The organism is Brevundimonas huaxiensis, assembly GCF_014218725.1.
Taxonomy (GTDB): Bacteria; Pseudomonadota; Alphaproteobacteria; order Caulobacterales; family Caulobacteraceae; genus Brevundimonas; species Brevundimonas huaxiensis.
This window is the reverse complement of record NZ_JABBJE010000002.1, coordinates 223,154-414,036: the sequence shown is the minus strand read 5'-3', so window position 1 is coordinate 414,036 and position 190,883 is coordinate 223,154. Positions and strand designations below refer to the sequence as shown.

General features: G+C 67.3%; 206 protein-coding genes, 4 tRNA genes, 6 pseudogenes, 2 riboswitches and 1 other annotated feature (1 of these 219 cut by a window edge). Of the genes and pseudogenes, 94 read left to right on the top strand and 122 right to left on the bottom strand.

Going from position 1 to position 190,883, the window contains the following annotated elements; all coding sequences use genetic code 11:
• Positions 1–22 precede the first annotated feature (22 nt).
• On the bottom strand, positions 23–475 hold the full coding sequence (locus HF680_RS07315) for a DNA methyltransferase (protein WP_185224574.1): 453 nt from the start codon (positions 473–475) through the stop codon (positions 23–25).
• Positions 476–667: 192 nt separating this feature from the next.
• On the opposite strand from HF680_RS07315, the gene HF680_RS07310 reads away from it, so the two are divergent.
• The 6 genes and pseudogenes from HF680_RS07310 (at position 668) to HF680_RS07285 (ending at position 5,687) form a co-directional block, all read left to right on the top strand.
• Entirely contained in the window at positions 668–1,477 is an 810-nt protein-coding gene (locus HF680_RS07310; RefSeq protein WP_146756763.1) for a hypothetical protein, read from the top strand.
• Between the two features lie 91 nt (positions 1,478–1,568).
• Positions 1,569–1,991: pseudogene (locus tag HF680_RS07305) on the top strand (DUF72 domain-containing protein); the annotation flags it as partial.
• 5 nt (positions 1,992–1,996) lie between these two features.
• The gene (locus HF680_RS07300) at positions 1,997–2,767 is read left to right on the top strand and encodes a hypothetical protein (protein WP_185224573.1); all 771 of its coding nucleotides are present in this window, start codon (positions 1,997–1,999) and stop codon (positions 2,765–2,767) included.
• 171 nt (positions 2,768–2,938) lie between these two features.
• Entirely contained in the window at positions 2,939–4,000 is a 1,062-nt protein-coding gene (locus HF680_RS07295) for an NAD(P)-dependent alcohol dehydrogenase (RefSeq protein ID WP_185224572.1), read from the top strand.
• 144 nt (positions 4,001–4,144) lie between these two features.
• Complete coding sequence (gene phbB / locus HF680_RS07290; protein WP_039244832.1) at positions 4,145–4,870, top strand: acetoacetyl-CoA reductase; 726 nt, start codon at positions 4,145–4,147, stop codon at positions 4,868–4,870.
• A 100-nt stretch (positions 4,871–4,970) separates the two neighbouring features.
• Positions 4,971–5,687: a DUF4908 domain-containing protein gene (locus HF680_RS07285; protein WP_235968889.1), complete on the top strand. Its 717-nt coding sequence runs from the start codon at positions 4,971–4,973 to the stop codon at positions 5,685–5,687.
• On the opposite strand, the gene gloB is transcribed toward HF680_RS07285, so the two are convergent.
• Complete coding sequence (gene gloB / locus HF680_RS07280; RefSeq protein WP_185224570.1) at positions 5,684–6,412, bottom strand: hydroxyacylglutathione hydrolase; 729 nt, start codon at positions 6,410–6,412, stop codon at positions 5,684–5,686. The two genes, HF680_RS07285 and gloB, sit on opposite strands and share 4 nt — an antisense overlap.
• 46 nt (positions 6,413–6,458) lie before the next feature.
• On the opposite strand from gloB, the gene HF680_RS07275 reads away from it, so the two are divergent.
• The 5 genes from HF680_RS07275 to HF680_RS07255 all read left to right on the top strand — a co-directional run bounded on the left by HF680_RS07275 (position 6,459) and on the right by HF680_RS07255 (position 11,095).
• Positions 6,459–7,202, top strand: coding sequence for a methyltransferase domain-containing protein (locus HF680_RS07275; RefSeq protein ID WP_045809777.1), 744 nt, complete (start codon positions 6,459–6,461; stop codon positions 7,200–7,202).
• A gap of 60 nt (positions 7,203–7,262) precedes the next feature.
• Positions 7,263–7,772 (top strand): SixA phosphatase family protein, encoded by a 510-nt coding sequence (locus tag HF680_RS07270; protein WP_185224569.1) that lies wholly within the window; start codon positions 7,263–7,265, stop codon positions 7,770–7,772.
• Entirely contained in the window at positions 7,769–8,113 is a 345-nt protein-coding gene (locus HF680_RS07265; RefSeq protein WP_185224568.1) for a DUF952 domain-containing protein, read from the top strand. The genes HF680_RS07270 and HF680_RS07265 overlap by 4 nt, the downstream gene beginning before the upstream one ends.
• Positions 8,110–9,156, top strand: coding sequence for a quinone-dependent dihydroorotate dehydrogenase (locus HF680_RS07260; RefSeq protein ID WP_185224567.1), 1,047 nt, complete (start codon positions 8,110–8,112; stop codon positions 9,154–9,156). The genes HF680_RS07265 and HF680_RS07260 overlap by 4 nt, the downstream gene beginning before the upstream one ends.
• Positions 9,157–9,226: 70 nt before the next feature.
• Positions 9,227–11,095 carry an ATP-binding protein gene (locus tag HF680_RS07255; RefSeq protein WP_185224566.1) on the top strand — a complete coding sequence of 623 codons (1,869 nt, stop codon included), beginning with the start codon at positions 9,227–9,229 and terminating at the stop codon, positions 11,093–11,095.
• Here HF680_RS07255 and HF680_RS07250 read toward each other — a convergent pair.
• Positions 11,071–11,502, bottom strand: a complete 432-nt coding sequence (locus tag HF680_RS07250) for a very short patch repair endonuclease (protein WP_185224565.1) — start codon at positions 11,500–11,502, stop codon at positions 11,071–11,073. The two genes, HF680_RS07255 and HF680_RS07250, sit on opposite strands and share 25 nt — an antisense overlap.
• A gap of 62 nt (positions 11,503–11,564) precedes the next feature.
• The gene (locus tag HF680_RS07245) at positions 11,565–12,050 is read right to left on the bottom strand and encodes a peroxiredoxin (protein ID WP_185224564.1); all 486 of its coding nucleotides are present in this window, start codon (positions 12,048–12,050) and stop codon (positions 11,565–11,567) included.
• A 129-nt stretch (positions 12,051–12,179) separates the two neighbouring features.
• Here HF680_RS07245 and HF680_RS07240 point away from each other — a divergent pair, with 129 nt between their 5' ends.
• The gene (locus HF680_RS07240; RefSeq protein WP_039244846.1) at positions 12,180–12,749 is read left to right on the top strand and encodes a YqgE/AlgH family protein; all 570 of its coding nucleotides are present in this window, start codon (positions 12,180–12,182) and stop codon (positions 12,747–12,749) included.
• Between the two features lie 23 nt (positions 12,750–12,772).
• Here HF680_RS07240 and HF680_RS07235 read toward each other — a convergent pair whose 3' ends face one another.
• Complete coding sequence (locus HF680_RS07235; protein WP_185224563.1) at positions 12,773–13,609, bottom strand: outer membrane protein; 837 nt, start codon at positions 13,607–13,609, stop codon at positions 12,773–12,775.
• A 142-nt stretch (positions 13,610–13,751) separates the two neighbouring features.
• Positions 13,752–15,452 carry a bifunctional protein-serine/threonine kinase/phosphatase gene (locus tag HF680_RS07230; RefSeq protein WP_185224562.1) on the bottom strand — a complete coding sequence of 567 codons (1,701 nt, stop codon included), beginning with the start codon at positions 15,450–15,452 and terminating at the stop codon, positions 13,752–13,754.
• Between the two features lie 101 nt (positions 15,453–15,553).
• Here HF680_RS07230 and HF680_RS07225 point away from each other — a divergent pair, with 101 nt between their 5' ends.
• Positions 15,554–16,120, top strand: a complete 567-nt coding sequence (locus HF680_RS07225) for a hypothetical protein (protein WP_205196090.1) — start codon at positions 15,554–15,556, stop codon at positions 16,118–16,120.
• Positions 16,121–16,161: 41 nt separating this feature from the next.
• Here HF680_RS07225 and HF680_RS07220 read toward each other — a convergent pair whose 3' ends face one another.
• From HF680_RS07220 to HF680_RS07210, 3 genes are read right to left on the bottom strand one after another with little or no spacing between them, the layout of a single operon-like run.
• The gene (locus HF680_RS07220) at positions 16,162–16,944 is read right to left on the bottom strand and encodes a sulfite exporter TauE/SafE family protein (protein WP_185224560.1); all 783 of its coding nucleotides are present in this window, start codon (positions 16,942–16,944) and stop codon (positions 16,162–16,164) included.
• A gap of 4 nt (positions 16,945–16,948) precedes the next feature.
• A complete protein-coding gene (locus tag HF680_RS07215) occupies positions 16,949–17,497 on the bottom strand; it encodes a rhodanese family protein (RefSeq protein WP_205196088.1) in 549 nt (182 codons plus the stop codon).
• A gap of 5 nt (positions 17,498–17,502) precedes the next feature.
• Entirely contained in the window at positions 17,503–17,835 is a 333-nt protein-coding gene (locus HF680_RS07210; protein WP_185224558.1) for an ArsR/SmtB family transcription factor, read from the bottom strand.
• Positions 17,836–17,906: 71 nt separating this feature from the next.
• On the opposite strand from HF680_RS07210, the gene HF680_RS07205 reads away from it, so the two are divergent.
• Positions 17,907–18,773, top strand: a complete 867-nt coding sequence (locus HF680_RS07205) for an MBL fold metallo-hydrolase (RefSeq protein WP_185224557.1) — start codon at positions 17,907–17,909, stop codon at positions 18,771–18,773.
• Between the two features lie 3 nt (positions 18,774–18,776).
• Here HF680_RS07205 and HF680_RS07200 read toward each other — a convergent pair whose 3' ends face one another.
• From HF680_RS07200 to HF680_RS07190, 3 genes are read right to left on the bottom strand one after another with little or no spacing between them, the layout of a single operon-like run.
• Complete coding sequence (locus HF680_RS07200; RefSeq protein WP_045809768.1) at positions 18,777–20,444, bottom strand: putative bifunctional diguanylate cyclase/phosphodiesterase; 1,668 nt, start codon at positions 20,442–20,444, stop codon at positions 18,777–18,779.
• A 31-nt stretch (positions 20,445–20,475) separates the two neighbouring features.
• Entirely contained in the window at positions 20,476–21,054 is a 579-nt protein-coding gene (locus HF680_RS07195; protein WP_039244861.1) for a GNAT family N-acetyltransferase, read from the bottom strand.
• A 37-nt stretch (positions 21,055–21,091) separates the two neighbouring features.
• Positions 21,092–21,667 (bottom strand): TetR/AcrR family transcriptional regulator, encoded by a 576-nt coding sequence (locus HF680_RS07190; RefSeq protein ID WP_317134013.1) that lies wholly within the window; start codon positions 21,665–21,667, stop codon positions 21,092–21,094.
• Positions 21,668–21,732: 65 nt separating this feature from the next.
• Here HF680_RS07190 and HF680_RS07185 point away from each other — a divergent pair, with 65 nt between their 5' ends.
• The 5 genes and pseudogenes from HF680_RS07185 (at position 21,733) to HF680_RS07170 (ending at position 26,976) form a co-directional block, all read left to right on the top strand.
• Positions 21,733–22,569: a metal-dependent hydrolase gene (locus HF680_RS07185; RefSeq protein ID WP_045809766.1), complete on the top strand. Its 837-nt coding sequence runs from the start codon at positions 21,733–21,735 to the stop codon at positions 22,567–22,569.
• Positions 22,570–22,656: 87 nt separating this feature from the next.
• Positions 22,657–23,535: pseudogene (locus tag HF680_RS16000) on the top strand (DUF1800 family protein); the annotation flags it as partial.
• Positions 23,536–23,554: 19 nt separating this feature from the next.
• On the top strand, positions 23,555–24,148 hold the full coding sequence (locus HF680_RS15995; RefSeq protein ID WP_317134015.1) for a DUF1800 family protein: 594 nt from the start codon (positions 23,555–23,557) through the stop codon (positions 24,146–24,148).
• A gap of 509 nt (positions 24,149–24,657) precedes the next feature.
• Positions 24,658–25,326 (top strand): DUF1501 domain-containing protein, encoded by a 669-nt coding sequence (locus HF680_RS15990; RefSeq protein ID WP_317134012.1) that lies wholly within the window; start codon positions 24,658–24,660, stop codon positions 25,324–25,326.
• Positions 25,327–25,375: 49 nt separating this feature from the next.
• Positions 25,376–25,439, top strand: a sequence feature (sul1 is cis-regulatory element that is thought to sense ions involved in sulfur or methionine metabolism; They are found in Alphaproteobacteria).
• A 52-nt stretch (positions 25,440–25,491) separates the two neighbouring features.
• A complete protein-coding gene (locus HF680_RS07170) occupies positions 25,492–26,976 on the top strand; it encodes a SulP family inorganic anion transporter (protein ID WP_185224556.1) in 1,485 nt (494 codons plus the stop codon).
• A 3-nt stretch (positions 26,977–26,979) separates the two neighbouring features.
• Here HF680_RS07170 and HF680_RS07165 read toward each other — a convergent pair whose 3' ends face one another.
• Positions 26,980–27,171, bottom strand: coding sequence for a hypothetical protein (locus HF680_RS07165; RefSeq protein WP_017505732.1), 192 nt, complete (start codon positions 27,169–27,171; stop codon positions 26,980–26,982).
• 239 nt (positions 27,172–27,410) lie between these two features.
• On the opposite strand from HF680_RS07165, the gene HF680_RS07160 reads away from it, so the two are divergent.
• Together HF680_RS07160 and HF680_RS07155 are read left to right on the top strand one after the other, a co-directional pair.
• Complete coding sequence (locus HF680_RS07160; protein WP_185224555.1) at positions 27,411–27,623, top strand: cold-shock protein; 213 nt, start codon at positions 27,411–27,413, stop codon at positions 27,621–27,623.
• A gap of 114 nt (positions 27,624–27,737) precedes the next feature.
• The gene (locus HF680_RS07155; protein ID WP_039244875.1) at positions 27,738–28,178 is read left to right on the top strand and encodes a hypothetical protein; all 441 of its coding nucleotides are present in this window, start codon (positions 27,738–27,740) and stop codon (positions 28,176–28,178) included.
• Here the strand turns inward: HF680_RS07155 and HF680_RS07150 are convergent.
• Positions 28,175–28,729 (bottom strand): NADPH-dependent FMN reductase, encoded by a 555-nt coding sequence (locus HF680_RS07150; protein WP_185224554.1) that lies wholly within the window; start codon positions 28,727–28,729, stop codon positions 28,175–28,177. The genes HF680_RS07155 and HF680_RS07150 overlap by 4 nt on opposite strands.
• Positions 28,730–28,887: 158 nt before the next feature.
• Here HF680_RS07150 and HF680_RS07145 point away from each other — a divergent pair, with 158 nt between their 5' ends.
• Positions 28,888–29,235, top strand: a complete 348-nt coding sequence (locus HF680_RS07145; RefSeq protein WP_185224553.1) for a hypothetical protein — start codon at positions 28,888–28,890, stop codon at positions 29,233–29,235.
• Between the two features lie 124 nt (positions 29,236–29,359).
• Here HF680_RS07145 and HF680_RS07140 read toward each other — a convergent pair whose 3' ends face one another.
• The 10 genes from HF680_RS07140 to coxB form a co-directional block, all read right to left on the bottom strand.
• Positions 29,360–30,574: a M16 family metallopeptidase gene (locus tag HF680_RS07140; RefSeq protein WP_185224585.1), complete on the bottom strand. Its 1,215-nt coding sequence runs from the start codon at positions 30,572–30,574 to the stop codon at positions 29,360–29,362.
• 50 nt (positions 30,575–30,624) lie between these two features.
• Positions 30,625–31,326 (bottom strand): SURF1 family protein, encoded by a 702-nt coding sequence (locus HF680_RS07135; protein WP_185224552.1) that lies wholly within the window; start codon positions 31,324–31,326, stop codon positions 30,625–30,627.
• A complete protein-coding gene (locus HF680_RS16220; protein ID WP_185224551.1) occupies positions 31,323–31,871 on the bottom strand; it encodes a DUF983 domain-containing protein in 549 nt (182 codons plus the stop codon). Before HF680_RS16220 ends, HF680_RS07135 begins: the two co-directional genes overlap by 4 nt.
• Positions 31,868–32,776 carry a cytochrome c oxidase subunit 3 gene (locus tag HF680_RS07125; RefSeq protein WP_185224550.1) on the bottom strand — a complete coding sequence of 303 codons (909 nt, stop codon included), beginning with the start codon at positions 32,774–32,776 and terminating at the stop codon, positions 31,868–31,870. Before HF680_RS07125 ends, HF680_RS16220 begins: the two co-directional genes overlap by 4 nt.
• Positions 32,777–32,857: 81 nt before the next feature.
• Positions 32,858–33,274, bottom strand: a complete 417-nt coding sequence (locus HF680_RS07120) for an NUDIX domain-containing protein (RefSeq protein ID WP_185224549.1) — start codon at positions 33,272–33,274, stop codon at positions 32,858–32,860.
• 2 nt (positions 33,275–33,276) lie between these two features.
• Positions 33,277–33,813, bottom strand: a complete 537-nt coding sequence (locus HF680_RS07115; RefSeq protein WP_017505722.1) for a cytochrome c oxidase assembly protein — start codon at positions 33,811–33,813, stop codon at positions 33,277–33,279.
• Entirely contained in the window at positions 33,810–33,980 is a 171-nt protein-coding gene (locus tag HF680_RS07110) for a hypothetical protein (RefSeq protein WP_017505721.1), read from the bottom strand. Before HF680_RS07110 ends, HF680_RS07115 begins: the two co-directional genes overlap by 4 nt.
• Before the next feature lie 4 nt (positions 33,981–33,984).
• The gene (gene cyoE / locus HF680_RS07105) at positions 33,985–34,950 is read right to left on the bottom strand and encodes a heme o synthase (RefSeq protein WP_185224548.1); all 966 of its coding nucleotides are present in this window, start codon (positions 34,948–34,950) and stop codon (positions 33,985–33,987) included.
• Between the two features lie 88 nt (positions 34,951–35,038).
• Positions 35,039–36,721: a cytochrome c oxidase subunit I gene (ctaD, locus tag HF680_RS07100; protein ID WP_017505719.1), complete on the bottom strand. Its 1,683-nt coding sequence runs from the start codon at positions 36,719–36,721 to the stop codon at positions 35,039–35,041.
• Positions 36,722–36,738: 17 nt separating this feature from the next.
• Positions 36,739–37,725 carry a cytochrome c oxidase subunit II gene (gene coxB / locus HF680_RS07095; protein ID WP_185224584.1) on the bottom strand — a complete coding sequence of 329 codons (987 nt, stop codon included), beginning with the start codon at positions 37,723–37,725 and terminating at the stop codon, positions 36,739–36,741.
• A 260-nt stretch (positions 37,726–37,985) separates the two neighbouring features.
• On the opposite strand from coxB, the gene HF680_RS07090 reads away from it, so the two are divergent.
• From HF680_RS07090 to HF680_RS07070, 5 genes are all read left to right on the top strand, one after another.
• Positions 37,986–38,330 (top strand): PadR family transcriptional regulator, encoded by a 345-nt coding sequence (locus tag HF680_RS07090; protein ID WP_039244893.1) that lies wholly within the window; start codon positions 37,986–37,988, stop codon positions 38,328–38,330.
• Positions 38,327–38,926 (top strand): DUF1700 domain-containing protein, encoded by a 600-nt coding sequence (locus tag HF680_RS07085; protein WP_045809754.1) that lies wholly within the window; start codon positions 38,327–38,329, stop codon positions 38,924–38,926. Before HF680_RS07090 ends, HF680_RS07085 begins: the two co-directional genes overlap by 4 nt.
• Entirely contained in the window at positions 38,923–39,705 is a 783-nt protein-coding gene (locus HF680_RS07080) for a GIN domain-containing protein (RefSeq protein ID WP_185224547.1), read from the top strand. Before HF680_RS07085 ends, HF680_RS07080 begins: the two co-directional genes overlap by 4 nt.
• Before the next feature lie 268 nt (positions 39,706–39,973).
• Positions 39,974–41,005 carry a UbiA family prenyltransferase gene (locus tag HF680_RS07075; protein WP_185224546.1) on the top strand — a complete coding sequence of 344 codons (1,032 nt, stop codon included), beginning with the start codon at positions 39,974–39,976 and terminating at the stop codon, positions 41,003–41,005.
• Positions 41,006–41,027: 22 nt separating this feature from the next.
• Positions 41,028–41,864: a DUF3298 and DUF4163 domain-containing protein gene (locus HF680_RS07070; RefSeq protein ID WP_205196084.1), complete on the top strand. Its 837-nt coding sequence runs from the start codon at positions 41,028–41,030 to the stop codon at positions 41,862–41,864.
• Between the two features lie 174 nt (positions 41,865–42,038).
• On the opposite strand, the gene HF680_RS07065 is transcribed toward HF680_RS07070, so the two are convergent.
• The 3 genes from HF680_RS07065 to HF680_RS07055 are packed head-to-tail and all read right to left on the bottom strand — an operon-like array spanning position 42,039 to position 43,640.
• Positions 42,039–42,998 carry an alpha/beta fold hydrolase gene (locus HF680_RS07065; protein WP_185224544.1) on the bottom strand — a complete coding sequence of 320 codons (960 nt, stop codon included), beginning with the start codon at positions 42,996–42,998 and terminating at the stop codon, positions 42,039–42,041.
• A 37-nt stretch (positions 42,999–43,035) separates the two neighbouring features.
• Entirely contained in the window at positions 43,036–43,236 is a 201-nt protein-coding gene (locus HF680_RS07060) for a helix-turn-helix transcriptional regulator (protein WP_039244155.1), read from the bottom strand.
• On the bottom strand, positions 43,233–43,640 hold the full coding sequence (locus HF680_RS07055; RefSeq protein ID WP_045809750.1) for a hypothetical protein: 408 nt from the start codon (positions 43,638–43,640) through the stop codon (positions 43,233–43,235). Before HF680_RS07055 ends, HF680_RS07060 begins: the two co-directional genes overlap by 4 nt.
• Positions 43,641–43,826: 186 nt before the next feature.
• Between HF680_RS07055 and HF680_RS07050 the strand changes: the two genes are divergently transcribed.
• The gene (locus HF680_RS07050; protein ID WP_045809749.1) at positions 43,827–44,477 is read left to right on the top strand and encodes a class I SAM-dependent methyltransferase; all 651 of its coding nucleotides are present in this window, start codon (positions 43,827–43,829) and stop codon (positions 44,475–44,477) included.
• Positions 44,478–44,491: 14 nt separating this feature from the next.
• Here HF680_RS07050 and HF680_RS07045 read toward each other — a convergent pair whose 3' ends face one another.
• On the bottom strand, positions 44,492–45,058 hold the full coding sequence (locus tag HF680_RS07045) for a type 1 glutamine amidotransferase domain-containing protein (RefSeq protein WP_185224543.1): 567 nt from the start codon (positions 45,056–45,058) through the stop codon (positions 44,492–44,494).
• 106 nt (positions 45,059–45,164) lie between these two features.
• Here HF680_RS07045 and HF680_RS07040 point away from each other — a divergent pair, with 106 nt between their 5' ends.
• The 3 genes from HF680_RS07040 (at position 45,165) to pgm (ending at position 48,159) form a co-directional block, all read left to right on the top strand.
• On the top strand, positions 45,165–45,554 hold the full coding sequence (locus tag HF680_RS07040; RefSeq protein ID WP_185224542.1) for a hypothetical protein: 390 nt from the start codon (positions 45,165–45,167) through the stop codon (positions 45,552–45,554).
• Between the two features lie 79 nt (positions 45,555–45,633).
• The gene (gene ypfJ, locus HF680_RS07035) at positions 45,634–46,485 is read left to right on the top strand and encodes a KPN_02809 family neutral zinc metallopeptidase (RefSeq protein ID WP_039244150.1); all 852 of its coding nucleotides are present in this window, start codon (positions 45,634–45,636) and stop codon (positions 46,483–46,485) included.
• 36 nt (positions 46,486–46,521) lie between these two features.
• Positions 46,522–48,159 (top strand): phosphoglucomutase (alpha-D-glucose-1,6-bisphosphate-dependent), encoded by a 1,638-nt coding sequence (gene pgm / locus HF680_RS07030; RefSeq protein WP_185224541.1) that lies wholly within the window; start codon positions 46,522–46,524, stop codon positions 48,157–48,159.
• 4 nt (positions 48,160–48,163) lie between these two features.
• Here the strand turns inward: pgm and HF680_RS07025 are convergent, their stop codons facing one another.
• On the bottom strand, positions 48,164–49,108 hold the full coding sequence (locus tag HF680_RS07025; RefSeq protein ID WP_185224540.1) for a retropepsin-like aspartic protease: 945 nt from the start codon (positions 49,106–49,108) through the stop codon (positions 48,164–48,166).
• Positions 49,109–49,292: 184 nt separating this feature from the next.
• Between HF680_RS07025 and thrC the strand changes: the two genes are divergently transcribed.
• Positions 49,293–50,726, top strand: a complete 1,434-nt coding sequence (gene thrC / locus HF680_RS07020; protein WP_317134010.1) for a threonine synthase — start codon at positions 49,293–49,295, stop codon at positions 50,724–50,726.
• A gap of 7 nt (positions 50,727–50,733) precedes the next feature.
• Here thrC and HF680_RS07015 read toward each other — a convergent pair whose 3' ends face one another.
• The 4 genes from HF680_RS07015 to HF680_RS07000 all read right to left on the bottom strand — a co-directional run bounded on the left by HF680_RS07015 (position 50,734) and on the right by HF680_RS07000 (position 54,094).
• Positions 50,734–51,048, bottom strand: a complete 315-nt coding sequence (locus HF680_RS07015; RefSeq protein ID WP_185224538.1) for a CsbD family protein — start codon at positions 51,046–51,048, stop codon at positions 50,734–50,736.
• 93 nt (positions 51,049–51,141) lie between these two features.
• On the bottom strand, positions 51,142–52,095 hold the full coding sequence (gene thrB / locus HF680_RS07010) for a homoserine kinase (RefSeq protein ID WP_185224537.1): 954 nt from the start codon (positions 52,093–52,095) through the stop codon (positions 51,142–51,144).
• 4 nt (positions 52,096–52,099) lie between these two features.
• On the bottom strand, positions 52,100–53,851 hold the full coding sequence (locus HF680_RS07005) for an amino acid kinase family protein (RefSeq protein WP_185224536.1): 1,752 nt from the start codon (positions 53,849–53,851) through the stop codon (positions 52,100–52,102).
• Between the two features lie 102 nt (positions 53,852–53,953).
• Entirely contained in the window at positions 53,954–54,094 is a 141-nt protein-coding gene (locus HF680_RS07000; protein ID WP_168189957.1) for a hypothetical protein, read from the bottom strand.
• A gap of 187 nt (positions 54,095–54,281) precedes the next feature.
• Positions 54,282–54,398: riboswitch (SAM riboswitch) on the top strand.
• Positions 54,399–54,473: 75 nt separating this feature from the next.
• On the opposite strand from HF680_RS07000, the gene metX reads away from it, so the two are divergent.
• From metX to galE, 5 genes and pseudogenes are all read left to right on the top strand, one after another.
• Positions 54,474–55,526 carry a homoserine O-succinyltransferase MetX gene (metX, locus tag HF680_RS06995; protein WP_185224535.1) on the top strand — a complete coding sequence of 351 codons (1,053 nt, stop codon included), beginning with the start codon at positions 54,474–54,476 and terminating at the stop codon, positions 55,524–55,526.
• A complete protein-coding gene (gene metB, locus HF680_RS06990) occupies positions 55,523–56,701 on the top strand; it encodes a cystathionine gamma-synthase (protein ID WP_185224534.1) in 1,179 nt (392 codons plus the stop codon). Before metX ends, metB begins: the two co-directional genes overlap by 4 nt.
• Positions 56,702–56,753: 52 nt before the next feature.
• Positions 56,754–56,828, top strand: a tRNA-Glu gene (locus tag HF680_RS06985).
• 216 nt (positions 56,829–57,044) lie between these two features.
• Entirely contained in the window at positions 57,045–57,311 is a 267-nt protein-coding gene (locus HF680_RS06980; protein ID WP_039244738.1) for a hypothetical protein, read from the top strand.
• Between the two features lie 78 nt (positions 57,312–57,389).
• A pseudogene (gene galE, locus HF680_RS06975) lies at positions 57,390–58,379 on the top strand (UDP-glucose 4-epimerase GalE); the annotation flags it as partial.
• Positions 58,380–58,389: 10 nt separating this feature from the next.
• On the opposite strand, the gene HF680_RS15980 reads toward galE, so the two are convergent.
• The 4 genes from HF680_RS15980 to HF680_RS06960 all read right to left on the bottom strand — a co-directional run bounded on the left by HF680_RS15980 (position 58,390) and on the right by HF680_RS06960 (position 63,658).
• Positions 58,390–59,334 (bottom strand): hypothetical protein, encoded by a 945-nt coding sequence (locus HF680_RS15980; protein ID WP_231576550.1) that lies wholly within the window; start codon positions 59,332–59,334, stop codon positions 58,390–58,392.
• Positions 59,335–59,338: 4 nt separating this feature from the next.
• Complete coding sequence (gene carA / locus HF680_RS06970) at positions 59,339–60,499, bottom strand: glutamine-hydrolyzing carbamoyl-phosphate synthase small subunit (protein WP_045809737.1); 1,161 nt, start codon at positions 60,497–60,499, stop codon at positions 59,339–59,341.
• A gap of 97 nt (positions 60,500–60,596) precedes the next feature.
• The gene (locus HF680_RS06965) at positions 60,597–62,834 is read right to left on the bottom strand and encodes a glycoside hydrolase family 3 N-terminal domain-containing protein (RefSeq protein ID WP_185224532.1); all 2,238 of its coding nucleotides are present in this window, start codon (positions 62,832–62,834) and stop codon (positions 60,597–60,599) included.
• Between the two features lie 230 nt (positions 62,835–63,064).
• Complete coding sequence (locus HF680_RS06960) at positions 63,065–63,658, bottom strand: ZIP family metal transporter (RefSeq protein ID WP_317134009.1); 594 nt, start codon at positions 63,656–63,658, stop codon at positions 63,065–63,067.
• 251 nt (positions 63,659–63,909) lie between these two features.
• Between HF680_RS06960 and proB the strand changes: the two genes are divergently transcribed.
• Together proB and HF680_RS06950 are read left to right on the top strand one after the other, a co-directional pair.
• Positions 63,910–65,079 carry a glutamate 5-kinase gene (gene proB / locus HF680_RS06955; RefSeq protein WP_185224531.1) on the top strand — a complete coding sequence of 390 codons (1,170 nt, stop codon included), beginning with the start codon at positions 63,910–63,912 and terminating at the stop codon, positions 65,077–65,079.
• A complete protein-coding gene (locus HF680_RS06950; protein WP_185224530.1) occupies positions 65,076–66,338 on the top strand; it encodes a glutamate-5-semialdehyde dehydrogenase in 1,263 nt (420 codons plus the stop codon). The genes proB and HF680_RS06950 overlap by 4 nt, the downstream gene beginning before the upstream one ends.
• A 180-nt stretch (positions 66,339–66,518) precedes the next feature.
• Here the strand turns inward: HF680_RS06950 and HF680_RS06945 are convergent, their stop codons facing one another.
• Positions 66,519–68,930, bottom strand: a complete 2,412-nt coding sequence (locus HF680_RS06945) for a membrane-bound PQQ-dependent dehydrogenase, glucose/quinate/shikimate family (protein WP_185224529.1) — start codon at positions 68,928–68,930, stop codon at positions 66,519–66,521.
• Between the two features lie 223 nt (positions 68,931–69,153).
• Here HF680_RS06945 and HF680_RS06940 point away from each other — a divergent pair, with 223 nt between their 5' ends.
• From HF680_RS06940 to HF680_RS06920, 5 genes are all read left to right on the top strand, one after another.
• Positions 69,154–70,581 (top strand): NAD(P)-dependent oxidoreductase, encoded by a 1,428-nt coding sequence (locus tag HF680_RS06940; protein ID WP_185224528.1) that lies wholly within the window; start codon positions 69,154–69,156, stop codon positions 70,579–70,581.
• A complete protein-coding gene (gltB, locus tag HF680_RS06935) occupies positions 70,578–75,089 on the top strand; it encodes a glutamate synthase large subunit (protein WP_185224527.1) in 4,512 nt (1,503 codons plus the stop codon). Before HF680_RS06940 ends, gltB begins: the two co-directional genes overlap by 4 nt.
• Positions 75,090–75,118: 29 nt before the next feature.
• On the top strand, positions 75,119–76,432 hold the full coding sequence (locus HF680_RS06930) for an ammonium transporter (RefSeq protein ID WP_185224526.1): 1,314 nt from the start codon (positions 75,119–75,121) through the stop codon (positions 76,430–76,432).
• A gap of 115 nt (positions 76,433–76,547) precedes the next feature.
• Positions 76,548–76,970 carry an Hsp20 family protein gene (locus HF680_RS06925; RefSeq protein WP_185224525.1) on the top strand — a complete coding sequence of 141 codons (423 nt, stop codon included), beginning with the start codon at positions 76,548–76,550 and terminating at the stop codon, positions 76,968–76,970.
• 64 nt (positions 76,971–77,034) lie between these two features.
• The gene (locus tag HF680_RS06920) at positions 77,035–77,286 is read left to right on the top strand and encodes a DUF1150 family protein (RefSeq protein WP_017506777.1); all 252 of its coding nucleotides are present in this window, start codon (positions 77,035–77,037) and stop codon (positions 77,284–77,286) included.
• Between the two features lie 42 nt (positions 77,287–77,328).
• On the opposite strand, the gene ptsN is transcribed toward HF680_RS06920, so the two are convergent.
• The 8 genes from ptsN to HF680_RS06880 all read right to left on the bottom strand — a co-directional run bounded on the left by ptsN (position 77,329) and on the right by HF680_RS06880 (position 83,197).
• A complete protein-coding gene (gene ptsN / locus HF680_RS06915) occupies positions 77,329–77,796 on the bottom strand; it encodes a PTS IIA-like nitrogen regulatory protein PtsN (protein ID WP_161639572.1) in 468 nt (155 codons plus the stop codon).
• Between the two features lie 77 nt (positions 77,797–77,873).
• Positions 77,874–78,518 (bottom strand): ribosome hibernation-promoting factor, HPF/YfiA family, encoded by a 645-nt coding sequence (hpf, locus tag HF680_RS06910; RefSeq protein WP_161639571.1) that lies wholly within the window; start codon positions 78,516–78,518, stop codon positions 77,874–77,876.
• A 74-nt stretch (positions 78,519–78,592) separates the two neighbouring features.
• Positions 78,593–80,092, bottom strand: coding sequence for an RNA polymerase factor sigma-54 (gene rpoN, locus HF680_RS06905; protein ID WP_185224524.1), 1,500 nt, complete (start codon positions 80,090–80,092; stop codon positions 78,593–78,595).
• A gap of 279 nt (positions 80,093–80,371) precedes the next feature.
• A complete protein-coding gene (gene lptB, locus HF680_RS06900) occupies positions 80,372–81,163 on the bottom strand; it encodes an LPS export ABC transporter ATP-binding protein (RefSeq protein WP_174087076.1) in 792 nt (263 codons plus the stop codon).
• 29 nt (positions 81,164–81,192) lie between these two features.
• Complete coding sequence (locus HF680_RS06895; protein WP_185224523.1) at positions 81,193–81,687, bottom strand: LptA/OstA family protein; 495 nt, start codon at positions 81,685–81,687, stop codon at positions 81,193–81,195.
• The gene (lptC, locus tag HF680_RS06890) at positions 81,684–82,343 is read right to left on the bottom strand and encodes an LPS export ABC transporter periplasmic protein LptC (RefSeq protein ID WP_045809723.1); all 660 of its coding nucleotides are present in this window, start codon (positions 82,341–82,343) and stop codon (positions 81,684–81,686) included. Before lptC ends, HF680_RS06895 begins: the two co-directional genes overlap by 4 nt.
• Before the next feature lie 7 nt (positions 82,344–82,350).
• Positions 82,351–82,965: a ribonuclease D gene (locus HF680_RS06885; protein ID WP_185224522.1), complete on the bottom strand. Its 615-nt coding sequence runs from the start codon at positions 82,963–82,965 to the stop codon at positions 82,351–82,353.
• A gap of 145 nt (positions 82,966–83,110) precedes the next feature.
• Positions 83,111–83,197 (bottom strand) — tRNA-Leu (locus tag HF680_RS06880).
• 224 nt (positions 83,198–83,421) lie between these two features.
• Here HF680_RS06880 and HF680_RS06875 point away from each other — a divergent pair.
• From HF680_RS06875 to HF680_RS06865, 3 genes are all read left to right on the top strand, one after another.
• On the top strand, positions 83,422–84,282 hold the full coding sequence (locus HF680_RS06875; protein ID WP_185224521.1) for a WecB/TagA/CpsF family glycosyltransferase: 861 nt from the start codon (positions 83,422–83,424) through the stop codon (positions 84,280–84,282).
• Positions 84,283–84,375: 93 nt separating this feature from the next.
• On the top strand, positions 84,376–85,713 hold the full coding sequence (locus tag HF680_RS06870) for an FAD/NAD(P)-binding protein (protein ID WP_205196082.1): 1,338 nt from the start codon (positions 84,376–84,378) through the stop codon (positions 85,711–85,713).
• Between the two features lie 50 nt (positions 85,714–85,763).
• Positions 85,764–86,306 (top strand): polysaccharide biosynthesis/export family protein, encoded by a 543-nt coding sequence (locus HF680_RS06865; RefSeq protein WP_185224519.1) that lies wholly within the window; start codon positions 85,764–85,766, stop codon positions 86,304–86,306.
• 7 nt (positions 86,307–86,313) lie between these two features.
• On the opposite strand, the gene HF680_RS06860 is transcribed toward HF680_RS06865, so the two are convergent.
• The 3 genes from HF680_RS06860 to flgB are packed head-to-tail and all read right to left on the bottom strand — an operon-like array spanning position 86,314 to position 87,476.
• On the bottom strand, positions 86,314–86,616 hold the full coding sequence (locus tag HF680_RS06860) for a flagellar hook-basal body complex protein FliE (RefSeq protein ID WP_045809720.1): 303 nt from the start codon (positions 86,614–86,616) through the stop codon (positions 86,314–86,316).
• Positions 86,617–86,626: 10 nt separating this feature from the next.
• Positions 86,627–87,046, bottom strand: coding sequence for a flagellar basal body rod protein FlgC (gene flgC / locus HF680_RS06855; protein ID WP_369796239.1), 420 nt, complete (start codon positions 87,044–87,046; stop codon positions 86,627–86,629).
• 25 nt (positions 87,047–87,071) lie between these two features.
• Positions 87,072–87,476, bottom strand: coding sequence for a flagellar basal body rod protein FlgB (gene flgB / locus HF680_RS06850; protein WP_165118293.1), 405 nt, complete (start codon positions 87,474–87,476; stop codon positions 87,072–87,074).
• Between the two features lie 145 nt (positions 87,477–87,621).
• Here flgB and HF680_RS06845 point away from each other — a divergent pair, with 145 nt between their 5' ends.
• From HF680_RS06845 to HF680_RS06835, 3 genes are all read left to right on the top strand, one after another.
• Positions 87,622–87,912: a FliO/MopB family protein gene (locus HF680_RS06845; RefSeq protein ID WP_185224518.1), complete on the top strand. Its 291-nt coding sequence runs from the start codon at positions 87,622–87,624 to the stop codon at positions 87,910–87,912.
• The gene (gene fliP, locus HF680_RS06840; protein ID WP_185224517.1) at positions 87,909–88,721 is read left to right on the top strand and encodes a flagellar type III secretion system pore protein FliP; all 813 of its coding nucleotides are present in this window, start codon (positions 87,909–87,911) and stop codon (positions 88,719–88,721) included. Before HF680_RS06845 ends, fliP begins: the two co-directional genes overlap by 4 nt.
• A 114-nt stretch (positions 88,722–88,835) precedes the next feature.
• The gene (locus tag HF680_RS06835; RefSeq protein WP_017506838.1) at positions 88,836–89,114 is read left to right on the top strand and encodes an HU family DNA-binding protein; all 279 of its coding nucleotides are present in this window, start codon (positions 88,836–88,838) and stop codon (positions 89,112–89,114) included.
• A 191-nt stretch (positions 89,115–89,305) separates the two neighbouring features.
• Here HF680_RS06835 and HF680_RS06830 read toward each other — a convergent pair whose 3' ends face one another.
• Positions 89,306–92,155 (bottom strand): tetratricopeptide repeat protein, encoded by a 2,850-nt coding sequence (locus HF680_RS06830; protein WP_185224516.1) that lies wholly within the window; start codon positions 92,153–92,155, stop codon positions 89,306–89,308.
• 123 nt (positions 92,156–92,278) lie between these two features.
• Here HF680_RS06830 and HF680_RS06825 point away from each other — a divergent pair, with 123 nt between their 5' ends.
• Positions 92,279–92,668 (top strand): DUF983 domain-containing protein, encoded by a 390-nt coding sequence (locus HF680_RS06825; RefSeq protein ID WP_039246144.1) that lies wholly within the window; start codon positions 92,279–92,281, stop codon positions 92,666–92,668.
• Here HF680_RS06825 and HF680_RS06820 read toward each other — a convergent pair.
• The 15 genes from HF680_RS06820 to tolB form a co-directional block, all read right to left on the bottom strand.
• On the bottom strand, positions 92,665–93,240 hold the full coding sequence (locus HF680_RS06820; protein WP_045809716.1) for a nucleotidyltransferase family protein: 576 nt from the start codon (positions 93,238–93,240) through the stop codon (positions 92,665–92,667). The two genes, HF680_RS06825 and HF680_RS06820, sit on opposite strands and share 4 nt — an antisense overlap.
• Positions 93,237–94,037: a bifunctional hydroxymethylpyrimidine kinase/phosphomethylpyrimidine kinase gene (gene thiD, locus HF680_RS06815; RefSeq protein ID WP_185224515.1), complete on the bottom strand. Its 801-nt coding sequence runs from the start codon at positions 94,035–94,037 to the stop codon at positions 93,237–93,239. Before thiD ends, HF680_RS06820 begins: the two co-directional genes overlap by 4 nt.
• On the bottom strand, positions 94,034–94,378 hold the full coding sequence (locus tag HF680_RS06810) for a DMT family transporter (protein WP_185224514.1): 345 nt from the start codon (positions 94,376–94,378) through the stop codon (positions 94,034–94,036). Before HF680_RS06810 ends, thiD begins: the two co-directional genes overlap by 4 nt.
• 42 nt (positions 94,379–94,420) lie before the next feature.
• Positions 94,421–94,777: a DMT family protein gene (locus HF680_RS06805; protein WP_185224513.1), complete on the bottom strand. Its 357-nt coding sequence runs from the start codon at positions 94,775–94,777 to the stop codon at positions 94,421–94,423.
• Between the two features lie 63 nt (positions 94,778–94,840).
• Entirely contained in the window at positions 94,841–95,644 is an 804-nt protein-coding gene (gene folP / locus HF680_RS06800; RefSeq protein ID WP_185224512.1) for a dihydropteroate synthase, read from the bottom strand.
• Positions 95,641–95,943 carry a winged helix-turn-helix domain-containing protein gene (locus HF680_RS06795; RefSeq protein WP_185224511.1) on the bottom strand — a complete coding sequence of 101 codons (303 nt, stop codon included), beginning with the start codon at positions 95,941–95,943 and terminating at the stop codon, positions 95,641–95,643. The genes folP and HF680_RS06795 overlap by 4 nt, the downstream gene beginning before the upstream one ends.
• Before the next feature lie 3 nt (positions 95,944–95,946).
• A complete protein-coding gene (locus HF680_RS06790; RefSeq protein ID WP_185224510.1) occupies positions 95,947–96,600 on the bottom strand; it encodes a hypothetical protein in 654 nt (217 codons plus the stop codon).
• Between the two features lie 64 nt (positions 96,601–96,664).
• The gene (locus HF680_RS06785; protein WP_185224509.1) at positions 96,665–97,882 is read right to left on the bottom strand and encodes an acyltransferase family protein; all 1,218 of its coding nucleotides are present in this window, start codon (positions 97,880–97,882) and stop codon (positions 96,665–96,667) included.
• Between the two features lie 173 nt (positions 97,883–98,055).
• Positions 98,056–100,011: an ATP-dependent zinc metalloprotease FtsH gene (gene ftsH, locus HF680_RS06780; protein WP_185224508.1), complete on the bottom strand. Its 1,956-nt coding sequence runs from the start codon at positions 100,009–100,011 to the stop codon at positions 98,056–98,058.
• A gap of 86 nt (positions 100,012–100,097) precedes the next feature.
• Positions 100,098–101,282 (bottom strand): tRNA lysidine(34) synthetase TilS, encoded by a 1,185-nt coding sequence (gene tilS / locus HF680_RS06775; RefSeq protein ID WP_394353524.1) that lies wholly within the window; start codon positions 101,280–101,282, stop codon positions 100,098–100,100.
• A gap of 50 nt (positions 101,283–101,332) precedes the next feature.
• Positions 101,333–102,178, bottom strand: a complete 846-nt coding sequence (locus tag HF680_RS06770; RefSeq protein ID WP_185224507.1) for a tetratricopeptide repeat protein — start codon at positions 102,176–102,178, stop codon at positions 101,333–101,335.
• A gap of 41 nt (positions 102,179–102,219) precedes the next feature.
• The gene (locus tag HF680_RS15975; protein ID WP_235968875.1) at positions 102,220–102,717 is read right to left on the bottom strand and encodes a hypothetical protein; all 498 of its coding nucleotides are present in this window, start codon (positions 102,715–102,717) and stop codon (positions 102,220–102,222) included.
• A gap of 32 nt (positions 102,718–102,749) precedes the next feature.
• Positions 102,750–103,358: a DUF3667 domain-containing protein gene (locus HF680_RS15970; protein WP_235968874.1), complete on the bottom strand. Its 609-nt coding sequence runs from the start codon at positions 103,356–103,358 to the stop codon at positions 102,750–102,752.
• A gap of 127 nt (positions 103,359–103,485) precedes the next feature.
• Positions 103,486–104,049 carry a peptidoglycan-associated lipoprotein Pal gene (gene pal / locus HF680_RS06760; protein WP_039246161.1) on the bottom strand — a complete coding sequence of 188 codons (564 nt, stop codon included), beginning with the start codon at positions 104,047–104,049 and terminating at the stop codon, positions 103,486–103,488.
• A 139-nt stretch (positions 104,050–104,188) separates the two neighbouring features.
• The gene (gene tolB / locus HF680_RS06755) at positions 104,189–105,565 is read right to left on the bottom strand and encodes a Tol-Pal system beta propeller repeat protein TolB (protein WP_045809705.1); all 1,377 of its coding nucleotides are present in this window, start codon (positions 105,563–105,565) and stop codon (positions 104,189–104,191) included.
• A 522-nt stretch (positions 105,566–106,087) separates the two neighbouring features.
• Here tolB and HF680_RS06750 point away from each other — a divergent pair.
• A complete protein-coding gene (locus HF680_RS06750; RefSeq protein ID WP_185224506.1) occupies positions 106,088–106,594 on the top strand; it encodes a hypothetical protein in 507 nt (168 codons plus the stop codon).
• Here the strand turns inward: HF680_RS06750 and HF680_RS06745 are convergent.
• The 14 genes from HF680_RS06745 to HF680_RS06680 form a co-directional block, all read right to left on the bottom strand.
• Positions 106,569–107,021, bottom strand: a complete 453-nt coding sequence (locus HF680_RS06745; protein ID WP_066554427.1) for an ExbD/TolR family protein — start codon at positions 107,019–107,021, stop codon at positions 106,569–106,571. The two genes, HF680_RS06750 and HF680_RS06745, sit on opposite strands and share 26 nt — an antisense overlap.
• 3 nt (positions 107,022–107,024) lie before the next feature.
• Positions 107,025–107,777 carry a protein TolQ gene (tolQ, locus tag HF680_RS06740; protein ID WP_185224505.1) on the bottom strand — a complete coding sequence of 251 codons (753 nt, stop codon included), beginning with the start codon at positions 107,775–107,777 and terminating at the stop codon, positions 107,025–107,027.
• A gap of 602 nt (positions 107,778–108,379) precedes the next feature.
• Positions 108,380–108,838, bottom strand: a complete 459-nt coding sequence (gene ybgC, locus HF680_RS06735; protein WP_045809878.1) for a tol-pal system-associated acyl-CoA thioesterase — start codon at positions 108,836–108,838, stop codon at positions 108,380–108,382.
• Between the two features lie 5 nt (positions 108,839–108,843).
• Entirely contained in the window at positions 108,844–109,707 is an 864-nt protein-coding gene (locus tag HF680_RS06730) for a hypothetical protein (protein WP_045809701.1), read from the bottom strand.
• Complete coding sequence (locus HF680_RS06725; protein ID WP_137722400.1) at positions 109,704–110,072, bottom strand: hypothetical protein; 369 nt, start codon at positions 110,070–110,072, stop codon at positions 109,704–109,706. Before HF680_RS06725 ends, HF680_RS06730 begins: the two co-directional genes overlap by 4 nt.
• A gap of 5 nt (positions 110,073–110,077) precedes the next feature.
• Complete coding sequence (locus HF680_RS06720) at positions 110,078–111,544, bottom strand: alpha/beta hydrolase (protein ID WP_185224504.1); 1,467 nt, start codon at positions 111,542–111,544, stop codon at positions 110,078–110,080.
• Positions 111,545–111,612: 68 nt separating this feature from the next.
• Positions 111,613–111,888, bottom strand: coding sequence for a BrnA antitoxin family protein (locus HF680_RS06715; RefSeq protein ID WP_052689450.1), 276 nt, complete (start codon positions 111,886–111,888; stop codon positions 111,613–111,615).
• Positions 111,881–112,150, bottom strand: coding sequence for a BrnT family toxin (locus HF680_RS06710; RefSeq protein WP_045809698.1), 270 nt, complete (start codon positions 112,148–112,150; stop codon positions 111,881–111,883). The genes HF680_RS06715 and HF680_RS06710 overlap by 8 nt, the downstream gene beginning before the upstream one ends.
• Positions 112,147–113,178, bottom strand: a complete 1,032-nt coding sequence (ruvB, locus tag HF680_RS06705) for a Holliday junction branch migration DNA helicase RuvB (RefSeq protein ID WP_045809697.1) — start codon at positions 113,176–113,178, stop codon at positions 112,147–112,149. The genes HF680_RS06710 and ruvB overlap by 4 nt, the downstream gene beginning before the upstream one ends.
• 193 nt (positions 113,179–113,371) lie before the next feature.
• Positions 113,372–113,989 carry a Holliday junction branch migration protein RuvA gene (ruvA, locus tag HF680_RS06700; protein ID WP_185224503.1) on the bottom strand — a complete coding sequence of 206 codons (618 nt, stop codon included), beginning with the start codon at positions 113,987–113,989 and terminating at the stop codon, positions 113,372–113,374.
• Positions 113,986–114,504 (bottom strand): crossover junction endodeoxyribonuclease RuvC, encoded by a 519-nt coding sequence (gene ruvC, locus HF680_RS06695; protein ID WP_185224502.1) that lies wholly within the window; start codon positions 114,502–114,504, stop codon positions 113,986–113,988. Before ruvC ends, ruvA begins: the two co-directional genes overlap by 4 nt.
• Positions 114,505–114,550: 46 nt before the next feature.
• Positions 114,551–115,246, bottom strand: coding sequence for an MgtC/SapB family protein (locus HF680_RS06690; protein ID WP_185224501.1), 696 nt, complete (start codon positions 115,244–115,246; stop codon positions 114,551–114,553).
• A gap of 76 nt (positions 115,247–115,322) precedes the next feature.
• Complete coding sequence (locus HF680_RS06685) at positions 115,323–115,841, bottom strand: hemerythrin domain-containing protein (RefSeq protein WP_039246180.1); 519 nt, start codon at positions 115,839–115,841, stop codon at positions 115,323–115,325.
• Between the two features lie 84 nt (positions 115,842–115,925).
• The gene (locus HF680_RS06680; RefSeq protein WP_185224500.1) at positions 115,926–116,699 is read right to left on the bottom strand and encodes a YebC/PmpR family DNA-binding transcriptional regulator; all 774 of its coding nucleotides are present in this window, start codon (positions 116,697–116,699) and stop codon (positions 115,926–115,928) included.
• Between the two features lie 137 nt (positions 116,700–116,836).
• Between HF680_RS06680 and HF680_RS06675 the strand changes: the two genes are divergently transcribed.
• A complete protein-coding gene (locus HF680_RS06675) occupies positions 116,837–117,037 on the top strand; it encodes a hypothetical protein (protein WP_055753936.1) in 201 nt (66 codons plus the stop codon).
• 9 nt (positions 117,038–117,046) lie between these two features.
• On the opposite strand, the gene HF680_RS06670 is transcribed toward HF680_RS06675, so the two are convergent.
• Together HF680_RS06670 and HF680_RS06665 are read right to left on the bottom strand one after the other, a co-directional pair.
• A complete protein-coding gene (locus HF680_RS06670; protein WP_235968881.1) occupies positions 117,047–117,469 on the bottom strand; it encodes a MarR family winged helix-turn-helix transcriptional regulator in 423 nt (140 codons plus the stop codon).
• 156 nt (positions 117,470–117,625) lie between these two features.
• On the bottom strand, positions 117,626–118,060 hold the full coding sequence (locus tag HF680_RS06665) for an acyl-CoA thioesterase (protein WP_039246187.1): 435 nt from the start codon (positions 118,058–118,060) through the stop codon (positions 117,626–117,628).
• 111 nt (positions 118,061–118,171) lie between these two features.
• Here HF680_RS06665 and HF680_RS06660 point away from each other — a divergent pair, with 111 nt between their 5' ends.
• Positions 118,172–119,302, top strand: a complete 1,131-nt coding sequence (locus tag HF680_RS06660; protein WP_185224498.1) for a zinc-dependent alcohol dehydrogenase family protein — start codon at positions 118,172–118,174, stop codon at positions 119,300–119,302.
• A 79-nt stretch (positions 119,303–119,381) separates the two neighbouring features.
• A complete protein-coding gene (locus HF680_RS06655; RefSeq protein ID WP_185224497.1) occupies positions 119,382–119,987 on the top strand; it encodes a hypothetical protein in 606 nt (201 codons plus the stop codon).
• Positions 119,988–119,991: 4 nt separating this feature from the next.
• Here the strand turns inward: HF680_RS06655 and HF680_RS06650 are convergent, their stop codons facing one another.
• The 10 genes from HF680_RS06650 to HF680_RS06605 all read right to left on the bottom strand — a co-directional run bounded on the left by HF680_RS06650 (position 119,992) and on the right by HF680_RS06605 (position 130,248).
• Entirely contained in the window at positions 119,992–122,460 is a 2,469-nt protein-coding gene (locus HF680_RS06650) for a S9 family peptidase (RefSeq protein WP_185224496.1), read from the bottom strand.
• Between the two features lie 101 nt (positions 122,461–122,561).
• Positions 122,562–123,821: a hypothetical protein gene (locus HF680_RS06645; RefSeq protein ID WP_185224495.1), complete on the bottom strand. Its 1,260-nt coding sequence runs from the start codon at positions 123,819–123,821 to the stop codon at positions 122,562–122,564.
• 56 nt (positions 123,822–123,877) lie between these two features.
• A complete protein-coding gene (locus HF680_RS06640) occupies positions 123,878–124,723 on the bottom strand; it encodes a ribokinase (protein WP_185224494.1) in 846 nt (281 codons plus the stop codon).
• On the bottom strand, positions 124,720–125,688 hold the full coding sequence (locus HF680_RS06635; RefSeq protein ID WP_185224493.1) for a nucleoside hydrolase: 969 nt from the start codon (positions 125,686–125,688) through the stop codon (positions 124,720–124,722). The genes HF680_RS06640 and HF680_RS06635 overlap by 4 nt, the downstream gene beginning before the upstream one ends.
• 49 nt (positions 125,689–125,737) lie before the next feature.
• Positions 125,738–126,415 (bottom strand): cysteate racemase, encoded by a 678-nt coding sequence (locus HF680_RS06630; RefSeq protein WP_185224492.1) that lies wholly within the window; start codon positions 126,413–126,415, stop codon positions 125,738–125,740.
• A complete protein-coding gene (gene chrA / locus HF680_RS06625; protein ID WP_185224491.1) occupies positions 126,412–127,617 on the bottom strand; it encodes a chromate efflux transporter in 1,206 nt (401 codons plus the stop codon). The genes HF680_RS06630 and chrA overlap by 4 nt, the downstream gene beginning before the upstream one ends.
• Positions 127,618–127,664: 47 nt before the next feature.
• A complete protein-coding gene (locus HF680_RS06620) occupies positions 127,665–128,246 on the bottom strand; it encodes a hypothetical protein (protein WP_185224490.1) in 582 nt (193 codons plus the stop codon).
• A gap of 96 nt (positions 128,247–128,342) precedes the next feature.
• Positions 128,343–128,609, bottom strand: coding sequence for a DUF3253 domain-containing protein (locus HF680_RS06615; RefSeq protein ID WP_185224489.1), 267 nt, complete (start codon positions 128,607–128,609; stop codon positions 128,343–128,345).
• A gap of 15 nt (positions 128,610–128,624) precedes the next feature.
• Positions 128,625–129,623 (bottom strand): D-cysteate sulfo-lyase, encoded by a 999-nt coding sequence (locus HF680_RS06610; RefSeq protein ID WP_185224488.1) that lies wholly within the window; start codon positions 129,621–129,623, stop codon positions 128,625–128,627.
• Between the two features lie 94 nt (positions 129,624–129,717).
• Positions 129,718–130,248, bottom strand: coding sequence for a hypothetical protein (locus HF680_RS06605; RefSeq protein ID WP_185224487.1), 531 nt, complete (start codon positions 130,246–130,248; stop codon positions 129,718–129,720).
• Positions 130,249–130,359: 111 nt separating this feature from the next.
• Between HF680_RS06605 and HF680_RS06600 the strand changes: the two genes are divergently transcribed.
• The gene (locus HF680_RS06600; protein WP_185224486.1) at positions 130,360–131,190 is read left to right on the top strand and encodes a TIGR02587 family membrane protein; all 831 of its coding nucleotides are present in this window, start codon (positions 130,360–130,362) and stop codon (positions 131,188–131,190) included.
• 4 nt (positions 131,191–131,194) lie between these two features.
• Positions 131,195–131,572 (top strand): hypothetical protein, encoded by a 378-nt coding sequence (locus tag HF680_RS06595; protein ID WP_153923359.1) that lies wholly within the window; start codon positions 131,195–131,197, stop codon positions 131,570–131,572.
• 7 nt (positions 131,573–131,579) lie between these two features.
• Here HF680_RS06595 and HF680_RS06590 read toward each other — a convergent pair whose 3' ends face one another.
• Positions 131,580–131,987 (bottom strand): BLUF domain-containing protein, encoded by a 408-nt coding sequence (locus tag HF680_RS06590; protein ID WP_185224485.1) that lies wholly within the window; start codon positions 131,985–131,987, stop codon positions 131,580–131,582.
• A 133-nt stretch (positions 131,988–132,120) separates the two neighbouring features.
• A riboswitch (TPP riboswitch) is annotated at positions 132,121–132,230 on the top strand.
• 140 nt (positions 132,231–132,370) lie between these two features.
• Between HF680_RS06590 and thiC the strand changes: the two genes are divergently transcribed.
• The 6 genes from thiC to HF680_RS06560 all read left to right on the top strand — a co-directional run bounded on the left by thiC (position 132,371) and on the right by HF680_RS06560 (position 137,650).
• Positions 132,371–134,200 carry a phosphomethylpyrimidine synthase ThiC gene (thiC, locus tag HF680_RS06585; protein WP_185224582.1) on the top strand — a complete coding sequence of 610 codons (1,830 nt, stop codon included), beginning with the start codon at positions 132,371–132,373 and terminating at the stop codon, positions 134,198–134,200.
• A 72-nt stretch (positions 134,201–134,272) separates the two neighbouring features.
• Complete coding sequence (locus HF680_RS16240) at positions 134,273–134,725, top strand: DUF6932 family protein (RefSeq protein WP_394353523.1); 453 nt, start codon at positions 134,273–134,275, stop codon at positions 134,723–134,725.
• Positions 134,726–134,760: 35 nt separating this feature from the next.
• The gene (locus HF680_RS06575; protein WP_185224483.1) at positions 134,761–135,690 is read left to right on the top strand and encodes a hypothetical protein; all 930 of its coding nucleotides are present in this window, start codon (positions 134,761–134,763) and stop codon (positions 135,688–135,690) included.
• Positions 135,691–135,694: 4 nt separating this feature from the next.
• Entirely contained in the window at positions 135,695–136,207 is a 513-nt protein-coding gene (locus HF680_RS06570) for an AAA family ATPase (protein ID WP_185224482.1), read from the top strand.
• Positions 136,204–136,380 (top strand): hypothetical protein, encoded by a 177-nt coding sequence (locus HF680_RS06565; protein WP_157076466.1) that lies wholly within the window; start codon positions 136,204–136,206, stop codon positions 136,378–136,380. The genes HF680_RS06570 and HF680_RS06565 overlap by 4 nt, the downstream gene beginning before the upstream one ends.
• 385 nt (positions 136,381–136,765) lie before the next feature.
• Positions 136,766–137,650 (top strand): hypothetical protein, encoded by an 885-nt coding sequence (locus tag HF680_RS06560; protein ID WP_185224481.1) that lies wholly within the window; start codon positions 136,766–136,768, stop codon positions 137,648–137,650.
• Between the two features lie 86 nt (positions 137,651–137,736).
• Here the strand turns inward: HF680_RS06560 and HF680_RS06555 are convergent, their stop codons facing one another.
• Positions 137,737–138,402 carry a DsbA family oxidoreductase gene (locus HF680_RS06555; protein WP_185224480.1) on the bottom strand — a complete coding sequence of 222 codons (666 nt, stop codon included), beginning with the start codon at positions 138,400–138,402 and terminating at the stop codon, positions 137,737–137,739.
• A gap of 67 nt (positions 138,403–138,469) precedes the next feature.
• Positions 138,470–139,327 carry a DUF1206 domain-containing protein gene (locus HF680_RS06550; RefSeq protein ID WP_185224479.1) on the bottom strand — a complete coding sequence of 286 codons (858 nt, stop codon included), beginning with the start codon at positions 139,325–139,327 and terminating at the stop codon, positions 138,470–138,472.
• Positions 139,328–139,457: 130 nt separating this feature from the next.
• On the opposite strand from HF680_RS06550, the gene HF680_RS06545 reads away from it, so the two are divergent.
• Together HF680_RS06545 and HF680_RS06540 are read left to right on the top strand one after the other, a co-directional pair.
• Entirely contained in the window at positions 139,458–139,640 is a 183-nt protein-coding gene (locus HF680_RS06545) for a hypothetical protein (protein WP_185224478.1), read from the top strand.
• Between the two features lie 137 nt (positions 139,641–139,777).
• A complete protein-coding gene (locus tag HF680_RS06540) occupies positions 139,778–140,464 on the top strand; it encodes a Crp/Fnr family transcriptional regulator (RefSeq protein ID WP_205196078.1) in 687 nt (228 codons plus the stop codon).
• Here HF680_RS06540 and HF680_RS06535 read toward each other — a convergent pair.
• The 3 genes from HF680_RS06535 to HF680_RS06525 are packed head-to-tail and all read right to left on the bottom strand — an operon-like array spanning position 140,461 to position 142,930.
• A complete protein-coding gene (locus HF680_RS06535) occupies positions 140,461–141,918 on the bottom strand; it encodes a sensor histidine kinase (protein ID WP_185224476.1) in 1,458 nt (485 codons plus the stop codon). The genes HF680_RS06540 and HF680_RS06535 overlap by 4 nt on opposite strands.
• A complete protein-coding gene (locus tag HF680_RS06530; RefSeq protein WP_185224475.1) occupies positions 141,915–142,595 on the bottom strand; it encodes a response regulator transcription factor in 681 nt (226 codons plus the stop codon). The genes HF680_RS06535 and HF680_RS06530 overlap by 4 nt, the downstream gene beginning before the upstream one ends.
• Positions 142,595–142,930 carry a hypothetical protein gene (locus HF680_RS06525; protein WP_165118385.1) on the bottom strand — a complete coding sequence of 112 codons (336 nt, stop codon included), beginning with the start codon at positions 142,928–142,930 and terminating at the stop codon, positions 142,595–142,597. The genes HF680_RS06530 and HF680_RS06525 overlap by 1 nt, the downstream gene beginning before the upstream one ends.
• A gap of 228 nt (positions 142,931–143,158) precedes the next feature.
• On the opposite strand from HF680_RS06525, the gene HF680_RS06520 reads away from it, so the two are divergent.
• The 11 genes and pseudogenes from HF680_RS06520 to HF680_RS06470 form a co-directional block, all read left to right on the top strand.
• Positions 143,159–143,521, top strand: coding sequence for a hypothetical protein (locus tag HF680_RS06520; protein WP_185224474.1), 363 nt, complete (start codon positions 143,159–143,161; stop codon positions 143,519–143,521).
• Between the two features lie 351 nt (positions 143,522–143,872).
• Positions 143,873–143,962 carry a potassium-transporting ATPase subunit F gene (locus tag HF680_RS06515; RefSeq protein ID WP_105625212.1) on the top strand — a complete coding sequence of 30 codons (90 nt, stop codon included), beginning with the start codon at positions 143,873–143,875 and terminating at the stop codon, positions 143,960–143,962.
• A gap of 18 nt (positions 143,963–143,980) precedes the next feature.
• Positions 143,981–145,690, top strand: a complete 1,710-nt coding sequence (kdpA, locus tag HF680_RS06510) for a potassium-transporting ATPase subunit KdpA (RefSeq protein ID WP_185224473.1) — start codon at positions 143,981–143,983, stop codon at positions 145,688–145,690.
• 18 nt (positions 145,691–145,708) lie between these two features.
• On the top strand, positions 145,709–147,775 hold the full coding sequence (gene kdpB, locus HF680_RS06505; protein ID WP_185224472.1) for a potassium-transporting ATPase subunit KdpB: 2,067 nt from the start codon (positions 145,709–145,711) through the stop codon (positions 147,773–147,775).
• Complete coding sequence (locus HF680_RS06500; protein ID WP_185224471.1) at positions 147,775–147,930, top strand: hypothetical protein; 156 nt, start codon at positions 147,775–147,777, stop codon at positions 147,928–147,930. Before kdpB ends, HF680_RS06500 begins: the two co-directional genes overlap by 1 nt.
• The gene (locus HF680_RS06495) at positions 147,923–148,639 is read left to right on the top strand and encodes a TorF family putative porin (RefSeq protein ID WP_185224470.1); all 717 of its coding nucleotides are present in this window, start codon (positions 147,923–147,925) and stop codon (positions 148,637–148,639) included. The genes HF680_RS06500 and HF680_RS06495 overlap by 8 nt, the downstream gene beginning before the upstream one ends.
• A gap of 10 nt (positions 148,640–148,649) precedes the next feature.
• A complete protein-coding gene (kdpC, locus tag HF680_RS06490) occupies positions 148,650–149,228 on the top strand; it encodes a K(+)-transporting ATPase subunit C (RefSeq protein ID WP_185224469.1) in 579 nt (192 codons plus the stop codon).
• A pseudogene (locus tag HF680_RS06485) lies at positions 149,229–151,758 on the top strand (DUF4118 domain-containing protein). It abuts the gene before it with no gap.
• Positions 151,758–152,447, top strand: coding sequence for a response regulator (locus tag HF680_RS06480; protein ID WP_185224468.1), 690 nt, complete (start codon positions 151,758–151,760; stop codon positions 152,445–152,447). The pseudogene HF680_RS06485 and the gene HF680_RS06480 overlap by 1 nt, the downstream one beginning before the upstream one ends.
• 73 nt (positions 152,448–152,520) lie before the next feature.
• Complete coding sequence (locus tag HF680_RS06475; protein ID WP_185224467.1) at positions 152,521–153,462, top strand: histone deacetylase family protein; 942 nt, start codon at positions 152,521–152,523, stop codon at positions 153,460–153,462.
• Positions 153,463–153,464: 2 nt separating this feature from the next.
• Positions 153,465–153,926: pseudogene (locus HF680_RS06470) on the top strand (2'-5' RNA ligase family protein); the annotation flags it as partial.
• Positions 153,927–154,014: 88 nt separating this feature from the next.
• On the opposite strand, the gene HF680_RS06465 reads toward HF680_RS06470, so the two are convergent.
• The 14 genes from HF680_RS06465 to HF680_RS06400 all read right to left on the bottom strand — a co-directional run bounded on the left by HF680_RS06465 (position 154,015) and on the right by HF680_RS06400 (position 164,598).
• Positions 154,015–154,091 (bottom strand) — tRNA-Arg (locus HF680_RS06465).
• Between the two features lie 208 nt (positions 154,092–154,299).
• Positions 154,300–154,779 carry a hypothetical protein gene (locus HF680_RS06460; protein WP_185224466.1) on the bottom strand — a complete coding sequence of 160 codons (480 nt, stop codon included), beginning with the start codon at positions 154,777–154,779 and terminating at the stop codon, positions 154,300–154,302.
• Positions 154,776–155,366, bottom strand: coding sequence for a response regulator (locus HF680_RS06455; protein ID WP_045811566.1), 591 nt, complete (start codon positions 155,364–155,366; stop codon positions 154,776–154,778). The genes HF680_RS06460 and HF680_RS06455 overlap by 4 nt, the downstream gene beginning before the upstream one ends.
• Positions 155,367–155,370: 4 nt before the next feature.
• Positions 155,371–155,715, bottom strand: coding sequence for a hypothetical protein (locus tag HF680_RS06450; protein ID WP_045811565.1), 345 nt, complete (start codon positions 155,713–155,715; stop codon positions 155,371–155,373).
• 2 nt (positions 155,716–155,717) lie between these two features.
• Positions 155,718–156,260, bottom strand: coding sequence for a chemotaxis protein CheD (locus HF680_RS06445; protein ID WP_185224465.1), 543 nt, complete (start codon positions 156,258–156,260; stop codon positions 155,718–155,720).
• Positions 156,257–156,646, bottom strand: a complete 390-nt coding sequence (locus HF680_RS06440) for a response regulator (RefSeq protein ID WP_039246211.1) — start codon at positions 156,644–156,646, stop codon at positions 156,257–156,259. The genes HF680_RS06445 and HF680_RS06440 overlap by 4 nt, the downstream gene beginning before the upstream one ends.
• Before the next feature lie 15 nt (positions 156,647–156,661).
• Positions 156,662–157,699, bottom strand: coding sequence for a protein-glutamate methylesterase/protein-glutamine glutaminase (locus tag HF680_RS06435; protein ID WP_185224464.1), 1,038 nt, complete (start codon positions 157,697–157,699; stop codon positions 156,662–156,664).
• On the bottom strand, positions 157,696–158,556 hold the full coding sequence (locus tag HF680_RS06430) for a CheR family methyltransferase (protein WP_185224463.1): 861 nt from the start codon (positions 158,554–158,556) through the stop codon (positions 157,696–157,698). The genes HF680_RS06435 and HF680_RS06430 overlap by 4 nt, the downstream gene beginning before the upstream one ends.
• On the bottom strand, positions 158,553–159,008 hold the full coding sequence (locus HF680_RS06425; RefSeq protein WP_039246217.1) for a chemotaxis protein CheW: 456 nt from the start codon (positions 159,006–159,008) through the stop codon (positions 158,553–158,555). Before HF680_RS06425 ends, HF680_RS06430 begins: the two co-directional genes overlap by 4 nt.
• 3 nt (positions 159,009–159,011) lie before the next feature.
• Entirely contained in the window at positions 159,012–161,264 is a 2,253-nt protein-coding gene (locus HF680_RS06420) for a chemotaxis protein CheA (protein WP_185224462.1), read from the bottom strand.
• A gap of 42 nt (positions 161,265–161,306) precedes the next feature.
• Positions 161,307–161,672: a response regulator gene (locus HF680_RS06415; RefSeq protein ID WP_039246220.1), complete on the bottom strand. Its 366-nt coding sequence runs from the start codon at positions 161,670–161,672 to the stop codon at positions 161,307–161,309.
• The gene (locus HF680_RS06410) at positions 161,669–161,944 is read right to left on the bottom strand and encodes an STAS domain-containing protein (RefSeq protein ID WP_039246221.1); all 276 of its coding nucleotides are present in this window, start codon (positions 161,942–161,944) and stop codon (positions 161,669–161,671) included. Before HF680_RS06410 ends, HF680_RS06415 begins: the two co-directional genes overlap by 4 nt.
• Entirely contained in the window at positions 161,944–163,875 is a 1,932-nt protein-coding gene (locus HF680_RS06405) for a methyl-accepting chemotaxis protein (protein ID WP_185224461.1), read from the bottom strand. The genes HF680_RS06410 and HF680_RS06405 overlap by 1 nt, the downstream gene beginning before the upstream one ends.
• Positions 163,876–163,920: 45 nt before the next feature.
• Positions 163,921–164,598, bottom strand: a complete 678-nt coding sequence (locus tag HF680_RS06400) for a TorF family putative porin (protein WP_185224460.1) — start codon at positions 164,596–164,598, stop codon at positions 163,921–163,923.
• A gap of 484 nt (positions 164,599–165,082) precedes the next feature.
• On the opposite strand from HF680_RS06400, the gene HF680_RS06395 reads away from it, so the two are divergent.
• Genes HF680_RS06395 through HF680_RS06380 form a run of 4 tightly spaced genes read left to right on the top strand, consistent with a single transcriptional unit; the run spans position 165,083 to position 169,752 of the window.
• A complete protein-coding gene (locus HF680_RS06395) occupies positions 165,083–166,345 on the top strand; it encodes a sensor histidine kinase (RefSeq protein ID WP_205196076.1) in 1,263 nt (420 codons plus the stop codon).
• On the top strand, positions 166,345–166,956 hold the full coding sequence (fixJ, locus tag HF680_RS06390) for a response regulator FixJ (protein ID WP_039246224.1): 612 nt from the start codon (positions 166,345–166,347) through the stop codon (positions 166,954–166,956). The genes HF680_RS06395 and fixJ overlap by 1 nt, the downstream gene beginning before the upstream one ends.
• Before the next feature lie 34 nt (positions 166,957–166,990).
• A complete protein-coding gene (locus HF680_RS06385; protein WP_185224459.1) occupies positions 166,991–169,480 on the top strand; it encodes a helicase-related protein in 2,490 nt (829 codons plus the stop codon).
• Positions 169,477–169,752, top strand: coding sequence for an RNA-binding S4 domain-containing protein (locus HF680_RS06380; RefSeq protein ID WP_039246231.1), 276 nt, complete (start codon positions 169,477–169,479; stop codon positions 169,750–169,752). The genes HF680_RS06385 and HF680_RS06380 overlap by 4 nt, the downstream gene beginning before the upstream one ends.
• A 71-nt stretch (positions 169,753–169,823) precedes the next feature.
• Here the strand turns inward: HF680_RS06380 and HF680_RS06375 are convergent, their stop codons facing one another.
• Entirely contained in the window at positions 169,824–170,450 is a 627-nt protein-coding gene (locus HF680_RS06375; protein WP_052689600.1) for a YceI family protein, read from the bottom strand.
• 171 nt (positions 170,451–170,621) lie between these two features.
• Here HF680_RS06375 and fdxA point away from each other — a divergent pair, with 171 nt between their 5' ends.
• Positions 170,622–170,963, top strand: coding sequence for a ferredoxin FdxA (gene fdxA, locus HF680_RS06370; RefSeq protein ID WP_017505910.1), 342 nt, complete (start codon positions 170,622–170,624; stop codon positions 170,961–170,963).
• A 300-nt stretch (positions 170,964–171,263) separates the two neighbouring features.
• Positions 171,264–171,794, top strand: coding sequence for a CarD family transcriptional regulator (locus HF680_RS06365; RefSeq protein ID WP_017505911.1), 531 nt, complete (start codon positions 171,264–171,266; stop codon positions 171,792–171,794).
• 72 nt (positions 171,795–171,866) lie between these two features.
• Here HF680_RS06365 and HF680_RS06360 read toward each other — a convergent pair whose 3' ends face one another.
• Positions 171,867–172,346, bottom strand: coding sequence for a DUF3617 domain-containing protein (locus HF680_RS06360; protein WP_156146824.1), 480 nt, complete (start codon positions 172,344–172,346; stop codon positions 171,867–171,869).
• 236 nt (positions 172,347–172,582) lie between these two features.
• Here HF680_RS06360 and rpmB point away from each other — a divergent pair, with 236 nt between their 5' ends.
• Both rpmB and HF680_RS06350 read left to right on the top strand, forming a co-directional pair.
• Positions 172,583–172,879 carry a 50S ribosomal protein L28 gene (gene rpmB / locus HF680_RS06355; protein WP_026108540.1) on the top strand — a complete coding sequence of 99 codons (297 nt, stop codon included), beginning with the start codon at positions 172,583–172,585 and terminating at the stop codon, positions 172,877–172,879.
• A gap of 110 nt (positions 172,880–172,989) precedes the next feature.
• The gene (locus HF680_RS06350) at positions 172,990–174,714 is read left to right on the top strand and encodes a M1 family metallopeptidase (protein WP_185224458.1); all 1,725 of its coding nucleotides are present in this window, start codon (positions 172,990–172,992) and stop codon (positions 174,712–174,714) included.
• A gap of 7 nt (positions 174,715–174,721) precedes the next feature.
• Here the strand turns inward: HF680_RS06350 and HF680_RS06345 are convergent, their stop codons facing one another.
• Positions 174,722–175,498, bottom strand: a complete 777-nt coding sequence (locus HF680_RS06345) for a transglutaminase-like domain-containing protein (RefSeq protein ID WP_039246235.1) — start codon at positions 175,496–175,498, stop codon at positions 174,722–174,724.
• A gap of 132 nt (positions 175,499–175,630) precedes the next feature.
• Between HF680_RS06345 and HF680_RS06340 the strand changes: the two genes are divergently transcribed.
• From HF680_RS06340 to HF680_RS06330, 3 genes are read left to right on the top strand one after another with little or no spacing between them, the layout of a single operon-like run.
• Positions 175,631–176,218, top strand: coding sequence for a biliverdin-producing heme oxygenase (locus tag HF680_RS06340; protein WP_052689599.1), 588 nt, complete (start codon positions 175,631–175,633; stop codon positions 176,216–176,218).
• Positions 176,215–178,389 carry a histidine kinase dimerization/phosphoacceptor domain -containing protein gene (locus HF680_RS06335; RefSeq protein ID WP_045811555.1) on the top strand — a complete coding sequence of 725 codons (2,175 nt, stop codon included), beginning with the start codon at positions 176,215–176,217 and terminating at the stop codon, positions 178,387–178,389. Before HF680_RS06340 ends, HF680_RS06335 begins: the two co-directional genes overlap by 4 nt.
• 57 nt (positions 178,390–178,446) lie before the next feature.
• On the top strand, positions 178,447–179,355 hold the full coding sequence (locus tag HF680_RS06330) for a DMT family transporter (RefSeq protein ID WP_185224457.1): 909 nt from the start codon (positions 178,447–178,449) through the stop codon (positions 179,353–179,355).
• A gap of 68 nt (positions 179,356–179,423) precedes the next feature.
• Here the strand turns inward: HF680_RS06330 and HF680_RS06325 are convergent, their stop codons facing one another.
• Both HF680_RS06325 and HF680_RS06320 read right to left on the bottom strand, forming a co-directional pair.
• Complete coding sequence (locus HF680_RS06325) at positions 179,424–179,627, bottom strand: cold-shock protein (protein WP_017505920.1); 204 nt, start codon at positions 179,625–179,627, stop codon at positions 179,424–179,426.
• 196 nt (positions 179,628–179,823) lie between these two features.
• A complete protein-coding gene (locus tag HF680_RS06320) occupies positions 179,824–180,585 on the bottom strand; it encodes an extensin-like domain-containing protein (RefSeq protein ID WP_045811553.1) in 762 nt (253 codons plus the stop codon).
• Between the two features lie 102 nt (positions 180,586–180,687).
• Between HF680_RS06320 and ppk2 the strand changes: the two genes are divergently transcribed.
• Positions 180,688–181,437 (top strand): polyphosphate kinase 2, encoded by a 750-nt coding sequence (ppk2, locus tag HF680_RS06315; RefSeq protein ID WP_185224456.1) that lies wholly within the window; start codon positions 180,688–180,690, stop codon positions 181,435–181,437.
• A gap of 6 nt (positions 181,438–181,443) precedes the next feature.
• Here ppk2 and HF680_RS06310 read toward each other — a convergent pair whose 3' ends face one another.
• The 3 genes from HF680_RS06310 to tsaD are packed head-to-tail and all read right to left on the bottom strand — an operon-like array spanning position 181,444 to position 183,972.
• On the bottom strand, positions 181,444–181,827 hold the full coding sequence (locus HF680_RS06310; RefSeq protein ID WP_185224455.1) for a Rieske (2Fe-2S) protein: 384 nt from the start codon (positions 181,825–181,827) through the stop codon (positions 181,444–181,446).
• Positions 181,820–182,818 (bottom strand): NAD(P)H-dependent glycerol-3-phosphate dehydrogenase, encoded by a 999-nt coding sequence (locus tag HF680_RS06305; RefSeq protein ID WP_185224454.1) that lies wholly within the window; start codon positions 182,816–182,818, stop codon positions 181,820–181,822. The genes HF680_RS06310 and HF680_RS06305 overlap by 8 nt, the downstream gene beginning before the upstream one ends.
• A 26-nt stretch (positions 182,819–182,844) precedes the next feature.
• Positions 182,845–183,972, bottom strand: coding sequence for a tRNA (adenosine(37)-N6)-threonylcarbamoyltransferase complex transferase subunit TsaD (tsaD, locus tag HF680_RS06300; RefSeq protein WP_045811595.1), 1,128 nt, complete (start codon positions 183,970–183,972; stop codon positions 182,845–182,847).
• Positions 183,973–184,018: 46 nt separating this feature from the next.
• Here tsaD and hemC point away from each other — a divergent pair, with 46 nt between their 5' ends.
• The 4 genes from hemC (at position 184,019) to HF680_RS06280 (ending at position 186,570) form a co-directional block, all read left to right on the top strand.
• Complete coding sequence (gene hemC / locus HF680_RS06295; protein WP_185224453.1) at positions 184,019–184,984, top strand: hydroxymethylbilane synthase; 966 nt, start codon at positions 184,019–184,021, stop codon at positions 184,982–184,984.
• Positions 184,981–185,688, top strand: coding sequence for a uroporphyrinogen-III synthase (locus HF680_RS06290; protein WP_045811548.1), 708 nt, complete (start codon positions 184,981–184,983; stop codon positions 185,686–185,688). The genes hemC and HF680_RS06290 overlap by 4 nt, the downstream gene beginning before the upstream one ends.
• Positions 185,689–185,729: 41 nt before the next feature.
• Positions 185,730–185,805 (top strand) — tRNA-Thr (locus tag HF680_RS06285).
• A 321-nt stretch (positions 185,806–186,126) separates the two neighbouring features.
• The gene (locus tag HF680_RS06280) at positions 186,127–186,570 is read left to right on the top strand and encodes a hypothetical protein (protein WP_185224452.1); all 444 of its coding nucleotides are present in this window, start codon (positions 186,127–186,129) and stop codon (positions 186,568–186,570) included.
• 52 nt (positions 186,571–186,622) lie between these two features.
• Here the strand turns inward: HF680_RS06280 and HF680_RS06275 are convergent, their stop codons facing one another.
• From HF680_RS06275 to HF680_RS06265, 3 genes are all read right to left on the bottom strand, one after another.
• Positions 186,623–187,561 carry a DUF2806 domain-containing protein gene (locus HF680_RS06275; RefSeq protein WP_185224451.1) on the bottom strand — a complete coding sequence of 313 codons (939 nt, stop codon included), beginning with the start codon at positions 187,559–187,561 and terminating at the stop codon, positions 186,623–186,625.
• Complete coding sequence (locus tag HF680_RS06270; protein WP_185224450.1) at positions 187,558–188,151, bottom strand: hypothetical protein; 594 nt, start codon at positions 188,149–188,151, stop codon at positions 187,558–187,560. Before HF680_RS06270 ends, HF680_RS06275 begins: the two co-directional genes overlap by 4 nt.
• A 123-nt stretch (positions 188,152–188,274) precedes the next feature.
• Positions 188,275–188,532, bottom strand: a complete 258-nt coding sequence (locus tag HF680_RS06265) for a helix-turn-helix domain-containing protein (RefSeq protein WP_185224449.1) — start codon at positions 188,530–188,532, stop codon at positions 188,275–188,277.
• Between the two features lie 332 nt (positions 188,533–188,864).
• Between HF680_RS06265 and HF680_RS06260 the strand changes: the two are divergent.
• Positions 188,865–189,044: pseudogene (locus HF680_RS06260) on the top strand (tyrosine-type recombinase/integrase); the annotation flags it as partial.
• A 174-nt stretch (positions 189,045–189,218) separates the two neighbouring features.
• On the top strand, positions 189,219–190,883 hold the 5' portion of the coding sequence (locus HF680_RS06255) for a cold-shock protein (protein WP_185224447.1). The gene runs 303 nt beyond the window's last position; the window shows 1,665 of its 1,968 coding nt (coding positions 1–1,665); its start codon is at positions 189,219–189,221; its stop codon lies beyond the right edge, outside the window.

The following is a 190,883-nucleotide window of genomic DNA, read 5'->3' as shown; positions in this document are numbered from 1 at the left end:
GCTGCGCGGCCCGGCCTGTTGCTCACCCCACGCTGCGAGGCGTAACTAACCCAAGGACTCTGGTCGCCGCTGGATGAAAACTCAGGGGCACGTCACCCGCAATCAGCGGGAACAGATAATACGTCAGGGGCACGCGGCTGTTCGGCCCAGCCTTATGCATGCCGACGTTGATCCACATCGCACCGCCCGGCTTGAGAACACGAGCCGCCGCCGTGATCCATTGGCGAGAGAACTCAATGTAGTCCTCGATGCTCGCGAAGCTGTCACCGTAAGGCATGCCGATGTTCAGGTAGGGCGGCGACGTCACGATCAGATCAACCAATCCAGCGACCATGGCGTCCATGGAAACGATGCACTCACCCTTCACCAGTCGCGCGGTCGGCGCGGCGGGCGGCGGCGGCGTGGTGGTCGGCAGGTTGTCGTTAGCGGCGTGGGCCTTCTGAGCTTGAGCAGCCTTCTGGCGGCGGATGACCATATGTTTTCGACGTCCTCATCGGTTGGTGATGAGGCCATAGGTCACGGATTTGGGCCGAATCCGAGCGATGATAGATGAGGTTAATCAGACCCCTTTTCATATCGGCTTCCAAGTTTTCACATTGGCCTCCGATCCTTCACATTGATTAATTTCGAAACCGGATAGAAAGCTTCAGAGTGCGAGCGTTGACGCATGTCCGACGCCTCTTCTCCCCATCGTTCGATATCGAAATCCGCTCTCGCTGCGCTGCTGGGCATTCCTGACGAGCATCTTCTCACCAGAGATGAAGCAGCCGAGGAGATCGGCGTCAGTTCGGGCTATCTCGCTAACTTGGCCAAGGCCGATGAGAAGGGCGTGGGTGGAGGTCCAGCCTACTACCGCTCAACAACCAGTCCTACAGGCGGAACAGCTTGGTATCCATTATCGGAAGTCAGTGCTTTTAGGGACCATCGCCGTTCAAAGATCAAAAAGAGTTATGATCGCGAACGGAAAACCGGTCAGCAGGATTGGACCAAGCTCCAAGACGATTCGGAACGGCTCCCTGTTCACACCGTGGTCTCGATGATCGAAGATTGGCGGGCAAGTGAACTTTATCGACGTGCCCAAGCCATCCTCCACGACCCTAATCCGATGGCGGGAAGACTGACCTATGAGGAAGAGTGCCGATTGTTCGGGGCGGCGCAGAAAGGCGGCCGCGTCGAGGCGTTTGCCGCCATCGCTGTTTCAGAAGATGCCGCCGCCCAGCGAAAGGCAATCTTCGAGAGTCTCGACGATCAGACCAATGCCGTAGAGACCCACCTTCTCGCGCTGACGGCTTCGCGAGGTCTATCCGTCTCATCAACCCATCCATCCTTCTTTGTCCTGACAACGATGTTCGAACGGGCATGGGGCGAGGTTCTGGAGGCCGAAACGCGCTGGCGAAACTTCGACTACACGGGGATGCCCAAGTACAAGCCGAGCACCACTAATGAGATCACGATATCCGTAAGTGTGAAGACGTGATCGACCTGCTGATCCTCGTTGGAACATGACCTCCAACGGTGTCCGCCACCAAACTCGCCCTCGCCCCCGTGAATGTTGTGTTTGGGTGAATCAGTTTATGGGCACGAAGAAGTTCGACGCCGAGGACTTCGAGGGCTTCCTGAAGCTGTTGCCCAAGGAGAAGGACGGGGTGCGGCTGCGGCACGCGCTTGAGGTTCGCAACCCGACCTTCGCCACCGAACAATTCTATGACCTGGCCCGCAAATACGGCGCGGCCATCGTCTATGCGGTCGATGACGAGGAGCCGACCTGGCCCCAGATCGACGAGGCGACCGCCGATTTCAGCTACGCCCGGCTGATGTCCAGCCGCGAGGACGAGCCGACCGGCATGACGGCGACCGAGCTGGATGCGGTGGCGGATCAGGCGAAAGCCTGGGCTAAACGCGGGCCGGTCTTCGCCTATTTCATCTCGGGCGCGAAGGTGCGGAACCCGGCGGCGGCTCAGGCGCTGATCGACAAGCTTAGGCATCCCTAGGCCAGATGATTACTCGCGCACTGTTCCGAGAAGCGATCGACGCCATGGAAGCTGGGTTTCGGAACCTGGAACTTCAGGTTCCGAAACCTCGCATAATCAAGAAAGGCGAGGGTGTAACACTCCGCTACGTCGAGCAGACCATTCATCAAGCCATCTTGCTTAAGTTGGCTCGACAAGTCAGCGGGCTTAATGCCTGCGACGTACTGCTAGCTTCGGGCTACGTTCAGGAGCAGGGGGTCATTCAACGCACGCTGGATGAGCTGGATGAGGACATCCTATTCCTCTGCTTCGGAGCACAAGACGGTACGGTCAAACTCCACCGAAAATACCTCAAGGCGTTTTGGCAGGAGGAGTTTGAAGATGGTGTCGCACCCATAGAAAACACTAAGGGTCGCTATCACATCAAGCGAAATGAGATACGCGAGTGGCTGGGACGGCGGCTGGGTACTCCCGACGACGCCCCCGAAATGAAGGCACTTCGTGTCGTTCAGCAAGCCTACTCTGGATATGTCCATGCCGCCTCTCCACAGATCATGGATATGTGCGGCGGCCCGCAGTTACGATTTCACCTGCGTGGCCTAAATGGAACTCCCAGAATACCCGAACACATCAAAGACCTCTGGAACTACGTCTACCGGGGCTTGCTATCGGCCAATACTGTCGCGCTCGTATTCGGCAACGCTGACACCGCACAAAAACTAAGGGCCATGCTTACGAGGTTCGAGGAATTATCCGGATCGTCATACATGGCTAATGCAACCCAAGCAGATAAGTAACGGAAGATGTTCATCTAACGATTTGGCTGCCGAAGATGGCGTCGAAGGTGCGGAACCCGGCGGCGGCTCACGCGCTGATCGCCAAGCTGAAATAGCGGTCCGCGCGCTTGCGGACCCGCGGCCGCTCTCTCATCTGAGGTCGGCTCACCGCAAAGCCTGAAGGACCTCCCCATGCCGATCGCCACACGCGCCTTCGCCGCGACCGCCGCCGACAAGCCGTTGACGCCCTACAGCTTCGACCGTCGCGATCCCGGCCCCGACGACGTGCTGATCGACATCAAATACTGCGGCGTCTGCCACTCCGACCTGCACGCCGCGCGCAGCGAAAGCGGCAGTTCGACCTATCCGCTGGTGCCGGGTCACGAGATCGCGGGCGTGGTCAAGGCGGTCGGATCGAACGTCACCCGCTTCAAGGAAGGCGACCGCGTCGGCGTCGGCTGCATGGTCGACAGCTGCCGCGAATGCGCCTCCTGCCAGGAAGGCGTCGAACAATATTGCATCCCCGGCTTCACCGGCACCTACGGCGGCAAGGACAAGAAGGGCGGCACGTCGGAAGCCATCACCCAGGGCGGCTATTCCGACCACATCACCGTCGATCAGCATTTCGTTCTGTCCATCCCCGACAGCCTGGCCCTGGACGTCGCCGCCCCCCTTCTGTGCGCCGGCATCACCACCTATTCCCCGCTGAAGGAATGGGGCGTGGGCCCCGGTTCCAAGGTCGCGGTCATCGGCCTGGGCGGCCTGGGCCATATGGCGGTCAAGCTGGCGGCCGCGATGGGCGCGGAAGTCACCGTCCTGTCCACCTCGGATCGCAAGAAGGCCGACGCCGAGCGGATGGGCGCCAAACATTTCCTGATCAACTCCGACAAGGACGCGATGAAGGCTGCGGCCGAGAAGTTCGACCTGATCATCAACACCGTCTCGGCCACGCACGAGATCGCCAGCCACATTCAGTTGCTGGCCCGCGACGGCACCATGATCATGCTGGGCCTGACCACCGAGGGGCTGCCGGTCTTCGCCCTGCCCCTGCTGTGGCGTCGTCGCCGCATCGCCGGCTCACTGATCGGCGGCATTCGCGAAACGCAAGAGATGCTGGACTTCTGCGCCGAGCACGGCATCGCCTGCGACATCGAGACCATCGCTCCGGATCAGATCAACGACGCCTACGAGCGGATGCTGAAATCCGATGTCCGCTATCGCTTCGTCATCGATATGGAAAAACTGGCCGCCTGATCGCGGCGACGAAGATCAACGAAACGCGACGGAGGCATGAAACTTCCGTCGCGTCAGATTCTCGCCTTGCGCGCTTTCGCTCCCTCGTTAATCCTGAACCCTGACAAGGCCTTCTGAAGGGTCTGCACAGGGACAGGAGACGATATGGCGCGCGTAGCTTTCGTGACGGGCGGGACCCGGGGCATCGGCAAGGCGATCGTTCAGCGCCTGCATGAGGACGGTTTCAAGGTCGCCGCCGGCTATTCCGGCAACGACGAGGCGGCCAAGGCCATCGCCGATGCGCTGGACGTCATGGTGGTGAAGGGCAACGTCGGCAGCTTCGACGACTGCGCCCGCGCGGTGAAGGAGGTCGAGGAACAGCTCGGCCCCATCGACATCCTGGTCAACAACGCCGGCATCACCCGCGACGGCTTCTTCCACAAGATGAGCCACGACCAGTGGTCCGACGTCATCCGCGTCAACATGGACAGCGTCTTCAATATGACGCGCCAGGTCATCAACGGCATGCGCGACCGGGGCCACGGGCGCATCGTCAACATCTCCTCGATCAACGGTCAGAAGGGTCAGATCGGCCAGACCAACTATTCCGCCGCCAAGGCCGGGATGATCGGCTTCACCAAGGCGCTGGCGCTGGAGAATGCGCGCAAGGGCGTGACCGTGAACTGCATCGCGCCCGGCTATATCGACACCGAAATGGTCGGCGCCATGGACCCCAAGGTGCTGGAAGGCATCATCAGCCACATCCCCGTCGGTCGCCTGGGCAAGGGCGAGGAGATCGCCGACATGGTGTCCTGGCTGGTGGGCGAGCGTGCCGGATATGTCACAGGCTGCACACTCTCGCTGAACGGCGGTCAGTACCTGGTGGGTTGAGGCGGGCTTCGCCCAAAATCCGCCGCGCGCGGGTTTCATCAAGTCTGTCATGAAGTTGTTGGGATCGGTCAGGGCGAAAAAATCGCCACGCGTGACCGCGATGGCGGTCGCCGCCATCGCGGTCATCGGCGTGGGCGTTGTCGCGCCTGTGGTCGTCCCGTCCGAAAGCCAGGCCCAGTCGCGTCGGACCGTGCCGCCGACCGCTCGCTACGTCAGCAGCAGCGGCCAGGGCTTCATCCTGGACACCTCCGGATCGCGGCCGCTGATGCGGCTGGAACGGTCGACCGAGGTCTGGGTCTTGCGGCCGACGCCCGCGCCGCGCGGCGACATCATCTATCGCAACGACAATGGCGATCAGGTGCTGCGCGTCACGCCCGACGGCGCCGTGACCCTCTATACCACCGCGACCCCCCAAGGCTCGCCGGCTTCGCGCGTCGGCGAGGCGCAGGGCCTGGCCAGCGCAGCGATGACCGGCGCCCAGTTGGTCGACTATTTCATGCGCCAGAGCTACCGCGCCAGCACGGCGATGGGGCGGCTGATCATCATCGACGTGGACATCCAGCCCGGCTCTGAACAGGTCGCCGCCGACACCGTCTCGGCCGCCAGCGACGCCATCGTGCGCATGGCGCGGTCCTCCAACCTGCGCGCCCAGGTCGAGCGGGTGCGCCGCGTCGTCGTGTCCGATCAGGGGCGTCCCGGCGTCAGCCTGGTCCAGGGCACGCTGCGGATCGTCATCGACGCCGACGCCGGCATCGCCGGCCGCCCGTCTTCGGCCCGGATCGTGCGGGTCGTGGGCGGGGACGCCCTGAACCGCTAACCCTGGAAGCTGTCCTTGGCCGCCCGTCTCGCGGCGAACTGATCCGCATCCGTCGCGGTCAGGAACGGATTGAACCGCTTCTCCAGCCCCAGCGTCGTCGGCACGGTCGGCTCGCCCCGCGCGCGCGCCGCGAAGATCGCCTCGGCATGGGCGGCGGTCTCTGGCCGGTCATCCAGGCTCAGGGTGAAGCGGGCGTTCGACGCCGTATATTCGTGCGCACACCAGATCACGGTCTGGTCGGGCCAGGCCTTAAGCCGCTGCAGGCTCTCGAACATCTGCTCCGGCGTGCCCTCGAACAAGCGGCCGCAGCCCAGGGCGAACAGGGTGTCGCCGGTAAAGGCCAGACCGTCCGCCGGCGCATGAAACACGACATGGCCGAGGGTGTGGCCGGGCGTTTCAGTGACCTCAAACCGCGTCTCGCCCACCATCACCACATCGCCGTCCGCGACCACGCGGTCCAGCGGCGCGACCTTGCGCACTTCTTCCGGCCCGACGATTTCGCACGCCCAGTCGGCCTTGAGCCGCGCGTTGCCCTCGGTGTGATCGGGGTGCCAATGGGTGTTCAGGATCAGGTCCAGACGCCCCCAGCCCAGGCCTTCCAGCTCCTCCAGAATGCGCACTGCATCGGGCGTATCGACCGCCGCGACCACGCCGGTCGCCGCATCGCGGATCAGGAAGCCGTAGTTGTCGCTGCGGCAGGGAAACAGATGCACATCCAGGGTCATGCGCCCATCCTAGCAGCAGGGCCGCCGACGGGCCTATAGTGGGTTCATGCGGCGCAGCATCGACGAGCTTCGAACCTTCTACGGCGAGCCGACCGGGGCGCTGGCGCGACGGCTGGTGGCGCGACGGCTGGACGACGCCTGGGGCGAGGCGGCCGATTGCGACGTGCTGGGCGTCGGCTACGCCACCCCCTGGCTGGACGCCTTCGTCGGCGCGCGGCGCGTCGTCGCGGCCATGCCGGGCGGGCAAGGCGTCGAGCATTGGCCGACGGTGGGCCGTAACCGCACCCTGCTGGTGGACGACCGCCGCCTGCCCTTCCCCGCCGGATCGTTCGACCGCATCCTGCTGGTCCACGCCCTGGAAGAGGCCGACGACCCCGCCGCCCTGCTGCTGGAAGCGGTGCGCGCGCTGTCGCCGACCGGCCGCATCATCCTGGCGGCGGCGGCGCGCGGCGGCCTGTGGGCGCGGGCGGACAACACCCCCTTTGGTCACGGCCGACCCTTCACTCGGCGCCAGTTGGAACGGTTGGTGCGCGATGTCGGGCTGGAGCCGATGGCCTGGTCCCAGACGCTTTATGTCCCGCCTTGGGGGCCGATGCTGCCGCTGGCGGAAGGATTCGAACAAGTCGGTCGCCGGGTCTTTCCCGGAACCGCCGGGCTGATCCTGCTGGAGGCCTCGCGCCACAGCTACGCCCGCATCCGCCCCAGCGGCCATACCCAGCGCGTCGCGGCCCCCGTCCTGGCGCCCCAGCCGGCCGCCTCCGTCTCTTCGCGGGGCGAACACCGCGACTGACGGCGAGTTGACCGTCGCCCCATCTGGCGGGCAGCACGAAACCGCCTTATGGCGAAGGCCATGCACCGACTGATCCTGATGCGGCACGCCCAGGCCGAAGCCTCCGCCCCCTCCGGCGGCGACGAGGCCCGTCCCCTGTCCGCCGCTGGCCGCGCGGAGGCGCTGCTGATGGGGCGCGCGCTGGCCGAGCGGGGCCTGAAGCCGGACCTGGCCCTGGTGTCCACCGCCGTGCGCACCCGCCAGACCTGGGAGCAGATGCACGACGCCTTCGGCGATGTCGAAGTCCGCGACGAGGACGCCCTCTACAACGCCCCCTCCGATGTGATCCGCCGCTTCGTCGAGGCCAGCGAGGACGAGGCCGGCTGCCTGCTGATCCTGGCCCATAATCCGGGGGTTCACGTGCTGGCCGCCGAATATCTGATCGAAAGCGCCGCCTCGCCGGCGGTGGTGGACAAGCTGTCGGCCGGCTTTCCGACTGGCGCCGCCGCCCTGTTCACCGTCGATGTCGCGGGGCGCTGCACCTACGAAGGCTTCCTGACGCCGCGGTCGCTGGGCGCGCCATCCGCATGAGCGACGTCGCCTACAAGATCGTCGACGCCGCCGAATGGCGCGCCGCCGTCGCCGAGGGCCGATACGACGGCGCGCCGGTCGATCTGGCCGACGGCTACATCCATATGTCGACCGAGGCGCAACTGGCCGAGACCGCGCGACGGCACTTCGCCGGGCGCGGCGACCTGCTGCTGCTGACCGTCGATCTCAGCCGGTTCGGCGACGACCTGATCTGGGAGCCGTCGCGCGGCGGCGATCTGTTCCCGCATCTCTACGCCCCCCTGCCCGTCGCCGCCGTCACGGCCTCGCGCGCCTTCTCGGTCACGGCCGACGGCGAGATGGCGTTCGAGGACGACGCATGAGCCTGGCGAATGTGAGCGCCGCCCTGCTGCGTCGGCTGGATCCGGAGCAGGCGCACCAGCTGGCGATCAAGGGTCTGGCCCTCGCCCCCCTGCCCGCGCCGCCCGCCGATGATCCGATCCTGAGAACACAGCTGGCGGGACTTGACCTGCCCAACCCGGTCGGTCTGGCGGCGGGTCTGGACAAGAACGGCGAGGCCTTGCGCGGCCTGTCGCGCCTCGGCTTCGGCTTCGTCGAATGCGGCTCGGTCACGCCTCGCCCCCAGCCCGGCAATCCCAAACCGCGCCTGTTCCGCCTCAGCGAGGACCGGGCCATCATCAACCGGATGGGGTTCAACAACGCCGGGCTCGACGCCTTCGCCGAGCGGCTGAACCACCGTCCGGCAGGCGTGGTCGTCGGCGCCAATCTGGGGGCGAACAAGGACACCGAGGACAAGGCGGCTGACTATGTCGTCGGTCTGCAACGCCTCGCCGGCCGCGCTTCCTATTTCACCGTCAATATCTCCTCGCCCAATACGCCCGGCCTGCGCGCCCTTCAGGGCCGCGAGCAATTGGATGATCTGTTGGGCCGCATCGACGCCGCCCGTCCCGTCGCCGCGCCTGACCGCGTACCCGTCTTCCTGAAGATCGCGCCTGACCTGATCGCCGACGAGATCGGCATGATCGTCGAGGCGTCTCTGGCCCACCGGATCGACGGCCTGATCGTGTCCAACACCACGCTGGAGCGCCCCGAGAGCCTGCGCTCGCCCGACGCCCGCGAAACCGGCGGCCTGTCTGGCGCGCCTATCCGTCCGTTCGCGGAAAAGGCCCTGCGCGCGGCGGCCGAGGCCGCAGCCGGCCGTCTGCCTCTGATCGCCGTCGGCGGCATCGATAGCGGGGCCGAGGCCTATGCCCGCATCCGCCTTGGCGCGTCGGCGGTCCAGATCTATTCCGCCCTGATCTATGAAGGCCCCGGCCTGGTCGCCCGCATCAAGCGTGACCTGGCCGCCCGCCTGCGCGCTGACGGCTTTTCCACAGCCGCCGAGGCGGTCGGCGCGTCCCGTTGACGGAGCGTTAGTGTCGATAGGCATAGGGTGACCGATGCGAGCGATCTGCGTTCGTCATTCGAGGGCCTGAATGAAATCGACCGCCGTCGATATCGCTGAAAGCAGCTGGACCGCCGCCGTTCGTCAGCGCACGGGCGCGGCGGTGCAACGGGTCGTGGCGGCGGCGGCTGTCGCCCTGGTCGTGACCCCAATGGTCGGGGTGCGGTTCACCCTCGGCTGGGTCGTGCTGTATATGGCGGTCCAGGCCATGGAAGTGGTCGTCTATCGACCGATCCTGAAAGGTCCCGACGAGCTGTCCACGGGCCGCAAGCTGGCGATCCTGGCCGTCGTCTTCGCCAATTCGACGGTCTTCTCCTCGCTTTCCCTGGTCCTGTGGTGGATCGGTGGCGCGATTGGCGGTGTCTGCGCCGTCCTGATGCTGACTGCGGTCATGCTGACGGCGATCGTGAACGCCACCCGATGCCAGGCCGTGATGATCGCCGGCCTCGCGCCCCAGGTCGGCTTCCTGCTGGCGACCCCCTTCTTCGTCTATGCGCTGCACGCGCCCGGCCCGCTGGTCATGTCGGCCGCAGCGGCCGTGGTGCTGTTCACCTTCTATGTCGCCATCACCGGCCAGCGCATGGTCGAGGCCAGCGTCACCGTTGTTCGCGCCCACGCTCTCGCCGAAGAATCCCGTCTCAGGGCCGAGCGCAGCCTGGCCGACCATACGACCTTCCTGGCCGCGATCGGCCATGACCTGCGCACGCCAATCGGCGCGATCCTGGCCGGCGCCGCCGAGTTGCGCGCGCCCGACGCCCAGTCGCGCAACAGCGCCAATCTGATCACCGACGCCGGCCTGATGATGAAGGCCCTGCTGGACGACCTGCTGGACCACACCCGGATCGGCGCCGGGCGAATGACGGTTGAGGCCAAGGATTTCGACCTGCGGCAAATGCTGGCCCAGACCCTGATGCTGTGGCGCGGCGTCGCCGACGCCAAGGGGCTGAAGCTGCGCATCGAGGGCGCCTCGGCCATGCCGCGCCACGTCAAGGGCGACGTCATGCGCATCCGTCAGGTGCTGAACAACCTGATGTCCAACGCCATGAAGTTCACCGAGCAGGGCCAGATCACCCTGCGGGTCCAGGCCTGGCCCGAGGAACCGTCGGGATACGCCCTGCTGTTCGAGATCGTGGACACGGGTCCGGGCATGACGAGCGATCAACTGGCCCGCCTGTTCACCCCGTTCGACCAGACCGCGGACGGCGTCTCCGCCCGCTATGGCGGTTCGGGCCTGGGGCTGGCGATCAGCCGCAATCTGATCGACCTGATGGGCGGTCGGCTGACCGTGCGCAGCGCGCCGGGTCAGGGCTCGCGCTTCACCGTCTCCCTGATCCTGCCGCGCGGCGACGAGGCGGCGCAGATCGTCGAGGTCGTCGATGAAAGCCGCCTGGACATCGCCCGATCGCTGACGCCCTCGGTCGCGCCCACGCCCGTCGCGCCGGAGCCTGAGCCCGAACCGGTCGTCGCGACGCCTGCGGTCGCCGACGAGGCCGAAGACCAGCCGCTGCGCCTGCTGGTCGTGGACGATCACGACATCAACCGCCGCGCCGTGCAGCTGATCCTTCAGCCGCTGGGCTGCGAGATCACCACCGCCGCCGACGGCATGATCGCGCTGGAACGCTGTCAGGAGGCGGTGTTCGACGTCATCTTCATGGATGTCCGGATGCCCGAGCTGGACGGGCGCGAGACGACGCGTCGTCTGCGCGCCGGCGGCGGGCCCAACGCCGCCACCCCGGTCGTCGCCGTCACCGCCGACACCGCGCCCGAGGACGTCGCGGCCTGTCAGGCGGCCGGCATGGCCTATTTCGTCTCCAAGCCCCTGACGCCGCCCGCCCTGATCGGCGCCTTACAGCACGTCCTGAACGACACCGCCGCTCAGGCCGCGACCGAGGCCGCCTGACCCCGGACGGCCGCGATCAGGCGCGCGGCGAAATCAGGCTGTTTCATCTCGCATTCCCAGACGACGACCACGCGCCAGCCCGACGCCTCCAACGCCGTCACGGCTGCAGAGTCGCGCACGCGGTTCCGGTCGATCTTGGCGATCCAGTAATCGGCGTTGGTCTTGGGCTGGCGTGACCCACGGGCGCAATCATGGCCGTGCCAGAAGCAGCCATGGACGAGCAGGGCGACCTTGCGGCCCTTCATCACCACATCCGGGCGACCCGGCAGACCCATGCCGCCCAGCCGATACCCGATACCGGCCGCACGCAAAATCCCGCGCACGGCCAGTTCCGGCGAGGTGTCCCGCCCCTTCACGCGACGCATCACCGCGCTGCGCTTCTCGGGGCTGAAAACATCCGTCGTCATTGTTTGTCGATCCAGGCTATCGCTTCGCTACTTGAGCCTGGATCGACGGATTTCAAATCAGCCTAAAGCTGCGCCAGCAGATGCTCGGCGGAGGACACCTTGAACTCGCCGCCCTGTTCGATGTTCAGCTGCTCGACCACGCCGTCCTTGACCAGCATGGAATAGCGCTGCGAGCGCTCGCCCAGGCCAAAGCCCGTACCGTCCAGCACCAGACCCAGGGCGCGGGTCAGTTCGCCGTTGCCGTCGGCCAGCATGACGATGCTGTCGTCGGTGATGCCCTGGCTCTCGCCCCAGGCCTTCATGACGAAGGCGTCGTTGACCGAGATGCAGGCGACCGTATCGACGCCCTTGCCCTGGATGTCGGCCAGGTGATCCTTGAAGCCCGGCAGGTGACGCGCCGAGCAGGTGGGGGTGAAGGCACCGGGCACGGCGAACAGGGCCACGGTCTTGCCGGCGAAGATGTCGTCGGTGTTGACGGGCTTGGGGCCCTCGGCGGTCGCTTGGGCGAGGGTTGCGTTCGGGATGCGATCGCCGATCTGAATGGTCATGTCTGTCTCGCTGAGGTTTGAGGCCGGCGCGTTTGAACGGCCGTGTGCGACACATAGACACCACGGGCGACACCGCAAGCGCCGGTTCGGCTTGCTTGCGCCGCTTTCCGGACGGATGATGCCAGGATCATGAGCCAAGCCTCCACCCTGACCGGCCGACTGCTGGTCGCCATGCCCGGGATCGACGACGCCCGGTTCGAACACGCCGTCATCCTGATCTGCGCCCACGGGCCGGATCACGCCATGGGCCTGCGGCTGGATCGACCAGCGCCGGGCGTGGATCTGAAGACGGTTCTGGACAAGCTGGATGCGCCGGCGCCCGATCAATCCATCGGTCGCGCGGTGCTGATGGGCGGGCCGGTCGAGCGCGAGCGCGGCTTCGTGCTGCATACCGACGACTGGACGGTGGGCGACGACACCCTGGCCTTCGGCGACGGTCTGGCGATGACCGGCACGCGCGAGGCGCTGGCCGCCATGACCGACGAGGTCGCCGGTCCGCGCCGCTCGGCCCTGTTGCTGGGCTATGCCGGCTGGGGCGAGGGGCAGTTGGAGGAAGAGCTGGCCGACAACGTCTGGCTGACCGCCGACGCCGATCTGGACCTGATTTTCGACGGCGAACACACGTCGAAATGGACGCGCGCCCTCGCCCAGTTGGGCGTGGACGCGGCCATGTTGTCGAGTCAGGGCGGCCGGGCCTGACGCCAGACCGCCCCGCTTGACGATTAGAAGCGGTAGTTCATGCCGATGCGGAACATGTGCGTTCCGAAGCGACCGTTGCCGCGCACCATGTCCGTGCCCGTGGTGTTCGGCGCCAGGATGAACGGGTTGGTCGCCGGGGTCGTGCCGGTATTGCCGACGCGGATCACCGGGCTGTCGACGTCCAGTGAGGTGTAGAGGTATTCGCCGCTGACCGTCAGACCGCGACCCAGAGCGTATTCCACGCCGCCGCCGGCCTGCCAGCCGTCGCCGTCATCGCCTTCGCTGGTTTCGGTGAAGCTGTTGGCCTGGTTCGAGGTGCGGAACTTGTTCTCGAACTTGCCGTAGGCGTAACCGCCGGTGCCGTAAATGAGCGCAGGGCCATAGGCGTAGCCCAGCTTCAACCGGGCGGCCGCCGTGCTCTCCAGCTCGCGCGTGAAGGTGTAGAAGGCCGGGGTAGTCGAGAAGCCGGTCACCGAGTCCTGGACGTTGTTGACGCTGTATTCCGCCAGGGCGCCGACGACGAAGTTGCCGAACTGCATGTCGTAACCGGCGCGGACGCCCGCTTCGACGCCGTCGTTGTCGTCACGGCAACCGGTTCCCGGCGCGGTGCTGGTCGCCATGCCGCCGCAGAAGCCGGGACTGAAGGCGTTGGCGGCGGCGGCCGTAGTGACCGGGTCACCGTAGTTGCCGTCCAGATTACGGTCGAAGCGCAGGATTTCGTTCTCGTCGTCGTTCGACTGGTTGTAGCCGCCGAAGATGCCGATGTAGGGGCCGGACCAGTCGGGGGCGACGGACTGGGCCAGGGCGGGGGTGGAAACCATGGCCAGGGCCAGGGCGCTGGAGGCGAGGGTCTTGATCATCTGGGGGAGGCTTTCGTGCCGAGAAAGTGCGGGCGCGACATCCCCGCTCGCCGTCACAAAAGCCAAACGCGGCCACAGGTTCCCAAGCTTTTACACCGCCAAATGTCGCACATCCGATCGTTGAGGTTGAGCGTATGGGCGGCTAGCGCGTCGCCATCGACACCAGAAAGGCGATCAGCAGGACCAGGCTGACGCCCTGCCAGAATCGCACCGGATCGCGCTCGATCAGGGACAGCTGGCGCGGCGGTGGAGCGGCGACAGCGCTGCCGGTCTCCAGCACATGGATCAGTTCCTCGACATCCTCGAACCGCTCGTTCGGGTCGATGGCGACGGCGCGCATGATGGCCGCCTCCAGCCAGGCGGGCATGTCCGGCCGGTGTCGCGTCGGCGGCGCAGGCGCCCGGTCAAAGCGCGGCGCATCGGCCGGATCCACCTCGCCCCACGGATAGGTGCGCGTGAACAGGCGATACAGCGTCACCCCCAGGGCGAACTGATCCGTGGCGGCGTCGCCGCTCTCGCCCGCATACATTTCCGGCGCCTTGTAGCCGGCGGTGCCGGGCGCCTCGGCCTCGGCGAACTCCTCGGCCAGCCTCAGACGCGCCACGCCCAGATCGACCAGTTTCAGCCCGCCCTGTGCCTCCAGGATCACATTGTCCGGCTTGATGTCGCGGTGCGTCACCCCCGCCCGGTGCAGGGCCGAAACCGCCCGCGACAGCCGCAGCGCCACGCCGATTCCTTCGGCGATCTCGAACGGCCCCTCCTGCGCCAACCGTGCATGCAGGGTCTGACCGGCATGGAAGGGCTGGGCGATATAAAGGCGGCTCTGGCGACCGGCGTCCAGGCTCAGCACCTTTCCGACGAAGGGGCTGTCGATGCGCCGACCGATGAAGGCCTCGCGCAGAAAGGCGGTGCGAGCGCCGCGCTCGGACACCACGGCGGGCTTGGGAAACTTCAGCACCACCATGCCCGCGTCGCCCAGCGTATCCTTGGCCAGGAACAGGGTCGTATAGCGCCCGTCCGCGACCAGTCGCTGAAGAGCGAAGCCGTCGACGTTGTCGCCGACGGCCGGAGGCGGCAGGATGGCCAGCCCTTCCGCTTCGGCGGTGATCGCCTCCCAGTCGGGCGCGCCGGTGCGGACCACGTCGATGACGATGGCGGTGGCGTTGTCGCGCGCGCCCGCCGCCTCGACCTCGGCCAGGATCGCCTTGGCGTCCGCATCGGGCGAACTGCGCCGTCCCAACAGGCCCGCGATCATCGCATCGGCCAGCACCCCATGCACCCCGTCGGTGGTCAGCAGCAGCCGGTCGTGCGGTTCCAGCCGCACTTGCCGGACGTCCAGCTTCACATCCGCCTCAATGCCGACGGCGCGGTACAGCACATGGCTGAGCCCCTGCTGGGCACGCGTATGATCTTCCGTCAGGCGCGTCAGCACCCCGTCGCGGAAATGCCAGGCCCGGCTGTCGCCCACATGCAGCGCCGTCGCTTCGCGCCCACGCAGGATGAGGGCCGTGAAGGTGGTCGCCGCCCCCTCCATGGCCGGATCGATCCGCCCGCGCGAATGGAGCCAGCGGTTGAAGCCCCGCAGCGCCTTGATGCCATTCGCCGCGATGCCGTTCAGGGGGTTCTGATCCAGATAGCCGTCGATGAAGCTTCGCGTGGTCAGCTCCGCCGCCATCCGCCCGGCCTTCGATCCCGACACCCCGTCGGCGATCACCGCCACCACCCCATGCTCACGCTGCTCGGCCGCCGTGCCGATATGGACGCCGCCGAAGTCCTGATTGTCCGCCTTGGGTCCCTGCAAGGTGGCAAAGCCTGCGGCGATCTCCAGTCTGGCGTCGGTCATGGGCGCACTGTGCGAAATCGCATCGCTCATAGCTAGGCCGAAGCGCAGCCATATGCGCCGATCGTATAGCGCCGCTTTCTGAAGTTGATTACGACGGGTCCATGAGCTCGCCCCGCACGACTGATCGCTTCAAACCCTATCTTTCCTCTGACGAGGACATCCTTTGGACAGGACAGCCCAAACAAGGCGTGATGTTCACAGGAAAGGACATCTTCCTTGTTCCATTCACCCTTCTGTGGGGCGGTTTCGCGCTGTTCTGGAATGTGACGGTCTGGATGATCCCCGACGCCGGCGAAGGCGCCGCATGGTTCATGCGCCTTTGGGGCCTGCCTTTCCTGTGTGTCGGCCTCTACATGATTGCGGGGCGGTTCATCCATGACGCGATGATCAGAAAGACCCTGTTCTACGCCGTCTCCAACCAGCGCATTCTAATCCTGCGTGGACGCAAATTGACCTCGATGGAAATCCGTCGTTTGCCGAAGCTGGAACTCTCGGAACGCGGCGATGGAACCGGCAGCATCACCTTCGAAGGCAACTGGTTCACCGCCGCCTTCGCCATGAACGGCTTCGGGGCATGGCTTCCGGCGCTAAACGGCGCGCAGTTTCTGCAAATCGAAAAACCGCGACACGTGTACGACCTCATCCGAACGCAGGATCGATCCTTTTAAATACGGTTGGCGACACACAGTCAGTTCGCTGAACAGAGGTCTCAGAGCGCCAGGATTGCCCGCACCGCGACATAGGCGGCGACCACCAAGATCAGGCCCGCGAACAGGATGCGCCCAAGCCGGGCGTTCGATCCCAGCCGGCGCGCCAGCGGCAGGCCTGCCGCCGTCCCGGCGACCCCGCCGACCGCCATGGCGGCGACCAGGCCCGGATCGACCCAGCCCGACAGCGCATAGTTGCCCGCCGTCGTCGCCCGGAACGCGGCGACGCTGAGCAAAGACGTCGCTTGGGCGGTCGCCAGGCTCATGCCCGTCGACGCCATCAGGCCGGGCACGATCAGAAAGCCGCCGCCGATGCCGAAGAAGCCTGCGGCCGAGCCGACGCCGGCGCCCGCCATGCCGACGCGCGGCGAGATGGCCCAGTTCAGCCGCGGCTCGACGCGAGCGACCGGCGCCTTGGGACGCAGCATCGACACGCCCACGGCCGCCATGGCCACGGCGAAGATCAGCAGCAGCTGATGGCCGTCGATCATCTTGGCCAGGGACGAACCGAACCAGGCCCCGGCCGCGCCGGTGATCGCGAACAGGGTCGCGCAGGGCCAGCGCACCCGCCCTGCCCTGGCGTGACCGGCCAGAGCCGTCAGGGCGTTCAGCGCCACCCCCGCCGCCGACACGCCGATGGCGACATGGGGATCGGCGACGCCGACGACATAGAGCAGCAGCGGTACGGCCAGAACCGACCCGCCGCCGCCGAACAGGGTCAGCAACAGGGCGACGACGCCGCCGCTGAAGGCGGTCAGGATCAGCGGGGTCAGTTCGGTCGTCATCGGATCAGACCGCTCTTGTCAATGGCCGGGTCGCGGTTCTGTTCCACGGCATGACGGCCAGCAGCCGCGCCATGCCGCAAAAGCCCGTCGCGCCCGCGACGAACAGGCCCGCGCCGACGAAGGCCGACAGGCCCCAGAAGGCCGGATGCACCAGCAGCCCCAGCGCCGCGCCGACCAGGATCAGCCCACCCGCGACCATCTGCACCTGACGCATCAGTTCAATCGGTTTGGAGCGGTCGGCATGGGTGGCCAGGCCCTGAGCCTTCCAAGCGTCCAGCCCACCTTCCAGAACAAAGGCTTGGCCCGTCGTCTTGGCCGCCAGACGGTCGCAGTTGACGCCCGTCCGATTGCCGGTCCGGCAGGTGAAGATGACGTCGCGCCCGTCGGCGCCCGCCGGCGTGTAGGCGTCGAAGGTCGACAACGGCGCATGGACAGCGCCGACGACATGTTCTCTGGCGAACTCGTCGGGCTCGCGGATGTCGATCAGCACGGCCGTGTTCTGCTTCAGCCGACGCGAAACCTCGGCGGGGGATAGGGGGGTCAGGACGCTCATCGGGATCATGCCTCTTCGGAAGAAACAGGGGGACAGTAGATTTCGGCCAGCACGGCGATGACCTTCAGGACGGCCGGATCGGCGATGCGGTAGAAGATGGTCGTGCCGTCGCGCCGCGTGCTCACCAGCGCCTCGTCGCGCAGCTTGGCGAGGTGCTGGGACAGGGCCGGTTGCGACAGGCCGACCTGGGGCAGCAGTTGCCCGACGGACATCTCGCCCTCGCCCAGCCGGCACAGGATCATCAGCCGCTTCTCGTTGGACAGGGCGCGCAGCAACGCCGCTGCCTCGCCCGCGCTGGCCTGGAATCGTTCAAGTCCGATGGTCTGAAGGTCGATCATGGGACGCAATATATGCGTGGTTGCTAAATAAGCAATACCTAATATATTGAACTGCGAAAGGAGCTTCCTCCATGGCCCAATCCCCCGATGTTCGCGGCTTTTTCGATCCCGCGACCCACACCGTCACCTATCTGGTCAGCGACCCCGCGACGGGTCAGGCAGCGATCATCGACCCCGTCCTGGACTTCGATGCGCCCTCGGCCCGCACCTCGACGCGATCGATCGACGCCGTCATGGCGGCGCTGCGGTCGGAAACGCTGACCTTGGCCCTCGTGCTCGAAACCCACGCCCACGCCGACCACCTGACGGCGGCGGCGCACCTGCGTGCGACGACGGGCGTGTCGATCGGCATCGGCGGGCGGATCACCCAGGTTCAGTCCGCCTTCGGCCGCCTTTTCGGCGCCGACGACGTGCGCCCGGACGGCGCGATTTTCGATCATCTCTATGCGGACGGCGACGCCTTCGCCCTGGGCGATCTGAGGGTGGAAGTGATCCACACGCCCGGCCACACCCCCGCCTGCGTCAGCTACCGGATCGGCGATGCGGTCTTCACCGGCGACACCCTGTTCATGCCCGACTATGGCACGGCGCGAACGGACTTTCCTGGCGGCGACGCCCGGACGCTGTATCGCTCGATCCAGCGCCTGCTGACCCTGCCCGACGACACCCGAATCTTCGTCGGCCATGACTACCTGCCCCAGGGCCGCACCGACTACCGGTTCGAGACCACCGTTGCCGAACAACGCGCGCACAATATCCACATCGGCGGCGGCGTATCGGAAGACGCCTTCGTCGCCATGCGCGAGGCCCGCGACGCCACCCTGGGCGCGCCACAACTGATCTTGCCCTCGCTTCAGGTCAACATCCGCGCCGGCGACCTGCCGCCCCCCGACACCAACGGCCAGCGCTACCTGCGCCTGCCGCTAAACGCGATCTAAGCCCTAGGCCGACCGCTGCTTCAACGGCGCGGTGCCGTCGGCCAGGCTTTCGGCCAGATAGACCTCGGCCTCCTGCGCCGGCAGGGCGGGGGCATAGCCGAAGCCCTGGCCGTAGTGGCATTGGGCGTCCAGCAGCAGGCGGGCCAGTTCGGCGTTCTCCACGCCCTCGGCGACGACTTCCAGCGACAGGTCGCGGCCCAGGTTGACCACCGACTTGACGATCTTGGCCGAGCCTTCGTCCTTGTTCATTGTCAGAACGAAATAGCGGTCGATCTTCAGCGTATCGAACGGCAGGCGCGCCAGATAGGAAAGCGACGAGAAGCCGGTGCCGAAGTCGTCCAGCGCCAGCGACGCCCCGACGTCTTTCAGCGATTGCAGGACCTCGGCGGCGCGGGCGGTGTCGCGCATGATGTCGCCCTCGGTGACCTCCAGCTTCAGCGCGCCCTTGGGCAGGCCCGTCTCCTTGATGATGCGCGCCACGTCCTCGCACAGGTGCGGGCGCTCGATCTCGCCGACCGACAGGTTGACGCTGCAGAACAGCTTGCCGGCCAGCGGATGGCGTTCGATCCATTCGGCCAGCTGCCGCGCCGACTGGGTCATCATCAGCAGGCCCAGGTCGTTCATCATCCCCAGGTCGGCGGTCAGACCCAGGAACTCGTCCGGCGGCACCAGACCCCGGCGCGGGTGACGCCAGCGCGCCAAGGCCTCGAAACCGGCGACGGCCCCGGTGTTCAGGTTCACGATCGGCTGGAAGAAGGGCACGATCTCGCCCCGCACGAAGGCGTTCCTCAGATCCGCCTCCAGCGCCAGACGGCTCAGGCTGTCGCTTTCCAGCGCCCGGCCATAGGCGGCCGATCCGCCGCGCCCGGCGCCCTTGGCCGATTCCACCGCCAACTCGACCCGGCGCAACAGTTCGGCGGCGTCGGGCGCATCCGGCCCGCCCTCCACCATCACCGCCCCGATGGAGACGGTCGGATAGATGTCGAAGCCCGCGACCCGCAGCGGCTGCTCCAGCGCGTCACGCACGCGATAGCTGGTGTGGGACGCGGTCTTGGGGACGATGATGGCGAACTCGTCCTCGCCGATCCGCGCGGCCGAGGCGTCCTTGTTGAAGGCGGCGGCCAGACGCGAGCCCAGGGCCGACAACACCAGGTCGGTCCGCTCGTGCCCCAGCGCCTCGTTCAGGCGCCGCAGCCGGTCCACGTCGCCGACAACGATTTCGTATTCGCCGGGCTGGGTCAGCACCTCGCTGACGCGGGCCAGAAAGGCGCGACGATCCAGAAGGCCCGTCAGCGTATCGCGGTCCGATCCGGCGAACTTGGTCTCCAGCGCCACGACGCCGGCGGCGCGCAGGCCGTCCTCCAGCCAGACGCCACGCCACAGACAGGTCTCGGACCCGCGCATGCGCAGACGCACGGCGATCTCGGCGCCCTCGTCCTGGGGTTTGAGCATCCGTTCGGCCAGGCTGCGATCCTGCGGCATGGCCAGGGCGACGAAACCGGCGGCCGTGCATTCCGGCGCAAGCGGCCCCAGGCCCAGCGATCGCGTCGCGCCGGTGAACCGCAGTTCGTCCGCCGCGGGCGTCCAGACCCACAGGGCCGTTTCGGCGGCGGCCAGCGCCTCGATGGCGGTCGTGGCGTCCCAGGCCAGCGATCGGGATCGTGGTGTCACGCGTCTCGCCCTTCCAGACGGCCCCCGGCCGTCAACGCTCGTCCTCGACCAGGCCGAACAACAAATGGTCTGCCCACTCGCCGTTAATTTTCAAATAAGCGCGAGCCCGACCTTCGTTGCGAAAGCCGGATTTCTCCAGCACCCGTCGCGACCCGTGGTTGGTGGGCAGACAGGCCGCCTCCAGCCGGTGCAGCTTCAGCTTGTCGAACGCGTATCCGACCACGGCCCGAACCCCCGCCGTCGCCACGCCCTGACCGGAAAACGGCTGGCCGATCCAGTAGCCCAGCGTCCCCGTCTCGGCGACGCCGCGCCGCACGTTCGACAGGGTCACCGCTCCGGCCAGGGTCTTGCCGTCCTGCACGAAGACGAAGAAGGGCCAGGCGTTGCCCAACTCCATCTCGCGCGCATAGATCGACAGCCGGCGCCGGAAGGCCGCCTTGGTCAGGTCGTCCTCGGGCCAGGCCGGCTCCCACGGCTGCAGATAGTCGCGCGAGCCGTCGCGCAGGGTGGACCAGGCGGCGTAATCGGCGGCGCGTGGCGGGCGCAGCAGCACGCCGTCCCCCCGGATCACGGGTCCGGCCACATCGCTCATCCAGTCCAGAAGCGCCATCGGTGGGGACTATAGCATCAAGATTCGGCTCTGAACCTTACGGTTCGGCCAAAAGTGTCGCGGTCAGCTTCAGCGCCAAGTCGCGACCGAGCCCCTCGGGCGCGCCAAGCATCGGCGTCAGGATGTCTCCGATCAGCCCCTCGGCGAAGGCCATATAGGCCGCCGTCACCACCAGGGCCTTGGCCCGCTCAGCCGCCCTGGGATCATCGGGCGCCATGGCCGCCAGCCGTTCGGCCAGATCGCGCACCACCTCGGCGAAGCTCTCCGCCCGGCCCTGCTCGCGCGCCAGCGCCAACCAGGCCGCCATCTGCGAAGCCCCGCCCGGCCCGAAGGCGTCGAACACCACGCTCATCAGCCGCCCCGGCTCGACGCCGTCGCGCCCTTCTCCCAGGCCAGCCTCGATCCGCTGCGCCAGGTCGCGCACCATCGCATCCATCAGCGCGCCTTGAAGCCCGGCCGCCGAGCCGAAATGGTGGATCAGATTGGCGTGCCCCACGCCCATCCGCTCGCCCACCGCCTTCAGGGTCACCGCCGCCGGCCCGCCGGTCAGCAGCAGGTCGCGCGCCGCCTCCAGCGCCTCTTCGCGCGCCAACGCCCCGCGCCGTCGCTTCACCGGACCATTAGTTGACATTGATGTCAGTTAACTCCATCATCCGCCTGAAATCGAGGAGCAGAACCATGGCGAAATCCGCCACCCCCGCCGACCTCCAGATCAAGCCGCGCGACCTGCATATCGACCGCAAGGCTCCGACGCCACGCTGGTGGCTGAACGGCGACCCGTTCGGCACCGCCGTGATGAACGCCCTCAGCCTGACCTTCCCCGACGGCGAGCGGTTCTTCATCCAGTCGGTCAAGCGGTTCGCCAAGGACGCGCCCCCGGCCCTGGCCGCCGACATCCGCGCCTTCACGGTCCAGGAGGGCGCCCACACTCGCGAACACATGGCTTTCAACGCCATCACCGAACGCGCCGGCTACGACACCGCCGAGATCGAGGCCTATGTCACCGCCCGTCTCGACATCGCCCGCGCCCGTCCGGCCCTGGCCCAGCTGGCGGCGACCATGGCGCTGGAGCATTTCACCGCCGCCTTCGCCCATCGGCTGCTGGCCGATCCCGAACTGCTGAAGGGCTCGCCCCACGACCTGGCCCGCCTGTGGCGCTGGCACTCCATCGAGGAGATCGAACACAAGGGCGTGGCCTATGACGTCTTCCTGCACGCGACCCGGGACCTCAGTCTGCTGAAGCGCTGGCGCATCCGCCGCTGGGCCATGTTCCTGACGACGCTGCTGTTCACCCGCACGGTGCGCGAGACGACCTTCATGCTGCTGAAGCAGGACGGCATCGTCGGCTGGCGCGCGCGTCTGGGCCTGTTCCGCTGGCTGTGGCTGAAGCCGGGCCTGTATCGCAGGATGATCGGCGACTACCTGGCCTTCTACAAACCCGATTTCCACCCGTGGCAGGTCGACGACCGCGAGCTGATCGCGGACGCGGAGGCCGGTTTGGCCCAACCCGCCTGATTGGTCGCCTAACCTCAAATCCGACCCCGCGACGGAGTTTTCGCCCAAAGGCGTTACAATGTGCGGGGGACGGACGAGGAGAAGGCCATGGCTTCATCACCGACCGACGCCGCCGTCGCCCTGACGCGCCTAGGTCTGGGCGCCCGGCCGGGCGAGATCGACCGCGTCGCCGCCGATCCGCGCGGCTGGGCCATGGGCCAGATTCGGCCCCAGGGCGCGCCCCAGCCGTCCGGCCAGTTCGCCGACACCACCGAACGCGTCGCCCAATATATCGACTATCAGAGCGACGCCGGCCTCGTTCGCCGCGACCGACGCGCCGCCGCTCCGGCGACGGCCGACGCCGCGCCCGCTCCCTCGCCAGCCATGCCGGACGCCGCCGATCCGCAGGCCGTCGCCCGGCGCGAAGCCCGTCAGGCCGCCCGCCGCGACATCACCCAGGACACGGCGCAGGAGTTCCTGGCTCGCGCCCAGCTCGGCGCGACCACCGACGACGGCTTCGCCGAGCGCTGGGCCCTGTTCTGGTCGAACGCCCTGACGGTCTCGGCCGCCAAGTTCGCCAGCGGCGCCTTCGTCGGTCAGTACGAGCGCGAGGCCATCCGCCCCCACGTCTTCGGCCGGTTCGAGGATCTGGTCCTGGCAGCCGAACAGCATCCTGCCATGCTTCTGTATCTGGATCAGGCCCGCTCGGTCGGTCCCGACAGCATGGCCGGCGCGCGCCGCAACGCCGGTCTGAATGAAAACCTGGCCCGCGAGATGATGGAGTTGCACACGGTCGGCGCTGACGGGGGCTACACCCAGGCCGATGTCACTGAACTGGCGCGCGCCCTGACCGGCTGGTCGATCCCCGCCGCCCGCGACCAGCGTCAGCCCAACCGTCCGCGCCGCGCGCGCAACATGGCCGCCCAGGCCGAACCCGGTCCCGACGGCTTCGTCTTCCGCGCCAACGTCCACGAACCCGGCGCCCGCACCGTGATGGGCAAGACCTATCCGGCGGCGGGCCTGGCCCAGGGTCAGGCCATCCTGCGATGGCCTGGCCCGGCATCCGGCGACGGCCAAACGCCTGTCGCGCCGTCTCGCCGCCCATTTCGTCGCCGACGATCCGCCTCCCGCCCTGGTCGACCGGCTGGAAGCGGCCTGGACCGGCTCCGGCGGCGATCTGGCCCAGGTCGCCCGCGCCTTGATCGACGCGCCCGAGACCTGGACGCCCCAACCCGCCAAGGTCAAGACGCCCTACGACTTCATCGTCTCGGCGCATCGCGCGCTGGGAACCCGGCCTCAGCGAATCCAGCCGTTGCGCCAGGCCCTGCTGGACATGGGCCAGCCGCCGTTCGCGCCCCCGTCGCCCGAGGGCTGGCCGGACACGGCCGCCGACTGGGCCGGCCCCGACGCCATGGTCAAACGGCTGAACTGGTCGCGCACCGCCGCCGATCTGGCGCAGGCAAGCGACCCCAATGCGGTCGCCGCATCCGCCCTCGGCCCGCGCCTCGGCGAACGCACCCGCCTCGCCGTCGCCCGCGCCGAAAGCCGGCCCGAGGCCCTCACCCTTCTGTTCATGTCGCCGGAGTTCCAACGCCGATGACCGCCCTCAATGTGAATCGCCGCCATCTGCTGGCCGCCGCCTCCGCCGGGATCGGTCTGGCCTTCGCCGGCCGCGTCGCCGCCCAGACCGCCGGCCCCGCCAACAAGCGGGTCGTCGTCATTGCGCGCGGCGCCATGGACGGCCTGTCCGTCACCGTCCCCTACGCCGATCCAAACTACGTCCCCTTGCGCGGCGGTCTGGCCATCGCCGCGCCCGGCGAGGCGAACGGCGCCCTGGCCCTGAGCGAAGGCTTCGGCCTGCATCCGGCGCTGGCGGGCCTGCACGCCCTTTATGGTCAGGGTCAGATGCGGTTCGCCCCTGCCGTCGCCCTGCCCGTGCGCATCCGCTCGCACTTCGACGCCCAGGACGTGCTGTAGAACGGCGGCGAAGGTCTGCGCCAACAGTCCGACGGCTGGCTGAACCGCGCCATCGTCGCGGCCGGCGGAACGTCGCTGAAGGGCCTGTCGATCGGCGCCCAGACCCCGCTGATCCTGCGCGGCGACGCGCCGGTGTCCAGCTGGGCGCCCGGCGGTCTGGTGCGCGACGGCGACCGCATCGCCTCCTTGCTTCAGGACCTCTATGTCGAGGATCCGATGCTGGGCCAGAACTTGGCGCGGGGTCTGGCGACCGAGCAGCTGGTCGGCATGGACGGCGGCGACCAACGCCTGCGTCGCAACGACGTCCAGGGCCTGGGTCAGGCCGTCGCCAGGCTGATGACCGGACCGGAAGGCGCCGACATCGTCGCCGTCTCGCTGGACGGCTGGGACACCCATGCGGGTCAGCGGGCGCAACTTCAGACCCGGCTGACGGGCCTGGATCAACTGGTCACGGGCCTGAAGGACAGCCTAGGCGACGCTTGGTCGCGCACGGCGGTCATCGTCGCCACCGAGTTCGGCCGCACCGCCCGCGCCAACGGCACCCAAGGCACCGACCACGGCACCGGCTCGTCGCTTCTTTTGGCAGGCCGTGCGGTCAAGCGCGGCGGCCCCATCGGCGACTGGCCGACCCTGGCCGACAACCGCCTGTTCGAGAACCGCGACCTGGCGCCGACCCTGGACATCCGTTCGGTGTTCAAGGGCGTGCTGCGCGATCACATGGGCCTCGACCGCGCCGCGCTGGACGCCCGCGTCTTTCCCGGCAGCGCCGCCGAGGCGCCGACGATGGACGGTCTGATCTAGCCGCCACGCTTGCTTTTTGCGGCGCAACATCGCATCAGGACGCCATCACCTTGGACCCGGCCCTGTTCGCAGGCGACGGGTGGCTATCCCCGCCGCCGATCCGCTGGGAAACCGAGCCGCCGGAAACCGAAACGTCGGTCAGGCTCATCCAGATGAAATCCTGAAATGTCCATCATCGCCTCCGCGCGCCAGCAATGGCTCGCCAATCCTCGCCGCGATCTTCTGGCGGGGACCGTCGTGGCCCTGGCCCTGATCCCCGAAGCCATCGCCTTTTCCATCATCGCCGGCGTCGATCCCGCCGTCGGCCTCTACGCCAGCGTGGTCATCGCCGTGACCATCGCCTTCGTCGGCGGGCGGCCGGCCATGATCTCGGCCGCGACCGGCGCCATGGCCCTGCTGATGGTCACGCTCGTGCGCGACCACGGGGTGGAATATCTGTTCGCCGCCTCGATCCTGTGCGGCGTGTTCCAGATCGGCATCGGCCTGCTGAAGTTGGGCCGCTACATCAAGTTCGTCAGCCGCAGCGTCATGACCGGCTTCGTCAACTCGCTGGCGATCCTGATCTTCCTGGCCCAGATGCCCGAGCTGATCGGCCGGGGCTGGATCACCTACGCCCTGATCGCGGCGGCCCTGGTCGTCATCTACGGCTTTCCGCGTCTCACCAAGGCCGTGCCCTCACCCCTGGTCGCCATCGTCGCCATCAGCGCCCTGGTGATCGTGCTGAAGCTGGATGTGCGCACTGTCGGCGACATGGGCCAGATGCCGACCAGCCTGCCGATGTTCCACCTGCCCGCCGTCCCCCTGACATGGGAGACGCTGGTCATCATCGCGCCCATCTCGGCGACCCTGGCCTTCGTCGGCCTGCTGGAAAGCCTGCTGACCGCCAACCTGATCGACGACATCACCGACACCCCGTCGGACAAGGATCGCGAGACGCGTGGCCAGGGGATCGCCAACATCCTGTCGCCCCTCTTCGGCGGCATGGCGGGCTGCGCCATGATTGGCCAGTCGATGATCAACGTCACCTCGGGCGCGCGCGGGCGTCTGTCCACCCTGTGGGCCGGGCTGTTCCTGCTGTTCCTGATGCTGGCGCTTCAGACCTGGGTCGCCCAAATCCCGATGGCCGCCCTGGTCGCCATCATGATCATGGTCTCGATCGGCACCTTCGACTGGTCCTCGGTGATGAAGCTGCGCTCCACCCCGCTTCAGTCGTCCATCGTCATGATCGCCACCACCGTGACGGTCGTCGCCACCCACGACCTGTCCAAGGGCGTCATCCTGGGCGTGCTGCTGTCGGCGATCTTCTTCATGCGCAAGGTGGGCAAGACCATCGCCGTGACCGAGGTTCCGACGCCGGAACCGGGCGTTCTGCGCTACCACGTGTCAGGCCAGCTGTTCTTCGCCTCGGCCGATCTGTTCGCCGCCAGCTTTGAGCATCACGGCCAACCCACGCGCGTCGAGATCGATCTCAGCGACGCCCATCTGTGGGACCTGACCGGCGTCGCCGCCGTGGACAAGGTCGTCTTCCGCTATCGCCGTCAGGGCGCGGACGTGCAGGTCACGGGCATGAACGACGCCGCCCGCACCTTGGTTACGCGGGTGGGGCGGTTCGAGAAGATGCATCTGCCGGACGGCGCCGGCGCGCATTAGGGCTCAGGCGGCTTCGGGCTTCGGCATCTTGCAGATGCGGTTCAGGTCGGCGCGGATCGAGCTGCCCTGGAAATGCGAGATTTCGGCGCCCGAATACCCTTCTCCGGACAGCGCCTTGACGACGTCGCCGGTGTTCAGACAATCGTTGGTGCGGGCGAGCTGATAGGCGCGCTCGACGACGTGGGTGCGGTTCATGGGGATGGCCTTTCGTGCTGTTCGTTAACGCACCCCAAGCTAAACCGTTCCGATCATTGGATTTTCGGACCCGTCGCCCCAAGCTTGCATCCACAGCCAATATCTGCGCACATACGGCTCGTCGATCTCTCTGCGTAACGCCCACTCTCTCTGCGAACGCACGAGTCAAGGCCGCTCCCATTCAGACCCGACAGGCCGCAGGGACGTTCCCTCGGTCAATTTCTAACGGAGGTCTCAAAATGGCTACCGGCACTGTCAAATGGTTCAACGCCAACAAGGGCTACGGCTTCATCCAGCCTGAAGACGGCGGCAAGGACGTCTTCGTCCACATCTCGGCTGTCGAAGCCGCCGGCCTGCGCGGCCTGGACGAAAACCAGAAGGTTTCCTACGAGCTGGAACGCGACAAGCGTTCGGGCAAGGAATCGGCTGGCCAGCTGCAAACCATCGGCTGATTTCAGCCTCACAGCTGATCTGCGACGGCGGCTCCTCACGGAGCCGCCGTTTTCATTTTGGGCTCTGCGTCTGGAACGGATGACTTCGGTCAAACTCGGTCCTAACTTGGCCATATGAAACCAGAGATCATCTTCCTGACCATCTGGGCAATCGGCGTGATCGTCACTTGGCCAGTCATGATCTGGTATGCGGTGAATAGCCGACGAGCACGGGGCGAACCCGTCATGCCCAGGCCCCCCGCTTCGGCCCGTTACGCTGACACGCGCGCCTCCGGTAAACAGAAGGGCAAGTGGGGCGGCGCGAGCAATTGCCTGATGGTGGTCGTCGATGACCGAGAGCTTTGGCTTTCGCCCGTTTTCCCAATCACCTTGTTCATGCCCTACGGGGCGTTCGGTCTTGAGTTCCGCAAACCTGTCGCCCTCGTCAGGGCCGAAGCACGTAAGGACTGGACGGGCATGAATGTCCGGCTGACACTCACCGCCAAGGGCGATCCGGTCGTAATCGACATGCGGGTACGCGACCCCGCGAAACTCCTCTCGGCTTTGAAGATCTAGACCTTCGTCTTGTCGATCCAGGCGGCGAAGGCGTCGGTGAAGCTTTTCAGGAAGGTCTTGGTGTCGTCCTTCTTCAGCTTGCCGTTCTCGTCCAGCAGGTCGGCGACGTTGCCGATATAGGCCTCGGGCTGCTGCATCGTGGGCATGTTCAGGAAGACCAGCGGCTGGCGCAGGTGGTGGTTGGCGCCGAAGGCCGCGACGGCGCCGGGCGAGACGCTGACGATGGCGGCGGGCTTGCCCTGCCAGATGCTGTGGCCATAGGGGCGCGAGCCGACGTCCAGGGCGTTCTTCAGCGCGCCGGGGATGGAGCGATTGTATTCGGGCGTGACGAACAGCACCGCCTCGGTCGTCGCCACCTCCTCGCGGAACCGCTCCCAGGCCGGCGGCGGGTTGTCGGTCTCCAGATCGGGATCGTAGAGCGGCAGGTCGCCGATCTCGACCGGCTCAATCTCCAGCCCCGGCTCGGCCAGCGCCTTCAACGCCATGCCGATGGCGCGCGAATAGGAGCCTTTGCGCAGGCTGCCGACGATCAGGGCGACGCGGACGGTCATGAAAGGTCTCCGGGCTGGGCGTGTTCAAGCGCCAGCATAACCGATCCCGGCGGCCGGATGTTCCGTTAGGCCGGCCGCGGATCACCTGCGCACAAAGCGGACATTGCGAAGGGCTGTTATGGGTGGCGATCAGGCATCGTCCCGGCTAATCGTGGGTCATGAGCGATGCACGCCAATCCAGCCAAGAGCGGCTCCGCGAGCTAGCGAAAGCGATAGATGGATTGGAGCGGGAATCAGCGCTGACCCCGGTCTCTGATAAACCAAAAAAGCTGCCAGAGCCTGAACTCGGTCCAAAGACAAAGTTCACAGTCAAAATACTGACTTGGTTTTTCCGGGTTTATTGGGTGGTCTGGATAACTGTCACCTTGACGGTAGATCCACCCCTGCAGTTGGAAAAGTGGCTCTACGTCCCGTTCTCAGCGCTTGTTTGCTGGCTTATTTTCCAGTTCCACAAAGCCGTAATCGTCGCCGCCGCTAAAAAGATTTCTAGCTCTCGCCGAAGCTAACAATGTCCGAATAGGTCGTGAAGGAAAGTTTGAGCCGGACCCTCAGATGGCGACCGCCAGAGGTCGTCTGTCGCGGTGAACGCCCTTCCAAGAGAGTCGGCGCGATGAAAGAACAGCCTAAGGCCTACCCCCCGAACAGGGCCGCCGCGAAGGCTTCGCCTGCCGGTGCGGCCGACTTAGGCCCCAGGACGGCGCTGGCCGCCTGGCCTGACGCCAGCACCCGGCCGCCGACCGCGCGCACGTCCTCAATCGTCTGGGCTTGCAGTTGTTCAGTCATCGACACGCTGGAGCGCGGGGCGCCGAAGATCAGGGTCTGGGCGGCGTTGCGGCCGGCCCGGCTCATCGGGTTTTCGTCCGACATCCACAGGCCCGCCTTCATCACCGCCTTGGCCCGCGACAACTCCTTGTCGGTCGGCCCGACCTCGGCCAGGGCGCGCACCTCGGCCGCAGAGACCTCGGCCAGTTCCTTCGCCCGATCCGCCGCCGCCCCGGCGTAGATGCCCAGCACGCCCGTATCCTCGTATGGCTCCTGATAGGCGTCGATGGCGTAGGCCAGGCCCCGCTCCTCGCGCGCGCTCTGGAACAGGCGCGAGGCCATGCCGCCGCCCAGGATCTCGCCGAACAGCCGCATGGCCGACAGCGCCGGATCGGTCGCGGACAGGGCCGGCAGCTGGAACACCAGATTGGCCTGTTCGATCTTGCGCGTCAGCTTCGCATGGCCGCCGACGAAGGCGGCCGGCGCGGGGGCGTCAGCCGGCGTCGCCACCGCATCGCCGAACCAGCGCTCGGCCAGGGCCAGCAGTTCGGTCTCGTCCACCGCGCCTGAGACCGACACCACCATCCGGTCGGGCGAATATAGCCGCGCGCGCCACGCCTCGACCGACGCCTTGTCGGCCGGTTTCAGGCTGGCGACCGAGCCCAGGATGGGACGGCCCAGCGGTTGTTTGGCGAAGGCGCGCGTCTGCACCATCTCGAACACATGGTCGTCGGGCGTGTCGAAGGCCTCGGCGATCTCCTGGGCCACCACGTCCTTCTCGCGCTCGATCTCGGCCGGGTCCAGCGTGGGGCGGAACACCAGGTCCGACAGCACCTGCATCGCCAGCGGCAGCGAGCCGTCCAGCCCCCGCACCTCGAAACTGGTCCGCTCGTATCCGGTGGAGGCGTTGATCGTGCCGCCCTCGGCCTCGATCCGCTCGACGATCTCGCGCGCGGCCATGTCGCCGGCGCCTTTGAACACCAGATGCTCCAGCAGGTGCGACCAGCCGGACCGATCGAGCGGCTCCCACCGCGCCCCGCCCTTGACGGTGACGACGACGGCCAGGGTCTTCAGCCCCGGCATCGGATCGCAGATGACGCGAACGCCGTTGGACAGGGTGTGCAAGGAGGCGGTCAGGAGATGTCTTTCTTGATGCGTCGACGAAGCAGCGCCACATAGAAACCCGCAAGCGCGATCGCCAGTCCGAACCACGTCAGGGCGTATCCGAAATGGTTGTTGGAAAAGGCCGCAGGCGGCGCGGACGGCCTCAGCGACGGGAACTCGGGATTGACGGCGGTGATGGCGAAAACGGCCTCGGGCCGGACCGGGCCGGCGACGTTCAGCGCCTTGGCCATCGCCGTCGTGTCGCGGGCGTAGAAGCGGCCGTCGCGGGGCGCCGGGCTCATGGCGCCGGGCTTGTCGAAGGTGCGGAACTCGCCGACCATGACCAGCGGCAGGGTGGTTTCGACCACGGGCGGCCGCTCCGTCACGCCGTCGCCGACGAAGCCGCGATCGATCAGCAGGGTGAAATCCGCCCCCGCCGGCTTGCAGGCCGAGATCAGCCGCACCCCGGCCTCGCCGTCATGGATGCTCTGGAGCTCGACGAAGGGCGCGCTGGCCAGGCCCGGACAGACGATCAGCGCCTTCCTGAACTCCAGATCCCCTTCCGCCAGCACCTGCTCCAGCGGCGCACGCGGTTTCGCCGCCGCCTCATCGGCCGCCGCGATCAGCCCTTCCTTCCACTTCAGCCGCTCGACCTGCCACACGCCAAGCCCGATCAGCAGGATCAGGCCCAGCACCGTCAGCACGGTCAGGATCCAGGGGAAACGCTTCATAGATCCTCCTCCGTGTAGCGCAGCGGAACGGGGGAGGGGGACCGCGAAGCGGTGGAGGGGGCGGACCCTCGCACCGAGTCTGGGGTCGCCCCCTCCACCACGCGAGGCGTGGTCCCCCTCCCCCGCTCCGCAGGGGAGGATCCATCCACCTGGTTCCGATATTGCAGCCCGACCATCAGCCCCCGCCCCGGCCGCATCAGGGCAAGCGACAGGGCGACCACCAGCGGCAGCCAGACGATCAGATGCACCCACATGGGCGGATGGTATTTGATTTCGACGAACAGGGCCGAGAAGCCGACGATGACGCCGGCGATCTGCATGATGAAGCTGGCGGGGCCGTCGCCCGTCTGGATGGTGGAATAGTCCAGACCGCAGGCCGTGCAACCGGGCGCCACCTTCAGAAAGCCCGCAAACAGCGCGCCCTGGGCACACCGGGGACAACGCCCCCGCAGCGCCCATCGCACCGGCGTATCGGAAACGACGACGGCGCGGGACGATCCCTCGTCCCGCGCCGCTGCGATGTCTTCAGGGCCGTCTTGGATCAACCGAAGACGACATAGACGAAGGCGAACAGGAACAGCCACACCACGTCCACGAAGTGCCAGTACCAGGCCGCGGCCTCGAAGCCGAAATGCTTTTGCGGGGTGAAGTCGCCCTTCAGCAGGCGGATCAGGCAGACCGCTAGGAAGATGGTGCCGATCAGAACGTGGAAGCCGTGGAAGCCCGTCGCCATGAAGAAGATCGAGCCGTACAGGCCCGAGTTCACGGCCTCTTCGTTGAAGAATAGCTTCTCGTGCAGGATGTGGTTGTACTCATAGGCCTGGACGCAGGTAAACAGCACGCCCAGGGCCACAGTGATAATCAGGGCGATCTTGGCGCCCTTGCGATCGCCGACCTGGATCGCGTAGTGAGCCCAGGTGACGGTGCAGCCCGAAAGCAGCAGCGTCACGGTGTTCAACAGCGGCAGTTGCCACGGCGACAGGACCTCGACGCCCTTCGGCGGCCAGGTCGACCAGGCCTTGGCGGTGTCGGCCCAGGTGCCGACTTCCGGCGTCAGCGCCCGCGATTCATGGAACAGCGCCATGTCGAAGAACATCCAAAAGAAGGCGACGAAGAACATCACCTCCGATGCGATGAACAGGATCATGCCGTAGCGCAGGCCCAGCGACACGACCGGCGTATGGTCGCCCGCCTTGGATTCCTTGATGACGTCCGCCCACCAGCAGAAGGCCGAGATCAGAACGCCGGCCAGACCAGCGAAGAAGACGCCCGGCTTGCCTTCGGCCAGGAAGTTGGCGGCGATCGGGCCGCCGTCCGCCGGGGCCAGGCCCTTCATCCAGATCACCGCGCCGATGAACATGATGGTCGCAGCGACCGAGGACACCAGCGGCCAGGGGCTGGGCGCCACCAGGTGGTAGTCGTGCTGCGGAGTGGCGTGGGCGTCAGCCATGAATCGCGTCTCTTCGTCGGCCAGAGTCGGTTGTTATAGCGGCTATAGCGTTCGATTTTCCCCGACGCCAGAGCCGTGCCGCTATTCCGCCTTGTTCAAGGCTCTGAACGCCTTGGCCGAAAAGGCCGACAGCGGCTGGGGCAGGTCGTCCAGCGCGAACCAGCCGATCTCCGACAGCTTGTCCGGCTCGGTTAGCGTCGGCTCGCCGGTGAAGTCGCGGGTAACATAGATCAGCGACACCCAGTGCTGGCCGTCGGCCGGAATGATCTCTTCGGCCAGGCACAGGAAATCGACGGCGCCGATCTTGAGCCCGCTCTCCTCCTCGGCCTCGCGTCGCGCGGCGTCGATGGAGCGCTCCATCAAATCGACCTTGCCGCCGACGATGTTCCAGAAGCCGGCCTCGGGCGCCTTCAGCCGTTTGCACAGCAAGACCCGCCCGTCGCCGCGCTGGATCACCAGGCCGCAGCCGACGCCGGGAAAGTCCACGCCCGGCTTCATGCTCACGCCTTGGGCGCGTCCACGGACGGATAGAAGGTGTAGCTCAGGGTGATGTCGCGCGCGCCCTTGGCCTCACGGTCCGTGGCCAGTTCGGGGGCGATGAAATACTGGACCGGGAACTGGCGCGTCTCGCCCGCCGCCAGCGTCTGGTCGGTGAAGCAGAAGCATTGCAGCTTCTGGAAATACGGCCCCGTCTGCTCGGGCGAGACATTGTAGCTGGCGCGCACCTGGATCGGCTTGTCCGAGGTGTTGGTCACGTCGAAATAGGCCAGGCCCGTCTCGCCGATCCGCACCCGCTGAGTCGATTGCTCGGCGCGGAAGGTCATCGGCACGCCGCGCACATTGGTGTCGAACCGCACCATCACCGTCTCGTCCAGCACGGTGTCGGAGGCCTTGTCAGCCTTCATCGTCGTGCCGCCGAAGCCCGTGACCTGGCAGAACATCCGATAGAGCGGCACGGCCGCGAACGCCGCCCCGGTCATCCCCATCACGCCGAAGACGCAGATGATGGCGATCAGATTCTTGCGGCCCGCCTTCATGGTTGGGAGGTCTCCACCGCCGTCGCCAGCGCGCGCTCGGCCGCCTGGTTCTGTTGCAGGCGCAGAACCGTGGTGGCGAAGACCAACACGATGAAGGCCACCAGCGCCGAGGCGATCCAGACGTTGCGACGCTTGCGCGCGCGAAGTTCCTCAGGCGTCAGACGCATGGTTTTACGCTCCCAGACCGGACAGGGCCTCGACCAGCAGCGCCGAGAACAGCGCCATCAGATAGAGGATGGAAAAGGCGAACAGGTCCCGCGCCGGTTTGGCTTGGACCTTGACGTCATACAATGCGGCCTCGCGTCCCACGGCCTCGGCCTTGTCCGGCTCGTCGCCCGCGCGCGAACGATAGAGACGCACCGCCAGTCCCAGGAAACCCAGGCCGCCCGCGACCGACACGACCAGATAGATGATCCCCCCCAGCCCCGCGAAGGCCGGGGCGATCGCGACCGGCACGAAGACCAGTGTGTAGAGCAGGATCTGCAACCGCGTGGACTTGGCGCCCTTTGCAACCGGCATCATCGGAATGCCGGCCTTGGCGTAGTCGCCGGCCGAATACAGCGCCAGCGCCCAGCTGTGCGGCGGCGTCCACAGGAAGATGATCAGAAACAGCAGCCACGCCTGCCACGGCGCATGGCCCGTCGCCGCCGCCCAGCCGATCACGGGCGGAAAGGCGCCCGCCGCCCCGCCGATGACGATGTTCTGGGGCGTCCGGCGCTTCAGCAGCAGGGTGTAAAAGCCGGCATAGTAGACGATGGTCATGGCCAGCAGACCCGCCGCCAGCCAGTTGGCGTTCATCCCCAGCAGCATGACCGAAAACAGGCTCAGGATGACGCCGAAGGCCATGGCGTCGTTCTTGCGCACACGCCCCGCCGCCACCGGCCGGCCGCGCGTGCGCCGCATCAGGGCGTCGGTCTCGCCTTCCAGCGCCATGTTCAGCGCCCCGGCCGCCCCGGCCCCCACGGCGATGCACAGGATGGCGATGGCCGCGACCAGCGGATTGACCGATCCGGGCGCCACGATCAGCCCGGTCGCGGCGGTGAACACCACCAGCGACATCACGCGCGGCTTCAGCAGCTGGAAGAAATCCTCCGGCTGGGCGGTCGAGATGGCGGGGCGAGTCTGAACTTCGGTCATCGGTGAGGGCCGCATAGCATACCCAAATGAAGAAGGCCGCCCCTTCCGACGGAAAGAGCGGCCTTCGATTTCATATCGCTGGAAAGGCTTAGTGCTCTTCCGCCTTGATGACCGGCAGTTCGTTGAACTGGTGGGCTGGGGGCGGCGAGGACAGGGTCCACTCCAGGGTCGTGGCGCCTTCGCCCCACGGATTGGCGACGCCCGGGCGACGACGGATCGCCGCCTCAACCAGCATGATCAGGAAGACGATCACGCCGACGACGGTGACGGCATAGCCGATCGACGAGACGTGGTTCCACAGGGTGAAGGCTTCCGGATAGTCGATGTAGCGACGCGGCATGCCCTGCAGACCCAGGAAGTGCTGCGGGAAGAACACCAGGTTCACGCCCACGAACATGATCCAGAAGTGGGTCGCGCCCAGGAACTCGTTGTACTTCACCCCGAACATCTTCTCGAACCAGTAGTAGAAGCCCGCGAAGATCGCGAAGACGGCGCCCAGCGACAGCACATAGTGGAAGTGCGCCACGACATAGTAGGTGTCGTGCAGGCTGTAATCGATGCCGGCGTTCGACAGGACCACGCCGGTCACGCCGCCGACGGTGAACAGGAAGATGAAGCCGATCGCCCACAGCATGGGCGTCTTGAAGCTGATGGAGCCGCCCCACATGGTGGCGATCCAGCTGAAGATCTTCACGCCCGTCGGCACCGCGATGATCATGGTGGCGGCGATGAAATAGGCGCGCAGATTGATGCTCATGCCGACCGTGTACATGTGGTGCGCCCACACGATGAAGCCGACGAAGCCGATGGCCACCATGGCGTAGGCCATGGCCAGATATCCGAACACCGGCTTGCGGCTGAAGGTCGAGACGATGTGGCTGATGATGCCGAAGCCCGGCAGGATCAGGATGTACACTTCCGGGTGACCGAAGAACCAGAACAGGTGCTGGTACATGATCGGGTCGCCGCCGCCGGCGGGATCGAAGAAGTGGGTGTGGAAGTTGCGGTCCGTCAGCAGCATGGTGATGGCGCCGGCCAGCACGGGCAGCGACAGCAGCAGCAGGAAGGCGGTGATCAGCACCGACCAGGCGAACAGCGGCATCCGGTGAAGCGTCATGCCCGGCGCGCGCATGTTCAGGATGGTGGTGATGAAGTTGATCGCGCCCAGGATCGAGCTGGCGCCCGCGACGTGCAGGGCGAAGATGGCCAGATCGAAGGCGGGGCCGACGTGGCCCGTGGTCGACAGCGGCGGATAGGCCGTCCAGCCCCCGCCGAAGCCCTTGCCCGGTCCGCCGTCGGTGAACATCGACAGGATCAGCAGGCACCAGGCGGCGACCAGCAGCCAGAACGAGATGTTGTTCATGCGCGGGAAGGCCATGTCCGGCGCGCCGATCATGATCGGCACGAACCAGTTGCCGAAACCGCCGATCATGGCGGGCATGACCATGAAGAAGATCATGATCAGGGCATGGGCCGTGACGACGGCGTTATAGCCGTGCTTGGACTGCTCCACGAGACCCAGCAGCTGGATCGACGAGCCTTCCTTGAAGATCTGGATGCCCGGCTCGGCCAGTTCCCAGCGGATCAGGCCCGACAGGGCGCCGCCCACGATGCCCGCCATGATGGCGAACATCAGATACAGGGTGCCGATGTCCTTGTGATTGGTGGACAGGAACCAGCGGGTGAAGAAGCCCAGCTTGTGGTCGTGGTGATGATCGTCGTGAGCGTGACCGATGTGGGTCGCGTCGCGGGTTACGGTAGCGTCAGCCATGTGTCTCTGTTCGCCTCTTACTGGGCGGCCGGCGCGGCGGACGCCGCGGCGGGAACGGGTTGGTCGGCGGTGGCGCCGACGGGGGCGGCGACCGGAGTCGCGGCGTCGGCGGCGGGCGCAGGCGCGGCTGCGGCCGGAGCGGCGGCTGCGGCGGGCGCGGCGACCTTGGGCGTCATCGAGCCGCCCTTGGAGGCGATCCACTGTTCGAACTGGGCCTGGGTCACGACCCGGATCTCCAGCGGCATGAAGGCGTGGTCGACGCCGCACAGTTCCGAGCACTGGCCATAGAAGACGCCGGTGCGCTCGGCCTTGAACCAGGTGGTGTTGATGCGGCCGGGAACGGCGTCGGTCTTCAGGCCGAACGCCGGCAGGGCGACGGCGTGGATGACGTCCGAGGCGGTGATGACCAACTGCACCGTTTTGCCGACCGGCACGACCATCGGCTCGGTCGCGGCCAGACGATAGGGCACGCCCTTGGCCTTGGCTTCCTCTTCCGGGAGCATGTTGGAGATGTATTCCGCGACGCCCTGGTCCGGATACTCATAGGCCCAGTTCCACTGGTTGCCGGTCACCTTCACCGTCAGGTCCGGCGACGGCATGTCGTGATAGGCGAACAGCAGGCGGAACGAGAACAGGGAGATGAAGACCAGGATCAGCACCGGCAACACGGTCCAGATGATCTCGATCGTGGTGTTGTGGCTCCAGCGCGCGGGCGTCGGATTGGCCTTCTTGTTGTAGCGGAACACGATCCGCGCCAGCAGGCCCAGCACCAGCAGGGTGATGGCCGTGATGATCGGCATCAGGATCACGTCGTGGAAGAAGTGCGCATCATGCTTCAGCGGCGACGCCGCCGGCTGCAGCGTAATGCCCCCCGGGGTCGGCTGACCCATCAGGTCCTGCGCCCACGTCGGCGCCGCAGCGAACATCGCCAGTCCGGCGCCCAGAACGATGGAGGACGCGCAAGTCGCGGCCTTCTTCAACGTCCCTTGGGCTCGCTTGCCCATCCCCATATGAGACTTCCCCATAAAACCGTTATGCAGCAGATACTTGCGAATGGCTCGCAAGAGATCACGCTGGCGCGATTCCCACGCCCGGCGTTCTCGGTCACCTATCGGATCGCTTTCGGCTTGCCAAGCGATCAACGGCGCCCACGCCGCAAAGCCGCCTTCAGCCGGCCTCGATTAAATCGCTGTCATGTTTCGATAGATACCTTGCATCACAAGATACCTTGCCGTAGTCAATGGTCATCAACGGGAGAGCCGAGGTGCCAGAAACTATCGAGATACAGCTGAAGAAGGGCGTGTTGGGGCTTTGCGTCCTGGCCCTTCTGAACCGGGCGGACAGCTACGCCTACGAGATCGCCAGCCGCCTGTCGGACGCGATCGATATGGGGGAAGGCACGATCTACCCCCTGATGCGCCGCATGCAGTCCGAAGGACAGGTCGAGACCTATCTCGTCGAATCCTCCGCCGGGCCGTCACGCAAATACTATCGACTGACCGAAGCGGGCCGGGGGGCCCTCGCCGCCCAGACTGCCGAATGGTCCGCCTTCACCAAGGCCGTCGACGCCATCGTGGCGAACGACGCCGATCAGGGAGCCGCTCAATGACGCGCGCCGAATTCATCGATCGTCTGAAGGAAGGCCTCGTCGGCCTGCCGACCACGACCGCCAACGACATCATCGCCGACTATCAGACCCACTTCGACGACGGCATCGCCGCCGGCCGCACCGAGGCCGAGGTCGCCTCCGCGCTGGGCGATCCGGTCCGCCTGGCTCGCGAGCTCAAGGCCGAGGCCGGCATCCAGCGCTGGCATCAGGAGAAGAACCCCTCCGCCGCCGCCGGCGCCGTCTTCGCGGTCCTGGGCCTGGGGGCGCTGGACATCCTGATCCTTCTGCCCCTGCTGATGGGCGTGATCGGGACCGTGTTTGGCTTCTTCCTCGCCGCTATCGGCCTGTTCATCGCAGGCGGCGTGATCATGGTTGCGGGCCCCTTCGCCGGCTTCCCCGGCGGGCCGTTCGCGGCGATCCTGATGGGTCTGGGCCTGATGGCCGGCGCCGTCTTCATCGGCGCCCTGCTGACCATCTTCACCATCTGGCTGGTCAACGGCGTCGTCTGGTTCGCCCGCCTGCACTACCGCCTGCTGAAGCCGGCGCTTGAGCCGACCAGCGTTCAATCCACCTCGACCTCGGGAGCTTCGGCATGATCCGCACCCTGTTCATCATCGCCGGCGCCGCCCTGGTGCTGTGCTTGGTCACCGTCGGCGGCGCGCTGGCGATCGGCGGCCACGACCTCCAGCGCCACGGCTGGGCCTGGACCATCAAGGACCAGGACGGTGAGACCATCCGCTTCGAGCGGGTCAAGGGCGGCGGGACCGACGATCTCGGCCCTCTGACCACCCGCACCCTGCCCTGGACCGGCGGCGAGACCCTGACCGTCGATTCCAGCATCGACGTCGACTATGTCCAGGGTGACGCCAACACCGTCGTCATCACCGGCCCCAAGGGTCTGACCGACCGGGTCCGTCTGGTCGACGGCCGCCTCGATCTGGGCGACGGCGACGAGCGGGTGGTGTTCGGCTGGGACAACGGCAACTTCTCCGCCCGCTCGGAGCGCGACGAGCTGAAAGTCGTCATCACCGCGCCCAAGGTGAACCGCTTCAACACCAAGGGTTCGGGCGACCTGCAGATCACCGGCTATGACCAGCCTTCGCTGACGGTCGACATCGCCGGTTCGGCCGAGGTCACCGCCTCGGGTCGCACCGACGCGCTGAAGCTGGACATCGCCGGCTCGGGCGATGCGTCCCTCGGCGATCTGGCGACCCGCGACGCCTGGGTGGACGTCGCCGGCTCCGGCGACGCCCGCATCGCCCCGACCGGCGACGTCAAAGTCGCCATCGCCGGCTCCGGCGACGTGGCCCTGGCCACCCGCCCCGCCAACCTGAACAGCACGGTCTCCGGCTCCGGCGACGTCTATCAGGACTGACGGTCACAACGACCACCGTGGAAAGGGGCTGGGTTCACCAGCCCCTTTTTCTTTCGTCATCCTCCGGCAAGCCGCTTGCGGCGCAGACCGGGGGACCCAGCGGCGCCGAAGGCGATGCTTCTGCTGCACTCTCGTTAAACAGGGATTGCTCGACAGGTTCGCGCTGCCGCGCGCCGCTGGGTCCCCCGGTCTCGCTGTGCTCGCCGGAGGATGACGAAAGAAGGGGTCACGCCTTCACCCCTCGGGCCCTACGCGCTAAGTCAGCCGCATGACTTTCGCTCCTCTCCCCGACGCCGGCGCCAACTGGGTCGATCGGCATGCGCCGGAGGAGCTGAAGCCGTGGTTGAAGCTGGGGCGGTTCGATCGGCCCATCGGCATCTGGCTGCTGCTGCTGCCCGGCTGGCAGGGGATCGCCCTGGCCCTGGCGCAGTATCGGCAGGCGCCGGGTCTCTACGATCTGTGGCTGTTTATCGGTTTCGGCATCGGCGCCTGTCTGATGCGGGCGGCCGGGTGCGCCTTCAACGACATCGTCGATCGGGATTTCGACGCCCAGGTCGCCCGCACCGCCCAGAGACCCATCCCGTCTGGCCGGATCAGCGTCAAACAGGCCTGGGCCTTCGTGGTGGGATGCAGCCTGATTAGCCTTTTGATCCTGTTGACTCTGCCGACCGTCGCCATCGGGCTGGGCGTCGGGTCGCTGGCCCTGGTCGCGGCCTATCCCTTCATGAAGCGGATCACCTGGTGGCCCCAGGCCTGGCTGGGCCTGACGTTCAACTGGGGGGCCCTGATGGGGTTCGCCGCCGCCCTGCCCTTGGCGGCGGCCGCCTTGCTGCTGCCCCCCGATCTCGCGGGCGCGTTCCGGCCCTTTCTGTGGTCCCCGGCCAGCGACAGCGGCCATGCGATCGACTTGACCTGGCAGGCCTATCTTCCCGCTGTCCTGCTGTGGATCGGCGGCGTCTTCTGGACGCTGGGCTACGACACCATCTATGCGCTTCAGGACATTGAGGACGACGCCATGATCGGCGTGAAATCCTCGGCCCGCCGCCTGGCCTCGGCCGTGCGGCCGGGCGTGGCGGTCTTCTATGGTCTGGCAGTTTTGCTCGCTGCGCTGACGGGCCTGTCCGCAAATCTCGGTCCGCTGTTCTGGATCGGCCTGATCGCCTACGCCGTCCATCTGGCGTGTCAGGTCATACGGCTGGACCGCAACGACGGCGCCCTGGCGCTGAAACTGTTCAAGTCCAATCGCGAGGCCGGCGTCATCCTGCTGGCCGCCATCGCTCTTGGCTCTATCTCCCTGTGATCCCCCGATGATGGAGTTTCCCATGTCGCGCACCGCCCGCACCCTGCTGTTGTCCGCCGCTGTCGCCGCCACGCTTTCCGCATCTCTGGCCGCCTGCCAGCGCAAGGAAGACAAGGCCCAGGCGCCGGCCGCGCCGGCTCCAGCCGCTGCGCCGGCCGTGTCGAACACCCCCGTCGGCTATGACAGCAAGACCCCCTATGCCGCCGTCAAACTGACCCTGCCCCAGGCGATCAAGACCACGCCCGCCCTGCACGCCGCCCTCTATGCCGACACGGTGCGCGACCTGAAGCAGTTCGAGGAAGGCGCCCAGGCCGATCTCAGCGAGGCCGGCGGCGGCCCGAATCCTTATGAAAAGACCATCGCCTTCGCGCCGGGCGCCGAGACCGGCAAACTGGTCAGCCTGGCCCGCACCGATTTCGAGTTCACCGGCGGCGCCCATCCCAACACCAGCTTCGACGCCGTGATCTGGGACAAGACGACCAACAAGCGACTGGGCTTCGCCGACCTGTTCCGGCCGGGCGCCGACCTGTCGGTCCTCGACAACGCCCTGTGCGCCGCCGCCAACGCCGCCAAACAGGCCCGCTCGCCGGGCTCGGAGGCCGCGACGCTGGACGGCAAGATGTGGACCTGCCCCAAGGCCGTCTCGACACCGTTCGTGCTGACGCCGGGCACGACGCCGGGCAAGGCGGGCGGCGTGACCTTCCTGCTGGGGCCTTATCAGATCGGCCCCTACTCCGACGGCCCCTACTGGATCGCCCTGCCGCATAGCGTCTTCCGCGCCCTGCTCAACCCCGCCTACGCCGACCAGTTCGACGGCGCCCCGGTCAAGGCCGGCGACGTGACGCCGAAGAACGGCTGACGCCTGTAAATCCTCCCCCGCCTGCGGGGGAGGGGGACCACAAAGTGGTGGAGGGGGCGGACGCATCACTGCTCTCGCCAGTTCAGATTCGTGCGGTTTTCGCCCCCTCCACCACGCTACGCGCGGTCCCCCTCCCCCGTTTCGCTGCGCTACTCGGGGGAGGATCTTCAAGGCTCACTTCGCCAGAAACGCGTCGATCAGTTCGGCGAACCGCGCCGGCTGATCGGCCATGATGAAATGCCGCGATCCATCGACGCGGATCAGGCTCACGCCGGGCAAGGCCGCATACTCTCGCGCCCACATCGCATCGGCCATCGCCGCCGGCGCCCCGCCGTCTGCATCGGCGGCGTAAAGCGCCGTCACCGGCGTTGTCATGTCCGCCAGCCCCGGCCGCGCATCGGTGGTCATGACATCCTTCATCGCCGAGGCCATGGCGTGTCGGTCGGTCGCCAACGACCAGGCGACGATGTCCGCCTGTGTCGCCGGATTGCGAGAATAGCCCGCCGCTGTCTGCGTCTGGCCGTTGCGGAAAGCCTCCTGCGGGGTGTTCAGGATGCTGCCGGCCGCCTGATCGGCGAAGGGGCGCGCCGTCTCGGCCGTGACCTGAGGCCCAAACAGGGCGGAAAAGAAAGGCAGGCTATCGACGCTCATCAATCGGCCGACGGCCTCGGGATGCGCCTGCGCCAGCCTCAGGCCGACGAGCGCACCCATGGAATGGCCGATGACCGCCGGCTGGTTCAGGTTCGCTTGACGGATATAGCGATCCATCTCGTCCACCACGGGCTGCAGGAACGGGCCGTCGCCGTGCGTCCAGGGTTCGCCGGCGAATCCGGCCGACTGCACCAGATGCACGCGGTGCGTCGCCTTCAGCCGATCCGCCGTCGTTCGCCACACTTCACGCGAAGACGCCAGTCCGGGGATCAGGATCACGTCAGGGCCTTGGCCCACCACCTCGACCGACAGCCGGTCGGAGGTAAAGGGCGCGGCGGCGGACTCCACAGGGGGCGCGGCAGGGGACGCGGCTTGGGCGCGGGCCTGATCGCTGGCCACAGCACAGGCGATCACGACGCCCAGGATGATGGCAAGGCGCGATGGGGCGAAGACGCCCCGGCAAGGGCGAATGAAGTTCGACATCACAGTCTCCAATTGTAAGGTTATTCTGACTTTTCGGTCAGCCCGCGTGCGGGTTTTCGAAAATCTCTTCGACCGGCCGCTCGAACACGGCGGCGATCCGGTAAGCGAGGTCCAGCGACGGATCGTGCCGCTCGGTCTCCAGGGCGATCACCGCCTGGCGCGAGACCCCCAGCGCCTGGCCCATCTGTTCCTGGGTCCAGCCGCGTTCGACACGTAGAAGCTTCAGACGGTTCTTCATCGGCTGCTCCGGATGAAGGGCGAAACGAGGCCGTAGAGCGCCCAGAACACCGGCACGATCAGCCAGGTCTGCATATGCGGCGCCCCGGCGAAACTCTCGCCGAAGCCCCAGAAGGCGGCGACGGCCATCGCCAGTCCTGCGGCGACGATAAACTGTTTGGCGGTGACGCCGCGCACGAACTCGTCGCTCTCGCGCATCAGCGCCAATGTCGCCCATATCTGACCGATCACCGGCGCAGCCACCGCCGCCGCCAGGATCCAGGCCGCCGGCTTGCCCATCAGATCATCGAAGGCGTCTGTGGTCATCATCGCCACGCAAATCGCGACGTAAGGCGCCGTGAACGCCATCGTGCGGATAAGATAGCGCCGATAGGCCGGCGTGCCGCTATTCCATGCCTTCATCATGTCTTGTCTCCCTCTGTAAGGACAACCTGACACCAGACGAACGTCATGTCAACCTGACTTTTTGTCAGGAACGCCGAACATTTTAGCGTCATCTGCGAGAGAGAGACGTTGCGCGCGGCAAGGTAATCATCCCAGCCGCATCATGGGCTATGCCAGCGTGCTGAAGACTGTTACGCGCCAGCCGGAATGACCGTTCTCGATCCCGCCGCCTTCATCCGCGACAACACCCGGCTTCAGCCCGTGCCGCACGCGTCGGAGATTTCCTTGTGGCTGGCGGACGAGATCACGCCGATCTGGCGGCTGACGGAAGAAGAGCTGGGCGAGATGGGGGTGCCGCCGCCCTTCTGGGCCTTCGCCTGGGCCGGCGGACAGGCGCTGAGCCGGTATCTGCTGGATCATCCGCAGGAGGTCGCGGGCAAGCGTGTGCTGGATTTCGCAGCCGGTTCGGGTCTGGTCGGCGTGGCGGCGATGAAGGCGGGGGCGACCCATGTCCTGTGCGCCGACATCGATCCCTTCTGTCAGGCCGCCGTCGCCGCCAATGCGACGGCGAACGGCGTGACGCTGGACTTCACCCAGACCAATCTGCTGGAGGCCGCCCCGCCGGATGTGGACGTCATCTGCGCAGGCGATATCTGCTATGAGCGTCCGATGACTGACGCCGTGCTCTCTTGGCTGGCCCAGGCCCGCGCCAGGGGAACGCGGGTCCTGATCGGCGATCCGGGACGCACCTATTTCCCGCGCACGGGCCTGGATTTTCTGGCCGAATACCGCGTCCCGACGTCGCGCGAGCTGGAGGACCAGGAGATCAAGCGGTCCTCCGTCTGGGCGATGCCTTAAGGCGGCGGCCTCCTTTAAGCGGCGGCCTGCCCCTCGTGGCGGCCTTCGGCGAACTCCTCGATCATCTTGGCGTTGAAGGCCGGAATGTCGTCGGGGCAGCGGCTGGTCACCAGGCCCTGATCCACCACCACCGCCTCATTGACCACATTGGCCCCGGCGTTCTTCAGGTCGGTGCGAATGCTTTCGAACGAGGTCATCGTGCGCCCCTCGACCACGCCCGCCTCGATCAGCAGCCAGGGCGCGTGACAGATGGCGGCGACCGGCTTGCCGGCGTCGAAGAAGGCCTGTACGAACTTCACGGCGTCCTCGTCCGCGCGCAGCAAATCCGGGTTGGCGACGCCGCCTGGCAGCAGCAGGGCGGAATAGGTCGAGGCGTCGACCGCCGCCACGGCCTTGTCGGCCGTGACCTTGTCGCCCGGCGTCAGATGGTCGAAGCCCTGGAACTCGCCGGCCTTCAACGACACGATCTCGACCACCGCGCCCGCATCCTTCAGCGCCTTCATCGGTTCATTCAGTTCGACCAGCTCGACGCCATCGGTCGCCAGGATGGCGACGGTCTTGCCGGAAAGGGATTGGGCCATGAGGAATGCTCCGTTCGTAAAGGGGGTTCGGCGGGATGAACCCACAGAGACTCAAAGGGTTGCGGCTCCGCTTGGCGACGATGACCCGCGTCCCCACATCGTGTCCATGCGATCGCTCCTGACCCTGACCGCCCTGTTGGCCGCTGCCACCACGCCGGCCTTGGCCCAGACCTATCCGCAGGCCGGCCGACCCTACGGCGCCTATCCGGGGGGCGTCCCCGCCGCTATCGCCGACCAGCACCGCTACGAGAACGATCGTCTGCGTTCTCAGGCGCAGTCGAATGCGGACCAGGCGCGTCAACAGCAGATCGAGACCCAGCTTCGCCTGCGCGCCATCGAAGGCGCACGCGAACCGACCGTCGCCCAGACCTTGCCGCCCCGCCCGCTCTACAGCCCCGAGCAGGAGCGGGCCCTGCGCCAGTCCGCCGCCGAACGCCGCCAGCAGACGGCCCAGGGCATGAGCCAGATCGACAACTGGCTTGCCCGCCCCCAATGAAGCGTTCGAACTGACGCATCCCTTCCCTTGCACCCGCGTTCCTGCCTAGCTTAACCAGGATCGGGCGGAGGGATAGGGCATGCGCTGGCAGGGTGGACGGACGGGCGGTGGCGTCGAGGATCGACGGGGTCTAGGAGGCGGAGCCATCGCGGGCGGCGGCCTGGGCGTCGGCGTTCTGGCCATTATCGGCTATCTGGTCTTCGGCATCGATCCTTCGACCACGACTCAACTCGCCAGCCAATTCGGCGGCGTCGGCGCCGAGCAGCAGCAGGGTCAGGTCGGCACGCCGAAGGATCAGGCCGGTCGTTTCGTCGATGTCATCGGCGCCAACATCGATGATGTCTGGTCGCAGAAGCTTGAGGGCTACCAGCGACCCAACGTCGTCATCTACGAACAAGGCACGCCGACCGGCTGCGGCTATGGCCAGTCGGCCATGGGCCCCTTCTATTGCCCGACCGACAAGACCGTCTATCTCGACCTCGGCTTCTGGCAGGAGATGGAGAACAAGCTCGGGGCCTCGGGCGCCGACTTCGCCCGCGCCTATGTCATCGCCCACGAGTTCGGCCATCACGTCCAGACACTGACCGGCACCTCGGATCAGGTTCGCCAAGCCCAGCAGCGCGCCTCGGGTCAGGCCGAAGCCAATCAGTATTCGGTGGCGCTGGAGCTTCAGGCCGACTGCTACGCCGGCGTCTGGGCCCGGAACGCCTCGGCCGTCTCCAACGGTCAGGTCGCTCTTGAGCCCGGCGATATCGAAGAGGGTATGAAGACCGCCCAGGCCATCGGCGACGACACCCTGCAACGGCGCAGCGGCGGTCGCGTCTCGCCCGAAAGCTTCACTCACGGCTCTTCGGCGCAGCGCGTCGAATGGCTGCAGCGCGGCTATCAGTCGGGCGACCCGGCCTCGTGCGACACCTTCAGCGGCGCCTGATCGCAGCGCCCCTTCAGAACGATTGATTGACTGACGATGCATGACCGCGCCGGCACGACCGCACGCCCCGAAGACCTGATCGATCTCGACGCCCTGCTCGGCGCCTATGAGACGACCCGGCCCGACATGGGCGATCCTCAGCAGCGGGTCGTCTTCGGCACCTCGGGCCACCGGGGCTCCAGCCTGGACGGCGCTTTCAATCAGGCGCACATCCTGGCCATCGCCCAGGCGATCGCCGAATACCGCGCAGCCCAGGGCGTCGACGGCCCGCTTTTTCTCGGTCGCGACACCCACGCCCTGTCCGAGCCGGCCTTCCGCACGACGCTGGAGGTGTTGATCCCCAATGGGGTCGAGGTGCTGATCGACGCCCGCGACGGCTTCACCCCCACGCCGGCCGTTTCGCACGCCATCCTGACCCACAACCGGGCGAATGCGCGTCAAGCGGACGGCGTCCTGATCACGCCTTCGCACAATCCGCCCCGCGACGGCGGCATCAAATACAATCCCCCCTCCGGCGGCCCGGCCGGGGGCGAGGCCACATCCGCCATCGCCGCCCGCGCCAACCAGCTGATCGAAGGTGGCCTTACCGAGGTGCGCCGCATTCCCTTCGCCCAGGCGCATGCGGCGGCGGGCCGGTTCGACTACCTGCCCGCCTATATCGACGACCTGCCCAACGTGCTGGACCTGGACGCCATCCGCAACGCCGGCGTCCGCATCGGCGCCGATCCGCTGGGCGGTGCGGCCGTGGCCTATTGGGGCGAGATCGCTGAGCGCCACCGACTGGACCTGACCGTCGTCAACGACGCCGTCGATGCGCGCTGGGCCTTCATGCCGCTGGACGCCGACGGCAAGATCCGTATGGACTGCTCCTCGCCCAGCGCAATGGCCGGTCTGATCGGCATGATGAAGGGCGGCTCGGCCTATGATGTCGCCTTCGGCAACGACGCCGACGCGGATCGCCACGGCATCGTCACACCTGACGCTGGCTTGATGAACCCCAACCATTTCCTGGCCACCGCCATCGCCTATCTGTTCGCCAACCGATCCGGCTGGGGCGCGGACGTGGCGGTGGGCAAGACCCTGGTCTCATCGTCCATGATCGACCGAGTCGTCGCCGGCCTGGGTCGCCGCCTGCTGGAAGTTCCCGTCGGCTTCAAACATTTCGTGCCCGGCCTCTTGGACGGAACCGTCGGTTTCGGCGGCGAGGAATCGGCCGGGGCCTCGTTCCTGCGCCACGACGGCACGGTGTGGACGACCGACAAGGACGGCATCCTGCTGTGCCTGCTGGCCGCCGAGATCCAGGCCCGCACGGGAAGCAGCGCCAGCCAGCTCTACGCCGGCCTGACCGACCAGTACGGGGCCCCCGCCTATGCCCGCGTCGATGCTCCGGCCAATCGCGCGGAAAAGGCCCGGCTTGCCGCCCTCAGCCCCTCTGACGTGACCGCGACCACCTTGGCCGGTCAGCCGATCACCGACATCCTGACGAAGGCGCCCGGCAACGGCGAGGCCATCGGCGGACTGAAGGTCGTCACCGCCGACGCCTGGTTCGCCGCCCGCCCCTCGGGCACCGAGGATGTCTACAAGATCTACGCCGAATCCTTCCTCGGCCCCGACCACCTGGCGACCGTCCAGGCCGAGGCCAGGACCGTTGTGGAGACGGCTCTGGCGGGCTGATCGCCTAGCCGACCGTGATCTCCATCGGCCGTTCGACAAACAGGCCGGGGCCGCCCAGGTCCAGTGCAAGCCGGCGGTTCTCGAAAGCGGCCATGCCGATCAGGGCCTTGGGGAAGCCCGGCACCGCGACGTCGTCATAGATGGCGACCGCCGCCTGACGATACAGTTCGTCGCCGATGGTCAGGGTGCGCACGACGACGGTCTCGGCGCGCACCGTGCCGCCCAGGACGATGCTCTGGCCCGGCGTGCGTTCGCGCCCGTCCAGCAGTCCGGCGGCCTCGGCCGTCTCGCGCGTGACGGCCAGCACGGCCGAGGCGCCGGTGTCGATCACCGCACTGACCGTCGCCCCTTCCAGGGTGATGCCCGCCTGCAAGGCCTTGCCCGCGCGCGTCACCGGCACAGGTTTCAGCGACGACGGCGGCGTCCAGCCCTCGCGCGGCAGGAACCGGACCCGATGCTCGGCCGTATCCAGCTCCAGTACCAGTTCGCGCAGCACGTCCTGCCCCAAGATCAGCGCCGCGCCCAATCCCTGATCGCCGGCCAGCGGGCCCAGGCCGAGGATCGCCGCGCGTAATCCGGTCAGCCGCAAGCCGCCGATCGCCACATCCAGCGTCGTCCCGCGTCCGACCTGCGCGTCGCCGCCGACGCCGTAAGCCACCATCGGGATGTTGAAGACGTTGGTCAGGCCCAGCCGCTCGACCAGCGACCGATCAATGACCGAATACTGCGCCCCGGAATCGATCAGGGCCCGCACGGTCTGTCCGTTGACCATCACCTCGACCGTCGGGGTCGGCGCGCGCGGCTCGGCATAGGGCAGCCAGCCGCTGGAGCCGTTCGCGGCGAAGGCGACCGTCGGCCCGCGCCAGACCACATGGTCGCGCAGCCACCAGGCGCCGCCCACCCCGCCGGCGACCAGCCCCAGCCGGATCAGAAGATCGCGTCGTCTCATGGTTCCTGACATGGACCGTCGCGGCGATCCGCGCCAGCGGGGCGATGTCGCAACCCCTCAGGCAGGACCGACGACATTGCACACAAGGCGGCAAAAATATGCGCCTGAACCACCACTTCTACGCCCGGACGCGGATTGTCGGGCCACAGCCCGCGAAAACCCGACAAAATCATCCAGAAAGCGGGTGACGCCGCCGCCTCGTCTGGCTACGACCATCGGCGTCATGAGCACCTCCAGCGCCCGCTACGTCTCGACCCGAGGCCAATCTTCCGAAACCGGTTTCGCCGACGCCCTGCTGCGCGGCATCGCGCCCGACGGCGGCCTCTATATGCCGACCGCCTGGCCCAGCCTGTCGCCCGCCGCCTGGACCGGAACGGCCGACTACAAGGCGATCGCGCTGCGAGCCATCGCCCCCTTCATCGGCGACGCCCTGCCCGACGGCGCGCTGGAGCGCGCGCTGGACCGACTGACCGCCGGGTTCGACCATCCGCTGGTTACGCCTTTGGTCGAGCTGGAGCCGGGCCTGTTCGTGCTGGAGCTGTTCCACGGCCCGACCGCCGCCTTCAAGGACCTGGCGATGCAGCTGGTCGCCAGCCTGACGGACGAGGCCCTGGCCGCCTCGGGCGAGCGCCTGACCATTCTGACCGCCACCTCGGGCGACACCGGCGCCGCCGCCGTGCGCGCCTTCGCCGGCGCCAAGTCGGTCGATCTGGTCGTGCTTCACCCGCTGGACCGCGTCTCGCCGGTTCAGCGCAAACAGATGACGACGGTCGAGGCCGACAATGTCCTGAACCTGGCCGTCCGCGGTGATTTCGACGACTGCCAGCGTCTGGTGAAGGGCCTGCTGGCCGACGAGGCCTTGCGTGAACGCGGCCGCCTGTCTTCGGTCAATTCGATCAATTGGGCGCGGCTGGCCGGCCAAATCCCCTACTACGTTTCCGCCACGGCCCAGTTGGGCGGAGCCGCGACCTTCGTCGTGCCGACGGGCAATTTCGGCGACGCCTTCGCCGGCATCGCCGCTACGAAAATGGGCCTGCCGTCCGAAGGCTTCGTCGCGGCGGTGAACCAGAACGACGCCCTGGCCCGCGCGCTGAACGACGGCCTGTATTCGCGCCGTCCGGCGGTCGAAAGCGGCAGCGTCTCCATGGATGTTCAGGCGCCGTCCAACTTCGAGCGGCTGGTGTTCGAGGCGACGAGCCGCGACGCCGAGGCGACGCGCGGGGTGTTCGAAACCTTTGCCCGCGACGGCGCCGTCGCCTTCGATCCGGACCTTCTCACCGCCCTGCGCAACCAGGTCTCGGCGGTCTCCATCGACGAGGACGAGACGCGCGCCGAGATCGCCCACGCCCATCAGGCCTGGGAGCGCGTCGTGTGCCCGCACACGGCTGTGGCGCTGGCCGCCGCGCGTCGCCAGGACCGCTCGAAAGGCCCCGTCGTCGCTTTGTCCACCGCCCACCCGTCCAAGTTCGGCGACTTCGTCTCGAACGTCCTGGGCTTCGAACCCGAACCCGCAAACGTCATCGCCGCCCTGGGCGACAAGCCCGAGCGGTTGACGATCGTCGATGGGACGATGGACGCGACGCGTGACGCCGTGGCGGCCTTTTCAGACCGCCACTAGACACGTCTTAGCGACGACCGCCGCCGGTCAGGGCGCGCAGCAGAAGCAGGCCGACGCCGGCGACCGACAGGGTCGTGACCAGCGGACGCTTGCGCGCTTCGGCTGCGACGGCGCGGGCCTTGTCGCGGTAGTCGGCGGGGACCTTTTCGACCAGGCGATCGACCGAATCCATCGCCTTGCCGAAGGTTTCCAGCGAGCGGCCCTTGGCGTCGTTATAGGCGCCTTCGACCTGCATCTTCTGGTCGCCGACCAACTTGCCGACGCCTTTTTGGAACTTGCCTTGCGCCTGCGAGGCGGCGCCGTTGATGGTTTCGTCAGTCATGATCTTCGTCCTCGGGGAGCGGCGGACTTCGCCGTTGCACCATCAAAATCCCGGCCAAGCTTTCGGTTCCAGCGACGAAGCCGCGCAGGCGCCTCAGGCCGGCTCGGTCGCGCGCCAGTGGTCCATCCGACGCAGGAAGACCGCCGGATCCTTGGGCGTCACCAGATTGGCGGGATCGTGGAAAATGCGGTCATGCAGCCGTGTCACAGTGAACCGCAGGGCCGCCGCTTCGCCCAGGCGCGGCAAGGCTTCCCGCTCGGCGGCGTTCAGCGGCCGCACGGACTCATAGCCGCCCTGGAAGGCCGCCAGGGCGTCCGGCATGGCCCGCCCCTCTGCGTCGAAACCCCAGGCCGACAGGGCGATGGCGAGGTCATAGGCGAAGGCGCCGGTGCAGCCGAAATAGAAGTCGATCACCGCCGAAACGGCGCCGTCCTCGAACAGCAAATTGTCGGGGAAATAGTCGGCATGGATCGCCCCGCCCGGCAGATCGGTCGTAAAGGGATCGCCCAAGCGCGCCAGCGTCGCCTGGACCTGTCTCAACAACGCGCGATCCGCGTCGGACGACCGCTCTTCCCCCTCGGCGCAGCGATCGACCAACCGACGCCACATGGCCGGCCCGACCGGATTGACCCGTTTCAGATCGAAGTCGGCCGCCGTCAGATGAAGCCTCGCCAGCACGGCGCCGGCCGCCGCCTGATCGGCCGATGACGGCGTGCGCAGCCAGGCGCCGGTCTTCCATTCGATCACCGCCGCCGCCCGGCCGTTCAGTCGTCCAAGCCAGGCTCCCGACCGGTCCTCGATCGGCGTCGGGCAAGGAAAGCCGCGCGCCGCCAGATGCGCCGTCAGCCCCAGGCAGAACGGCAGCGACGCCTCGTCCGTCCGACCCTCGAACAGGGTCAGGACGAACCGACCGCGTGTCGTGTCCAGCCGATAGTTGGTGTTCTCCACACCCTCGGCGATGGCCGTCAGCTCGACCACCTCGCCGATGTCGTAGCCGACCAGGAACGCCTGGGCGTCGGCGATGGAAACGGGGGTGAAGACGGCCATGGCTCTAGTTTAGGCCCGCATCGGCGCGGCGTGCACGCACGATCTCGGCCAGGTCCGCCATGATGCTCTCGGTCGTGGCCCAACGCCCGGCGCCCCGGCCCCGGCAGCGCCAGACGCGGCCGTCGGCGCCATAAACCTTCAACGCATTGCCCTCGCCGCGCAGGGTCGAGAACAGCGGATCGCCATGGTCGGCGTTCAGCGACACCGACGGGCGGATCACCCCGTCCTTCAGATGAGCCGCGCCGATCTGGCGCACCCCGCCGGCGGCCGAGGTCGCTTCGGTCAGGTGGTCGCGCGGCACGTCGCCGTCGGGCGAGCGGCCGAACGCCTCATGGCACAGCAGTCGCACCTTGGCCGCCGCATCCAAACCTTCCAGATCCGAGGACGGGTCCTCCTCCGCAAAGCCCGCCGCGCGCGCGTCGGCCAAGGCTTCGTTGAAGGCCGCGCCGTCGCCCAACCGCTCCAGCATGAAGTTGACCGTGCCGTTCAGCACCGCCTCGAAGCCGACCACCTCGCCGGCCGCACGGGCCGCGCGCACCGTCTCGATCATCGGCGATCCGCCCCCGACCGAGGCCGACCAGAAGATGCGTCGGCCATTGGCTTTCGCCAGGTCTTGCAGCCCGCCCGGATCGCGGCTGACGGCCTGTTTGTTGGCGCTGGCGACATCGCAGCCGGCCTCGAGCGCGGCGCGGATCACCGCGTGGCCCGCCTCGCCTTCCGACAGGGCCTCCAGCACGATGTCGGGCTTCCTGGCCCACAGGTCCGCCGGGTTGGAGGTGAACAACGAGGCCGGACAGTCCACGTCGCGGGCCTTCTTCGGATTGCGCACCAGCACGCCCACGACCTCGTAGCGAGGATCGTCGAGCAGCTTGGCCAGAACGCCGCCGCCGACCACGCCGCACCCGGCGACCGCGACCTTCAGCGGCGGCAGGGCGGGCGCGGGGCCGGGCGGCGCCGACTTGTCGCCGATGACCGTGCCGTCGGCGCGATCCAGCGCCGCCACCTCGATCTCGACCCCCCGGCTTTCGCCCAGGTCGATGGCGTCATGCTGGACCAGAGCGCCGCCCAGCTTGCGCGCCACGTCCCAGGAGGCGCGGCGATAGCGCAGGGCCGGGGCCGTCTTGTCATTGGGGTCGTGGTCATAGAGGCCGTCCACATCCTTGACCAACCGCACCTTTTTCAGCCCCAGCTCGGCCGCGAGGAACACCGCCGTCAGGTCCGATCCGCCCCGTCCCAGCAAGGCCACCTTGCCGTCCGGCCGCACCGCGCCGAACCCGGGCACCACCACCACCTCGTGCCGATCCAGCGCCTGTTTCAGATGGTCGGGTCGCAGGCCGCAGGGTCGCGAATGCTCCGGCTCGCCCTCCGCCACGATGCCCAGTTCGCGCACCGACAGGGCGCAGGCGTCCAGGCCGATCCGGTCGCAGGCGATGGCCACGAGCGCCGCCGACTTCTCCTCGCCCAGGGCCACATAGCCGGGCAGCAGGTCGTTGGAATGGGCCAGACCCAGCGCCCTCGCCTCGCCCAGCAACCGGTCCGTCGCCCCGCCGAAGGCCGAGACCACCGCCACCACCTTTCGGCCCGCACGCACATGGCCGTAGACGGCCGAGGCGACAAGCGGCGCCTCGGCCGGGCTGCGCAGGATGGACGAGCCGAACTTCAGCACCACGACCTCGGGCCCAACCCTGTCTGGTGAAGGCTGACTGCTGGGATCGAGGCTTTCGGATTTTTCTACGACGGCGAGTTGGGCGGACATCGGGGTTCTCGGGAAAGGTCGGGATGGGGTGGGGTGAAAAGAAAAACCCCGCCTGGCGGACCGGGCGGGGTTCGGGTTCTGCGGTTGCCGAGGTTCGGCGCGCTAAACTCGTCCCGCCCGTTCGGGCATGGTGGTGGTGCCGGTGGTGCCGCCGATAATCGCGCCGCCGAGGATCATGCCGAAACGCGTCGCGGCGAGGCCGGCGACGGTTGAAACTTCGGCGATGAGCGAGCGCTGTTGCACAGGGCAGGTCCGGTTGAAATCTGATGTCAGGGTGATCGGACGACCCCCGCTCTGTCAAGTCGTCGTGGATTATTTTTTCACGACAAGACGCTTATGGTGCGTTTTCACCCCCACGGCGTCGACAGATGTCATCAATGAGGTTGAATTTTTCGCTTGACCGGCGCCGCCCGGATCATCAACGTAAAGTCACTCATCAAGACCAGCCGAGGGATTAGGCCCTTTGACGCTGGGGCAACCATCGGGTCTCACAGCTCGAAACGGTGCCAACTCCTGCGGGGTCCTTCGGGGTCGCGAGAGATGAGTGGAGCATCGACGAGACGACGCTCCACGCTCTGTCACCGCATCGAGACTTGCTGAGCGAGAACGATGCGGAACGACGATGACCCTGGCCGACACCACCCTGCTCGAAGACCCCGACTGTCGCCGCGCGACAGCCATCACCCCTGTCCGCGAACCGACGCGTGAGCGCGGCGGCGCCCGCGACGTCATCGTTCCCATTCCCGCCGACTTCCGCCTCGCCTCGGGCGAAAAGCTGAACCAGCCCAATATCGTCGGCCGCCTGCATGGCCGGATCGGCGCGCCGGTCGTCGTGGTCGCCGGCGGCATCTCGGCCGGCCGCTTCGTCCACCGGACGGAAACCAACGGCCTGGGCTGGTGGTCGGGCGCCGTTTCGGTGCGCGGGCCCATCGATCTGAGCCGCCTGCAAGTTCTGGCCGTCGATTTCGCCCCCGGCGCCGAGTTCCTGGACAAGGCCGTCACCATCACCACGCAGGACCAGGCCCGCCTGCTTGCCCTGGTGCTGAACCATCTGAAGATCGAGCGCGTCGCCGCCTTCGTCGGCTGCTCCTACGGCGGCATGGTCGGCCTGGCCTTCGCCGAACTGTTCCCCGACTGGGCCGAGCAGCTGATCATCGTGTCGGCCGCCCACCGCGCCCATCCTCAGGCCACCGCCTGGCGCGGCATCCAGCGCCGCATCCTGCAGTTCGCCGTCGCCGCCGGCCGTCCGGAAGAAGGCGTCGCCCTGGCCCGCGAACTGGCCATGACCACCTATCGCACGGCCGAGGAGTTCGACGACCGCTTCGACACCACGGCGCCCAGCGCGGTCGGCGGCGCCTATCCCGTCTGCGACTATCTGACGGCGCGGGGTCAGGCCTACCGCACCCACACCACCCCGGCGCGCTGGCTGTCGATGTCCGATTCCCTGGACCGCCACAGCGTGACGCCCGAGGCCATCACGACCCCCGTCACCCTGATCGGCTTCACCTCCGACCGGCTGGTGCCGATCGACGACATCCGCGAACTGGCCGCGCGGTTGCCGACCCTGTGGCGCTTCGTCGAGGCGCCCTCGCTCTATGGCCACGACGCCTTTCTGAAGGAGGACGCCTTCGTCGGCGACATCCTCCGCGCCGCCTTGAAGGACATCAAAGCATGACCCGTATCGCCAATCCGCACACCATCGCCGCCCGCACGGGCGTGGATACGGACACGGCCCACGGCGCGGTCATGCCGCCGCTGTATCTGTCGTCCAACTATTCCTTCGCCGGCTTCGATCAGAAGCGGAAGTACGACTACAGCCGTTCGGGCAATCCGACCCGCGACGTTCTGGCCGAGACCCTGGCCGAGCTGGAGGGCGGCGCCGGCTGCGTCATCACCGCCACCGGCATGGCGGCGGTCGACCTGCCTTTGACCCTGCTGGAGCCGGGCGATCTGCTGATCGCCCCGCACGACTGTTACGGCGGCACCTGTCGCCTGCTGAACGCCCGCGCGAAGAAGGGGCATTTCGAACTGCTGCTGGTCGATCAGAGCGATCCCGTCGCCTTCGAGGCCGCTCTGGCGCAGAAGCCCAAGCTGGTGCTGGTCGAGACCCCGTCCAACCCGCTGCTGCGTCTGGTGGACGTCGCCGACATCTGCACTCGCGCCCATGCGGCGGGCGCCAAGGTCGTGTGCGACAACACCTTCCTGTCGCCGGCGCTGCAGAACCCGATCAAGCTGGGCGCCGACTTCGTGGTCCACTCGACCACCAAATTCATCAACGGCCATTCGGACGTGGTCGGCGGGGCGGTCATCTCGGCCGACGCCGAGGATCACCAGACCCTGGCCTGGTGGGCCAACTGCACCGGCGTGACCGGCTCGCCCTTCGACGCCTATCTGACCCTGCGCGGCGTGCGCACCCTGTTCGCCCGGATCGAGCGGCAGCAGGCCACGGCGGGCAAGATCGCCGAAAAGCTGGCCGCCCACCCGGCGGTCAAGGCCGTCCATTATCCGGGCCTGAAGTCGCACCCCAACCACGTCCTGGTCGCGGCCCAGCAGGCCGGCCCCGGCGCCATGCTCAGCTTCGAACTGCAAGGCGGCACGGACGCCGTGCGCGATCTGGTCGAGACGCTGGAAATCTTCACCTTGGCGGAATCGCTGGGCGGCGTTGAAAGCCTGATCGCCCACCCGGCCACCATGACCCACGCCGCCATGACGCCGGAACAGCGCGCAACGGCCGGCATCGGCGATGGTTTGGTGCGCCTGTCGGTGGGTCTGGAGCATGTCGAGGACCTGATCGCCGACCTGTTCCCGGCGCTGGACGCCCTCGTGCCCGCAACCGCTGCGGCCGCGTAACTTTTTGCTTGCAGGAGGAGCCGAACCGGGGCACATGCGCCGCCCCGGCCGCGGTCCCTTCGTCTATCGGTTAGGACGTCAGGTTTTCAACCTGAAAAGAGGGGTTCGACTCCCCTAGGGACTGCCACCGGCGGCGCCTCTGCAGCGCCCTTCCCGGACATTGTCGAGCGAACGCTCCGACCCCGGATTAAGATTTCGGTAACCATTTTGTCCGGAAGCGGGCAGTAAGCCTCTCGATTCATGGACTTTTTTCGGACGGAGTCAGGAACTATCCACAGGGACTGTGGTTAACCCATCGTTAGCTCGGCGCAGAAGCGCCTCTCCCTCCTGCACCGAGATCCTCATGTTTATCGCCATCGCCCGCCCGGCGGTGGAGCCCAAAGGCCCCGACGCCGTCGCCGTCCCCGGCTCTCCCGCCATCGCCGAACTGTCGCCCCGCGCCCTGCATGCGCGCCTTCTCCAGAACGCCGCCCTGCGCCGCCTGCGCGGACTAGAGCGCCGCAGAGAGCAGCGTCTCGAAGACGCCGACTACTGGCTGCATGCCGCACCGATCGCCGTCCGGAAAGCCAGCGCCCTGCGGGAAGAACGCAGCTTCTCGCCGATCCCCTGACAGTCGCTTCACACCTCTGAATACCCATGGCGGTGATTTGGGGTTGATTTACCGACCGTTGGTATCCGACAAGTGCGGATGGGCGAAGTCGGATCGGCGCTGACATCTGCGAAGGCGATCCTGGTCACAGGCGGCGCGGGCTATATCGGCGCCCATGTGTGCGAGGCCTTGGCGGCCGCCGGCTATCGGCCCGTCACCTATGACAACCTGTCGACCGGCCGGCGCCGGTTCGTGCGCTGGGGGCCGCTGGTCGAGGGCGATGTCTGGGACGCGGACAAGGTGCGCCACACCCTGATCGCCCACGATATCTGCGCCGTCATGCATTTCGCCGGCTCGTCAGTGGTCCCGGAGTCGGTGCGCGCGCCGCTGGATTATTACCGCAACAATGTCGGCGGTCTGTTCGGCCTGTTGGGCGGGATGCGAACGGCGGGCGTGAACCGGCTGGTCTTTTCCAGCACCTGCGCCGTCTATGGCGATCCCGGCGGCGATCCGATCACCGAGGCGACGCCGCTGGCGCCCGTCACCCCCTATGGCCGCTCCAAACTGGGCTGCGAACAGATCCTGTCGGACGCCAGCGCCGCGCACGGGCTGAATGTGATCGCGCTGCGTTATTTCAACGCCAGCGGCGCCTCGGCGTCAGGCCTGATCGGCGAAGATCGGCCGGTCGAGACCCATCTCATCCCGCGCGCCATGATGGCCTTGCGCGGCCAGATCGACGATTTCGCCGTTCATGGGATCGACTATCCGACACCCGACGGCACGGCGGTGCGCGACTATGTCCACGTCTGCGACCTGGCTCAGGGCCACCTTGCCGCCCTGACCCAGTTGCTCGGCGACCGACGCGGCTTCTTCGCCTGCAATCTGGGCGCCGGTCGCGGCCATTCGGTGCGGCAGGTGCTTGAGGCCATCACGGCGCACAGCGGCCTTCGACTGCCCGACGCAGCCGGAGCGCGCCGTGCGGGCGACCCGTCGCATCTTGTGTCGGACATCACCTTGGCCCGTCAGGCGCTGGGCTTTGCGCCACGCCAGTCGGACCTGCCTTCCATCGTCGCCAGCGCCTGGGCCTGGCACAGCCGGGTCATCGCAGTTCGGGCATCCGGCGGCGCAGCGAGGCTTTCAGCTTTTCGAACTTCTGCCCCGCCGACTTGGGCCTTACCCGCCGACGCAGCTCCAGCCCTCCACCCCACAGCGCATGGACCGGCGCTTCAAGATGCGGATGGCGATCATGCTGATGGACAATGGGGCTGACGCTGGCGTCCGGATTGACGACCTTGCCCCCCTCGAACCTCAGCATCTCGCCGGGCGTCAGGCCCAGGGTCGCCACGCGCCCGTAGTTGGGACGAACGGTCATCGCCGTCAGACCCTGATGGATCGCCATGTTGAAGGCCGCCTGATCGGCGCCGAACGCCCCGCCGATCTCGGACCGCGGCGTCGCCGCCAGCGACAGGATCAGTCGCGACAGCCGCGAGACCTCCGCGCGTGGCCCGACGAGGGTGCCGACGCACAGACAGGCCTTGTCGGCCAGCTGCCGCGCTTGGGCCTCCCCGAACAGGGCGCGCAGATACTTCATGTTGAAGGCATGATCGGCCAGCGGCGTCTCGGCCTCGACATAGGCCTCAAGCTCCTTCGGCGCCGGATCGAAGGGCGGCGCCTGGAAGATCACATCGCGCACGTCGCAGGCCAGGGCCGCGCCGGGCCGCTCGCCCAGCAAACCAGCGAAGGCCACGAACCGCTGCATCACCGGATGCGGCGCCCATCCGCGCCAGACCGGCGCATCGACGGCGGTCACCCGATGCTGGGCCAGAAAGGCGCGCAGGGCCGGTTCAGCATCGACGACGAGAGCCACAGGACCCTCGAACACGGCCCGCAGCGACAGGACGAAGGGCGCGATATCGGCCGCGTCGTATCCGGTGGCGTAGCCGACGACGACATCACCGTCCGGCAGGGGCGTAAACCGGCGAGCGACCTCGAACGCCTCGGCCAGCCAGTCCAGATAGTCCGACCGAACCGCCCCCTGTTTCATGGCGTCAGCGATCGCCCATCAGATCGGCGAACCGGTCGAACAGATACAGGCTGTCGGTCGGGCCGGGCGAGGCCTCAGGGTGGTGCTGGACGCTGAAGATCGGCTTGTCCTTGACCGCGATGCCGCAGTTGGTGCCGTCGAACAGGCTGACGTGGGTCTCGGTCACCGCGTCGGGCAGGCTGTCGCGATCGACGGTGAAACCGTGGTTCATCGACACGATCTCGACCTTGCCGGTGGTCAGATCCTTGACCGGATGGTTGGCGCCGTGGTGGCCCTGATCCATCTTCACCGTCCTGGCGCCCAGGGCCAGGGCCAGCATCTGGTGGCCCAGGCAGATGCCCATCAAGGGCTTGCCGCTGGCGACCAGCTTCTGGATTTCAGGCACGGCGTATTCGCCTGTCGCAGCCGGATCGCCCGGACCGTTGGACAGAACCACGCCGTCGGGATTGCGGGCCAGAACCTCTTCCGCCGTCGTCGTCGCCGGGACCACGGTGATGCGCGCGCCAGTCGAGGCCAGGGCGCGCAGGATGTTGCGCTTCACGCCGTAGTCGATGACGACCACGTCCTTGCGGCCCTCGGTCTTCGGATGACCTTCCGGCCAGTCCCACAGACCCTCGTTCCATTCGAACGCCTGCAGGGTCGAGGCGGGCTTGGCCAGGTCCAGACCGACCAGCCCGGTCCAGCCCTTGGCCTGGGCGACCAGGGCCTCCAGGTCGAAGTTTCCGTCCGGGTCGTGGGCGATGACGGCGTGTGGCGCGCCCTTGTCGCGGATGATCTTGGTCAGGGCGCGGGTGTCCACCCCGGCCAGACCCACGACGCCGCGCCGCTTCATCCAGTCGTCGAAACTGGCGTCCGAGCGATAATTGGCCGGATCGGTCGGAACGTCGCGGAAGATGGCGCCGCGCGCCGAGGTGTCGGACCCGCCGCCCATCTGCTCGATGTCTTCGACATTGGTCCCCACATTGCCGACGTGCGGGAAGGTGAAGGCCAGGATCTGGCTCATGTACGACGGATCAGTCAGGATTTCCTGATAGCCGGTCATGGCGGTGTTGAAGACCACCTCGCCCAGGGCCGAGCCGACGGCGCCCACGCCGACGCCCTGCAGGATCGTGCCGTCCGCGAGCGCGAGAACGCCGGTGGCGCCCGGAAGAATCTTCGTCGTCATGGGCGCGCTCCTAAAATCGAATCCGGCCGATACGAAGGCCGAAGGCAAACGGCGGCGTCGTTAAGCCCTGCCGCCTGCCCCGTCAACGTGGCGCGCGTCACCGCCCGTCGGTGATCGACGCCGGACCGATCAGCTGGAACGTCGCCTTGGCCCCGCCCTGGGCGTGCGGCGCCAGCCAGACGTCGAACAGACCGGGCTCGATGCGCCAGGTTTCGTCCGCGCCGATGAAGCCCAGTTGGCGAGCGTTCAGGGTGAAGGTCACCTTCGTGCTCTGGCCCGGCTTCAGCGACACGCGCTTGAAGTCCTTCAGCAATCGGCCCGGCTGGGTCAGGCTGGCGACCCGGTCGTGGATATAGAGCTGAACCAGCTCCTCGGCCGGATGCGACCCGGTGTTGGTCACGGTCACGGCCAGATCCAGCGTGCCGGCCCAGGCCAGCTTGTCGCTCTCCATCTCGACCGGCCCATAGCTGATCGCGCCATAGGTCAGGCCATAGCCGAAGGGATACAGCGCCGTATTCGTCGTCTCGCGATAGCGGGCCTTGTATTCCTCGTTCGCCAGATCGGGATTGGCCGGGCGGCCGGTGGTCTTGCGGTCGTAGGAATAGGGCTGCTGGCCCGACTTGTGCGGGAAGCTGACCGGCAGGCGCGCCGACGGGCCGTGATCGCCGAACAGGACGTCGGCGACGGCATGACCCAGCTGTTCGCCCAGGAACCAGGTCACGACGATGGCCTGGGCGTTCTTCACATTGCCTTCCAGCGCCAGAGCCCGGCCGTTCCTCAGCAGGATGACCATGGGCTTGCCCAGCGCCGCCATAGCGTCGACCAGGGCGACCTGCGGCGCGGGCACCACGATCTCGGTGCGTGACTGGGCCTCGCCCGACATGTTGGTCGCTTCGCCGATGGCCAGGACGATGACCTCAGCGTCGCGTGCGGCGGCGACGGCCTGCTCGATCCCGCCGTCCAGCGGCGTCTCGACGCCCGAACCGCGTGCGACGGTCAGGTTCTGCGGATCGCTCATGGCCGCGCGGAAGCCGGCCTCCAGCGACACGCGTCGCTCGGGCGCGCCCCAGATGGTCCACGGCCCCCAGACATTGTCCACGTCGTCGGCGAACGGGCCGACCAGGGCGATCTTCTGGCTCTTCTTCAACGGCAGCAGGCCGTTATCGTTTTTCAGCAGCACGACCGACTTGCGGCCCGCCTCACGCGACAGCTCGACGTGCTCGCGCGAGCCGACCACCGCCTTTTCACGCACCGGATCGGTGCCGCGATAGGGGTCGTCGAACAGGCCCAGCGCCGCCTTGGTGTTCAGGACGCGGCGCACCGCCTCGTCCAGACGCGCCATCGACACCTCGCCCGAGGCGACGAGGCTGGGCAGATGTTCCAGATACAGACCCGACACCATCGACACATCGACCCCGGCGTTGAAGGCCAGGCGGGCGGCGTCGCGGCCGTCCTCGGCGAAGCCGTGGGCCACCAGTTCCTGCTCGGAGGTGTAGTCGGAGACGACGAAGCCCTCGAAGCCCCATTCGCCGCGCAGGATGTCAGTCAGCAGCTTGCGGCTGCCCGAGGCCGGCACGCCGTTGACGTCGTTGAAGGCGCTCATGATCGACAGGGCGCCGGCGTCCACCGAGGCCTTGAACGGCGGCAGGAAGACCCCGCGCAGCGTCTGCTCGCTCATGTCGGTGGTGTTGTATTCGACCCCGCCGACGGCGGCGGAATAGGCGGCCATGTGTTTGGCGGTGGCCAGGACCGCGTCACGGTCGTCCAGACCTTTTTCGCCCTGGAAGCCGCGCACGCGGGCGGCGGCCAGCAGGTTGTTCAGCAGTACGTCCTCGCCCGCGCCCTCGACGTTGCGGCCCCAGCGCTGGTCGCGCGCCACGTCCACCATGGGGGCGTAGGTCTGGTGAACGGCCGACGCCGCCGTCTCGACCGCCGCCGCCCGCGCCGTGCGCCGCGCCAGTTCGGTGTCGAAGGCCGCCGCCTCGGCCAGAGGCACCGGGAAGATGGTCGACAGGCCGTGGATCACGTCCGCCGCGAACAGCAGCGGGATCTTCAGCCGGCTTTCCTCCATCGCGACGCGCTGGATGCGACGGCCCGCCTCGGCGCCGATGCCGTTGAACAGGCTGCCGACCTTGCCTTCGCGGATCAGGGCCGTGACGCGCGCGGGATCGCCCGTGCCGTCCAGCGGGTTCACCGCCGTCGGCATCCAGCGGAACGGATCGGCCAGCAGGTTCAGCTGGCCCGCCTTCTCCTCGACCGTCATGGCCGCGATCAGATCCTCGATCTTCTGGCGGTGACGGGCGACGGTGCGGGACGCTTGGGCGGAAACAGGCATGGGGAAAACTCCGGCGCCCATCAGGGCCAAAAGCCCCAGGCCAGACAAGAAATTTCTACGGGAAGCCGCAGGCTTGAGAGGTCGCGTCATTTAGTCTGGCGCTCCTTTCGGGGGACAATCGAGCAGCGAAGCGAGAGGCCTAGCCTCTCGGCCCCGACGGCTTCAACCCCCGCTCGCCATGTAAATCGATGTAACGCCCCGCTGCGCGGTCACGCCGCGTTTCGCCGCCATCATCCCAGGGCGATATCCAGGAACATCATACCGACCAGGCCGATCATCAGGCCGATCATCGACCCCTCGCCCTTGGACTTCTCGCGGGTCTCGGGAATGATCTCGGCGGTGACGACATAGATCATGGCCCCCGCCGCCAAGCCCAGCCCCCACGGCAGGGCGCCGGGCAAGAGATCGACCACGCTGGCGCCGATCAGGCCGCCGACCGGCTCAACCAGGCCCGAGGCCAGGGCCGCCGCGAACGCCGGCCAGCGGCCGTATCCCAGGGTCGCCATCGCCGCAGACACCGCCAGACCCTCGGGCATGTTCTGGATGCCGATGCCGAGCGCCGTGGACAGCCCTTGATGCAGGTCGCCGCCGCCGAAGCTGACGCCCACGGCCGCGCCCTCGGGGAAGTTGTGCAGGGTGATGGCGATGATGAACAGCCAGATGCGCCGCGACAGGTCGCGCGATCCCGCCGGTCCGATGGCCAGCATGTCCACCGGCGCGAACCGGTTCATCAGGCCGATCACCGTCGCCCCGATCAGCACCGCCGCCCCCATGACGCCGGCCGCCGCCGCCGGACTGGCCCCGCCCGCCTGCAAGACGTCCACGCCCGGAATGATCAGCGAAGAAGGAGGCCGCCAGCATGACCCCGGCGGCGAAGCCCAACAGGGCGCTCTGGGTCTGCACCCCCGCCTTGCGGAAGAACAGCAGCGGCACGGCGCCCACCGCCGTCATCATGCCCGCCGCCAGACTGCCCAGACCGCCTGCGGCGATGGGGGAAATGGATTCCATCATGCGTCTGCATTGCGGCGCGATGCGGCAAGAGACAAGCCCGAACCGTGGCGTTATTGAAAGCTTCATGTCCCAGCGCGCCGCCCTCCCCGTCGGCCCGAACGCTGCGTCGGCGCTGGGCGCCGCCCGGCGGGTCGTGGTCAAGATCGGATCCTCCCTGCTGATCGACGCGGCCACGCGCCAGCCGACGCGCGACTGGCTGGCCGCCGTCGCCTCGGACCTGGCGGCGCTGAAGGCCGAGGGGCGCGAGGTCATCGTCGTCTCGTCCGGCTCGATCGCCCTGGGCCGGGGACGGCTGCCCCAACTTGCATCACGACTGGGCGCACGGCTGGAGGACAAGCAGGCGGCGGCCTCGGTCGGACAGTCGCTGCTGATGGCGGCCTGGTCCGGGGCGCTGGACCCGCACGGCCTGATCGCGGGCCAGGTTCTGCTGACGCGCGACGACACCGAACGCCGCAGGCGGTGGCTGAATGCCCGCGCGACCGTCGAGGCCTTGTTGACCCACGGCGTCATCCCCATCGTCAACGAGAACGACACGGTGGCGACCGAGGAAATCCGTTACGGCGACAACGACCGGCTGGCGGCGCGCACGGCCCAGCTGGCGCGGGCGGACCTGCTGGTCCTGCTGTCGGACGTGGACGGCCTCTATACCGCCGATCCGCGCCGCGATCCGACCGCCGCCCATCTGCCCCTGATCGAGACGCTGAGCCCCGACATCCTGGCAATGGGCGGGGGCGCCAACGCCGAGGCTGGCGTCGGAACCGGCGGCATGGCGACCAAGCTGGCGGCGGCCCAGATCGCGCGCTCGGCGGGTTGCGCCACCATCATCGCCTCGGGCCAGACCCTGTCGCCGCTCAGCGCCATTCGCGACGGCGCCCGCGCCACCCTGATCGCCGCCCCCGACGGGCCGATGGCCGCATATAAGCAGTGGATCGCCGGCAGTCTGTCGCCAACTGGAACCCTGACGCTGGATGCCGGGGCCGTCACGGCGCTGAAGGCGGGCAAGAGCCTGCTGCCGGCCGGGGTCACGGCCGTCTCGGGAGGTTTTGAAAAGGGCGACTGCGTGCGTCTGATCGACCCGAACGGTCGCGCTGTCGGGGTGGGCCTGGCCGCCTACGCCGCCGACGAGGCCGCGCGCCTTCGCGGCCGCCGCTCGGACGAGATCGAGACCCTGCTGGGCTATCGCGGGGCCTCGGTGCTGATCCACCGCGACGACATGGTGCTGGACGACCGATGACCGACCTGAAGACCCGAATGCTGGACCTGGGCCAGCGCGCCCGCGCCGCCGCCGTGCTGTTGCGCGAAGCCCCCGCCGCCGCCCGCACCCGCGCGTTGGAAATCCTGTCGGCAAAGCTGACGGCCGCCGAACCCGCCCTGCTCGCGGCCAACGCCCGCGATGTGGAGGCCGCCCGCCTGAACGGCATGACCGAGGCCCTGATCGATCGGCTGTCGCTGAGCACCGCCCGCATCGCCGGGATGGCCGAGGCGGTGGCGACCATCGCCGCCGTGCCCGATCCGCTGGGCGTCGAGACCGAACGCTGGACCCCCGCCAACGGCCTGGACATCGCCCGCGTCCGCACCCCCATCGGCGTGCTGGGCGTCATTTACGAGAGCCGCCCCAACGTTACCGCCGACGCCGCCGCCCTTTGCATTCGCTCAGGCAATGCGGCCATCCTGCGCTGCGGCTCCGACTGCCTTCAGTCCTCTCTGGCCATCGCCGCCCTGATCGCGGAAGCCCTCGCCGAGGCCGGCTTGCCCGCTGATGCGGTGCAGCTGGTCGACACGCCCGACCGTGAGGCGGTCGGCCTGATGCTGACCGGGCTGAACGGCGCCATCGACGTCATCGTCCCGCGCGGCGGCAAGAGCCTGGTCGCCCGCGTCCAGGCCGAGGCGCGGACGGCGGTGCTCAGCCACCTGGAAGGCCTGAACCACACCTATCTGCATGAAGCCGCCGATCTGGAGACCGCCCGCGCCATCGTCCTGAACGCCAAGATGCGGCGCGTGTCGGTCTGCGGCGCGACCGAGACCCTGCTGGTGGACCGGGCGGCGGCCCGGCGCCTGCTGCCCTCCGTCGCCGCCGATCTGATCGCCGCCGGCTGCAAACTGCGCGGCGACGAAGCGGCCTGCGCCCTGGTCCCAGCCATGACGCCCGCGACCGAGGCCGACTGGGCCACCGAATATCTGGCCCCGATCCTCGCCGTCCGCGTAGTCGACGATCTGGGGGCCGCAACCGACCACATCGCCCGCTACGGCTCGGGCCATACCGAGGCCATCGTCACCACCGACGCCCAGGCCGCCGAACGGTTCGCCGCCAAGGTCGACAGCGCCATCGTCCTGATCAACGCCTCGACCCAGTTCGCTGACGGCGGAGAGTTCGGCTTCGGCGGCGAAATCGGCATCTCCACCAACCGCCTCCACGCGCGTGGCCCGGTCGGGGCCGAGCAGCTGACGACTTACAAATACGTGGTGCGCGGCCAAGGCCAGATCAGGCCGTAAGATCGCAAACGCCTCTCCCTCCCCTTTCGGGGAGGGTGGCTGAGCCGAAGGCGAGGCCGGGTGGGGGCGGCAGGCGATATCCCGCTGAATGAGAAAAGGCGGCTCGTTTCCGAGCCGCCCACACCCGGTCGCTGACGCGACCACCCTCCCCCCGCGGGGGAGGGAGATTGGTGCGTGGTCTCAGCCGCGCTGCGGCAGCGCATAGGCGATGACGTAATCGCCCTCCGGCGTTTCCATGAAGTGATGGCCGGCGGCGACGATCACCAGATACTGGCGGCCGTTCTGCTCGTAGATCATCGGGTTGGCCTGACCGCCCGCGGGCAGGACGTCGGACCAGACGGTCTTGCCCGTCTCGATATCGATGGCGCGGATCAGGTCGTCGGTCGCGGCGGCGATGAAGATCAGGCCGCCCGCCGTGACCACCGAGCCGCCGTTGTTCGGCGTGCCGATTTCCAGCGGCAGCATCGAGGGGATGCCGAACGGCCCGTTCTTGCGCGCCGTGCCGAACGGACGGTCCCACAGGGTCTTGCCGCTTTGCACGTCGATGGCGCGGATGCCGCCGTACGGAGGCTCCTTGCACAGCAGGCCGGTGAAAGGCATCCGCCAGCCGGCGTTGACGTCGATCGCATAGGGCACGCCCATCTGCGGATCACCCGCGCCCTCGGCCTTGGCGCCCTCGCCGTTCGTCTCGGCCTGATAGCGAGGGTCGTCGCGGGGGAACCAGCCCCGCTTGTTCGCCTCGGCGCGCGGCACCAACCGGTTGTAGTTGGGCATGTCGTTATAGTTGGCGATGATCACGCCGCGACGCGGATCCAGCGCCACGCTGCCCCAGTCCGAACCGCCGTTGTAGCCCGGATATTCGATGAAGCGACGGTCGGCAGTCGGCGGCGTGAACTGGCCCTGGTACGACGCCTTCTTGAACTGGATGCGGCAGATCATCTGATCGATCGGCGACATGCCCCACATGTCGACTTCGCGCAGGTCGGGTTTGGCCAGGGTGTTGAACAGTGAATAGGGCTGGGTCGCCGCGCGCTGCGCCGGTTCGACGCCGCCGCGCGGGGCCGGACGATCCTGAACGCCGTGCAGGGGCTGGCCCGTGCGGCGATCCAGCACGAAGATTTCGCCGCGCTTGGACGGCAGGATCACCGCAGGCGTCACGCCCCCTGCGGTCGGCATGTCGACCAGCGTCACCTGCGAACCCAGGTCATAGTCCCAGACGTCGCGGCGGACGGTCTGATAGCTCCAGCGTGGCTTGCCCGTCGTGACGTCCAGCGCGACCAGGGCGCTGGAATACTGGTTCTCCTGCGGCCGGCGCAGCGACGAATAGTAGTCGGCGGCCGAGTTGCCCATCGGCAGATAGACCAGGCCCAGGGCTTCGTCGCCCGTCGCCGTCGTCCACATGTTCGGCGTGCCCGGCGTATAGGTCTGACCGGCCGGAGGGGCAGTGGTGATGTCGGGACGCATCATGTCCCAGGCGAAGCGCAGCTGACCGGTGACGACGTCATAGCCCTGGATCACGCCCGAGGCGTTCCAGCGTTTCTGGCCGTCCAGCACCTGGTGGCCCGTGACGATGACGCCGCGCACGACGACGGGCGGCGAGGTGATCGACACCATGCCGGGATAGGGATTGCCCATCCCCTCCTTGATGCTGACGGCGCCGTTGGTTCCGAAGCCGGGGCAAGGCACGCCGGTGCGCGCATCGACCGCGATGATGCGCCCGTCCAGCGTGCCTTCGATGATGCGCATCGCGCAGGGCTGGGCCTGATCGACGTTGGGCGCGGCGTAATAGGTCACGCCCCGGCAGGCGGCGGTGTAGGGGATCTGCTCGTCCGCCACCTTGGGATCATAGGCCCATTTCTGCCGGCCGGTGTTGGCGTCCAGGGCGAACATCTTGTTGCGACCTGAGCAGAGATACACGGTGTCGGCGATCTTCAGCGGCGTAGTCTCGGCGCCGAACCGTTCGCCGGGCAGGTCGCCGGTGCGGAAGGTCCAGGCCCGCTCCAGCTGGCCGACGTTGGTCTTGTTGATCTGGTTCAGCGGCGAATAGCGCTGGGCGGCGTCAGATCCGCCATAGGCGGGCCAGTCCATGCCGGCCTTGATCAGGGCGGGATCGCCGAACGGCCCCCGCGCGCCGGGCACCGGGCTGTCGATGCCGGGCGCGTTGATCTGACCGACCACCAGGCCGAACACGACCGTCAGGATCGCCAGCCCGAGCGCGCCGAGGCCCGCCGTCTTGCCGCCGCCGCGCGAGCGCAGCACAGGCAGGGTCGCCAGCACCAGGAACATCAGCACCAGCGGCCCGACCAGGCGGGGGATCATGGCCCAGCCGTTCAGGCCCTTCTCCCACAGCGCCCAGATCACCGTGGCGACGAAGACCACGCCATAGAGCCAGGCCCCGCGCACGTCGCGCCAGACAAGCAGAAGGCCCGAGACGATCAGCCCCAGGCCTGCAATCAGATAATACCAGGAGCCGCCCAGCATCGCGAGCTGAACGCCGCCGACCGTCAGCACCACACCGATTACGGCCAGCAGCACCCCGAGCAGCAACGTCAGCCATCCCCCCAGGCCGGTCGGGGTTGTCCATCGGGGCATGGGCGCACTCTCTGTTGTCTGCTGAAATCCGTCTTTTGAACGCCCCGAGGCCGGGCCGGTTCCTATTGTCGCACAAAATCCTGTTGCGGCGCAAACGGCCATCATCAGCAATTTTTGACGACGAAACGCGCCCGATTGGATGATTTATTCTTTTTGGTCCGCTGAGAACGCCTCATTGCAATAATATTTGCCTCTAACGCCTCGTTTGCGGCATATGCGAGATATGCATAAGACCCTGAAGCAAGGCGGGACATTCGTCGTCGAACCTCGCCGCCTGTCCAAGGCCTCGGCCGAACTGCGCGCGCGCGGTTTCGGCGAGATCACGATTCCGCCGTCCACGGAGACGGCCGAAAAACAGGCGTCGCGCTGCACCGACTGCGGCGTGCCCTTCTGCCAGAACGCCTGCCCGCTTCAGAACAACATCCCCGACTGGCTGCGCCTGTCGGCCGAGAACGAGCCGCGCGAGGCCTGGCGCGTCGCGTCCCTGACCTCGACCATGCCCGAAATCTGCGGCCGCATCTGCCCGCAGGACCGACTGTGCGAAGGGTCGTGCACCTTGAACCAGTCCGGCTGGGACGCCGTGACCATCGGCTCGGTCGAGGCTTGGCTGGGCGACCAGGCCTTCGCCAACGGCTGGGTCGAGCCGATCCGCCCGGCGGCCGAACGCGGCGAAACGGTCGGGATCGTCGGCGCCGGTCCGGCCGGTCTGGCCGCCGCCGACCGCCTGCGCTGCGAGGGCTATCAGGTTACGATCTATGACCGTCACGACCGCGCCGGCGGCCTGCTGATCTACGGCATCCCCGGCTTCAAGCTGGAGAAGCACGTCGTCCAGCGCCGCGTGGACCGGCTGATCGACAGCGGCGTCCAGTTCGTGCTGGGCTGCGAGGTCGGCAAGGACGTGACCCTGACCGAACTGCGCGACCGCCACGATGTCGTCCTGCTGGCCATGGGCGTCTATCAGCCGCGCATCCTGTCGGCGCCCGGTCGCGGGCCGGATTCGACCGTCGCCGCCCTGTCCTATCTGACGCATCAGAACCGCCGCGATCTGGGCGACGCCGAACAGGACGGCTGGCACGAGGCGCGCGGCAAGCGCGTGGTCGTGATCGGCGGCGGCGACACCGCCATGGACTGCGTCCGCACCGCCGTGCGTCAAGGCGCGGCCAGCGTCACCTGCCTGTATCGTCGTGACCGCGACAACATGCCGGGCTCGGCCCGCGAAGTCGTCAACGCCGAAGAGGAAGGCGTCGTGTTCGAATGGCTGGCTGCGCCCAAGGCCCTGCTGTCGCAGGGCGATCAGGTCACGGGCGTGCGCGCCGCGCGCATGCAGTTGACGGAAGCCCTGCCCGGCCAGCGTCGCGACATCGTCCCCGTCCCCGGCGCCGACTTCGACGTGCCGGCCGACATCGTCATCGAGGCCCTGGGCTTCTCGCCCGAGCCGTTCGCGGCGCATGAGCCGAACCTGCGCCTGCGCGACGACGGCACGATCAAGGTCGGCTCGGTCAGTTTCGCCACCAGCCTGCCCGGCGTCTTCGCCGCCGGCGACGCGGTGCGCGGCGCCTCCCTGGTCGTCTGGGCCGTCCGCGAAGGCCAGGACGCCGCCGCCGAGATCGACCGCTACTTCAAGACCCGCACCGAGGAGGTCGCGGCATGACCTGGCTGAAGAAATACGAAGAGACCCGCAACCGACTGGAAGCCGGCGGCGCCTATGATCGCAGCTCGGAGCGCGACGCCTGCGGCGTCGGGCTGGTCTGTTCCATCGACGGCACGCCGCGCCGCGACGTGGTCGAATATGCAATCCGCAGCCTGAAGGCCGTGGCCCACCGCGGCGCGGTCGATCCCGACGGCCTGTCGGGCGACGGCGCCGGCATCATGGCCGAGCTGCCGCAAGGCTTCTTCGCCGAACAAGTAGCCTCGATCGGCCAGTCCCTGCGTCCTGGGCCCATCTGCGTCGGTCAGGTCTTCCTGCCGCGCACCGACCTGGGCGCCCAGGACCGCGCCCGCGCCATCGTCGAGACCGAGGCCCTGCGCGCCGGCTTCTGGATTTATGGCTGGCGCCAGACACCCATCGACCTGTCGGTCGTGGGGACCAAGGCCGGCGCGACCCGGCCCGAGATCGAACAGATCATGCTGGCCCCGCTGCTGGACGACGCGGGCCAACCGCTGGACGGCGAGGCGCTGGAGCGCGAACTGTATCTGTGCCGCCGCCGCATCGAGAAGACGGTCAAGACCGAGAACCTGGCGGGCGTCTATATCTGCACCCTGTCCGCGCGCTCCATCGCCTACAAGGGGATGGTGCGGGCCGAATTGCTGGGCGACCTGTATCCCGATCTGGAGGACCCACGCTTCGTCTCGGCCTATGCGGTCTTCCACCAGCGCTATTCGACCAACACCTTCCCGGAATGGAAGCTGGCCCAGCCCTTCCGCATGATGGCCCACAACGGCGAGATCAACACGCTGAAGGGCAATCTGAACTGGATGAAGTCGCACGAGATCCGCATGGCGGCCGGCGCCTTCGGAGACCGCGACCGCGAGGTGAAACCGGTGGTCCAGCCGGGCGGATCGGACTCCGCCGCTCTGGACAACGTCATGGAGGTGCTGGTCCACGCCGGTCGCCCCGCGCCGATGGCCAAGGCCCTGCTGATCCCCGAGGCCTGGGCGAAGGACGATGTGGTCATGCCCGCCGAACACCGGGCCTTCTACGCCTATTGCAATGCGGTGATGGAGCCGTGGGACGGCCCGGCCGCCATCTGCGCCGCCGACGGCCGCTGGATCGTGGCGGGCAAGGATCGCAACGGCCTGCGTCCCCTGCGCGCCGTGGAGACCGTGGACGGCCTGCTGATGGCCGGTTCCGAGGCCGGTCTGGTGCCCATCCCCGAGAGCCGGGTGAAGCGCCGCCTGCACATCGGCCCCGGCAAGCTGATCGCCGTCGATATGAAGCACGGCCGCGTCTATGACGAGCATGAGGCCATCGACGCCCTGGCCGCCGCCCACCCCTATGAGGCGTGGCTGGACAATATGGTCGATCTGGAGCCGATCATCGGCCCTGGACCCGAACCGCGCTCGGCCTCGGGCGAGGCCCTGACGCGCCGCCAGATCGCCGCCGGCTACAGCCGCGAGGACCTGGACCTGCTGCTGGACGCCCTGGTGCGCGACGGCAAGGAGGCGGTCGGTTCGATGGGCGACGACACCCCGCCCGCCGTGCTGTCGGCCCTGCCCCGCCCGCTGAGCCACTACTTCCGCCAGAACTTCAGCCAGGTCACCAACCCGCCCATCGACCCGCTACGTGAAGCGGGCGCCATGAGCCTGAAGACCCGGTTCAAGAACCTGGGCAACATCCTGGCCGAGGAAGAGGCCCAGACCGACGTCTTCGTGCTGGACAGCCCGGTCCTGACCAACGGCATGTACGAGCGGATGATCGACACGGTCGGCGCCGGTTCGACCGTGGTCATCGACTGCAGCTACGCCCTGCCGTCCGAAGACGCCCGCCCGGGCGCGGCCCTGCGCGCCGCGCTGGACCGCATCATGGACGAGGCCGAGGCGGCCGCGCGCGACGGGGCCGCCCTGATCGTGCTGACCGACCAGGCCGGGTCGGCGGATCGTCTGGCCGCGCCCATGATCCTGGCCACCGCCGGGGTCCACGGCCGCCTGACCAAGGCGGGCCTGCGTTCCTACTGCTCCATCGTCGTCCGCACCGCCGAGACGCTGGACCCGCACGGTTTCGCGGTCCTGGTCGGTGTCGGCGCCACCACCGTCAACGCCTGGCTGGCCCAGGACCTGTTCCAGGAGCGTCTGGACCGGGGCCTGTATCCCGGCCTGACGCTGCGCGACGCCTGCCTGAACTACAAGGCCGGCATCGAGGCGGGCCTGCTGAAGACCCTGGCCCGCAAAGGGATCAGCGTCATCTCCGCCTATCGCGGCGGCTGTGAGTTCGAGGTGCTGGGCCTGTCGCGGGCGCTGACCGCCGAGTTCTTCCCCGGCGCCCCGTCGCGCATCTCCGGCATCGGTCTGGCCGGTCTGGAGCAGGCGGCGATGAAGCGGCACCGCATCGCCTGGGGCGAGGCTGTCCCTTCGCCGGCCATCGGCGGCTTCTTCAAGATCCGTTCGGGCGGCGAGGCCCACGCCCACGAGGCTAAGACCATCCACCTGCTGCAGGACGCCTGCAATCGCGGCGACTATCGCCGCTTCAAGCAGTTCTCCGAGGTCGTCCGCGCCCAGGCCGACCTGTCCCTGCGCGACCTCCTAGACTTCCGCGAAGGCGCGCCCATTCCGCTGGACCAGGTCGAGAGCGTGTCGGACATCCGCCGCCGCTTCCTGACCCAGGCCATGTCGCTGGGCGCCCTGGGGCCAGAGGCGCACGAGACGCTGAACATCGCCATGAACCGCATCGGCGCCCGCTCGGTCTCGGGCGAGGGCGGCGAGGATCCGGAACGCTATCACCCGCGTCCGAACGGCGACGACGCCAACTCGGCCGTGAAACAGGTGGCCTCGGGCCGGTTCGGCGTCACGGCCGAATATCTGAACCAGTGTCGCGAGATCGAGATCAAGGTGGCCCAGGGCGCCAAGCCCGGCGAGGGCGGACAGCTGCCCGGCTTCAAGGTCACCGAGTTCATCGCCCGGATGCGCCACGCCGTGCCCGGCACGACCCTGATCAGTCCGCCGCCGCACCACGACATCTATTCGATCGAGGATCTGGCTCAGCTCATCTACGACCTGAAGGCCATCAACCCCGATGCGCGGGTGACGGTAAAGCTGGTGTCCGCCTCGGGCATCGGCGCCATTGCGTCCGGGGTCGCCAAGGCCAATGCCGACGCCATCCTGATCGCCGGCCACAACGGCGGCACCGGCGCCTCGCCCCAGACCTCGATCAAGCACGCCGGCCTGCCGTGGGAGATCGGCCTGGCCGAGGCGCATCAGGTGCTGACGCTGAACAATCTGCGCGGTTCGGTCACGTTGAGAACCGACGGCGGCGTCCGCACCGGCCGCGACGTGGTCATCGCCGCCATGCTGGGGGCCGAGGAATACGGCGTCGGCACCGCCGCCCTGATCGCCATGGGCTGTCTGATGGTGCGCCAGTGCCATTCCAACACCTGTCCCGTCGGCGTCTGCTCTCAGGACGAGCGGCTGCGCGAGAAGTTCACCGGCACGCCCGACAAGGTGGTGAACCTGTTCACCTTCATCGCCGAGGAGACGCGCGAGATCCTGGCCTCGATCGGCGCGCGCACGATGGACGAGATCATCGGCCGCACCGACCTGCTGCGTCAGGTCCGTCGCGGCGGCTCGCATCTGGACGACCTGGACCTGAACCCGCTGCTGGTTCAGGTGGACGAGGGCGCGGCCGGCAGATGGGCCGACAAGACGACCCGCAAGCCCATCGCCGACAGCCTGGACGCCGCCGTGCTGAAGGACGCCGTGCGCTTCCTGGATCGCGGCCAGACGCTGGAACTGTCCTATCCGCTGAACAACACCCAGCGCACGGTCGGCGCGGCCCTGTCCTCGGCCATCGTGCGGCGCTTCGGCGCGCAAGGTCCGGCAGGCCGTCTGAAGCTGCGGCTGGAAGGTATCGCGGGCCAGAGCTTCGGCGCCTTCGCCGCCAAGGGTCTGGAACTGCATCTGACCGGCGAGGCCAACGACTATGTCGGCAAGGGCTTGTCGGGCGCCGAAATCTCCATCCGCACGCCGGAATGGCGCGAGGATCAGCTGATCTGCGGCAACACCACCCTGTATGGCGCGACCTCCGGCCGGCTGTTCGTCGCCGGCGCGGCGGGCGAGCGGTTTGCGGTCAGAAACTCCGGCGCCGAGGCCGTGGTCGAGGGCCTGGGCGCGCACGGCTGCGAATATATGACCGGCGGGCGCGTGGTCGTCCTGGGGTCGGTCGGCTGGAACCTGGCGGCGGGCATGAGCGGCGGCGAGCTGTTCGTGCTGGACCAGCCGGGCCATGCCGAGCGCGCCCTGAACGGCGACCTGGCGGGCGTGACCGACATGGACGCAGAGGCGGCCGAGCGGCTGAAGGGCCTGATCGAGGCGCATCTGGCCGCAACGGCCTCGCCCCTGGCGCGGCGTCTGCTGGCGGATTGGGACAACAGCCTGAATCGCTTCGTCCGCATCGTGCCCCTGACCGACATCGTCGCCCGCACGGAACGCCTGAAGACCTCCGCCTGACACCGAACCGCCTGCCCCAGAAAGCCGCCATGACCCGATCCGCCGCCCTCGCCGTCACGCTCGTCGCCGGGGCGGCGGCCTTGGCCTCACCGGCCTGGGCGGCGCCGGCTCTGCTGGCGCATCAGGCGCCCCTGGTCATCGACACGGCGGCGACGGCCTGGATCCTGACCTCGACGGCGCTGGTCCTGCTGATGACCCTGCCGGGCCTGGCCCTGTTCTACGGCGGCATGGTCAGGAAGAAGAACATCATCAGCGTCGTGGCCCAATCGGCGGCCGCCTTCGCCATCGTCTCGGTCCTGTGGTTCCTGGTCGGCTACAGTCTGTCGTTCAGCAAGGGCCCGGAGGCAATCAACGGCTTCATCGGCGGGGTCCAGGCCGCCTTCCTGAACGGCGTCACCGCCCGGACGGCCCACAGCCTGCTGCCCGGCCTGCCCGAACTGCTGTTCGTCGCCTTCCAGATGACCTTCGCCATCATCACCCCGGCCCTGATCGCCGGCGCCTTCGCCGAGCGGATGAAATTCTCGGCCAGCCTGCTGTTCTTCGGCCTGTGGCACCTGATCGTCTATGCGCCGATCTGTCATCAGGTCTGGGGCGGCGGCTGGCTGGGCGGACTGGGCGTGCTCGATTTCGCGGGCGGGGCGGTGGTCCACGTCAACGCCGGGATCGCCGGCCTGGTCTGCGCCCTGGTGCTTGGGCCGCGTCACGGCTTCGGGCGCGACAACATGGCCCCCGCCAACTTGGTCTATAGCGCCATCGGCACCGGCCTGCTGTTGGTCGGCTGGCTGGGCTTCAACGCCGGATCGGCGGGCGCGGCGGATGCGCTGGCCGCCACCGCCGCCTTCAACACCATTCTGGCCGCCGGCAGCGCGGCTCTGGGCTGGATGTCCCTCGAATGGTTCGATCGCAAGCGCCCGACCCTGCTGGGCCTGCTGTCAGGCGTCGTCGGCGGTCTGGTCGCCATCACCCCCGCCGCCGGCTTCGTCGACCCCAAAGGGGCCTTCTTCATCGGCCTGATCGGCGGTCCGGCCTGCTACGCGGGTGCGGTCTGGCTGAAGCACGCGCTGAAATACGATGACAGTCTGGACGCCTTCGGAGTTCACGGCGTCGGCGGCATCGTCGGCGCCCTGCTGACCGGCGTCTTCGCCACCACGACCGTCAACGCCCTGTCGGAGGGGGCGACCGTGTGGAAACAGGCTGTCGGCCTGGTCGGCGTCATGGCCTGGAGCGCGGCGGGCACCTTCGTCGTCCTGATGATCTGCAAGGTCACCACGGGCCTGCGCGTCACCAAGGACGAAGAGGTCGAGGGGCTGGACTATACCCAGCACGGCGAGGCCATCCACTGACCCCACAGGCGCTGCCGGTTGATCCCGCCCTCGCCAGCCCCCATCTTCATCTGTGACGGACGGTCTTGCCGATTGCGGGAGACCGACCGCTCGGTCGCTGACGCAAGGACCCCAGATGACGACGACGCGCACCCTCCTGTTCGACAGCCCCTTTCTGCTGGGCTTCGACCACACCCGCGCCCTGATCGACCGCGCCGCCAAGGCCGCGGCCGAAAGCTATCCGCCCTACAATGTCGAACAGATCGGCGATGCGGGCGTCCGCATCAGCCTGGCCGTCGCCGGGTTCGCGCCCGACGAACTGGCCATCACCCTGGACGGCCGCCAGCTGACCATCGCCGGCAAGCGCGACGATGCGGGCAGGGGCGAACAGGCCTTTCTGCATCGCGGCATCGCGGCGCGCGGCTTCGTGCGAAACTTCGTCCTGGCCGACGGGCTGGAGGTCGAGGGCGCCCGGCTGGAGCATGGCCTGCTGCACGTCGATCTGATCCGGCCCGAGGCCAAGCGTCAGGTGCGGCGTATTCCGATCACGGCCGGCTGAAAACCATAGCCATTCGAACCGCCCGGCGATCCGGGCGTTGTCAAATATGAAGGAGGCGGTCCTAATGACGCCGATGACGATGACCAAGGAAGACTTTGCCGGACTGGGCGCCCCCGACCTGGTGTATGTGCGCGAGATCAAGGCCTCGGACCTGCTTGAAGAGGCGGTCGAGATCAAGGACGTGGATCTGAACCCCGGCCAGATGCTCTATGCCGTCCACAGCGCCGACGGCGAGCGTCTGGCGGTCATGATCGACCGCGACACCGCCTTCGCCGCCGCCGTAGCGCACGAGCTGGAGCCGGTTTCCGTTCACTGATCTGATGCATGGCGGCGCAGGCGCCGCCGTTCACGCCGAAGTTCAGGCCGCTGTCGCGGCCGTGGCGTCCTTGACGAACAGGGCGCGGATCGCATCGGTCGTGCGCGCCTGTCTGAGTTGTTCCCGCAGTTCGGGCGACCGCAGCGCGCGCGACACCGCCGCCAAAGCTCTCAGATGCTCGGCCCCCGCCTTGGGCGGCGCAAACAGGCCGACGATCAGATCGACCGGCCGGTCGTCCACCGCATCATAGGCCACAGGCGTATCCAGCCGCACGAAAACGGCCGTCACCTTGTCGACTTCGGTCAGACGCGCGTGCGGCACCGCGACCCCGGATCCCAGCCCGGTCGATCCCAGCGTCTCGCGTTCCATCAAGGCGTCGAAGATGCGGGCTTCGTCGAGGCCCAGCGCGTGCGACGCCGCCTCGGCCAGCGCGTGGAGCGCCTGTCGCTTGGACGATGCGCCGCTGCGCAGCACCACGCCCTTGGGCGCGAGCAGATCACCGATGTCCATTACACAACCTCGATACACGCAGCAGACAACGCGCGGCCGCCCGTTTAGAGACAACCGCGCCGAAGTCAAACTGAGGCTTAGTTCACCGAACCGTTGGCCTTGGCCGTCCGTTCGGGATCGATCCATCCGACATTGCCGTCCGGACGCCGATAGACGACCGCCAGACCGCCGTGCGCCGCGTTGCGGAACAGCACGACCGGATAGCCCGTCATGTCCAGCTCCAGCACAGCCCGTCCGACCGTGATGGTGCGGATTTCGTGCTCGGTTTCGGCGATGACCATGCCTACCGGCGGCGGGCCGTCGTTCTCGCCGGTGTCGCCGAAGACATCGTCTTCCACGCTGTCGGGATCACGCAGCACGATGCTGCGTGCGACTTCGCGGGCGGCGTTTTCGGTCTTCTCGGGCGACAAACCCTTGGGCCCGATGTGATGGTCCTTGAGCCGGCGCTTGTAGCGGCGAACCCGCTTTTCGAGCCGATCCAGCGCCTCGGTGAAGGCCGAGTGGGCGTCGCCGCCCATGCCGGTCGTCACCAGGGTCTGGCCGGACGCGAGGCGGACCCAACAGTCCACCTTGAAGTTGTGGCCGTCCTTGGACACCACGACCTCGGCGTCTTCACCGCCTCGGGCGAAGTATTTTCCGACCCCGTCTTCGAGTTCCTGGGAGATGCGCGAGCCTAACGCTTCGCCGACATCCACTTGCTTGCCGCTGACTTGGACTTGCATGTCGATAGAACGCGCCCGACCCGATTTGGTGTCAATCCAGATCACCGATTTGTGGTCACGCTTGGCTGTGGATGTCAGCCGGTCTTCAGCATCCGGCGACGCTCGACCGAGGACGGAATCCTCAAGGCTTCCCGGTACTTGGCCACGGTGCGGCGGGCGATGTCGATGCCCGTTTCCTTCAGGATTTCCACGATCCGGTCGTCGGACAAAACGTCGCCCTCCAGCCCCTCGCCGTCGATCATGGATTTGATCTTGTGACGGACGGCTTCGGCCGAATGGGTCGATGCGCCGTCTACCGACTGGATGGCGGCCGTGAAGAAGAATTTCAGCTCGAACACGCCCCGCGGCGTGGCGATATATTTGTTCGAGGTGACGCGGCTGACCGTGGATTCGTGCATGCCGATGGCGTCGGCGACGGTCTTCAGATTGAGCGGCCTCAGAAACTCGACGCCGAACGCCAGGAAGGCGTCCTGCTGGCGCACGATCTCGGACGAGACCTTCAGAATGGTCTTGGCCCGCTGATCCAGCGACTTGACCAGCCAGTTGGCCTGGGCGGCGCAGTCGGCGACGAAGGTCTTTTCGGTATCCGAGCGCGCGCCGGCCTGGACCAGGCCGTGATAGCGTTTGTCGACCAACAGGCGCGGCAGGGTGTCGGCGTTCAGCTCGACCCGCCAGCCGCCGGCGGGGTCTGGCCGCACATGCACATCGGGCACGACCGTCTGCGCCGGCTCGCCGCCGAAGCCTGCGCCCGGACGCGGCGTCAGCGCCCGCAGTTCGGCGATCATGTCGGTCAGATCCTCGCCATCGACCTCGCAGACGCGGCGCAGGCCGGCCAGGTCGCGCTTGGCCAGCAGGTCCAGATTGTCCAGCAGGGCCGCCATCGCCGGATCGAACCGGTTGCGCTCGATCAGCTGCAGCTTCAGGCATTCCGGCACCGACCGCGCCATGATCCCGGTCGGCTCGAAGCCGTGACAGACGCCCAGCACCGCCTCGATCCGCTCCAGCGGCACGCCCAGCCGGTCGGCGAACTCGGTCAGTTCCCCGCGCAGATAGCCGCCCTCGTCCGTCGCATCGATCAGGGTCAGGGCGATGCCGTGGTCGGCCGGCGACAGGCCCGCGCTCGACGCCTGGGCCTGAAGATGTTCCCACAGGGTCAGCTCGTGCGCGTCAGGCCGCTCGCCCTCGCCTTCGAACATCTGGCCGCCCTTGCCGGCGCTGGACCAGTCCGACAGCCCCGGCTGGGCCTCGTCGGTCATCCGGTCGCTGGTGCGCTCGCCCGGCGCCGCGTCGCCGTAGACATCGTCGGAACCGGCGTCCATCGAAGACGCCGCTGCGTCCGCGACCCCGTCGCCGAAGGACATTTCGCTATCCGAAGCCGCCTCGACGCGCTCGACCGGCTCGGGCGTCTCGCTTTCCGGCTCCTCGCGTTGCAGCAGCGGATTGCGTTCCAGCTCGGCCTCGACGAAGTCCTCCAGCTCAAGGTTCGACAGTTGCAGCAGCTTGATCGCCTGCTGCAGCTGGGGCGTGATGACCAGCCCCTGCCCCTGCCTGACCTCTAACCTTTGCCCGATCACGTCCGAAATCTTCCCGCCCGGCCGCCGAGTGGCCCGGAACTTGCTGGGGCAGAATGTCGCCGAACCGGTTAACGCGAGACGAACGCGGCCTCAGACCCTTTCGTCATCCTCCGGCAAGCCGCGTCTTCGCGGCGCAGACCGGGGGACCCAGCGGCGCCGCAGGCGATGCTTCAGGCGCACGATGTTGGAGAATCCTGGTCCGCGACAGTTTCGCGCTTCCGCGCGCCGCTGGGTCCCCCGGTCTCGCTACGCTCGCCGGAGGATGACGACACCCGCAGATCAGATGTAGTTTTCGCCCAGATACACCCGGCGCACTTCGGCGTCGTGGATCGCCTCGTCGGACGTGCCTTCGAACAGCACCGCGCCGTTCGAGATGATCGACACCCGGTCGGTGATGTCCAGGGTCTCGCGCACATTGTGGTCGGTGATCAAAACGCCGATGCCCTGGCTGGCCAGATAGCGGATCACGGTGCGGATGTCGGCGATGGCCAGGGGGTCGATGCCGGCGAAGGGTTCGTCCAGCAGCATGAAAGACGGCCGGCCCGCCAGCGCCCGCGCGATCTCCACCCGCCGACGCTCACCGCCCGACAGCGCGGTGGCCCGCGCATGGCGCAGATGGTCGATGTGCAGTTCGTTCAGCAGCCGGTCGGTCTCGGCGCGGATCTGGTCGCGCGGATAGTTCAGCTCGACCACCGCCTTGACGTTCTGCTCGACCGTCATGCCGCGAAAAATCGAGGCTTCCTGCGCCAGATAGCCCAGGCCCATGCGGCTGCGCTGATACATCGGCTGGCCGGTGATGTTCTCGCCGTCCAGCCAGATCGCGCCCGAATCCGGCGGGATCAGGCCGGTGATCATGTAGAAGCAGGTGGTCTTGCCGGCCCCGTTGGGACCCAGCAGGCCTGCCACCTCGCCGCGCTGGACCGTCAGGGAAACGTCGCGCACGACCTGACGCTGGCCGAACGACCGGGCCAGGTTCATCACCCGCAGGCCCTTTTCCGCAGGCGCGGGCGCCACGGCGGCCGGTTGCGGCCGCTCGTCCAGGTTCAGGGCTGACAGTTCCTTGCGCGCCAAATGCTCAGGTCCGTGACGGCCAGACGGCCTCAGTTCGAGTTGGGATAGAAGACGCCCTGCACGCGGCTTCCGGCGGCGCCGCGCGGCGCGCCGTCCATGCGGGCAGACTCGGTGTTGATGTTGTAGACCAGGCGCGAGCCGGTCAGGACGTTCTTGCCCTGGGTCAGGATGACGTTGCCCGTCACCACGATCTCGCCATTGCCCAGATTATAGACGGCCCGGTCGCCGCGCATCGACTGGTCCGGCGTCACGAAATAGACGGTGCCGCTGGCCTCGGCGCGTTGCAGATCGCCGCCCTCGCCGCTGACCAGGGTCAGGGTGTCGGCGCGAAAGCGGTTGCCGCCCTGCGTCGCCTCGGCCCGGCCGCGCAGGATGATGCGGTTGGGCGCGTATTCGACCGAGTCCGCGCCATAGGCGACGGGCTGATTGGTCGCCTGAGCCTGGGCATCGACCAGGGCCGGCATGCCCACGACGGCCACCACCGCGACGACAGCCAGCGCCTTCGAAATCTTCGTCACGATCATCCGCCTGACCCCTTGGGCGTCAGAACGCCCTTCACCTTGTTGTCGCCTGCGCCGTCGAACACGACGCGCTGTCCCTGATCGTAGATCGCATAGGACGATGCGTTGATGGTTCCAATAGGGCCGGAACCCTGAACGCCCTTTGAACCGGTGACGTTTCCGGTCGAGGTGTCGACCACCGCCTCGGGCGTGGTCAGGACAAAGCCCGTGCCGCCGTCCGAAATGCGCACGTTCGGACCGATCGTCACCGTCTTGGCCTGCTCGTCATAGATGCCGCCGTCGGCGGTCAGTTCGGTGACCTTGCGCCCGCCCAGGTTCAGCTTCAGCGCCGGGCCGATCAGTTTGAACTTGCCGGTATTGGGGTCGCGCACGGCGCCTTGCGCGCCGACAGTGAAGGCGCGGCCTTGTGCATCCTGACCGTGGAACAGGGGCGCATCCAGGCGGACTTCCTGGCTCTGGCTGGCCTTGCGCTCCACCCCCGACATGACGGTGCGGAACACGGTCCAGGTCAGGGCGCCGCCCGCCAGCACCAGGATGACGATCGGCAGGACGCGGCGATAAAGCTTCACCCGCCGCGAGCGCGCACGCCAGCGGGCGCCGGCCAGGGCGACCCTGGCCTCGTCGGCCTCGATGCGGGACTGTTCGCCGTGTTCGGTCAAGCGCGCCTCAGCTGTGGGCGAAGATGTCGGTCTCGTCCCAGCCGGCCAGGTCGAGCGCCGACCGCGTCGGCAGGAAGTCGAAACATTCGGCGGCCAGTTCGGTTCGCCCTTCGCGCGCCAGCATCATGTCCAGCTTGGCTTTCGCCGCGTGCAGATACAGGACATCCGACGCCGCATAGTCCAGCTGCGCCTGGCTCAGCGTCTCGGCGCCCCAGTCAGAGGACTGCTGCGCCTTGGACAGGTCCACGCCCACCGTCTCGCGCACCACATCCTTCAGCCCGTGCCGGTCGGTATAGGTGCGCGCCAGCTTGGAGGCGATCTTGGTGCAATAGACCGGACGCGTCTGGACGCCGAGGTGCAGCAGGAACATGCCGATGTCGAACCGGCCGAAATGGAAGATCTTGGTCACCGCCGGATCGGTCAGCACCCGCTTCAGGTTCGGACAGTTATAGGCGGGCCGGTTCAGCCGAACGACATGGGCGTTTCCGTCGCCCGACGACAGTTGCACCACGCACAGCGGATCGCGGCGAAAACGCAGGCCCATGGTCTCGGAATCGATGGCGACCTCGGACCCCAGGTCCAGATCGTCGGGCAGGTCGCCCTCATGCAGGTAAACGGTCATGCTCAGGCTCTTACACGGCGAACGCGGCGCGCGAAACGGGCAAGCTCAACCACGAACGGGCCTCAAGCAGCGGGGCGGCGCGCGCGAGGCGATAGGCCAAAACAAAGAAAGCGCCGCACCGTTCGGTGCGACGCTTTCTGAAAGATGGTGCCCAGAAGAGGACTCGAACCTCCACGGCCGTTAAGCCACTGGCACCTGAAGCCAGCGCGTCTACCAATTCCGCCATCTGGGCCCCGTCGGCAGCGCCTTGCGGCGTTTCCATCGGGAAGGCGCGGACCTCTAAGGGAGGCTCCGGGCGGGGTCAACAAGGATTTTTCGCCTTTGCGAGATTTCTTGCGCGCGCGGCGCGCCAAGCCTGGCCGCACATCATTTTCGATCCGCGTTCGGTGGCGACTTAATGGGCGCTAAGCCTGTTTTCTAACCCCGTCTTGAGGCCAGGTCGCCTAGAAGCGCCGCATGGCGGACCCGTCTCTTAGCCCCTCTGCGCCAGAGCGCTTCGTCCCGGAGCGCCGCGCCCGGCCGCGCGCGCCGTTTCGCCAGAACCGCCGCGCCCACGAGCGAGTGACGATCGTGGGTCAATCGATGGATCTGGTGAAGCCGGAAGAGGTGCTGCACCACATTCAGCAGGCGGTGCGACAGGGCGAAAAAAGCCTGATCGCCAATCACAATCTGCACAGCCTGTATCTGATGCAGAAGCGACCTGAACTCGGCGCCTTCTACGACAAGGCGGATCTGATCGAGGTCGATTCGACACCGCTTCTGGCCTTCTCGCGCGCCCTGGGTCTGCACAGCCGGGGCTTTCATCGCTGCACCTATCTGGACTGGCGCGACCATTTCTGGAGCGTGGCGAACCGTCAAAGCTGGCGCGTCCTGTCCGTCGGCGGCGCGCCCGGCGTCGGCGACGAGGCGGCCCGCCGGCTGAAGCTCCGCTATCCGGAAGCCGACATCGCCATCCACCACGGCTTCTTCGACGCCCGGCCCGGTTCGTCCGAGAACGCCGCCGTCCTGGATCGGATCACGGCGTTCCAGCCCCATATCCTGTTCGTCGGCATGGGGATGCCGCGCCAGGAGCTATGGATCGCCGAAAACTTCGAGCGCCTGCCCGATTGCGTCATCCTGTCGGTCGGCGCCGCCTTCGACTATGAGGCGGGGGTTCAAAGCGCGGCCCCGCGCTGGATGGGACGCGCCGGCGTCGAATGGGCCTATCGCCTGCTGCACGACCCCAAACGGCTGTTCGCCCGCTACTGCGTCGAGCCCTGGACGCTCCTCCCGCTGGCCCTGCGCGACATCCGCAAGGCAAGGGGTCGCAACCGCTGATCACGTTATTCCTACTGGCCAGATAGATATTTATCGCCATGATCCCTCTGGCCCGGCGCGTGTTATCGACAGCGACGGAAACGGGAAACGGGGGTGCGCGTGCCGCAGCAGAATGGACCGCATGTCGCCATCGTCGGCGCGGGTTTCAGCGGCCTGCTGACCGCCGTCAATCTGCTGAAGGCCTCGCGCGATGTGCGCGTCACCCTGATCGAACGGCGCGGCGTTTTCGGTCCCGGCACCGCCTATGACACCGGCAATCCCGGCCATCTGCTGAACGTCCGCCTGGACAATATGAGCGCCTTTCCCGACCAGCCCGCCCACCTCGCCGACTGGCTGGCCGAACAGCCGTCGTGGCGCGCCCAGGACGGCTTCATCACCCGCGGCGTCTATGGCGACTATCTTCAGGCCTTGCTGGACGAGGCGCTGGACGACGCCCCCGACCGCCTGACCCTGATCGGCGCCAAGGCGCAATCCATCGATCGCCAGGACGACGGCTGGCGCATCGTGACCAGCGACGGAGAGGTCGCGGCCGATCAGGTCGTGCTGGCGCTGGGCAATCTGGAGCCCGCCTCGCCCCCCGGCGTCGAGGACGCGGTGCGCGCCTCCCCTGCCTATGTCGAAAACCCCTGGCGGTTCGATCCTCAGACGGCGCGAGACGCCCGCAACGTCCTGCTGATCGGTTCGGGCCTGACGATGGTGGATGCAGCCATCACCCTGCGCCGGCCCGGACGCCGCCTGACCGCCCTGTCGCGTCACGGCCTTCTGCCCCGCGCCCACGCGACTGTCCCGCCCACGCCCTATGTCGGCGCGTTTTCGGGCAGCCCGGCCGAAATCCTGCGTCAGATCCGCACCGCGACCGCCGAGGCCGATTGGCGCGCCGTGTTCGACCGCCTGCGCCATTCCGCGCGCGACATTTGGCGAGGTTGGTCGCGGGTGGAGCGCAGCCGCTTTCTGCGCCATCTGCGCCCCCTGTGGGACGTGCATCGTCACCGCCTGTCGCCCGGCCCGGCGCGCGACATCCATTCCATGCTGGCCGGCGGCGAACTGACGATCCTGGCCGGCAAGCTGACCGAGCTGAAGGCGACCGACGTCATCGAGGTCTCGTGGCGTCCACGCGGAAAAAAGCGCGCCATCAAGGAGCGGTTCGACCTGGTCGTGAACTGCACCGGGCCGCTGGGCGTGATCTCCAAGAGCACCGAGCCGATGATCCGCGATATCCTGGACAAGGGTTACGGTCGCCCCGACCCCTTGGGCCTGGGCCTGCAGGTCGATGACGAGGGCGGTCTGCTGGACGGCGCAGGCGCCCCCGCGCGTGGTCTTCACGCCATCGGCCCACTGACGCGCGGCGCCTTCTGGGAGATGACGGCCGTGCCCGACCTGCGCGGCCAGGCCCGCGATCTCGCCGCCCGTATCCTGTCGAACCGCCCCTAGACCCGAACAACCGACACGTTTAGACTTCACACCTGAAGCGATCAGGGGCGATGACATTGGAGGCAAGAAGAGGCATCGGCCTGCTGGTCGCGATCCTGTCGCTGGGCTTGACGGCCTTTGCGCCTCAGAGCGTATCGGACTATCGCCTCGCCTCCGCAGACAAGGTGCGCATCGACGTCTTCGGCGAGGCGGCGCTGGGCGGCGAGTTCGTGATCGACGCCAATGGCCGGATCGCCCTGCCCCTGATCGGCGAGGTTCAGGCTGCCGGCTTGACGGGCGCCCAGCTTCAGGACGGCGTCGCTCAAGCCTTGAGCCAGGGCTATCTGAACCAGCCGCGCGTCACCGCCAAGGTCCTGACCTATCGGCCGATCTACATCCTGGGCGAGGTCAATCGGCCGGGAGAATACCCCTATCTGCCGGACCTGACGGTGCTGAACGCCGTGGCGACGGCGCAAGGCTTCACCTATCGCGCCAACACGCGCCGCGTCTTCGTGCGTCGCGCCGGATCACAGGTCGAAGAAGCCCAGCCGCTGACCGCCGATGCGCGTGTTTCGCCCGGCGACACTTTGCGGATCGGCGAACGCTACTTCTGACCCGCCGTCAGATCGGCATCGCCATGATTTCCTTATAGGCGGAAATCACCTGATCGCGGACCGAGATCACCGTTTCCAGCGACGCCTCGGCCGAGCTCAGCGCCGTGACCACATCGATCAGATTGCCCTGGCCCTGGACCGATCGTGTCATCTGGGTTTCGGCCGCGCGCGACTGCTGGGTCATGTCGGTCATGGCGTTCTTGACCAGGTCGGCGAAGCCGCCGTCCCCGACGCCGGGCGCTTGGGCTGCTGTCGGCATGGCGCCGCCCTGAACGGCGGCATAGGCCTTGGCGGCCATCATCGGATTCATGGCCTAGCCCTCAGCGTTTGATGATGTCGAGGGTGCGGCTGTCCATCGACCGCGCCGTCTCGATGACGTTCAGATTGGCCTCATAGGCGCGCTGCGCCTCGCGCATGTCCATCGCCTCGACCAGGGTGTCGACATTGGGCCGCATCACATAGCCCTGCGCGTTCGCGGCCGGGTGCGACGGGTCATAGTCCATCTTGAAGTCGCCCTGGTCGGGCCGGACCTCGGCCAGGGTGACGCCGGTCGCCCCATCGACCTCGCGCGCCTGGAAGACCGGGATCTGGCGGCGATAGGGCTCGCCGCCCGGCGTGCGCGCCGTCGACTGGGCGTTGGCGATGTTCTCGGCGATCACGCGCATGCGCGACTGCTGCGCCTTCAGGGCCGAGGCCGCCACCGCCATGGCGCTGTTCGAAGGGGGGATGGGATCAGGCATGGGTCAGTCCTTCTCGGCCATCAGCTCAGGCGCCCGGCCGCTTGGCGGCCATGCGGATCATGGACATGGATTTCTGGTAGAAGCCGATGGCGGCGTCATAGGCCATGCGGCTCTCGGCCATCTTCAGCATCTGCTCTTCGACCACCACCGAATTGCCGTCCAGCGTGGTCTCCGAATCGGGCGCCTTGGTCGGAGCGAACCGCACCGGCGAACCGGCCGGCGCGATATGGGCAGCATTGGTGCGCACCATCTGCAGCCCCCCGCCCGAGTGCATGGCGGCGGCGAAGTCGGTCGGCTGTTTCAGGTCGCGCCCGACGAAGCCCGGCGTATCGGCGTTGGCGACGTTCTCGGCGATGACCCGCTGGCGTGCGTCCAGCCAGCCCAGTCGGCCCTTGATCTGCCCCAGCAGCGGTATGTCGGCGACGCCCATGGCGGTCTCCCGTGCGACGCGAATGCGCGCGATGGGCAGAAAATGCCGCCTGGATGGTTAATAGGGGGTTATCTCAACGGGTCGTTAACCGTGGTGGTTAACATTCGCGGCCTGAGCGCGGACTGCGCGGGGCCTTTGCAGCGTCATGAATTTCCTCGATCTCGCCCGGGCGGTCTTCGGCCTGGCCTTCACCCTCGGCCTGATCGGAATTGCGGCCTGGGCTGCGCGCCGCTATGCGCCGCAGATCCTGGCCCGGCTGAATGCTGAGCGCGGCGAGCGCCGGCTTCAGGTCGTCGAGACCCTGGTGCTGGACCCCGCCCGCCGTCTGGTTCTGGTCCGCGTCGACGACGAGGAACGGCTGATCCTGCTGGGCGAAGGCCGCGAACTGATCGAACCGCGTCAGCCCTCTCTCGGCAAAATGGGAGGCGGCCAGTGAAGCCCGCCGTCTTCGTCAAGCCGACCAGCGCCGAGCTGAAACGCGCGGCCCTGCTGTCGCTATTCACCACCCTGGTCTGTCTGGCCTGGCCTGTCGCGGCCCTGGCTCAGCAGGCGGCGCAAAGCGGCTCGGCGCTGAACATCGATCTGGGCACCGGCGCCGGCCTGACCCAGCGCGTGGTCCAGCTGGTCGGTCTGATGACCGTCCTGTCCTTGGCGCCATCCATCGTCATCATGACCACCAGCTTCGTGCGGATCATCGTGGTCCTGTCGCTGCTGCGCACGGCGCTGGGCCTGCAACAGTCGCCGCCAAACGCCGTCCTGGTGTCCCTGTCGCTGTTCCTCAGCGCCATCGTCATGGCCCCGACCTGGCAGGACGCCTATGATTCGGGCATCCGTCCGCTGATGGATCAGCAGATCGAACTGCCCCAGGCCTTCGATCAGGCGTCCGAACCCGTAAAAACCTTCATGCTGGCCCAGGTGGACCGCGGGGACCTCGCCCTGTTCACCCGTCTGTCGAAGATCGACCCGCCCCAGAACGTCCAGGACCTGCCCCTGCGCGTGGTCACCCCGGCCTTCATGATCAGCGAGTTGAAGAAGGCGTTCGAAATCGGATTTCTCCTTTTCGTTCCGTTCCTTGTGATCGATCTGGTGGTGGCCAGCGTGCTGATGTCCATGGGCATGATGATGCTCCCTCCGGTGGTGGTCTCCCTCCCCTTCAAGTTGATCTTTTTCGTGCTGGTGGATGGCTGGCGATTGGTCGCCGGAAGCCTGGTCGAGAGCTTCCAGCGAGCGTCCGGTACCGGATAATCCCCCGCCCCATATGGCTTTAAGCGTCATCGGCGCTTGCAAAGCATAGGGAAATCCGTGTTGATCCCCCGGTCCTCGCTCGGAATCGGGCGACTAACACTGGAAACGCTTCTTATGACCACTCAAGCCGAACTGATCGCCGCCGTCGCCAAGGACGCTGGTGTTTCGCAGGCCGACGCCGGCAAGGTGCTGACCGCGATCGTCGAAAACATCCACTCGACCCTGAAGTCGGGCGGCGACATCCGCATCTCGAACCTGGGCGTCTTCGACACCGCCGACCGCGCCGAGCGCGAAGGCCGCAACCCGGCTACCGGCGCGACCATCAAGATCGCCGCCTCCAAGGCCGTGCGCTTCCGCGTCTCCAAGCCGCTGAAGGACGCCGTCAACGGCTAAGCCGATAGATCCTCCCCCGCATCGCGGGGGAGGGGGACCGCCGTCAGGCGGTGGAGGGGGCGACCGCATCACCCGTGCTGGGCCCGCCCCCCCCACCACTTCGTGGTCCCCCTCCCCCGTAAAGCACGGGGGAGGATCAATAGACGCTTCTATGGGCGGGGGTCGCGATGCGATCTCCGCCCGTTTCAGTTTCAGGCGGCGCTTTTGGCGTCCGCTTCTTTTCTGAACGCCTGTTTGGCGCTGTTGACCCAGCCGACGAAGGTGTCGGCCTGGCTGGACAGATTGGCGAAGTCGCCCGTCCCGGCCACGCCCGACAGATTGTCGTCCAGCGCGACCCGCAGCGCCGCCGCCGAACGCGCGCCGGGAACCATCGGCCCAAAGCGCCCGCTCAGCCGCTGCAACGCGGCCCGATCGCCCGCCAGCGAATAGCCGACGCCCGCCCGGATCAGCCAGCTTTCCTCGGCCGGCGTCAGCGGCGTGGTCGCGGTCTTGTAGCGATCGCTCAGCCGCGCCTCATAGATCGGCGCCGCCTCGCCCCACTTCTGCTGCTTCCAGAAGATGTCGGCCCGCACCTCGCGCGCCGGGTTCGACTGATCCCGGTCCAGCACCTCAAGCGCATGGTCGAACCGGCCCAGATCCATCAGGGCGCGCGCCTCCAGCGCCCGGCGCTCGCTGTTCATCGCATTGGGCAGCAGGGTGGTGCGCGAGCCCCAAATGGCCTGCAACGCCTTCTCCGGCTGGCGGTCCATCAGGTAGACCGTGGCCAGATTGGTCGCGACCTGGGCCTTGGCCACCCCGTCCAGACGCTCGTCCACCTGGTGCTTGAGCAGTTCGGCGGCCTGATCCAGCAGGTCCACGTCGATCAGCCGGCGCGACAGACGCCGCACCATCTCGTCGCCGTCCGCCCCGATCGGGGTCAGTTCGCGGAAGTCATAGAACAGCGCCAGCGCCTGCACCGGCTGCAAACCGTCCGCCGCCCCGTCCAGGAACAGGGCGCGGAAGGCGTTGGCCTGATCCGCCTGCACTTCGGCTGCGCCCGGCACGCCCGCCATCCGCTTGCCCGCGCCACGCAGAGCGTCCAGCGCCTCGCGGTATCGCCCCTGCTGCAGATAGATGCCCGACAGTTTGCGCACGACCGCCATCTCGGTCGCATCCCCGCGCCAGCGCCATTTCAGCTGTTCCAGCTGGGCGGTCGCCTGATCCGGCGTGATCGCGCCCTTGTCCAGCTCCAGGCTGATGGCTCCCAGTTTCGCCGGCGTGGCGATCCCGTCCAGCGGCGCGCGCGCCACGGCCTTGTAGACCGCCAGCGCCCGGCTCTTGTCGCCGTTCAGCTCGAACATCCGGGCCTGCACCAGCCGCGCGGTCAGTTGATCGACCGCCGGCGCATCCTGGCTGAACACATAGGCCAACAGCTGCTGGGCGGCGGCGAGATCATTCAACTGGATCGCGGCCATGGCGTGGGCCGCGCCGAACCGCGCGCGCCATTCCTTGGGGAAGCTGTCGATGGCCGGGGCGTCGGCGGGGAAGTTGCGACGCGCCCCCTCCCAGTCGCCCATTTCCGAAGCGATATAGCCCAGCCAGACCTTGGTCGCCGGATCGCCCGCCAGAGCCGCGCCCGCGAAATCGACCTGGGCCTCCTCCAGCCGCCCGACGCCGACGCGCGCCACCCCGCGCAGGCCGCGCACTTCGGGCTCGCCTTGCAGGTTGGGCGCCTTGGCGATCAGGGCGTTCAGCACCCCGATGGCCTCATAGTTCAGGCCCGACCCGACCAGGAACCGCGCCAGCGCCATCCGCGCCTCGATCGGCGCGCGCGGATTGTCCGCCGCCGCAATGGTCTCCAGCCCGGCGGCATCCTGCAGCCGGCGATAGCGGTCCGAGAATCCCGCCTCGCCCGTCGCGGCCCAGGCCTCGTCGATCAGCGCCGGATAGGCCGCCCGCTTGGGCGCATCCGCATTGTGGTCGCCCGTCTCCAGCCCGGCCGCCGGCGACGACAGCGCCAGCCCCTTGGGCCGGCTCAGCGTCACCAGATCGCCCGCCGCCTCGATCTTCAGGTCGTCGGCCGACGTTTCGACCGCCAGGCCCTGCGCGGTCGGGATCAGGCTCAGATCGACCGTGCGCCGTCCGCCGGCGTAGCCCTTGCCGGGCGCCAGGGCCGTCACCGCCGCGAACCGGTCCCCGACCAGCGGATCGGTCAGCCAAACCGCCTTGGTCGCCCCGGCCATCTGCGCCACCAGCACCGGCGCGCCGTCGTCGGACCGGCCGACCTCGACCCCGCCCGCCGCACCGTCCGGGCCGCCCAGGGTCACGGTCCAGGTCCCGCCCTGCCCCTGCGCCGAGACGCCCAGCCCCTCAGGTTCGGCGATCCTCAGCGCCGTATAGCCCGGCCCGGCCGCCCACTGGGCGTTCTTGGCCGACCCCAGCGCCTTGGCGCCGCTCATATCCATGCGGGCGGCCGTGTCGAACACGACCCAGACCGCATCGCCCCGGCGGAAGACGGCCGCCCCTACCGGCGCGCCCCAGTCGAAGGTCAGGACGGTCTTGCCGCCGGCCGTCTCGGCCCGCACCGGCACCACGGCCTTGGTCGTCTGCGGCTTGGCGGCGTCACCGCCCTCCGGCGCCTTGCCGGGCGCATACAGGTTCAGCCAAACCGCCCCGTCCGCGACGCCCGAGCGCGCATCCGCGCCCTCTTCCAGCGTCAGGATCAGGTCCGTGCCGCCCGCGCTCCGGCTCGGCCGCGTCTCGACCGACTTCACCCCGGCCGGCGGATCGACCTTCAGTCGCGAAACGTCGGGCGCGGCGGTGGTCCCTAGCCGGACGACGACCTTGTCGCCCTCGCGGCTGACGCGCGAACGCACCCCGATCACGCCGCCGAACTCGACCCGCGTGAACTCGGCGTTGGCGCCGATATTGATGGACAGCGGATCGCGCGACCGGCCGACTTCCTGGGCCAGCGGCGCCATCGGCGCGAACACGACGGCGCCGGCCGTGGCGGCGGCCACGGTCGTCTTCAGGATGCGCTTTGTCGGCGAGGCCCCGGACATATCTCCCGACCCATGCCGCACAAGGCCTTTAATCGCGGTTAACCGCCGTTCACCGTGATGAGGGATGGCCTTAGGACAACCGGTCCACGCGACAGCGCCGTTTTAAACGCCCATAGTCGCCAGATGACCGATTATCCGCGCCTCAGCACCCTGAAGACCGGCCTGGCCTGTCGCTGCCCTCGCTGCGGCAAGGGTCCGCTGTTCAAGGGCTATCTGACGCTTCAGACGGAATGTCCGGCGTGCGGGCTCAGCTACGCCTTCGCCGATCCGGCGGACGGCCCGGCCTTCTTCGTCATGACGGCCGTCGGGGTGGTGGGGATGATCCTGCTGATGGTGTTCGACTTCACCGTCCATCCGCCGATCTGGGTGCATCTGGTCGTGACCCTGCCCATCTTGGTCGCCCTGTGCCTGGGCTGCCTTCGCCCCTTCAAGGCCTGGCTGGTCGCCGAACAATATGTCCACAAGGCCGCCCCGCCCGAGTTCTCCTCGAACGGCAAGCACGGACCCTTCTAGGGCTCGATCACCGTCAGCTCGGGCCAGCGCGCCCGCGCGCTGTCGACGGCCTTGGCCCAGCCCCTGGCCGTCGGCCGGTTCGGGTTGGGCCGGATCGTCAGGGCGAACACGTCGTCCAGCCCGAACGGCGCGGCGACGCTGAGGCTTTCGTCCGCCTCCAGCCGCACCCCGACCGCAAAGGTCGGCGCCACGAACCGTCCCAGCGCTTCGTCGGTCGAATGCAACGGCGCATAGGGTTCGCCGAACCGGTTCTGGAACCACAGATGCACCCGCGCCTGGTTGCGGACCTCGACCTGGCTGCGGAACGGCTCGTCGAAGGCGGCGGCGACGCGTTTGATGACGACGTCCTCGGCCTCGTAGGACAGGTCCGACGCGTCGAAATAGGCCAGGTCGTAGTCCTTGACCCCATAGCCCGCCGGCCGCCCTGTCCGGGCGTTCCACACGGCCTGATAGACGGCCCCGGACACCAGCCGCCAGTCGGGCAGGTCCAGCGCCCGGAGGGTCGTCAGCACATGCATCAACCCAGCATCGGCGCGCACGATGGCGGCCAGTTCCGCCTCCAGCTCGCTCATCCCCGCACCGGCCAGCCGTGATCCAGCGGCCCGTGTCCGCCGCCCAGGCCGGGCGCGCGGCGGATCGCCTCGCCGACATAGGCCCAGGCTTCGGCCACCGCGACCTCCAGCGGCCGCCCCATCGCCAGCCCGGCTGCACAGGCGCTGGCCAGGGTGCAGCCGGTGCCGTGGGTGTGGCGGGTGTCGACCCGCTCGGCCTCCAGCACCGTCTCGCCGTCTGCGGTCATCAGCAGGTCGATCACCGTCGGCCCCGACACATGGCCGCCCTTCATCAGCACCGCCCGCGCCCCAAGGGCCAGCAGCGCCTCGCCCGCCCGCCTCTGGCCGTCCAGGTCGTGGACCGCAAGGCCTGTCAGGGCCTCGGCCTCGGGCGCATTGGGCGTCAGCAGGGCCGCGCGCGGGATCATCAGGCGCTTCACCGCCTCGACCGCCGCATTGGGCAACAGGGTATGGCCGCCCTTGGCCACCATGACCGGATCGACGACCGCCGGGGCGTCCGCCTCGTCCAGCAGGGCCGCGACCGTCTCGACCACCTCGACCGAGCCCAGCATGCCGGTCTTGACCGCGTCGGTCCCGATGTCCTCCAGCACGGCCCGCGCCTGGGCGGCGATCAGATCCAGCGGCAGCGGATGGACGCCGTGCACCCCCAGGGTGTTCTGCACCGTGATGGCCGTGATGGCGGTGGCGGCGAACCCGCCCATCATCGTCACGGCCTTGATGTCGGCCTGGATGCCCGCGCCGCCGCCGCTGTCGGACCCGGCCAGAATGAGCACCCGACCTTGATGACGCGCGCTCATGCCGCCGCTCCCGAAAACAGTTTCAGCCCGACGATGCCCGACACGATCAGCAGGATGCACACGGCCCTGACCGCCGTCGCCGGCTCGCCATAGACCAGGATGCCGACCACCGCCGCGCCCACCGCCCCGATGCCGGTCCAGACCGCATAGGCCGTACCGATCGGCAGCTTCTGCGTGGCGACCCACAACAGGATCATGCTGCCCGCCAGCGCGATCACAACCCCCAGCGAGGTCCACGGCCGGCTGACGCCCACATTCTTGAGGCCCGAGGCCCACAGGACCTCCAGCAGACCGGCGACGACCAGCGTCGCCCACGGATTGATCGACATCACCCAGGACATGGCGACCAGATGGAACAGGCCGCGGTCCGGAGCAAGCCGCGATCAGCCGCCCAGCGGCCCCTTGAAGATGAAGAAGGCCCCAAGCGCGATGAAGGCGAAGCCGACCAGATGGTTCACTGTCAGCTTCTCGCCCAGATACAGCACCGAAAAGCCGGCGAAGACCAGCAGGGTGATCACCTCCTGCATCGTCTTCAGCTCGGGCGGCGAATAGACCTGGATGCCGATGCGATTGGCCGGCACCGCCAGCCAGTATTCGAAGAAGGCGATGCCCCAGCTGGCGATGACCAGGATCCACAGCGGCTTGTGATCGAACTTCAGATGGCCGTACCACGCGAAAGTCATGAAGACGTTCGACAGGCACAACATGACGATGGGGGCGATGTAGGCGGTCAGGGGCATGGGCGCATCAGGGCTGTTGCAGACCTGTCCTCTACACCGGCTGCGACCGTCCGTCGCGGGCCTTCACTCCGCCGCTGCCACCGCCGCCTGAACCATAAGCGCCTGCACCGTTTCGCGCACATCGTGGACCCGCACCATCCGCGCCCCGCGCCGCGCGCCTTCCAGCGCCAAGGCCAGCGATCCGCCCAGCCGGTCAGTCGCCAAGGTCGCCGTCGGATCGATGGCCTGGATCGTGCGCTTGCGGCTGGCGGCGTACAGCACCGGAAAGCCCAGATCGATCAGCGCGCCCAACCGCACCGTCAGCGCCAGATTGTGCGCCAGGGTCTTGCCGAACCCGATGCCAGGATCCAGCCAAATCCGCTCGCGCGCCACGCCCGCCGCCATCGCCGCCTCGGCCCGGCCGCGCAGATAATCCCGCACTTCACCCACCACATCGTCATAGCGCGGGTCCGCCTGCATCGTGCGGGGTTCGCCCTTCATATGCATCAGCACCACGTCGCAGCCCAGCGCCGCCGCGACCGCCGCACTATCCGGCGCATGGCTCAGGGCCGTCACATCGTTCCACATCGTCGCCCCGGCCGCGACGGCGGCGCGGGCGACGGCGGGCTTCATCGTATCGATGCTGATCGCCCCGCCCCAGCGCGCGCGGACGCCGGCGATGACCGGCGCGACCCGCTCGATCTCTTCGGCTTCCTCCACCGGCTCAGCTCCCGGCCGGGTGCTCTCGCCGCCGATGTCCAGCACGTCCGCTCCATCCACGACCAGACGCATGGCCTGATCGATCGCCGCCTCCGTCGAGGCCCACCGCCCTCCGTCCGAGAAGCTGTCGGGCGTCACATTGACGATGCCCATCACCTGCACAGTCATGCCGACCGCCCGATCAGACCGCCCAGCGCCTCCAGATAGGCGGCGAAGGCCTTGCGCCCTGCCGCTGTGATGGTCACGCGGGTCAGGGGCTTGTTGTTCACGAAGCTCTTGGCCACGGCGACGTATCCCGCCTCCTCCAGCTTCTTGATGTGGACAGACAGATTGCCCTGCGTCGCCTCCAGCACCGTCTTCAACTCGGTGAAGTCGGCGGCCTCGGCGTCGGCCAGATAGACCATGATCCCCAGCCGCATCCGGCCGTGGATGACCTCGTCGATCTTGCCGAGCGCGTCCAGCCCCATGGATCAGCCGACGTCCGTATCGACGGCGCGGGCCTTCAGCGCCGCACGCGTCATGATCCAGCCCGGTCCTGCGAAAAGCACGAACAGGGCGAGGGTGCAGACGTAGAGGTAAACCACCGCGTCGCGAACCAGCACACCCAGCGCGACCGCCGTGATCCACCCGCCTAACGACGTCGCCAGCATCCACGGCTTCTTCTTCAGGCTGTAGGCCACGAACCAGGCCGCCGACTGAAGCGCGAAGATCATCGCCGGATAATAGAGCCAGACCGCGAAGTCGTGATCGCGGCGCGCGCCCACGCCGAACACGATGATGATCGCCAGATTGGCCATGCCCGCGCCGCTGAAGGCGGCATTCAGCGTGCGGGTGACGATCGGGCCGGCCGTTCCCGTCCTGCGGTCTTCACGCACGGCCCAGGTCAGGACGATCAGGAAGGCGACCGTGATGGCGACCACGAAGCTGAGACTTCCCAGCGGCGGCCAGCGCACGATCCCCCACACCTGACCGACATGGAACAGGCATTGCAGACCGTAGAGCAGACCGCCCGCCAGATAGGCGACGCCCAGCGTCAGGGTCGCCCTGGGATTATTGCCGCCCTGAACAATGGCCTTCATGAAGGCCAGGTCGGCCTCGGGGCCGGTGCGGGACTTGTCGGACATCGCTGTGTGATTCCTGTGCGACGGGCGCGTCCCTCGGATGGACGCCGCCGGAAGGGTTTGCAAATTATTCGGCGGGGATCAGCGCAGGCGCAGGCCGGTTGCGCCACGGCACGCGCCGGCCATTCAGCCACCGCCCCATAAAGCTGTGGCGGATCAGCAGTTCGTAGGACGCCAGGCACACAGCGAAGACGCCCGCCGACACGCCGACCAGCTTCACCCACCACGGCCCGGCCCAATCCTGCACCCAGACCTGCGCCAGCATGACCAGCGGCAGATGCGCGATGTAGATCCAGTAGGAGGCGTCGGAGAGGTAGCGCCGAACCGAACTGTGGCCCGAGGCGAAGCGCAGGCACAGTCCCATGGCCGCCAGGGCCGAGGCATAGACGGCGACCGCCGTGACCGCGGCGGCCAGGGCCTTGCCGGCCGTCAGCTCGCCCATCGTCGCGATGCTCGGTCCGCCCGCAAGGATGTAGGTCGTCACGCCCGAAACCAGCGCCACGCACAGGAACAGCGGCGACCATTTGGCGATACGGCCCAGCAGATCACGCCGCCGGTCCAGCACGAAGCCCAGGCCGAAGGCGAGGCTGAATCCGACCAAGGCGGAGGCGTTCGGAATCACGCCCGCGTCCGGCGTCGGCACGGCGAAGAAGGCGATCCATTTCGGGTCCAGCCACAGGGCCAGAGCCAGGGGCGCGGCCAGCACGGCAGGCGTCCACGGGCCGATCAGCGCGCCAGTGATTCTGTCCACCACCGGGCCCGCCCGTCCGTTGCGATCCAGCACAGCCAGCGCCGCCCGCACGATCAGGACGACGGCGTAGAACAGGGTCAACACCCACAGAAACCACAGGTGGGTCAGCGGAAAGTTGGTCCAGTCATAGGTCGGCGGTGGTGGCGGCGGCGCGCCGGGCGTCACCAGACCGTTGACGTGGGCGTTCCACACCAGGGCCGTGACGATCCCCGCCATGACCGGAAACCAGAAGGCCCCCAGCGGCCCGGCGATCCGCACCACCCGATCCCTGGCGAAAGCGACCCAACCTCGCCGCGCCAGCATCCTGTGGGCGAACAGACCCGCGATGAGGAAGAAGGCCGTCATGCGAAACAGATGGATGGCGAAGAACAGCCAGGCGGCGCCGATCGACCGGCTGTCGTCCGCCACGATCCAGATCTGTGGTGGGACAAAGGACAGGCTGGCGTGAAGCACCACCCCCAGCAGCAGCGCCCCGGCGCGTAACGCATCCAGCCCATGCAGCCGCTCCCCCTGCTCTGCTTTCGATATCAACATGACGTCCCTCCCACGATCGAGATCGCCATATCTCACAGACAGGTTTGTAATGCAAACTTGTTCGTCGAAATGGTTGTTGCTCCGGCCAGTGGCTCAGCAAGACGCCCAAAGAAAAACCCGCCGGGAGATCGCTCTCCCGGCGGGCTTTCCGCATTCAGATCAGGCCCCTGGGTTCAGTGAACCGTCGGCACGCTCGTCGCGGCCGGCGCGGCGACCGGAACCTCGATGTCCGTGCCGTCCGACACCGGCGTCACCGGCACCGAGACCGAAGGCCCGGCGTTGGGGAAGTTGTTCTCGTCACGGTTCGGCGCGACGCCCTTCTCCAGCAGGTCCTTGATCTCCTCGCCCGACAGGGTCTCGTATTCCAGCAGGGCCTGCGACAGCTTCTCGTGATCCTCGGCCTTGGTGGTCAGGATCGTGCGCGCCTCGTCCCAGCCCGAGGTCACCAGGCGACGGACTTCCTCATCGATGGTGCGCGCCGTCTCTTCGGAGATGTTCTGGCTGCGGGCGACCGAGTGGCCCAGGAAGACCTCTTCCTGGTTCTCGCCGTAAGCCACCGTGCCCAGCTTGTCCGAGAACCCCCAGCGAGTGACCATGGCGCGAGCCAGCTTGGTCGCCTGTTCGATGTCCGAGCTGGCGCCCGAGGTGATGTTCTCCGGCCCGAAGATCAGCTCCTCGGCGACGCGGCCGCCCGCCATGATGGCGATCCGGTCGATCATCTGCTGATACTTCATCGAATAGCGGTCGCCCTCCGGCAACTGCATCACCATGCCCAGCGCCCGGCCGCGCGGGACGATGGTCGCCTTGTGCACCGGGTCGGCCATCTTGACGTTCATGGCGACGATGGCGTGACCAGCCTCGTGATAGGCGGTCAGGCGCTTTTCTTCCTCGTTCATCGCCATCGAGCGACGTTCCGAGCCCATCAGCACCTTGTCCTTGGCGTCTTCGAAGTCGCGATGGGTGACCATGCGACGGTCCTTGCGCGCCGCCTGCAACGCCGCCTCATTGACCAGATTGGCCAGGTCGGCGCCCGAGAAGCCGGGCGTGCCGCGCGCGATGGTCTTCACATTCACATCGGCGGCCAGGGGCACGTCCTTCATGTGAACGCGCAGAATGCGTTCGCGGCCCGAGACGTCGGGGTTCGGCACCACCACCTGGCGGTCGAAACGGCCGGGGCGCAGCAGGGCCGGGTCCAGCACGTCGGGACGGTTGGTCGCAGCGATCAGGATGATGTTCTCGGACGCCTCGAAGCCGTCCATCTCGACCAGCAGCTGGTTCAGCGTCTGTTCGCGCTCGTCATTGCCGCCGCCGAGACCCGCGCCACGATGGCGACCGACGGCGTCGATCTCGTCGATGAAGATGATGCAGGGCGCATTCTTCTTGGCCTGTTCGAACATGTCGCGCACGCGGCTGGCGCCGACGCCGACGAACATCTCGACGAAGTCCGAACCCGAGATCGAGAAGAAGGGCACGCCCGCCTCGCCCGCGACCGCGCGCGCCAGCAGCGTCTTGCCGGTGCCGGGAGGGCCGACCAGCAGGGCGCCCTTGGGGATCTTGCCGCCCAGACGCTGGAACTTGCCCGGATCCTTCAGGAAGTCGACGACCTCCTGCAGTTCGTCCTTGGCCTCGTCCACGCCGGCGACGTCGTCGAAGGTCTTGCGGCCCTTGTGCTCGGTCAGCAGCTTGGCCTTGGACTTGCCGAAGCCCATGGCGCCCTTCGCCCCGCCCTGCATCTGGCGCATGAAGAAGATCCACACCCCGATCAGCAGCGCGATCGGCAGGATGCCCAGCAGCAGGCTCATCCAGATCGACTGGCCGCCCGACTTGGCGTCGATCTCGACGTTGGCGGCCAGCATCTGGGCCACCAGCTGTTCGTTCGGATAGACGGTGGTGGAGGTGAAGCGTTCGCCGTTCTTCAGCTCGCCGTTCACCTTGTCCAGGCGGATGGTCACCTGTTTGACCTCGCCCGCGTTCACGCGCTGCACCAGCTGGGAATAGCTGATGGCCTCGGGCTTGCCGGCCGGCTGGCCCGTCACGCCGTTCATGGCGCCGCCCTGCGACAGCGCCGCATAGCCCGCCAGCAACGCCAGAATGATCACGCCGGTGATCGCCAGATTACGCAGGTTCATTGAGGTCCTCGGTCGTCCGCGATCCCGGTGGGATCGACGGTCTGGATGTGTCTGTCTGGGAAAATAGGGGCTTAATCAGCGTTACGCTATCGGGTGGCGGAAATCAGGTCGTCTTCGTGCGTCGTTTCGTCCAGCGCCAGCCTGAGCCGTTCCGCGACAAGGCCGCGCCGTTCGACCCCTTCGCCTGCAAGAACCGGGGCCACCGCGTCGTCCCTGATCAACACAGGCCAGGCCCCGCGCGTCGCTGCCGGCAGTCGATTGATCTCGGCCCTGTCGGCGTTCGACAGGCTGGCCAACCGCCCCCGCGCCACCACGACGGACCAACCGGCACGATCGGCGCAGAAGACGAACCGGCCGTCCCAAACCGCCTCGACGCCGGGCTTCAGCGCCAGCGGCGAAATGTCCCGTCTGCGCAGCTCGCCGGCCTCGCGCATCAGCCGCACCGCCGCGCCGACAGCCTCGATCCGCGCCCCGCACAGGGTCGCCGCGAAATCCTCGCCCGCCTTCAGCCGCGCCGTCAGGGCGTCCAACCGCGCACCCCGAGGCGGCGTCGATCCGCCGCCGACGCAGACCAGGGCCGCCGCCAGCGCCCGCGCGCCCATGCCGCGGTCCACACGCGCCATGGCCTCGCCGTCCATCGTCGGCCGCGCCCCGATTTGCGCCGCCGCCTGATCGACCGGTTGCGGCGCCGCGCCCGCCAGCGCCTGCCGCGCCCGGCTGCGGCCGAAGCGGGGATCGGCGTTGGCTGGGTCCTCGATCCAGCCGGCCCCCTGCCCGGCCAGCCAATCCCGCAACCCCGCCCGCCGCTCGCCCAGCAGCGGCCGCAGCAGCATCAGGCCTCGTCCCTCGGGCCAGGCCGGCGACGGCGACCATTCGCGCACCCGTCCCAGGGTCGAGCCTTCGCTTCGCATCAGATCGGCCTCGGCGATGTCGTCGGCGGTGTGGGCGAACAGGACGACCGACGCCCCCGCCTCGCGCGCCGCCTCCGCGATCAAACCATGCCGCGCCGCCCGCGCCGCCGCCGTCAGCCCGGTCGCGGGTTTTTCCCCGTCCCAGCTCAACCCCCGCCAGTCGGCCCCGGCGTCCCGCGCCGCCCGGCCCGCAAAGTCGGTCCAGCGGCCGCTGTCCGCATTCAGCCGATGATCGACGGTCAGGGCCAGCACCGAACGCCCGCGCGTCCGCGCCCAGTCCGTCGTCAGTCGCAGCAGGGCGATGGAATCCCCGCCCCCCGACAGCGCCAGCGCCAGCGGCCGCCCTGTATCGCGCGTCAGTCGCGCATCCAGCCGCGCGAAGGCTCGCGCTCTGAGATCCGGGTCAGGCGTCAGGCGCAGGAACCTGTCGTCTTCAACTGGGCCGCCCGCGCCTTTTGCTGGTCAGAGGCGGCGGGCGCATAGCGGCGCGTGAACTCCGCCAGGGCCGCGCACCCTTGCGGCTTCCTCTGCGTCGCGAACAGGGCGTCGGCCAGTTTCAGAGTCGTATCCGCCGCCCAGCCGATACGCGGCCAATCCTTCAGGGCGGCGGCGTAATAGGGCACCGCCCCCGCCTTGTCGTTCGCCGCGACGCGCAGGTCGCCCAGGCGCGAGTTGGCCTCACGCGATTGCGGCGTATCGGGCCAGGCCGCGATCACCGTCTCCAGCGCGCGCTCGCCGCGCGGTTTGTCGGTCGACAGCAGGGCCACCGCCGCCGCCAGATCGCGGGTCGCGTCGCCAGTGGGCGAGGTCGCCTCGATCGGCGCATTCAGTTCGGCCTGGGTTTCCAGCTTCTGCAACCGGCCCTCGGCGTCGGCCAGACGCGTCTTCAGCGTCTCGTTCTCGCGCGTGGCCTCGTCCAGCTGGAAGGTCAGCCGCTCGTTGTCGCCGTTGATCCGGCGCACCGTGGCTTCCAGATCGCCCAGGCGTCGGTCCATCAGGGCGAACTGCCCCTGCAGCGTCACCACCTCGGGGTCCGGCTCGACCAGAACGGGCTGGCCGACGGCGTTTCTCTGGGTCAGCGCCCGCTCCAGACGGCGCACATTGCGGTCCAGCTGGTCCAGGCGGCGATTGTCCCACTCGGTCCGCTCCATGATGTTGGGCTGGGCCTGCTGGGCGACCGCGCCGCCTCCGATCAGGACAACCCCGAGGGCGGCGGCGGCGAGCAGATGAACACGAGAGATCGAGAGCTTGGTCATACGTCTAGCTTTCACCGATTTGGGGCCGCCGCAAGGCCGAGCTAGTGGCCCAGCCCCAGATAGACGATGGCCGTGATGAACAGGCCGACCACGATGTTGCAGAACACCAACAGCGCGATCGTCCGCCACAGGGCCGAGAACCAGGACAGCGAATAGGCGCCCTTCATCTGGGCGAACATGTGCACCGGGATCGATAGCGCCGCCAGATTGATCACCACCAGGCCGAATGTCCCCCAGAAGGTTCCGGCGATGACCATCAGCATCAGCAGCATGGCCATGAAGGTCAGCGAATACAGAACGAACACCCCGTGGTCGTACAGGGTGAAGCCGCGCTTCCATAGGAACAGCAGGGCCACGAACGGGATGGACAAGGGCACCAGCAGGAAGGCGAACTTGTACATCGTCTGCTGCAACTTATAGACCGCCAGGTCCGGGTTCTGCAGCTTCTTCAGGACCGTGGCGCCGATGCCGTGCCCCTCCTTCTCGGCGTCCTTGCCCATGACCTTCAGCTTAGTCTCGCCGGCCTCTTCGGTCGCCATGTCCTTGATCCCGGCCTGCCAGCTGCCGGGCTTCAGCCCGTCGGCGCGACCGTCGCGCTGCTCGGTCTCCAGCCGGACCAGGCCGCGCGGCGGTCGTCGACCAGCTTTTGTCCGGCGTTGATCGCCATCTGCATCGTCGGGTCCGGCCGAGCGCCGCTTTCGGCCCGCATCTGGACCAGGGCCTTTTCCGCCTCGGCCAGACCGACACGCTGGGACGCGATCCGTTCGGCCATCTCGGCGCCCTCGGTCTTGGATTCCGGGTGCGGCGCAAAGCTGAGCGCGAAGAACATCACGAACAGGGTGAACAGGAAGATCGCCAGCGGGGAGACGTAGCGCGTGCGCTTGCCCTCGACCCATTCGCGCGTCAGCCGGCCGGGGTTCAGCCACAGCAGCGGCAGGGTGCGCCAGATCCGGGCGTCGAAATGCATGACCCCGTGCAGCAGCTCTTCGCCCAGGTGCAGCAGGCTGCGGTGGACGTGGGTCGGCTGGCCGCAGTTTGCGCAGAAGTTGCCGCTCGTTTCGGCCCCGCAGTCGGAACAGACGCCGTGGGCGTGGGCCTCGCCGGCCTTGCCCGTCGGCTTTTCAATCGCGCCTGCGACCAGTCCGGCCGTGACGACGGCGCCCGCCCCTTCGATATCCATCCGCTGATCCCCCGATCCCTGTGATGACGGTTCTGCCGCCAGCCCCGCGTCAGGACAAGCGCGGAAACGAAAAGAGGCGCCGACCCTGCGGCCGGCGCCTCCTTCAGATCAGCCGATCAGCCGGTCGTCAGCGCGGCGCGCCCGAGACGATGGCGGTGTGGGCGTTACGGTTGCGGGCGAAGGCGTCTTCGTTCGAGCCTTCCGCGATCGGCCGTTCCTTGCCGAAGCTGATGGTGTCGATCCGGCCGGCCGGAATGCCCCGGTTGATCAGATAGGTGCGCACCGATTCCGCACGGCGGGCGCCCAGCGCCAGATTGTATTCGCGCGTGCCGCGTTCGTCGGCATTGCCTTCGATGCGGACCGTCACGGACGGATAGCGCTGCAGCCACTGAGCCTGGGCGTCCAGGCGCGGCATGGCCTCGGGACGGACCTCATAGGAATCCAGGTCGAAATAGATGCGGTCGCCGACGTTGACGACGAAGTCCTGTTCGGTGCCCGGCGCGGCCGAACCCATGTTTCCGCCGGTCACCGGCCCGGTGGGCGCGGTCGGATAGGCCGGACCCGTCGGTTGCGTCGTGCCGTCGTTCGGACCGGGCACGCCGGTCTCGACCGGGGGCTTTCGGGTGCAGGCGGCCATGGCGGCGACGGCGCAGCCGACCATCGCCAATTTGAGAATGCGGGAAGTCTTCATGGGGTCGTCTCCTGACGTATCGTTTCTGGCAAGGGCGGGCCTCAAGCTTGGCTTTACTGTCTGCCTCGGCCGATTTTTCGACGCTAGAGGCGATAACGCACAGTTGAGCTTTAAGGCTCCGACGGTGTCGGTGCGGCGTTTAGGCGGGGCAGCTGTCGGCGCCCTGGTTCACGCCCAGATTGCTCGGGCCGCGATCGAGCAGCGGCGACCAGGCCGGGTCGGTTCCGCGTCCGTTATAGCCCGCCTGCGACACCACGCGTCCCGACAGGTCCACGGTCCACAGACGCGTGTCGCCGCCCGGCGTCTGGCGCGCGAACATGACGTAACGACCGTTCGGCGCCCAGTTCGGGCCTTCCTCGAAATAGCTGGACGACAGGATGCGCTCGCCCGAGCCGTCGGCGTTCATCACCCCGGTCGAGAACCGGCCGCCGCCCTGTTTGGTGAAGGCGATCAGATTGCCGGTCGGGCTCCACGACGGGGCCGTATAGATGCCGCCGCCGCGCGAGATCGGCCGCTGGCCCGATCCGTCCGACCGCATGACATACAGGCGCGCCGAACCTGAACGGTCCGAGGTGAAGACGATCTGGCTGCCGTCCGGGCTGAACGACGGCGAGGTGTCGATGCCCGGGTCGCTGGTCAGGCGCGTGATCTGGCGGCTGCGCAGGTCCATCACATAGACGTCGGTGTTGCCGCCCCGGATGATCGAAAACGCGATCTTGTTGCCGTCGTTGGAGAAGCGCGGCGCCAGCACCTGACCGTCGAACTCGCCCAGGCTCTCGCGCCGGCCGGTCGTCAGATTATACAGGTAGATGCGGCTGTAATCCTTGCCCAGCGCCACATAGGTGATCTCATCCGGCTGCGACAGCGAGAAGCGCGGCGACATGATCACCTCGTCGCCCTGCGTCAGATAGGTCGGGTTGAACCCGTCCTGATCGGCGATGGTCAGGCGGTTGATCCGGTTCAGTTGCGTGCCCTCCTCGGACACGAAGATCACGCGGGAATCGAAGAAGCCGGCCTCGCCGGTCATGCGCTGATAGATGACGTCGGAAATCTTGTGCGCGATCCGGCGCCATTGCTCCTGGGTCGCGGTGAACTGATAGCTGACCAGCTGGCACTGGCGATAGGGATCATAAAGCCGGAAGCCGACGTCCAGCCGCCCGTCGCCGCGCGTCGTCACACCGCCGTACAGCACCGCCTGCGCGCCGATCTGGGTCCATTGGGGAAAGTTCGGCGCATTGGCCAGGGTCAGGCCGGTCTCGATGAAGCTGGACGGGTTCAGCGGCTCGAAGAAGCCCGACCGCTTCAGATTGGCGCTGACCACATTGGAGATGTCCGACCCGTGCGTCCCGGCGAACGGCACAACCGCGATCTGAAGGGGACGCAGCACGCCGTCATCAACCACCACATCCTGCGTCTGCGCGTTCTGAGGCGCAGCTTGGGCGTTTAAGGGATTAAGCGATACTGGCCCAGCGACTAGGGCGACGGCGGCGGATGCCATCAAAAGGTTCAGACGCATAATTTGCTCCCAAGCATTGGAAAGACAGTCTCGCCCTTATCATCGGACGTTATGACAACCGCCAGCTTCATGGCGATTGGGGCGACATTCGGTCGGGAACAGGCCTCTTTACCTGACCTCTATCGATTTCCGCATTTTCTAGCGGTTTCAAACCGGAAGGGCACTTCTTGTGCCTGAAAACCTGCGGGCACCCTAAACGGAGAGGCAGCGCGCAATGCTCTGAGCATTGCGTCCGATGCTGCACGCCACGACGCATCACTTTGTGGATTCTGCAAAGTGGGAGAACCCACAATATTTCCATCTGCCGTCAAGCGAACAGTCACCCTGATGACCATTCTGTCCATGCCCGGCATTTCACAGTTAATGTTCCAGTGCGGGCTTACTTGACCAGCAAGCGCGGATAGCTGCGGGCCCGTGGCCTGGGACGCGGCGCCCGCCCCCTGCTGCCCCGTCGCCGGTCGGCCGCGATTGTTGGTCGGGCGCGTCGGTCCGGCTAGGGCGTCCAGATCCAGGCTCGGCTCTGTGCGCTGGGGCGCCGGGCGGGCGGGCGCGGGCGTCGCCGGGCGCGGAGTCGGCTGGGTCTTGGTCGGCGGCGCAGGCGTCGGCGGCTGGGGTCGAGGCGTCGGGCGCGGCGGCGTCGGGGTCGGCGTGGGCTTCGGCGTGGGCGTGGGCGTCGGCGCCGGGCGCGGCGGCGTGGGCCGCGGCGGCGTCGGCGTCGGGCGCGGCTGGGGTTGCGGCGGCGCCGGTTCCGGCGTCGGCGGCACGGGATCGGGCTGCTGCACCGGGGCGGTCGCGGCGTCGTCAGGCGAAGGTTCGGGCTGCGGATTGTCCGCCGGCGCCGCCTGGATCACCTCTTCCGACACGATGGTCACCGGCACCGAGGCCACCAACGGCGTCTCGTCCTCGTCCAGCTTGTGCGAAAAGGTCACGAAGGCGAGCGCGATCACCCCGGCATGCAGGGCGAGAGATCCCAGAATGGCGGGGCTCGGCCGACGCAACGGCTTCAGGCCTCCGGCGCCGTGTCGGTGATCAGGTTCAGCTTGGTGAAGCCCGAGGCGCTCAACCGCGCCATCACCCGCGCCACCGCCTGATAGGGCGCGCGCCCGTCAGCCCGCACGAACACCGGCCGTTCGGCCGCCTTGTCGGCGCCGCCCGCCTCGGTCAGCAAGCGCGTGGACAGGGCGTCGAACGCCGTCTCGCTGTCGCCGACGAAGATCGCGCCCTGCTGGTCGATGCTGACCGACAGGGGTTCGGACTTGATCTCGACCGCGCTGGCCTCGGTCTTGGGCAGTTCGACCGGCACGCCCACCGTCAGCAGGGGCGCCGAGATCATGAAGATGATCAGCAGCACCAGCATCACGTCCACCAAGGGCGTGACGTTGATCTCGGTCAGAGGCCCTTTACGCCCCCGTCGCCCTCGACGCCCGCCGCCGCTCGCACCACCGCCCAGGGCCATGGCTCAGACGCCCCGCTTCAGGCTGAGGTCGCTGGACGGCGGGGGCGGAGGCGGCGGGGCCGACGGGCTGCCCAGGCGGCGCGCCACGGCGGCCTGCAAGTCGTCGGCGAAGGCTTCCAGGCGCCCCGTGAACTTGCCCGCGTCGATCGAAAACTTGTTGTAGGCGATATAGGCCGGGATGGCCGCCGCCAGGCCGATGGCCGTGGCGAACAGGGCTTCGGCGATGGCCGGCGCCACCGTCGTCAGATTGGTGTTGCCCGCCGCCGCGATCCGCCCGAACGCATTCATGATGCCCCACACCGTGCCGAACAGGCCGATGAAGGGCGAGGCCGTGGCCACGACCGACAGCACGCCCAGACCGTTTTCGATCCGCTGGCCCTCGCGCGAGATCAGGCTGTTCATCGCCTTGTCGATCCGCACCAGCAGCAGCTCGCCCTGATGCTCGTTCAACGCCCCGCGCTGCCGCGCCTCGCGCCAGTCCGACAGGGCGATCACCAGCATGCGCGGCAGGGCGTGGTCCGGATCCGGTCCCGCCTGCGACGCCACCTCTTCCAGCGACCGGCCCGACTGAACCGACTTTTCGAAGTCGTCGGCGCGCTTGTTCAGCGCCGTGAACCGCACCGCCTTGTCGATGATGATCGTCCACGACCAGATCGAGGCCGCCGCCAGCCCGATCATCACGCTCTTGACCACCCAGTCGGCGGTCATGAACAGCTCGACCGGGTTCATCATCGCGGCGTCGACAGGCGTGGTCATTCAGGCGCTCCGGGCGGAATCGAGATCGTCACGTCCCCTCTTCGACCGAGCGGACGTGACCATTGTGTGGCGTCCGGCCCGTTTAGCCCCGACCCGTCCGCCCGTCATCTGACAGGCGCGTCATAAGGGTTAACGGCAGGTTACTCGGACGCCGTCCGCCGCGCGTTCGGATCGACCGCGACAGAGACCGGGGCGCCGACGCTGATGATGACGCCCTCGTGGCCTTCCTTGGCGATGGAATAGGTGGCGGCGTCCTTCAGCAGCTGCTCCTCGCACTGGCGATCGCCCGCCCGGCCCAGTTCGGCGCAGCCGCGCTTGGCCGCATCGGTCCAGCCCAGGACCCGGCGCGTCGCCGCCTCGGCCCGTTTGATCGCCGCCTCGTCCTCGGCGGCGGCCTGCGCGATCAGGGCCTGGCGCGCCCCCCTGCTGGTATTGCAGCTCGGCCTGGCCCGCCATCTTGCGCTCCCAGACCTTGTAATAGGGACAGCCCACCAGCCCGCCGCCGATCAGCAGCACGAACAGCAGGATCGTGACGATCACCGCGCTGGCGGACATTTTGTAGGTTTCTGCGGCCATGACGTTTCCCCCTCGTTGGCGCGATCCTAGTCGGCGGTTCCACTGGCCGCCAGCCACGGCGTGACCTTCTCGACCAGTCCCTTCGACGGCCGTCGCGGCCGTCCGTCCAGATGGATGCACACCGCCGTCACCTCGGCCCGGCACAACACCTCGCCGGCCCGCTCCACGCTCTGGCGGATGATCAGCCGCACGCCCTTCACCTGCTCGTAGACGGTGCGCACCACCAGGGCGTCGTCGATCCGCGCGGGCTTCAGATATCTGATATTTAACTCGGACACCACGAAGGCCAGCGGCTCGGCCTCCTCCAGCAGATCGGCGTGCCCCACCCCGATGGCGCGCAGGAAATCGGACCGCCCCCGCTCGAAATAGCGCACATAGTTGGCGTGATAGACCAGGCCAGTGAAATCGGTGTCCTCGTAATAGACGCGCACCGGCAACAGGTGATCGCGCCCTTCGAAACGGCCGGCGGTGGGTTGGTCGGAGATTGCGGTCACTGAAACCTCGTGCGTCGTGCAGACGCCATAGCCAGTCCGACCGCGACAAGCCATCCGATCACGGGCGAAGCGCCATATCCCACCACCGGCGCCGGATAGGCGCCCAACAGATTGGCCGCCGACAGACCGATCCAGAAGCCGGCCATGGCCAGTCCGACGGCGGCTCTGGCGCCGCGCGTGCGCCATCCCATCCACAGCAACGGAGCCGACAGCACGACTAACGCCAGGCCCGCCGCCACTCCGAGGACCGGCGCCACGGCCCAGACCGTCGGCACGACATCCTCGACATGGGGAACGCGCGGCAGGGCCTCCGGACGCGTCAGGCTCCAGAGCGCCAAAATCCAGGACAGGGCCGCCAGCGGCGCCAGCGTCTTCCACGACCTTCTCGCGGCCGTCAGCAACCCGGTCGTTCCCACCGCAAAGGCCAGGCTGGCGGCCCCGTCGAAGCCGAGGCCGAACGTCAGGATCGCCAGGGCGGCGACGCCTGCCGTCCACACATCGTCTGCATCCTGCGCCACGAGCCAGAGCAGCGGCGCGCCCAGCAGCGAGGCGGGATGGATCAGCACCGGCCCCAGCGCCAGCCAGCGACGCGCGCCCTGCATCTCCACGCCCGTCGTCAGCATCAGGACGGCGACGACCAGGATCGCGGCCGCCGAGATCAGCCTCGAACCCCGGCCCGGCCGCGCCGTCCGCGACGCCGCCCACAGCGCCACGGCCCCGATCAGAAACGCCGCGCCCTGGACCACGACCGACGCCGCCCCCGCCCCGGCCGCCCGGATCGCCAGCAGGCTGATCGCCGCCGTCGCCGTGATCTGTGCGATCAGGGCGAGTGCTGGCCCCTTCAACCGACGACGGATCACGGCTGGCGGTTCGGCGCGGCCATGAAACCGGGGCAGTAGCTTTGGCGCATTTCGCGGAACTCGGTCGGCAGGGGGTCGTCGCTGAACAGGATGCGGTTGGGGATGGAGACGAAGCCCACCGCCGGTCCGCCCGCGACGCGCCCGACATAGCCGCACACCGATCGCCTTTCGCCGTTCTCGGCGTAGCGCAGCTCGGCGCCGCGCCCCGCCTGGGTGCGGATCTGGCGCATCACCCGCGCATCGGCGGGCTCGGGCGACGGGGTGTTCGCCGGCTGCATCAGCACCCAGACGCCGACCGCGCACAGGGCCAGAACCAGCGCCGCCGCGATCATCAGACGCTGCTGAAGCGGGCTGCGATGGCGCATCACCCTCATGCGGCGGGCGCTTCCAGGGTGAAGTCCAGCGGCGTGTCGGCGGCGGGCAGGCAGGTTCGATCCACCGGCCTGGACGGATCGCGCAGGAAGTCGCGCGCCATCTTGCGCGTGCAGGGGCTGGCGTTGATGACGCCGTGGGTCGCATTGGTCACGATCACGACCTGGCTGTTCGCATAGCCCTTGGCGGCGGCCTCGGTCAGCGGCGGCGGACAGCCCGGATCGATCTCGGCGGCGACGAACAGGGTCGGGATGTCGGTCTGGACCGGCAGGTTCTCGATCGGCGCCGCCGGCCGTTCGCCCACCGCCGCGCAGACGTCGAACAGCCGCGACAGCGACGGGACCAGCACCTCAGCCACCGGATCGCCCGCCGCCCCGGCCGCCAGCCGCGCCTTGGATTCGAACGGCAGTTCTTCCTTGCACAGATGGGCCATGTGCTGGCCCTCGAAATAATAGGTCCGGTCCTCGGCGATCTCGGCGACCGGCGTCAGGTCGCCGGCGATGATCTTGTCCAGATCGACCGGCAGGCTGCGCACCCCCGCCGCGCTATAGGTCGTGTCCATCAGGAAGGCCGACAGGTCGTCGACGTTGAAGGTGCGCCGGTCCTTGCCTGTCACCGGACCGGCCAGCCATTTGCGCGCCTCGGTCTCGAACCGCGCCTGAAGGTTCGGATGCTGCGCCGCGCAGGCCGTCTGGGCCGCGCACTTGGCCAGGATGATCTTCACCGCCGCCGACACCTGTTCAGGTGTGCCGACGGCCCAGTTGCCCTCTGGCGGCCAGGGGCTGTCCATCACGGCCGCGCGCACGATCTGGGGCTGATGAGTGATCACCGCCGCCTCGATACGCGGCCCGTACGATCCGCCCCACAAATCGATCTTGGCCAGACCCAGGGCCTGGGCCATGTCCTTCACATCGTCGGCGATGGCGGCGGCGTTGTACTGGTTCAGGTCGATCCCTTGCGCCTGATAGCCCTTCAGACAGGCGATCAGCCCGTCGCGGTCCTTGTCGGACGGCGGCCCCGCATCGGTCAGTTCGACGCCCGGACAGTCCATCGACGGGTTGCTCGCCCCGCCGCCCCGCTGGTCGAACAGGATCACATCCTGATCCACCGCAAAGGCTTCTGGATTGCGACGCAGCGCCGCCAGCATCCGCCCCGCCCCCGGCGTCAGGGCCCCGCCCGGCCCGCCGTGGAACGTCACCATCGGCGGCAGCGCCTGGCCCGAGGCGTCCTTGTAGGGCGCGCTGGCCTTGAAAATGACCACCGCGATGTCGATGCGCCGGTCGCTGACCGAGCCTTCGCGCGCCTCGTCCACCGTCAGGGTCCCGCACCGCACCTCGCGCAGACCCGTCGGCCAATCGCCGGGACAGGCCTTGTCGGTGAAGACAGGGGCCGCCGCTCTTGCAGGCGGCGCCAGACCGGTCAGGCCGACCGCAAACGCCATCATGGCCAGGGTGCGCAGGATCATGGGACGACGGCTCCGGTTCGCCCCCAGCAAACCCCCGCCCGCCCCGCTTGGCAACCGCCTACCGGAGATTAGGCGGCTCGCTTGGCCTGAGCGGCTGCCGCAAGCGTCGCCGCCATCCGCTCTTTCCAGTCGTCGCCTTCCTCGGCGAAGGCTGCGATGGTCTCGGGAGAGAGTTCGAGTGCAACGGCCTGCGATGTCAATTTGGCGAACATATCGGGGAACACGTCCCGGAACGGCCGCCCTTTGGCGAAATCCGCCTCGGTTAGTTCAGGGTTCTCGGGATCGTCGATATCGACGTCATCATAATGATCCGGGTTCAGCCAGTCGTCCTTGGGATCAGCCATATTGGATTACCTCGCGCCGATTAGCCTTTCTGAGGCTGATGATCCTCAACACGCCGCCTCTCGGCGTGACGATCAACACATGCAGCCTATCCAGCACCTTACCATAAATCTGGTACCGAGGCTCCTGATAGTCGTGACGCCTGTCCGGTATGACCGTGACGTGGTTCCAATCGATGCGACGCGCGACCTCCAGCGACAGCCCGTGCTTCAGCCTGTTGGCTGCATCCTTTTCAGGATCATATTCGAAAAGGCCGTCTTTCATTCGAACAGGTCGCCCGGCACGGGTCCGGCGGCGGGTTGCGTCGGCGCGCTGAGGCCCAGATGCGCATAGGCCTTGGCGCAGGCCATGCGGCCGCGCGGGGTGCGCATGATGAAGCCCTGTTGCAGCAGATAGGGTTCGATCACGTCCTCGACCGCGTCGCGCGCCTCGGCGATGGCGGCCGCCAGGGTGTCCATCCCGACCGGCCCGCCGCCATAGTTCTCGATCAACGCCTTCAGGAAGCGCCGGTCCAGGCTGTCCAGCCCGGCCTCGTCCACTTCCAGCCGCGCCAGGGCCCGCGCCGCCACCAGTTTCGAGATCGTCTCGGCCCCTTCCGCCGAGGCGAAATCCCGCACCCGGCGCAGCAGGCGCCCGGCGATGCGCGGGGTGCCGCGCGCCCGCGACGCGATCTCGCGCGCGCCCGCCTCGTCGATGGCTGCGCCCATCTTGCGCGCCGTGCCGCGCACCACCGCCGTCAGTTCGTCGGGGGTGTAGAACTCCAGTCGCAGCGGAATGCCGAACCGGTCGCGCAACGGCGTGGCCAGCAGGCCCGCCCGCGTCGTCGCCCCCACCAGCGTGAACGGCGCCAAGTCGATTCGCACCGAGCGCGCCGACGGCCCCTCGCCGATGATCAGGTCCAGCACATGATCCTCCATGGCCGGATACAGAATCTCCTCGACCTGGGGGCTCAAGCGGTGGATCTCGTCGATGAACAGGACGTCGCGCGGCTCAAGGTTGGTCAGGATCGCCGCCAGATCGCCCGCCTTGGCCAGGATCGGTCCCGAGGTCGCCCTGAACCCCACGCCCAGCTCGCGCGACACGATCTGCGCCAGCGTCGTCTTGCCCAGTCCCGGCGGTCCGAACAGCAGCACATGGTCCAGCGCCTCGGCCCGCCCGCGCGCCGCATCGATGAAGACTTTCAGATTGCCCTTGGCCTGCGACTGGCCGACGAATTCCGACAAGGTCTGCGGCCGCAGCGCGCGATCGAAGGCTTCGCCGGTCTCGGCCTCGGGGGAGATGACGCGGGTCATGGCTGGCCCGAGTGGCGAGTGGCTGTTGAGTGGCGAGTGGCGAGTGGCGAGTGAAGAGTGAAGAGTGAGCCGGGAAGTGAGCGCAGGGGTGAGCGGATCCGGAAGACCGCAGACGCGCCGCAGTTCACCTCTTGCTCACTAGCACTTCTCACGTCTCGCCACTCGCCACTCGCCACTCGCCACTCCCTTCCAATCACCGCCCCAACTCCTGCAGCGCCGCGCGGATCACCGCCGACAGCTCCGCCTCTTCGCCCAGACGGATCAACGCCTGATCCACGGCCCGGCGCGCATTGACCTCGGCGACGCCCAGTCCAAGCAGGGCCGACACGGCCTCGCCGGTGATGGACGGAACGGGCGGTGCGATCTCGACGTGCATGCCGGGTGCGACAGGCGCAAAGGTGGCGTCGCCCAAGGCCTTGCCCTTCAGCTCGGTCACGATCCGCAACGCCAGCTTGGGCCCCACGCCGTTGGCCCGCGCCACCGCCGCCTTGTCCTCGCGCGCCACCGCTGACGCCAGTTCGCCGGGCGGCAGAACGTCCAGCACCGCCAGCGCCGCCTTGGGCCCCACGCCCTGAATGGCCAGCAGGGTCGTGAAGGCCCGCCGCTCGTCGCGCGTCAGAAATCCATACAGGCGCGGCCCCGCATCTTCGCTCCACTGGGAATGGACATGCACCGTCGCCTCGTCGCCCGGCGCCGGCAGTCGCCCCAGCGTCCGCGCCCCGCACGACACGACATAGCCCACGCCCGCGCAGTCGATCAGGCATTCCGCCTCCCCGACCTCGGCCAGCACGCCTCTCAACCGCCCGATCACGCCGTCCCCCGGTGCATCGCTTCCAGCAGGGACCGCTTCCTGAGTTGCGCATGGGTGATCGCGACGGCCAGGGCGTCGGCCGCATCCGCCTTCACGTCGCCCGCGGTCGGCAGCAGCCGTTTGACCATGAAGGCGATCTGGCTCTTGTCGGCATGGCCTGCGCCCACCACCGCCTTCTTGATCAGGTTCGGCGAATATTCCGCCACCGTCAGACCCGCCTTGGCCGGCGCCAGCATCACCGCCGCCCGCGCATGCCCCAGTTTCAGCGTCGAGGAGGGGTTCACATTGACGAACACCTCTTCCACCGCCGCCTCCTCGCAGCCGTGGTCGGCGCAGATCGTTCCCAGCGCCTCGAACAGATGCAGCAGCCGCTCGCTGAACGGCGCGGTCTCGGGCGGGGCCACCACCCCATGCGCCACCCACCTCAGCCGCGCGCCGTCAGACGCGATCACGCCCCAGCCGGTGCGTCGCAGACCGGGGTCCAGGCCGATGATTCTGACAGGTTCGTTCGCCATCCGTTCCCCTCATGCCGCAAAGAGGGTTATCGAGCAATGAACGGTTTCAGTCGTCGCGCGGGTCCAGGCTGTAGGCGACGACGCCCGGTATGGCGCACAGCTGTTCCGCCAGCCGCTTCAGCTGGCTTTCCTCGGCCGCCTTCAATCGCCAGGTCCGTCGAACGGTCTGTCCATCCAGCAACTCGAACCGGTCGTGTCGCGCGTTCGCGTCGATGGCTTTCAGCGCCGCCTCGATCGCCGGCTCCGGAGACACCTCGCGCCGTTCCCAGCACACTTCGGCGTCCACCACCGTGCGCGCCGGCAAGCGACCGCTGATCAGCTTCAGCCCGATCAGAATCAGGGCCGTGACCACCGTCGCCGCCGCGCCCAGCGCATAGAGCCCTGCCCCGAACAGAATGCCGATCGCCGAAGTGATCCACAGCGACGCGGCCGTGGTCAGCCCGTGGATCGAAAACCCGGTACGGAAGATCACTCCTGCGCACAGGAACCCGATCCCCGTCAGCACGCCGTGCGCCATCCGAGTCGGATCTGTGACGATGTTCTCGTCGGGAAGGGCGCGGAACGCCCAATCCGCCTGCGACATGGCCGCCAGCATCAGCAGGGCCGACGCCAGGCTGACCAGAATGTGCGTTCGCAGGCCCGCCGCCCGGCCTCGCCATTCGCGTTCGAAGCCGATGACTCCGCCCGCGATCACCGCGCCGAGGATCGGCAGGACGGCGCCTTCCAGACTACCCAGATTCATCCGCGCTCAACGATGCGCCGAGCGCGGATGTTCCTTGGACGGACGATCCTGCGACATCGTGGTCGCAGCGGCCGCCTCAGCCGTGCTTATCGATGTAGGTCTCGGGGTCCTTGTTCACCGGCTTGACGCCGGTGATGTGCTCGGCCTCGAAGGCGGCGAACTTGACCGCCAGCGCATGGCGCGTCTCGACGTCGGCGTTCATACGGAAATCGGTCAGCCCCTGCCGCTCTTCCTCACCCATGTGTTTGGAGTTGACGACGTTCGCCTCGCCCACGGCGTCGAACCAGGCCTTGGTCCCGACCTTGTGCTTTTCGACCGCCTTGACCGCGTCGCGCAGCTTGTTGTGGTCCTCGATGGCGTCTTCGGTCTCGCCCTCGACCGTGCCGTCTTCGGCGTCATTGGCGCCCTCGCCCTGTTTCAGAAGCTCGGGATAGAAGAACCGCTCCTCGGCCTCGGCGTGCACATCCAGGAACGCCGACAACCGCGACCAGACGGCGCTCAGCGCATCGGTGTCCTTGGGATCGATCTGTTCGATGATCGCAAACAGCCGACGCTGTTCGGCATGGTCGTCGAGGATCAGCTGGGTGATGTCCATAGGGGGCTCCAGGCGTAACGGTGAAGCCTCGTTACGCCCGGCGCACGACCCGGTTCCGTGCAAACGACTCGCGGTCGTTCGGGATCAACCCGCGTATTTGGCCGCGTCCTCGTCGGAGACAGCCTCGTTGGAATAGACCGCCGACACGTCGTCCTCGGCGTCCAGCGCGTCCAGCAGCTTGAACAGGGTGCCGACGGCCTCGCCGGTCACCGGCACCTCCGACTGCGGTTTCCAGACGATGGCGGTGGACTTGGGGTCGCCCAGCACCTTGGACATGGCCTCGGCCACCTCGTTCAGGTCCTCGAAGGCGGTCCAGATCGTGTGGCCCGGCGCGTCCTCATAGATGTCGGGCTTGACCAGGTCGCTCTCGACGTCCTGGGCGCCGGCCTCGATGGCGGCCTCCATCACAGCGTCTTCCGAACCGGCCTCGGCGGCGTAGGTGATCTTGCCGACCTTGTCCCACATGAAGGCGACCGAGTTCATCTCGCTCAGAGCGCCGCCGTTCTTCTTGAAGGCCGCGCCGATGTTCGACGCCGCGCGGTTGCGGTTGTCGGTCAAGGCCTCGACGATGATGCCCACGCCGCCCGGACCCCGGCCCTCGTAGCGGACCTCTTCCATCGTATCGACGTCGCCGCCCGAGGCCTTGTTGATCGCGCGCTGGATCACGTCCTTGGGCAGGCTTTCGGCCTTGGCGTTGTTCACCGCCAGGCGCAGGCGCGGGTTCGCCGCCGGATCCGGCAGGCCCGACTTGGCCGCCACGGTGATGTCGCGCGACAGTTTGGAGAACAGCTTGGAGCGCTGCGCATCGGCGCGCCCCTTGCGGTGCATGATGTTCTTGAATTTCGAGTGGCCGGCCATGGGATCGTCTTTGAGCGTTCTGAACCTGAGCGGGCGGTCCTAAACGAAGAGCGTCATCCTGTCACGATAGGCAGCAGGGGTGGAACCTCGACCGTTTGGGCGTATTGATCCGGGCGAGACAGACGGAGCGTAAAGTCATGACCGCCGACGACACCATCTATGAAGCCGAAGGCTATATGGACGAGGACCTGCACGAGGCCGACATCGTCGAGTGGTACGAAGCCCGCCCGGTCACCGTCTCCACCGCCGTCGCCACCGGCGCCATCGTCACCGCCTTCACCCTGGGTGCCCTGACCGCCGTCGGCGCCCTGTTCCTGATCGGCCGGCTGGACGACTGATCCACACGACTACGCGTCCAGCCGTTCGGGCGTCTGCGGGACGCGATCTGTCAGCAGCTTCAGGACCTTGGCGGTGATGGCCAGTTCCTCATCGGTCACGCCCGCCAGCAGTCGGGTGCGATCCTCGCGCGCGACGCGATCGGAGGCGTTCAGCGCGTCCAGCCCCTTCGGCTCCAGCCGGATCAGGTTGGCGCGTCCATCGCCGCAAAACGGGTGGCGCGACACCAGCCCCTCTTCGACCGACAATTTGATACGGCGTGACAGCGACGCCTCCGATATCCGCAGGACCGCGGCCAGCTCCGTCTGCGTCATCCCCTTGGGCTTTGACGCCAGGACATAAAGGTGGGCGCGCTGCGCCGCCGTATAGCCTCGGCCGCGAAACAGCGCATTCGCCCGCGTGACCCACGCCCGCGCGACAAAGGCGATGCGCATGGACACGACCTGTTCCAGGCTTCCGCGCGGATTGTCCCCAGTCGTTGCTCCATCCGCCTCGGCAAGATTCAGATAGAAGGCGTCATCAAGATCAGCGGAACGGGAGGACATCGGAACCAAAACTGGACTTTGAACGGCGAGAAACGGCGACAGCCCCTACCCCGCGCGAAGATTCTCCACCACGCTCCTCAGCCGCGCAGGCAGCGGCTTGGGCCGGCGGGTTTCGGCGTCGACATAGACGTGGACGAAATGGCCGATGGCGGCGGGAACATCGACGCTGCGCTTGAAGACTGCAAAGCCGTAGGTGACGCTGGAGGTGCCGATCCTGTCGACCTTGATCCCGACCTCGATCACGTCCGGGAACTTCAGCGAGGAGGTGTAGCGGCAGCCCGAATCCACCACCAGGCCGATGGATTCCTTCAGGGCGTCGGCGATCAGCAGGTGGGCGTTCACGGCCGAATCCACGAACTCGTAGAATTTGGCGTTGTTGATATGGCCGTACTGGTCGTTGTCGGCCCAGCGGGTGGAGACCATGTGAAAGGCCTTATAGGTCGCCCGTTGCGCCAGCGCGCCCTCGTCTCGTTTCGGCATCGTCGTCTCCCTCGGCGACGCGAACCGTCGCTCTCGATTACGACGCTCTAGCTTGGACGACGTTAGGTCAAGCGCCTATCGGTAGGTCGCTGATGACGAAGGCTTGACCACATGACCCTGACGACCCGCGCCGCCGTCCTGTCGCAGATGGGCGTCGCCCGCCCCTATGCCGACAGCCGCCCCCTGTCGGTCGAGACGGTGACGCTGGACCCGCCCGGCCCCGGCGAGGTCCTGGTCGCGATCAAGGCGGCGGGCCTGTGTCATTCGGACCTCTCGGTCATCAACGGCGACCGCCCCCGTCCCCTGCCCATGGCCCTGGGGCACGAGGCGGCGGGCGTGGTCGAGGCGCTGGGGGACGGCGTCACCGATCTGGCCATCGGCGATCACGTCGTCATGGTCTTCATGCCGTCCTGCGGCCACTGCGATCCCTGCGCCGGCGGCCGTCCCGCCCTGTGCGAACCCGGCGCCGTCGCCAACGGCCGGGGCGAACTGTTGTCCGGCGCCCGCCGCATCTTCCGCGAGGGCGAGCCGGTCAACCACCACCTCGGCTGCTCCGCCTTCGCCGAGCGGGCCGTCGTCTCGCGACGCTCCCTGGTCAAGATCGATCCCGACCTGTCGTTCGAGGAGGCGGCCCTGTTCGGCTGCGCCGTCCTGACCGGCGTCGGGGCCGTTGTGAACACCGCCCAGGTCCGCGCGGGTCAGAGCGTCGTCGTCATCGGCCTGGGCGGCGTGGGCCTGGCCAGCGTTCTCGGCGCCCTGGCCTCGGGCGCCAGCCCCGTCGTCGCCGTCGATCTGTCCGAGGACAAGCTGGCCTTGGCCCGCACCCTGGGGCCCGTCCACACCGTCAACGCCGCCGACCCCGACGCCGTCGATCAGGTCCGCGCCCTGACGAACGGCGGCGCCGACTTCGCCTTCGAAATGGCCGGCGCGGTCCGGGCGCTGGAGGCGGCATGGAAGATGACCCGGCGCGGCGGAACCACCGTCACCGCCGGCCTGCCGCCGCCCGATGCGGCGCTGGCCGTCAACGTGGTCTCCCTCGTCGGCGAAGAGCGCACGCTGAAGGGCTCCTACATCGGCACCTGCGTCCCCAGCCGCGACATCCCCCGCTACGTCGCCCTGTATCGCCAAGGTCGCCTGCCCGTCGATCGCCTAATGAGCGGCGTTATCCCCCTCGACGACATCAACGCCGGCTTCGACCGCCTCCACGCCGGCGAGGTCGTGCGGCTGATCGTCAGACCCTGACGACACCGTAATCCCGCCGCCCGCTTTCGGCCGCAAATCCGCAGACCAATGTCCGCTCAAGCTTCAGCGGAGATCTCCCATGCGCCGGTCTCGCCTGTCCTGCGCCGCCGCGATGTCGGCCGTAGCCCTGGCCTTCGCCGTCCCGGCCTTGGCCCAGGAAACTCCGCCTCAGAACAACGCCGAGATGGCCGCCATCTTCGCCGCCGACCAGGCGGTAAGACAAAACCTGACCCCGGACTTTTTCAAAGACCGCGCCCGCGTCACAGCAATGCTCGCCGAAGACGCCGCGCGCCGGGTCCAGACCCGCGCCCTGCTGGACGCCGGCGCGCTCAACACCGGCGAGGACTATCGCGCCGCCGCCTTCGTCTTCCAGCACGGCTCCACGCCGGAGGATTATCTGCTGGCCCATAGTCTGGCCGTCGCCGCCGTGGCCAAGGGCTCGCCCGAAGGCGCCTGGATCGCCGCCGCGACGCTGGATCGCTATCTGCAGATGACCGAAAAGCCGCAGATCTACGGCACCCAGACCCGCAAGACGCGCGACGCCCCGGCAACCCTCGATCCCTACGATCGCGCCCTGATCCCCGACAGCCTGCGCGCCGTCTTCGGCGTCCCGCCTCAATCGGAGCAGGACGCGCGTCTCGCGGCCGTCAACGCCGCGGCGGAGGCCGCGGCGTCCCAGCCCTGATCGCTCAGTTCGCCGCCGGCCTCGGCGGGGCGTTCTTCACAAACTGGTCCAGCCAGCGGGTCATCTCCCACAGGGTATGGCCCACGGATTCCCGCGCGCGGTATCCGTGCGCCTCCAGCGGCAGGGTGACGTAACGCGCGGTCGCGCCCAGCCCCTTCAGCGCCGCATAGAATCGCTCGGACTGGACCGGGAAGGTGCCCGAGTTGTCGTCCGCCTCGCCGTGGATCAGCAGGATCGGCTCGTTCAGCTTGTTCGCATAGGTGAAGGGCGACATCTCGGTATAGACCTCGGTCGCCTCCCAATAGTTGCGCTGCTCCGACTGGAAGCCGAACGGCGTCAGGGTGCGGTTATAGGCGCCCGACCGCGCGATCCCGGTCCGGAACAGGTCGGTGTGAACCAGCAGGTTCGCCGTCATGAAGGCGCCGTAGCTGTGGCCGCCCACGGCGATCCGGTCGCGATCCGCCACCCCCATCCGCACCACCGCGTCCACCGCCGCCTGAGCATCGGCCGTCAGTTGCTCGACATAGGTGTCGTTCGGCTCGGTCCCGTCCTTGCCGATGATGGGCATGGAGGGGTTGTCGAAGATCGCATACCCTTGGGTCAGCAGGAACAGATGGCTGGACCCGCCCGGCCGCACGAACCGGTTCTGCACATCCACCGTCTGGCCCGCGACCGCCGCATCGGTGAACTCGGCCGGATAGGCCCACATCAGCATCGGCAGCGGCCCGTCGCGGTCCTTGTCGTAGCCGGCCGGCAGATAAAGCGTCCCCGACAGCTTGACCCCGTCGGCCCGCTCGTACGTCACCAGCTGCCGCGTCGCCTCGGCCAGCTGCGGCGCCGGATCGGGGAAGTTGGTCAGCCGCGTCGTCTGGCCCGTCGTCAGGTCGCGGATCTGCAGGTTGGGCGGATCCAGCCGCGTCTCGCGCTGGGTCACCACCAGCTTGCCGTCCGCGTCCAGGAAGCCGACCACGGCCTCGTAATCCGTGTTGGCCGAGGTCCACAGCCGTTCGCTGCGTCCCGTCGCCGGGTCCATCGCGGCCAGGAAGGGGAACTCGCCCTGCGGCGTCGCGCCCGCGCCCGACATCAGGATGCGCCCCTGTGGATCGAAGCGGATCACCGAGCGGCCTTGAGCATTCGGCTGGGTCACCGGCTGGCCCGGATTGTCGTAGCGCGCCTGATAGTTCCGCTCCAGCAGCACCCGGCCTTCGCCGGGGTTGGACGGATCGACGACGAACCGCGTCTCGTGCCGGGTGTTGAACCAGCGGCTGTTGACGATGGCCAGGTCGTCCCGGCCCCACACGATCCCGCCGAACCGTTCCTTCAGGTCAATCAGCTTGACGGGCTCGGCCGTGAACGGCGCGGCCTGCATGAAGACCCGGTCCCGGAACTCGGCCTCGCGCCGGATGTCCCCGCCGTCCAGCGCCTCGACCCAGGTCAGGGTCGCCGGCGCATCGGCCCGCCATTCGACCGCGCGCGGCCCCGGCGCCACGGCGTCGAAGGCGGTCGGCACATCGTCCCGCAGCGGCAGGTCGGCGACCGTGCGCACCACGCGACCGTTCAGATCCGTCACCACGATCTCGGTCGGGAACAAGTCGTCCGGCACCGCATAGGAATAGGGCCGCTTGGCGATCTCATGCAGGATGTATTGGCCGTCCGGCGACACCGACGCGTCCAGATAGACCGCCGGCGCCCCGATCGTCCGTGCACGGCCGTTCAGCGGAACCAGCGTCAGCTGAGACGTGAAATAATGGTCGAACAGGGCCTCGTCGCCGGGGTTCGACAGCAGGTCCTGATAGGTCCGCACCGGCGCGACCCGCCCGGCCGTCTCCTCGATGTTCGGCCCCGTGGGCGCGGCCGTCACGTCCGGCGCCGGACCGCGTCCGGCCGGAACCGCCTCGACCAGCAGGCCCGAACTGTCGGGCAGCCACTCATAACCCGTCCCGCCCGTCATATTGACCACCGGATCGGTCAGCTTCCTCGCCCGCGCCGAGGCCACGTCCACCACCCACAGCTCCAGCCCCGTCGGCCGGTCCAGCACGAAGGCCAGCGACCTGGCGTCCGGCGAGAACCGCGGCGCCGTGAACCGCGCGCCGTCGGGCAGGGCCACGACGCGAGGTGGCCCCCCGTCCACCGCCTGCAGGCTTAGCCCCGTCAGCCACGCCACCCGGCTTTCGGCCGCACCGTTGTTCCTCGGATTGATCCGCGTCCCCGCCAGCCTCAGCATCGGCTCGGCCAGGGCCTTAATGCTGGGCAGGTTCGACCGGTCCATCAGCACCAGCGTCCGCCGATCCGGGCTCAGCATCGACGACGGCGTCGGCTTGGCGTCCAGGATGTCCGCGATCGGCGCCGGCGGCTGCTGATAGACCATCGGCCCCGCAGCCGGCGCCGCGTTCTGGGCTAACGCCCCACCCGCCACGCCGCTCAGCAGTACCGCCGCCAGAACCAGCCCAACCCCACGTCCACGCATCATCATCGTCTGAAGTCCCCACAAATCCCGAACCCCAGACCTACCCTCGCCCGCACGCCGACGCCAACCCGTTTTGGGGTCAAGCAGTCATTAGGTCGCTGGCGGCGTCAGACGACGATTTCCCCGAATGCCGGTTCAATCCCTCGCGTCGTTTCCAACCGCAGAACATAGGCGCCGGGCCTGAGCATCATGGTCCCCCGCGCCTGGCCCGCCTCCAGCAGAAAGTGATCTGCCGGGATGACCATGCCTTCCTGCATATGCAGCGCTTGCAACAGGGCCGGGCCTTCAAAAGCCGGGATCGAGACCTCGACCGCCTTTCGCAGAGGGTCAGCCGCCAGCCAGCCCGGCCGTCCAGCCACGCGATCCAGTCTCGGATGAAAGACGCTCAGGTCCACTCGACCTTCGAAATCGCTGTTGGCGAAGGCGATCCCGTTGCGTGACACAACGATAGGCGCGGCCGGCTGGAAGCGCTTCAAGACAGCGGCGACATGCGGCGCGTCCGCTTGCGGCCGCGTTGCAGGCCAGTTCAAGGACTGCTCGATGGTCAAGGGATCGATGCCGGTCAGCGCCTTCAGCCGAGCGGCGAACCACAGCCCCCCGCGCCCTTCAAGCTCCATGGCATGACTATAGCCGCACAAGACGAAAATCCGCGCATCCGGTCGGTCCTTCAGCACGGTTTCGACCAAATTTTTGGCCTGCGCCGCTTCTCGCGCGGCGATCTGCTCATCTCCTGACGCCGTCGCCGGCGGCCTCTGGTCCCACCGCCATTCGTAGTCCGCGAATGTGTAACCGAGCGCCGCCGCCTCCCTTACGGCCTCCGCATAGACCGGGTCGGCGATGTAGTATCCGAAACCGGAATGGAAGGGATCGCCGCGCTTGTATCTGCGTATCGTGGGCGCCGCCTCTTGCTGCGGCTGAACGAAGGTCTCGGCGGCGAAGGTGTCGAAACCCAGCGGTCTTAACGCCCGCATGACTCGCGTCGCGAAACCGCGATGGCCCGATATGTTGTGCGCCTCGTTGAGTATGACGATCTGCCTGGCTGTCGCGGCTTCGACGATGGCGGACAAGGCATCGCGGCTCTCGGCATTCGACAGGTCTGGCAATTCGGCGTCGGCCGGCCGATCCTTTTCCTCGCCGCCGATTGCCGTCGCCTCGTCGCCAAGGAAAGCGGCATACTGCGCCAGGAAGCCTCCCGCCGTCGGACGGCCTGCGGCCGCCTGCGCCTTCAGCTCAAGATACTGCGGCAGATACCGCCCTTCGACCATGAACTGCTGCTCGGCGCTCAATGGCGTCTGCGACCAAGCAGGTCGCACAGCCAGCGCGCCCGTCGCAACGACCGCCAGCCCTAATCCTCGTCGTGTCAGCATCCATCCCTCCGTCACGACACAAATCATGAGTTGCGTCGGGCGAAAGTATGGCGCGTTCAACCCGCCAGCAACTGCTCGACCTGATCGCGCTCGGGCGCCGATGGCTGGGCCCCCGGCCGGGTGGCCGCAAAGGCTCCGGCGGCGCAGGCGAAGCGCAGCACTTCGGCCGGGTCCATGCCTTCCAGCAAAGCCACCGTGATGGCGGCGACGAAGGCGTCGCCGGCGCCCGTGGCATCGACCGCCTCGACGGCGGGCGGGGTCGCCCAGGCCATTTCGACGCCGCGCTGATACATGGCCGCGCCTCGCGCGCCCTTGGTCACCACCACGCGACCGCCGCCCCGATGCAGTCCGTCGCCATAGAAGGCCGCCTCGGTCTCGTTGACGACGATCAGGTCGGCGCGGCGCAGCAGCCGTTCCGACACCGGCGCGGCGGGCGCCAGATTGGCGCAGACGAAGCCGGTCGCACGGCCCACCGCCGCCTCGACCGTCTCGATCGGCAGCTCCAGCTGTACGATCAGCGCGCCCTCGATCCGCTGAGGCAGCTGCTCGGGGGTGACCATATGGTTGGCGCCGGCCGCGACCACGATCTGGTTCTCGCCGGTCGGATCGACGGCGATCAAAGCGACGCCCGTCGGCGCCGCCACATCGACCTCCACCCCGGCGAGATCGACGCCCAGATCCTCCATCAGGGCCAGGGCCTCGCCGGCCATGGCGTCGTTGCCGACCCGGCCGATCAGGCAGACCTCGGCCCCCAGTTTCTCGGCCGCCAGCGCCTGATTGGCGCCCTTGCCGCCGGGATGGCGCGCCAGGGTCGCCCCGGTCACCGTCTCGCCCGGAGCCGGCAGCTGGGGCGCGGTGGCGACCAGATCCAGGTTGATCGAGCCGACGACGGTGATCCTCATGCGCCGGCCTCCAGCGCCTCAGCCTTCAGTGCTTGGGCCTTCAGCTTGGCGACGATCAGGTCGAACACCCCTTGCGCATCCGCCGCGACCGCCCAGTGATGCCGCGCCGTCGCCGGATCGATCCGGAACTCGACCGCCGTATGCCCGCGCGTCAGGTCCGAACCCGTCTCCACCTCGATCCGGCAGGGCTTGGTGTCGAACAGGTCAGGCTGGATCAGCCAGGCGATGGGACACGGGTCATGCAAGGGGGCTGCCTCCCACCCCACGATCTCGCGCTCCACCCGCTGCGAGAACCGCAGCGTCGACGCCGCCGCCCGCGCGGCCTCGCTGTCGATGGCCTCTATCGCCACGATCCGGGCCTCGGTCGCGCGCACCTGATGGGTCGCATCCAGGCCGAAGGCGACGACCTGACACCCCGATCCGAACACCACCGCCGCCGCATCGGGATCGGCCCAGATGTTGAACTCGGCCGATGCGGTGACATTGCCGCCTTCCGACCGCGCCCCGCCCATGACGACCACCGGCCCCAGCCGTTCGGCCAGCCGCCGCTCGCGCCGCATCGCCAGCGCCAGATTGGTCATCGGCCCCAGAACGGCGATGGCGACCGAACTTTCGGGCCGGCTCATCACCAGATCGACGATCGCGTTGGCGGCCGGCCCGTCGCCGACGATCCCCGTCGGTTCGAACGGCTCCAGATCGCCCAGACCCTCGACGCCGTGAAACCCGCTCGCCCCCGCCGGCGGACGTTTCAGCGGCCGCTCCGCCCCGCCGAACACCGGCACCTCCTCGCGCCCGGCGATCTGACGGATGATGCGCGCATTGCGCTGGGTCTTGGCGCCGGGGACATTGCCCCCGACCGTGGTGACGGCCAGCAACTCCAGCTCGGGCGCGGCGAAGGCCAGAAACAGCGCCACGGCGTCGTCCACACCGGGGTCGCAATCGATGATCAGGGACTGAATAGGCACCGCCCATGACTAGGCAGGCCGGCCGCGCGGAGCAAGCCGCAACCGCGCCTCAGACCCGACACGCTTCCACGCACGCCTGGGCCAGCACCTCAGCCGAATCCGTCAGGGGAACCGGCGCATCCTCGGCCTTCAGCAGCAGCGGCACTTCGGTACAGCCGGCGATCAGCCCATGCGCGCCCGCGTCCGCCAGGGCCTGCGCCAGACGCAACATCCCTGCCCGCGCCGCCTCGCCTACATCGCCGCGCTTGACCCCATAGACCAGGCCCATGAAGGCCTCGCGGTCCGCACCCTCCAGCAGCACAGTGTCGACCCCGCGCGCCGCCAGCGCCTGCGTGTAGAGCCGCTCGCCCCCCGGCGTCGCCAGCACGCCGATCCGTTTCACTCCAGAGGCCGCCGCCGCATCCGCCGTCGCCGCGATCATGTCGATGAAGCCCAGGCCCTTCGCCTCGCACGCCGCGCGGATTCCGCCCGCCTGGGCGTGGGCGGTGTTGCAGGGCATGGCGATCACCTCGGCCCCGGCCGCCGCCAGCCCCTCGGCCATCTGCCCCAGCACCACCTCGGCCTCGCCCGGCCGCGTGTTGCGATCGGGCACCTGGGGGTTCAGGTCCATCACCACCCGGATGTGATCGGCGTCGCCCTCGGCCGGCGTCAGCGCCTGCACCCGCGCCAGAAACGCCACCGTCGCCGCCGGCCCCATGCCGCCGATGACGCCCAGGATCTTGCTCATCGCATCACGCCCCATCCCGCGACCGCCGCGGCGGCCAGAACTGCCGGCACGGCGTAGCGGCTCTTCCAGGTCCACGCCACCGCCAGGGCGACCGCAAAGATCGCCACGGCCGCCGCCATCGACGGCGCCCGCTGCAAGGTCGCCCAGCCCAGCTCCACGCTGGTCGCGGCGATGATGCCCACTACCGCGGCGGCGACCCCGGCCAGACCATCGTGCAGCCGCCGGTCCTCGACCACCGCCTCCAGCCGCTCATAGAAGATCATCGAAAAGGCGAAGGCCGGCGCGAACACCCCGGCCGTCATCGCCAGCGCCCCGCCCCAGCCCGCGACCACAAAGCCGACGAAGGTGCAAAAGATCACCAGCGGCGCCGGGATCACGCCCGCAAAGGCGATCCCGTCCAGAAACGCCCCATCGTCGATCAGCCCGCGCCCCACCGTATCGGCGCGGACATAGGGAATGGCGGTATAGGCGCCGCCGAACGTCAGCAGCCCCGCCTTCAGCCCCGTCCAGAACATCGCGACCCAGCCGATGTCGCCCGCCGGCCCCACCGTCTGTCCAAACACCGGCCCGTGGTCCCCCAGCCCGTGCATCGCCAAGGCTGCGACGCCCGCCAGCGCCACGACCCCGACGGCCAAGCCGACCCGCCCGGCCCGGACCAGCACATAGGCCGCGCCGCCCGCCGCCAGCACGATCCAGAACGCCGCTCCCGCTAGGGTCGCCGCAAAACCGACGACGGCGACGGCCCACAGCCAGCGATCCTCCAGAATATGCGATCCGATCTTGCAGACGGCGCGCACGATCACCGCCACCACCGCCGCCTGAACCCCCAGAAACGCCCCGGCCAGCAGGCCCACGACCGGCGACAGCGCCACATAGGCCCAGCCGATCCCCAGCATCAGGATCAGCCCCGGCAGCATGAACCCCAGCCCCGCCAGCAGGCCGCCGATCCGCCCCCGCGCCCGCATGCCCATGTGCACGCACAGCTCGTGCGCCTCCGGCCCCGGCAGGACCTGCAACACCGCCAGCAGTCGGTTGAACCGCGCGCTGGACATCCACCGGTCCTGATCGACCAGCTCGCGCCGGATCATCGCGATCTGCGCCACCGGCCCGCCGAACGCCAGCAACCCGAACCGCAAGAACCGCAGAAACACCGCCGCCAAAGACAGCGCCGGCGGGACAGGTTCGATCTGCGGCGCAATCATCCGATCAGTCTTGATCTCGCTAAAAGGTTTGCAAATCAGGCCAGCCTTTACTGAGGGCTCGCCATGGCTCTTGCGACCGCGTCCTGCATCTCCGCCCTCAAGCCGGCCCACTCGCTTTCGGGCCTCAGCTTGCCCTCGCATTGCTGTTGAAGGTGACCCACGGGATAGACGTAACTTTCCGATCGCTGCGCTGCGGCGCCGATCTCTTGAGGCCCGACAAAAATGCCAAGGTCGGCAAGCCGACTTTCGGTGGCCATGCGGGCGGCGACCATCGATGACACGAGCGCGTCCGGGACTGGCGCCGCGCATCTCACGGCGTCATATCGATAACGGACCATCGCCAGTGCGTAGAGGTCAGACGCCTTCTGTCGATCATGATCCGCCCAAGCCACCGAAGCCACGAACAGACAGAGAGGCTGAGCGTCGCCACGACCGTCCCATAGCGCCGCACGATCGGCGTCAGATAGCGAGGCGCCCATAAATGTCGAGCATCGGCCCAGGGTGTTCGAGGCAACCGGCTGGATACCCTGGCCAGCACTGGCTTCACGCTTATTTTCGGCCGAAGTGGCGGGTTCTGACCCGCAACCCAAAAGGCCCGCGGCGACAAGCAGGGGGACAAGAACGTTCAAGATGCTCACCTTCGTCAATGTCGCCTTCCGATCCGCAGCCCAGCTATGACACCGGCGTCAGCCTAAACCAGCACAAGCAGCGCGGCATAGACGCGATCATCCAAAGTCGCAGCCCCCGTCTTCACCGCCTTGAGCCCGCTCGATCCGATAGGCCCCCGCACGCATCGTCAGCGGCCGTCCCTTCCAGCTCAGTCGCACCGCGCCCTCGTCCACCAGGGCGTCCACCGCGGCGTGAACGTCAGGCATCGCCTCGCGCCACGCGCCGTCTTCGCCCGCGACCGCCCGCGCGACCTCGCTGGGGCAGACGGTGGCGTCCCCGGCCCGGGCGGCCAGCAGCGCCAGCGTCGCCTCGCGTGCGTCCATGCCGTGCGCCGTTCCCTACAGCGCCCCTTCGATCTCGGTCTGATAGCCGAACAGCCCCTGCGCTCCGCCGGTGTGCAGGAACACCAACGTTTCGCCCTTGAACTGTCCCGCCCGCGCCAGGGCGATCAGCCCCTTCATCGCCTTGCCGGAATAGACCGGGTCCAGCACGATCCCGTCCAGACGCGCGGCCAGGGTCAGGGCGTCGATCACCCCCTGGTCGATCAGGCCATAGCCCTCGCCGACATAGTCGCAGTCGGCGACGACCATCTCGCGCGTCACCCGGCCCGGCTGGCCCAGCAGGGCGGCCGTCTCCTCGGCCAGTTTGAAGACGTTCGCCTCCTGCCTGTCCTTGGGCGCCCGCACCCCGATGCCCAGCACGGGAATGTCCGCCCCCATGACCGCCAGCCCGGCGACCAGGCCCGCATGGGTGCCCGCGCTGCCCGTCGCCGTCACGATGCGGTGGACCTCCAGATCCATCTCATCGGCCTGGACCACGATCTCGCGCGCGCAATCGACATAGCCCAGCGCCCCAACCGGGTTCGATCCGCCGCCGGGAATGACATAGGGCTTGCCGCCCCGCGCCCGCACCTCGGCCGCCGTCTTCTCCAGCTCGGCGACCATGTCCGTCCCGCCCGGCACGGTGCGCAGGGTTGCGCCGAACAGCCGGTCCAGCAGCACGTTTCCGTTGCCGACATAGTCCGTCGCCTTGGACCCCGTCCGCTCTTCCAGAATGATCTCGCAGGCCAGGCCGTGCGCCGCCGCCGCGGCCGCCGTCTGGCGCACATGGTTCGACTGCACCGCCCCTTGCGTTACCAGGGTGTCGGCGTCCTGTTCGAACGCGGCGCCCAGCAGGAACTCCAGCTTGCGGGTCTTGTTGCCGCCGCCGGCCAGGCCGGTGCAGTCGTCGCGCTTGATCCACAGATCCAGTCCCAGCTCCTCCGACAATCGGGGCAGCGGCTCCAACGGCGTCGGCAGATGGGCCAGGCGGATGCGGGCGAAACGGGCGAGATGCATGGGACGGTTTCCTGTTCGCCGTCTTGATAGCCCGCGCCCGTGACATTCAAAAGCGCCGGCCCAGGCCGCCCGGCCCTTCGCCCCGCCCTCGGCCTCAGCCCGGCGCGCCGGCCTCGGCCACACGCGTCGGCGCGACGAAGGCGGCGTCGCACAGGGCCTGGGCGAAGGCGTGGGACGTGACGGCCTGCCGGTCCATCAGGGCGTCCAGCACCCCGGCCCCCGCATCCACCGTCACGACCAGCGGATAACGCCCGACCACCTGACCGCCCTGCGCCGGGTCGCGCAATTCGGCGGTCGCCCGCATCCGGTGTTCGGCGCGATCGCCGGCCAGAATGGCCAGGCGCGGCGCCCGGCTCAGCGCCTCGACATGGATGTTCAGGTTCAGCCGATGCCGGCCGCCGGCGCACAGCCCCATTTCGTTCAGCACCTCGTCGTTGAAGGTGTCGGCGAAGTCGTCCTCGGCATCCAGCCAGCCGGTCGTGGTCGTGACGCTGCCGATCCGCGCCTGTTCGGCCATGGCGGGCGACAGGGCCATCGGCTCGCCGCCGACCTCCACCGAGGCGCAGGCCGTCAATCCCGCGCACGCCATGACCGCCAGGATGGCGGTCGTCTTGATCTGTTTCATCGTTCCCTCTCCCTCGATGACGCGACTAAGCTTGGCTGCGAATGAACGCCGCCTGAACGCCGTTCGACAAGCGGTCCGGAGCCAAAGCCGACGTCCAAGCGTTGCCGCCGCATGACCGCCGCCGCGCCGCCCTTGGATCTGCAACGCGAGCGCGCCTATGTCCGCGATCTGGGCCGCGCCTTCGCCGGCGCCCTGGTGTTCAACATCCCGCTGTTGATGACGATGGAGATGTGGGCGCAGGGCGTGATCATGGACCGCTGGCGGCTGCTGACCTTCATCCTCGCCGGCCTGCCGCTGCTTTACGGCCTGGCCTATTACGCCGGCTTCTCGAAACGGCGCGGGCCGGTCAACGATGCGCTGGACACCGCCGTGGCCTTGGCGGTCGGCTTCATCACCGCCTCGGTGCTGCTGATCCTGTTCGGCGTCGTCGAATGGGACGCGCCGCCGCGCGAGGGCCTGGGCATGGTCGCGCTTCAGGCCATTCCCGGCGCCATGGGCGCGCTTCTGGCCCGGCGTCAGCTCAGCGGGGATGGCGGAGGCGATACGGATGAAGATCAGGCCTCCTATTTCGGCGAACTGTTCCTGATGGCGGCCGGCGCCCTGTTCTTCGCCCTGAACGTGGCCCCGACCGAGGAGATGATCCTGATCGCCTACAAGGCGACGCCCGCCCACATCCTGGCCCTGATCGCCGTCTCCATCCTCCTGCTGCACCTGATCGTCTTCAAGGCGGGCTTCGCCGGTCAGGAAGAGGCCGATCATCCGATCAAGGCCTTCCTGCATTTCACCCTGCCCGGCTACACCATCGCCCTGGCCGTCAGCCTGTTCACCCTGTTCCTGTTCGGCCGCACCGACGGCCATGCCGTCGCCGGCGTGGTCCAGACCATGGTCGTCCTGGGCTTCCCCGCCGCCATCGGCGCCGCCGCCGCCCGTCTGTTGGTCTGACCCCATGCCCACGAAGACAAAGCCCGCCGCATCGACCCGCCCTCTGCTGCAATGGGGCATGGCCTTGCTCGGCGCCGTCATCACCCTGACCGCCATCGGCATCGTGGTGTGGGAGGCGCTCCAGCCCACGGCCCCGCCCGCGCTCAGCGCCCGCATCGTCGCCGTGGACGTCACCGCCGCAGGCCAGGTCGCGACCGTCCGGGTCCAGAACGACGGCGACGACACCGCCGCCGCCGTGGATATCGAAGGGGTTTTGGGCGACCAGACCGCGACCGCCAGCCTGGACTACGTCCCCGGCCACGGCCACGCCAAGGCCTACCTCCGCTTCGACGCCGATCCGCGCGCGGCGGCCGTCTCGGTCAAGGGCTGGTCGGCGCCCTAGATGGCGGTCAGGCCGCCTGGGCCAGCACCGCGTCCTGCATCCGCTCGACCGTCTGCTGAGGCGCGCCGGCGCCGCCCACCGTGGCCCGAAGCGTCTCCTCCAGCGCCGGGGTCACGCGCACGCTGGCCATGGCCCAGCCGGAAAAGCCGCGCGCCGGGATCGACTTACGCTCGATCACCACCACCTCGTCATGACGCGGATCGCTCGCCAGCCGCGTCATCAGCCGATCCAGATCCTGCGCCGCGCCCTCCAGCACCTGCAGGAAGCGCCCGTCGTGGATCAGCAGCGCGCCGGTCAGGTCGTCGCGCGCATTGTTGCGCTGCGACGTGGCCAGGATGTCCACCTGCATCATCAGGCTGTCCGAATTTCCCCGCGCGCGGCTGGTGTAGAGGATGCGTTCCAGGTTCAGGCTCATATCCTCGTTTCACTCCGCCGACGCCGGCATCCGGCCCAAGCTTTGCGCATAGCCCAATAAATCCGCCGCGCCTACAAGGACTTATGTGCGGTTTCGGACAACTCGACATCCGCCGCGACGCGGGTTAGCCTGCAAACGTTCTCCGGGGGGTCGCAATCGAGCGGCTGAGATAGAGGTTTCTCCTCTGACCCGTCGAACCTGATCCGGGTCATGCCGGCGAAGGGATGAGTAACGCTATAGGTCCTCACGCTACAGGACCCTCGCGCCCGACGTCGGCGGACCTCAAACCGTTTGAGGCCGCCATGAACATCCAAGTCACCCCGCCCGCCCTGCCCGAAGAACCGAACGTCGAGTTGGCGCTGAAAGACGCGCGCGAACAGGTGATGAAAGAGACCGGGACCATCCCGACCGGCGAACGGGCCGGCTCGCGCAAGGTCTATGTCGCAGGCGAACTCTATCCCGACATTCGCGTCCCCTTCCGCGAGGTGGCCGTCCACGCATCCGCCAACGAGCCGCCGGTGACCATCTATGATTCATCGGGCCCCTACACCGACCCGACCGTGACCATCGACATCAAGCGCGGCCTGCCCCACGTCAAATCCAGCTGGCAACTGGACCGCGGCGACATCGCCCCGGTCGCCAATCCGCGCGAGGTCAAACCCGAGGACAACGGCCACGCGTCCGGCCGCCACCTGGCCCCGCGCTTCGACACCTCCAACCACTGCGTCTTCAAGGGCGTCGAGGGTCGCCCGGTCACCCAGTATGAATATGCGAAGGCCGGCATCATCACGCCCGAGATGGAATATGTCGCCATCCGCGAGAACCTGCGCCGCGAGCAGAACAGCCCCTGCATCCGCGACGGCGAGGACTTCGGCGCCGCCATCCCCGACTTCGTGACGCCCGAGTTCGTGCGGCAAGAGATCGCGCGCGGCCGCGCCATCATCCCGCACAACATCAACCACCCCGAGGTCGAGCCGATGATCATCGGCCGCAACTTCCTGGTGAAGATCAACGCCAACATCGGCAACTCGGCGGTGCTCTCCAGCGTCGACGACGAGGTCGACAAGCTGGTCTGGGCCACCCGCTGGGGCGCCGACAACGTCATGGATCTGTCGACGGGCCGCAACATCCACAACATCCGCGACTGGATCATCCGCAACTCCAGCGTCCCCATCGGCACCGTGCCCATCTATCAGGCGCTGGAGAAGGTGGGCGGCATCGCCGAGGACCTGACGTGGGAGGTGTTCCGCGACACCCTGATCGAACAGGCCGAACAGGGCGTGGACTATTTCACCATCCACGCGGGCGTGCGCCTGCCCTTCGTGCCGATGACGGCCAAGCGGGTGACAGGCATCGTCAGCAGAGGCGGATCCATCATGGCCAAGTGGTGCCTGGCTCACCACAAGGAGAGCTTCCTCTACGAGCATTTCGAGGACATCTGCGACATCATGCGCGCCTATGATGTGTCATTCAGCCTGGGCGACGGCCTGCGCCCCGGCTCCATCGCCGACGCCAATGACGAGGCCCAGTTCGCCGAGCTGCGGACCCTGGGCGAACTGACCAAGATCGCCTGGGCCAAGGGCTGCCAGGTCATGATCGAGGGCCCCGGCCACGTGCCGATGCACAAGATCAAACAGAACATGGACGAGCAGCTGAAGCACTGCCACGAGGCGCCCTTCTATACGCTTGGCCCGCTGACCACCGACATCGCGCCGGGCTATGACCACATCACCTCCGCGATCGGCGCGGCCATGATCGGCTGGTTCGGCACGGCCATGCTCTGCTACGTCACACCCAAGGAGCACCTGGGCCTGCCGGATCGTCAGGACGTCAAGGACGGCGTCATCACCTACAAGATCGCCGCCCACGCCGCCGACCTGGCCAAGGGCCACCCCGCCGCCCGCCTGCACGACGACGCCCTGTCACGCGCCCGGTTCGAGTTCCGCTGGGAGGATCAGTTCAACCTGGGCCTGGACCCCGAAACCGCCCGCAAATACCACGACGCCACCCTGCCCAAGGAGGCCCACAAGACCGCCCACTTCTGCTCCATGTGCGGCCCCAAGTTCTGCTCGATGAAGATCAGCCAGGACATCCGCGACGCCGCCGCCGCCCAGAACGACGCCGGCGCCTCGCTGTCGGAAGCCGAAGCCGGCATGGCGGAGATGAGCGCGAAGTTCAGGGCGGGGGGCGGCGTGGTGGAGGTGAAGGTGTGAGGGTCAGATCCCGTCTTGGTTGATTTTAATCAACCGGAGCCCAAGGTGCGTGCTTAGGGGGACAAAACACGCATGCCAGTTCCTGGATTTACGCCGCACGGGCTCTTACCGCCCGGTGTTCATCCATGCTCGCTAGCGGAAGCCGCAGCGGCTCTTTGCACAAGTGAGCATCGGACCAATATTTGGACGGGATTAGAGGGGTTCATTGGCTGGGCTGCGAACTTAGTTGGGCCGACAGCGCTCTACGTCGATGGAAGCTACGTGACCGACAAACCGATACCCGGCGACATCGATCTCGTGGTAGACATTTCCGGCTGCGACGCTCCGGGCCAAGCACAATGGCTTCAGGCTTGGGCTGACAGCCATGAGCACGTGAAAAACACTTATCACGTCGATTTCTACCCTGTGGTCATGGGCCAGGGGAACGACTTCGTAGCGTTTTTTCAATATGTCCGCGCTGAGGAAGCTCTCCGGCGCGGCATCGGGTTGGACGTTCGGAAAGGCATACTTCGGGTTACGCCATGACGGCATGGGCTGATCAGGTAAGAGGACAAGCCCGCTTGGTGATCGGTCAGATCGCTGAGATGCGCGCACGCTTGCCGCAAGGCACAAGCGAGCAGGCGCTAGAGTCTTACTACAAGATGCTTGAGGAGCTATTTGAAAAGGATTTGAGGCTCGCTCAGCTTCGTGACGACTCTGACCTTCTTTTACGAGCTGAGGGAGAGGCTTTCAGCCACGACCCGAAGCTGCAACTCGTCACATCCATTTTTTCAAACGTAACTAATCAAGTCACCGGACTGGCAAAGGCCATATTGGGTGTTCGTCAGGATGGAACGATCACCCCGAGCGTGGTTGATCTTGGCTTGAGTGGGATTGCCAAAGGCAGCCTGTACTTCGGCCTGAAAGCGCAGACCCCGGATTTGGCTGTTCCACTCCTTGGCGAAGCGGACGCGCTTTTCGACTCGACCAAACGCGCTCTACAGATTATCGACGATGTTGCGCATACTGTTGAGGGGAACGACGAGATTGTTTCCGTCGAGGCTGTATCTGAAGTTATCGAGGATCCAAAAGTGCGTGATGCGGCCTTGCTCGCTGTGCAACGTATCTCGCCTAGCGGGCGACGCGGGTTCGATACGGTTTCAGTTAGCGGCGGCACCAAGTCACCTGCGGAATTGAGACCCTCGCACCGACGCGCGATCAGAGAGTCTCTGGACCGACCTGTTATAAAGGGAGACGAAATACAGTTCACGGGGCAGGTCCGTGAGATTGATCTTGATGCGTTCCGGTTTGAACTCAGAGGTATTGCCGACCACCAAGTGCGTGACCTCCGATGCGCCTATCGCGGAGTTGAAGGCATTCACCCCCGACAATTGCTCGGAGCGACAGTCCGAGTGCGCGGCCTTGTTGAACGATCAGCAAATGACGTTCCACGGCTGATGTCTATCAGCGAACTGACGATAGTTCGCGATGCACCGGAACAACTTGGCTAGCGCCTTGCCGCCCACCCTCGTCCTCCTCGCCGGACCGAACGGCGCCTGCAAGACCACCTTCATCAACGGCTTCCTGCGCGAGCGCACGGAGGCGTTTCAATTCGTCAATCCCGATGAAGTCGCGCGCGGACTGGCCGGCGACGGCCGGACGCGTGATCTGGCCGCCGGGCGGCTGGTGCTGGCACGGCTGGACGGGCTGACGCGCGCCGGGGCGGACGTGATTCTTGAAACCACTCTGGCGACGCGCTCGCATGCCGTTCGCATTCGGCATTGGCGGGCGCTCGGCTATCGAGTGGAACTGGTCTATCTGCGGCTGCCCAACGCCGACTATTCGGTTGCACGCGTCGCCCGCCGGGTCGCACGCGGCGGACATGGCATTCCCGAAGATACCCTGCGCCGCCGCTTCCTGCTGAGCGCCGAATATCTCGAAACGACCTACAAGCCCGCCGTCGATGCCTGGAAAATCTACGCCAATGGCGACGACGGTCTCGATCTGCTAGATTGGGGACCGCGATGAACAAGATGCTGATTGATCACGAAACCGCGCTGAAGGCCGCGCGCCGCGCCGCCGAGATGGCCAAGCATGGCACGCGCGAGGAGCAGTCCGGCAAGTTCCTGCCGCCTCCCGGCTGGAAGGGGCATCTGGTCACCGCCGCCGACGCCGCGCCTGCGCCGAAGAAGCGGGCCTGATCTCTTCTTTCGTCGTCCTCCGGCAAGCCGCGTCTTCGCGGCGCATACCGGGGGACCCAGCGGCGCGCGCGAGCGCGACCCTGTCGCGGACACTGACGCCCCACATCCTGCGTGAACAGATCCCTTTGGCGCCGCTGGGTTCCGGGTCTCCCCTCGCTTTCGCGAGGGTTCGCCCGGAATGACGAACGAATGGCATCCCAGCCGGGGGATGACGAAAGGAAGGGATGCACAGCTAGCCGCCCTACCTATACACGACGTCCCCGCCCCGACCGTTGAAATCCCTCGCCTTTCGCGAAATCGACGCCGTCTACCCGATCACGCTTCGGGGCGGCCTTAGACTGGCGGCGCGTCCTGTGTCGGGCGCGGGCGACAGGCCGGGGATGGGATGGACGACGACCACAGCTATGACGACGGCGGGTTCGAGGGGCCGCGCGATCCGTTTTACGATGCGATGACCCAGCAGGCGCTGGATCAGATCCGCGTCCTGCGCGAGGCGGGTCTGGAGCAGACGTATCGCGACGCCCTGCATCACGATTCCTCGCCCGAGGCCGAGGCGGCCTTCTGGCGCGCGCACGGCCTGCCGATGCATCTGTTGCGGCTGCCGGACCTGGTGACCTCGGACCCCGCTGCGCGCGCGGCCGACCGGGTGCAGAACCGGGCCTATCGCCGCCTGTCGAAGGAGGCGTGGGAGGCGGCGGGCACGGCCTATCTGGCCGGCTCCACGGCCGAGGAGGTCAGCGCCGTCTATGGCATGGCGGTCAGCACCTTTCGCGCCCGCGCCCGGGACGAAGGCTGGCGGCGCGAGGATCAGCCCAATCCGTTGCGCGAGCCCATCGACCTGGAGGCCGAGACGGCCGACGGCTTGCCCGACTATGGCGCCATGGCGGCCCACGCCCTGGTGCGGCTGAACCGGGCGCTTCAGGCCGGGCGCGCGCTGGAGGCCGCGCGCTGGGTGCGGCTGCACGCCGACCTGACCCGGATGGCGGCCGCCCCGCCCCCTTCACCGCCCGCGCCGCCGCCCCAGCCGAAGCCCCCGGCCCAACCCAGGGAACCCGACCTGGGCGAACGCGCCGCCGCCGTCGCTGAACAGGTCGGCCTGATCGCCCGCGAAGCCTGCGCCCTCAAACGCGGCGACTACGCCGGCCGCGACGCCCTGATGGCCCGCCTCGAGGCGCTGGACGACCTGAAACCGGCCCCGAGATCAGACGAATTAGACGAAATAGACGGTGTTTTTGCAGGAGCGGGGTCCAAAGCCGAACCGCCGGGCTGAAGCTGGGTCGTGAATGGTGAATCGTGAGGGGTGAATCGTGAAAAGAGGCGCGCCTATTCACTAATCACCACTCACCCATCACCCCCTCACACCTCCGACGCGATCTTGCGCAGAGCCTCTTCGAACACCGAGGCCGGCTGGCCGCCCGAGATCAGATATTTGCCCTCGACCACAACGGCCGGGACCGAGGTGATGCCGCGCGCGCGCCACAGGTCTTCGGCCTGGCGCACGGCCTGGGCGTAGCGGCCCGAGGCCAGGACCTCGCCCGCCTCGGCCCGGTCCAGCCCGGCCTTTTCGGCGGCGGCGGTCAGGACGCCGGCGTCGGTCAGGTTCCTGTTCTCGGTGAAGTGGGCGGTGAACAGCGCCTGTTTCAGGGCCTTCTGTTTCTCGGGCGCGGTCTCGTGCGCCCAGTGCAGCAGCCGGTGGGCGTCGAAGGTGTTCCAGATGCGGCTGTCGTCGGTCATGCGCATGTCGAAGCCGACCTCGCCCGCCCGCTCGCGGATCATGGCGCGGTTGGCGGCGGACTGCTCAGGCGACGCGCCGTATTTGCGGCCGATGTGTTCGACGATGTTCTCGCCCTCGGGCGCGATCTGGGGGTTCAGCTCGAACGGCTGGAAGGCGATGTCGGCGGCGATCCCTTCGTCCTTCAACGTGTCCAGGGCCGTGTCCAGCCCGCCCAGCCCCACCACGCACCAGGGGCAGACGACGTCGGAGACGAAGTCGATCTTCAGGGTCTTGAGCGGAGCGTTCATGGCGCGGCCTTCTGGAACAGCGGGTGTTGCTTTCCGGATATGGCGACGCTGCGCCGACCGGCAAGTCTCAGCCCAGGCTCAAATCTCTCGGCGGACGGATCCGGCGCCAGCGCGCCTCCACGAAGGCGAAGGCGCCGAAGGCCATCAGCCCCGCCGCCGTCAGCCCCAGGATCCACGATCCGCCCGGCTGGGCCTCCAGCGCATCCAGCGCCGCCGCCGTCGTCGTCACCTCGCCCGAGCGCGCATGCAGCCCCGCCAGAACGACGAACACGCCCAGCGGCAGATAGGCGAACCCTCGCGCCGCATAGCCCGCCCGCGCCAGCGCCGTCGCCGTGCCGCAGAAGGCCTTGGGACAGGCCAGGGCGTCGTCGAAGTCGTCGCGGATGGCCCTGACGATATTGCCGACGCCGACGCCCAGCACCACCAGCCCCGCCCCGATCAGCAGCACCTCGCCGAACGGCATCCCCAGCAGCATGGCCGCCTTCTCCTGGTTCTCGGCCACGCTCTCGGCTTGGGCGGAGGATGCGCTGGTCGCCTCGCCGAACTCGTCCAGATATTCGAACACCCCCGACGCCAGCACGCCATAGAACAGGCCGCTGACGGCCTGGCCCGCCCGGGTCGTCCACCCCTTCAGGTCCGTCCCTTCATGGTCCGCGTCGAACACCGCCTGCAACACCCGCCAGCCGACGAAGGCCCACAGGCCCAGTCCCAGCAGCACCAGCCAGACCTTGCCGAACGGCTGCTCGGCCAGCCAGCCCGCCGCCCCGCTGGTCCCCACCGCATCGCCGATCCGGTCCGTCGCCGCCAGCAGGGTCAGCGCACCGGCCGACAGGTAAACGAAGCCCCGCGCCCCATAGCCGACCCGCGCCGCCCATTCGATCAGGGTCGCCAGCGGCGGCAGGCGAAGGGTCTTGGCGGCGTTCATGATGTCTCCCACGTCAGGAAGCCCTCAACGCGTCGGCCGCGGCAAAGGCTCCGCTTAGATCCTGTGTCGACATCTGACAGACTCCGCATGGCGTATGCTGCTAGGGTCGCGCCCTTGGGGAGCCGTTCGCTTGAACATCTACGAGTTTCACTTCTTCGACGAGGCGGATCGCCGTCCGATGCTCGACTTCTTCGACGGCGCCGACGATGCGGCGGCGCTGGAAGCCGCGCGGTCTCAACTGTCGCGTCACGCCTCCTGCACGGGCGTCGAGGTGCTGCAAGCCGGCCGTCTGGTCGGCCGCGTCACCCGCTGAGCCCCAGTCTCGCTCTGCCCGATCGCGTACACAACGCGGTAAAGACACAACTTTTCCCCAGAAAGCCGCGTGATATATAGCAACGCTGTGTCGAGATTCGACAGACGCCACGCTCAGATCGCCTTATGCGCGAACTCATGAACCGCCTTTCGTCCGGCAACCGCTTGATCCAGGGGATGAACCCCGACGATCGCGACGCGCTCCTCGCCATCGCCTCCCCGGTGGAATTCGCGCCCGGCCATGTGTTCAGCGAGCCTGACGACGCCATCGAGCACCTGCATTTCATCGAAAGCGGCTTCTGCTCATCGGTCGCGGTGCTGGAAGACGGCCGAACCGTGGAGACCGTGATGATCGGGCGCGAAGGCGTGCTGGGCGTCGTCGCCTCGGTCGTGCCGCACCATGCCCATACCCGGAGCGTCGCCCAGGTCGCTGGTACGGCCCGCCGGGTGGACGCCGCCAAGTTCCGCGCTCTGTCGGCCCAACGGCCGGGCGTGCGCGACGCCGTCGCCGACTATATGGCGCGGCTTCAGGGCGAGTTGGAGCAGTCGGCCGCCTGCAACGCCCTGCATCACGCCGGCCAGCGGTTCGCCAAATGGCTGCTGCGCTGTCACGACCGGGTCGAAGGCGACACCCTGAACCTGACGCAGGAGTATCTGGCCTCCATGCTGGGCTCGCAGCGGACCACGGTGAACGAGGCGGCGCAGGGGCTTCAGAAGGCGGGGGCCATCGCCTATTCGCGCGGCCGGATCACGGTGCTGGATCGCGCCGCCTTGGAGCGGGCGGCATGCGAATGCTACCGCCGGGGCGACGACCTGCAGCCCTAGTCGACCTGGGCGGCCGGCAGTTCGAGCACCGCCTTCAGCCCGCCCATGTCGCTGTCCGACAGCATCAGCCGACCGCCATAGGCGCGCGTCAGGTCGTCCACGATCGACAGGCCCAGGCCCGAACCCGGCGCGCTCTCGTCCAGCCGCGCGCCGCGCTGCATGACCGTGTCGCGCTGATCCGCCGGCAGCACCGCGCCGTCGTCCTCGACCACCAGGATCATCTGCCCCAGGCCGCTGCCGCCCGCCGAAACGCGCACCCGGCGTTTCGAGAATTTGGCGGCGTTCTCAAGCAGATTGCCCAGGATTTCCTGCAAATCCTGACGCTCGCCCAAGAAGGACAGGCTGTCGGGCGCGCGCCAGTCGATCTCGACATTCTTGTCGCGGAACACCTGTTCGATCATCACCGCCAGCTCGTCCAGCACCTCGGCGACGGGCGTCGTCTCGCCCAGGCCGTGGGCGGCTCGGGCGGCGGCGCGGGCGCGACGCAGGTGGTGATCGACCTGGCCCTGCATGATCTTGGTCTGGCGCCGCACCAGTTCGGGCAGATCGCCCTCGCTCGTCCCCGCCTCGGCCAGCATGACCGAGATCGGCGTCTTCAGCGCGTGGGCCAGGTTGCCGACGTGAGTGCGCTGGCGATCCACGACCTCCTGATTGTGATCCAGCAGGCGATTGACCTGCTCGGCCAGCGGCTGGATTTCCTGCGGATAGGAGCGACCGATCCGGGCGGACTTGCCCTTACGCACGTCCGCGATCTCGTTGCGAAGGTCGAACAAGGGCCGCAGGCCGATGCGCACCTGAATGAAGACCGCCGATACGAGTCCCAGCCCCAGGATCAGGAAGGCGATCCAGGTCACGCGCGCGAACTGGCGCGTGTCGGCGTCGACGTCGGAGCGATCCAGCGCGGCGATAAAGATGACCGGGTGTTCGTGCCGGGGGATGGACTTCATGCTGGCGGCGACGCGCAGCGGCTCGCGCGTCTCGGCGTCGTCCTTGGGGCCGGTAGTGTTGAAGGTGATGACGTCGCCGAAGGCCGCATCCAGCCGCGCGGGCAGATCAGCGGGCAGAGCCAGGTCATAGCGCCACAGCGAGGTCGAACGCGCCAGGCTGACCAACTGACCATTGGGGCGAACCTCCATGATCTGCCAGTATTTGCCCGACAGCAGACGCAGGGTTCTGGCGTCCTGGATCTGCGGAATCGCTTCACCCTGCGGCGTGCGACTGGCGCCGACCACGATCTCGTCGATCGTCTCGTTCAGCATGGCGCCCAGACGCCGCAGGGCGGATTCCTGAAAGGCCTGGGTCAGCACAAGCGCCGAAATGACCAGAGCGACCAGGATCCAGGCCGACGCCAGCCAGATCAGCCGGCGGGTCAGGGAGCGACCGGGGCGACCGAACCAGCGACCCCAGTCGTGGAGCCCGTCGGCGTTGGGTTTCGAAGCCGTCGCCTCGGTCACGCCGGGTCGGATTCGCCCGCCAGCGGCGTCAGCCGATAGCCGAGGCCGCGCACGGTCTCGATCCGGTCCGATCCGACCTTCTTGCGCACCCGGCCGATGAAGACCTCGATGGTGTTGGAATCACGGTCGAAGTCCTGATCGTAAAGGTGTTCGACCAGTTCGGTGCGGCTGATGACGCGGCCCTGATGCATCATCATGTAGTGCAGCAGCCGGTATTCCAGCGAGGTCAGGCGCAGGGGCTCGCCATTGACGCTGGCCCGCGCCGCGCGGGGATCCAGCCGCAAGCCGCCGCACGACAGGGTCGCCGAGGCGATGCCCGCCGAGCGGCGCAGCAGCGCCCGCAGACGCGCCAGCAGCTCTTCGGTATGGAAGGGCTTGGTCAGATAGTCGTCGGCGCCGGCGTCGAAGCCCGCCACCTTGTCCGACCAGGCGCCGCGCGCCGTCAGGATCAGGACCGGCGTGGTCTTACCCTCGCGCCGCCAGCGCTCCAGCACCGACACGCCGTCGATTTTGGGCAGGCCGAGATCCAGTACGATGACGTCATAGGGTTCGTTCTCGCCCAAGTAATGGGCTCCCTCGCCGTCCGGCGCATGGTCCACGGCATAGCCCGCGTCGCCCAGCGCCGCCTTAAGCTGACGCGACAGATCCGCGTCGTCCTCGACCAGAAGCACGCGCATCAGTTCGGCCTGCGACGTTGATTGTTGTTGTCGGGACGCGCCTGTCCGGTCTGGCCGTCGACCACCACCTCGCGCACGCGTCCGTCGCGTTCGACCAGGACGGAATAGTTGCCGTCGCGGCGCGGTTGGGTGTCAATGGGGCGACCGCCGCCGGCCTCGCCGCCACGACGACGGGCCTCGTCGGGACTGACGCGCGGACCACGGTCCTGCGAGCGCTGATCCTGGTCGCGCGACTGGGCCTGCGCCGACGTCGTCATGACGGGCGCAAAGGCCAGACCGAGAGCCAGGGCCAGGGCCGGAGGGGCGATCAGGAGAGGGACGGGTTTACGAAACATGGCGACCGATCTAGTCCCGATCATCTGAACGGGCGCTGAATACGTCATATAGTTTAAAGCGAACGCTGCTCCAAACCGGAGACCAAATCAGAAGACGGCGATGTGACGTCTTTTTCATCCAGATGAACCGAACCTGATCGATCCTGTTCAGAACCGGCTCAGTCGCCGGGTGCTGAAATCGCCTCATCGCTGGTCACCCCGACCGGCAGAACATTTGAGGAGATCGCCATGCGCAAGCTCATCGTCCCCGCCATCGCCCTGGCCGCCGCCTCGGTCGCCGCGCCGTCCTTCGCCCAGTCCTACCACCGCCCGGCCCCGCCCCATCACGCCAGCTATGGCTCGTGGCAGTCGATCAACGCCCGCCAGGCCAACCTGGACCGCCGCATCGATCAGGGCGTCCGCAACGGCCAGCTGAGCCGCCGCGAAGCCACCCGTCTGCGCGGAGAGTTCAACAGCATCCTGCGCCTGGAGGCCAACTACCGCCGCGGCGGCCTGACCGCCTGGGAACGCCAGGACCTGGACCGTCGTTTCGATCGCCTCTCGGCGCAGATCCGCTACGAACGCCGCGATTACGACAACCGTCGCGGCTGATCATCTCGACGAAAACAGTTGGAAGCGCGGCCGCAAGGCCGCGCTTTTCTTATTTGATCTGAAGCCGCACGGCCGTGGGCTGCGTGGCGCATCCTCAAGCGCGTCCTTGCATTAGCAAGTCCGCCCGCCGGCCCTTCACACGTCGCCCGCGCTGCGACCGACCCAGCTTCTCTGGTTTTATGAATCCTTTAGGTCGGCGGCCCGGACTCGCATCGCGCCATTATGCCGCCCGGTGGTCTGTTCCCGCTCGAACTTGAGCGAGGAGGCCGGATTGGCCGATGTGATTTTTCTGGCGGTGGGTGCGGGGGCGTTCGCCGTCTTCGCCTTGCTGGCCACAGCGTTGAAGCGGGTATGACGATGATCGCCATGCTCTGGGGGGCGGGGGCGCTGGTCGTCGCCGTTTATATGGTCGCGGCGCTGCTGCGGCCCGAGCGGTTCTGAGGAACCGGGACGGATTTCATGAACATGCAAGGATGGGGCGAGATCGCCCTGACCCTTGGGCTGGCCGTAATGCTCGGCTGGCCCATCGGCGTTTATATGTCGCGCGTCTGGAACGGCGAGCGGACCTGGCTGGACCCGGTGCTGAAGCCGGTCGAGGCCGTCTTCTATGGCGCCGCCGGCGTCGATCCGAAACGCAGCCAGGGCTGGCTGGGCTACGCCGGCGCCCTGTTGGCCTTCAATCTGGCGGGCTTCGTCCTGCTGTATGCGATCCTGCGTTTGCAGGGCGTTCTGCCGCTGAACCCGCAAGGGTTCGCGGCCGTGTCGCCGCATCTGGCCTTCAACACCGCCGTCAGCTTCGTGACCAACACCAACTGGCAGAGCTATGGCGGGGAGGCGACCCTGTCGACCTTCACCCAGATGGTCGGCCTGACGGTGCAGAACTTCGTTTCGGCGGCGACGGGCGCGACGATCGCGGCGGCCCTGGCGCGCGCTTTCGTGGCCAATCGCGGCGAGGGGGTCGGCAACTTCTGGGCCGATCTGACGCGCACGACCCTGTATGTCCTGCTGCCTGCCGCCCTGATCCTGGCCGTGGCCCTGTCAGGTCTCGGCATCGTTCAGAGCCTGGCGGCCCATGTGACGGCGACCGGCGTCGAGGGCGGATCCCAGACCTTGCCGCTGTTCCCGGCGGCCAGCCAGGTGGCGATCAAACAGCTGGGCATCAACGGCGGCGGCGTCTTCAACGTCAACGGCGCCCATCCTTTCGAGAACCCGAACGCCATCACCAATCTGCTGACCGCGGTGGCGATCAACGTCATGGGCTGGGCGGCCTTCTTCGCCTTCGGCCGCACCGCCATGGCGGGACGCGACATCCGCGCCCTGGCGGCGGCGGCCCTGATCCTGCTGAGCGCCGCCAGCGCGGCCATGTATGTGATCGAGACCCAGCCGGCCCCCGCCCTGGTCGCGGCCCAGGTCGACGCTTCGGTCAATATGGAGGGCAAGGAGGTCCGCTTCGGCGCGCCCGCCTCGACCGTCTGGTCCGTGGTCACGACCGGCGCCTCGAACGGCTCGGTCAACGCCATGCACGCCAGCTTCATGCCCTTGGGCGGCGGGTTGCAGATGTTCCTGATGCAGCTGGGCGAGATCCTGCCCGGCGGGATCGGATCGGGCATCGCCATCATGGTCGTGATGGCCCTGCTGTCGGTCTTCGTCGCCGGCCTGATGGTCGGTCGCACGCCCGAGTATCTGGGCAAGAAGATCGAGGCGCGCGAGATCCAGTTCGCCATGATCGCGGTGCTGATCCTGCCGCTGGCCATCCTGGGCTTCACCGCCGTGTCGGCCGTCTTCCCGACGGCGCTGGCGGGCCTGCTGAACAAGGGGCCGCACGGCCTGTCGGAAATCCTGTACGCCTACACCTCGGCGGCGGCGAACAACGGCTCGGCCTTTGCGGGCCTGACCGCCAACGCCCCCTGGTGGAACACGACCCTGGGTCTGGGGATGCTGTTCGGGCGGTTCATTCCGGCCGTCGCCGTCCTGGCCATCGCCGGCAGTCTGGTGACCAAGCCCAAGCTGGCGCCCAGCCCCGGCACCCTGCCGACCGACAACGGCCTGTTCATCGGCCTGCTGATCGGCGTGATCCTCATCCTCGGCGGCCTCCAGTTCCTGCCCGCCCTCGCCTTGGGACCGATCGTCGAGCACTTCCAGGTGCTTGCGGCGGTCGCCGGCGCCTGATCCTTCGGACATCCTGACATGACACAAACAACTCTGGATCCGCGCGAGGGCGGCCGCGCGTCACCTCTCGCGGGCGGCCTCTCGGGACAGATGATCGGACGCGCCGTCGGCGACGCCTTCGTCAAGCTGAACCCCGTCAAGCTGATCAACAACCCAGTCATCTTCACCACCTGGATCGTGGCGCTGCTGTCCACGCTCTCGGCGGCGGCGGCCATCGCGGGCGGTCAGTCGGCGAGCTTTGCGGTGCAACTGGCGCTGTGGCTGTGGGCCACGGTCCTGTTCGCCAATGTCGCCGAAAGCATCGCCGAAGGGCGCGGCAAGGCGGCGGCCGATTCCTTGCGCGCCACCCGCGTCACCACCAAGGCCAAGCTGATCGTCGATCCGAAGACCGGCAGCGTGGTCCCGACCAACGCCTCGGAGCTTGAAGTCGGATCGATCATCCTTGTCGAGGCCGGCGACGTGATCGCCTCGGACGGCGAGATCGTCGAGGGCGTCGCCTCGGTCAATGAGGCCGCCATCACCGGCGAGAGCGCCCCGGTGATCCGCGAAAGCGGCGGCGACCGTTCCGCCGTCACCGGCGGCACGACCGTCGTCTCGGACTGGATCAAGGTGCGCATCACCGCCAAGCCCGGCTCGACCTTCCTCGATCGCATGATCGCCATGGTCGAGGGCGCGGATCGCAGAAAGACGCCGAACGAGCTGGCCCTGGCCGTGCTGCTGGCCGGCCTGACGCTTATCTTCCTGATCGCGGTCGTGACCCTGGTGGGACTGGGCGCCTATTCCGGCGTCGATCTGGACCCGATGGTGCTGGGCGCCCTGTTCATCACCCTGATCCCGACCACGATCGGGGGCCTGCTGTCCGCCGTCGGCATCGCCGGCATGGACCGGTTGCTGAAGGTGAACGTGCTGGCCACCTCGGGCCGTGCGGTGGAGGCGGCAGGCGACGTCGACACCCTGTTGCTCGACAAGACCGGCACCATCACCTTCGGCAACCGCATGGCGACCGAAGTCATCCCGGTTCCGGGCGTGCGCCCCGAGGCCGCTTTGGCCGCCGCCGTCATGGCGTCGCTCGCCGACGAGACGCCGGAGGGCCGCTCCATCGTCGAGCTGGGCCGCAACGCCGGCGTCTCGGTCGATCAGCCCGCCGGCGCAGTCGCCATTCCCTTCACCGCCGTCACCCGCCAGTCGGGCCTGGACGTCGGCAAGGACAGCTGGAGGAAGGGCGCGGTCGATGCGGTGCTGAAGGATCTGAAGCTGACCGACGGTTCGGCCCCGGCCGAGTTCCGCCAGGCTGTGGACCGGATCGCCCGTTCGGGCGGCACGCCCCTGGCCGTCACCCAGAACGGCGTCCTGGTCGGCGTCATCCACCTGAAGGATGTGGTCAAGCCGGGCGTGAAGGCGCGCTTCGCCGACCTGCGCCGCATGGGCCTGCGCACCGTCATGATCACCGGCGACAATCCGGTGACGGCCGCCGCCATCGCTTCGGAAGCCGGGGTGGACGACTACCTCGCCGAGGCCACGCCCGAGGACAAGATGCGCCTGATCAAGGCCGAACAGGCCAAGGGTCGCCTGGTCGCCATGTGCGGCGACGGCGCCAACGACGCCCCGGCCCTGGCCCAGGCCGATGTCGGCGTGGCCATGCAGACCGGGGCCCAGGCCGCACGCGAGGCCGGCAACATGGTCGATCTGGACAGCGACCCGACCAAGGTCATCGAGATCGTCGAGGTCGGCAAGCAACTGCTGATCACGCGCGGCGCCCTGACGACCTTCTCGGTCGCCAACGACGTGGCCAAATATTTCGCCATCATCCCGGCGATGTTCGTGGTCGCCCTGCCGTCGCTCGGCGCGCTGAACGTCATGCGCCTGCACAGCCCCGAGAGCGCCATCCTTTCGGCGGTGATCTTCAACGCCCTGGTCATCGTCGCCCTGATTCCGCTGGCATTGAAGGGCGTCAAATACCGAGCCATCGGCGCCGGCGCGCTTCTGGGTCGCAACCTGCTGATCTACGGCCTGGGCGGCCTGATCGCCCCGTTCGTCGGCATCAAGCTGATCGACCTGCTCATCTCCGGCCTGGGTCTGGCGTGATGCGTCGGGAGGTCTCTCGCATCCTGCAACTCGTCGTGGCTGTGCTGGTCATCGCCGTGATGTGGGGCGTGGCGACGCTGCAGCAGACCGATCCGCGCGCCCGCTCCAACCCCATGGCCATTCATCCTGTTCGAATAGAGAAATCCAATGCGTAAATCCTTCTCCAGAGCCTCGGGCCGCAACGACGCCTGGTTCGCCGCCGCCTGTATCGTCGGGCTCGCCGGTCTGGGCCTATGCAGCGAAGCCAAGGCCCAGGACGTGTCGGCGAACGTCGCCGTCACCTCCGACTATGTCTTCCGCGGGGTCAGCCAGACCCAGGAAAACCCCGCCCTCTCGGCCGGCGTCGATCTGACGGGAAGCGGCTTCTACGCTGGCGGCTGGGCCTCCAACGTCGATTTCGGCGACGACACGGACGCCGAGGTCGATCTTTATGCCGGCTATCGGCCCGAGGTCGCCGGCTATGCGCTGGACTTTGGCGTGATCGGCTATCTCTACGCCGGTCAGCCCGACGGCGCCGACTATGACTATGTCGAGTTCAAAGCCGCCGCCTCACGCGCAGTCGGTCCGGCCACCCTGGGCGCCGCCGTCTACTATTCGCCCGACTTCTTCGGCGCGGCCGAGGACGAGGCGACCTATGCCGAGGTCAACGGCGCGCTCAGCCCGGCCGACAAATGGACCGTCTCGGGCGCCGTCGGGCGTCAGTGGGTGTCGTCGGACCTGGACTACACCACCTGGAACCTGGGCGCGGCCTATCAGCTGACCGACAATCTGGCGCTGGACCTGCGCTATCACGACACCGACCAACACGACTTCGGCGACATCTACGGCGCGCGCGCCGTAGCCACGCTGAAGGCGACCTTCTGAGGCGACGACCATGGTCAACCAACTTCGCCCGGCCCTCGTCATGACGGCTCTGTTCACCCTGCTGCTGGGCCTGGCCTATCCGCTGGCCGTCACCGGGATCGCTCAGGTCGCCTTCCCGGACCAGGCCAACGGCAGCCTGGTGCGCGACGCCAGCGGGCGGGTCGTCGGCTCGTCCCTGATCGGCCAGCCTTTCGTCGGCGCGACCTATCTGCATCCGCGCCCGTCGGCGGCGGGCGACGGATATGACGCCGCCGCCTCGTCCGGCTCCAACATGGGGCCGCTGAACCCGGACCTCATCGCGCGCGTCGCCGAAAGCGCCCAGACGATCCGCGCGGAGGACGGCCCCGGCGTCATCCCCGCCGATGCGGTGACGACATCGGGTTCGGGCCTCGACCCGGACGTGTCCCCGGCCTACGCTCGGCTTCAGGCCGCGCGGATCGCCCGCGCCAGAGGCGTTTCCGTGCAACAGGTCCAGAGCATCATCGACGCGCACATCGAGGGGGCCTTCCTCGGCTTCATCGGCCAGCCGCACGTCAATGTGCTGATGACCAACCGCGCGCTGGACGCCCGCTTCGGCGCGGAGGGCTGATTGCCCGAAACGGCGCCCGAAACGCCCGCGACTTCAGCCGTTCCGCGCCGCAAGCGCGGGCGGCTGAAGGTGTTTCTGGGCATGTCGCCCGGCGTGGGCAAGACCTATGAGATGCTGCGCGCCGCACGCCGTCGAAAGGCCGAGGCTGGACGTCGTCGTCGGCGTGGTCGAGACCCACGGCCGCAAGGAGACGATGAGCCTGCTGCGCGGGCTGGACGTCATGCCCCGCGCGCCGATCGAACACCGCGACCGCGCCCTGATGGAGTTCGACCTCGACGGCGCCCTGGCGCGACGGCCCAAGCTGCTGCTGGTCGACGAATACGCCCATTCCAACGCGCCCGGTTCGCGCCATCCCAAGCGCTGGCAGGATGTGGAGGAGCTGCGCGACGCCGGCATCGACGTCTGGACCACGCTGAACATCCAGCATCTGGAAAGCCTGTCCGACGTCATCCTGCGCATCACCGGCGTGCGCCAGCGCGAGGCGGTGCCCGACAGCGCCCTGACCGGCGCCGACGACATCGAGGTCATCGACATCACGCCCGAAGACCTGCGGGCGCGTCTGGCCGAGGGCAAGGTCTATGTGCCCGAAACGGCGCGGGTGGCGTCCGCGAACTTCTTCAAGATCGAGAATCTGACGGCGCTGCGCGAACTGGCCCTGCGACGGGCGGCCCAGACGGTGGACGACCAGCTGTTGACCCACCTGCGCGAACGGGGCGTATCAGGGCCGTGGGCGGCGAACGAGCGGATCCTAGTTCTGGTCGGCGGCGACGCCATGACCGCTTCCCTGGTTCGGACCGGTCGGCGGATGTCGGACATGATGATGGACGCCCCCTGGTCGGTGGCCCATGTCGAGCGGCCCAGCGGATCGCGCGCCGACGCCCGGTCGGCGGGACGGTTGTCAGAAGCCTTCAAGCTGGCCGAGCAGCTGGGCGGACGGCCCGTGACGATCAGCGGCGATGACGTGGTGCGCGCCGTTTTGGACCACGCCCACCGCAACAACGTCACCCAGATCGTCATCGGCAAGACGCGCGGCGGTCGGTTCGCCGAATGGACCGGCCGGGCGCTGGCGACCGAACTGTTGCGAAAGGCGCAAGGCGTCGCCGTCCACGTCGTGACCGAGGGCGACCTGGCTGCGCCCGAACCGGCGTCCAAGTCGGGCGTCCGGGCGGCGCTGGACTGGCGCGGCTATCCGGCCGGGGCGGGGTTCGTCCTGGCGGCGACGGGGGCGGCCCTGTTGCTCGATACCCGGTTCGAGCGGGTCGATCTGGGCGTCATCTATCTGGCGGCGGTGGTGGCGGCGGGGGTGCTGAACGGCCTCAGACCCGCGCTGGCGGCGGCGACCCTGGCCTTTTTGACCTACAACTTTCTGTTCCTCCAGCCGCGCTACAGCTTCCTGATCGGTTCGCCGACCGACTTTTTGACGCTGCTCCTGTTCTGGGGCGTAGCTCTGGGCACCGGCGCCCTGGCGGGGCGAGTGCGCGAACAGGCCAGAGCCGCCCAGCGCCGCGCCGCCGCCGTCTCGGCCCTGTTGGCCGCCAGCCAGACCCTGTCGGCCGGCCAGGATCGCGCGACCACGGCCCGCAGCCTGGCCGAACAGGCCTCCGCCGCCGCCGGCGCGGGCGCCGTCGTCCTGCTGCCCGACGGCGAGGACATTGTGCTGACGGCGGCCAGCCCCGAGGGCGTGACCCTGGCCCCCGACGCCATGGCCGCCGCCCGCTGGGCCTGGACCCACGGCGAGGTGACGGGCCACGGCACCGGCACCCTGCCGCAGACCCACTGGCGGTTTCAGCCCTTGCAGGGCGTGTGCGGCCGGGCCGGCGTCGCGGGCATCGACGCCTCGGCCGTGGCGGCGGGCTCGGACGAGGAACGTCTGGCCATGGCGTTGCTGGACTAGGGCGCCGTGGCGCTGGAGCGCGCGGATCTGGCCGGTCAGGCGCTGGAGACCGAGACCCTGCGCCGCGCCGACCGTTTCCGCGCGGCCTTGATGAACTCGGTCAGTCACGACCTGCGCACGCCCCTGTCCACCGTCCTGGGCTCGGCGACGACCCTGATCGACTATGGCGCGACCCTGAAGCCCGAGGTCCGCGATGACCTGTTGCTCAGCATCCGCGAAGAGGCCGAACGCCTGTCGCGCTATGTCGGCGATCTTTTGGATATGACCCGGCTGGAGGGCGGCGGCCTGAACGTACGCACCGACTGGACCGATGTGCGCGATATCCTGAACACCGCCGCCGACCGGGTGTCGCGCCGCCTGGGCCAACGCAAGGTCACGCGCGATTTTTCGGCCCAACTCAGCATCCCGACCGCCGAGTTGGAACGGGTATTCGACAAGTTCCGCCGCATGGAAGAATCCACCGATCGGGCCAAGGGCGCCGGGCTGGGCCTGGCCATCGCCAAGGGCTTCGTCGAGGCCATGCGCGGCCGCATCGCCGCCGCCAGCCCGATCCAGGACGACGCCGACGGCAGACGCGGCACCCGCATCTTGATCAGCCTGCCCAAGTCCATCGCCACCCACCCGGATCTGCTGTGATGTCCGCCGTTCGCCCCCAGGTTCTGGTCATCGACGACGAGCCGCAGATCCACCGCTTCCTCGCGCCCGCTCTGGACGCCGCCGGCTATGAACCCCGCCGCGCCGACGGCGGTCAGGAGGGCCTGCGCGCCATCGCCCTTTGGAGCCCCGACGCCGTGGTTCTGGACCTCGGCCTGCCCGACATGGACGGCAAGGACGTCCTGACGCGGGCGCGCGACTTCTATCAGGGGCCGATCATCGTCCTGTCCGCCCGCGACCGCGAGGCAGAAAAGATCACGGCCCTGGACCTCGGCGCCAACGACTACGTGGAAAAGCCGTTCGGCGTCGGCGAACTGCTGGCCCGCATCCGCGCCGGTCTGCGTCAGGGCGCGCTGACGCCGGTCGCGGGCGGGGTGGTTACGGCCGGCGATGTCGTCATCGACCTGGACCGCCGCATCGTCACCCGCGCCGGCGAGCGGGTGAAGCTGCGCCCCAAGGAATACGACGTCCTGGCCTACCTCGCCCGCAACGCCGGCAAGGTCCTGGGCCACGCCGACCTGCTCAAGACCATCTGGGGCGCCGGCCACGCCGACGACGTGCAGTATCTCCGCGTCGTCGTCGGCCAACTCCGGCACAAGCTCGAGGCCGACCCGGCCCAGCCCGTCCTGCTCGTGACCGAACCGGGCGTGGGGTACCGACTGGCGGACTGAGGCCTTCGGCGAGAGGGTTCGACACCTTTCCCAATGCAGCCTCATAAAGGCCGGCGCGTTGTCTGCGGAACGCATGTCTGAATCAGGCCCCCTCCCCCCGATCGTTTACCACCCGGCGTACAACGCCGAACTGCCTTCGGGTCATCGCTTTCCGATGCAGAAGTATGCGCGCCTGGTGGAGGTGCTGAGAGAGGAAGGGCTGATCGGACCGGAGGGGCTATGGGAGCCCGAACCTGCGGATTACTCGCTGCTCGCCGCCGTGCACGATCCCGACTATGTGCGCCAGGTGCTGGATGCCTGCGTTCCGCCGAAGGTCGAGCGGGTCATCGGCCTGCCCATCACCCAAAGCGTTGTCAAACGCACGCAGACCGCCGTCGGCGGCACGCTGACGGCGGCCCGTCTCGCCCTACGCCATGGCCTCGCCTGCAACACGGCCGGCGGCAGCCATCATGCCGGCCCCATGGGCGGCGCCGGCTTCTGCGTCTTCAACGACATCGGCGTCGCCGCGCGAGCCCTGATCGATAATGGCGAAGTCGGACAGGTCCTGGTCGTCGATCTGGACGTCCATCAGGGCGATGGAACCGCCTTCATCTTCGAGCACGAGCCCCGCGTCTTCACCTTTTCCATGCATGGCGAAAAGAACTTTCCGGTGCGCAGGGGGCCCAGTGATCTGGATATCGACCTGCCCGACGGAACCGGCGACGCAGCCTATGTCGCTAGGCTCAAAGCCGTTCTGCCCGACCTGCTTCGACGCGTTGCGCCGGATCTCGTCTTCTACATCGCCGGCGTCGATCCGCACGAAAGCGACCGGCTTGGGCGGCTGTCGCTGAGCGACGCGGGCTTGGCTGAGCGCGACGCCTATGTGCTGGAAACCTGTCTGGCGGTCGCGCCGGTCGTCGGCGTCATCGGCGGTGGATACGACCACGACATTGATCGTCTGGCGCGCCGCCATGCGACACTCCACCGCGCGGCCGCCCAGGCCTGGCGGCGCAGTCTGGCCCGGCGGGAGGCTTGATCGTGGCAGACCCGGCGCCGCTCATCATCACCGCAGCCCTGGACGACGGCGCCTTCGACTGGTTCGACGGCTTGCGCCAGGCGCACTTTCCCCGCCACCGCAACGTCGTCCCGGCCCATCTGACCCTGTTCCACGCCCTCCCCGGCGCGCAGGAAGACTTCGTGTTGGAGACGCTGAAGTCTGCGTGTCGGCGACAGGCGCCCATCCGCCTCGATGTGCGCGGCCCGTGGTCCCTGGGGCGTGGCGTGGCCTACCGACTGGCGTCCGCCGATCTGGACCGACTACGTAGACAACTCGCGGAGGCCTTTTCGCCCTGGCTGACCCGGCAGGATCAGGCCCCGTTCCGACCGCACATCACGGTCCAGAACAAGGTCGAGCCTACAGACGCCAAACGGCTGCTTGAGCAGCTCCAACTTGAGTTCGAACCCTTCGACATTCTCGCTGAAGGCCTGCTTGTCTGGCGCTATCTAGGCGGCCCGTGGGAGCCGATTGATCGGATTCCTTTCGAGGGCACGCTGACCCTCGACGATTGGAATGCACCCGACAGTGCGATGGCGACCCCGGCAGGACTCCAACCTGCGACCTCGGCTTTAGGAAAGCCTTGCTCTATGCAGCTGAGCTACGGGGCCACGCCTGACGCCGTAGCGGGTCGGGGCGGCGGGGGGAAGTCGGGGCGGCGAAAAAGTCGGGCGGCGGCTAGACGACTGCGGCGTCGGGCGTTTGTGGTTAAGGGGCATTAACCTACAAGATATCGCGGTGAACAAAGGACGAAACGGGCGATGTCAGCGATTCGGTCCTGATTCGTTTCGTCCTTGTTCCTCAAGAACGGAACGGCCGTTAACCGACGGGCGGGACGTGGGCGGTCAGGGCGCGCAGGCCCTCAAGCAGGCGGTCGGAATCGGCGCTGGTCTGGCCCTGGGCGGCCAGGGTCAGGCGGAGCGCGCGGACGTGAACCTCGACCGAGGGCCATGACCAGCTGCCGGCGTTCTTCATCCGGTCGGCGATCTCGCACAGGCTGAAGGCGGCCTCGAAGAAGGTCGGGACGTCCAGATAGCCGGCCATGTCGACCATGGCGGAGGCGAAGGCGTAGATTTGGTCCGGCGCATCCGAGGGGCGGGTCGCGCACAGGGCCTCGATGGCGTCGACGTTGGCCGTCAGCAGGGTGAAGACATGGTCACGCTGTTCATCCAGCGCCTGGTTGGCGCGCGACTCGGCCTCGATGATCAGACGGCCGCCGGGCCGCGCCATCTGACGCTGGAGCGAGGTGTGGACGCGGCGGACGGTGGAGGGTTTGGGCGCGGCGACAGGCTCGGTCACAGGCTGACCTTCATCGGCTTCATCAGCATGTCGATCTCGTCCTGATCCATGTTTTCCTCGACCGCCTCGCCCAGATCACCGGTCAGGTCGCTTTCGCGACGACCATCGGTGCCGGGAGGCGGCCCATAGTTGTGCACCCGGCGGTCGGGGCCGATGTAGTGTTCGGACTCGACGAAATCCCGGTCCTCGCCGCCCAGCCAGATGATCCGCTTCAGCAGCAGAGACGGCGACAGGGGCTTGGCGACGATGAAGCTGGCGCCGCAGTCGCGGCCTTGGTGGACCTTGGCCTGGGAGGCGTGACCCAGGATCATGATAACGGGCACATAGCGGGTCGGCGTCGGGGCGTCGCGCCGCAGCCAGCGCACGAAGTCATAACCGTCCATGTCCGGCATGATGCAGTCGATCAGGATCAGATCGACCGAGCGGCGCGCCAGCAATTCGACCGCCGCCTGGGCCGAGGCGCATTTGATCTGCTCCTTGCAGCCGAAGCCTTGGACGATGGAACCCAGCATATCCAGCGACGTGGGCTGGTCGTCGATCAGAAGGACCGTCGTGTGCGCCAGATTGACCCGATCGCTCTTGGCCATGGCGTCAGAACAGCATGAGGTCGCCGGCGTCGGCGTTCGATTGCGGGCGATGCTCGCCGGCGGCGGGACGAAGGCGGCCGGCCATGTCGGCCAGCGACAGGCGGCTGACGGCCTCGGACGGACTGGCGCCGCCGCCCAGCATGCGCAGCACGCCGGACAAGGCTTCGAGACGCTGGGTCAGGGCATCCAGGGCCTGGGCCTGGGTCAGGGCGTTAGGCCGTTCCTCGGGCGGGGCGCGGCGGACCAGATCGCTGACCAGGGCCTCGATCCCGTCAATGCCTTCGCGCACCAGCATCAGCTCGTCGGCGACGGCGGCCAGCAGATCGGCGTGTTCGGGAGGGGCGCTCATCTTCAGAACAGTTCCAGGGCGCCGGTGTCGACCGGGGCCATGACGGGCACGGGCTTGGGCGCGACGACGTCGGTGACGGCGCGCTGCAGGGCGCGGCCGGTGACGGGCCAGTAGTGCAGGCGCCGTCCGCCATCGCCGCGCAGACTGCCGCCCACGACGGTAATGCCTTCGTCGCGCAGGAATTTCTCGGCGAAGTCGGCGTTGCTGCGGCCCACGTCGCGCAGGCTGTCGAACATACGGCCGCCACCGAACAGCTTGGCCTCCAGCCGGTCGCGCCGGGCGCCGGCCTTGAGCATGTCGTTGATCAGAAGCTCCATCGCATAGGCGCCGTAGCGACGCCCCGCGTCGGTGCCCGCGCCCGAGCCTTCGGGCAGCAGGAAGTGGTTCATGCCGCCGACGCCCGCCAGCGGATCGCGCACGCACATGGCGACGCAGGACCCCAGGATGGTGCTGAGCACGACGTTGGGATCGGACGTGATGAAGTGCTCGCCCTGACCGACGTGGACGCGCTTTTCGACCGTGTCCTTCAGGGCGGCGAAACTCATGTCAGGGGACCGAAGACGGCTTCCAGCTTGCCCTTCAGCTGGGCGACGGTGAAAGGCTTGACCAGGTAGTTGTTGACGCCGAACTGCACCGCGCGCTGGACCAGCTCGCGGTCGGCGCGGCCCGTCAGCATGATGAAGGCGGTCTTGGAGGTCGGCGGGTGGGCGCGCACGGCGCGCAGCAGGCCTAGGCCGTCCAGGTTCGGCATATTGTAGTCGGAGATGATCAGGTGCGCGGGCTTGGACACGATCTCGCGCAGGGCGATCTCTCCGTCGGCGGCCTCGCGGATCTCGCGCACGCCGAGTTGTTGCAGGCTGGTGCGAACCAGCGAGCGCATCGTCATCTGATCGTCGACGACCAGGCAGTGAAGTGAGGCGGCGGCGGGCATAGGTTACGCTCCCGATTAGGCGACAGACCGCGCAGCCGGATCGGCGCACAGTTCGAGAATGGCGGTGGACAGGCGGTGCAGCGGCAACTGCCGCTCCACGGCGCCGATTTCATAGGCGGCCTTGGGCATGCCGTAGACGACGCAGGTCGCCTCGTCCTGACCCAGGGTGCGGCCGCCGGCCTGGCGCATGGCCAGCAGGCCCTTGGCGCCGTCGCGGCCCATGCCGGTCAGGATGACGCCGGTCATCGGACGCTTCAGCCGGGCGACGGAGTCGAACATCACATCGACCGACGGACGGTGGCCGTTGACGGGATCGCTGGCGATCAGGCGGCAACGGGGCGTCAGGCCGCCCGAGACCTCAAGATGGGTTGCGCCGCCGGGGGCCAGATAGATGTGGCCGGCCTTCAGCGGGGCCCCGTCCACCGCCTCGGTCACGGTCGGGGCGCAGGCGCGGTCCAGACGGGCGGCGAAGCTGGCGGTGAAGGTCGCCGGCATATGCTGGGTGATGACGGTCGCGGGGCAGTCCAGAGGGAAGCCGCTGAGCACGGTCAGCAGAGCCTCGACCCCGCCGGTGGAAGAACCGATGGCGAGGATCTGATTGGGGTCGGCGTGATAGGCGCGCGGCGCCTCGGCGGCGCCGGGCGTATCGCCGCGGGCGCGGACGCGCGAACGGGCGGCCGTCTTCACCTTGCCGATCAGGTCGTGGAAGGCGTCGACGCTGGCCACCGCTGGCTTGGCCACAGCATCCACGGCGCCGATCTCGAGCGCGGCGAGCGTGACGTCCGTGCCCGCCGCCGTCAGGGTCGAGACCATGACCACCGGCATGGGTCGCAGCCGCATGATCTTTTCTAGGAACTCCAAGCCGTTCATGTTGGGCATTTCGACGTCGAGCGTAATGACGTCGGGGTTCAGGGCCTTGATCGCGGCGCGGGCCTCGATGGGATCGGCGGCGGTGCCGACGACCTCGATCTCAGGATCCGACTTCAGGGCAGCCGAGATCAGCCCGCGCATGGTCAGGCTGTCGTCGACGACGAGGACGCGGACGGGGCTCATGCGCCACCCAGGCGATAGGTGGTCAGGCCGGCGGTCTGAAGCTGGCTGGTCGCCGGGCCGGAGACGCGTTCGGAGTGACCGATGTAGAGGGTCGCGCCGGGGTTCATCAGCGGGGTGAACCGCTTCCACACCCGCTCCTGGGTCGCGTCGTCAAAGTAGATGACGACGTTGCGGCAGAAGATGACGTCGAACTTGCCCTTCATGGGCCAGTCGCCGATCAGGTTCAGCTCCTTGAAGCTGACCAGGCGCTTCAGCTGCGCGCCCGCGACCCACTGGCCGCGATCGGCGCGGTCGAAATATTTGCGCCACAGCGTGACAGGCGCGAGCTCCAGCGCCTCTTCGGAATAGACGCCGTCGTGGCCCTGGGCGACCATGTTGGGATCGATGTCGGTGGCCAGGATACGCACATCCAGCTCGGCCGCCTCGGGCAGGGCCTGAAGCACGGTCAGCGCCATCGAATAGGGCTCCTGCCCGTTCGAACAGGCCGCCGACCACAGACGGACCCGGCCGCCGGCGCGGGCGCGCGCCGCCAGTTCGGGCATGACCCGGTCGCGCAGGTCGTCGAAATGGTGCGGCTCGCGATAGAAGCGGGTGACGTTGGTGGTCAGGGCCGCCGTCATCTTCTGGCGCTCGTCCACGCCGTCCACGCCCTCGACCAGGGCGCAGTAGTCGCGGAAGCTGGTCAGACCCAGGGTGCGCAGACGCTTGGCCAGGCGCGAATACACGAGCGCGGCCTTGCCCTCGTTCAGAGCGATGCCCGCATGGGCGTGCAGCATCTGGGCGATGTGGCGGAAATCCTCGGCGGTGAAGACGAACTCGCCCTCGACGATGGATCCCCGGCCGGCGGCGGCGGTCATGCGGCTTCGGCCTCGACTTGCGGCAGGATGTAATCCAGTTCGATCAGGCTGATCATGCGGCCGTCGATCGAAAAGATACCCTTGACGAAGGTCTTGACCTGATCGCTGGCGACGTCGGGCGTCGGCTGGACCGAGGCCTCGCTCATCTGCAGGATGTCGGACACGGCGTCGACCAGCAGGCCGACCATGCGGCCGCCGATATGGGCCACCATGATGACGTGACGCGCCGTCGGTTCCGAGGTCGTCAGACCGAAGCGCGCGCCCAGGTCGATGATCGGCAGGACCGTGCCGCGCAGGTTGATGACGCCCTTCATATATCCCGGCGAACGGGGCAGAGGCGTCGCCGGCGTCCAGCCGCGGATTTCGCGCACCGACATGATGTCGACGCAGAATTCCTGACTGCCGATGCGGAAGGCGATCAGTTCACGCTGGAGATCTTTGGCTTCGGTCATGGTTCAGCTCGCGAGCTTGAAGTCGGGACGGACGGATTTGCGGCGCATGTCGGTGACCAGCACGTCGACATCCAGGATCAGGGCGACGCGGCCATCGCCCAGAATGGTGGCGGCGGCGACGCCCTCCACCTGCTGGTAGTTGGTTTCCAGGCTCTTGATGACCACCTGGCGCTGGCCCTGGATGGCGTCGAACAGCAGGGCCGCCTGTTGGCCGCCTTCGGTTTCGACGACCACGGCGACGCCTTCGGTCGGGTTCATCGGCTGTTCGCGGAAGCCCATGATCAGGGCCACGTCGATCAGCGGCAGGAAGCGGTCGCGGAAGCGGATGACGGGATCCACGCCGCCGACGAAATGCAGGTCGACGGCTTGGGGGGTCAGGCTCTCGACGATGGCCGGCAGCGGCGCGATCAGCGTCTGTTCGGCGGCGGCGACGACCATGCCGTCCAGCACCGCCAGCGTCAGCGGCAGGCTGAGGGTGAAGGTCGAGCCCTTGCCGGGCACAGAGCTGATGGAGATGCGGCCGCCCAGGGCCTGGATCGAGCGTTTGACCACGTCCATGCCCACGCCCCGGCCCGAGATGTCGGACACGACGGCGGCGGTGGAGAAGCCCGGCGCGAAGATCAGATTGTCGATCTGCTCGTCGGTCAGGGGCGCGTCGGCGGCGATCAGACCCTTGTCGATGGCGATCTTCTTGACCCGTTCGCGATTGATGCCGCGGCCGTCGTCGGAGATTTCGATGACGATCCGACCCGAGCGGTGCAGGGCCGCGAGACGCACCGTGCCCTCGGCCGGCTTGCCGGCGGCGACGCGCTCTTCGGGCGTTTCCAGCCCGTGGTCGATGGCGTTGCGCAGCATATGGGTGATGGGCTCGGCCAGGCGTTCGACCACGGTCTTGTCGACCTCGGTGTCCTCGCCGGCCGTGACCAGACGGACCTGTTTGGAGACCATGTCGGCGACTTCGCGGACCAGGCGCGGCATGCGCTGGAACACCGACTTCACCGGCTGGGCGCGGATGGCCATGACACTGTCCTGGATCTCGCGGGTCAGCAGTTCCAGGTCTTCGAGGCCGAGCGCGATGCCCGAGGAGCGGGCCAGGCCGCTTTCCAGCACACGTTGCGACAGCATGGCCTGCTGGATGACCAGTTCGCCGACGACGTTGATCAGGCGATCAACCCGATCAAGATCGACGCGGATCGTCACCGGCGCAGGCGCGACAGGGGCAGAAGCCGGCGCGGGCGTCGCCGTCACGGGTGCGGCGACAGGGACAGCCGGAGGCTCGACAGTGGGCGCAGCGGCGATCGGCGCCGGCTCGGGCTCTAGGGGAGCGAACGGTACGACCTCGGCCGCCGGCTCGGCGGCGGCGCCGGAAGCCTTGGCCAACAGGGCGGCGATATCCAGATCGTCGCTGGCAGGCAGGACGGCGGCCGGTTCGTCGTCGAACGCAGCGAGTTCGTCACCGCCGGCGCCCAGAGGTGTGATGGTCAGGTCGCAGTCGCTTTCGACGAAATCGAAGACCTCGCGCACGGCCGCCTCATCGACGGCGGCGGCCAGATCGACCGTCCAGGTCAGGCAGCCGTCCTCGATCGACAGCGCGTCCAGCGTCGGCGTCTCGCTGTCGTCCACGACGACCGTGACCGGGCCGAGACGACCCAGCTCGCGCAGCAGCAGGCTGGTCTCGTTGGCGTTCACGTACATCCGGCCCATCGGCTTGAACACGATGCGCCAACCGACCGACGGCGCGTCGGCGCCCAGGTCGGCGCCCAGATCGGCGATGAGCAGGGGCGCAGGCTCGTCCAGCGCCATGTCGAAGGCCATGGGGGTGAAGCCGAAGTCGTCTTCGTCTTCCTCGACGTCGACCGGCGCCTCGCCGCCGTGGGTCAGGACCTGCATTTCGGCGACCAGGGCGGCGGAACGCGCCTCGTCCACCGGCGGGATCAACCCTTGCGCGGCCTGAATGTGATCGGCCAGCACGTCGGAGGCGCGCAGCAGGGTCTTGATGGTGATCGCGTCGCACGGCTTACGGCCCGCGCGCAGTTCGTCCATCAGGGTCTCGAAGACGTGGGCGAACCGGACCAGGGCCTCCAGGCCGAAGGCCCCTGCCCCGCCCTTGACCGAATGGACGGCGCGGAAGACGGCGTTGATCGTCTCCAGGTCGGTCTGACCCTGTTCAAGCAGCATCAGCTTGGCTTCCAGGTCCGCGAGCAGTTCGTCGCATTCCTGGAAGAAGGTGGCTTTGATGGCTTCGAAGGCGTCCATTAGGTCGGGGTCCGGCGGGCTTCAGCGATCAGAGTTAGGCGATCAAGCGGCGACGCGGCGGACGGCGTCCACCAGCTTTGCGGGGTCGAACGGCTTGACGATCCAGCCGGTGGCGCCGGCGGCGCGGGCGCGCGCCTTCTTCTCGACGTCGCTTTCGGTCGTCAGCACCAGCACCGGGGTCGTGCGGTGGTTCGGATCGGCGCGCACGCCCTCGATGACGCCGAAGCCGTCCATGCGCGGCATGTTGATATCGGTGATGATGACATCGGCGCCCTTGGACGCCAGGGTCTCCAGACCGTCCACGCCGTCCACCGCCTGGATCACGGTATAGCCCGCGTCTTCCAGCGCCATCAGCAGCATGTCGCGCATGGTGCGTGAATCGTCGATCGTCAGAACGGTCTTGGTCATGCCAACGCCCCCTCGGTGTTGAAGTCCGGCGCGCCGTAGGCCGCCCATTGTTCCGTCCAATATTGGGACACAGACCCTAAACTTAGGTTGACGCCGTCGGCCGCCCACGTCTTTCGCGCCGACAGCAGGATCTGCAGGCACAGGCCGCCCAGGCGCTGGACCGCGGAGGCGTCTAGGACCACCGGATGACCGCGCAGGGCCAGCAGTTCGGCCTTCAAGGGCTCGGCCGCATTCAGGTCCAGCACGTCGGACAGGATCAGGGTTTCGGTCATCAGAACTCCTCCCAACCGTCTTCGACGGCGGCGGCTTGAGGCTTGGGTGCGGCGCCGCCACGGCCGATAGTCTTCAGCGCGGCCACCATGTGGCTGGAGCGGGCAGCGGGCTTGGCGACGGGCGCAGGGGTCCGAACCGGCGCAGGCGCAGCGGCGCGCGGCGACGAGGCGCCGACGCGGAACTGGGCCACCGAGGCTTTCAGGCTCTCGGCCTCCTGAGCCAGCGAATGGCTGGCGGCGGTGGACTGCTCGACCATGGCCGCGTTCTGCTGGGTGACCTGGTCCATCTGGTTCACGGCGGTGTTGACCTGGGCCAGACCGACGGCCTGTTCCTGGGCCGAGGCCGCGATTTCGGTCACCAGGCTGTCGATCTCGGCGACACGGTCCACGATCCGTTGCAGGGCCTCGCCGGTCTCGCCGACCAGTTTGACGCCCGAGCCAACCTGACCGGTCGAGGCCGAGATCAGGGTCTTGATCTCCTTGGCGGCCTCGGCCGACCGCTGGGCCAGGGCGCGAACTTCCGAGGCGACGACGGCGAAGCCACGACCGGCCTCGCCGGCGCGCGCGGCCTCTACGCCCGCGTTCAGGGCCAGAAGGTTGGTCTGGAAAGCGATTTCATCGATCACGCCGATGATCTGATTGATCTGGTTGGACGAGCCTTCGATGGCGGTCATGGCCTGGACGGCGTCGCGGACGATGATGCCGCTCTTTTCGGCGTCGCCGCGCGCGGCCTGAACCACGTCGGAGGCTTGGCGGGCGCCCGAGGCGGTCTTGTTCACCGTGGCGGTGATTTCATCCAGGGCCGCAGCAGTTTCCTCCAGCGAGGCGGCCTGCTGTTCGGTGCGGCGCGAAAGATCGTCCGCGGCCTGCGAGATTTCGCCGGCGCCCGAGCGGATGCCCGAGACATTGTTGACCACGACCGAGACGGCCTGTTGCAGCTGGGAGATCGCAGCGTTGAAGTCGGTTTTCAGCTGAGCGGACTTGGCGCTGAATTCGATGTCGATGCGGTGGGTGAGATCGCCGTTCGACATGGCCGACAGGCCCTGGCCCAAGGCTGCGATGGCCCGGGCGTCCTCGGCGGCCTCGCGCGCCTTTTCGGCCTCGCGTTCGGCGCGTTCCTGCTCGGACATCGAGCGCTGCGACAGCGCGTCCTGCTCGACGCGGACCTTTTCGATCGCGGCGTCGCGGAAGGCCACGATGGCCTGACCCATCCTGCCGAACTCATCTTTGCGCTCGGCGCTGGCGACCTTGATGTCGGTGTCGCCGGCCATCAGCTTTTGCATATAGCCGATCATCGTGAAGATCGGGCGCACGATGGAGCGCGTTGCGACGAAACCGGCGATGACGGCGATCACCAAGGCCGAGATCAGGCCTACGATCGTGGCGATCAGCGCGGTGCGGCTGGCGGCGGCCTGAGCCTCGGTCGAGGCCTTGCGCGCCACATCGTTGGCGCTCTTGATCTGGTCGATCGTGTCTTCGACCGGCGCGACGTAGTTGTCGGCCGTTCCGTTGCGGCCGACCATTTGAACGGCCTGGGCCGCGCGACCGTCGCGCACCATCGCAGAACCGGCTTCCACGACATTCTTGTACCAGGTCGCATTGCCTTCCACGGCCTTGTCAACCAGGGCGGCGCGGTCGGCGGGAAGTTCGCCGCGCAGCTCGTCCATGGCCGCCAGGAACTTGGCGCGGTGCGCATCGACGCGTTCAATGTAGTAGGGATCCTGAGACAGGAGGTAGCCACGGAAGGCGTTCTCCTGGCGGGCCATGTAGAACTCGGCCGTCGCCGTGGTGCGATTGACCTGGTTTTCCACCGTGCGCACTTCGCCGGCCTTCTCCAACTGGAGCAGGCTGGTGACGACGACGACGCCCATAACGGCGATCGCCGCCAGAACGAGACCAAAGGCCGCGAACAGCTTGCGGCCGACGGGCATATTTTCAATCAACTTCAACTCAGCATCCCCCGGTGGATCGGTTACTCAGAAAGAATAGGTGGCGGCGGCGACGAGACGACCCTCGTAGGGTTCGCCTGCGCTGTGGCGGTCGGTGTCGTACCAGCGCAGATCGACGGCCAAGGCGTCGGTCAGCTTCTGTTTGGCGCCGACGTTCCAGGCGTTGTAATCGACACCGCCGTCGGCCATGCGGTTGGCGACGCCGGCCGAAATCTTTGTCTTGGCGGCGACGGCGACCGTGCCTTGCAACTCCAGCCACCAGGCCTCTTTCGTCGCCGCAAAGCCGTCGGGCGAATAGTTGACGCGCAGGCGCGTCGCCACGGGGCCCAGCTTGCGTGAAGCGTCCGCCTGATATTCCCAGTAGTTTTTGTCGACGCCGGCGCGCGATCCTGGCAGATCGCGGTTCATAACGCCCAGATCGAGGGTGAAGCCGCCCGCCTTGGGGCGCCAACCGACCATGCTGACGATTTCCATGTCGTAGCCTTGCGATCCGGCGGCGTCAGAGACGAAGACGCTGGCGTAGCCTTCGCCGAAGCCGGCTTCGGCCTTGGCGAAAGGCGCAACGTCCTGATTGCTCTTGCCCAGCCCTTTGCCGACATACTGGCTGGCGACACCGACATCGAGGCCGAACGATTGGGCCTGGGCGTTGATCGGTGCTGCGAGGCCTACTGCCGCGACAACAAAGAAGGCTGACGAACGAAACATGGTGATCCCTGAAGCTTCTGCATTCTGAAGCCCAAGGATGAGGCGATGATTAATATTAAATCTGAACCGGACTGTATGTAGGATTGCGTAACCCGTGAGGAGTGTCGCGCGGCCTCCGGGCTGCGTCATCGGCAGGGGTGCTCGTCACTCCAAACCGATTTTGAGCGAATACGTATGTTCACGTAGTCGAAACGAGCCTATACAAAAGTTGTCAGAAAAGCGGCGACGCCCGTCAGCCCAAGTTTTGGCGAGTTCTCGCATCCCAATTCATACTCCGGTGAAATATATCCAGCGGCCCAGGAACATCACGAAGACATGATCTTCAGGTCCAGGACATGGTGGAGCGGGGTCTTGATCGCGTGCCTGGCTGTCCTTGTGGCGACGCTGGTTCGTAGCGCGCTCGAACCGTTTGGAAACTTCTATTATCTGCCGCTGGTCCCGGCGGTGATTGTTACGGCTCTGCTGGCGCAAAGGGGGGGCGGTCGTGCTGGCGATCCTGTTGGCCATCGGGGCTAATCTGTGGCTGGTGCATCGCGAAAGCGTGCTGGATGCGGCGACCAACGCCGCGCTTTTTGCGGTCATCGCCTGGGTCATCGCAGAGGTCTGTCGTCGGCTAATCGACGCCCTGGAACAGGCCCGCGCCCTGACGCGTGACTTGGCGCTGCGCGAGATGCTGCTCGACACCATTGTGGCCACGACGCCGATCGTGACGCTGGATCGTGAGGGGCGGACGCGCCGCGTGACCCCGGCCGCCGCCGATCTGCTGCGTGTGGATCGAGACGCGGCGATGGCGCAGCCTTTCGGATCGCTACTGCCCGGCTTCGACGATGCGGCCCTGGCGAAGGCTCGCCAAGGGGGCGAGGTTCTGGGCCCGTCCTCCGGACCTTGGACGAGCGGCAGTATAAATACACCCGGGCCGTCGCTGACGCTCCACGCCAATGTCCTGCCTGACGACATCGCTCCCGAACACATCGTGCTGACGCTGGGCGATCAGAGCCAGGCCGAGACGATCCGCAAGGGCGAGCGCGATCTGAACGACAAGCTCAGCAGCGTCTGGCGTCTGAACTCAATGGGGGAAATGGCCGCGACCCTGGCCCACGAACTGAACCAGCCGCTGACCGCCGCCACCGTGTATCTGCATGCCGGCCAGGCCGAACTGACCCGGCTGGGAACGGTCGCGGAAGGGCCGGCCAAGACCATCGACCTGGCCAAGACGCAGTTGCTGCGCGCGGGCGACATCATTCGGCGCATGCGCGAACAGGTCGCGACAGGTTCGCGGTCCTTTACCGAAGAGCGCGCCTCGCTGATCGTCCTCGACCTGGCGCCGGTCTTCGCCCTGACGGGACAGGACACCGACACGACGATCGCTCTGGATGTGGAAGAGGACGACGATCAGGTTCTGGCCGACCGCATCCAGATTCAGCAGGCGCTGGCCAATCTGGTGCGCAACGCCGTGGACGCCGTCATCGGACGCGAGGGCGCACGCGTGACGGTGACCGGCCGGACGCTGGGCGCGGACGGCTATGAGATCGCGGTGTGCGACAATGGCGACGGCATCCCCGAAGACAGAATCGACAGCATCTTTCACCCGATGGCGACGACGAAGGCCGGCGGCATGGGTCTGGGGCTGTCGGTCACGCGTTCAATCGTCGAGAGCCATGGCGCGACCTTGGTCGTCAGCCGGAATTCTCAGGGTGGAGCGACCTTTTCGTTTCGTCTGCCGCGTCCCACGGAGTCCGAAATCTGATGAGCCCGCACTCCGTTTTCATCATCGATGACGACCCCGCCATGCGCGACGCCCTGGTGCTGATGCTGCGCGGGGCTGGGTATCGGGCGCGCAGTTTCGTCAGCGCCGACGACTTCCTGGACAATCTGCCCGAAGACCGCAGCGCCTGCGTCATTACCGATGTGCGGATGCCGGGGCTTCAGGGTTCCGAGCTGGTCGGGCGTCTGAAAAGCCTGCGCGGCGACACCTGGCCGGTGATCGTCATCACGGGTCATGGGGAGGTGACGCTGGCGGTTCAGTTGATGAAGGCGGGCGTCGTAGATTTCGTCGAAAAGCCGTTCGATCCGCAGCGAATGCTGGACGCGGTTTCCAGCTGCCTGGCCTCCTTGACCAGTCTGGAGGCCGAGCGGATCGCGCGCGAGGACGCCAAGGCCCGACTGGACACCCTCACCCCGCGCGAACGGCAGGTCTTCGACGCCCTGATCGACGGCTGTTCCAACAAGGAAATCGCGCAAAGGCTGGAGATCAGCCCGCGCACGGTGGAAATCTTTCGCGCCAAGGTGATGACGAAAATGCAGGCCGCGAACCTGTCCACCCTGGTCCGGATCGGAATGCGCGCCGGCGACGCTTGAGCCGGACGAGATTCGTCGCCACCTTAGTCGCGACATGAGCGACCGGTCCGCAGGCCTCGCCCCGTCCCGCGTGACTGCGGTCCTGGGGCCCACCAACACTGGCAAGACCCATCTGGCGGTCGAGCGGATGCTGGGTCACGCCTCGGGCATGATCGGCCTGCCCCTGCGCCTGCTGGCCCGCGAGATCTATGAGCGGATCGTCAAACAGCGCGGCGCGGCGGCCGTCGCCCTGATCACCGGCGAGGAAAAGATCGTCCCGCCGCGCCCGCACTATTTCGTCTGCACCGTCGAGGCCATGCCGCTGGAGCGGTCGGTCGAGTTTCTGGCCATCGACGAAATCCAGCTGGTCGCCGACCCCGAACGCGGCCACGTCTTCACCCAGCGGCTGCTGCACGCGCGCGGCCGGTTCGAGACGATGTTCCTGGGCGCTGGCGCCATGGAGCCGCTGATCCGCCGCCTGGTGCCGGACGTGGAGATCGTGACGCGCGACCGGCTATCCACCCTGTCCTATGCGGGCTCCAAGAAGCTGACCCGCCTGCCGCGCCGCAGCGCAATCGTCGCCTTCTCGACCGACCGGGTCTACGCCATCGCTGAACTGATCCGGCGTCAGCGCGGCGGGGCGGCCGTGGTGATGGGCAGTCTGTCGCCCCGCACCCGCAACGCCCAGGTGGCGCTGTATCAGTCGGGCGAGGTCGATTTCCTGGTCGCCACCGACGCCATCGGCATGGGGTTGAACATGGATGTAGACCATGTCGCCTTCGCGGGCCTGAGAAAGTTCGACGGGCGGCGCACCCGCTGGCTTTACGCCCATGAGATCGGCCAGATCGCCGGGCGGGCCGGCCGGCATCTGCGCGACGGCACCTTCGGCGTCACGGCCGAGGCCGAGGATCTGGACCCCGACCTGGTCGAACAGGTGGTCGAGCATCGGTTCGATCCGATCGAGGCGGCGGAGTGGCGGAACGCCCGGCTGGATTTCGACACCCTGCCCGATCTGCTGCGCTCGCTGACGGTGACGCCCCAGCGTTCGGGGCTGAGCCTAACGGCGGAGGCGCTGGACGAGACCCTGCTGCGTCGCCTGATCAAGGACGAGGAGGTGGCCCGCATCGGGCGCTCGCGCGGGGCGGTCATGCGTCTGTGGGAGGCGTGCCAGTTGCCCGACTTCCAGAAGACGACGCTGGATGAACACGCCCGGCTGGCCAAGGACGTCTTCCACGCCCTGACCGGCAAGCGCGGCCGGCTGACCGACGACTGGATGGCGCCGCGCTTCGCCTTCGTGGATCGCGACGACGGTCAGATCGACCAGCTGTCGGCGCGGCTGTCGGCAGTGCGCACCCTGTCCTACATCGCCAACCGGCCGGACTGGGTTCACGACGCGCAAGGCTGGCGCGACAAGACCCGCGCGCTCGAGGACCGGCTGTCCGACGTACTACACGAGCGGCTGACCGCCCGGTTCGTGGATCGCCGAACCACCGCCCTGATGCGGGCGCTGAACGTGCGCGAAGACACGTTTGCTGGCGTCGCCGAAGACGGGGAGGTCACCGTCGAGGGTCAGGTCGTCGGCCAGCTGGAGGGCGTGCGGTTCCAGATGGAGAAGGGCTCTTCGGCTCTGGAGGATCGCACCCTGCGCCAGGCCGCCGTGCGTGCGGTGACGCCCGAGATCAATCGACGGCTGGGGCGTCTGGCGGCCGAGACCGACGACGGGTTTTCGGTCACGCCGGACGGGGCGGTGCTGTGGCGCGGCGTGCTGACGGCGCAGATCAATGCGACGCCGCAGGGGGTCGATCCCTTTACGCCCTCCGTGCGCCTGCTCGGCGATCTGGGACCGACGCCCGCCCGCGAGCGCGCCCAGCGCCGGATCGAGGCGTGGCTGGCGGCGGAAGCGGGCCGTGCGTTGCGTGATCTGCGACGGCTGCGTCAGGCGGTCGAGAGTGGCGCGCTCAAGGGCCTTCCGCGCGGCATCGCCTTCCGTCTGATCGAGGCCGGCGGCGTGATCGACCGGCGCGAGGTCGAGCGCGATCTGGCCGCGCTCAGTCAGGTCGAGCGCCGCACGCTGCGCAGTTTCGCCATCCGCATCGGGGGGCATTCGGTTTGGCTGCCTGGCCTTCAGAAGCCGCGCGCCCGCCATTTCGCCCAGGCCTTTGTCGCCGCGCCGCTGATCCCGGCCACGCCCGATCTGATCCCCGCGCCGGTGGAGCCGCCCTCGGCGCGTCTGTTGTCCGCGCATGGATTACGATTGGCGGGACGGTGGCTGGCGCCGGTCGAGACGCTGGAGAAGATGGCCGAGCTGCGGGCCGCCAATCACGGCCGACTGTCCGACGAGGCCCTGACCGATCTGGGCTGGCGCGCCGATCAGGCCAAACAGATCATCGCCGCCTTGAAGATCGAACGCGCCCGCCTGCCCGACAAGCCGGGCGCAGCGCCCAAGATCGTCAAGGACTCGCCCTTCGCCGCCCTCGCCGCCCTGACGGAGGCGCCCCCGGCGCGGCCCAAGCGTCGTCGTCCGCGTCGAAAGGCGAAGGCTTGAACGAGAACGCCTGTCGCATCGACATCTGGCTGTGGCGCGCGCGGTTCGTAAAGACGCGCGGCCTGGCGGCCGGTCTGGTGGAGCGGGGTGCGGTGCGGCTGACGCATCAGGGGCGCGAGACGCGGCTCGACAAGCCCAGCCGGTGCGTTCACGTCGGCGACCTGCTGACCTTCGCCCAGAACGGACGCGTCACCAGCCTGAAGGTCGAGGGGCTGGGCGAAAGGCGCGGACCCGCAGAGGAGGCCCGCGCCCTGTATTCGCTGACGGTCTAAATGGCCTCAAGTCGCGCGCAGCGCGGTAGGCCTAAAAGAGCCGCCTCAAGTCACGCGAAGCGCGGCAGGCCCTACTTCTGAATGACGAACTCGCCTTCAATGTGCAGCTTCACCTCGTCGGAGACGGCCGGCAGGGCGTAGTTGATGCCGAAGTCCGAGCGTTTGATGGTGGCTTCGCCGTCGAAGCCGGCCTTGTAGGCGCCCATGACGGTTCCGGCGCCGTTGAACTCGACCTCGATGGTGACGGGCTTGGTCACGCCCTTCAGGGTCAGATCGCCAACCACGGTCGCCTCGTTGGCGTCATCGGCGTCGACCGTGACCGAGCGCGAGACGAAGGTTGCCGTCGGATATTTAGCGGTGTCGAAGAAGTCGGCGGTCTGAAGGTGGGCCTTCAGACGGTCGTCGTTGGGCGCCACGTCGGTCAGCGGGATCGTCGCGGTCAGCGTCGAGGCCGAGGGGTTGGCCGGGTCCAGCTTCAGCACCGCCTTCACGTTCACGAACTGGCCCGTATAGGTCGAAAGACCGAAGTGATTGACCGACCAGGTGATCTTGCCGTGGCCGGAATCCAGATCGTAGGTCCCGGAGGTGACCTCGGCGGGGTTCTTGGTCAGAGCGGCCTGAGCCACGACCGCGCCGCCTGCGACCAGGCTGAGGGCGGCCGCGCCGGCGACGGCGTATTTCATGAAGGAGGTGCGCATAGGGATTTCCTGTCGATGGGGCGGATATGCAATCAATACAGTTGCGATTAGGCGCCGTTCTGTCAAGGCGCTGCGAATGGCTCTCGCCTTAAGCCGCGCTGTTGACAGTTGGTTGCGTGGCCGCCATGTCGCAGGCCTCCCGCCCACAGACCGACACCCGTTTTTCGCCCAATGACCTACATCGTCACCGACGCCTGCGTGAAATGTAAGTTCATGGACTGCGTCGAGGTGTGTCCTGTGGACTGTTTCTACGAAGGCGAGAACTTTCTGGTGATCGCACCCGACGAATGCATCGACTGCGGCGTGTGCGAACCGGAATGCCCGGTCGACGCCATCGTGCCGGACACCGAGGACGAGCCCGACGGCAAATGGCTTCAGGTCAACGCGGAATACGCCAAGGTCTGGCCCAACATCACCGTCAAGGGCACGCCCCCCGCCGATCGCGAGCAGTACGAGCGCGAAACGGGCAAATACGAGAAATACTTCAGCCCCAAGCCGGGCAAGGGTTCCTGATTTCAGGACTGGCGGCGCTCAAGCCTTGCCGCATTTGCACGTCCGCCCTGTGGACGTTTTGAAATTCCGCAGATTTGTGATAGGTTCTGTTTCATTGGATCGGGCGGTCCGCGAAATCTTCGCGCCGCCCGTGTTTGCGACAGAATCCCGCCCTAGACGGGATCGGCCAGAGGTTTGGTGATCCGTTTCCGCTTTTGACGCCTGACATCATCTCCTCCGACGGAGCGATCCGGCGGATGAGATCCTGTTTGCGTTTCCTGCGCCTTCGTTTCGCCCGGCCCTGACCGGGAAAGGACGATTATGACGAGCAAGACTGGTCTGGAGTTCAAGGTTGGCGACGCGGTCGTCTATCCGGCGCACGGCGTCGGCAAGGTGGCGGCGATCGAGACCCAAGAAGTCGCGGGCATGTCGCTGGAGGTCTATGTCGTGACCTTCGACCACGAAAAGATGACCCTGCGCGTCCCGACCAAGAAGGCCGTGACGGCCGGTCTGCGTTCGTTGGCCGCCGACGACGTCGTGACCAAGGCCCTGACCACACTGAAGGGCCGCGCGCGCATCAAGCGCACCATGTGGTCGCGTCGCGCCCAGGAATACGAAGCCAAGATCAACTCCGGCGACCTGATCTCCATCGCCGAAGTGGTCCGCGACCTGCACCGCGCCGACACCCAGCCGGAACAGTCCTATTCGGAGCGCCAGCTCTATGAATCGGCCCTGGACCGCATGGCGCGCGAAGTCGCGGCCGCCAACAAGATCGACAAGGACGCCGCCGTCGAGCTGCTTGCCAAGTCGCTCAGCGCCAAGAAGCCGGTCCCGACCGCCGAAGCCGCCTAAGCTTCAGTTTCGGACTAAAGAAGAGGCCCCGGAGCGATCCGGGGCCTTTTTTGATGCGTCGCAGAGCCGCTGTCAGAAGTATTCGGCGTTGGCCGGGCACTGGGCGCTGATGCGGCGCGCCGTGATGCTGGCGGGGATATAGGGCGTGCCGCGCACGATCTGGGCGCCGCCGCGGAAGCTGAAGCTGGTTTCCGTGTAGGTCCCATTCAGGCGAACGGCGATGCGACGGCCCTTGCGATCCTGGCAGGTTCCCTCGAAGCGGGCGTTGCCGTTGCCGACCGCGCGGGTCGGATAGGTGCAGCGCCACTTGTTGGTCGACAGGCCGCCGAAGAAGCGGTTGATCTCGCTGGGCCGCACGCACTTCTGCTCGGTGTCGCGCTGGCCCACCGCGCTGGTGGTGTATTCCCAATAGCCGGGCAGGACTTCGGACTGGGCGGCGGTCTGGGCCGGGGCGATGGCGGGCGAGGCCAGCATGAAGCCGCCGGCCATCACCGGGGCCACGACGGCGAGCGCACGCTTGGGCAGGCGATCGATCAAGGACGGACGGGACATGGAAGCCTTCTGTTCTGCTTGGGTCTCTTTTGGGGTCGTCATCATATGGGCCATACATGGCGGCATTTGAATGACGGCTGAACGAGGCGTGGGGACGATGGGCCCAGACTCGGCTTGACGCCGAACCGCCTCTTCCCTTATACGGCCCCCTCTCGCGCGGGCTGGTTCCCGCGCGCAACTGTTTCATGCGTCCTCTCCCACGCTCGGGCCGGACGCCGCACCTTAAGGATCTGACGATGTCGCGTCGTTGCGAACTCACCGGTATCGGCCCCATGGTCGGCCACAACGTGAGCCACTCGAACATCAAGACCAAGCGCCGCTTCCTGCCGTCGCTGAAGACGGTCAAGGTCACGTCGGAAGCCCTGGGCCAGACGTTCAGCCTGCGCATCTCGAACGCCGCGCTGCGCACCCTGGACTACAAGGGCGGCCTGGACGTCTTCATCGTCAAGGCTCGCGACGAGCAGCTGTCGATCGCCGCTCAGCGCATCAAGCGCCAGATTCGCGCCAAGCTGGCCGAACAAGCCGCCGCCTGATCGGCGACCGCGACATAGAGTTCTGGAAGAGGCCGGTGGAAACACCGGCCTTTTTCTTTGCGCCATTGCCCGCTCGCGCTAGCCTGCAGCCTCAGACGGGGGACGGCTTCATGCGCATCAAGATTTTGCTTTTGGCCGCGACCAGCGCCCTGACTTTGTCGGCCTGCGCCACCGTGGCCCAGCCGGCGCCGACGCCGTGCGAATCGACCGCCTTCACCCTGGCCACCGATCAGCCGCTGACGCCCGAACAGCAGGCGATGCAGTTCGACAAGGCCGATTTGTCGATCAAGGTCCTGCCTGACGACAAGGCCATCGACGCGGTCGCCGTGCTGGACTTCACCGCCAAGGCGCCCCTGACCGCTCTGGTCGTCGAACTGGACACTCTGCTGACCATTTCCTCGGTCCAGATCGACGGGGTCGAGGTCGCTGTCGATCGCTGGTCCAACCCCGAAGGCCGGCTGACGGTGCTGCTGCCCGAGACCCTGGCCACGGGCCGGTCGGTCTCCCTGCGCGTCGCCTATGCCGGCCAGCCGCGCGTGGCGCCCCGGGCGCCGTGGGACGGCGGCTTCGTCTGGTCCACCGCGCCGTCGGGCGAGCCGTGGATCGCCACGGCGGTTCAGGGCGAGGGCTGCGACATCTTCTGGCCATGCATCGACAGCCCGCACGGCGAACCGGGCCGGGTCGACCTGCACATCACCGTCCCATCCGCCCTGTCGGCCCCGTCCAACGGCCGCTTCCTGGGCAAGGTCGATCACGGCGACGGCTGGACCACCTGGAACTGGTCGGCGAAATCGCCCAACACCTATGCCATCGCGCTGAACGTCGGGCCCTATGAAGAGGTGTCGGGCGATTACGCCAGCCGGTTCGGCAACACGATCCCGATGCGCTACTGGCATCTGAAATCGGACACCCCCGAACAACTCCAGGGCCTGTTCGCCCAGTTCCCGAAGATGCTGGACTTCTTCGAAGCCACCGTCGGACCTTATCCCTTCGGCGATGAGAAGATGGGGGTGGTCGAGACCCCGCACCTGGGCATGGAGCACCAGACGATCAACGCCTACGGCAACGGCTACAAGATCGACGGTCGCGGCTATGACTGGCTGTTGCAGCACGAGTTCGCCCACGAATGGTTCGGCAACCAGCTGACCAACCAGAACGCCGACGACATGTGGCTGCACGAAGGATTGGGCAGCTATATGCAGCCGCTCTATGCGCGATGGTTGCTGGGCGACCGCTACATGCACCGCGAACTGGCCAATCAGCGCGAGGGTCTGATCAACACATATCCCGTCGTCTCAGGCACGCCCAAGACGGAAGACGAGGTCTACAAGGGCGATGCCGGGCCGGGTCTCGACATCTACAACAAGGGCTCGTTGATCAGCCATTCGCTGCGGATGCTGATCGGCGACGCCGCCTTCCATCAGGCGGTCACCCGCCTGGTCTATGGCCGACCCGATCCCCGGCCGGGCAATTTCGCGCCGTTGTACCGATCCACCGGCGACTTCGTCGCGATCATCAATGACATCACGGGCCAGGACTATGGCTGGTTTTTCCGCGGCTATCTCTACAACGCCGCCCTGCCGGTGCTGAGCCAGACCCGCGACGGCGATGTGCTGAAGCTAGAATGGGCGACGGGCGACGGCGGCGTCTTCCCTATGCCGCTGGAGGTCGAGATCGACGGGCGCGTTCAGACCGTGGCCATGACGGGCGGGCGCGGCCAGATCGCGGTTCCGGCCGGCGCCCATGTCCTGATCGATCCGCAGAACAAGGTGCTGCGCCAGATGGACGTGATCGACGCGCTTCAGGCCTACAAGGCGACGCAGAAGGCGAAGTAGCGGCCGGTCAGGCCTCGGCCACCGTCACCGACTGGCGCACCATCTGACAGCGCTCCTGGGTCGTCAGGAAGGCGATGTCCGCCGCATCGCGCCCGCAGGCGATCCGCACCAGACCCTCGACCGGCGCCAGGCCCGTCGGATCGACCAGCCACCAGCCGTTGTCCAGCCAGACCTCGAAGATAGCGTGGAAGTCGGGCGGGCTGAGTTGGTGAGCGAAGGCGCTGACCGCGCGCGCAGGAATGCCCGAAGCCCGGCATAGCGTCATGCCCAAATGAGTGAAGTCGCGGCACACGCCGGCCCGGTCGATGAAGGTGCGCGCCGCCGTGGTTTCGGTGTCCGACACGCCGTGCTCGTAATCGACGTTCTCGGTGATCCAGTTCAGGATCGCCAGCACGCGCGCGCCGCCCGCCGTGTCGCCGAACTCGCGCGTCACGAAGCGGCCGAACTGGTCCGACGGACAATAGCGGCTGGGCTGCAGATAGGGCAGGACCTCGGCGGGCAACTCGCCCCAGTCATGCTGGGATACGCTGGGCGGCAGGCCCTTCAACACGCCGTTCTCGACCACCGCCTCATAGGTCAGCTTGACCTCGCCCTCGACGTGGCAGCGCAGTGTGCGGGCGCCGAAATCGATGTCCTCGTCCTCGTGAAAATCAACCGGCGGGTCGAAGGTCAGGGTCTCTTCCAGGATGTCCTGGCCCGGCCAATGCGCGACCTGGATCTTGTAGATGGCGTCCGTCGGCGGATCGAAACGATAGACGAGTTCGGCGCGGACGCGCAGTTTCATGAAAATCCGCCGATCAAAGGGAGATGAGAAGGTCGCTGGTGAACGCCACGCGGTCTGGGCCGTTCCGTGGTGGTCCGCGCCTTCTGGCCTGTGCAAATCGACAAGACGAGACAGTGTGTTAATCTGAGCCCCATGATCGCTTCCCCTGCCCTTCTCGCTCTTCGGGAAGCCACCGCCTCAGCCCACGAAACCCTGGAAGTCCAGGCCGGGATCGAGCCGCGTCTGTCGGACCCCGCCACGCGGGCGGCGACCGTGGCGGCGTTTCACCGCTTCCATGCCGGACTGGAGCCGCTCAGCCATCCGCTGGTGGCGGCGTTGAACGCTGAACTGGACGCCGATTTCGAACCGCGATCACGCGCGCATGGGATCGCCCAGGACCTGACCATACTGGGCCAGCGCATTCCCTCGCCCGCGCGTCCGGCTGCGCCCGCCTCGGCCGGCGAAGCCCTGGGATGGGTCTATGTGGCTGAAGGATCGATGCTGGGCGGTCGGATCATACGACGGCGGCTGGCCGCCGAGGGTCGCGATCTGGAGGGCCTCGGCTTTCTGGATCCCTATGGCGAAGAGACCGGCGCACGCTGGCGCGCCTTCATGGATTTGCTGGACCGGGCCTGCGCTAGCGGCCTTGTCACGATCGATCAGGTGGTGAAGGGCGGCATCGACGGTTTCGCCTTCGCCCACCGCACCTTGCACCCCCAGCCGCAGGAGGTCGCGGCATGACCGAGACGCTCGACCTGGCCGACACCGCGCTGAACGAGTGTGATCGCGAGCCGATCCATATTCCTCAATCGATCCAGCCGCACGGCTTCATGCTGGTGCTGGATCTGCAATCCCTGACCATCCGGCAGGGGGCGGGCGCGATCGAGGAACTGACCGGCCCCAAGGTCTGGATCGACCGCACCGTCGCCGACGTGCTCGGCGATGTCGCCGACCGGGCCGTGCGCGCCATGGCCGCGCATCAGGAGGCCGGCTTCGCCTGTCGCTGGCGCGCGACCAATCGTCTGGAATACGACGTCGTGGTGCACCGCGCGCCCGGCACGACCGCCGGCGCGATCAACGATCTGATGATCATCGAGGTCGAGCAGAGCTCGCAGCAGGCTCGGCTCGGCGTCGATCTGATCGCCAGTCTGGACGCCGCCGGCGCCGCGCTGGAACGGGCGGTGACGATCCAGACGGTGTGCGAGCGGGCGGCGGACGCCTTTCGTCGCCTGACCGGTTTCGACCGGGTGATGATCTATCGCTTCCAAGACGACGAGGCGGGTCAGGTCGTCGCCGAAAGCCGCGCCGATGGCTCCGGCTCCTTCCTAAATCACCATTTCCCCGCCACCGATATCCCCCAGCAGGCGCGCGCCCTTTATCTGCGCAACCCGGTGCGGGTCATTCCCGATAGCCGTTACACGCCCCAGCCCCTGCGCCCCATTGCGCCCGGCGAGGCGCCGCTGGACATGAGTGACAGCGGCCTGCGCTCGGTGTCGCCGATCCATCTGCAATATCTGCGCAATATGGACGTTCGGGCCTCGGCGTCCGTGTCGATCATCGTCGATGACGCCCTGTGGGGGCTGGTGGCCTGCCACAACGCCTCGCCCAAACTGCTGCCCTATGAGTTGCGCGTGGGCTGCACGGCTCTGGCCCGCAATCTGGCGCGACAGCTGAAATCCAGGAGCGACGCCGATCTCTATCGCGAGCGTACGCGCCTGCGTCGGATGGAGGACGAACTGCTGTCGCGGCTGTCGCCGGACCGGCCGATGCGAGAGGCGCTGGGCGAAAAAGCCGACGCCCTGATGCAGCTGACCAGCGCGGACGGTCTGGCCATCGTCAGCGAGGGCGACATCCAGACCTTCGGCTATACGCCGCCCGAAGATGGCGTACGCGCCATCGCCGCCTGGGTCGCGGGACGGCCGGGCCTGCGCCCCGTCTCGTCGCATCACCTGTCCTCGATCCTGCCGGCCGCCGAGGCGTGGAAAACGCACGCCAGCGGGCTGCTGGCCGTCACCCTACCTCTCGATCAGCCGGTGTCGCTGCTGTGGTTCCGCTCGGAGGTGCTGGAGACGGTGCGCTGGGCCGGCAATCCCGCGACGGCGGAGAAGACGGGCCCCAACGCCATTCTGACGCCGCGCGCCTCGTTCGAAAGCTGGTCGGACACAGTCTCGGGCCGCGCGCACCGCTGGGGTCCGGCCGCCGTCGAGTCCGCCGCGCGGCTGAGGGACGCCCTGGCCGACTATGCCGCCGTCCATCAGATCCGCCGGCTGAACCGATCCCTGCAGGACCGCCTGTCCGAGCGCGATCTGCGGCTGGAGCAGCAGCAATATCTGATCCGCGAGGTAAACCACCGGGTTCAGAACAGCCTGACGCTGGTGTCCAGCTTCCTGGGCCTTCAGGCGCGAGAACAGGCGGGCGGATCGGCCGCGATGGCGCTGAACGAGGCGCGCCGTCGCGTGCGCGCCGTGTCCGCCGTCCACAGTCGGCTCTATCTGAGCGACCAGGTCACGACCATCGACATGAGCCGCTATATCGGCGAGTTGATCGGCGATCTGGGCTCCAGCATGGGGCCCGACTGGGTTGCGGCCCTGGAGACGGACCTGGATCCCGTCTGCATCGAGCCGGGCCGCGCCATCACCATCGGCCTGATCCTGACCGAACTGATCATCAACGCCCAGAAATACGCCTATGGCGGCAAGCCCGGCCCGCTCTGCATTCGGTTCGAAGAAGACGGCGCCTTCTTCCGCATGACGGTGGAGGACGAGGGCGCTGGCGGGCATCTGGCCGGCAAGGGGTTCGGCTCGATGATGATCAAGAGCCTGGTCGGTCAGTTGGACGGGACGATCGACTATCGCGATCGCGCGCCGGGCCTCAGCGTCGTGCTGCGGGCGCGCATCGACCCGCTCGTTTGAGGTCAGAGCCAACGGCGCCTGTGGCGTCAGGTCGCAGGGCGTCGTAAGAGCCGGGCCATGTCCGCCCTGGCCTTTCGCCCCTCCTCGCGCGCCTTCGCGCTGATCGTTCTGCTGATCGCCGCCAGCGTGCTGGGCCTGGCGCCCATTCTGGTGCGGTTGACCGAGACGGGGCCGGCGGCGGCGGGGTTCTGGCGGTTCCTGTTCGCCTTACCCCTGCTGACGATCCTGGCGGCGCGCGAGCCGGGCGGCGTTGGCGCGCCGTCAAAATGGGCGCTGCTGGCGAGCCTATTCTTCGCCCTGGACCTCAGCTTCTGGCACTACGGCATCGTCATGACTTCGGTCGCAAACGCGACGGTGCTGTGCAACCTGACGCCGGTTGTCGTGACCCTGTTCGGCTGGTTCGTCCTGAAGGAGCGGCCGCACCGGCTGTTCATCCTGGCCCTGGCCTTGGCCATGGGCGGCGCCTTCGCCATGGCGGCGGGCGCGGACGGCGGACAGGGGACCAATCCGATGCTGGGCGACGTGTTCTCCCTGTCGGTGGCGGTCTGGTACTCGGGCTATTTCCTGGCGGTTCAGGCGGCGCGACGCACGGCCGGCGCGATGCGGGTGACCTTCTGGGCGACGCTGCTGGGCGCGCCCCTGCTGCTGATTGTCGCCCTGGCGCTGGGCGAGGCTGTCATACCCGCCGGACCGGCCGGCTGGGCCGCCTGCGTGGCCATGGGCGTGATGCACGTCTTCGGACAAGGCGGCGTGGCCTGGGCGCTGGGCAAGCTTCCGGCCTCGGTCACGGCCGTGACCATCCTGATCCAGCCGGTCGTCGCGGGCCTGCTGGGCTGGTGGATCTTCGGCGAGACCCTGACGCCGATCCAGGCCCTGGGCGGCGCCCTGGTGCTGGGCGCCATCGTCCTGGCGCAGCGGTCACAGAGGGCGAAGCCCGACGGGCTCAAGCAGCGCGAAGCGCGGTAGCCCAAAAAACAAAACGGGCGCGGGAGAAACTCCCGCGCCCGCCTCTAAGCCTTGAAGGCTGGATCGACTTAAAGAACCTTGAGGTCGATCGCCGAAGTCTTGCCGCGCTGGTTTTCCAGCTCGTATTCGACCTTGGCGTTCTCATCGAGGCCCTGAAGTCCGGCCTTCTGAACGGCGGTGACGTGAACGAACACGTCGGAGCCGCCGCTATCGGGCTGGATGAAGCCGTAGCCCTTGGTGGGGTTGAACCACTTGACCGTGCCGGTCGCCATGTCTGCGTCTCCGTAAACGCGCTTTTCCAGGCGGATCCCTCACGAGGTGACCCGACAATCCATCTGGACAGCTCGTTCAGGCGAAGGAGCGAAACGCGGGTTTGGACCCCACGCGAAATCCGGACTGCAGCGATGTTGTCACCCGGCTTTTCCAGACGGTCAACAGCAAAGCGAGTCGCACCAGACGCATTCAGGCTTAACGACACAGGCCCCGCGCGGCCCCGTCGATGTGCAGATGGTTGGCGTGGGCGGCGTTGTAATCGGGCGTCAGGACCGTTGAAAACAGCTGGCAGGCCCCGTCGCGCAGGGCGTGCAGGAAGCGGCCGCCCGACTCGCCCGCCGGCCCGTCGCCGCGCCAGTCGTTCAGCACGCTGACGGTCCGGCCGTCCTTCAAGGTCACCGCTGCGACATCCAGCGCATTGGCCTTGGCGTGTTCGCTGGGCCGCTCCGCCTCGTCCTGTGAGCCGTAGATGCGGCGGCACGAATAGGTCCCGTAGTTGTCGACCCGCGCGGGCGCCGAGCCCAGAATGTCGCGCGAGGCCGGGCGCAGCACCTGTCGATCCCAGATGACATAGCGGACCGCTAGCGGGCACTGCATGACGACATCGGCCGGCGCCAGAGGCGTCACCTCGCCGCCCGTGATCCGCACCGCCCCGCGCACCACGCAGAAGCCGCCGTCGTCGCGGTCGGGCGCGCGTTCGACCCGAACCCCCGCATTGCGCAGCGCCTGCATACAGGCCTCGGTCGCGCCCTCGACTGCTTCGGGCGTGGCGGCGGTCGGCACGTCGAAGGCGGCGACCTTTGCGGTGGTCGCGCGGCCCAGTGGGCGATCCAGATCCAGCGGCTTCCACGGCAGGTCCTGGGGCGGCGCAAAGGCGTTCAGCAAGGCGAAGCCGGCGCAGACCAGCAGCGCCAGTTCCCACACCAGATTCCACATGTCCGCCACATCGCGCTTCATTCGGCCCCTCGCAGGCCGGACGGGCCCGGCGCCTTAACGCCCAGCTTCGCAGTCGGCTCCCTCGCCCTTGCTCTCTGCCGGCCCTCGGCCCACTCTCTTTCCATGGGAAAGAAATCCGACACCTATGACGCCGAGCTGGAGCAGATCCAGCTGGCCATCGTCCAGACCCAGGCCTGGAGCATCGAGCATGGCTCGCGCGTGGTCATCGTGCTGGAGGGGCGCGACACCGCCGGCAAGGACGGCGCGATCAAGCGCCTGACCGAAGATATGTCGCCGCGCCAGACCCGCGTCATCGCCCTGCCCAAGCCCAGCGACCGCGAAACCAGCCAGTGGTATTTCCAGCGCTATGTCCCGCACCTGCCGGCGGCGGGCGAGACGGTGATCTTCAACCGGTCCTGGTACAACCGCGCCGGGGTCGAGCCGGTCATGGGCTATTGCACGCCCGAACAGTACGCCCAGTTCATGACCGACGCCCCGCGCTTCGAGCGGATGCTGACCGACGACGGGATCATCCTGATCAAGATCTGGCTGGACATCTCGCGCAAGGAGCAGGCCAAGCGGCTGAAGGAACGTCGCGAGGATCCGTTGAAGAAGTTCAAGCTGTCGTCGCTGGACGCCGAGGCCGAGGCGCGGTTCGACGCCTATTCCGACGCCCGCGACCGGATGCTGGACGAGACCGACCGCGACTATGCGCCCTGGACCGTCGTCGCCACTGACGACAAGAAGACGGCGCGGCTGAACATCGGCCGCTACATCCTGTCGGTGCTGAGCCACACCAGCATCGACATCAAGAAACCGGATCCCGACGTCGTGTTCAGCGCCGAAAAGGCCAAAGGCAGACTGGCGCGCTGAAGCGCCTCAGGCCGTTCTGACGATCCCGCCAGAGGCCGTCACCGGCCAGGGCGTCAGCCGCCCGCCCGCGCAGGGGCCGCCCTTGCATTCGCCGGTCAGCGGTTCGAACACCGCCCCATGCCAGCCGCACAGGATCAGCGCGCCGTCCGGCGTCAGATACCGGTCGATCTCCATCGCGATCGGAAAGCCCGCATGCGGGCAGCGATCGACCCAACCCGCGACCTGACCGTCCTTCCTGACCACGAAGCCGTGGAAGAAGGCCTCGCCGATCTGCAGCACGAAGCCGCGCGAGCCCGGATCGGCGATGTCGCCCTCGGCGCACAGGGCCACGCCCGGCGGCGTCTTCCAGACCCGTTTGCGCTCACCTGGCGCTTCGGCGGCTTCAGGCACGTTCGGCCTTCAGCGGGCGCGACAGCAGGCCGTCGATCAGACCATCGACACCGATCTCGCCGGCAAGGAGAGCGGCGACGCCTTCGGAGATCGGGATTTCCACGCCCAGACGCGCGGCCAGTTCGCGAACCGCCGGCGCGCTCTCATAGCCTTCCGCCACCGATCGTTTGCCGGCCAGAGCCTGTTCGACCGTCTGTCCCTGCCCCAGGGCCAGACCCAGGCTCATGTTGCGCGACTGGGGGCTGGAGCAGGTCAGGACGAGGTCGCCCAGGCCGCACAGGCCCGCCACCGTCTCCGCCTGCCCGCCCATGGCGACGGCGAGGCGAGTCATTTCCGCAAAGCCGCGCGTGATCAGAGCGGCATGGGCGCTGCGGCCCAACTGACGCCCCTCGGAGATGCCGCAGGCGATGGCCAGCACGTTCTTCAGCGCGCCGCCCGCCTCGGCCCCCACCAGATCGGTCGCCAGATAGGGCCGGAAGCCCGGCGCCGACAGGGTGTTCAGCAAGGCCTCGCCCAGCGTCTGATCGGCACAGGCCAGGGTCACGGCGGTCGGCAGGCCGCGCGACACCTCGCCCGCGAAACTGGGGCCGGAGAGGACTGCGGCGGGAGCGTCCGGCAGGGTCTCGGCCAGCACCTCGGTCATCAGCTTCATCGTGCCGCGCTCGACCCCCTTGGAGCAAAGCACCACCGGCACGCCGGCGCGATAGTGGGGCGCAAACGCCGTCAGCGTCGCGCGCATGTGCTGGGCCGGCGGCACGGCCAGGATCACGTCGCAGTCGCCCAGATCGGCCAGATCGGCGGTGAATTTCAGTTCGTCGGCCAGCGGCACGCCGGGCAGATACAGGTCGTTGGCCCGCGTCGCCCGCATTGTCTTGACCAACTGCTGCTCGCGCGCCTGCAAGGTCGTGTCCAGGCCAGCCCGAACGCACACCTGCGCCAGAGCCGTGCCCCAGGCGCCCGCGCCGATGACCCCTGCCGTGCGGAATTCCATACGCCCTCCCGAGGCTTGTTTACCGTTCACGCCTTGGCGCCTTTACGGCCCGGCTTGTGCGAAGGATCGGACAGGGCGCGCGCTTCGTCCAGCGGCCATCGCGGCCGGGCGACGACGTCAATGTCGCTGGTCAGGCCCAACGCCAGCCGTTCCGCCCCGGCCAGGGCGATCATCGCCGCATTGTCGGTGCAATAGGCCATCGGCGGCGCCAGGAAGTCGAAGCCGTGTTTCGCCGCCGTCGCCTGCAAGGTCGCGCGGATGGTCTTGTTGGCCGCAACCCCGCCAGCCACCACGAACAGACGGTGGTCATGCGTCTCCGCATAGGCCGCCAGCGCCCGTTCCGACCGATCCGACAGTTGGCGCGCGATAGCGTTTTGCACCGCATCGGCCAGGTCCGCCTTGTCCTGTTCGGTCTCGCAGGTCTGGGCGATGCGGAAGGCCGCCGTCTTCAGCCCCGAGAACGAGAAGTCGCAATCCTTGCGGCCCAGAAGGGCGCGCGGCAGATCGATCCTGGACCCGTCGCCCTGCATGGCCAGCCGCTCCAGCGCCGGGCCGCCCGGATAACCCAGGCCCAAGGCCTTGGCGATCTTGTCGAAGGCCTCGCCGGCCGCGTCGTCGATGGTGGCCCCGATCCGGCTCATGTCGCCGACGCCGCGCACCTCCAGAAGCTGGCAATGGCCGCCGGACACCAGCAGCAGCAGGAAAGGATAGGCCACCTCCGCACCCAGCCGGGCCGACACCGCGTGGCCTTCAAGATGGTTGACCGCCACTAGCGGGAGGCCGCGCGCCAGCGCCGCCGCCTTGCCGAAGCTGAGCCCCACCATAACCCCGCCGACCAGACCCGGCCCGGCCGTCGCCGCAATCCCGTCCAGCCCGTCATAGCCCAGATCGGCCTCGGCCATCGCGCGGCGGGTGACCTCGGCGATCATCTCGACGTGGCTGCGCGCCGCGATTTCGGGCACCACGCCGCCATAGGCCGCATGATCGTCGATCTGGCTGTGAACGACCGAGGACAGCACCTCCGCCCGACCACCCGTCAGGCGCACGACCGAGGCGGCGGTCTCGTCGCAACTGGTCTCCAGGCCCAGCACCGTCAGCGGCCGGACATCCCGTCCAGTTGCTGACTTGGCGCCGCTGCTATAGTCGGCGGACATTTCCATCGGGTCGAGGTAGCGACCCGGCGACCGGTGCGCAACGCTCATGACCTTTCCTCTCCGCATCGGCACCCGACGCTCCAAGCTGGCGCTCGCCCAATCCGGCATGATGCAGCGCGCCATCGGCCGCGCCCTGAACGTGCCCGAGGCCGAGATCGAGACCGCCGTTCCTTTGGTCGAGATCGTCACCACCGGCGACCGCATCCAGGATCGCCGCCTGCTGGAGGTCGGCGGCAAGGCGCTGTTCACCAAGGAGATCGAGGAGGCCCTGCTGGCCGGCCGGATCGACATCGCCATCCATTCGATGAAGGACGTCCCCGCCGAACAGCCCGACGGACTGTGCATCGCCGCCATTCCCGAACGCGAGGACGCCCGCGACGCCTTCATCAGCCGCGATTTCGACAGTTTCGACGCCCTGCCCTTCGGCGCGCGCCTTGGCACCGCCAGCCTGCGTCGCCAGGCCCAGGCGCTGGCCCTGCGGCCCGACCTGAAGGTCGAAATGCTGCGCGGAAACATCGACACCCGGCTACGTCGCGCGGCCGATGGCGATTTCGACGCCATCCTTCTGGCCGTCTCGGGCATGACGCGCCTGGGCGTCACCGCCCATATCCGCGAGAAGCTGTCGCTGGACAGCTTCCTGCCCGCGCCGGGCCAGGGCGCCCTGGCGATCCAAACGCGCGCCGCCGACATCGACGCGCCCCTGAGCACCCAATGGGTCGCCGCCCTGAATCACCCCGAGACTGCCTTGTGCATCGCCGCCGAGCGCGGGGCCATGACGGCGCTGGAAGGATCGTGCCGCACTGCCGTCGGCGCCTACGCCCGCATCGAACACGACACCCTGCATCTGACCACCGAAATGCTCAGCCCGGACGGCTCCGCCCGCTGGCGCCGCGTCGGCGACCTTTTCCAACCGACCGAAGCCGACGCGCGCGCACTGGGCCAACGCCTGGGCGGAGAGGTCCACGCCTCGGCCGGCGATCAGGAAGTCGATCCCGCGACCGTGGACGGATGAGCCTCACGTCACCCCGCGTCTGGATCACCCGCGCCCAACCGGGCGCCGCACGCACCGCCGCCCGCCTGCGCGACATGGGGTTCGAGCCGATCGTCGCGCCCCTGCTGGCGATCGAACACCTGACCCCGCCGGTTCCCGATCTGGCGCCGTTCGCCGCCCTGGCCTTCACCAGCATCAACGGCGTCGTCGCCTTCGCCGCCCTCACGCCCCGCCGCGACCTGCAGGTCCTCGCCGTAGGCGATGCGACCGCCCAGGCCGCCCACGATGCGGGCTTCGCCGATGTTCGCTCCGCTTCCGGCGACCTGCACGCCCTCGCCCGTCTGATCGCCGGCGCCATCGCCGACGCCGCCGTCCTGGTCCCCCAAGCCGAAACCCCCGCCGGCGATTTCACCGCCGCCCTCGCCGCCGCCGGCGCCCGCAACGTGTCGATCCAGTCGCTGACGGTGTATCGCGCCATCGAAACGTCAGCCGAAGCGCCCGCGCCGCTCGACGCCGTTCTGATCCACTCCCCCCGCGCCGGGCACGCCCTCGCCAAACGTAGTCACGACGTCCTGGTGCACGCGGTCCTCGCCTGCATCTCTCCCGCCGCCGCAGCCCCGTTCGTCACGCACGGCCTGACGCCCGTTGTGGCAAAATCGCCCGACGAGACCGCATTGCTCACGATCTTGAACGCGGCGCTTGGCAAGCGCGATCCGGCCGTATAAAGAGCCCGTCTCGCGCGGACAGCTTCGTCCGTCGCAACCGGGCCGCTTTAGCTCAGCCGGTAGAGCACATCATTCGTAATGATGGGGTCGCGTGTTCGAGTCACGCAAGCGGCACCACCTTTTCAAAGCACCTCTATCTTTGATGCCCGGCCGGGATAGGCCGGAAGGTGCTTCCGCTTGGGAGTTGCGTGGGTTTCCAGTGGGAAGGCCGTGCGGCCGATCCCAAATCAAGCTTGCTGTTGAGCCGCTACCGGACCATGAGATTTCTGTTTCAGAAGTTAGCTGCCAAATTTCATCGGCTCATAAAGCCGCGCTCTATCCCCATCATGGGGCTGACGGGACCTGACGGAAGGTCCAAACTTCACAATTTCTGACCCTTTCTATTGCTACGCTCAGCGCAGTAAGTATCGTTTCGCTTTTGTCTTCGGAGCAGCTACATTGAAACAGCAACTGTATCAGCAGCTCATGAAGCGCATGGACCAAGCAGTGCAAGACGGTCGAGACGTCGAAGCGGGGTGGTATGCCTATGCTGTCCTAGAGGACAGGCTTCGGTCCATGCTGCGCCAGAGTGGGGGCGAAGGGCAAAACAAAGGCATCGGAAAGCCCATACGAATGATGGGACCGAAGCTGACTGAGTTGAGCAAGCGAGCGAAGAAAGATGAGCTCCTCAAGAGCAGCTTTGAATACACCCGACTGAACAAATGGAAAAATGACAGAAACGGCCTTGTTCATGCGATGGCCGATGGACAGCACGATATAGAAGAGATCGACAGGCGCGTAGCCGATCTGGCCACTGAAGGTGTCCTATTAGCAAGGCTTTACGCATCAGAGGCGCGACGCTTGAAGACGCATCGAGCCAAAGTGACTCAACCCGCACTTTAAGCGTTGTCATACAGATGACGCCGCTACTTTCGGTAGCCCGTCCTTGTGAGCTTTAGGGCGGCCCGGCTGGCCGGACCCAATCCATCAGGGTCGGACTCGGCATGTGCAACCCGCCGTCCGCCGTCCGCACACACGGCCCCACGCGGATAGCGTTGATTGATCCGTTACTTTTTAGACTTTCGGCAAAGGCAATGGGAGCTGCCATATCCCGAACGATTGAAATCGTAGCAAGAAGCTCTCGGGCTACCCGAGAAACAGATATTGAGGAAATTGAGACAACCTGGCCGGTCTGCCCCTTCAGAAAGACTGCTATTGGGCCAAACAAAGCCGCCCACCATCCATCGGGCAGAGTTACGTTCGATGTCATGTCGCTGTCCATCGACCCAATTAGCCCTTCATCATGCAAAAGCTGAATTGTTTCGAATGGCAGATGATCAGTCGCCATGTGTGGAAGCTGCTTTTCATTGTAAACCCACGACGCCATCGATTGCATTGCTTTGGCCGTCGGTAAATCTAGGGTAGATGCGAACTGCAACGTTCTCAATGAAACAGCTCCCGGCTTTCGTATTTCACCTGAAAGCACCCGCGCCCACATTGCTCTCAGGTTTTCGCTCGATGCTTTTTCGGCATGCGCTGTGAACACATTCAACCAGTCTGCGTCGAGTTTGACTGCCCCGTCCAACTCTTCGTCATCATCTTCTTCATTGAGCATATCGGCTGTAAAATCGGCGACAGCCTCCCGATTACTCTGGCGCTCAATCTCTTCGTCCAACCACCGCCGACCAGCGCGGCCTACAATCCCAGTAGATTCGGCCAAGGCTTGTTCAAGATTGTGACGGGCAGCAGCGCGCTGCTCACGCTGCTCAAGGTCGTCCGATCCGAAAGTTGGCCCCACCAGATGACGTAACGCGCCATCGGCCCTCATTCGCTTTCCTGACGCAGTTGAACTTAGAGCGCCGAACCATCGAACTAGCGAACTCTTTCCGCTCATTTATTTTGTCGCCTCAGTGTTTTCCAGATCACGCGCAAAAAACTAATCACCACCCCACGAGATCGGACGTAGGACTGCCCCTCAAGGATTTCCAGATTTCGAAGCAGGCGCTCTTTACTGTCAATAACGCTGGGCCCGCACTGATCTCCCGCCCCAATCATCTCTGCCTTTATATTTTCCAATGAAAGACGAGCCGCTTGGTAAGCTTCGGCGGTATGAACCGTCGGCAAATGGAAGGGCGCAATCGTATTCAATCGCTGGTCAATGTCATCCTCAAGCAATCGCCTCTCCAGATACCGACGATCCGCTTCCAACCAAGTTGAAGTTGCAGTGAGGTTCCGAACTGCGGTTTCAACCGACAAGTATGCGGCCCGGAGAATATGCGCCGCCGTTCCCAACAGAACCGCTTCACGCTGGCGTCGCTCACGCCGGGCCTCGGTCGCCAAGCGGATCGTCATGTAGAGAGCCAACGCAGTCGATATCGCCCCGATTGCATCCCAGTCAAACCATCCGGTCAGATTGGCCAGCGGCGTCCACCAACTTGGTCGGCCTTCGAAACAAGGAATTGCACCACCAAACAGCTCGCACATTCTGTGAGCGTATCTGATTCGTGAACAGAGTTACGCCACCACTTCACCCGGGCACGACGTCGCGCGGAAAAATCGCGCAAATCTTGCCAACTTATATGAAGAATCCAACGCTGGAGCCGGTTACTAGACCCTCATTGCCTTCGATAGTTTGGTCGTTACCCTTTCGAATAGCTGGGTAGGATCGACATCCATGGCTTTGGCCAGCGCCACAAACTCAAGCACATCCACACGACGCTGACCGCGCTCGATGATGGACACAAATGACTGATCCTTCCCCAGCCGCGCGGCCAGCTCGGCCTGCGTAAGCCCCGACGCCTGACGCGCGTGAACGAGCACCGCAACGAGGTGCCGATGTTCGCCCCCGAAAATCGTCTTGGGCATCGAAAGAGCCGCCGAGTCTAAACCGGCAACCCAACTATATGGAAAATCCGCTTATGCGATTTTTCCCTTTTCGTTATGGAATATTTCCATAATCAGCCCCTGTGAATCAACGCCACATTGCTGCCCCCATCCAACTAAGAACAGGACACATCAATGGATGCGCCGAACTGCGAGATAACAATCAACGAGATCAAAGCTGCGTACACATGCGCAGCCCATTTGAACGAACCCATAGGCGCTGTGTTACGCCTGACACTCCCTGACGCAGAAGGCAAAGAATACGCACTTCTAACAATGTTCGATCCTGATACAGGAACAGCCCGCGTCTTCGCCTTCATGACCTTCGACACTCAGCGGCGTCGTTCATGGTCAACAGCGGCGTCGATCTGTTTGCTGTCGGCAAGGTGCTGGGACACGCCAGTTATCAATCGACCCAGCGGTACTCGCACTTGGCCAATGACACCCTGCTGAAGGCGGTCGAGGCTGGGGCGGCGAAACAGGTGGCCTTCTAAACCAAGCGCTTCACCCGCATCCTGACATGACGTCGGGGTGCGGGTGGGGCGCTTTATTTTTTCGTAATGCTAGCAATGGCAGTACGTTAATGACCTCGTCATAGCCTGTCGGATGGCCACAACTCTACGCCGCCGCCCCAGTTCCCCCAACCTCTTGAGTGCTGACTTCGTGGAATGAGCAACCTGCGCGTAGGCACCGTTAACTGGTTCGGCGGTCTCAACTCCAAGACCGGCAAGGTCAACGATTTTGGGTTCGTCCACTCGCGGGGCGATGACGTATTCGTCCACCGAACTCAGGTGATCTCTGACGCCGATCGCCTCGCGCCAGATGTCTCCGTGATTTTTCGCCTTGCGCGAGGAAAGGGAGAGAGACCAGCGGCCCAAAGCGTCCGAATTATTTCGGCAATCCCCGATGATGAGATCGGCTCCTTGCTTGAAGCAGTTCGTACATCTCCGGAAGAAGTGCTCCGCTTATTGCTTTCGCGGACGTCTCTGGCTGAATGGTATGATGAGGTTGTCGCGGTGCTTCAGTTGCCCGATGTCCAGCATAACTTTTGGCTTCTGAAAGAGTTATGCGATCGTCTTGCAATAACAGGCATTAACGATCCAATTCTTTCTCTGGTACCTGAGAGCATTAGACTTCAGCTAATCCGACGCCATTACGGACGGATCAGAGAATTATTGACGACACTTGTAAGCGCAACCGGAGACGCTATCTCCAGTGTCAACGCGTCAACACTTTACGCACGCATCACAGAACCGGATCAAGATATCGCTCGACGCTGGTCAGGCGAAGGTCGGCCAGCAGTCTACGCGAAAATGCTTTCGGCTCGCGTCGCCGAGATTGCCGCGAAGGAGATTTATGAACGCGCTGGCCATTCTGTTGAGGATGTATCGATCCATCAGCTCGGGGCCATTAGTAATGACTGGCTGACACACGACCTACTTTTAGACGAATCAATATCTGTTGATGTTAAGAATTCTCGACGACCTATAAGTAGCAAGAATTTTTATGTTGAACATACGGTTCCAAAATTTAAACTAGACCGCCGAAACTCTCACGTTCGAATTGCGGCGCTCTTATCTCCTTACGTAAAACACAGCCTTTCAGATAAGCCGTTCGACAAGTATTTTCCAAACGAGGATATTGTTTTCTTGGGGGAAACAAGCGTCCACGAACTGGACAGGCTATCTAAGACCTTCGATACGCCAAACTTTTCTGTTCCCCGGACATCAGATCGCGTTTTCCCGAATTGGGTCTTTTCTTATCCCGCATCTTGGTATGGGAGCTTCAACAAACTCATCGAAGCCGCTGATGCTGTTGATTGGCCCTCTGATGAAGATTGGGAATCAGCCTTTTCGGACCTACCAAAGGCCACGGTAATTCAGGCCTTCTGCATCCTCCAGAATACGCTCCCGGCACCCATTTCAGACGAAATGTGGGATTGGCAGGTTCGCCTGCACCATCGGCTGCGATCGGTGATCGGAGCGCCTCCTAACCTGCCCGCAATTTTCTTGACCATTCTCACAGACTTCCTGTCGGCCCTCAGCGAAGACCGAGAGAACTATGCTCCGAAGGACTGCGAGCAGTTGTTGTTCATAGACGGGCGTGCGCGTTTCCCGTTGGGCGCGATCGATCCACTCCAACTGGTCAGCAATCTCCTCAAGACTCTCCAGACGCTATGGGATGGTCGAGGAGAAACTCGGTTGGCGCGGTTCAAGCAATTTAGGTTTGTTGGTCTCGGCATACTCCAGGGAAGAGAGAGCCAAGAACGTCCTTGGACCACGATAATCGCCTACTGTGGGGGCGTTCAGTACGAAACTGACAAGGACGGGCAC

What these genes read in the sequence shown, in the direction of transcription:
- HF680_RS07315 (WP_185224574.1), bottom strand. Translation starts at nt 475, where the DNA reads ATGGTCATCCGCCGCCAGAAGGCTGCTCAAGCTCAGAAGGCCCACGCC.
- HF680_RS07310 (WP_146756763.1), top strand. Translation starts at nt 668, where the DNA reads ATGTCCGACGCCTCTTCTCCCCATCGTTCGATATCGAAATCCGCTCTC.
- HF680_RS07300 (WP_185224573.1), top strand. Translation starts at nt 1,997, where the DNA reads ATGATTACTCGCGCACTGTTCCGAGAAGCGATCGACGCCATGGAAGCT.
- HF680_RS07295 (WP_185224572.1), top strand. Translation starts at nt 2,939, where the DNA reads ATGCCGATCGCCACACGCGCCTTCGCCGCGACCGCCGCCGACAAGCCG.
- phbB (WP_039244832.1), top strand. Translation starts at nt 4,145, where the DNA reads ATGGCGCGCGTAGCTTTCGTGACGGGCGGGACCCGGGGCATCGGCAAG.
- HF680_RS07285 (WP_235968889.1), top strand. Translation starts at nt 4,971, where the DNA reads ATGGCGGTCGCCGCCATCGCGGTCATCGGCGTGGGCGTTGTCGCGCCT.
- gloB (WP_185224570.1), bottom strand. Translation starts at nt 6,412, where the DNA reads ATGACCCTGGATGTGCATCTGTTTCCCTGCCGCAGCGACAACTACGGC.
- HF680_RS07275 (WP_045809777.1), top strand. Translation starts at nt 6,459, where the DNA reads ATGCGGCGCAGCATCGACGAGCTTCGAACCTTCTACGGCGAGCCGACC.
- HF680_RS07270 (WP_185224569.1), top strand. Translation starts at nt 7,263, where the DNA reads ATGCACCGACTGATCCTGATGCGGCACGCCCAGGCCGAAGCCTCCGCC.
- HF680_RS07265 (WP_185224568.1), top strand. Translation starts at nt 7,769, where the DNA reads ATGAGCGACGTCGCCTACAAGATCGTCGACGCCGCCGAATGGCGCGCC.
- HF680_RS07260 (WP_185224567.1), top strand. Translation starts at nt 8,110, where the DNA reads ATGAGCCTGGCGAATGTGAGCGCCGCCCTGCTGCGTCGGCTGGATCCG.
- HF680_RS07255 (WP_185224566.1), top strand. Translation starts at nt 9,227, where the DNA reads ATGAAATCGACCGCCGTCGATATCGCTGAAAGCAGCTGGACCGCCGCC.
- HF680_RS07250 (WP_185224565.1), bottom strand. Translation starts at nt 11,502, where the DNA reads ATGACGACGGATGTTTTCAGCCCCGAGAAGCGCAGCGCGGTGATGCGT.
- HF680_RS07245 (WP_185224564.1), bottom strand. Translation starts at nt 12,050, where the DNA reads ATGACCATTCAGATCGGCGATCGCATCCCGAACGCAACCCTCGCCCAA.
- HF680_RS07240 (WP_039244846.1), top strand. Translation starts at nt 12,180, where the DNA reads ATGAGCCAAGCCTCCACCCTGACCGGCCGACTGCTGGTCGCCATGCCC.
- HF680_RS07235 (WP_185224563.1), bottom strand. Translation starts at nt 13,609, where the DNA reads ATGATCAAGACCCTCGCCTCCAGCGCCCTGGCCCTGGCCATGGTTTCC.
- HF680_RS07230 (WP_185224562.1), bottom strand. Translation starts at nt 15,452, where the DNA reads ATGACCGACGCCAGACTGGAGATCGCCGCAGGCTTTGCCACCTTGCAG.
- HF680_RS07225 (WP_205196090.1), top strand. Translation starts at nt 15,554, where the DNA reads ATGAGCTCGCCCCGCACGACTGATCGCTTCAAACCCTATCTTTCCTCT.
- HF680_RS07220 (WP_185224560.1), bottom strand. Translation starts at nt 16,944, where the DNA reads ATGACGACCGAACTGACCCCGCTGATCCTGACCGCCTTCAGCGGCGGC.
- HF680_RS07215 (WP_205196088.1), bottom strand. Translation starts at nt 17,497, where the DNA reads ATGAGCGTCCTGACCCCCCTATCCCCCGCCGAGGTTTCGCGTCGGCTG.
- HF680_RS07210 (WP_185224558.1), bottom strand. Translation starts at nt 17,835, where the DNA reads ATGATCGACCTTCAGACCATCGGACTTGAACGATTCCAGGCCAGCGCG.
- HF680_RS07205 (WP_185224557.1), top strand. Translation starts at nt 17,907, where the DNA reads ATGGCCCAATCCCCCGATGTTCGCGGCTTTTTCGATCCCGCGACCCAC.
- HF680_RS07195 (WP_039244861.1), bottom strand. Translation starts at nt 21,054, where the DNA reads ATGGCGCTTCTGGACTGGATGAGCGATGTGGCCGGACCCGTGATCCGG.
- HF680_RS07185 (WP_045809766.1), top strand. Translation starts at nt 21,733, where the DNA reads ATGGCGAAATCCGCCACCCCCGCCGACCTCCAGATCAAGCCGCGCGAC.
- HF680_RS07170 (WP_185224556.1), top strand. Translation starts at nt 25,492, where the DNA reads ATGTCCATCATCGCCTCCGCGCGCCAGCAATGGCTCGCCAATCCTCGC.
- HF680_RS07165 (WP_017505732.1), bottom strand. Translation starts at nt 27,171, where the DNA reads ATGAACCGCACCCACGTCGTCGAGCGCGCCTATCAGCTCGCCCGCACC.
- HF680_RS07160 (WP_185224555.1), top strand. Translation starts at nt 27,411, where the DNA reads ATGGCTACCGGCACTGTCAAATGGTTCAACGCCAACAAGGGCTACGGC.
- HF680_RS07155 (WP_039244875.1), top strand. Translation starts at nt 27,738, where the DNA reads ATGAAACCAGAGATCATCTTCCTGACCATCTGGGCAATCGGCGTGATC.
- HF680_RS07150 (WP_185224554.1), bottom strand. Translation starts at nt 28,729, where the DNA reads ATGACCGTCCGCGTCGCCCTGATCGTCGGCAGCCTGCGCAAAGGCTCC.
- HF680_RS07145 (WP_185224553.1), top strand. Translation starts at nt 28,888, where the DNA reads ATGAGCGATGCACGCCAATCCAGCCAAGAGCGGCTCCGCGAGCTAGCG.
- HF680_RS07140 (WP_185224585.1), bottom strand. Translation starts at nt 30,574, where the DNA reads ATGCCGGGGCTGAAGACCCTGGCCGTCGTCGTCACCGTCAAGGGCGGG.
- HF680_RS07135 (WP_185224552.1), bottom strand. Translation starts at nt 31,326, where the DNA reads ATGAAGCGTTTCCCCTGGATCCTGACCGTGCTGACGGTGCTGGGCCTG.
- HF680_RS07125 (WP_185224550.1), bottom strand. Translation starts at nt 32,776, where the DNA reads ATGGCTGACGCCCACGCCACTCCGCAGCACGACTACCACCTGGTGGCG.
- HF680_RS07120 (WP_185224549.1), bottom strand. Translation starts at nt 33,274, where the DNA reads ATGAAGCCGGGCGTGGACTTTCCCGGCGTCGGCTGCGGCCTGGTGATC.
- HF680_RS07115 (WP_017505722.1), bottom strand. Translation starts at nt 33,813, where the DNA reads ATGAAGGCGGGCCGCAAGAATCTGATCGCCATCATCTGCGTCTTCGGC.
- HF680_RS07110 (WP_017505721.1), bottom strand. Translation starts at nt 33,980, where the DNA reads ATGCGTCTGACGCCTGAGGAACTTCGCGCGCGCAAGCGTCGCAACGTC.
- cyoE (WP_185224548.1), bottom strand. Translation starts at nt 34,950, where the DNA reads ATGACCGAAGTTCAGACTCGCCCCGCCATCTCGACCGCCCAGCCGGAG.
- ctaD (WP_017505719.1), bottom strand. Translation starts at nt 36,721, where the DNA reads ATGGCTGACGCTACCGTAACCCGCGACGCGACCCACATCGGTCACGCT.
- coxB (WP_185224584.1), bottom strand. Translation starts at nt 37,725, where the DNA reads ATGGGCAAGCGAGCCCAAGGGACGTTGAAGAAGGCCGCGACTTGCGCG.
- HF680_RS07085 (WP_045809754.1), top strand. Translation starts at nt 38,327, where the DNA reads ATGACGCGCGCCGAATTCATCGATCGTCTGAAGGAAGGCCTCGTCGGC.
- HF680_RS07080 (WP_185224547.1), top strand. Translation starts at nt 38,923, where the DNA reads ATGATCCGCACCCTGTTCATCATCGCCGGCGCCGCCCTGGTGCTGTGC.
- HF680_RS07075 (WP_185224546.1), top strand. Translation starts at nt 39,974, where the DNA reads ATGACTTTCGCTCCTCTCCCCGACGCCGGCGCCAACTGGGTCGATCGG.
- HF680_RS07070 (WP_205196084.1), top strand. Translation starts at nt 41,028, where the DNA reads ATGTCGCGCACCGCCCGCACCCTGCTGTTGTCCGCCGCTGTCGCCGCC.
- HF680_RS07065 (WP_185224544.1), bottom strand. Translation starts at nt 42,998, where the DNA reads ATGTCGAACTTCATTCGCCCTTGCCGGGGCGTCTTCGCCCCATCGCGC.
- HF680_RS07060 (WP_039244155.1), bottom strand. Translation starts at nt 43,236, where the DNA reads ATGAAGAACCGTCTGAAGCTTCTACGTGTCGAACGCGGCTGGACCCAG.
- HF680_RS07055 (WP_045809750.1), bottom strand. Translation starts at nt 43,640, where the DNA reads ATGATGAAGGCATGGAATAGCGGCACGCCGGCCTATCGGCGCTATCTT.
- HF680_RS07050 (WP_045809749.1), top strand. Translation starts at nt 43,827, where the DNA reads ATGACCGTTCTCGATCCCGCCGCCTTCATCCGCGACAACACCCGGCTT.
- HF680_RS07045 (WP_185224543.1), bottom strand. Translation starts at nt 45,058, where the DNA reads ATGGCCCAATCCCTTTCCGGCAAGACCGTCGCCATCCTGGCGACCGAT.
- HF680_RS07040 (WP_185224542.1), top strand. Translation starts at nt 45,165, where the DNA reads ATGCGATCGCTCCTGACCCTGACCGCCCTGTTGGCCGCTGCCACCACG.
- ypfJ (WP_039244150.1), top strand. Translation starts at nt 45,634, where the DNA reads ATGCGCTGGCAGGGTGGACGGACGGGCGGTGGCGTCGAGGATCGACGG.
- pgm (WP_185224541.1), top strand. Translation starts at nt 46,522, where the DNA reads ATGCATGACCGCGCCGGCACGACCGCACGCCCCGAAGACCTGATCGAT.
- HF680_RS07025 (WP_185224540.1), bottom strand. Translation starts at nt 49,108, where the DNA reads ATGAGACGACGCGATCTTCTGATCCGGCTGGGGCTGGTCGCCGGCGGG.
- HF680_RS07015 (WP_185224538.1), bottom strand. Translation starts at nt 51,048, where the DNA reads ATGACTGACGAAACCATCAACGGCGCCGCCTCGCAGGCGCAAGGCAAG.
- thrB (WP_185224537.1), bottom strand. Translation starts at nt 52,095, where the DNA reads ATGGCCGTCTTCACCCCCGTTTCCATCGCCGACGCCCAGGCGTTCCTG.
- HF680_RS07005 (WP_185224536.1), bottom strand. Translation starts at nt 53,851, where the DNA reads ATGTCCGCCCAACTCGCCGTCGTAGAAAAATCCGAAAGCCTCGATCCC.
- metX (WP_185224535.1), top strand. Translation starts at nt 54,474, where the DNA reads ATGACCCTGGCCGACACCACCCTGCTCGAAGACCCCGACTGTCGCCGC.
- metB (WP_185224534.1), top strand. Translation starts at nt 55,523, where the DNA reads ATGACCCGTATCGCCAATCCGCACACCATCGCCGCCCGCACGGGCGTG.
- HF680_RS06980 (WP_039244738.1), top strand. Translation starts at nt 57,045, where the DNA reads ATGTTTATCGCCATCGCCCGCCCGGCGGTGGAGCCCAAAGGCCCCGAC.
- HF680_RS15980 (WP_231576550.1), bottom strand. Translation starts at nt 59,334, where the DNA reads ATGAAACAGGGGGCGGTTCGGTCGGACTATCTGGACTGGCTGGCCGAG.
- carA (WP_045809737.1), bottom strand. Translation starts at nt 60,499, where the DNA reads ATGACGACGAAGATTCTTCCGGGCGCCACCGGCGTTCTCGCGCTCGCG.
- HF680_RS06965 (WP_185224532.1), bottom strand. Translation starts at nt 62,834, where the DNA reads ATGCCTGTTTCCGCCCAAGCGTCCCGCACCGTCGCCCGTCACCGCCAG.
- proB (WP_185224531.1), top strand. Translation starts at nt 63,910, where the DNA reads ATGTCCCAGCGCGCCGCCCTCCCCGTCGGCCCGAACGCTGCGTCGGCG.
- HF680_RS06950 (WP_185224530.1), top strand. Translation starts at nt 65,076, where the DNA reads ATGACCGACCTGAAGACCCGAATGCTGGACCTGGGCCAGCGCGCCCGC.
- HF680_RS06945 (WP_185224529.1), bottom strand. Translation starts at nt 68,930, where the DNA reads ATGCCCCGATGGACAACCCCGACCGGCCTGGGGGGATGGCTGACGTTG.
- HF680_RS06940 (WP_185224528.1), top strand. Translation starts at nt 69,154, where the DNA reads ATGCATAAGACCCTGAAGCAAGGCGGGACATTCGTCGTCGAACCTCGC.
- gltB (WP_185224527.1), top strand. Translation starts at nt 70,578, where the DNA reads ATGACCTGGCTGAAGAAATACGAAGAGACCCGCAACCGACTGGAAGCC.
- HF680_RS06930 (WP_185224526.1), top strand. Translation starts at nt 75,119, where the DNA reads ATGACCCGATCCGCCGCCCTCGCCGTCACGCTCGTCGCCGGGGCGGCG.
- HF680_RS06925 (WP_185224525.1), top strand. Translation starts at nt 76,548, where the DNA reads ATGACGACGACGCGCACCCTCCTGTTCGACAGCCCCTTTCTGCTGGGC.
- HF680_RS06920 (WP_017506777.1), top strand. Translation starts at nt 77,035, where the DNA reads ATGACGCCGATGACGATGACCAAGGAAGACTTTGCCGGACTGGGCGCC.
- ptsN (WP_161639572.1), bottom strand. Translation starts at nt 77,796, where the DNA reads ATGGACATCGGTGATCTGCTCGCGCCCAAGGGCGTGGTGCTGCGCAGC.
- hpf (WP_161639571.1), bottom strand. Translation starts at nt 78,518, where the DNA reads ATGCAAGTCCAAGTCAGCGGCAAGCAAGTGGATGTCGGCGAAGCGTTA.
- HF680_RS06895 (WP_185224523.1), bottom strand. Translation starts at nt 81,687, where the DNA reads ATGATCGTGACGAAGATTTCGAAGGCGCTGGCTGTCGTCGCGGTGGTG.
- HF680_RS06885 (WP_185224522.1), bottom strand. Translation starts at nt 82,965, where the DNA reads ATGACCGTTTACCTGCATGAGGGCGACCTGCCCGACGATCTGGACCTG.
- HF680_RS06875 (WP_185224521.1), top strand. Translation starts at nt 83,422, where the DNA reads ATGGCGGACCCGTCTCTTAGCCCCTCTGCGCCAGAGCGCTTCGTCCCG.
- HF680_RS06865 (WP_185224519.1), top strand. Translation starts at nt 85,764, where the DNA reads ATGACATTGGAGGCAAGAAGAGGCATCGGCCTGCTGGTCGCGATCCTG.
- HF680_RS06860 (WP_045809720.1), bottom strand. Translation starts at nt 86,616, where the DNA reads ATGAATCCGATGATGGCCGCCAAGGCCTATGCCGCCGTTCAGGGCGGC.
- flgC (WP_369796239.1), bottom strand. Translation starts at nt 87,046, where the DNA reads ATGCCTGATCCCATCCCCCCTTCGAACAGCGCCATGGCGGTGGCGGCC.
- flgB (WP_165118293.1), bottom strand. Translation starts at nt 87,476, where the DNA reads ATGGGCGTCGCCGACATACCGCTGCTGGGGCAGATCAAGGGCCGACTG.
- HF680_RS06845 (WP_185224518.1), top strand. Translation starts at nt 87,622, where the DNA reads ATGAATTTCCTCGATCTCGCCCGGGCGGTCTTCGGCCTGGCCTTCACC.
- HF680_RS06835 (WP_017506838.1), top strand. Translation starts at nt 88,836, where the DNA reads ATGACCACTCAAGCCGAACTGATCGCCGCCGTCGCCAAGGACGCTGGT.
- HF680_RS06830 (WP_185224516.1), bottom strand. Translation starts at nt 92,155, where the DNA reads ATGTCCGGGGCCTCGCCGACAAAGCGCATCCTGAAGACGACCGTGGCC.
- HF680_RS06825 (WP_039246144.1), top strand. Translation starts at nt 92,279, where the DNA reads ATGACCGATTATCCGCGCCTCAGCACCCTGAAGACCGGCCTGGCCTGT.
- HF680_RS06820 (WP_045809716.1), bottom strand. Translation starts at nt 93,240, where the DNA reads ATGAGCGAGCTGGAGGCGGAACTGGCCGCCATCGTGCGCGCCGATGCT.
- thiD (WP_185224515.1), bottom strand. Translation starts at nt 94,037, where the DNA reads ATGAGCGCGCGTCATCAAGGTCGGGTGCTCATTCTGGCCGGGTCCGAC.
- HF680_RS06810 (WP_185224514.1), bottom strand. Translation starts at nt 94,378, where the DNA reads ATGTCCTGGGTGATGTCGATCAATCCGTGGGCGACGCTGGTCGTCGCC.
- HF680_RS06805 (WP_185224513.1), bottom strand. Translation starts at nt 94,777, where the DNA reads ATGCCCCTGACCGCCTACATCGCCCCCATCGTCATGTTGTGCCTGTCG.
- folP (WP_185224512.1), bottom strand. Translation starts at nt 95,644, where the DNA reads ATGACTGTGCAGGTGATGGGCATCGTCAATGTGACGCCCGACAGCTTC.
- HF680_RS06795 (WP_185224511.1), bottom strand. Translation starts at nt 95,943, where the DNA reads ATGGGGCTGGACGCGCTCGGCAAGATCGACGAGGTCATCCACGGCCGG.
- HF680_RS06790 (WP_185224510.1), bottom strand. Translation starts at nt 96,600, where the DNA reads ATGTCCGACAAGTCCCGCACCGGCCCCGAGGCCGACCTGGCCTTCATG.
- HF680_RS06785 (WP_185224509.1), bottom strand. Translation starts at nt 97,882, where the DNA reads ATGTTGATATCGAAAGCAGAGCAGGGGGAGCGGCTGCATGGGCTGGAT.
- ftsH (WP_185224508.1), bottom strand. Translation starts at nt 100,011, where the DNA reads ATGAACCTGCGTAATCTGGCGATCACCGGCGTGATCATTCTGGCGTTG.
- HF680_RS06770 (WP_185224507.1), bottom strand. Translation starts at nt 102,178, where the DNA reads ATGACCAAGCTCTCGATCTCTCGTGTTCATCTGCTCGCCGCCGCCGCC.
- HF680_RS15975 (WP_235968875.1), bottom strand. Translation starts at nt 102,717, where the DNA reads ATGGCGACCGAAGAGGCCGGCGAGACTAAGCTGAAGGTCATGGGCAAG.
- HF680_RS15970 (WP_235968874.1), bottom strand. Translation starts at nt 103,358, where the DNA reads ATGGATATCGAAGGGGCGGGCGCCGTCGTCACGGCCGGACTGGTCGCA.
- pal (WP_039246161.1), bottom strand. Translation starts at nt 104,049, where the DNA reads ATGAAGACTTCCCGCATTCTCAAATTGGCGATGGTCGGCTGCGCCGTC.
- tolB (WP_045809705.1), bottom strand. Translation starts at nt 105,565, where the DNA reads ATGCGTCTGAACCTTTTGATGGCATCCGCCGCCGTCGCCCTAGTCGCT.
- HF680_RS06745 (WP_066554427.1), bottom strand. Translation starts at nt 107,021, where the DNA reads ATGGCCCTGGGCGGTGGTGCGAGCGGCGGCGGGCGTCGAGGGCGACGG.
- tolQ (WP_185224505.1), bottom strand. Translation starts at nt 107,777, where the DNA reads ATGACCACGCCTGTCGACGCCGCGATGATGAACCCGGTCGAGCTGTTC.
- HF680_RS06725 (WP_137722400.1), bottom strand. Translation starts at nt 110,072, where the DNA reads ATGCGCCATCGCAGCCCGCTTCAGCAGCGTCTGATGATCGCGGCGGCG.
- HF680_RS06720 (WP_185224504.1), bottom strand. Translation starts at nt 111,544, where the DNA reads ATGATCCTGCGCACCCTGGCCATGATGGCGTTTGCGGTCGGCCTGACC.
- HF680_RS06715 (WP_052689450.1), bottom strand. Translation starts at nt 111,888, where the DNA reads ATGGCTGATCCCAAGGACGACTGGCTGAACCCGGATCATTATGATGAC.
- HF680_RS06710 (WP_045809698.1), bottom strand. Translation starts at nt 112,150, where the DNA reads ATGAAAGACGGCCTTTTCGAATATGATCCTGAAAAGGATGCAGCCAAC.
- ruvB (WP_045809697.1), bottom strand. Translation starts at nt 113,178, where the DNA reads ATGACCCGCGTCATCTCCCCCGAGGCCGAGACCGGCGAAGCCTTCGAT.
- ruvC (WP_185224502.1), bottom strand. Translation starts at nt 114,504, where the DNA reads ATGGCGAACGAACCTGTCAGAATCATCGGCCTGGACCCCGGTCTGCGA.
- HF680_RS06690 (WP_185224501.1), bottom strand. Translation starts at nt 115,246, where the DNA reads ATGAATCTGGGTAGTCTGGAAGGCGCCGTCCTGCCGATCCTCGGCGCG.
- HF680_RS06685 (WP_039246180.1), bottom strand. Translation starts at nt 115,841, where the DNA reads ATGGACATCACCCAGCTGATCCTCGACGACCATGCCGAACAGCGTCGG.
- HF680_RS06680 (WP_185224500.1), bottom strand. Translation starts at nt 116,699, where the DNA reads ATGGCCGGCCACTCGAAATTCAAGAACATCATGCACCGCAAGGGGCGC.
- HF680_RS06675 (WP_055753936.1), top strand. Translation starts at nt 116,837, where the DNA reads ATGACCGCCGACGACACCATCTATGAAGCCGAAGGCTATATGGACGAG.
- HF680_RS06670 (WP_235968881.1), bottom strand. Translation starts at nt 117,469, where the DNA reads ATGCGCATCGCCTTTGTCGCGCGGGCGTGGGTCACGCGGGCGAATGCG.
- HF680_RS06665 (WP_039246187.1), bottom strand. Translation starts at nt 118,060, where the DNA reads ATGCCGAAACGAGACGAGGGCGCGCTGGCGCAACGGGCGACCTATAAG.
- HF680_RS06660 (WP_185224498.1), top strand. Translation starts at nt 118,172, where the DNA reads ATGACCCTGACGACCCGCGCCGCCGTCCTGTCGCAGATGGGCGTCGCC.
- HF680_RS06655 (WP_185224497.1), top strand. Translation starts at nt 119,382, where the DNA reads ATGCGCCGGTCTCGCCTGTCCTGCGCCGCCGCGATGTCGGCCGTAGCC.
- HF680_RS06650 (WP_185224496.1), bottom strand. Translation starts at nt 122,460, where the DNA reads ATGATGATGCGTGGACGTGGGGTTGGGCTGGTTCTGGCGGCGGTACTG.
- HF680_RS06645 (WP_185224495.1), bottom strand. Translation starts at nt 123,821, where the DNA reads ATGCTGACACGACGAGGATTAGGGCTGGCGGTCGTTGCGACGGGCGCG.
- HF680_RS06640 (WP_185224494.1), bottom strand. Translation starts at nt 124,723, where the DNA reads ATGAGGATCACCGTCGTCGGCTCGATCAACCTGGATCTGGTCGCCACC.
- HF680_RS06630 (WP_185224492.1), bottom strand. Translation starts at nt 126,415, where the DNA reads ATGAGCAAGATCCTGGGCGTCATCGGCGGCATGGGGCCGGCGGCGACG.
- chrA (WP_185224491.1), bottom strand. Translation starts at nt 127,617, where the DNA reads ATGATTGCGCCGCAGATCGAACCTGTCCCGCCGGCGCTGTCTTTGGCG.
- HF680_RS06615 (WP_185224489.1), bottom strand. Translation starts at nt 128,609, where the DNA reads ATGGACGCACGCGAGGCGACGCTGGCGCTGCTGGCCGCCCGGGCCGGG.
- HF680_RS06610 (WP_185224488.1), bottom strand. Translation starts at nt 129,623, where the DNA reads ATGCATCTCGCCCGTTTCGCCCGCATCCGCCTGGCCCATCTGCCGACG.
- HF680_RS06605 (WP_185224487.1), bottom strand. Translation starts at nt 130,248, where the DNA reads ATGAAACAGATCAAGACGACCGCCATCCTGGCGGTCATGGCGTGCGCG.
- HF680_RS06600 (WP_185224486.1), top strand. Translation starts at nt 130,360, where the DNA reads ATGACCGCCGCCGCGCCGCCCTTGGATCTGCAACGCGAGCGCGCCTAT.
- HF680_RS06595 (WP_153923359.1), top strand. Translation starts at nt 131,195, where the DNA reads ATGCCCACGAAGACAAAGCCCGCCGCATCGACCCGCCCTCTGCTGCAA.
- HF680_RS06590 (WP_185224485.1), bottom strand. Translation starts at nt 131,987, where the DNA reads ATGAGCCTGAACCTGGAACGCATCCTCTACACCAGCCGCGCGCGGGGA.
- thiC (WP_185224582.1), top strand. Translation starts at nt 132,371, where the DNA reads ATGAAAGAGACCGGGACCATCCCGACCGGCGAACGGGCCGGCTCGCGC.
- HF680_RS16240 (WP_394353523.1), top strand. Translation starts at nt 134,273, where the DNA reads ATGCCAGTTCCTGGATTTACGCCGCACGGGCTCTTACCGCCCGGTGTT.
- HF680_RS06565 (WP_157076466.1), top strand. Translation starts at nt 136,204, where the DNA reads ATGAACAAGATGCTGATTGATCACGAAACCGCGCTGAAGGCCGCGCGC.
- HF680_RS06560 (WP_185224481.1), top strand. Translation starts at nt 136,766, where the DNA reads ATGGACGACGACCACAGCTATGACGACGGCGGGTTCGAGGGGCCGCGC.
- HF680_RS06555 (WP_185224480.1), bottom strand. Translation starts at nt 138,402, where the DNA reads ATGAACGCTCCGCTCAAGACCCTGAAGATCGACTTCGTCTCCGACGTC.
- HF680_RS06550 (WP_185224479.1), bottom strand. Translation starts at nt 139,327, where the DNA reads ATGAACGCCGCCAAGACCCTTCGCCTGCCGCCGCTGGCGACCCTGATC.
- HF680_RS06540 (WP_205196078.1), top strand. Translation starts at nt 139,778, where the DNA reads ATGAACCGCCTTTCGTCCGGCAACCGCTTGATCCAGGGGATGAACCCC.
- HF680_RS06530 (WP_185224475.1), bottom strand. Translation starts at nt 142,595, where the DNA reads ATGCGCGTGCTTCTGGTCGAGGACGACGCGGATCTGTCGCGTCAGCTT.
- HF680_RS06525 (WP_165118385.1), bottom strand. Translation starts at nt 142,930, where the DNA reads ATGTTTCGTAAACCCGTCCCTCTCCTGATCGCCCCTCCGGCCCTGGCC.
- HF680_RS06520 (WP_185224474.1), top strand. Translation starts at nt 143,159, where the DNA reads ATGCGCAAGCTCATCGTCCCCGCCATCGCCCTGGCCGCCGCCTCGGTC.
- HF680_RS06515 (WP_105625212.1), top strand. Translation starts at nt 143,873, where the DNA reads ATGACGATGATCGCCATGCTCTGGGGGGCGGGGGCGCTGGTCGTCGCC.
- kdpA (WP_185224473.1), top strand. Translation starts at nt 143,981, where the DNA reads ATGAACATGCAAGGATGGGGCGAGATCGCCCTGACCCTTGGGCTGGCC.
- kdpB (WP_185224472.1), top strand. Translation starts at nt 145,709, where the DNA reads ATGACACAAACAACTCTGGATCCGCGCGAGGGCGGCCGCGCGTCACCT.
- HF680_RS06500 (WP_185224471.1), top strand. Translation starts at nt 147,775, where the DNA reads ATGCGTCGGGAGGTCTCTCGCATCCTGCAACTCGTCGTGGCTGTGCTG.
- HF680_RS06495 (WP_185224470.1), top strand. Translation starts at nt 147,923, where the DNA reads ATGCGTAAATCCTTCTCCAGAGCCTCGGGCCGCAACGACGCCTGGTTC.
- kdpC (WP_185224469.1), top strand. Translation starts at nt 148,650, where the DNA reads ATGGTCAACCAACTTCGCCCGGCCCTCGTCATGACGGCTCTGTTCACC.
- HF680_RS06480 (WP_185224468.1), top strand. Translation starts at nt 151,758, where the DNA reads ATGTCCGCCGTTCGCCCCCAGGTTCTGGTCATCGACGACGAGCCGCAG.
- HF680_RS06475 (WP_185224467.1), top strand. Translation starts at nt 152,521, where the DNA reads ATGTCTGAATCAGGCCCCCTCCCCCCGATCGTTTACCACCCGGCGTAC.
- HF680_RS06455 (WP_045811566.1), bottom strand. Translation starts at nt 155,366, where the DNA reads ATGGCCAAGAGCGATCGGGTCAATCTGGCGCACACGACGGTCCTTCTG.
- HF680_RS06450 (WP_045811565.1), bottom strand. Translation starts at nt 155,715, where the DNA reads ATGAGCGCCCCTCCCGAACACGCCGATCTGCTGGCCGCCGTCGCCGAC.
- HF680_RS06445 (WP_185224465.1), bottom strand. Translation starts at nt 156,260, where the DNA reads ATGAGTTTCGCCGCCCTGAAGGACACGGTCGAAAAGCGCGTCCACGTC.
- HF680_RS06440 (WP_039246211.1), bottom strand. Translation starts at nt 156,646, where the DNA reads ATGCCCGCCGCCGCCTCACTTCACTGCCTGGTCGTCGACGATCAGATG.
- HF680_RS06435 (WP_185224464.1), bottom strand. Translation starts at nt 157,699, where the DNA reads ATGAGCCCCGTCCGCGTCCTCGTCGTCGACGACAGCCTGACCATGCGC.
- HF680_RS06430 (WP_185224463.1), bottom strand. Translation starts at nt 158,556, where the DNA reads ATGACCGCCGCCGCCGGCCGGGGATCCATCGTCGAGGGCGAGTTCGTC.
- HF680_RS06425 (WP_039246217.1), bottom strand. Translation starts at nt 159,008, where the DNA reads ATGACCGAAGCCAAAGATCTCCAGCGTGAACTGATCGCCTTCCGCATC.
- HF680_RS06420 (WP_185224462.1), bottom strand. Translation starts at nt 161,264, where the DNA reads ATGGACGCCTTCGAAGCCATCAAAGCCACCTTCTTCCAGGAATGCGAC.
- HF680_RS06415 (WP_039246220.1), bottom strand. Translation starts at nt 161,672, where the DNA reads ATGACCAAGACCGTTCTGACGATCGACGATTCACGCACCATGCGCGAC.
- HF680_RS06410 (WP_039246221.1), bottom strand. Translation starts at nt 161,944, where the DNA reads ATGACCGAAACCCTGATCCTGTCCGACGTGCTGGACCTGAATGCGGCC.
- HF680_RS06405 (WP_185224461.1), bottom strand. Translation starts at nt 163,875, where the DNA reads ATGCCCGTCGGCCGCAAGCTGTTCGCGGCCTTTGGTCTCGTTCTGGCG.
- HF680_RS06400 (WP_185224460.1), bottom strand. Translation starts at nt 164,598, where the DNA reads ATGTTTCGTTCGTCAGCCTTCTTTGTTGTCGCGGCAGTAGGCCTCGCA.
- fixJ (WP_039246224.1), top strand. Translation starts at nt 166,345, where the DNA reads ATGAGCCCGCACTCCGTTTTCATCATCGATGACGACCCCGCCATGCGC.
- HF680_RS06385 (WP_185224459.1), top strand. Translation starts at nt 166,991, where the DNA reads ATGAGCGACCGGTCCGCAGGCCTCGCCCCGTCCCGCGTGACTGCGGTC.
- HF680_RS06375 (WP_052689600.1), bottom strand. Translation starts at nt 170,450, where the DNA reads ATGCGCACCTCCTTCATGAAATACGCCGTCGCCGGCGCGGCCGCCCTC.
- fdxA (WP_017505910.1), top strand. Translation starts at nt 170,622, where the DNA reads ATGACCTACATCGTCACCGACGCCTGCGTGAAATGTAAGTTCATGGAC.
- HF680_RS06365 (WP_017505911.1), top strand. Translation starts at nt 171,264, where the DNA reads ATGACGAGCAAGACTGGTCTGGAGTTCAAGGTTGGCGACGCGGTCGTC.
- HF680_RS06360 (WP_156146824.1), bottom strand. Translation starts at nt 172,346, where the DNA reads ATGTCCCGTCCGTCCTTGATCGATCGCCTGCCCAAGCGTGCGCTCGCC.
- rpmB (WP_026108540.1), top strand. Translation starts at nt 172,583, where the DNA reads ATGTCGCGTCGTTGCGAACTCACCGGTATCGGCCCCATGGTCGGCCAC.
- HF680_RS06350 (WP_185224458.1), top strand. Translation starts at nt 172,990, where the DNA reads ATGCGCATCAAGATTTTGCTTTTGGCCGCGACCAGCGCCCTGACTTTG.
- HF680_RS06345 (WP_039246235.1), bottom strand. Translation starts at nt 175,498, where the DNA reads ATGAAACTGCGCGTCCGCGCCGAACTCGTCTATCGTTTCGATCCGCCG.
- HF680_RS06340 (WP_052689599.1), top strand. Translation starts at nt 175,631, where the DNA reads ATGATCGCTTCCCCTGCCCTTCTCGCTCTTCGGGAAGCCACCGCCTCA.
- HF680_RS06335 (WP_045811555.1), top strand. Translation starts at nt 176,215, where the DNA reads ATGACCGAGACGCTCGACCTGGCCGACACCGCGCTGAACGAGTGTGAT.
- HF680_RS06330 (WP_185224457.1), top strand. Translation starts at nt 178,447, where the DNA reads ATGTCCGCCCTGGCCTTTCGCCCCTCCTCGCGCGCCTTCGCGCTGATC.
- HF680_RS06325 (WP_017505920.1), bottom strand. Translation starts at nt 179,627, where the DNA reads ATGGCGACCGGCACGGTCAAGTGGTTCAACCCCACCAAGGGCTACGGC.
- HF680_RS06320 (WP_045811553.1), bottom strand. Translation starts at nt 180,585, where the DNA reads ATGAAGCGCGATGTGGCGGACATGTGGAATCTGGTGTGGGAACTGGCG.
- ppk2 (WP_185224456.1), top strand. Translation starts at nt 180,688, where the DNA reads ATGGGAAAGAAATCCGACACCTATGACGCCGAGCTGGAGCAGATCCAG.
- HF680_RS06305 (WP_185224454.1), bottom strand. Translation starts at nt 182,818, where the DNA reads ATGGAATTCCGCACGGCAGGGGTCATCGGCGCGGGCGCCTGGGGCACG.
- tsaD (WP_045811595.1), bottom strand. Translation starts at nt 183,972, where the DNA reads ATGTCCGCCGACTATAGCAGCGGCGCCAAGTCAGCAACTGGACGGGAT.
- hemC (WP_185224453.1), top strand. Translation starts at nt 184,019, where the DNA reads ATGACCTTTCCTCTCCGCATCGGCACCCGACGCTCCAAGCTGGCGCTC.
- HF680_RS06290 (WP_045811548.1), top strand. Translation starts at nt 184,981, where the DNA reads ATGAGCCTCACGTCACCCCGCGTCTGGATCACCCGCGCCCAACCGGGC.
- HF680_RS06275 (WP_185224451.1), bottom strand. Translation starts at nt 187,561, where the DNA reads ATGAGCGGAAAGAGTTCGCTAGTTCGATGGTTCGGCGCTCTAAGTTCA.
- HF680_RS06270 (WP_185224450.1), bottom strand. Translation starts at nt 188,151, where the DNA reads ATGTGCGAGCTGTTTGGTGGTGCAATTCCTTGTTTCGAAGGCCGACCA.
- HF680_RS06265 (WP_185224449.1), bottom strand. Translation starts at nt 188,532, where the DNA reads ATGCCCAAGACGATTTTCGGGGGCGAACATCGGCACCTCGTTGCGGTG.